Origin of the sequence: Candidatus Rubrimentiphilum sp., assembly GCA_035710515.1 — a bacterium.
In the GTDB taxonomy this organism is placed as follows: domain Bacteria; phylum Vulcanimicrobiota; class Vulcanimicrobiia; order Vulcanimicrobiales; family Vulcanimicrobiaceae; genus Rubrimentiphilum.
In genome coordinates this window covers 400,188-630,873 of record DASTDE010000004.1, presented here as the reverse complement: position 1 = coordinate 630,873, position 230,686 = coordinate 400,188, and the positions used below count along the sequence as shown (strand labels likewise).

The following is a 230,686-nucleotide window of genomic DNA, read 5'->3' as shown; positions in this document are numbered from 1 at the left end:
GAACGTTCGCGGATCGTCGTTTGGGGTCTTGACGAATCAATTCGGCACGCGGCGCCGCATGGCGATGGCGCTGGGCGGCGCCACGCTCGACGAAGCCGGCGACCGCATTCGCAAGCTGCTCGATCTCTCGCTGCCCGAATCGGCGATGGAAAAGATCGGAAAACTCTTGTCGCTCGCGCCGCTGGCTGCCGCCCTACCGAAGACGGTTTCGTCGGGCAGCTGCCAAGATGTCGTCCTCGACCAACCCGATCTCACCCAGTTGCCCGTCTTGACGACGTGGCCGATGGATGCCGGACCGTTCATCACGCTGCCGCTGGTCGTCACGAAAGATCCCAAGAGCGGTCGCTTCAATGTCGGCATGTATCGCATGCAAGTCTACGGCCCGCGCGAAACCGCGATGCACTGGCAGCGGCACAAACAAGGCCGCGCGCACGCAGCCGCGTGGGGAGATCGCATTCCGGTAGCCGTCGCAATCGGATCCGATCCCGTGCTGACGTACGCCGCAACCGCGCCGCTCCCGCCGGTGGTCGACGAGTTTCTGTTCGCGGGGTTGCTCCGCGGAAAACCGGTCAAGCTGGTCGCGTGCAAGACCGTCGATCTCAAAGTGCCGGCCGACGCCGAGTTCGTGCTCGAAGGATACGTGGACAACACCGATCTGCGCACGGAAGGACCGTTCGGCGATCACACCGGCGTCTACAGTCTGGCCGATCAGTATCCGACGTTTCACGTGCAGTGCGTGACGCATCGCCGCAAACCGATCTATCCGGCCACCGTGGTAGGCAAACCGCCGATGGAAGACGCCTGGCTGGGCAAAGCGACCGAAAGAATCTTTCTCCCGCTGCTGCAGATGGTGGTGCCCGAGATAGTCGACATGAACTTGCCGGTCGAAGGCGGCTTTCAAAATCTGGCGATCGTCTCGATCAGAAAATCGTATCCGGGCCAAGGGAAAAAAGTCATGAACGCGCTTTGGGGCCTCGGACACATGATGATGCTCACGCGCGTGCTCGTTATCGTCGACGAAGACGTGGACGTACAGAACGCGCGCACGGTGGCCTGGTTCGTGCTGAACAATTTAGATGCGCAGCACGACGTCGTGATGATGCCCGGACCGGTCGACGACCTCGATCACGCGTCGTACACGCCGGCACTCGGCATGAAGATCGGCGTCGACGCCACGCGCAAGAGCGCGGCCGAAGGCTATACGCGCCAGTGGCCGCCGGACATGATTATGGACGAGAGCACGCGCGAGCTCGTCGACAAACGCTGGAAAGAATACGGATTGGATCGCATCGAACGCGCGCTGCAGCCCGACGATTGGTCGGGCCAAGGCTGAAGAGTCTGCTCACTTTTCTCAAAGAGATTCGCGTCGAGCATACGCTCTTCGCGTTGCCCTTCGCCTATACGGGTGCGATCTTTGCCGCGCACGGCTTGCCGAGTGCCCACGCATTGATTTGGATAACGCTTGCGGTCTTGGGAGCGCGCACCGCGGCGATGGCGGCCAACCGCTACTTCGACCGCGCAATCGACGCACGCAATCCGCGCACCGCCGGCCGCGCGATTCCCAGCGGCCGCCTCGCGCCGTCGGTCATGCTGTGGGCGGCGCTCATCGGAATCGCAGTACTCGTTATCGCGGCCTGGCAGCTCAATCCGCTGTGCGTGAAACTGCTGCCGGTTGCGGCGCTGGGTGCACTCTTCTATCCGCTGTGCAAACGCTTTACGTGGTCGACGCACTTCGTCTTAGGCGCGGTGGACGCGCTGGCGCCGTTGGGCGCGTTCATCGCTATCCGCGGAACGGTCGACGTTGCGGCGATACTGTTGTTTCTGGCGGTAACCGTCTGGGTTGCCGGCTTCGACATTCTCTACGCGCTGATGGATCTGCAGGTCGATCGCACGCAAGCTATCCGGTCGCTGCCGGCGCGCTTCGGCGAAACCGGAGCCCGCAGACTTGCGATGTGGCTGCACATGCTCATGGCTGCGCTGCTGACCGCGGCGGGAATCTTCGAACGTGCCGGCGCGCTGTACGCGCTCGGAATTCTCGCGGCCATCGGACTGCTGATCTATGAGGGCCGCTTGCTGGCTACCGTCGAGAACATCTTCGCGTTGAACGACCGCGTCTTTACCGCGAACATGGCGTTCTCCGTGGTCTTTCTGGCGACGACGCTGGCCGCGTTTACGTTGGCATAGCGATGAGGCGACGGCATTTCCTAGGGACTGCCGCCGGGGCGGCTTGGCTGCTCTCCGGCGCGCGCGCGCGCGCCCAGAGCTTCCAACAGCAAATAACCATTGGCGTTGCGGCGCCGCTCTCCGGTCCGCGCAGCGACGCCGGCCTTCAGCTCCTCGACGGCGTGCAAGCCGCGATAAACGAAACCAACAATACCATCGGTTCGTTCGGCACGGCCTATGCCTACCGCTCGTTCGACGACCAGGACGCGCTTGCGCAGATGATCGAGAACGCGCAGTTCGCGGCGGCGGATCCGTCCATCGTGGCGATGATCGGCGGACTGGACGGTAAGCTCACGACGGCCGCGCTGCCCACAATTGCAAATGCGCAAATGCCGCTGATCGTGTCGGCCTCAACGGCGAATTCGATTACGGATCGCGGTTATCGCAACGTCTGGCGGTTGCCGACCAAGGACGGCACCGAAGGCTCGCTCTTTGCGCGCTTTCTCGCCAAACGCGCGCGGCCGAAATACGCGATCGCGGTAACGCAGGACGGCGATTACGGCCCGGATGTAGCGCAAGGCTTCCGCGATCAAGCTTCGGCGCTCGGGATCAAAGCGGACACCTATAGTTTTGCCTGGGACAAGCCGGATTACGGCGCTGCGGCCAAAGAGATCGTGGCGAAAAAACCCGACTACCTGTATCTCTGCGGCGAAACCAAGGGCCTCGGCCCGCTGATTCCCGCACTCAAGGCCGCGGGATATGCGGGATCGTTCGGCGCGGCGGAGGGCTTCTTCAACCAAGCCACGCTCGACAAGTACGCGGACGCGCTCGGCGCCGCGCTCGTATCGACGTCATTCCCGCCGATCGAGCGAGCGCCCGACGTCGCGAACGTTCTGACGGATTTCCGCGCGCGCGCGACGGTGACGGCTATCTCGGCTTTTGCTTATGCCGCCGCGCAGATCGTCATCTCGGCCTCGCGCCGCAACAACGCGACGAACCGGCTGGCCACACTCTCAGCCTTGCAAACACCCGTTAGCTACGACACGATCGTCGGGTCGTTTCAATTCAGCTTTACCGGCGACCCGATCGATCCGAATCTCTATTTTTATACGGCGACCGGCGGTACGTTCAAGTATACCGCCGCGTCACACCCGACGACGTTTCTTTTGTAGCTCAATTCAGAAGGCTGTGCATCGAGGCGACGCGCGGAGCCGGTGCAGCCTGCGGATGCTTGGGCGCCGCCTCGGCGTCTTCCAGCATCAGCACGAACCGCAGGCGCCAGGCGCCGAGCGCGATGGAAAACTTCAGTCCGAATAGATCCATGATGTTAAGCCTCCACGCGGCGCCACTGCAGTACTGCGGCCGCAACGTACGCGATGGTCAGAAAGAAAAGTGCGAGAGCGGATATTCCGAGGGTACCAATTGAAGTACGGAGCGTCAGACCGCTGCCCGAAACCGATCCGTGAAACGAAAGATACGAGATAGGGTCGATGTAGGAAGCCGCCTGGAAAACGGCATGTATGGCCTGAATCGCGGTCACCGAGCTGAGCGACGTTCCGGTTGCAACGGCGGGCACGACGATCGCGGCCAGCCAGCCCAGGCCGACCACCAGTCCAAGACCCCGTTTGAGCGAAGCGCTGAACGCCGTCAGACAGGCATACCACGCGAGTGGACCCAGCAGCGACAGCGCGATAGCACTGGGCGTCAGCGCATTCACGAACACGTGCGGCGTGACGAACATCAGCATGAGGAGCAGGGCGAGCACAACGGTCACGAGCTGCGAGATGACGATTGCCGCCATGTCGACGGCGATCGACGCCAGCGCCAGCCGGTCGCGTGAGACGGGCTTGCTCCAGGCCAGCTCCAGATGCGATTCGTTTTCCTTGGCAAGCGCACCGCCGAGCATCGTCGCGGTGATAAGGCCGATAATGGACGAGACGGCGAAGAATTCTCCCAGCCCGATTTGCACGTCCATGTCGTAGTTCGCGATCACGTGCGCCGTGCCGCCGTTTTGCTTTTTGTCGATCACGAACGTGCCGACCGAAAAGTGATTGTGGCGCGGAGCATCCGCGCTCGGCACAGTTGCGTCCATACGGAACGTTTGGCCGCGCCGCTCGATGACTGCGTGAGTGTCCTTGACCGGATCGTCGACAACCGTGCGCAACGTGCCGTCGGCCAGCCGGCTCGTAGTCACGTGCGCGGTCGGTGACGACTGCAGCGATTGGGCCAGCTTCTCCGGCGTGCTGGCGCTGAACGCCCAAAGGCGGAAGAGCACCGTTAGCGCGAGGGAAACCGCCAAGATGATCGCGATGACGCGCAGCGCGCGGTACGCTCGCAGATATTCAACGTAATAATACATGTCTTACGCCTCCACCCGCCGCCACTGCAGCACCGCTGCCGCAACATAGGCGGCGGTCAGCACGAGCAGCAGCACAACGGACATGCCGAGCGGGTCGGCCGGCATCGATCGCATACCCGGGCCGCCGGCCGACGCGTGGAACGAGATGTGAACGTATTGGATCGGATCGATGTACGTCAGGGCCTTGAACACACCGTGAATAGCCAGGCCTACGTCGTTGGTCGAAAACGCGGTGGCTTGCTCGATACCCGGAATTGCGATCGCCGCGAGCCAGCCCAAACCGACCACCATGCCAAGTCCGCGTTTTAGCGAGGCGCTAAAGGCCGTCAGGCAGGCATACCACGCCAAGGGTCCGAGCAGCGTCAGCAAGACAGCCGGCAGCGTCAGCGCGTCGGTGGAGAACGTGGGCATGATAAACATCGCGCAGACCAGGACGATCAGCAGCACTGTTGCGAGCTGCGAGACGAGAATCGTGGCCATGTCGACGCCGATGGATGCCAGCGCCAACTTTTCACGCGCAACCGGTTTGGTCCACGCGATCTCAAGATGTCCGTCGTTTTCCTTGGCCAATGCTCCGCCGAGCATCGTCGCCGTGATCAAAGCGAACCCTTCGGCGATTGCAAACAGGATGCTGACGGGAATGTTGGCGTCCAGGTCGTTCCGGATGACGAGATGCGTCATGCCGGTCTTGTGGTTCCGGATGACGTCGCTGCTGCCCATCGAGATATGGACGTGCTGGGTGGGCGCCATGGAGCTCGGCATGGTGGCGTCCATGCGAAAGCCGCGTCCGTGCCGGTCGATGACCGCATGCACATGAGCCGCGGGATCGTCGACAATCGTTTCGACCGTGCCGTCCGCCAGCGTTTTGGTCGTAACGTGGGCCGTTGGTGAAGATTGCAACGCGGTCGCCACCGACTCGGGGCTGTGCTCGCTGAACGCCCACAGACGAATGAGGATCGCGATCGCGACAAAGACGCCCAAGATGATCGCCATGACGCGCAGCGCGCGCATGCCGCGCAAATATTCAGCGTAGTAAAACATTAGCGGGCTTCCACCACGTCGGCGGTCGCCGTACCAGGCGAGACGGCGTTCAGGAAGATATCCTCCAAGTTCAGGTCCACGATGCGCACGCTCTGCGCACCCATCTGCGACAGTGTCTCGGCCAGCCCCGCGCCATCGGCGGTGACCGTGAGCCGCAGAATGCGGCCGGATTGGTCGAGCCGCTCGATCCGCGAGTCGCGGCGCAATCCGTCGAGGGCGATCGTTTCGGAGACGAACACGCCTTCGACGATCTTGCGGTCGGACTTCAGATCGTCAACCGCGCCGCCCAAGACGACTTTGCCGCGCTGAAGCACCGCGATGTGATCGGCGGCGCGCTCCACTTGTCCGATCTGATGCGAAGAAAGAACCACGGTCGCGCCCTGCGCCGCCGCTTCGATAATAAGGTTGAGGACCGCGCGCTGATTCACCGGATCGAGTCCGCTGGTCGGCTCGTCCAGGATAAGCGTCTCGGGATGAGTGGCGAACGCCATCACGATCGCGAGCGCGCTGCGCATGCCCTTGGACATCGCCCGTACGCGTTTGCGGGGATCCAGGCTGAAAAGCGCCATCAAATCTTTGGCTCGCGCTGCGTCATAGCGCGCGAAGGTGCGGCGCTGCATCTCCAGATGTTCGGCCGCGCTCATCCAGTCATAGAGAACGCTGCGCTCCGGAATGTAGGCGATACTTTCGAAGAGCGGCGGCGTCAGCGGCTGCCCGTCGAAACGGATGGTGCCGAGAGTCGGGCGCGCCAGTCCGAGCAAACATTTGAACGTTGTCGTCTTGCCGGCCCCGTTGGGGCCGAGCAAACCGAAGACGGAACCGCTCGGGATGTCGATGGTCACGTCGTCTACGGCCATAAAATTTCCGTACGACTTGCTCAAGCGCTGGATGGAGATGGTGCTCATTTTTCCTCCGGAAACCACCGCGCGACGGCGGCTTCAAAAAGTTGGCGTACTTTGCCGGCGGGCAATCCTAAGGACTTGGCTTCACGAACGGCCTGCGTGACTGCTTCAGCGACCACGTCTCCCGCCGCGCCTACCTGGTGAGCTACGCCGTCGGCGCGGACAAACGATCCGCGGCCGGGGGCGGTTTCGATGACCTCATCGCGCTCGAGGTCGCGGTACGCCCGCGCCACGGTGTTCGCGTTGATGGTCAGGTCGAGTGCCAGTTGCTTGACGGTCGGGAGCTGCTCCCCTGGAGACAGCACGCCGAGGGCGACTGAGCGCTTGACTTGTTCGATGAGTTGCAGGTAGATCGGAACGCCGCTGCGCGGGTCTACCGTGAAAATTGCCGGCATCAGGTCGCCTTTACAGCTTCGGACCCCAGCCGAGGAACAGACCGCTTTGGTTCGAGAGCGGGAACGAGGGGGTGCGCCGCTCGGACGCCTCTTGGAAATTGATGGGGAACGTCATGTCTTCTTCTCCTTAACTACTAGTACACTGTTGTACTAGTACGCTAGTATAATAGCACAAGAAGAAGCGAAGTCAACCCCTTTTAGGCCGGGGCGCGAAAATATTTTCTGAAGGCGGGATCCCGGCGGATCGGGTCGAGGCGCGGGTCGAGCCCGAGTGTGGCCGTCTCACCGCGAGTGGCAGCCTTGAGCGCCGCCAGCGCGTCGGACCGGCGGTTCAAGGCAACCAGAGCCACCGCCAGGTCTCCCGGGTCCGGCGCTCCCATGCCGCGTTTGTGGCTGGCTAGGCTCAGTTGCTGGAGGGCCCTCCGGTAATCGCCCCATCGGGCATAGGCGTGGGCGAGCAGGGCGGCGGCCTCGAACCGGCACCCGGCGCACCGCTGAGCATACCCGCGATAGGCCTCGACGGCTCCCCGGTAGTTGCCCAACGCCTCGTATCCTAGACCCAGGGTGAAGTACGCGTCGCGACGCTGGGGAGCGAATTCCAGCGTCTGCCGGGCATAGGCAATCGCTTGAGCATAATCCCGGGAGAGGTAGGCGGCGCTGGAGAGCCAGGCCAGTGTCGCCACGGAAACCGGATCCAGCTGTAAGGCTTTTTGCAGTTCGGCCAGCGCCTCGCGCGGCCGTCCCTGCTCCAGCAAGGCCGATCCGTACCATTGGTGGGCCGTGGCGTAGTTCGGATCGAGCTGGACGGCCTTGTAGAATTGCTCGCGCGCGGCCGTCCGCGAGCCAGCCACGTCCTCGGCAATTCCGAGCGCCGCGTGCGCTTCGGCCAAATTCGTATCCATGGCCACTGCCCGGCGCGCGATCGTGCGGGCCCGTGCGTAGGATTGCTTGGGTTTAAGCGACCCGTAGCCGTAGTCGGCGGCGATCGCGTAGGCCTGCGCCAGTGCCGCATATCCGCGTGCGTTCTTGGGATCCGTTTTGATGACGGCCGTAAAATAGTGGATGCTCTTTTGCACGCCGCTCTCGGTGCGCTGCTTCCAATAGTAGGTGCCGACGGCGAAGAGCCGCGCGGCGGGCGCACTGAACTGCTGCGCTTGCGAGCGGGCGGTCTCGTGCATCAATCCGAGGCTGAACGCGAGCGCCAGCGCTGCGGCAGCCGTTCCATAAAAGAAGCGCGGGATGGTCCGCCGTTTCGCTTGCGCCGGCACGGCGTTCCGTACGACGTCACCCGCGAAGCGGTACCCGCGGCGCGGGACCGTTTGAATGGCGTCGGTCCAATGGGCGCGCAAGACTTTACGAATGACGTAGATGTTTTGCGCGAGACTGCTCTCTTCAATGAAGCCCTCGGGCCAGATCCGGTCGAGCAGCTCGTTCTTCGTGAGCGTTTCGCCCGGACGCTCGATGAGCGCAAGCAGCGTCTCCACCACTTTGGGACCCAGCGCGACCGGCTCGCCCGCTAGCGTCAGCAGCAGGCGTTCGGGGTCGAGGCAAAACGGACCGAAACTGTAGATGCTCATGCGGCGCTTCCTTTTGAGAACTTTTTCAAGACTGCCGAAACCGTTTAGTATTAATTTAGTAGTTGAAATGTGGTGTTTCCTTTGAGAAGTTCTCCGCGCGCCGTTTTCGTGCTTGTGGCTGCCGCGCTCGCATTTGCGTGCGTGCAGCCGGCGCACGCCTCGGTACAGGCAACCGTGCAAGTTCCGGCCGTGCGGGCCGCCGCGCCGATCCCGCTCGACCCGTCCATTCCGGCGTCTGCCTGGCAACCGGGCGCGATTCCGGAATCCGGCGGCTTCGAGGATCTCACCACGCGAACCATCGCTCCGCATCCGACGCAAGTGTGGATGCTCTACGACTCCGTCAATCTCTACGTCGCCTTTCACGCCGAACAGAAAGGGACACCGATCACCGCCACGCAGACCACCAACGACGTCGGCTTCGGCACCGACGATTTTGTGGGCGTGGGAATCGACACGAGCGGCGCGGGCACCAATATCTACTTTTTCGAGACGACGCCGCGCGGCGTACGCTACCAGCAAGCCAACGAAAACGCGCGCTATCGCCCGCTGTGGCAAGCCGCGGCTGCGATCCAAGGCGACTCGTGGAATGCGGTCATGGTCATCCCGTTGAGTGCGATGCGCATCCATGCCGGCTCGCCGCAAAGCTGGCGGATCAATTTCTTTCGCAGCGTCGCCGCGCCGAACGAGCGCTACACGTGGGCCTACGATGGCGTGATGCAGGACGTGCAAGTCAGCAACGGCTGGCCGCTCTTCACCGAAGCGCGCTTTTGGCCGTCGTGGACCGGCATTACCGGATTGAACGCGCGGACCGCGCTGCCGAAACCGCACGTCGAGATCTTCGCGCTGGAAAGCATTGGGCGAGACCGCAAACTCTTCCAGCAGGCCAACGGCCAGTTTCTGAAACAAGACGCGCGCCCGGTAGGCCTCGACGTCACCTATCCGCTGACCAGTACGATCAATTTCGTCGGGACGCTCAATCCGGACTTCTCAAACGTCGAGATCGATCAGCAGACGATCGCGCCGCAAGAGTTCCGCCGCTTCTTGCGAGAGTACCGGCCGTTCTTTGCGCAAGGCGCGCAGTTCTTGAATCCGAACCAGGCGCCGATCGGCGGCAACGAGATCTTTTACTCGCCGTCGGTCGGCCCGTTCGATCGCGGCGCCAAAGTTGAGGGAACGTTCGGCCGGCAATCGTTCGGCGTGTTGAACTTCAAAGGCTACGATCAGTCTACCGGTAACGAATTTAACGACACGGCGTTCGGCTACTCGCACGCCCTGCAAGATCGCACGTTCCTCTACTGGGCCGACGGAGTGATCGCGCATCACAGCATCTTCGGCAGCGACACCGCGGTCGAAGCCGGCATCAAGGGACGCAATCTCAAGAACGGCTTCGTCTACGGAATCGACGACGCCAGCGAACACGGAACGTGGGTGCCTCAGGGCGTCGCCCACAGCTTCAACAGCTTCATCGACGTTCACAAGCCGAACTACGAATGGAACATCGACTACGGCGACATCAGTCCGAACTACAATCCTATTGACGGAATCACAGCCAACTCTGACATCCGCGGCTTCAGTTTCTTCGGCGACGCCGGCGGCTCGAGCCGCGGCGTAAAAAACTTTCTCGTCTTCGTGAACGCCGATCGATTCCTCGATCGTTCCGGAGCCGTGCATCAGGCGGACTCCAGCATCGGCCTGCAGGCCGCATTTCCGAGCGGCTTCTCGCTGAACTTCATCGGACCGCAAATCAGCGAGCTGCGCAGCTACTCGGTGCTCGACCCCGCGAGCGTGGGCACGACGTGCAACGATCCGGATCTTCCGCGGTCGTACTTCACGGGATACCCGGGTTACTTCTGCGGACGGACGGATACGTTCAACCTGTTTACCGCCGCGTTCGGGTATAAAGACGGCACCGCCAGACCGCTGGATGCGTCGATCAACTTCGGAAAGTTCGGCTTCGGCTTCGTCGGACAGAACGACAACGGTCCCGACTATCTGCACTTATACTCGATCTCGACGTCGCGGCCGATCGGCGTCTTTTCGCTGGGGCTGGAATACGACGGAAGTTTCGAACGCGCGATTACGACGGGCGCCTTCGATTCGCAATGGCTGCGGCGCATCTCGCTCGGCGCGCAACTCGGCCCCGACGAGAACTTGACGATTTCGCTGCGCTCGGTCAACGGGCGCGGCGGTTTCTCGCCGCCCGGCACAAATCTTGCGGCTGCCTATCACCGCCGCTTCCGCAACGGCGACGAGCTGTTCTTAAACTTCGGCACGCCGGCGGCGTCGCGCACGCTCGACCGGTTCATCATTAAGTATCTCTTCCGGTTCGGCGGCGGCGCCGGAACGTGAACGAAACAAACGGCGTCGAGTTCCGGTAAGCGAAGAGGAATGACGAGAAAGAACGCCATGAAAAAAGACTTTACCAAAGAGCCGCAGCAATTGCGTCCGACGATCCCGCTCGACCGGGTGATCGCAAGCACGCCGGAAAGCCACTCGTTCTCAGGCTGGGGTCCGCGCGCTTAACGCTGCGGGACCAAAACCTTCAGCGCACCCGGAACGACTTCAAATAACGCGGGCGTCGTGCCCGCGGGCTCGCCATCGGCGGCAATGCGGTGCCGATGACCGGTATTTACCGAAAAAGCCTTGCTGCGCCTGACGCGCAACCCGTCGCCGGAAACGGGGTCTCGCGCGATCACTTTTTTCGCAACCGCAATCGCTTGCAGAAAGTTCTGCGCTTCCACGCTGTAGAGGTCGAGCCAGCCGTCGTCGATCGCGGCGTTGGCCGAACGGATGATCCCTCCAAAATGGCCGCTGTTTGCAATCGTCAGTTGCAGCGTCTTGAACCTCTCCACCGCACCGTCGTACTCGATCCGGACGCGCATCTGCACGGCGTCGCGCAGACTCCGCACGGTTGCCGAAAGTACGGCGAGCGATCCCAAACGCTGTTTCGCCTCGGGCGTCTGCCGCCGCGCGATCCGGGAGGAGAGTCCGATGCTGGCTTCGTTGAGGTAGTACACGCCGTTGACGCGCGCCACATCGATAGTCTGCGTATGCAGCGCTTTGATAACCGCGCAGGCCTGCGGGATGTCGAACGGCAGATCGAGTGTGTGCGCCAAGTCGTTAAACGTGCCGAGCGGAATAACGCCGAGCGGCAACGCCCGCTCGAGCGCCAGCGGCAATACATGCAAGATCGTGCCGTCGCCGCCGGCGGCAATAACCGCGTCCAGATTTCCGGCGTCAGGATCGTCAACGCAATCGATTTCGCACTCTGCGAGCGTGCGGCGCACGAGTTCGGCTTGACGCTTTCCCGAGCGCGCCAGCTCGTTCAACACTAAGAGCGCACGCACTACATCGCCGCCACGTCGCGCCAGCCGTAAAACTGTTCGCGGTACATACACCCGTCGATGTCTTCCTCGACGTCGCAGATGAACTCGGCGCCCGTCTTTTTGTAAAATTCTACTGCCGGGTTTTCGGTGAGTACGCGCACCCACGCCGCGTGAAAACCGCGTGACTTCAGCTCGCCGCCAATCGCGTGCACGAGCTGCCGGCCTGCGCCGCGGTGATGCGCGGCCGCGAGGACGTAGAGCGCTCCGAGTTCGGCATCGAATCCCTCGACGGGCTCGCTCGACGGTCCGCCCGAAGCGAACCCGACGATGTCGCCGCTGCTTTCGCAGGCGACGAAGACGACCTGATCGCGATCGCGCAGCGCTTCATTCCACTGCGCTGTGCGATAGGCGACGGTTCGGCGGCCTAGATGCTCGTTTGGAATGAGCCCCGCGTAGGTCTCGTGCCAGCACCTCACGTGCACTTCGGCCATCGCCGGAATATCGGCGAGAGTCGCCGCCCGGACCGTGAGAGCCGCGATCACGAGCCTAACGGTATATCTGTCGAAGCAGGGCGAGCTTCTCGCGCTGCGTTTGAAAATTCGGCGTCAGCGACCAATCGTGCGGCTGAAACGTTCCTCCAAGCACGATTCCGTCGCTCCTGGGAAACATGTAGAGAATCTGCGGAAAGCCGAACACGATGTAGTTGACGTCCGCTTGCGGTTCGAGAATTGTGAGCTGTCCGCGCGCCGGATACAGATTGTTATCGTTAAACAACTTGTGCGACCCCAAACCGGTGCAGTTAAAGACGACCGGCTCCGGTAAGCGCGCTAGCTCGGCCGGATCGTCGAAGCGTTTGTTCACGATGCGTCCGCCGGCAGCGTAGAAATCGCTGATCAGAGCCGGCAAATACGTGTTGGGTTCGATCAGCATCGTGGTGAACCGCGTTACAAACGGGTACCGGAACGGCGTGCTGGCCGGATCGATGTCGGCGATGTCAGTATACAATGAAGCAATGTGGTCCCGGCGCGCGGTGGAAATAAGTTGTTCGTCCGCTGCCTTATCCATGACCTCATAGTTGTCGATCCATCGAATGCCGTATCGCGCGCCTACCATAAGCTGAAAGCGGCGATTCGCAACGGTCGAAGCCTTCTCGAACGTGGTTCGGAACTGCGGCGTTACCAGGTTGTCCTCGAACGCATGCGTCGGCGTCCACTGTCCGCCCGCGATGTTTGAGGTCGTGTTCGGCGGCATCGCCTTGGTATAAATAGTAACTGAGTAACCGCGCTCTTGCAGGATACGCGCCGTCGACAATCCGATGACGCCGCAGCCAAGTACTGCCGCGTGCCTCGCCTCCTCGCCTTTGGCGAGATCGGCCGCCAGCGTTGCAACGCCCCACGAAAGGCTGATCCCGCCGCCGCCGTGCCCGTAATTGTGCACGAGAAGTTTTCGGCCGAACCGGTGAGCGCTCAACGCAAACCCGTTTTGCCGGAAGGGCCGCAGGCCGACGACCGTGCGGATAACGCGTGATTCATCCGCAAGTACACGGGTGAGCTGCGTGCCCGCTTCCCTCAAAGCGGCGAGCGCGAAGCGTGGGACGCTCGAGACAATGCCGGCCGCGGACGCGGTGCGAAGCAACTGCCGTCGCGTTATACCGGGACCTATACCGGCTTTCATGCCTCCCATCGTTCGGAATTCAGGCTCGCGGTTTCCCGCCCAAGGTGAGCAATTCTGACCAGTCTTGGCGTGCGGTGCTCGCTTACACTGTAGCCATATGCATATTTGGCTCAGTAGGCCCACTTCCGCGATCGCGCCCTGCCTAGCGGCAGCCTCGCTTGTCGCCTTGTTCCTCTGCGGGCCCGGAGCCGCCGCCGCGGCCTCGAGCCAAGTAGCTCAGGCTGCGCCCACCACGCCGCCGGCTGATTTCGGCACTCCGCCTTCGGGTGAAGTTCCGATTCTGTATAACGACCATACGGTCTACTCTAAGCCGGACATCCTCAAGCAGAGTCGCGTGCTAGCCGCACTGGTAAGAGACGGCCAAATCTACGTTCCGCTGCGCAGCATGTTCGAGCAGATGGGCGCAACCGTTTCGGCGTCGGCCGATGGTAAAACCGTCACCGCCGTTAAAAGCGGCGCCAGCGTTTCGGTCACGTTAGACAAGCCCGAGGTCGTCATCAATGGCGAGACGCGGCCGCTCGACGTGCCGCCGATGCTCTACAAGGGCATCTTGCTCGTTCCCGTTCGCGTGATCTCCGAAGGCATGGGTGCATACGTCCAATGGGTCCCCTCGAGACGCCTCGTCGTCGTTCGCTACATTCCGCCGACGCCGCCGCCGACGCCCGAACCTACGGTTGCCCCCACGATCGCACCGAGCCCGACGCCCACACCCGTGCCCACCGAAGCACCCTACACTGTTTTTCTTCAGGGCGCAGTCTCGTCGCGCGCAAACTACAATGAGTTTTCGGCCGGCCAAAAGTGCCCGCAATCCTACTTGCTGGCTGCGGCTATCGTTCTCAATAATTCGCCGATCGCGGTTAAGGTCGACTTCCGTCAAGACAAGTACGTGACCAGCGACAATCTGACGGATCTGATCGGCAACCACTACACCCGGTTCAGCACCATCGACGGCGGCACCGCATTCACACCCGTGTTCTTGGCCCGTCAAAGCAACTGGGACGCGCGTCTGGAGTACAAGATCGCCGCTCCGAAGATCTATATCGGCGTCGGTTATATCAGCACGTCCAACAATTACGGATATCCGCAACTCAACGGTCTTGGCGCCGGCATCGAAAAATTGCCGGACCTACGCACCGGAATCGGTTGGTTCGGCTCCGCGTTCTACTATCCGACCGCGAGCGGTAATTACACGGTTACCGGCGGCCCCAACAACGGCAAGACCTACCGGCAGCAGTACGCGATTACGAAATACGATATCGGACTGGCACTCTCGCTGTCGCGCTTCCCGGTATATCTCTATGGAGGTTACGCTGCCGATATGTGGACCGCGAAAGCCAACGCGCCAATCGGTCAAACCCACAACGGTCCATACGCCGGCGTCGGCATTAAGTTCTAAGGGTCGGAGGATGATACACACCATGCTTAAGTCACTGCGCTTCCTCCGCCTGCGACAGGTCGCCGGAGTACTCGCCATTGCAACGCTCGTCGCATGCAGCGGCGGCAGCGGATGCGGCAACTGCAACGTGCCGGTCTTCGTTCCGGGATCGGGTACGCCTGGACCGGTCTTGCCGACGCCGATTCCGACGCCTGCACCCTTGTCGTGCAACCAAAATACCACCGCGCCGAACGCGATCGTGCTCGGACCGGCACTCGCGCCGTTTGCACTATTGGCCGGATCCACCATCACCAATGTCGGCAACACGTTCGTTACGTACACCGGCGCAACACATGACGATCTCGTCGGCGTATCGCCGGGAACTGCGGTGACGGGATTCTACCCGCCCGGAACGGTCGCGGACGGCCCGAGCTCGATATACGCGGCTACGTTTAACACGAACGCCGCCGTACCGCTAGCCGCCGAAAGCGCTCTAACGACAGCCTACAATACGGCTGCCGGAAAGGCATCGACTGCGACGGTCGCCGGAGATCTCGGCGGGCAAACGCTTCCGCCCGGCGTCTACACCTCAACGTCAACTCTGGCGATTGCATCCGGAAATCTCACGCTTGACGGCGGCGGCAACCCGCAGAGTATCTTCATATTTCAGATAGCGTCCACGCTCACAACCGTCCTGAACGGAGCGGCGGGCGGCAACGTGCTCCTGCAGAATGGCGCGAGCGCCTGCAATATCTATTGGCAGGTCGGCAGTTCGGCTACGCTGGGAGGCGCCACATTCAATGGTAATGTCCTGGCGTTGGCATCGATCACCATAAACGCTACGACGTTCAACGGGCGGGCACTCGCTCGTACGGCCGCTGTTTCAATTCCCGTGATAAGCGGCTCGCTCATCACCAATCCGGGCGGCAGTTAGGTCGAACTCCGTCCCGCCTCAGAGGCGGCCCTTGCTAGGGGGCCGCCTTCTTCTTTGTAGAAAAAAATGAGCCAGCCGCCGAGCCATTTTACGGAGACGCCGTGAAAATTAAAGAGAAACCGTTCGACTCTAAATCGTTCCTGTCAGCCGTGGGCAACGGACGGACGATTCAAAAGTACAGCAAGAACCACACCATCTTCGCGCAGGGAGATCCCGCCGCATCGGTATTCTACATTCAGCGGGGCAAGGTCAAGCTCACGATCGTGTCGGCGCGCGGCAAGGAAGCCGTTATCGCGATCCTCGGCGATGGATTCTTCTTCGGAGAAGGCTGTCTGGCCGGGCAGCCGGTGCGAATGGCGACCGCGCGCACGATTACGGAATGCACGATCGTCGAAGTCAAGAAAGCCGTCATGACTCGCGTCCTCCACAAGGAACCGCAATTCTCCGAGACGTTCATCGCGCATCTGCTCACGCGCAACATCCGCATCGAAGAAGACCTTATCGATCAGCTTTTTAATTCCAGCGAGAAGCGGCTGGCGCGGATTCTCTTGTTGCTCGCCAACTTCGGCAAGGACGGCCGGCCGGAAGAAGTCATCCCGAAGATCAGTCAGGAGACGCTGGCCGAAATGATCGGGACGACCCGTTCCCGAGTCAGCTATTTCTTGAACAAATTCCGCAACCTCGGCTTCATCGAATACAACGGGCGCTTCCGAGTTCACACGTCGCTATTGAATGTGATTCTTCACGACTAGCAGCGCGGTGCAATAGGTCTTTACTCCTAGTTCGCGGGGCCGCGAAGATTGGGCGTCCAAAATCGCCCGGCTGCTTCTAGGAGGTCGCCGTGGCATTCGCACGTTTTCAGCATGTTTTGGTCGCGCTGCTCCTGATATTTTCTTGGGCGGTTCCGGCGAGCGCGCAGGTTGGGCCGCCACGGGCGGTCCACATCCGCGTGTACGTGTTCAATACCCGTACGAGCAGCGCCGTGCCGTCGGTGATAGTGTATTTCGAGCAAGCCCGAACAGCGTCGTGCCCGACGGGAGCAGGTGCGTACGGTACAACCGGCACCGAAGGCGTTGCAGACATTTACGCCAACGCGTGCGCTGGGTCGGGCGAAATTTTCTCTTACGGTAACGACACGCTGGGACTGGGGAGCGTTCGTACCGGCGTCCTTGCCGGCCGCAATCAGCAATTTGACGGTGGCGCCGTTTACGTAACCATTGTCGCCGGAGAGCCGTCCTATCTCGTTCGGCTCCCATTGACGCCTACCGAAAACAATGAAGGCCATAGCTCGGAGCTGCGCACGCTGCACATTCGCGTACGTGGATTAGGTGCGGATGGAAAGCTCGTCGCAGTACATTTTGCCACCGTCTACGACGCGCAAGGCAATCACGTCGCAACGACCGATTACAACGGCATGGCCACCGCGACGGTGCGCGCACCGTTGGGCGAAACGGTCCGCATGAGCGCTGACGGCGGCGCGAAATGGGGCGAGGGATCGTCTTCATTCATTGCGGGCGCATCCGAAGGTGGGACAAGACTCACGCGCGCCGACGACTACATCAACTTCGTGCTGCGAGGCACCGGACGAGAAACGACCGAAGAGGTCGAGCTCAGTTTTACCATTCAAGGGCAAGGAAAGAACGGTCTCGTGCCCGTGCACAACGCGTCAGTCTACGATAATGAAGGCCGCCACTTGGTCACGACCGACTACGGCGGCCACGCTCACGTAACGGTAAAGGTGCCGGTGGGCGAAACATACATCGTAAAAGTTGACGCTGGCAGCCGCTGGAAGCCGGCGAGCAAAGAAATTATCGGCGGTCCGCGCGGTTCGAGCGGGGCGGTTCCGTATAACCTTAGCGGGTCGAGATCGGTCGCATTTGTGCTCGAGCCCAGCGTCGCCGCTAAAGAGTTGACGGTTGAAGTCCTCAATCACGATACCGGCAAACCGGTTCCCTCGGCAACGGTCACCATCTACAAGCCCGACCACTTTCCCGGCACGGCCGTAGCGCATGCGACGACCGACGCGCACGGGTTAGCCACGTTCGACGCCGAGGAGGTTGCGAGCGCCGTTCTCAACGGAGAGGCGCGCGTCGGCGCCGCTCACGGCGGCTCGAAATCCGCCGTCCAAACACTTTCGGTCAGTCTGCTGAGCGGTGAGACACCGCACTACTTACTGTATTTGCGCGAAACCGAAGTAAAGACCAACTGGAGCGGCACGTGGTACAACGGGCCGTACACAATGCAAGTCTCCGGCGGCGCGGGCTCGCTCGGGTACCAGTTCTTGCGTTCCGATGGCGCAGGCACGTGTTGTCCGCTGATCGATCAGGGCGGCGGCAGCTGCACGGTTCATGGGAACGTCGCGACCTGCACCGAGAACGCGCACTACCATGACAGCGGAAAGGATGTGCAGCGCTCGAGTACCGTTACATTAACGTTGTCCGGGCAAACGATTTCGACCGTTGGGAAAATAAAGACGGCCAGCATCACATTGTCGAGCGGTCAGCCGTGTCCCGACATCGCGCAATGTACGGGCTTGCACCCAGGCGCGGAATTTTCGGGCACGTGGACGCGCAAGAAACCGTGAAAATGCGCGCAGCCGGCTAAACGGGGCGCGGCGGCGCGTCGTGCGCGGGTGCCGCGGGGCACCCCCGCCAGCTCGATTGGGCCGGAATGTATTCGCCCTTCATGACGAGCGTGAGCGCGCCGAGTTTGGCCGCATCCCCGACCGTGGCATCGTAGAGCACGGTGCTGCGCGGTCCCATGTACACGCGTTTGCCGATCACGACGTGGCCGATCTTCATTACGCGATCTTCGAAGAGATGGGTCTGGGGGCACGTCACCGCGTTGAGCTCGCTGTAATCGCCGATCTTGACGCAGTCAAATTCCGTAATGTCGGTTGTGTCCATGTACACCCCGCGGCCGATCTTGCAGCCCAGGAGGTTGAACGCGATTGGGAGCCACGGCGTGCCGAGCAGGTAGCGCATAAAGTTCGGCACGGCAATGCCCTCGTACAGATTCGTCACCGCCTCGGATATCCAGACGAAGTACGTCCACATCGGACGGCTGCACGTCTTGTAGCGAAAGATCAACAGCCACTTCAGCACGGCGACGAACGCAAACGTTCCCACGCCGTACAGGACGCCGGCAACGGTCAACTCCCAGCTCACTTGGCCCCAACGATCGCCCTCCGCCGCCGGCAGAACGTTCAGTAACACGGTATACCCGACGGCCGTGGCGAGCGCGAAAGGAATGATGATCCGAAATGCCTCCACGAATCCGCGGCTGATCCGGCGCCAAATTGTTGGACGGTACGTCAGCCCTTCGGGAAAACCGCTCACCTGTTCGCGCGCCGGCAAACTCAGCGGCGGCGATCCCAGCCACGTGTCACCTTCGCGCATAAGGTCGTTTTCCGGAGCTCGCGTGTGCACGCCGATCAGAACGTTTTCCGGAACGCTCGTGCCGTCGGGAATGTAGGCGCCGTTGCCGACGAACGCCCGTCGCGAGATCACGGTCGGCTTCATGGTCATCCAGCCGCCGTCGATCTGTTCGTCGCCGAGCATGACGCCGTCGCCGACAAAGGTGTCGTCGCCCATGGTCAGCATGTGCGGCACGACCCCCAAGGCCGTGGAGATCTCCGCGCTGTGACCGACTTGCGCACCGAGCAAACGGTACCAGAACGGTGCGTAGACGGTGGCGTACACGCCGTGCAGCACGTTGAGACTCGTCTCTTGGATTTGGTTGACCAGCCATTTTGCCAAGTACACGGTGCTGTGCACGGGCCAGCGTCCCGCTTTGAGCCGCGGCAGCATACTCCAACGAATCAGGCCCGATAGAAGCGCCGTACCTATGACCAACAAGGCTGCCGCCGGCAGCGCGAGCACGAAATACTTCCCGAGCTGAAACCAGATCGCGCTCCCGTCAAGCCACGGGAACTTATCGGTGTTGTCGAGCCAGTCGATCAGGACGAAGCTCGCAAACACCGGCATGAAGAACAACGCCGTGATCAACAGTCCGCCCAACGAAAAGAACAGCGACTCGCCGGCCAGCTGCAAGCCGGAGACTTTCGGACGCGGCGGATTCGTATTGAGATCGAAAGCGCCGATGTCGCGCGCGGGCGATCCGCACCAGATCCGGCCCGGCGGCACGTCGTTGCCGTCGCTCAGTTCGGACTGGCCTTCCAGATGGCCGAATTCGCCGACGGACGTGTTGCCTTCGAGTACCGCAGCCGAACCGACGCACGAATTGCGATCGAGAACGATCGTTCCAAGCCGCAGTTCGCCGTGTTCCACACGCGCGTTTTCAAAGTTTACCGCGTTTCCGACACTCGCGCCGTCACGAACGGTCAGCAGGCTCGGCGCCCGCAAGGTGATACCGCCGATCACCACGTCATTTCCGATGCGCGCGCCAAGTGCGCGCAGCCACCACGCATACATCGGCGAGCCGCTGAGCAGATATGCCGGCGCAGTCTCAACCAAACGATCCGCCAGCCACCAGCGGTAGAACGTCAAGCCCCAGAGCGGATAGCGGCCGGGGCGCAAACCTCCCGCGATCAGCCGGTATCCGGCGATGGTTACCGCAAACTCGAGCGTAGTCATCAGTAAGAACGCGCCGATCGAGAGCACGATCGCGTAAGGAATAGAATCGCCCGGGTCGCCGGTGAAAATTTGATAGATGAAGAACGGCGCTAGCCACTGCGCCATCCGGACCGCCATCAGCACCGGTATCGCGGCGGCCTGCGCGGCCCCGCACAGCCACCGTTTGCGCGCGCTCGGCGCGACCCAGTTCACGCCGGCATCGGATGCAGGTTCCGGAGCTTGCGCGAGGACTTCCGCGATGCGGCCGGCGGTCCGGTTTTTGTAGATGTCGCTCACCGTTACGTGCGCGAAGCGCGGATCGGTGCGCAGCGCGGAAGCGAGTCTCGCCGCTAAGAGCGAGTGGCCGCCTAAATCCGAAAAGAAATCGGCGCCGCGGCGGATCGATTGACCCGGGAAAAGTTTGCGCAATGCAGCGAACAGCGCTTCTTCCGCGGGCGTCTCGGGCGAATCGGAGTCTGCGGCGCCGTCGGGTGACGGCGCCAGGTGGCGCGCTCGCAGCGCCCTGCGATCGATTTTACCGGAAGCCAGCCGCGGCATCTCCGGCACGACCTCAAAGTGATCCGGCACCATGTACGGCGGCAGCGATTCACGCAGTGCATCTCGCAAGACGCCGGCGGAGCTCGGCGATCCGTCCTTGGGCGTGACGAACGCCACCAGCCGGTCGAGATCGTCAACTTGATACAGCATAACGGTCGCCGTTCCGACGCCCGGTTGTTTGGAAAGTGCAGCTTCGATCTCGCCGAGTTCAACGCGGAAACCGCGGATCTTCACTTGATCGTCGGTGCGGCCCAAGCAATGAACGCGGCCGTCGCTGTCGATGCGCGCGAGATCGCCGGTGCGGTACAGGCGGCCCGCGTCTTTGTCATCGGCCCACGGATTTGCGTGGAACTTTTCGCTCGTCAGTTTCGGCTGGCCGAGATACCCCGCGCCGACGCCGGGCCCGGTGATGCAGAGCTCGCCCACTTCGCCGCGGGGCAAAATCGCCAGCTCGTTTTTATTTTCCGGATCGACAACCAGCATACCGTAATTCGGCAGCGGGTAGCCGATCGTCACCGGCTCGCCGGGATGAAGTTCGGCTAGGCTTGCTGAGACGGTTGTCTCTGTGGGACCGTACGTGTTGAAGATGCGGCGCCCGTCGCGCGCCCACTCTATGACCAAACTTTCCGGGCAGGGCTCGCCGCCTAAGTTGATGATCCGCAAGCCCGGCACGTCGTGCGTAAAAAGCGCGAGTAGCGTCGGTACCGCGTGCAGGACGGTGATACCATTTTCGGCGAGCGCGCGCGGAAGCGCATCCGGATCGACGGCCAAATCCTTGGGGGCAATCCACAGTGTCGCGCCGGCCAAATAGCTGATCCAGATCTCTTCGAACGACATGTCGAACGCGACAGAAAAACCCTGATAGACGCGATCGCTGCTCCGAATGCCGAGCACGTCGTTCTCGCTGCGCAGAAAATGGCAGATGCTGCCTTGGCTAATCGCGATACCCTTAGGCTTGCCGGTCGATCCCGAGGTGTAGATCACGTACGCCGGATCGCCCGGCTGCACGCGTTCGCGCCGGCGCAACGCTTCGTGCGGCAGCTCGGCTTCCAACGCCAGCGTTCCCGCCGTCCACACGGTCTGGTCGAGACGCCCAAGCAGCGGCGCGAATTCGTCGCAACTCACAATGCCGGCGGCGCCGGCGTCGGTCAGACAGAGCGCGATGCGTTCGATTGGCGTATCCGCGTCGAACGGCAGCCACGCGGCGCCGGTCTTGGCGATCGCCGCCTGCATCACCAGCAAATCCATGCCGCGCGGCAGCCACAGCCCAACGATCTGACCGGCCCGCACGCCGGCTTCGATCAACTCCGAAGCGATCCGATCGGCGCGCGTATTGAGTTCCTTATATGTGAGCTGCCGGTCGCCATAGATCAGCGCGACCTGGTCCGGCTTTTCCGCTGCGGTCGCTTCCAGTATGTCGGCGAGCACTTCGTCGCGGATCAACTCCGGCCGGTGGGGGCCGAGCAGCACGCCGGGATGCGCTTGCGCGATCAAACGGCAGCCAACTCTTTCGTCTGTGCCAGTTTTGTCGCGAGCTCGTCGAGGGTCAGCGGACCATCGAGAACGATGACGGTTGCGGAAGGTTGCTCACACGCTATCGCCGCGGCGTACCCTTGCGCGACGTCCAAGTCGTGCAGTCCACCTCCGAATGCCGGCGCGTTGACCAGCCGAAGATCTCCAAGCACTCCACGGCCCTCGCACTTCACCACAGCTTCCTTGCGCGTCCAGGCCGAAAAAAACGCCGCAAGGCGTTCCGCTTCGGCTTCCTCCGAGAGAATCGCAGCGAGCTCGCCGGGCGCGAAAACGTCTTGCGCAACGTCGCGCAGACCCTCGAACGGGCCGACCGATTCAATATCGATGCCGACTCGGCCGGATTGCGTGACGGCAAAAACGGCCAGCGCCTCGGAACTTGAGGCGCTGTACTGTATCGCCGGAGCCGGCGAATTCACGAAGAACGGTTTCTCGCCCGGAACTCGGGTTAGCAACACGGCGGATGGGGATAGTCCGGCGTAGCTGCCCAGGATCAAGCGCAATGCGGAACGGCGCACAGCGAAATTGCGGCGCGTTCTCTCGTGGCTGTAGCGTGCCGCACGATCGCGTTCGTCGCGGCTAAGGACGTGCAGCGGCTCGGACCGGCGAGCTGCATCCAGCCGGACAGTCCAAACGTGCACACTTCCATGAAGGCAGCGCTTTTCAGGGCCCATTCGCCATCACGTTCAAAAACCGAAGTAGCTAATAAATACATGCCGGATCGTAAGATCCGGTTTTTTGATCTTAAACCAGCGCAAGACGGGTCCCTTGGCAACAGGGAGCTTGCAGGGAGGGTATTCATTATGATATGAATGGTCACATGCAGGTGAATATAGTTGAAGATCTGCCTCCGGTGGCCGCGATTGAGAGCCTCGAAGCGCTTCAGGTGGTAGCCGACAGCCAGCGCCATAGGGTCGTGACGCTGCTCATCGAGGAGGCTCTCACCGCCCGGGAACTGGCGGAGCGGCTCGGGATCGCGCGTACCCGCCTCTACTATCATTTGGACTTGCTGGAGAAGCACGGCCTCATTCGCGTGACCGAGACCAGAGTCGTCTCAGGGATTCTCGAGCGCACCTACCGCGCGGTCGCGCGTGCGTTCCGCGTGGATCGCGCTTTACTGTCGGCGCGTTCGTCTGAGTCGGAAGTCAACGACGCGCAAGCGTCGATCTTGGACGCCGTTGCAAGCGATCTGCGCGCGAGGCCCGCAAATGGGCGCGCCGCTGAAAACGACGTGATGGTTTCGCGCAGTTTTCTGCGGCTAAACGCGAGCCGCCGCCGCGAGTTGTGCGAACGGTTAAACGCGCTCATTCGGGAGTACGATGACTCCGAATCGAGTGACGGTCATGAAGTAGAAGTAGCGCTGGCGATTTTTCCGGCGCAAAAGATGCCGTCATGATTGCGGCGATTCTGGTTTTGCATTTGTCGGTTACTGCGTACGGCGTGACGGGATCGGGCGAGATCGCTGTGGACAAGACGACGGGCAAATTCGTACGCCGGTTCGACGCGGGACCGGTTTCGGAGCAAGAAGGTTTCGACGGCCGCCGTGCATGGCGCGCCGACGCCACCGGCATGGCGCGCATTGAAGGGAACGCAGGCGAGCGTTCGGAGATTCTTGCATGGTCGCGCGCGCTGGCGAGCGCGATCCGCGCTCAGCAGCCCGCCGGCGGCGCCTTGCGCATCACGATAGCGGGCGCGACCGATCACGTCACGCTTTCATTCGACCGGTATCGCACGTTTGGAACGCTTCGCGTGCCGACGCGCATCGTGTCGCAATCAGAACAGAACGGCTCGTGGACCGCGACGGTTCAAAGCTGGAATCAAACGCGCAGCCGGCCGGACTTCTTCGCGCCGCCCGCGATGCTCCCGCGCGATTTCCGGTTGACGGCGACTACGCGCGTGCCGGTTTCGATGAGTGGCGGCTCGCCAGTCATAACGGCGACCGTGAACGGAAAGCAGCTGCAATTCTTACTCGACACCGGCGGCCAAAACGTGCTCACCGAAGCTGCTGCGAAAGATCTGGGCCTGCACCTGCTCGGACGCGGTACGGTTGGCGGCGGAGGCGGCGGGACGGCCTCGATTCGGTACGCCACGGTTCAGACGGTCGATATCGGCGGTGCGGAACTGTTCCATCAACCATTCATCGTTCTTCCCGCGAACGCGCTCCCGGGCGGAATAGACGGCATCGTCGGCTACGAGTTGCTGGCGCGTTTCGCCGCGCGACTCGACATGGCGCACGGAACGCTGGAACTCGCGCCCGCGGCGACTGCATTCGGTCCTCCGGTTGCGCCGGCCGCATTTGTATATCTGGACCGCCAGCCGCAAGTGAACGGCTCGCTCGACAGTGCCGCCGGAGCGTTTTCCATCGACACGGGCAGCTCGCTCACAGCTCAGATTCAAACGCCGGCTGTCCGTAAGTACGACCTGGTGAACCGGCTGCATGCTACCGTCGCAGCGTACGCAAATGACGTCGGCGGCCGCTATCCGATCTATTTGGTTCGGGCCGGCGCGATGCGGCTGGGCAGCGCACTATTTCCTGCGCCGATCGTCGACTTGCTGGTCCGCGCGAGCACGTCAAATAATTCGTCGATCGTCGGCAACGTGGGAGACGGGATTTTAAAGCGCTGGGTGCTCGTGTTCGATTACGCGCATCAGATCGTTGACTTCCGCCCCGGCGGCGACACGGCCGGCAACGTCATTCACGATCATTCGGGAATGGTGGTCACCGCGGAATCGGATGCGCTCGTCATCGAACAAGTGCTGGGCGGGACGCCGGCTGCCGACGCCGGACTGAAAGAAGGCGCGCGCATCACGTCGATCGACGGCAATGCGGTCGGCGGAAAAGATTTGGACCGCGTGCGTACGTTACTAAGAGCTGATCCCGGAACGAAGATTGCGCTTACGCTCGCGGACGGCTCGACGCACCAACTCGTCCTGCGCCAGTATCTGTAGCCGCGCTTCGGCTAGTTGAACAAGTTCGCAAGCGCGGCCGGCCATAACGGCAGCGCAGTATTTCCGCGCTGATTGGACGCTGACGCCGCCGCATTGTACGTCGCCAAATACTCCCGTTTATCGCAAAGCACTTCGATGAGTTTTGGCCGGCCGAACTCGCGTTCAATCGTCACGTCCATCTTGTAGCCCACCGTATACCACGGCCCTTGAACAGCACCGAAAAATGTATAGGCCTTGGTGGCAATTGCGTCACCGGTGAGCTTGCCGCCGGCGACGTCTGAAAAGAACTGCTGCAGCGTTTGAAAATCGCCGTCGTAGCCGCTCATCGCCTTATCCCACACCGCCCGATCCGCCGGCGGATCCTCCCAATGTGGATGCACGCCGGGTCCGCCTGCGGCAGCGAGAACGGCCCAGCCCTCGCCAAATGCGCTCAGCCACATCAGCACCGCTTTGCGGCGCGGATCGAGCGTTTTTTCTTGCGCCGCAATGGCCGGCGGCGGACAGTTTTGCGCATCCCCGGTGTGCAGCAGCTCGTGCGATACGGTGTTGGCAAACTGATCTTTCGTCACGCTGGGATCTAAGTAGAGCATGATTGCCGGGTCCGTATCGAGCTGATAGACGAAACTATTCGTCTTCGGTTTGATCAGCGGGTAGACTGTGGCATGAATCGTCGCGCCGGCAGGCAGATAGGCGAAGGACCGCTGGGCGATCTGCGTAATGTCGGCCGACATCCACCGGTTGAGCGTGTCGCGCAAACTCTGATACTGGGCGATTAACGGCGCGCCGCTCACGAACGCTTTGAAATCGTCGTCCGTGAAGGGCCGCTTGAACGCAGCTTCGCGCTCCTTGAGGCGTTGGTAGCCGCGTGTTGCGAAGAGCGCGTTCCAATCCGAGGAAGCCACCGCCGACCCGGCATGCAGCTTGCCGAGAATAGTAAGCGTCGTTTGCGCTTCTGCAGCGTCGATTGTCACGCTGACCGGTGCATCGGCCGCGCGGACAACCGCCGGAACCGGCAGCAGCGCCGCCGCTATCAGCAACGCCGCCAGCACCCGCGCTATCATTTACGGTCCGGTTGCGCCGCTCAGGTTTGCGTGGCCGTAGGTTTGCAGCATCGCCGCCGTCGCCGGCGTGCACTGCGGCTGATCGCCCCGGTCATCTATCCAGACGCAATGTTGCGCGCCGTGAAAATTTGCGCCGCGCAGATCGGCGCCGTCCAGCCGCATGCAATCCGTCTTGCCGATGTGCACCGTGCGTGTTCCGTGATCTTCGATGATCTCGGTGTCGTCGGAACAGACAATCGCATTTTGAAAGGATACGTTCCGTGCATCGGCGTCGCGTAGATTGGCCGCTACCAGTTCTGCGCCGGTAAAATCGGCCGACTGCAGTCCGGCGCCGGTGAGATTCGATCCCTCAAGACGCGCGTTCGCAAAATGTGCGCGATCGAGATGCCCTCCATTGAGGTTGACGCCCTCGAGTCGCGAGCCTTCGAGGTGGGCGCCGCGCAAATCGATGTCGCGCATGTTGGCGCCTTCCAGCCGCACGTTACGCAGATCGTGGCCGGCCAGCGAGACTCCCGCGAGGTCGCAGCCTTCGCAACGATTCAGGATCGCACGAGCCGAGGCATCGCTTAGGCCGTTCAACACCCCGTTCGAAAGATTGACCCCGTCGAACGTCGCGCCATCCAGTTGCGCGCCGTCCAATCGCGTACCGCGCAAGTTCGCTCCTTCGAAGCGTGCGTTGCGCAGGTTCGCGCGGCGCAGGTCCGCGTTGTCGAGATTGGCACCTTCTAAACGTGCGCCTTCGAGATTGGCGCCGCGCAGATCGATGCCGCGCATGTTGGCGCCTTCGAGCCGGACGTTACGCAGATCGTGCCCGGCCAGCGAAACTCCCGCGAGATCGCAACCTTCGCAGCGATTCAGGATCGCGCGAGCCGACGCATCATCCAAGCCGTTGAGCACCCCTTCGGAAAGATTGACTCCCTCGAATCGTGCGCCTTCGAGTTGCGCCCCGCTCAGTCGAGTACCGCGCAAGCTCGTTCCTTCGAAACTCGCGTTGCGAAGGTTGGCGTTACGAAGATCGGCGTTGTCCAGATTGGCACCCTCCAACCGCGCGCCTTCGAGATTCGCGCCGGAGAGATTGGCGCCGGAGAGATTGCTCCCCTGAACGCGTATGCCGGGCAGACTTTGGCCGTGCAGGTCCACGCCCGCAAGGTTGCAGCCCGAACAGTGCGTGATGATGTCGCGGTTGGTCAGGCCTTGAGCCGGAGACGCTACCGGCCCGAACGTGGCGGCCAGGGCGACGACGCAGGCGGCGGCGATAAAGACGCGGGTTCGAAGCACAACGGTCATGGCGGTTTCCTTCCTCGCAACTAATTCCTTAAGAGGATAACCCAACGGCCGGGCTTTGTCAACTAAATAATTAGTTTATCCAGGGGTCTTAAGTCCCACCCGCGCTTGTAGGAGTTGCTGCGCCTTGCCGAACGTTATGAGCCATGAGAGTACCGTGCGTTTTAGCTATCGCACTAATCTTCAGCGTAGCGCCGGTCATCGCGGCACCGCCTCCGCAGCCGGTGCCGGGCGCGGCAACCTGCACAATGGGATTCACGCCGAATCCGGCGATGATCGATTCAGTCGGGATAGCTGCGAGTTACACATGCACCGACAATTATCCGACGAGCGGCGGATGCCAGAGCGGATTCCAAGCGGATTGGGAAGGCTCGCATGCTTCTGTCTACGTTATGGCTGGGATCGTCAGAATGATCTATGCTTGCCGGAATCCTTACCCGTCTCAATACGGATGGAAATACACGTGCGGCAACCAGCCGGCTTTCTCCACCCAAGATTGGACCGGCGGGTACCTATGCGTAAGCGTTCCGCTTTCGTGCTCGCCATCGATGGTCGCATCGGCTACAAAAGCCCAACAGATCCCGGATACGTTTCAATACACCTGTAAGCGCGTCACCCGAACTTAAGCTTTAAGTTTTTAGGTGATATGAAGCGCGCCGGTCCGTTCGCGATGGCCTACTCCTTGTGGCGGCTGCGCCCGCGGACTGGCACGCCGAACCCTCCAAGCTCCACGCGCAACGGTCGTACGCTGTGGTTGCTCATCATGGGAGCGCGCACTATCAGTTTTTCTCGCGCCCGTTAGAGAGGGGCGCGACCTACGGCTTTGCGGGCGTGACGCGTGGAGGGCACGTCGTCTTGCCGTCGTTGCACAGCAAGTCGCGCAGCGTCAGCATAATGTCGACGGTTGCGCCGGTACTTTTGACCACCGTGAAGTGCAGCTGCGTGCCGGCCGGCTGACGCGTCAGTTCGCGCAAGCGCGAACTTGGAATGCTTGCGACCGCCACGCCGTCGATCGCAGTGATCGAATCGCCGGCTGCAAAACCGGCGTCGGCAGCCGGCGAGTTCGGCAGAACGCTTTGCACGACCAGGGTGTTGCTGGCGCTATTTCGCCCGAACGAACCGAAACCGGCTCGGGAGAACGTGGGAAGCGGCGCGCCGGGTTCCGGGTGCACGTACATGCGGCCCCGTGAATAATCAAAAGTCACCGTAAACTGCGCGAGCACGTCGTGGCCGATGTTGCCCGCTTCGGTGCGCGACGAGAACGAGCCGGTCTGTTGCGAGACGAACGCCGTCACGAAATCATGCATCGTCAATCCGCCGAACGTCAGCTCCCGCAAGCGGAATGACGTTGAATACACAGCGCCGCCGGTTCCCGAGCTTTGCGTAGCCGCTCCGCCGTTGTAACGCGCCAAGAAACCGTGGTTTCGCAAGAAGTCGCCGAACAAAACGGTGCGTCCACTGTTTCCGGTGTCGATCCCGAAGAGCCCGGGCACGCCATCCGCACTCGCGTTCGTCAAAGGTTCGTCATCCTGAAAAACGATTGGGAGGCTCGTCTGGTCTGGCGGCGCCGCGTAGCTTTGCGGTGTCTGCAAGCGCAGCGTGTGATGCGCGTAGTCGATCGTTACCACGAAGCGTTCGAAGATCTCCAGCCCCAAAACTCCCGCCAGCGGCGTCTTCCCGGGACCGCGATCCGAAAAGCTCTTGTCGTAAGGAATAATGAAGACGCCGAGATCGGTAAGCTCCGCATCGCCGAGTTTGAGGCTCTGCAGGCGGCCGAATTGCAATCCGATGGTCCCCTGGCCGCCGCCGCCCGAGACGCCTTGGCCCGCGCCGGAGATGCCGAGCTGCCGCGCCGCGTCTGCCGTCAGTATCGCGTGACCGCCGGTGTCGAGAATGAACGGCAGCGGGCCGCTTCCATTGACGTACGCGTTGACGATGACGGAGCCGCTGTCCACGTCGACGTCCATTTGCGTCGCACCGGAGCCGGATATGCTTTGATTCGAAGGCTCGGGCGGACGCTGAAAGTCGGTTGCGTTCGCTGCTTGAAGAACGTCATACGACGTAATCGTGCGGACCGATGTATCCTCGGGCCGTTCATCGCTCTCCGTAATCTTGTACGGCAGCAGTAAGCCGTGCGTGCTGCGAAAATCCGCATACTCCACCGTTGAAAGGTGGGTTGGCGCCTGTTCCTGCGTGCGGACGATCGCCGGCAACTGCGGATCGATCCAAACCGTAACTGGACGACCACCCTTCGGTACGATCTGCAGCCGCTTCAGCGTGCGGCCGTTTTCGGTTTCGTCTGCGGCGCAGCCGATCACCGCTGGATCCGCCGCGCGAAAATATCCGCGACGGGAAAGGTACCGTGAGGTGCGGTTTTCCGCGAGTGCGTCGGGTGAGTTAACTGGATGAACTCCGAATGTGAAGTCTTGCTTCCACGTCACGTCCGGCGCGACCACGACCTGCTGACGGAACTGCGGGTTCTGATCGGAAGTCGAAGTCGCACCGCTCTGCAGATCGATCGCGATCGCCGTCGAGCCTGTTAAACCAAGACCGGTGGCCTGTCCGTGCGCGACCAGCTCTTTGGCCGACGCCCACAGCGCTCCGCCGCTCCGCGTGCGCATGTCCGAAAGGATCGCCAACGATGAGGGACAGCTGGCTGACGAGCTCGCGGCTGTAGCAGCCAGGACGAGCGAAGCTAACATGCGCTTACAGTATCAGCCGCTCGCGGGACAGTCTTGTAGGAATTTAGCGCGCGAAGGCGCGGCGGTAGCGTGCCGGCGACATGCCGGTCTCTTCGCGGAAAACGTTGGTGAGATGGCTTTGGTCTGAAAAACCACACTCGTGAGCAATGTAGCTCAGTGACCCCAGAGATTCCAGCAGCAGTGAGGATGCCGCGCGAACGCGTTCGCGGCGGCGATAGCGCACCGGTGTTACACCTGCGTGCTCGCTAAACGAACGGATAAAACGCGTCCTGTGCACGCCCGCCAGTCGCGCTGCCTCTTCGAGCGGCACCGGCTCAATCCACGGAAACTCGCGGCAGACTCGTGCCAACCACTCCGGCGCCGCGGCGAGACGTTCTGCATATGCGAAGGCTTCGAGCGCCCTAGCGACCGTGCGCGCGTGCTCCGGGTGCGTTTTTTCCGCAGCGGCGAGAATTTTGCGGCGCGCGCCGGCTGAATCGTGCGCTGCTTCAGCGAGTTCAAAATTGATGCATCGGCCTTCGCCGGCAAAAGCGTCGGCGTGCGCCTCTCCCGGCGGATGATAGATTGCGGTTCCGGGCCGGCAGCTGCGCGGCAAGCCGTCGCGCAGTTCCGTGTACGCGCCTTCGACGAGCACGGAAACATAGGCGTGCGAGTGACGATGCTCGTGAAGCACCGTTCGGTCGTCATACGATCGATCGCAGACCACGACGTCGCCGCAGCGCCGCTCGCTGACCAGCCGTCCTTGCAAGCTCATACTTCCAGTATCCTTACGTCACGCCGCATGCTTCATGCTAATAGTCCGGCACGGAGCTTAAGAAATTATGAACTGTGGACCCCATACCCTGGCCTCGACTTCATTTCGATGAAATTGGCGCCGGATGCCGAAATCCGCGGTGTGGTAAGCACGGACAAGACGTCGTCACGCATCATTCCGCTAGCGGCCGTTCGGGACGCCGCCGAGCACGTCTATGCGGCCGCTTTGCGTACGCCGCTGGTGCGCCTGAACGTTCCGGTCCCGAACGCCGAGATATACCTCAAGTTGGAGAATCTCCAACCAATCGGTTCGTTCAAAATCCGCGGCGCGTACAACGCAGTACGTTTGCTCGACGCATCCCGCCGATCGAAGGGCGTGTGGACCGTGAGCGCCGGTAACGCCGCTCAGGGCGTTGCACTCGCCGCACAAAAATACGGAGTGCAGTGCAGGGTTCTCATCATCGAAACCGCGCCCGAGACGAAAAAGAATGCCATACGCGCTTTGGGCGCGGAGATCGTCGAAGCGTCCTTCGATGAGTGTTGGCAGGCGCTGCAAGACCGAAAGCATCCTCAGATGGACAGCTGTTTTGTCCATCCGTTCGACGATGACGATTTCATCGCGGGTAACGCTACCGTCGGTCTGGAGATTTTGGAAGACTTGCCGGATGTGGACTGCGTCGTCGCGTCCTATGGCGGCGGTGGGCTGTCGTGCGGGGTCGCGTCGGTGATGGAGGCCCTTAAGCCATCCGTGAAAGTCTACGGCGCCGAACCGGAGAGCGCTGCGCCTTTGTCGCGTTCGTTTTCATCGGGACAGGCGGAGAGATTCCCCGACTGGACCGCGACGTGGGTCGATGGGTGCGGTGGAAAATCCGTATTAGAGACTATGTGGCCGCTGGCGAGTCGACTTTTAGCCGGTTCGATTGTGAGTTCGCTCGAGGACATTCGTAAGGCCATGAAGCTCGTTGCGGAAAAGAATCACGTCATATGCGAAGGCGCCGGCGCGTGCGCTGTTGCGGCCGGCTTGAGCGGAGTGCCCAAAGGCAAAGTCGTCTGCGTCGTTAGCGGCGGGAACATCGACCTCTCGAAGTTCTGCGAGCTCGTTCAAGGCTAAGCCCAACATCAGCTAATATTTCGACATTGGGCCAGGCCGCGGAACCCTATACTAGTCCGAAGTGGGGGGACCGTGCGGTCTTATGATTTTGAAGCCAGGTTTTTGGACGGCGGCATTTTTGTTGGCCTCGGTGACGCAATCGCTCGCCGCGCCCGTCGAAGGCATGCCGCCGCGCGAGCTGACCGACCCCAAATCGGTCGCGTCGCGGCCGCTTGCGGGAGCTGCACCCGTTCCGCTGGCCGATCTGTTCTTTACGCGCGGCGGAATTGATGATGCCGTCTGGCTTCCACGTGCAAATGCCGTCGTCGTTACCACCAACCTCACCGGCCGGTACAATCTCTGGACCGTGCCGGCAAACGGCGGCTTTCCGCTTCAGCTCACGCAGTCCGATGATCGACAATTTGGAATAACCGCCTCGCCCGACGGCAAATGGGTCGTCTACCAGTCCGATCGAGGCGGCGCCGAGGTCTACGATCTTTATGCGACGCCTGCCTCAGGCGGCGGCGTCATAAATCTGACAAACACGCCGGACGTCGACTCCGAGGACGCGCTGTTCTCGCCGGACGGCGCGCTGCTTGCATTCACTCGCAGACCGAAGGCAGAACCCGCCAACAATATTGCAGTCATGGATTTTGCGACGCGCCGCGTGCGACAGCTCACGCATGAAGCCACGAAAGATCATACGTGGAGTGTGATTGCATTTTCGCACGACGGAAAATTCATTCTTGCCAATCGCACCGACGCAGCGGGTACGGGTTCGGAAGCCTGGATGATTGACATTGACTCCGGCAGGCAGACGCGCCTTACGTCCCCGCAGAAATACAATGCGGCCAGCGATATCTCACCCGACGGCCGCTATGTTGCGCTGCAAACGGAAACGGCCGCCGGCGGATACCGGGCAGCGCTGCTGGATCTGCGGAACAAATCGCTTCGCCTCATTAGGCCCGACGTATGGGGTCAGTGGGCGGGCCACTTTTCCCCGGACGGCCGAACGCTAATCTACGGTCGCAACCTCGACGGGAGAAGAATCCTCAATAAATACGACGTGGCTTCGGGAAAATCGGAAACGCTGAAGCTTCCGGACGGAGTCAACGAAGAGGAGAGCGACGACGGGACCGCGTTTTCGCCGGACGGCTCGCGCCTCGTTGCCGGTCATCAGGCGAGCAACACGCCGTTCGATTATTGGATCGTAAATGTAAAAACGCGTGCCGCCACGCAGCTGACACGGCTTAGCCTCGCCAGCATGAATCCCGCACGCCTGCCGAAAGCGCAGATCGTCCACTACAAGAGCTACGACGGAACTGTAATCAGCGCATTACTCTGGATGCCGTTCAACCTCGCGCGCGACGGCAAGGCGCCGGCCGTCGTCGTGCCCCACGGCGGCCCGACGGCCCAAACGACGGATTCGTTCAACCCCAATCGCACTGAGTTGGCACTCGCGTCCCGCGGGTTTGTCGTGATTGCTCCGAATTTCAGAGGGTCGACCGGCTACGGCCGCGCTTTCGAGGAAGCCGACTACAAGGATCTCGGCGGCGGGGATCTCAAGGACGTAGTCGCCGCCCGGCAATTCATGATCGATACCGGCTATGTCGATCCCAAGCGGGTCGGTATCACGGGTGGCTCTTATGGCGGCTTTATGACACTGATGGCGATCGCCAAGATGCCTAACCTATGGGCGGCAGGCGTCGATGCATACGGAATCATCGACTGGCGAGCAATGCTGCTCCATGAAGACCTGCCGGATCAGCAATACGAAATGAGCCTCCTCGGCGACCCGGTCAAGGACAAGGGCGCTTACACAGCATCGAGCCCCGTCACTTACATGAACAATGCGACTGCGCCGCTCTTGGTGCTGCAGGGCGACAACGACGCGCGCGTTACGAAGGACCAAGCCGAGAAAGTCGTCGACGTGCTAAGGTCGAGCGGCCGCACGATCGATGCGCATTTTTATCCGGGGGAAGGCCACGGTTTCTTCAAGCTCGAGGACCAGATCGACGCGCTCGAACGCACCGTCGCGTGGCTGGAGAAGTATTTGAAATAGCACGCAGTTGCTTCAGATTGCAGCCGGTCTCACGCTGCAGCAGCTGCGAGAAGTGGGACGCCGTGTATCCGTATTGCCCGGCCACGACCAATGCCGGCATATGGCTCTTGGTGATGAGCGATAGAGCTTCAGAAATCACGCGGCGCCGCACGGTTTGAGCTATAGTTACCTGGTAGCGGCGTCGATATTCACGCGCCAGGTGAACGGGATGAACGCCAACTGCATTCGCAATAGTTTCGAGTGATGGGCGCATGCGAAAGTGCTCTTCGATATACTCGTTCGCGTGCCTCAGCCACGTCGCCCGGGAACGTTTTGTCGACGCGCCTTGAACGAAATCCGATGCGAGAAGCTCGTGAATTATTGAGCGCACAAACGGATCGTTACGGCCCTCCCAAATCAATGCTCTCTGCAGCGCACGAGCCAGGTGAAACAACTCCGGCGACGCCGCCTGCCGGCGCCGGGCGGGATCGCCGATTTCGAACGCGCGCGGCCGGAACTCGACGATAATCTGCTGGCAGCCCGTCGGCCCGATTTCGTCGAAATGCTTATCCCCGGCCGGAATAAGAACGCTTGTTCCGGATTCCCAATCCGCGGTGCATCCGCGAACCGTCGTGCCGAAGATGTCATGTCCGTGCCGGTGTGGCCTATTTTTCATACCTGCGCGATAAGTCACATAAACTGCGCTAAAGTCCGGGAAGTCGATGCGTCGCTGAGTTTGGCCATAGTAGCGATCGTGCTCCGGATGCATGACGCCCAGATTATATGCCTAACTACTTAGGTGTGCAACCACGCTCCCATTTAGAAGAGATCGCGCAGGACAAAGTCCACCGCGATCGTCTTGGTGCCGCGGCGCAATTGCAAGTGTACGTCTGAGCCGGGCGGTCCATTCCATATCGCACGTAGTCCGTCCGCCGCGAGCGCGCTTGCAGATTGGCCGTCGGCTGTTAGCAGCGTATCACCGTCCTGCACTCCGGCTTGGGCCGCCGGACTCCCCGGCACAACGCTATCAACTTTCCACTGGCTGCCGTCAGGAATGACGAATAAGCCCGATCGATTCGTACTGAATGGCGCAGAAAAGTTTGCGTTCGGAATCAGAAACAGCTTTGAATCCGGGATGTCGAGCGATACGGTAAAGCGGCGCAGAATGTCGACGCCGATATTTCCGGCGAGGTCGCTGCTCGCAAAAACGCCCGACGAGGTCACCGAAACCGGCAGATTCTCAAACTGGTATGGGCCGAGCGCGAAGACGCGGCCGCGACCGGCTTCTCCCATGATAGGTCCGCCTATGCCGCGCCCGACTTGCATCGAAACAACTTTAGGGAATTCATGTTCGAGGCCCGTGCTAAGTGCGAATTGCTTGGTGACGATGAGCGCCAGTCCCGATCCGGAATCCACGTCGAAGCTGCCCGTGTGTCCGTTGATTGACGCGGTGACACTGGGAATATAATTATCGCGCAACGTGAGGGGCAACAATTGGGCTCCGGGCGGCGGGCTGAAAGAGGACGGCTGACTGAACGTGAGCTGAGACTTCTGGTAGTCGATCGTCACAACGAGTTTGCGAAAAACCTCCCGCCCGAAAATTCCCCCGAAGGGCAGATCAGGGAACGGGCTCTGCAGCGCTAGCGGTGGCAGATACACGAATGAACCCTTCGAGTACGTCATGCTGCCAACCGTGAACTGGGGCACGGTTACGATTCCGATCTTGGTTACAGCAGCCCCGCCTCCCGTGGCATCCACATAACCGGTTACGGTCAGCGCAAGCGCATTTTGGGCCTCAACCGATAGCGATGCGGCGGCACCCGAGTCGAACAAGAATGCGAAAGGCCTTCCGTCGACTATCGCCTGCACGTAGATGTGATTGCCGGACAGTTTGAAGGGAACGGTTGTCGAACCATTCAGCCGAACCGAGCCCTCCGTGAGCTGTGCTTGGACCGGCGCGGGAATAAATACGATGCACGCGATCGCAAAGACGAGAGTTCTATATAACGCGTGCTTGGTCGTCTGTCGAGACACTTCTTGACCTCCTTCGGTCAAGTCTAGCGTCTCGGAAAGTCGGCGTCTTGTAAGGATTTAGCGCGCAAGCGCTACGAGGGTTATCGCGGTCGGCCAAAAAAAAATTTAGGATGATAGGGAAGCCTGCCTGCGTCGCTCCCGCGCTGGTTCTTGTAGCCGGTTGCGTCGGCACTCACCAAACCGGGCCAACGCAATTGACGCAGACGTCGATCGCAGCTGCACCAGCGCGAAATTACGCCACGTTCTGGTCCCGTTCAACCGGGACGCTGGCTGTGGAATCAGTTTATACGAATACGTCGGCTCCGTGGGTAAATGCGCCAACGCGTTTGACAATCGTGTTCGCAAACAGCAGAGGTTCAGCCGTGCTGCGGTCGCTCGCTAAGACACGTGCGTTCATCTCTCGGGCCACAATAAACGATCCGGCTGATGGAGAATACTATGCCTTCGCAAAGGTGCGGATCATTGGGTACAAAACAGAATCATTCGGCTATCCGCCGACATCACACCCAGCGTTAGTGCTCGCCCCGGGAGTCTTTCACCTTAGATGTGGGCCGCCTACTTGCCTGACTCCGGTGCGGCGCTAGGGGCAGAGCCGATCCGTCGCCATCCGGTTTCCGGATGCACAAGAAATCCGATTAAACAGAATAAAGTATTGTGAACTGACGGACTGGCTGTACCCGGCTTATTAATTTCGCCACAGCCGTTTCATAATAATTCGATCCCGGATTAATCGCTTTCAGGAAAAATCAGCAAGTCACCCAATCATCGGCGATAGTGTAGGCTAGGCATAAATCACAACATCCTCGCCAGCCAGCATCCGTTCGACGATTCTGTCCTGCTGAGCGATGTACATGCGCGCGTGCTCTTTATCGAGATATGCGCCGTTAACCGTGATAACAGCAAGGGCGGTGGGCGTGATGCTCAATCGAAACTCTTGTCCGAGTCGAATTACGTTAAAAAGCGCGCGTGGCGCGAGGTGGGTCGGCTTTGTCACCGTTGCGCCCTGGAACTCCTCGGCCAGCCATTCGGCTATCCCCTCGATTGTAAGGCGCTTCGCTTCCTCGGTATCCATACAACCGTTGTACCGCCAAGCATACCTGCCGTCAAGGGATAATAACCGCACCATCCAAACCTGAAGCGCGCATCCACGCCGGCCGGGATCTCTATTTCGCTACCTCCAGCTTCCCACAGTGGCGAGGATCTCGCCTTGCCAGTCTCTGTCCCACTGTGCAATCTGGGGCGGAAGACGCAGCGGCAATTCGGGATGGCGGAGGCTCATGAAATTCTTGAACAGAGACGACCTGGTCGCCGCGTCGCCCAGTTTTTCGTCGATTAGACCACCAAGCGGCCTGTCAGCGGCGAGATGCTCTTCCATCGACTCAAGGATTTCCGAATCCAGAATCTCGACGACTCGAACGTTTGGAGCCTGAATCCCTAAACGTTCTTGAAATCGCTTTTCCATAGTACGTTGAAAGGCGTCGGTTCGCAAAAAGGATCGGTACTGCACCAGGACGGGATACACCGCGATACTCTTATCCGGGTTCAAACCAAACTGAGCGAACTCACCTGCGTAGAACCGACGGATGTTCTCCGCGAGTTGATCGACCTTCCCAAAGACTTTCTGCTCGAACTCCCGGTTTAACTCGGCGTCATCCGATGGATCGCGTAAGACGTTTGCACTGAGGCGACTTGAAACGACCTCAAAGAAATAGATCGAATTATCGCTTTGCAAAATCGCGTCTGACGTCCGGAATTGCCCAAGATCCTGCTCCGGAAACACACGCATACCCATCGCCCGTCCGATTCGCTCGAGGATTCCTACGATGTAGCGCTCGAAGAACGCACCAAAAAATATCCAGAACTGTGCGCTGGCCTTCTTATTCAATGCGGCGCGCGCATCCGCAAGCGCGTAGACCCAGCCAAGGGCCATGGCGTTGTCAAGCAGACGCGGTGCGGGAACGAGATATCGCTCATTCTCGAATTCGACCACTGGCGACCGTAGAAATAGAGCGTGCATTACTCCGCGTAAGTAGTGTAACTGTGTTGCGCGTACGATGTCTGCCAAATTATGTCTGCTAATCGACATATGTGAAAGGAGGCGGCGAATTATGCCGAGTCGGTCATCGCGCAAGATCTCAGCGGCCGACACCCAGGCCCGGCCGCGCTCACGGATTAGGGTAAAATCAGTCAAGGTGTCGATCGCCGTTAGGCCAGCCATGAGATCCTCATAGGTCGTGCCGAAGGCTTGCATGAGCTCTTCGTCAATATTGACGTAGGCATGGTGGCGCCGTGCCTCCTCGCTGCGCGACCATATAATGAATTCTCTAAAACGCCAGCGAACATTTAGGTAGCGCTCCGTCCCGAGCGTTGCCGAGGCCGCAATTGCCGACGACATGCTATCCGCATCAAACCGAATTTTCTCGGTACCCGGCTCTCGGAGCGTCTCAAAGTTCAAGGCCATGAGTATCTTCAGGAAGGGCACGTCATGCGATGTCCCCGTAGCGCACGTCAAGGTAAACGCCGCCATCGTAGCCAGCGCCGTCGGTTCAGCAACGACGCCAGTACGTCGCTGGACTAACTCTGCTACGACTTCGTCGCGGTTCGGATCTTTGCCGACGAGATCAATAAAATGGGGCTGGACCTCGACCGGTGAGCGCGTCATGAGGTCTTCACTGAGCGCCGCATTGAGGAAGCAACAGCGCTCCGAAAGCTGAAGCGGGTCAGCTTGCGAAACGAGCCGGTTTAATTCGGCTTCGCCGATATTGCAGACCACAGGAGTTATTTCGTACATAAGCCTCCGTGACGTGCCACTTAAACACTCTTACTTTCCCGCGGTTACGCTCACCTAGAGACTCTGCATTGCTCAAGCGAGCGACGCCTCGCCGGGTAGGTGTGGGGTTCACTCATGGCGGCGTCATGATATTCCGGCCATGCTCGACCTATTGCAAGCAACAAATCGCGAATCTCAGAATATGCCGGCCAGGTTTCGTCCAAGCGGTACATGAGCATCCCCTTCCATTTGCGCGTTGCGACCACACCAAGGGTCTCCAACCGCGCAAGCGCCTTGGACATTTTTCCCCGATCGTGCTCATTCAGGATACGGGACAGTGAAGCACCATCGATTTCGCCGTGCACGGCATGCGCCAATATCGCTAATACGTTAGTGCTCGCAGTTTTCGCAGCCACGCCAAACAATGTATAAGGTTCGAAATTCGCTCGTTCTTCGCTATGGTCATCACCAAAATACAGTGGACAGTTAACTGAGAATGGAAGCGCGTCTTCAAGAACGCTTTTGCTTCGAAGAAGAGCCCGCAATTCACGGTAGACAGGATGAGCTGCATTGAGCGAAATGATTGTTTCGCGAGTATTCTGTTGAAAAACCTGAACCACTACCCCCGATCGTAGCAGCGGATCGACTGCGGTTCTTGTCGCACAAGATGCGGCGGCCGCGCAAACTTCTGTGATTCGGCTTGGACCATGCGCTGCGAGATAGGCCAGAATCGCTTGATTGACGCGACTGCCAAGAAATCTAAAGCGCTGGCCGTCCGAGTGCGCCGTTCCGCTGTGGCCGGTCTGTCGGACCGCTTTCATATGATGCGCGAACCCTACAACCTTAGGCATTCGGCCTGAAAGGGCGTCAAGAAGCTCTCTAAGCTCCGGCAGCCAATCAAGGCGCTCGTTGAATCCGACTAAGGAGCCCTCCCTTGCAAGGGTCCCTTCCTCAGCCATTCCACTCACTGCGTTCTTCACTTGGCTCGAAAAGTGACCGAGAACCGAGCGGCCCAATTTGCTAGCCGTCTCCTTTCCGCCCAGCGCGTGCAGCGCTACAAGCGTTAGCGTTCGGCAAGAAGTGCCGAAGATCGCCTCCACGTCCACAGGCTCGTGATCGCCCGCGTAAAATGCTGCGATTTCAGACGGCCGGATCTCTTTCGGAACATTGCGCAGCTGGTATCGCCTTGCCAGAGCGTCTACGAGCTTCGCGAACTGATCGTAAACCGGCAGGTTCGGGTTGATCCCAATCACGGCAGTTCGACAATCCCGCGTTTTGGAGTCCGCGGACGCAATCAAATGTGATCGGTTCATCTTTCCAAGACGCCCACGACTGCTCCAAGCGAAGTACTTGCGCAGAATGGGTGCGCGAACCGGTCCTAATCGATGGATCGCCACGAGCAATTCCGTCATTTGATACGCACCAAAGAGCGGCGGAAAATTTCTGCGTTTTCTGGCAACTCCCGGACCCATGCTGCGATTTTACGAGTCTTCGACCAAAACTTCAATTTCTTGTGAAACGGGCGACTTTTCTGTAATTTTGAAAGCGGCTCCGAAAAGATGGAGAATCGCGTTCGCCGACAGTGTTGTTCCTGGGAAGGACGAGTGGGAACCCCTTACAACCTGGGACAACCTTCGCGCGGAGTTCAAATCATAACCTCGCGCGGACATCTACGTGTAAGCGCCGGCTTCCTGGTTATCTAGCGCCTCGATAACCGGCGCGACGCTCCCCAGCGCCAGCACATCAATCGGGCGTTTTCCGGCCAAGAACGGCTCGTTGCCGACCAACCAGCTCATTGCCGTCTCCGGGGCAAAGACTTGGAATGCGCGCGTCAGCACATCGTGAACGTCCATGACTCGTCGGGTCAGCTCGGGACTCATCTTCTGATGTCCGGACGCGCAGTCAGCGATGACGGTGGATTCAACGCCCAATAGGCGCGCGAGCGGCCGAGTACCGAAGGCGTCGTCAAGCCGTTTAAGTAGCGGCCTGACGTCAGATAGCGCTCGGGGATTGGCCGGCGGTTTTATTTCGGAAAAGAGAATTTTCCAACTCATACTATCTTTCGAGCTTCATATTATTAACGCGTCCATGACCAATTTGAATACGCGATCGAGGCCAGCCGCATCTTGGGTTAGGAGAAGATTTAATGGCTGCTGTTTCTCAAACGCAGCATTCTCACATCGAACCCATCGGTCGGCGTATGATTTGTCTCCGAAGAGCCTGTGCAACCCGTCGTAGATGTTGATTACCTTGGAGATTGTGATGATCTGCGAATCCGAAAGCGTCGGTTTTCCGCTTCCGGACGTCCAATCTCCGTAGGTGCCGCATTCAGTTTTGAGGATTTGACAGCGCTCCTCAGTCGACAGCTGCCACACATCGGCAACGCGATCAAAAGCCTTTAACGCAACGGCTTGATTGAGATGCTGATGGCTGGAGCGAGGAGTCATCTGACGTTGCGCGACACAATCATCGCCGACAAAACCCAATGACATCGCGCGGTCGCTCTCATGGCTTGTAATGAAAACTGTAGCCAGTGCCGGCATGGGTCGTCAGCATACGATCGCTCAAGCCGACGCCGCGCATTTTTGCTCGTATCTGCTTGATGTACGTATCAAGGGTTCGCGGTGCGCGGCCCGCGAGAACAAGAAGAAGTTCCTCTCGGCGCACAATCTCGCCGCCTGCCGCCAAAAGTTTGCTAACAATTTCCGATTCCTTTGCGTTTAAGACGCTCCGAAAACGGTCGAGGCCTTGTTCTGCTTTAACCACCGCGTCTACCATTATGCGCTCGGTTATTGTCTTGCCTTGCTGAACGCTTCCGTGGCTTTGTCGCACAGTCGAGAATATCGGCGAAATGCAGACCTAAAGCGCGCGCCAGTAACGGAGGTACGGCACCACCGATCATTGCCGTAATTGCACGGACCGAGCCCACAAACTCAAACGTGTCCGGAAACGACTGCAGGCGAGCCGCTTCCCGCACTGTTATTCCTCGGTCTCGGGACGGGTGACAGAATTTGCCCGATCCTAAATTGTTAAAGCTCTTTGTGATTGTATTTGCGGGCTTGCCCCACTGCAATCGCGCGTAAGCATTCGCGTAAAACTTCCTAGGTCTTAATTTCGCGGGCAGGTCTCGGATTTTCATGCCAGGCTTCATGGCTTTAATGCGATTGAGGACCTTGAGACTGATAGGCCGAGTGACGTGTTGAGAGGGATAGACTGTTCCGCTGCCCCCAGCTATATAACGTTGAAAGGGCGTAGGCGCCGTAATCCTCCTAGGTACATCGGGTTTCACATTGCCGTCGTGCAGCGTCGCCACTGGTAGACCCATTAGCGCTTCGCGCACTGTTACGTACACACCATCGCGGTCGGCGGATCCGTTCTGTCGTTCTTTATGAGTGCGTTTTGGAAACGCGGATCCGGAGAAAGTTGCTGCGATATCACTACGAAGTGCGACGATAAACGCTCGCTTGCGCAATTGTGGAACCCCGTAGTCAGCCGCGTTCAGCACCGCGACTTCGACGCGGTAACCAATAGCCTCTAGAAAGATGCAGATCTCGTCTTTGATTTCGCCGTCTTTGTACGTCAGGAACTCACGAACGTTCTCAATCACCACAATCTTGGGTTTCGTAAGTTCGGCTGCGTCGAGCATTATCCGAAATAGATGATTGCGTGCGTCATGAAGTTGCGAGCGGCGGGTTCGCTTAACTCGCGTAGCTGACGCTCCCCGAGCGCGGTACCATTGGCGGGTTGCGTACGTGTCCGAAGCAAGAAAGTCATGTGCGTCGCGACCCGCGATCGCCTTTCCGTGATTTTGACTGAAGCCTTCGCACGGGGGCCCGCCAACTAGACAATCGAGTTCCCCTGTAAGTATTCCTAACCTCCGAAGCTCCGATCGAATGGCTGCCGCACCGAACGACCCGAGATCCGCGGCGATGATCTTGGGGCACCGGCCGTTTACGCTGTGGTTGTGGACCAGCGTCCGCAGGGCGTCTTCGGATGAGTCAACGCTCAAGACCGTTTGAAATCGGCCAGTCGATTGAAGGCCGTACGTTAAACCGCCGCAGCCACAAAATAAATCGACCACAGTGTATGGTCGGTGGGCGGTGCGGGTTCGATTCACGGCGTTCACTCCTGCGAACAGTCGGCGCCGAAGGACGGAACGCTGGTGGTCCTCGAGGTCGTCAATTATACAAAATTTCGCAAAAGGCGCACGTCCCACGTCAGTGACGGGACGTGCGGCGCGTTCGTCCTTCTGTTCAAGACGGGGACAAAAACTCTTGGAAATCTTGCCGGCGCCTGCGCTCGTAGCCGTCGCTGCACCTCGCCGGGTACGCAGGTGGTCGACGGTTAGGTTAAGAGGAGAAGGGAGCCATGGTTGGAATAACAAATAACGGTTATCTGTTATAAGGAGGCCTAATTATGCAGGAGACGCCTGAACGACAAGCCCTTACGCCGCAACTGGTCCACGAGAGCCGGCAGCCGGCGGGCCTCCCGCTTCCGAGTGGCTTTGAGGTTATCGGGCGTGTGGTTCATTGGGAAGGGACGCCCGATTTCAACGACGCTGCCGGTCTTCTCAACCATGGCCACGAGGTCAAACCCGGGCAATTCATCGGCGTGTGGCACGGCGCGAGGCAAACCCCGGTGCTCACCGTGGTGCAAGTGAACAATTGCCGAGAGGTCAACCCTAACGAGGAACCTCAGCTTGCCGTCGCGCGCGATCGGCTCGGCCTCGGCGCCAACTACGCCAAGGAAGGGATCTCGACGCGCATCTTTCGGTTGCTCGAGTCGGCAACGATTGAAGAGTTCGATATAGACCCGGTCACCGGCGAAGTGAAAGCTGAACGTGGTTCGCCTGAACTTCTGGTACGCGCCGGTGATCCGATAGTGCTCCTACCCGACGAGATGATCGCGCGCACCATCGGATCGGAACCGTCGGCGGAGAGCGGATTGGCTCTCGGTCACGTCTACGGCGCTCCCGCCGTACCAGTCAACTTGAAACCTGAACTGCTCCAGATGCACGTTGGTATTTTTGGACAACCTGGAAAAGGCAAGTCATATCAATCGGGCGTCGTGATGGAAGAGGCATTGCGGTGGGGCATCGCGACCCTTGTGCTCGACATTAATGGAGAGATGATCGAGGCGGCACGCGCGCTGGGCGGCCGGGTGATTGGCCTGCCCGATCCGGCTGCATTCGGCCTCTCCTTAGGTTTGATAACGTCATCGGAATTGATTCAAATCGCTCCCAACGTTCAGGACGGCACCGTATACGCTGAACTAATCGAGCTTGCTCACGAGCGTTTGCGTACCGAACGCCACGGCGGTCATTTCACGTTCGACGACCTTCAACAAAAGATGATCGAGCTTGCGAAGATTCAAGACGTAAAGGCGCCTAGCTTAGGGATCGCCGTAAACCGTGTGCGCGCACTTGAACAAGATCCGATAATCGGTGGTAGCTTCGATTTTATCGAGGAGCTTATCAAACACCGACTCGTCGTGCTTGATTGTCGCTTCTTGAGCCTGCGCCAAACGCGCTTGATTGCGGCCGCGGCGGCGCGTGAACTCCAACGCAAGGGGCGGGAAATGGCACGCAAACCCGCTGGCACGGATCCGGAGGCCGCCGGCTGGTTCACGCTTCTGATTGTTGACGAGGCTCACCAGGTTGCTCCGAACGACGAGCACGTTGTCAGCAGTCAAGTAATGTTCGAACTGGCGCGCATGGGTCGTCACGTTCGCACCGGTCTTGTGCTCGTAAGCCAGTCGCCAGGCGACATCAATCCGAGTGTTCTCAAACGGCTGCAGACGCGATTCATCTTCGCCTTGGAGAAGGACCAGCTGCGCGCAATCCAAGGAGTTACCGCCGATTTGGATGAGCGGCTTATTGGGCAATTGCCGAAGTTACCGCGCGGTGTGTGCGCGGTATCGGGCTCGAGCGAGCTCATTCGGCACGGGTTTCTTTTAGCGGTGCGCAAACGCGAAACGCCGGTCGGTGGAGGGACGCCTAAAGTATTTTCTGGCCGTAAGAAGTTGGACTTAACGACTTCATTGCACCGGGAACGCTCCGATGCTTAGCACGCGCGAACGCGAGGAGCTCTTCGTGCGGCTTGCGGCGTCGCCAAATGGAACGACTGCGCCTGACGCCTTTGAACAGGCCGTTGCAAGCGGCGATCGAGTTACCAAAGAGGCGTATCAAAACCTTGCGAGACGTCTGGTCCATCGCGGCGTTCTTGTGGCGGATTCGACCGTGCACCCGATTAGATACAAGATCGGTCAGAATGTCGATGGCCAGTGGCTGGAGGAAGAGGATCTCGCCAGTATGGTCAACGACGAGTACCCTTTGCTCACGATTCCGGTCTGGCGAGAATCGATGCGTCAGATTCAGCACGTTCCGGAAGAATGGTGGGCTTTTTTAAGATCCAAGCTCGCGAATGAAAACGCGCGCGATCTGTTCGCTCGGGCGATCATAAGCTACTGTGACGATCTAGCAGCGCTCATTGAATCTCAAGTTGACGCGATCGACAATGGCGCAGATCAGAAAGACTTGATTCGAAATGCTGAGGAAGGGCGGAACGCCGTCTTGCTTCTCCACGGATTGGTACGGTTTGGACTCGGCCTTTCGACCGAAGCGGTCACGTTGCCGCCACAATTTGAGCAGGCTGTACAAGAACGTAGGAAAAATCCCGCATCCGTTCCGGTTCGCCACAACGAACAACAACTTCGGACCGAATTGGCGTGGCGCATAGAAGATGGGCCGTTCGTCACTACGGCGATTGCCGAGCACCAAGAACGAATGTTGTTGGGCGCCGTCGACGGTTCTAGCCGAACCGGCGTGATGTCGTTTTTGGGAGAGGACAGCGACTTCTACGTTGGCCACGCGCCGATGATCACGGTCAATACTGCTATCGGCCAGATGAACCGTCGCGTGCGGTTCCCGAAAGGCGAAGAACACCCCGCCTTCGCGCGCCTTCCTGAAAAGCCCGAAGATATGCAGCAGCGCGAAAACAGATACACCGTCATGGCAAAGATTTTTTTTCCGGATTTAAGTGATGCCGAATACATGCACGCTCTGTGGAACGGCATGGACGTCCTTGAAACTCGGACGACTCTTCGCGTCTTGAGCCGTTGGTACACGAATCCCGGTTCCGTTGAGATGCCGCCGGCGGACGTGGTTTTGAGGGATGGAACCGTCGTCCCACAAGATCGCGATTTCAGCCATTATCGCAACGATACGTCCGCGGGCAAAATTGTGCGCGACATGATCGAGCTGAATTGGGAAATTGCAAAAAAGTGTAGGGACGACGAGCAGACGGTGGCCGGCATTGTTAAGGCCGCGCAGCTACGCGTATTCGGACCAGTCATCAACTGGTACGTCGCTCAGCAGGCAGCGCTAAAAAACGCGGGACCGGTTGAAGCTTGGCCGATGCGGGCGCTCAATAGTGTAGCGGACCAAATGCTCCTGACCAGACTGCTTACAGCTTGCCGGACACAGGGCCAGCCCTGGAGTCGGACCGCTTTGGTGATTCGCCCATTTCACGCGACGACAAATTTTGCGAAGCGGTATAGCGTGAACGAACCCCCGATTGAATTGATCGAGAAGCTCCGAAAGCTCGAAACGAATGCCGCAGAATATGAGGGCGCTTTCGGCCGCGCGGTGTTCTGGGACTCATTCCGCGGGCCGGCTGACCCCTATGTCCAGATGCTGCGCAATGTCGCGTACGCAAGTTGTTATATTGCTACGATTCCCAGGCTGGAGGTCGAGCGGTTTCTGCCCCGCGTCGAGTTCATTCTGCACGCCGACGTCTATGGCGATTCGGACCCGCATCCACAAGCGCAATCTCATCTGAAGCGCGTGCTGAGCGGTCTAGAACAGAGCGGGTTCGAGGTATCCGAGGAGCATAGCATGTTTCGCGACAAGAGCACGCTCGAGGTGTTGCCCGAGCTTGTGGCGCGCGCGCACGACACCGTAAAAATCTGGGCACATGAGTTGGTTATTCGTCTTGACGAATACTTGACTACCATAATAGGGCGACACGTGAGTGACAAGCGCTCACGAGGCATTCGCGTTCGTCCCTTCTCAAAGCAAGAGTTCGTGATTCTCCACCAAGCTCTTGAGAGCGAGAGACGTCGCCTGAGCGGTAGCGGGCCTCAAGAGATCCAGTCCTAACGTCAACTTTTCACGTGCGATCGTTTGGCTGCGGTCCTAACCCGCCGCGCAGCTTTATCCGGATCGCGCAAGACGTCGCATTCCCAAACACGGATAACGGTAAAGCCTTGCGCGGCGAGAAATTTAGCTGCTCTCCGTTCCCGCTCTTTAACCCTGGCTAGCTTCTTCGCCCAAGCGCCGGCGTTCACACCACGAGGTATAAGGCGCCGTTCAGGTCGGCAGTTATGTCGATGCCAGTAACAACCGTCGCAGAAAATGGCGATTCTGAATCGCGGAAGTACAATGTCCACGGACAATCTGGTATCCGCGATGCGCCGATGAAGACGAAAGCGCAGCCCTATCCGATGCAAGGCGGAGCGTAGCACGACCTCGGGTCTCGTGTCCTTCGAAGTTCGGCCACGTAACGCATCTGACCGGGCGGTTTTAAACCAGGTTTCAGGCATGCCGTAAGCTTTCGCTTATTATGAGCTCTTCAAGGGCGCTTCTCGAAGTCTCCCTCCTGCACTTCGAGAGTTGCGGTCATAAATCGAACGGTGATTGTCGGTGGATGAATCTCAACAACTGCTCCCTTTTCGTCCCTAGACCTAACGTAGACGACGTCGCCGATCTTGATATGCTGAATTTCCGTCATTACATCTTCGTACCACATCGGCATGGAAAGTCAACAGTGTTAGCCGCTTCCACCCGGAATGATTAAAGCACGCGCCGTGACGAGAGGTAGGGCGGTAAACCAACGCGCCAGATTGGGTTCTAGCGATAGACCTCGGACCGGCTAGCAACGCTCGCAGCCCATTTAACTAGGTGCGAGATAACGAGTTCACGCCTGCGATAATACGGCAAGGATAGTTCGTTCGACAAAACGTGGGCCACGCGCAAGTCACATTCCTTATTGTCGCGTTTTAGATACGCTGGGAAACTCTGAGCGGCGATCTGCGGCGCCAAGAATGCTTTCCTGCGCAGGCCCAGATCCCACGTTTTTTCCGAAATCGAGTCGCCAAGTACAGCGGGACGCAACGCGCGCAAGAGTATCTCGAGTCCGCTGTTTCCGCCGAGCCTAGCAAGATTGATGGTGGCAAAAGCGTGGACCAGCGACTCAAGCTGGCCTCCAGCATAGTAAAGCACCGGCGCGTTAATCCACTGTAGTCCGAAGCCGGTCGCGAGATAAAACGCCTCCGATAGATTCCATAACGACACCGGTAAGGGGTAAGGCGGAGGCTCATCATTGAGCAAATCGCTTAGCCAAATTATTGAGCCCCTGGCTCGACGGTTCTCCGGGTTCTCGTCGCTCGGAACCGGACGCCCAGCGCGAAGCACGATATCCCTCTTTCGGGCGATTTCTGACCGCACGCCACGCGTCGAGAGGACTCGCCGCAAGAAGGCTACGAGGCCTGGCGCCGCTTGCTCAGCCTGGATCGGGTTGGTCTTTGCCATAGCCTCCATATCAGTCTTATCGGACGTTTTGGACTGACAAGAGCCGTTTTTTGCCCAGCAGGAAGCTCCTCTTCGTCAGATAGGCCAATTAGGAGGCGCCATGCGGCCGCTTGTGGCCGTAGCGCTCGACCTGGAGACGATGCGAAATTCCTGGGGGGTCAAGGGGCGAGCGGACCTTGTTCAGAGGTTCTGCCCGTGAGCGCGGGCCGTTCGACCATCGCCGATCGCAAACGCATGCTATATATCACGACGCCCGCCTTTTGGCGGAAAAAGCGCCGCAAGGGGTCCTACTTCTTAAGGATTTGCCATGATGGCACCGAGCGACCGGTCATCGCGTGTAATTGCGCCGGCTTCTTCGATGGGGCATGTGTTCACGTTCTCGAGCTTGCCGTTCGAGTGGCAAGAGCGTCGAGACCCGCGCATTGCGGGCGTCACGGAGCCAATTAGCAATGCTCAATGCAGCAAACCCGATCACATCCATGCTTCGCCGGCACGATCTTGGCCGGGACCAATTGGCGAAAATATTGGACATTGATGTTTGCTACATCGACATGCTCGCGAAACATGGCGGCGACGTTCCTCCAGACGTGCTAAAGAGTTTGGAACTGTGGATCGCGGAGCGTCGCGACTGGAGAGACGACGACCAGACAAGTTAATCTAAGAATAACAGTTTCCGGGGAAACCGCACCCGGACGGCAATAGCCGAAACCCCCGAGATCGGACAGTTTGCGTAGCCGCCGATCCCGAGGGTCCTACCGCAAAAAGCGGCGCCACAAGTGTACCACGGCGGTCGAGGTGCACCTGCGGTGCCAGATATGGAACCGAATAGTGCCAATAAAAATATCGAGAAACGATTCGTGGAGCGGAGTTTTCACGAACCGGCCTCGCGCGTGTAGTGTGAGCGATGACTTTTGGCTTGCTGTTGATACAGGCGACGAACGCCCCTTCCTTGTTAACCTACGAACATGGACCTGTAGTTGCTCATGGTTTCCTCAATGCCGACATTTGCAAATCGCCAAAGCGCAGAGACGCTATATTATTCACGCTGGTTATGCGATTCGCAAAGGCAGACAGCTCGTCATTCCGGATGCCGATCGGTTAGTGATTGCGCAATTAAAGCGCGCATTCCGCACCTCAATACACGCGAAAGGCGCTTCTCATGAATAAGGCGCAACGACATCAACTTGCCCGCGAAATACGCGATTGCGGGATTACGGAACCTGTTCAACTTCTGCCCGAGCTCCTCGACGATGTGCAGATTAACGGACCGATCGACCCTAAGGACTTAACAAGCCATGATGCCATTTTTGAATTCAGAGAGATAAGCCCGGACATCTGCTATTACATGGCGGATGACTTCAGCACCGAATACAAAGTGCAGCGGAAAAGCAGCGGCATCACCTGCGGCTGTCTCTCCTTCAGCAAGAACCGCCGGCACGGCTGCAAGCATATTGGCGATTTCTGTCGGCGGCACGGATTAAGCGATCCCACCGGCGGCAAGGCGGCGCGGCGACTTCAGCCGACGCAGGATATCTATCCGATTGGCCCCGCCCAAACGACGCGAAAAAAGCAGGCCTTGCGCGCAACTCCCCGACTTGTTAGATTGCTCGCCTACGAACTGTGCAAGTCTGTAAGCGACAATCGGCCACGGACCTCAAAGCGCGGCCGGCCGCGCGTTCCGTTAGCGTGTTGCGCTTATGCGTTGCTCTTGAAAGTCGCCTATAATTACACGTACGAAGATCTTCGAGAAGTATTGACGAGTGACCCGAACTTCCGCCGTCTGGGCTGGGACTACGAGGAGATGCCGCACTGGAATACGCTGTCCGAGATCGCCGCAGAACCTGAATTGGCTCGGGTATTCGAAGACTTCTTAGTGTTGACGTCACGTCCGGGTCGCAACCTGGACTATGCGATCATGCTTGACGGCAGCGGCTATGGAACGACCATTCGACAAAATTGGATGGAGCAGAAGTTCGGCCGCAGCGCCATATCAGCGGAGGCGCAGCATGATTAACGCTAACGGTCGCAACACCCGCCCCGTCCCTAAAAAGTCCGGATCGTCCGTAAAACAGCGCGGTTTCGCCACGCCGGCGCGCAAGAGGACGTTTCTCAAGTGCAACCCGGCGGTTGGGAACGAATCTGGTCTGATATACGCTTTGTCGACGACACTCAATGTGGGAGAAGGCACGGCAGACAACGAGCACTTCGAGTTGCTTCTTAGTCGGTGCCTTGCGAATTGCGACTTCGAATTAATTCTATGCGACAAAGGTTATTTTGACGAAGAGAACTTCCAATTGGCTCAGCGCTTCGGAAAGCTTCTCGTCGTAATGCCCAAGAAAAACGCCAAACCCGAGTGTTCAGATACTCCGCAGCTGCGCTTTATCGCGTGGTTGACTGAGCAATACCCCTCTGTAGTACGCCGTTTCTACCGGTTACGCCCGAAGATCGAAGCGATATTCTCCCAGAAAAAACGGAAGAATGGCCACGTAAAACTGCGGCGACGGCGCTGGGAGCTGGCGCGTTTTGAATCCTTGAGCTACCCGTTCGACCCAAAAGAGAAGGTTACGAGCGTGGTTAAACGCTTTCGGCTCACTATCAATCGTATCATCGCTCGGGAACGCGTAGGTATCGCGCAGCATAACGAGATGCTCGCGAAGGCCATCGCAAACAACTTACGGAGGCTTATCAAGTTGGGGCGCGAGTACGACGATCCCATCACGGACTTTGGTTGTGATAAGGCCTTTCGGCCTAGGCGTCGTGTTTCACCCCCGCCAATCACGCCTTAACCGAGATGAGAATCGGCCTAGTCGCTTCAAACACGACTAGGCCACCGTAAGTAAGACTTACCACAATGCGCGGCGCTGTCAAAAAGAGTAACCCCCAACGGTCACAATGGCGTCCGTCGTTGCCAAGCGATTTACTGCAGCGAGGCCGTCTTGGAAACTCATCATTTCATTACAACCTCTGTTACCCGGAAGCCATTGATCGCATCCCCAAAAAGTGCCTTCGGTATTTTTGGCAAAACGAATACGCATGGTTCCGGTGCACCCGGCACGTGGGCATGCAAGTTCGTAATCCGGATCGTAGTTGATCACTCGTTGAGTAATTGCAACGGGGCAGGCGATAATTGACGTGGCTCCCGCTTCGTGCAGAATCCGCGTCATTTCAACGATGGTGGCGCCGCTCGTTAGAATGTCGTCTACAAGAAGGACGGTTTTGCCACGAACGATGTCGCGATTTGCATCAAAAACGCCTCGCACATTCGCAATGCGCTTCGCGTAGTTGCCAGCCTTGTGTTGTTGTCCGTATTCCTTTACGCATTTGACCGCATCAAGTCTGACAAGGGACCGCAGATCACTTCCACGATTCTTGTCGGCGATCTCAGCCGCGGCGTTCAAGAAAACACCCAAGTGATCTTCGGGTTTGGAAGGCTTAGGTGGAACCCGCGTGATCAGATCAATTTCCGGATTTTCCTTAACGACAAGGTTTAATGCGTATCCGAACGCGGAGGCTAGAGGTTTCCCACGCCGATCACCATACTTTGCATGTAGTAGGCGTAGCGAAGGCTGGTGTTTTGCATGCCGAGATTCCGTTTCGGGAAAATACCTGCCATTTACGACAACCTTGATTTCGTTACAGATGGTGGCGTCTAAATAGTCGCGGCCTTTTAGGTACTGCTGATAATTAACGTACCCCGTACTGGCCGGGCTTGTTCCGCCACCAAAGCGCATTGAGAACTGCTCAATAATGTAGCCATGAGGCTTCGACGCAGCGATGTCGGTAATGGCAGTCTCGAGTTCAGGTACGGAGTTGAGGAACAGATCGGGCAGAATCTCACCCGTAACTTCGCTTACTAACATCGTGGGAACGCGAGTGCCGACGGCCTCTTCTATCGTTAGTGGGTTAAATGAAACATATACGCATTCGTGGGGCTGAGCTTTCAGAGCCTCGAGAGCGGCCTTAACGTTTCCAGCAGTATCGGTGAAGGGCGAGTCGTCGAATGCAAGCACTAAGGAATCATTAGGCAGGCGATCGTGCCACCAGGCAACCTCATCCGTGTCAACGAGCGCGCACATCTTGGCGGCCTGGCCTAAACGCGCTAGTGCCTCGATCTCGGCCTTAGGAGGGTGATCGAGAATAATGACTTTGAGTTGATTTAGCTCAAGAAGCACGAAGTCCAACCGCCGTAGCGGCAGTCGGCACAAGATCACGTTGCGGCACTAGATTCTCTGTTTCTAGGACGCTCACAAGTTCATCTATCGTGGCGAAAACGTGGGCCCCTCGGTTAACGTATTGCCTTGGCCAGCGAAGTCGATCGCTATCTAGTGCGCTTCTCGGAATAAATAACTTACGACCTTGCTGAAGCGCTTTTCGTGCCTGTACGAGGGCTCCGCTCGTCTCCGACGCTTCGATTACAACAGTTCCGAGAGAAAGGCCGCTCATAGTAGCATTGCGCAGTGGAAAACAAAGAGGTAGCGTCTTTGATTTCGGATGAAATTGCGAGACGACCGCGCCAACGAAGCCTATGCGCTCCTGCAGCGCTGCGTGCTCTTTGGGATAGACGCGCGTAAGGGGAGTACCTAGGACAGCAATCGTGATGCCGCCGGCTTCAAGGCAGCCCAAATGCGCCGCTTCATCAATTCCAGCCGCTAGGCCGGAGCAAACAACGATGCCACGGCGCGCGAGTAAGTGGGCCAGGCGGCGCGCCCGGTCGCGGCCATCCTGCGACGCCTGCCTAGTTCCCACGACGGAAAGGGAGGGAAGGTCCAGCACATTGGCTTGTTGGCGCACGAAGAGAAACTGAGGCGCATCAGGCGTTTCGGCCAGCCGCGTGGGATAACCGACGGTTCCTTTTTCTAGAATAACGTCGTCATGCCGAAGTTGCGTAAAGCCCTCAAGCACGTGCTTTCGCGCGAGCATAAATGCTTTATCATCGACGTCAGTCCGCCCGACGATGCGGCCGATCGAGTGAACGCGAGAAGCTGCCATGCCGCCGTGAACCTCTGCTGTCGCCCAGGCTTCATTTGCAGCGTCTGGGGAGCGCAATATTTCAAGAAGCGCGAAGTAACTCGACGCGCGTGCCCAGCTCACGCCCTGATCCAGGATATCCCCGCTCGCATCCTGTGGCATCATCCATGTGGTCGTTCTGTCTGCTCCCGTTGTGAGCCCCTCATTGCAGCGAATGCGAACATATGTTCGAGTCGACAGCTGGTCGCCCTGCCTGCGTCGCCCCGCCACCCGCCGTCTGCGCCTTAAACCTCTATATAACGTATAACGTTATATGATATACTATTCCGTGTGGAGCCTTTCGCGGATGTCGAGACGGCTGACATTTTTGCCGGCCTTAATAATCACGCGACGCGGGCCAGGCTGCCGCAGGAACTACACGCGTGCGCGCGCCGTAAACTTGACTATCTGCTACAGGCCGAAAATCTCTACGATCTCACATTCCCGCCTGGCAATCGACTCGAAAAGCTGAAAGGGGACCGCTATGGACAGTGGAGCATCCGAATCAACTCGCAATATCGAATCAGCTTCTTCTGGGCAGGAGGCGGACCACGGCGAATTCTCATCGATGATTATCATTGATCGCCATGGCAACCGACGCCGGATGACTTTGCTCGAACAAGAAATGCGATTTAGCAATCGCCGGCCCGAAACGCCACTTCCGAGGGATAGGGAGCCAACTCATCCCGGTGAGTTCGTTCGACTCGAGTTTCTCGAACCTGAAGGAATTACGCAAAAGGCGTTTGCAAAAGCTTTGGATATTTCACTGGTTCGTGCGAATGAGATCCTCAACGGCAAGCGCCGGGTGTCCCCAGACACAGCCGTGCGTCTCGGCATTGCTCTTGGGACATCGCCGGATGTTTGGCTTCGCATGCAAGCTGCGCGGGATCTCTGGGAGCTTCAGCGAGGACATGTACGAAAGGGCTTTGCAAAAGGAGTGAAGAGCTTTCGCAAGGTTAAGCAGCTAGTCAATGCCCCGATGGGCGATCCGCCCGTAGTCTTTGATGCAGTGGCGCCGCTAGATTAAGCGTCAGCACTCGCATCTCGTGCGGAACGCCACGCGTCGACAAGCAGCACTCGCGCTGATCTAGGGTATCTTTGAGAAATCCCACCGCTTCAACATTATTCGTGGACCAGGTTTTCCGATTCACAAAAAATCCGAATAAACGAGGTACAGCATGACGGACTTGCCCAGAAAGGGACTCGAAACCGTAGGCCCCTGGAAATTGAGATAACGGGACCATTCCGAAGCCCGAATTGAGCACACAGACGGTTCGGCATTTCCTCAGTTTCCTCAGTTTTCGCGGTTGCCCGTTATCAGTCGGTTATCAGTCAAACACCGCCTAGAGAGCTGCCCTGCCGGCTATGTCGCCTGCATCGACTCGATAATTAATAGAGCCAGCTGAAACCCGATTGGCGTCAAGGCCAATTCGGACAGCGGCGGCCTGTCCTCCGGGTTTACGTGTGCCGGAGCATCGAGTTCTTGTGCTAAGTCTAGGTATCGCGATTCAGGAAAACCGCCGGTCGGGATCGGCCAATAGGGGCCGCTTGGGGCCAGTCGTTGCGCGAGTCGACTTTCGACTATGTGCTCTTCTCGTTTCACTCGTTGCAGAGCACCGATTGCCTGGAGATATTCTAGATCCTCAACTGTCCATTCTGCCTCGCTCGCCTTCTGAAACGTCGAAAAGTACTTGCGATCGAGTTCTGCATAAATCTGATGCGCGCCCATATCTCCCGGTCTCGGTAACGGCGGGTGTGCGACGAAGTACAGCGTCACGATGGCGTAGAGTTGTTCCATCGTCGTTTCGTCGACCAATCGGAGTGCCGCGCGCATCCGGAAATCGGACATGGATTCGGACTTCACTTTGGCGCGCTTTCCCGCGAGCCGACCTAGCAATAGGCGCTTTCCGTCCGACGCGGTGCACATCGCGCTTTCCATTGCCCGAGATACAAATTCGTTATAGGCAGGATCATCTGCATTTTCCGCGTCGATTGCGCCGTCTTGTTCGTTCTCTCGCACCTGTTCGAGCCCGATCAAAAACTCCTCAAGGCGGCTCACGCGCTTTCGAAGCAACTCTACGTCATCGGGCCACAAGTTCGGAGCGATCGCACGGCGCACTGAACGCCACACAACCTTGCCGATTGCGCCTGTCACGCGGTTAAGAACGAGTGTCTCTAAGCCATGCTCGAGATTTTGCAGGTTCGCGGGGGCTAGGAGATTTGTTATTTCGGCCGGCCAGGGCATAGGGCCAAGGTTCGGCGCTAGAGCCCCGGCCTCTCCAGGTGTCCGCAACGCCGGCAGCGCGTCTAGCAGCTAGCGGACAGCCGGCGTAGTATCGCCGCACCTCCGGGAGACGAACTCGTCAGCGGTGCTCCGCGTGTGAGTCCCGTGTCGTAGAGAACTATGTCTTGCGTCGGCTCAGTGGGAATTTCAACTCCCCAATTTCCGATCTGCCGCGTCACGATTAATGTGATCTCCCCTCGATGAGCACGGGGCACAAGATTCGTCCGGACGTATTCTTTAGCCGCGGTCGCCGAAGGAAGCCGTTCCAACGCGCGAGGCGCGGACGCCGAATGGTACGGTATAAGCTCGATCGTGGCCAGATGCTCCGAGCATATTTTTAGCGCGTCATAGTACCGAACGGATTTCTGGAACGCAAGGACCGATAGGACGTCGCGAAGCTTACGCTCCCACCAGCGATACGCGCCCGACCAACAGTATTGCGGATCGAGGTAAACGAACGGGAAATTCTCGCCTTTGAGATCCTGCGCGAGCGTCTTTTCCGTGGCTCTGCGAAATTCGGGCACTGAATATTCGCCGTAGATGTCGACGGTATCGAACCCCGGATTCAAGAGCAGCACGAAAATATCGGCCGTCGTCAGGTCCCCGGAAAACGGCGCCGGATGCAGGCCGAAGTGAAGCGTTCCGTCCCGGACTCCGAATTGGCGGCTCTGCACGTATTCTTCGAGAGAGGTGAAGACGCATGACGGATGGCGTTTTAGAGCCGGCTCATCGTCCGGATGCACGAAGGGCGGCTTGCGCTTATCGTAGCGTCGCCAAAACAACTCAAACTCTGTTCCGCGCATTAGATTGCGTGGGTCGGATCGCTACAGGGCCTCATTTCCGCTGTTTCCGTTTCTCGTCCGCGTACATGGCCCGCTTGAGAAGATCAAGCAGAAAGGTGCTGGCCGATTTCGGCTGATCGCCGTCGACATTGACCCATGTGCGCCAGCGGTTCTGAGCCCATGCGATCGCACGCTGGCCCTCCCGATCGCCGGCATAGACGTTCAGGCGACTGGAATCGGCGTGACTGTACCGGGCGGGAGCCCGGCCCTCCCTCTGTTTCCTCGGTCGTTTCCTCATACGGAATCTATAGTAGCACAAATGCCACAACGGGCGGCTCGACCCAGTGTAAAGATTAGCTTATCCTCACGGGTAAATCCGCTGACATTTCGCTAGCCCATTTGACACACTTGCCACACGGATCAATAATTAAGGCAGGAGAACAAAACCATGATCCGTTTACTGCTACTCGTCGCAACTCTGATTGGGATCCACGTCGGTTTCAAGGCGCTCTGGGATGCGTGGCTTCCTGCATTGAGCGATCCGCATCCGATGCTCTTCAACGTCACCTACGGAGCGTTTTTCAGCCAGATAAACCACGTTCTCGTTGCCCCCATGCTGACCGCGTACTTGGACATCACCAGCCGGTCGCCGATATGGCACGACCAAGTCGCGACATTTGCAAAATGGATCATAGGAGGCTAAAGCGATGCTGAAACTGATTCAAGCGGCGCTCTTCTTTTCTGGTCTGGCGCTCGGAGCTTTTGGATTATTCCATCACGAGCAGCCGAAGGCCACTACGGGGAGCATCCAGGCGGGCGTGCAGTACATCAATTCGTACGATAAGACTCGCGCGCAACGGCAGCTCGAATGCGCACAGGCAACCGGGGCGGACATACAACGGCTCTGCAGCGATCCGACGCTGTTGGACGGGAGCATACCATGAAAACCATGAAAAACGTTTTGATCCCGCGTTGGGTGACTCGGCTCGGCGCGCTCACGGTGGCGTTCTATATCAGCGCGAATTTGGTCGTCATGGCCGTCGAAGCGAAAACGGGATTTATAGAAAAACTGTGGACTTACGATCAGGAAAAGATCGCCGCACTCCACGATCCAGGTCCTGTACGGTGGGAGCCGCCCCTCCAGCACATACGGAGGCACCGATAATGCACATGAATCCGAGTGAGTTCATGGATCTTTTAGCCGACGCCATGGAAAGATCGGCCCGGATAAAGCCGGCGCATCATCAGTGCGTTGACTGCGCGGTTACGATGGTGCAAATTCGGGCCAAGCGCTGCAGATCGTGCGCCCGAAATTATTGGGCTCAGCACAAGCGCGACGATTCGCGTAAACGCTACTACGCCAGAAAGGCAGCAGCGGCCTAATGCGATATTTTGAAAATTGGTTTATCTGGCGATTTTGCGATGAGTTTATCGCTCCGCTGATTTTTCCGAGTTGGCGTCAACGTCGAAACTATTATCGCGGCGCTGAATCAAACGCTCAGCCGCCGGTGGACGAGCTGAAACAGGCCGAGGACGAAATCCGCGAGCTGCGCCAGCGCTAGCCGATCTCGAGTTCCATCTCTGCTGACCGACCCGCCTCGCGTATCTGCGCTCGTTCTTGTGCGCGTTCGTGCTCGACTTGTCGGACAGCATCGGCGTAGGCCTCCCGATCCTTGCCTTTTGCGTTCTCAGGCACGATCTCGAGCTTGTACATCTCGCACATGACGTCTTGGCGCTGCTGGCCTCCGACATAGAACGTCCCCACGCCCTGCTCTTTGGCCTCAAGCACCGCCTCGCGAATATTGTCTTCGAGAAGGGCTCCGCAAACGTGATCGGGGCCCTTGTGTAAGGTACGATCGCGCGTTAGCACAGTAACTGTCCCGGCATTGGCCGTGATGATCGCGGCGTTCTCTTTTTCGATCTCGTCGCGCGGTCTCAGATCGTCCTTGCCGAAGAACGCCGTTCGCGCTTCGCGAATCCGCTCGACGTAGCGGTCCTTTCGCTCGGCTTCCGCAGCCTCGATAGCTTCCGCTCGTTCGCGTTCGAGTGCGGCTACGCGAATGCACTCGTCCCGGATGCTCGCGCGCAGATCGGCTCGGTCAAGGTGCACGAACGCGTGAACGCCCTTGCTCTCAAGAACGTCGAGCCGATGCAGCGCCTCTTCGTATGTCGAGGAACCCCAGTATGGCGTATCTTTCAGCCGTTCGATATCTTCCCGCACTTCAGCGCGAGCCTCCGCGGTCGTGACCATCGGCAATCCGTCTTCGTTCTTCATGTTCACTCCTATTTAGTGAGCGTGCGTTGGTGTACGTGTGGCTCGGGCTCTCGTTGTGGTCGATTTCTGGAACGCCGAGATGCGCTTCGATTTCCTCAATGCCGCACGGCGATCGCAGGATGATCGTCTTCCGGGAGCCCTCGCCTTTTTCCAAGATCTTGAGGACATACTCGACGCGCGTGCGCGAATTGTCGTGCGGTTTATCGCAGAGCATTTCCGTCAAACGCTCAATGAGATCTCTGACGAGAACGCGTCTGTAGATGACCGGCTTATCTGCTGAGTTCGAATCCATGTTCTTTCTCTATCTCGTGTGTGATCGTGGGCTGCTTGCGATCGATCTGTTGCGCGCGCGCTTGCTCGCGGACGCGCTTGGCCTCGCGTTGCTGCTCGATCGCTCGCGCTGCTTGGCGAGCCTGCTCTCGCTCTTCCAAAAACTCGCCGAAAGAGAGCGTCGGCTGAATTTCGGTGTACGCGCGGCGGATCTCGCTGCGCAGCTCTTTCAGCGCTTTCTTTTCCTGTTCGAGCCGCGCTGCCATCTGAAGTTCCTTATCCTCCGCGATCTCACGCTTTCTCCCCGCGTACGCTTCGCGGATTTCGCGGACGCGTTCTTCCCGCAGCGCGCGCGTCGGCTCGACAACCTCCGCGTCATAAAGGCGGCGCATCGGCTCGGCCTGCCGCTGTTGTTCCTGATTAATTACTCTGAGTGTTTCCTTTCCACCGGTCTTTTCTAAGATCTCGTCGTAGTTGCGCGATGTTGTCTTGAGCGAGATTCGGGAAGCCACGTGCTCAGCAAGCTCGTCAAGATTCTCGAACGACTCACGCGAAACGATGAGGTCGAGATCATGCTTCGACCGGCTAGCAGCCATGAAGACCATCTCCGCGCTCGCGGATCTATCGATAAGTCCAACGGCCGCCCCAACGGAAGCCCCTTGCGTCTTATGGTGCGTGCTAGCGTTCCCGTGGTCGAAAGCCTTGTACGATTGCGGTGAGAACGCGATGGTACGCTTTTCGCGACCGTCGATCGCGTCGACGTCTACCGTTATCTCATTCCGCTTGACGGAGACGACTGTTCCGCGATCTCCATTGAGCACGCCCAGATCGCGTTCACCCAGGCTGTTTTCGAGAAACATTAACCGGTCGCCGGGAGCGAATTCTCTTTTGCCTCCGTCCGTGTTGTAGGTGAGCCCCTTGCCCTCAAGGCCGGAACGCCGGCGATCCTCTTCGTTCAGGTGCCGGACGCTGTCTCTGTCGCTGGCCGCCACGATTGTGTCGTGTCCGAAGGCCTTGTGAACCCTGCTCTTTGTGATCGCGGTTTCGATTGCTTCGTCGCGATCTGCAACCCACGTGATCGCACCGTTCTCGTCGAGAATTTCAAGCGATTCGCGCACTTTAGCGTAGCGCTTTGACTCATCGCGCTCTGGAATCGCGCCTGCCAATGTATTGACGGCTTCCCTGTGCCAATCGCGTTTTTGGCGCATGATTTGGTTTAGCTCGGCATGCGAGCCGGCTTCTTTGGCGACGTCGCGTATGATGCGCGCCGAGGCTCCGTAGTCAATCGGTTGGAGCTGGCGGGTGTCGTAGATCTCGATGACCGTAGCGCCGCGCTCTTTCGCGAGCGCAAGGATGCGCGCGTTAGTGCGGCTGTCGATCATTGAAGCCTCGTCCACGCATACGATCCCTCCGCGAGGAATGATCTCCGTGCCGGAGTCTTCGAGAATGCGCGCGCGCGAGGTATTCACAGTTGCAAAGCCGGCTTCGACCGCAAGGCGCTCCGCCGCAGCTTGACTCAAGCTCAACCCAACGACGTCGCGATCCGTTTGCTCGCCGATATGCCTGAGAGCAGCCATGACAGTCGTTTTGCCTACGCCCGGCCGGCCTTCAATCGAGACGAGCGATCCAGCTTCGAGCTTATGCAGGGCTTCGCGCTGCTCTTCGTTCAAGCGAAAAGTTTTGCCGCGTTCGGAGCGCTCGTTTTCAAGGTCTTTGATCGCGCGATCGATTTCTTTGCGCGTGATTCCCGATTCGCGACGAGCCAAGGTGCGAGCGTCGGCTGCGAGCTGATCCTCACACTTGAGAATTTCAATCGTGGTATACAATCCGTACGCCGCATCCGGCGAAAGCATCCGGATATTGTCGGAACGCATAACCAGATCGCCCAACCGCTCGATCTCGGCTGGATCCGACAGATGCCTGCACAGTTCGCGATCCAGATCCTCGCGGGAAAACGTCGAGCTTTGCGCGGTCAAGTCGTCGAGGATCAACTTCGGATTCGCCTCGATCGCGGAAATGAGCGCGGCTTCAGCCTGCTCGACGTCTTGGAACGCCGGCATATCCGCTCGGTCGTCGTCCAGCACGGCATCAAGCTCTACGGTCTCTCCGTGCTCGCGCAGACGCTCTCGCTCTTTGCCCTCTGCCTCCTCGTGTTTGGCTGCAAGCTCCGCTACTTGGCGATCGATCTCATCGCGGTCAACCGTCTGGGACTTCAGGCGCTCGCGCAGCTCCTTGCGTTCGCGCCCATGTTCCAGGCGCATCTGCGCAATGCCGACATCTCGAAGTATCACGCGACCGTCAGCATCGGTTTCTAGGGAAACCCCGTAGCGCGCGGAGATCGCGTGAAGCTCGCTCCACGACGGGTTACGTCCTCTCTCGCGAGAGAGATCCATGGCGGTTCCGAGTCTCGGCGCCAGAGTCGCGTTGGCGTACCGCTCAAAGCTTTGGTCGCGCGTGCGGTAGGCCTCGAAGCTCCGGCGCTGTTCGCGCGCAAGCCGTTCCTGCTGCCTCTCGCGCCTCCACTGCGCGATCTCGGAGGTGGCAAAGGTGCCATCAGGCCCGATCTTGCTCGCCCAATCGACACGCTCCATCTCCGTGCCGATGTCACGGACGACGGCCAAACCGCGATCGTGGAGCAAACCGTGGTCGCGTTCGACTTCGCGTTCCGCCCAAGCCACGCGCCGATACAAACCGGTCTTGTTGTATGCGAGCCCGGTCTCCGGACTCACGCTGCCGATAGCGAGATGGACGTGCAGATTGCCGTCTTTGACAATGGCGTTGCCGTCTTGATCGCGTTTGATCCGACCGTCTTCATCGCGATCGAAAATGATCGTGTCTCGGTGCACGGCTGCGACGCTGCGATGACGGCCAAGATCGATCTTCTCGAGCACTTCGCCCACGTACTGATGCACCTGCTCGTCGGTCAGACGGCCCGATTCAGCGGTTTGGAATGAGAAGACCCAATGCATCGCCGGGTTCTTCACGCCTAGATTCGAAGCGGCGTCGCCGTCCATTTCGAGCGCGGACGTCGCGAACGAATTGCAGTTGCGCACGAGGATCGAAGACGGCCGCGAGCCCGCGCCGGCAACCGGTCTCCAGATTTCGCCGGCTCCCAGATCCGGCCGAGCTTCGGCTTCGGCGATCACGGCTTCAAGTGCGTCGGTGACCTCCTGGCGAGACGCGCCTTTCTCCGCGACGCTATAACCCGTCAAGTACTCGACAAGTCCGCTCGCAGTCGAGCCGCCTTTAGGCGGTGCGCACAACTTTGCGATCACGCTTAACCCTTCCAACCCCCGGCAAGCCGGCCGTCCTGTTGAGCGATCTCGGTGCGGTGCGATCGTGCCAGCGGTGCGAGAGCGTCTGCGACGATCGAGCGCGCTTCCGAAGCGAATTGCAGGGCCGTTCCGATGTCCGAACTTTGTAGCGCTTCTATCAGTCGAGCGAGCCGGTAGGAAAGATCGGTCAGTGGTTTGGCTTGCCGCAGCGCGGCCGTATCGAAGAGGCGTGTAGGCTCGGAGATACCGTGTTGCGCGATCGTAGCAGCGATATAATCGCCGATGGAAGTGCCGGCGCTATCAGCGAGCGCGCGGAGATTATCGCGCACTGCCGGCGCAACGGCGATCATCGCACGGCCCTCGGAAGGCGAATCTGCGCGAGGCTTCTGCCCGCGCAATGCATCGCGAACGGCGTCTTGCGCGTGAGCCTTCTCGCTAACCTCGGATCTCATCGTCGTGTCCTTTCATGACCGCGCAGCGGAAGATCGTCTGTTTACAGACCTCCCTGCATATAGTGAAATTGATCGTCATTTCATGATACGGCGCATCAATTCTGAGCGAAAGTAACGCTCATGGATTTGGATCAAGCGATAACTCTGAGGGATTGGAGCGCAAAGAACATGGCGCGCTGAGTTAGTGAAGTCAGCCTGTATAACAAAATATGACCCATTGCAAAGGGTGTGGAGCGACTATTCTTGAGGCATGGAAACCTCGGAATCAGCCGTTCTGGACGATCCCAAAAACTTTGAGGGTCGTTTCGAGCGATCGAAAGAGGCGGTCAAGAAAGCCGTCGACTTTCTCAAAGAGCAAGAGCCTGCGACCGTGGAGCCGAGTCGTTCTCCGATTGAAGCGCTGCTGGAGCCGATGCGCGACGAGATCAAGAAGCTGCTCAAGAAGCACACCGCGCGCAAAGTCGCTCAGGTCATCCGGAGCCAGGGCGCTGAATTCGACGCCGAGTCGATTCGTCAGCGGATCGTCAAGATGTTTCCAAACGAGCGCGGCGATCGCACGCGTCGAACCCGCACGACCGCCAAACCCACTCCACAACCGACGCCGACTAAAAGTGCAGCAGACGGCAGCACACCACGCCAGACCCAACAGCCCGGCACCGATCCATTTGCTAATGCTCTCCGGAGGCCATGATGAAGAACTTAATTTGCACCTACGGCGATAAGGGCGGTTGTGGTAAGAGCACCGAGATCCGCGGGCTGGCCGAGTCGCTGATCGCAGCCGACAAGAATCCGCTGCTCGTTGACGCCGATCCCACAGTCGGCCATTTGGTCGGATATTTGGGAGTCCGGGACGGCGACGGCTATCCGGTGATCCCGCAGCCGGCAAACGGCGTGCGGACGTACGCATTGCACGGATCGGCTGACGATCGCGTGGAGTTTGGTGCGATCGTGGATTCCGGTCGAGATCTGATCCTGGTCGATCTGCCAGCGGCGTCGGCGACACTGTTGAAGGCCGTCGAAGCGGATTACGGCCTCTTTGCCTACGCGCACGAGCGCGGTTATGACGTGACGTTGGTGTGCGTGCTGACACCTGACGGTTCGTCGATGCTCGCGGTTCAAGACGCGGCCGATTTAGATCCTCGCGCGACAATCGTTGCGGTGAAGAATCTGGCCTTCGGCGATCCGAAGCATTTCATTCTTTGGGATGGCTCACCCGAAGAGAACGTTCCGCCGGCAACCGGCAAGGCGATCGTCGCGGAACGTGGGGCCGAGATCGTTCTTCCGGCGTTGGATCGTGGAACGCTCGCCCTCATTGGTTTGCATCGACTGACATTCCGCGAAGCGGTGAAGTCACCATACTTGATCGGTCCGCGGCAGCGGCAGGTCGCGCGCTTCCTCAGCGAGTGCCGCGAACAGTTTGAATCGGTCGGTGCGCCGTTAGGATTTGCGCCTGCCAAGCGGAGCGCGGCGTGAGCGCACTGCAGCGGATACTCGATCGGATGCCGAGCGACGAGCACCGGCACTCGTTCCAGCGACTCATCACAGAGGCCGGTGTACGCGAAGATTCGCCCGACATGGTTTTCCTCGCGCTCGATCACGAGGCGCGTTGGTCGGCGGTGCAGGCGATGGGTGAGGAGCGCGATCGGATCAAAGAGTTGCTCGACGATCTCCCGATCGCGATGCGTGATGCCGGAGCGGAAATCGTGCGCGGGCTCGCTGACGACATCGCAATCGAGGTCTCGAAAAAAATCGCGGCCGACGCGCACGAAACCGTTGGAGCCGCGCTTTCGAACCACGCGGAAAACACCGAATTTCTTTTAAACAAGCAGCACGAGCAGGTCACGCAATTCGTCGACGTCGCGCGTGATGCCGTTCAAAAGGCCGGCGCTGGAGCCCAACACGCTCTAAAGATCGCCTCCGAATTGCGCAGCATCATGAGAAGGTTTGTGGCGGGATTCGTGATCGTGCCGCTTATCGCACTGCTCGCCGGCGCGGGCGTCGGTGCGTTTCTGGAAGGCCGCGCCGTGCACGGCAGATGCGTCAGCAAATTCGCGCACGCAGCTTTGAGCGGAACGCATGCGCAGAGACAGGCGCTGCAAGCGCAATTCATTCGAGAGTACTGCTGATAGGAGGATTGTCCAAATGAACTTCATCCAGAGTTTTGGAGCCTGGGTGCTCGCACTCGGCCCCACGATCTACGCAACACGGTTTGCGATCGGCCAAACGCGCTGCAACCTCGGGCAAGACGTCACTCCGAAGGGAAGATTGCCGGTTGCAATCGGGTTCGGTCTACTCGCGCTGTATCTCTTACATTTCGGCCATTACGGCTTCTGGGGCGCGCAGTTCTGCGCGGCGGCGGTTGTCCTCTCGGGTATCGCAGCCGGCGTGACGTGGTTGACCGGAAAGCCAGCGCGCGAAGCTCGTGATCGTGACGCGGTGCTGCTCGCACAAGGCGAAGCTCGCGCACGTCGAGCGCTCGACATGAGGGACAGTCTGTGATCCATTCACCGGTTTGGGTGCAGGGTCTCACCGCGGTCTTTGCACTTGCGTCGATTGTGATGTTGTATCGGCTAAACAAAAGACCGGCTAAGTCGCGTCGCCGGCATCTCAACGTCGTGAAGAGGTAAATCGAAATGGAACAGTTTTTTTGGAACGTCGTAATGTGGGGCGTTATCGGATGGGCGGCATGGAAGTGTTTCGCGCGTCCACGACGGGCCAACGGCTTGGAGCCTGCTGTTGCAGCCGAGCTGGCAAAATCTGCGCGGAGCGCACGCGACGAGGCGACCGGGGAAGCACTGTTTCAACAATCGCAGCGGCATTTGCTGTACCACGTCTACGCAACGGCGTCCTGGCTTTGTCTCGGACCGCTATTGCTAGTATTACAGTGTATTTTTGATGGCGTTCCAGTCGCTCAGAATTGCCTGAATTTCCTGTTTTGGACTTGGGTCTTATTGTTGTTTTCTCTTCCAGCGTGGCTATGCAGATCGGTGCGATTCATCACCGAGCGAGGGAGAAGACCGCAAGGCACCTCGCGCTCGGTGGACTTAGCGGCCCAAATCGTTACGGACTATGCGCATAGGGTGGAGTCGTCATGAGCGAGCACACCTTCTGGGGGCTCGTGACCTGGGGCGTTATCGGATGGCTCGTATGGAAGTATTTCATTAAGCCGCGCCAGGCGAGGTTGAAAAAGCACGCCGTCGCCATCGAACTGCACGAGGTCACCGATCAAGTCGAGCGCGAGAATGAAGCCCGTTTGGCGGAAGCAAGGCGGCGTGGACCGATCATCGATCTTGCGGTCGGCACCGGCAAACTGCTAGCGCGGAAGCACGTCAGCGGCGTTCGCAACGGAATGCACGTCTACCAAGACGCCGAGCTTGCGTACAGCGGGACCGCGGTCGTGGGTGAGAGCGGGAGCGGCAAGACGCGTTGCATTTTGCAACCGTGGATGTTTTTCTGGCTCAAGTTCCCGGGAGCCGGATTGTTCGCGTTTGCTGAAAAGGCGAATTTCGCCGGCATCATCGCTCGAATTGCAATGTCCGTGCGGAGAACAAGCGCGCAGATTCATCGCATCGGGCCAAATCATGAACCCTGGGCGATCGCGCGCGGCCTCTCTCCCGACAGCATCGCCAACGTCGTCGAGATCGTCCTGGAAAGGGGCGGGGGCCGAAGCGATACGTTCTTCGTCAAATCGGCGGTCAACATCGTGCGCCGAATCGCGAACATCTTGTTTGCAATTTCGCAGCTCGGCCCGCTCGTGATCGAAAGCAAAACCGAATCCGGCGAGATCATCGAACGTTTTGAATTAGATTACGATCTTCCCAGCATCAGCAAGCTCGCGCGCATGGATTCCGACGCGCTCGAGAAATTCGTCATTCCGGAGATCCGCGCTGCTGCCGCGGTGCTGGAAGCCCAAGGCAACGCCGACGCGAAGGCGCGCATCGATGCGAACCTTCCGGAGCTGATGTTGTTCGCCGGGATGCGGGCCGAGAAGCAGAAGCTCGGGATCTCGGGAACCGTCGATGCCGTCTTCGGCGTCTGGTCAACGGAAGAGAAGTTCCGGCGCGCATTTTCAGGACGCAGCGATTTCGATCTGAGCGTCCTCGAGCGGGGACACTGTGTTATCTTCGACCTTCCCAAGGACGAGTATCCTTTCGCGGCCGAATTGGCGAGTCTGCTCGCGCTGGAACAATTGAAGAATTGGATGCGCGATCGCATCCGGCGCTCAGGCGACGGCGAAGAGCTGAATCCGGTGGCGCTCGTGATCGACGAGTTCACGAACGTGGCCTCGAAGCAATCGGCCGCGCTGTTCCGTTGGTGTCGCGAGAGCGCGACGGCTCCGCTCATTGCGTTTCAAAACGTCGAGGGGTTGCGCGCAGTGATGGGACGCTCCGAGGCAGACGGCCTTTTGCACAACTGCGCCACGCGCATTCTCTTCGGCGGCAGCTCGGACCCTTCGTCAATCGCACTCGTGGCGACGGGCAAAAGTGAAGTCGAGCGCGAATCTTCAAGCACGCAGTTTGGTAAGAGCAGCGGCGAGTCGTCCTCGCACCACATTGCGGGCGGATCTAGCGGTAGCCATGCAGGTTCAAGCTGGTCCGAGTCGACGTCCACCTCACTGCAGGAGCGGTCTGTGGTAGACGAACAGTTGCTCGATTCTCTCGTCAACCATGTGAAGCGCGGCGTGCCGGCTGAAAACCAAATTGCAGAGATCGTTCTGCGCAGCCGCGCCGGCGGAAGAAAGATCACCGAGGTATGCATCGTCAAGGCATGGGATCCGCCAAGCTCGGCGCAGCTCGAACGGCGTACCGCGGCAGTCTGAAAAGAAAGAGGCCCGCACTTGCATGCGGGCCTCTGGGTTTCATTCGCGGCGACTTCCTCCGATCTGTATGTCACCGATCGTGAATATCGGCGCATCGCGTCGTAGGATGAGCAATGCAATAAGCACGCCCATTATTAGGTCGCTCGAATTTATAGGACCCATCTTAGCTCCGTTGTTGGAGTTGTGGCCTTACACCGCTTACCCATGCGGTTCGGCATTTCGGTTCGGTACGCGCCGGCTATGCCGAGATCCGGAGCGCTGATCTAAGTATAGCATCCTAGCAAAAAGGAGAAGGCCCGCAAGTGGCGGGCCTCTTGTGGTATCGCCAGCGCTCGTCTACGAGGCGACGTTCTCCGCGTTGGGCAACGCGTCGGTCTGCGCGATGTTGAAGACCGTGTAGCCGCGGGGCCCTTTGCGAACGCGCCCGGTGCCGTCCGTCTCGGTCTTGGATTCCACGATTTTCACGATGCGCACTCCGTGCTCGCCTTTGCGAACGCAACGGCCGATCGTGAGCGCCTGCTTGAATGTAAGATACTCCGCGCTCGGATAGTTGGCCGAATGCATCGCCAGGATCTTCTGATTCTTTCCGGTGTAGGGCTCACGTGTGATCGCATTGATCGCTTCCATGGTGTAACTCGCTTTCTGCGGCCCGCATCTGTGCTGCCGCACGGCTGCCGAATCCACACTGCGAAGGGAACCCGCGCGCAAATGCGAGCGCAGCGAAGTCGCTTTAGCGATCGGAGACGTTTGCGGGTGGGAAACGCGGGGTGATAGCCTTGACTGCGGCATCGCCGGAAAACCTGGGCCGCCGAAAATAAGATGCAAAAGCTAAATGATCTGGGCTAAAGTGCCATACAGGTGGCATATTCACGAGCGGATAATTGGGGCACTTGGGGGTGCGCTCGGGCACGCCAAGCCTTCTAAAAAGGATGGGGTCGCTTTTGATTGCCGATAGATCTTTGTCCGACGGGATCTTTTCTGAGGCTTCGGGGCACGAACCGGACGGCCCCGGAATGTACTTATATTGGGAAGGTCGCCGAACTTACCGGACGCGTTTGCCTAAACCACGCGTTTTGGAGCCGATTAAAAACCTCGGTTACCGTGATACTGGCGAAAATCTGGTGATCGAGGGAGACAATCTGCAAGCCATGATCTCGCTACGTCCGCAGTATCGCGGATCAGTGCAAATAGCGTACGTTGACCCTCCGTACAACACAGGTAAAGGTGATTTTAGATATTCCGATCGGAGATACTACGATCCCGACGCGGATGACGATTCGGCTGTTTACATTAGCAACGAGGATGGCGGCCGACATACTAAGTGGTTGAACTATATGGGCCCGCGCCTTTACGCCGTGCAAGAGCTTCTTGCGGATGACGGGGTGTGTCTTGTTTCGATCAATGACATTGAATTATTTCGCGCGGGGCTATTGCTTGATGAAATCTTCGGCGAGAGAAATAGACTTGGGATTATCATCTGGAAGCAATCTGCCGACAATAATCCGACGCGAATCGCAACCGGACATGAGTATATTCTCTGCTATGCCAAACGCATCGAAAACATCCCAAAGGCGTGGTCCGGCGCAACGGCGGCAAAGGAATGGATGCTTGAGACCTATGAGCGCTTGAGAAAGCAATATCGCAAAGATAACCTGAAAATCGAAAAGGCATTTCAAGCCGAGGTTCGCCAACATCAAACAAAAATTCGCGCGTCCGAGGCCAGTGGCAAGGACTACGATCTTGTTGACTTGGGCGATCTTGTTCGATACACACTGATCGATGATCGCGGTCCATACGCCGCCAATCGAACAACCGAAAAGCCAGTTTCCGGCGGCTATTTTTACGATGTCCGCAACCCGAAAACAAAAAAGATCCATCGGCGACCCTCGCGTGGTTACAGATTTCCGGAAACAACAATGCTTCGATTACAGGCGGAAAAACGAATTATCTTTCCGGATGACCCGACCAAGCTCGTCCAAATTAAGAAATATCTCAAAGAGCTGCGACTTCCATTACGCAGCATCATTGATATCGGGTCGCGCGGCGGTGCCGCTGATCTCAAACGGCTCTTTCCCCGTGCTACGGATAAATTTCCCAACCCAAAGCCAACCGCTTTAATGGAACTTCTACTGAGTTTTGCGGGAGACAATGACGCACTGGTCTTAGATGCTTGGGCAGGCTCAGGAACAACCGCGCATGCGGTGCTGCGCCTCAATGAAATGGATTGCGGTAGCAGGCGATTTATTTTGATCGAAGAGGGAACGCCGAAAGAAAGGTTCTGTAAGACAGTTATAGCGCCCAGGCTTAAGCAAGCTATAATCAAGGAAGATCTTCCCGGAGGTTTTTCCTTCCTGCGCTTGGGCGAGAAACTGAACCGAGACGCGATACTTGAGCTTGAGCGCGAGGCAATTGCGAATCTGATCGCACAAACCGACCTAACCGGCGCAGGCCGCGGGATCGAACGGATCGCCGGCGCATTCGTGATCGGGCGGAACGCGCGTCGCGAAGCGATCTGTCTATTTTGGAATGGGCGCCGAGATAGCACCGTAACGGCAGAAATCCTCGCGAAGATGTACAGCGAAACGGATGCTCTGAAATTGAAACGACCTATAAGGGTGTACGCCTCCGCGTGCATGGTGGGAGAAACGCCATCATTCCGCTTTTGCCAAATACCCGACGAGATCGTGGAGCGGCTGTCTTTGGACGAGAACTTAGCTGCAGAAGAATTAGAACGCGCCTAGGTATAGCCTAAGCTTATGAGGCTTTTGGATTTTCAGGAAATTGCTGCAACGGATTTAGCCGGCGCAGCTCTTTCTTGGATTGCAAAGTGCGCCGAAGTCGGTCCGCCAATGTATGGTTCCAGCCGCATTCCCTTTCTTGGGCAGCTTCGCGCGATTACAGGTTCGGGCAAGACGCCGATTCTCGCTAGCACAGTAGGCCGGCTGGGCGACTCCGTTGTGATATGGACCAGCAAATCGAGCCCCGTAATCGAGCAGACACTTAATAACCTAAAGGGCAAGTATCGACATTTGCTCCCCGAGGATACGAACATCGTTAGGGAGATTCCAAGTCAGCGCGCGTGGCAGGAACTCGTCAATAACAAGCACGGCATCACCATATGGCTGCTTACCGTCGCGTCTTGGAACGAGGCGGAAGCGGCCAATCTCGGAGGCTCTGACGCGGCGCGGCTGAGTCTACATCGGCCGAAGGCAGATCTAACTGGAAAAATTTCCCCTTGGGAGGTTTTGCGGCGAGGGATCGCCCGTCCACTTTGGATTGTTTCGGATGAAAGCCACAATCAAACATCTACACAACTAGACCAGCTAAGTGCATTAAAGCCGCTGGGGTTCTTAATGGCGTCGGCGACTCCAGTACAAAGTGACCTTTTCGCTAAGTGGGCGGCTGCGCTGAACGAAGATACAACTTGGAGGGATCTCTACGCAAAATCGACGGTGAAGGTGCGTACCGCTGACGTTGTCGCTAATCATCTGCTAAAGACTAGCCTACAGCTCTTGGACTACAACAGCGGGCTTGAAGAAAGTCTGGACGGAACACTCGATTCCCTGCGCACAGTAGAAGCCGCGGCGGATAGCTGCGGCGTCGGCGTGCAGCCGCGAGCTATCTATGTAGTAGAAAAGAGCAACCCGCCCCGTGGCTCAAATCAAGAAGCGCGCCCGACGGCGATCTGGCAGTATCTCCGGCACCGAGGCATTCCCGCCGACAAAATAGCCGTTTACACCGACACTAAGGAATTACCTGATGAAGCCGTGCGGGTCAACAGTCTCGCACATCTGCATTCGCGATTTAAGCACATCATTTTTAACCAAGCTCTACAAGAGGGCTGGGACGACCCTGAAGCTTATGTTTGCTATTTTGACGGCACAACGAAATCCTCGTTGCGCATCCGGCAAATCGTTGGACGTATTTTGAGGCAACCGCACCTTCAGCATTATTCTGACGAATCACTTAACACCGCAACTGTCGTGATCCAAACGAGTACCAAATACTACAATGAAGTGCTAAACGGGCTAAGAGAAGAGCTTCGGCTGTACGCTATCGATGAGGAGGCAAATTTTGTCCCCGTCAAACTGCGCACGAGACGAGAGCCGCTCGAGCCCATATCGGTTAGAAAAGGGCTTAAGCCGCCGGGGCTAACCAAGTGGTATCTGCAAGCGCCTGACATGACCGAAACTGAGCAGATTCTTTCTAGTGCAGGAAACCGACCATACAACGACGCCGATCTTCAGGCTCCTGGAACAGGGCGGCGTGATATCTTGTCGCTAAAAGACTCACACGAAGTTCACGAGTTCATTGACGTTCTCAGAAGTGCCCGCACTTCAAACATGCTGTATCTTCTTCGCAGGATGCAGATGCTAAACAGAAACTGTGCCAACGCAGTGCATCCGGACCGATACTCAGGCCCCATGTTCATGCAACAATCGTGTTACGGCTCAATGGCGCAAAAAGACCTTGATGAGATTGCCACGCGAATCGTCGGATATTATGAGAATCACGTAGAACTAAAAGAAGAAATCGACGCTGGACAGCGACGATGGATCGCTGGACCCTACGAACCCAGCTCTCCGAATCTAATTTCTTTTCGATATTCCCTTCACGAGCGATATTCCAGAAGCGATTTCAACAAAGACGAACTCGAATTCGCGCAGACCCTGGACCGTATCGGTGTCGGCACCTGGATGAGGAATCCGACCACCGGGCTGGCCTACAGTATTCCGCTGCCCGTAAAGGTTGAGCGGGGGTCAATGACGTTTTTCCCCGATTTTCTATGGTGGGACAAGGGCGAATGCTGGGCCATCGACACAACGGGCCGCTTTCTCTTGAACAGCAAGGTACGCGGAAAGCTATTGACGATCTCGGACCCGCGAATAGCTCTATTTACCCGAGGAAAGCTAAATGATCTAGAGACCGGCCGGCTTGAGCACGTGGACGGATGGTCGCTACTCTTAGCTCGTCAGAATCAGGGACCCGAAATACTTTATGATGAGTCGCTCGAGGATCTTCTCACCCGGCTTGTTCGAGAATCTCCATCCGCGGAAAAACAAACAGGACCGCATCGGCCGTAAACCTTTACTGCCTTCAAAGAAAGCGCTGAATGGGCAGAGGAGGGGGCCCTACGCCGCCGAAATTGCGATCTCTTGGGTTGGCTCGGTGGGCACCGGCTTAAGCACGAAAACAAAAGCGTCGCCCACACCCGGGTAAACGGGAAACTGTTTACCGCGACGGCCTGAGAGACTCGCTTAACGGCGGGTCTCTCGGTATTAGGTGAGGGGCACCGCTAGAAACGTCCGGCGCGGCGGCGTTAGCGTCGCCTTGCGTGATGCCCACACCGAGCGTCGTCGTGCCGGCTCACTGCAACCGCGCCTCGATCCGTTTTGTTCAGCCTCACATGAAGCGCCGGCACGACAACATCGACCCTAAGCGGTGTGAGAAGTGCGCGCATTCGAGGACCGTTCACGTAGCCGACCGCTGCATTGTATGCAGTCGCGCTCTGAGCCTAGGGCCGTGCGGAAGCCTAGAACAGGTCGCGCAGAGAGAGGCGTAAGGCCTTCGCGACGACCGAGAGCGTTCGGAGCGTGAGGTTGACGTCGCCTGCTTCGATTTTCTGCACGTGGCGCACGTCCAGGTTCGCGCGCTCGGCGAAGTCTTCTTGGGTGAGGCCCAGGCCTATACGGCGGCGGCGCACGTTAGACGCGAGGGTACGCCTCGCCCTGTCAAAGGGTGACACACCCTGATTCTGAGGCTCTAGAGGCCCGTATCCCACGCCACATGAGGCGGGTGCCACATAAGGCGGGTCGAGCGCCAGGGTGCCGAGATCGGGGCGCGAACTAGCCGATCTAAGCTAGGCCGGGAGAGTCGCTGTGGGAAGACCGATTTCAAGCCGCGTTGCCCTTGCATTTACGATCGCATCCACGCTGCTTTCAGCGTGCGGCGGAGGGGGAGGCGGGAATCCGATTCTCCCGATCATACCGACCAATCCGCCCGTAACGACCTCAAGCGTCAGCGGCACCGTCGTCGACGAAACTACGAACGCACCTCTGGCCGGCATCCAAATCGCGATCGCGCCGTTCACGGTTGGCGCTACGCCGAGCCCGGTCGCCACGACGGCCGCAAACGGAACGTTCTCCTTCACGACCACTCCGGGACACTATCTGCTCGTCGTCGGATCCAACTCGCCGAGCGATACGCGCACGACGCTGCACGTCGGCGAACAGCTGGCCGCCGGCGCGAACGCGCTGACGCTGCCGACTCCGACCGCGCCGCCGAACGTGACGCTCACCGCCGCGCAGACAAGCGGAAACTTCCGGCTGCAGACCCTCTCGGCCAATCAGCAGAACTGCGTGACCGCTGCGAACCAGGGCCGCGCGAACCTTCCGTTGCCGCTGCTCGTTCCGGACGAATTCCTGAGCGAAGACGCCGGCGCGATCGTACAAGAAGCAGTCGCGCAGAGTACCGACACCCCGTCACCACTCTTCGGATTCACCCAGCCCTTCGGCCCGACCGGCGCAAGCGGCAACGTCACCGGCTTGACCACCTCCACGAACTTCAGCTCGTGCGGCGCATGGACCGGCCCCTCCTACTCTTACGTCAACGGTAACCCGCCGTTCCCCTACGCCACCAGCGCAGCCAACATCTGGTACGGAGCCGACTGGTCAAGCGCAACCGGGCACTACGGCGCGCAGCTCTGGCTCTCGGATATTCGATAACCACTGGCAACGTCGCATTCTAAAATGATCGCGTTTCTCTAGTTGATCGAAAGGAATTCAAATGAAGCGTTTTATCATTGCCCTGGCTTTCGCTTTTCCCGCGATCGGCTTGTACGGAGTCGCTCGCGCGGATTGCGGCGCTCATCAATTCGCCGCGCGCGTAAGCGAACTTCGAGCAGTTGAGGCGATGCCTTTGACGCTGACCAACGTCTACGGACCGCCGACCTCTTTTTGGAGCTTCGCTCCGCGCGAGAAAGCCGTACACGGAGCCGCCTCCGCGCCACTCGTCGGCTGTCCTGAAGACACCGCATATAACGTGCAGACGTCGCTGAGCATTCTCCAAAACCTCTGGCTCAATGCCCTGAGGCTTCAAAATGCGCTTGCCGTTTATCGTTTCGCAAAAGGCGGGAAAATCTCCGACCCGGCGCCATGTATCGCCTTGTATTTTGCGCAGCTGCGAGCGGGCTTCCTAGAAACGTGGTTAACCGAAACTACATCGTTTACAACTCCAAGATTTCAAGTTTCGAGCCCAGCACTTGGACCGCTATTGCGCAACCCGTATTTCCCGCATGTCAAATCACTGTGGCTCGGACTAGCGCAGCAAGTAGGGCTGCGATTACCGCCGCCCGGCAAAAACACCGATGACCAAGTGAGCGTATTAAAGAACGCCGCCCAAATTCAATTCGCCCATTTGCCCGAAGGCATCCAATGCAAGTCGTTGCCCTGATATAAATGTGAGCCTCATGGCAAAGACAGGGCGCAGGGCCGAGAAGCGCGGTCTAACGCGCATGGAGCAGCGCGTTGTCGATCTGATCATAGCCGGCCGCAATATCTCCGAGATATGCGAGATATTGGATCGCGCAACGTACACCGTGCGAAACCACGTGAGCGCGGCCCTCCACCATTACGGCGTATCCAACCAGGCTCAACTCGTTGCAAGGCTGATGCGCGATCGCAAGCCGATCCGTGAGGGCCGCTATGCTAATCTTACCCCCGCGCAGAGGCGCGTCGTCGATTTGATGGCGCAAGGCCTAACGCGACCGCAGATCGCGAACCGGCTGCGGCTCTCGCCGTTCACCGTGCACAACCACCTCAAAGGCGCTCGTGACGTCTACGGGGTCACGACCCAGGCGCAGCTGATTTCTAAACTGTTCGGCGCTTACCGGCGATGAGTCGTTGACGCGCGCGCTGCGCGAGAGCTTAGGTATTCTTCGTGGCCAGCGGCCAATCTATCAATCCCGTCGGACTTCCGCCATTTCAAAAACTGTTCTGGGCCGCGTTCAAACCATGCGGCGAGAGTATCTTCCAGGAGCGCCACGGTGTAAGCGTCGAGACGGGCGCGATGTGCGCCGATGAGCGCCGCAACCGGATCGGGGAACCCCGCGGTCTTTTCTTTCCCCCACCATGTTCCCCACGCGTCGCGGATCGCTTTGCAGAGATCGCTGTGCTCGGCGTCCCGACCGTTGTACTTGCATTTGAGACCAAGTATGCTGGCGAGTTCCTCGGGAGATATTCTAGAGACATGGGCGACGACTACGCGCCAAGAGCGCGACTGAGCCGGGTATTGCTTTCGCGTGAAGGCAAAGGGGCCCGATCGTTCCTTGCGAGCCGCCGGCAGAAGTTTGGGATTGTGCGGAATGAAGTGGGCGGTCGCATACGCTTGCAGCGCTTTCCACCAACGCCGAATCTGAGCATCATCGCCGTGCCGTAAGACTTCACCGACCAGGCCGATCACGTGGCCGCGGTACAAGGGCTCGACGTCCAGCAATAACATTGGGGACATCCATCGGAGCTGGCACTTGTCGTGCAGCTCCCAAGCTATCTTCCTGGCTTTGGGCGGTTCGGGAACCTTTTCGCAGTACACGAGGCGACGAATTTCGCACTTCTGATCGCCCACGTGCTGCGCTATCTCCTTAAGTTTATCTTTGGCCCCATTGATCGAGACGTTGTCGATCAATGCACGCAGGAAGCGCGATATGTAGGGTGATTTTGGAGCCCGGCGCGGCAATGGAAACATCTCGCGGCGGTTAGCCATCCTCTCGGCCTGTGTCATTCTGCGTGCCATGCCAGCCAGTATAACAAAAACAGGCTGGATCACGCAAACCGCTTTCCTGCGACAATGACTACCATGGGAGCGCAGGAGCGATCACAGGGACCCAAAGAGGCCCTCTCCGCCACGGAACTTCTAACCGTGGCCGAGGCCGCGGAGCGCGCTCGTGTCTCGGCAAGCACCATAAAACGCGCCTACAAGTCGGGTGAGCTGAGAATTTTCGGCACACCGGGCGGCGGCATTGTTCGCATACACGCGGACAGTCTAGACGCGTGGATCACGGCGCACAGCCATGGCGGCACAAGATGACGTCGGAAAAGATGGCCGAGGTCTGCGATCGGCTGTGCCGTCAGCTCGAGAGCGTTCTGCGCGACGCGGTACCAAACGGCTCGCACGTAGAGGCCGGTTGGTCCATCGACGCCGGGGGGCGGCGCAAGTACACCGCCTTCATCATCTGGCCCGGTTGTCCGAACGCAAGCTACGCGTCGAGCACGATGCTTGCGTGGTTGCGCAAGATCTATCCGCGCATCGCACAGATCGATTTAACGATTCAGGTGTCGGGATGACGCGCCTACTTTGCGCGATCGTCGCGCTGTCGCTCGCCTTCGTCGGTTCGCCGGCGATCGGCGCGGCGCAATATGCGGTGCCGACCCCTTCGCCGTCGCTCTCCCCGCTGCCGGCCCCCCAGATCAACTTCTACGCGGTGAAAGGCGCGTATGCAAGCGGACTCGATCCGCAATTCGTTCGCGCTGTCATCGACGCAGAATCAGCAGGAGATCCGCATGCTGTCAGCCGCGCAGGTGCAGTCGGCCTCATGCAGCTCGAACCCGAAACGGCCCGCGACTGCGGAATTCACGATCGCTTCGACGCGCTCGCGAATGTGATTTGCGGCGCACGTTCGTTAGCCGGCCACGTTCACAAATACGGAATGAAGTCTGGAATTGCTGCGTTCAATTTCGGCTCTGGCAATGTAGAAGCCGTAGGCGGCGATCTCCGCAGGATGCCGGTCGAAACGCAAAATTACGTTGCTGTCGTCATAGCACGCTACGACGAATTGCAGCACGACGGCGCGCTCGTCGTCGAGACACCGCAACCCTCCCCCTCCGCCTCTCCGTCGCCCTCTCCGTGCGCGCATCGAGTTATTTGCGGCCCGATCCGCATTCTGCCGCATGACGCGGCTGGCTGGCAGCGCGCGGCCGCGCAAATCATCGCCTCATTCGTCTCGGATCGCGCATTCCGCGCATCACGCGCAACGGCCAGCGTGACGTATCCGGTGCTTGGTTTCGTTGCTAATCCCGGCGCAGCACCGCAACCGGCCATCACCGGCTCGCACATTCAGAACGGCGCGCTTCTTGGGTCAACGTCCGCGCATCCGTTTCTCACTGCGCTCGCCACGTATATGTTCACGGATACGGTAGAGCACGGGATGCAATCTGTCTTTCGGATGCCCGTGCGGCAGCAGCAAACCTTCGAGCGGTTCGAGGCAATTGCTGCGGTCGGCGACGCGATTGCGTATCAGCACGATTTCGCAGCCGCTCATGCTCTACACGATCAATCTGCAGCATGTCAGCGCGAGATCGACGACTCGCAAACCACAAACTCCAGAATCGCTTGGAGCGGCAATGCCCAGCATGGCGCGCCGATTCTTTGGAATCCGCAGTCCACCGGTTTACTAATGGGTTCAGGTGGAGCGTGCGAGCAGTTCGGCGCAGGACCGGCGACGAGCGGGCGATTCCGGATCTCGAACGCAGCGGCAGTAACATTGCGCCCGTCGCGATCGTACTCGCGTCTTTTGCTCGCAAGTGAAGTCGCATACGGATTTGCGTCTGCCGGTACGCACGCGTTCAACAACATCGGTCCGGTTCATTTGCTGCCGTCCGATCCGGCGGAGCGCAAGGCACTGCTCATAAACGCTGCCTCGGCATTAGTCGACGGCTTCATTACCGCGCACGGCACCCACGGCGATCCGAGATTCGAGGGAGACCCGCTGGTGCGCCCGTTTGTTCGCGGCGGCATGCCGAGCATGATCGCCGGCTGGACTCTGCCGGTCATCCTTCGCAGCGCACTCGTACATTCGGCGTCGACTCGGACTGAACTCGATCTTTGGGAAGCGCGATCCCACATTTTTGGCGTCGGCTCCTGGCTGTCGCCTCAGGCGTACCCCATGGATCCGGCGCAGCGCCTTCAATACGCCGACCCGCTCGGCATCACACAGGCGCGATCGATCAAATTCCGCTTCCCGCAACCTACTCCAAAACCATAGGAGGTCATCATGAAAAATCTTTGCTTGACACTCGCGATCGCGGCTCTGCTGCTGCCGGCTTGCAACGCATATACACCCGCGCCGTCGTCCGCCGTCTGCGCCGACACGCCCAGCGGAGATCAACATTGTCACCCGCTGACCGTGAACTATTTGATCCCGTTCAAATCGGAAGACGAATTTAATCATTGGCAGCGCGTGCAGCTTCTGTCTAGCGGCATCGCCGGATGGAAGCCTCTTTGGACCTGGACCGTTACCCAGCCAGATATTTATAAGACGCAGCGCTGCTACACACGTAGTGCTCATGAGGTCGCCTGCAGTTTTGAGACGCGCGTGCCGGCGGATGGCGATTATTACCCGCTCGTGCTCGCTGTTTTCCGTAGCTCAAACCCGATCGAAAAACCGGATCGGGTCGCTTGGATCTTTGGCCCCACCCAAAAAAATTCCATCACCGTAACACTCCCGCGACCAAAATAACGCACTCGGACTCTATTTCGCTCGCACTCAAAACGAAAAGGAAAAGACCATCATGAAAACCATAATTCTGCGCTCCCTCTCCACGGTCGTTGCGATCGCAATGCTTGCCGCGTGTGGCGGTGGCGGATCTCATTCGTTGCCGCCGGCAGCGCAATTCGGAACGATGCAGTTCCGCATCGTGGTTCCGTCAGCGCAGCCGAAGCCGCAATCGATCCGGCCGATGTACATTTCCGCCGCGACGAATTCCGTGTCTTTTCAGCTCGTTAGCGTCAACGGAAATAGCCGCAGCGATGCGCCAATCGTGGTCGCGCTGAACGGCAGCAATTGCTCCGGAACGCCCACGGTTTGCACGGCGACGAGCAGCGCCCCGGCCGGTCAGGATATGTTTGTGATCCGGACGTTCGCGAGCACGGACGGAACTGGCAGCGCTTTATCTATTAATGGCGCTAGCGCAACAGTTAGCTCCGGACAGACGACCAACGTGTCGACGACGCTCAATCCAATTGTCGCGTCGCTCGCGTGGTCGCCAAACGCAGCAAACTGCCAGGATCCGACTACGACGTGCACCGGATCGGCCGCGTTCCAGATTCTCGACGCAGCTGGCGATATCATCATTTCGCCTGGAGGTTACGTGGACTCTTCCGGCAACCAGGACACGATCACGCTCAGCTGCCAGAGCGGACTCAACTTCGCGTTCGGCAGCAGCAACGTAGATGGGCCGTTGACGTTCCGTACGACGACCGATCACGGGACGATCACGGGCATTCACTACAAGGGCTCAGGCGGCACCGCCGGCGGTTCGTTGACCTGCACCGCGTCGGACACGATAGGCAGCGCGGCGGCGACGTACACCTTGTCATTCGACGCGAACGGCAATATCAGTTGGACGCTGCAATAACCGCGCCTTGTGAGCACGGCCTGCCGCTGACCGTGCGGCCGATGCTGATCGTGATGCTGCGCGACGAGGCAGGGGAGCCAGTTCGAACGGTTGGCCCGGTACCGCTGCATCGCTCACGCGAATACATTCGCGAGCATCCCGACGCGAAGATCGCGTTCGGCACTCGCGTGAAGAGCGTCGAGGAGGCTCAGCGGTACGGGGCACGCGTCGTATTCGATGACGCCGGCAATCCGCATGCGTACTACGAGTCGCAGACCGAGGACGCAAAATGCGGAGGCCCGTGCCATTGCGACGCGCACGCGATTATCTGCAGCAAGTGCAGCAAGCCGCTGGCGGTGTACGTCGATAGCGGCGGTCTGCCGGCAAGCGCAAAATGAGCACGCTTCTCACCGGCGCGGAAGTCGCGCAGAGACTCGGCGTCTCCAAGCCGCACGTGTATAAGCTCTGGGACAGCGGCAAGCTGCCGTGCGTTCTCATTCCGGGAATCTCGAAGCGCAAGATGCGGCGAATCAGCGCGGAGGCGCTCGAAGAGTGGATTCTGCAGCACACCCATGCGAACGGGAGCGCTCAGCGGTGAAGGAATGCCGGCGCGGCCGCTAGATAACGCCTTACGGCACGGGAGGCGGGTTAGATGAGAGGGCATTTTGCGCGGCGGACCTACATCGACAAGAAGACGGGTGCGCGACGCACCGCTTCGACTTGGACTGTTTGGTACGACCTACCGCGCAGCGACGGCGCGCGCCAGCAAAGGATAAAATCCGGATTTCGCACGCGTAAGGAAGCCGAAGACTGGCTGAGCGCCAAGTCTGCCGAGATCGGCCAGGGTGTCATTCCGGATCGCAAACTCACTGTCGAACAGTACCTGTCCGATTGGTTGAAATCTTTAGAGGCACCGGGCAGCAAAGTCAAAGCGCATGCGCTGTACGCGTACAAGAATCACGTCAATAGACATATCGTTCCGGCGATAGGGAAGATCCAGCTTCGCGCGTTGCGCTGGAACGATATCGAGACAGCGAAAAGCAAATGGGAATCCACGAAGTGTGAAACCAAGAAAGGAACGCTGAGTCAGCGGACAGTCCGGCATATTTACATGACGCTGAACGCCGCTTTGAACCGTGCGAAGAAACAGCGCATGATCGCAAGCAATCCGTGCGAGTTCGTCGACGCACCCGCCGTCGAGCAAAAGGAGATGACGGCGCTGGATATCCCCGCCGCTACTAAGTTGATCCGGGCCTTTGCGGATTCGCCGATCGGTGCCGCGATCGTGACCGCGATCGGCACGGGCCTGCGCCGCGGTGAATTGCTCGCGTTGCGCTGGGCGGACGTGGATCTGGGAACCGGCACGCTTACAGTGAATCAAGCTCTTGAGCGCGCCAACGGTGTAACGCGAGCAAAGGAGCCTAAGACGCGGCGATCGCGGCGAACGATCATGCTGCCGGCATTCGTGCTCGAGCGGCTCCGACGTCATCGCGTCGAGCAGGGCGCGCGGTTCTTGCGCGACGGTCTGGGACGGCCAGCCGCGGAAACGCTTATCTTCGAACGCGGCGGCGAGCCATGGATTCCGAACACCTTCGGGACGGCGTTCTATGAGACGCTCGATCGTTGCGGCTTGCCGCATATTCGTCTGCACGATCTGCGTCATTCATTTGCGACAATGGCGCTCGAAGCCGGCGTCGATCTGAAGATGGTTTCGGAGGCGCTTGGGCACTCCACAATCGCGACGACAGCGGATCTCTACGCGCACGTTACGGCGTCTTTGCGCAAGGATGCGGCCGCGAAGATCGACGGCGCTCTCGGCTCAGCTTTGCGCCGCGCGAAGTAAACGCGTTATCGAAATGTTATCAGTCGGAGGGGAATTGCGCTAAATTCCCTCGTGAAATTGGTGCCCAGAAAGGGACTCGAACCCCCACGGCCTTGCGGCCACTGATACCTGAAACCAGCGCGTCTACCAATTCCGCCATCTGGGCGATGGACCGAGGCCGATTCGCGCATCCGCGCGAGGCCTCCCCTGAAACTTCCGCCCCCGTCGTAAGGTTTCTGGAGCCACGATGTTTGTGGTCAACGAACGGCCGGAGCCGCTGGACGCGTACTCCGAGGCCGTCACGCACGCCGCCCGCACGGTCAGCCCGGCCGTGGTGGCGATTGAGGCGCGCGCCAACGGCAAGCGCGGAAATGGTTCGGGCTTCGTCTTTACGCCGGACGGTTTGGTGCTCACCAACGCGCACGTCGTGGAAGGTGCGACGCATCTCTCGGTCTCCGTCTTGGACGGCCGCGAATTAGAAGCCGACCTGGTCGGTGCCGACCAGCACACCGATCTCGCCGTGCTGCGTATCGACGCAAGCGATCTTTCAGTCGCGCGTTTAGGCGACTCGTCAGCTTTACAACCCGGGCAGCTCGTCGTGGCCGTCGGTAATCCGTACGGTTTGCAGTACACGGTAACCGCCGGCGTCGTCAGCGCGCTCGGACGCTCGCTGCGCGCACAATCCGGGCGTTTGATCGACAACGTCATTCAAACCGACGCCGCGCTGAATCCCGGCAACTCCGGCGGCCCGCTGGTGACGGCCGACGGACACGTCATCGGCGTGAACACCGCCGTTTTTCCCGGTCAGGGGATCTGTTTTGCAATCGCAATCAACACCGCGAAGTTCATCGGCGGCTTGTTGATCCGCGACGGCCGCGTGCGGCGCGGATATTTGGGCGTCGCGGGACAAGACATCGAGCTGCATCGTGCGCTCGTGCGGCGTCATGAACTGACCGGCTCGCACGGCGTGCTCGTGCTTTCAGTCGAACCGGGCAGTCCGGCGGAAACCGCCGGCGTACGCGAAGGCGACGTGCTCGTTGCATTCGAAGACCAACGCCTGCGCGGAATCGACGACCTTCATCGGACACTCACTACGATCGATTTGCGGCGCAGTTACCGCTTAACGCTTATTCGAAAGAACGAACGCTTGCAGCCGCTGGTTCTCCCAATCGAAGCCGAGTGATCCGCCGTCTAGCGCCGATCCTCGGCATCACCTTCATCGACATCCTGGGATTCAGCATGCTGATTCCCTTGCTGCCGTACTTTGCGACGCATTTTCACGCCACGCCCTTCATCGTCGGCGTCATCTTTGCAACGTTCTCTTTTTGCCAGCTCGTGTCAGGACCCATCTGGGGAAACGTCTCCGATCGCATCGGCCGCAAAGGTGTGCTGATCATCAGCCAGATCGGCGCGACGATCGGCTGGGCGATGCTCGGCGCGGCGACCACAATTCCAATGATTTTCCTGGCGCGTATTGTCGAGGGTGCTTCGGGCGGAAATATCGGCGTGACGCAGGCATACGTCGCCGACCTCGTCGAGCCCAAAGAGCGCTCGCGCGCTTTCGGCTTGATCATGGCGACGTTTTCTGCCGGCATGATCTTCGGACCGCTGATCGAGTCGGTACTGTACTCGCGGTTCGGCTATAGCGCCCCCTTCTACGCCGCTGCTGCATTGCAGTTCGTGACGCTGCTCGCGACGATCCGTTTTCTGCCGGAGTCGCGCAGCAAAGGTGAAGAAGTCGTCGGCGCCGCCGAGATCGTCCGCACGTTCAAGAACCCAAAGTTCTCGCCGCTGCTTTGGCAGAAACTCGCGCTCTCGCTGGCGATGTATGCCTGGTTCGGCGTCATGGCGTTGTATCTGGCGCAGCAACTGCATTTCGGTCTGATACAAACGGACTATTTTTTCACCGCCATCGCCTCGCTCAACGTCGTCGTTAACGTCTTCCTGATCAGCCGCGTCTCGGATCGACTCGGCGATCGCGGCATGTCGACCGTCGGCCTCTTGGCGCTCGTCGCTGCATTCGGACTCGTGTCATTCGTCAATTCCGTGTACGAGCTGGCCGCTATGGCCGCGCTCCTGAGTGTGGGCATGGCGCTCAGCAACAGCGGTTTGACGGCGCTGATCAGCAACGCGGCGGACGCGCGGCGTCAGGGCACCGTCCTGGGCGTTACCTCGTCGCTCGATTCATTTTCGGGAATTGTCTCGCCGCCGATCTCCACGGCGGCTCTCGGCGGACTCGGCTCGCATTGGGCCGGAGCCGCATCGTGTTTTTTCGCGACAATCGCCTTTATAGCAGGCGTGCTGCAAAGCCGGCGCGGTGATGCGCGCATCCCGGCCGCGACACCGCAAAAAGAGGGCGCGAGCTAGAAACTAGGCGCTCTTGCGCCGCTTCGGTGCGGCTTTGTGCGCCGCGCGTTTCTCGGCTTCGGCGCTGCGCGCGCCGCGGCGTTGCTTGCTGGCCTCGACGCTTTGCGCCAGGACGTCCATAAGATTGACGACTTTCGCGCGCGGCGGCGCCTTCTTCGGTTTGGGCAGTTCCTTACCGGCCGCTCGCGCTTCAATCATAGCGAGCAGTTCATCGTGGTACCGGTTGGTAAATTTTTCCGGCTCGAACTCGTCGACGCTCATCGCGTCGATCAGCATCTTGGCCATCTTCATCTCGGGCTCGGGCAGTTTCGTATCGCCCGGCAGATCGAGCGTGGACTCTTCGATCATCTCGTCGGCCCAGTGCATAATTTCGAGAACGAGCGCCTCTCCCGACGGTTTGACGGCCGCAATGGCTTCCTTGGTGCGAATCACCACACGCGCAATCGCAACCTTGTTCGCGCGTTCGAGCGCTTCGCGCAGCAGCGCGTACGCGTGCCGGCCCTGCTTCGTCGGCTCCAAATAGTAGGGCTTGTCGAAATACATCGGGTTGATCTTGTCGAGTTCGACGAACTCCAAGATGTCGACGCTTTGCGTTGCCTCGGGATTCACTTTCTTGAAATCGTCGTCGGTGAGGATGACGTAGTCGCCCTTTTCATATTCGTAGCCTTTGACGATCTCGTCGTACGGCACGGGCTTGTTTTCGACGGTGCAGATGCGCTCGTAGCGGATCCGGCCTTCGTCCTTTTTGTGCAGCAAATTGAACGACAGCTCGTTCGCGCGGACGGCCGTGAACAGTTTGACCGGAATCGTGACGAGCCCGAAGTTAATAGACCCCGACCAGATCGCGTGTGCCAAGAGAGATGCCCCCTGTGGATAACTGCGACTTTGAGTATACCCGACCGGGGGCCGGGCGGCCTATCCCCAGGCGCGCTGCGCCTTCTTGAGAGCCGGCTCCAGCGCCGCGGCCTTCCACGCCTTGCCGCCCCAGAGGTCGCCTTCGGCCTGCAGGCGCTTGCGGGCATTGGCGATGGTCCAGCGGGCGTTGGCGGCCTCGGGGGTCGAGCGCTTCGCGCCCAGCGCCTTCAGCTCGGGCCAGGCCAGCGGCATCGAGACCGGCGCACCATCGCGCGCCCGGACACCGTAGGGTGGAACCACAGTCTTGCCGCGTCCGACCTGCACCCAGTCCAGCAGCACCGTGCCTTTGGGCCGCTTCGCAATAGAGCGCTCGAGCGTCGTCAGCTTCGGCAGCTCGTGCGCGACTTTGCGCGCGACAATCTCCGCAAACTGCTTGATCGCGTCGTACGAATACTTGGACTGCAGCGGTATTACGACGTGCAATCCGCTGCCGCCCGTTGTTTTTACGAGCGGCTTCAGGCCAATCTCGCCGAGCATGTCGTGAAATTCAAGCGCGACGGTCGCGAGCGTTTTCATCGTACAGCCTTCCGTGGGATCGAGATCGAAGAGCGCGTAGTCCGGGTGCTCCAGCGTCGGACGATGCGAATACCACACATGCAGGACGATCGCGGCGAGGTTCGCGCACCATGCGAGCGTGGCTTCGTCGTTACATAAGATGTAGGCGACTTTGCGCGATCCTTGATCGGCCGAAAGCGTCACCGTCTTGATCCACTCCGGCGTGAAGCGTGGCGCCTGCTTTTCAAAAAACGACTGCTTGTCGACGCCGTCCGGATAGCGCTGCAGCGTCAGCGGCCGATCTTTCAGGTGCGGCAAGAGCCACTTCGCGACGCTTAGGTAATACGCGATCAGGTCGCCCTTGGTGTAGCCGTCGTCCGGAAACAACACTTTCTCGAGATTCGAGAACGTGAGTTCGCGACCGCCGACCTTCGCCTGCTGCGTCGTGCGCGAAGCCACTACGTCACGTCGTCCGTGTCGATCGGCACCTCGCGCACGCAATCCTTCGGATTCTTGTCGAGGCGCAAACCCAAAAACGCCGGCTGGCGCATGACGCCGTCGCGCGTCCATTCCGTAAACCGGACTTCGCCGACGAGCTTCGGCTCCACAAAGTGCGCTTTTGTAACAGACTCGACGTCGTTGACGAACGGCGACGTTTTGCGTTCGGTCTTCTTAAGCTGCGCGGTGAGCGAAGCCAGCAACTTCGTATTGAACCCCGTCCCGACGGAGCCGACATAGTAGAGTTTCTTGCGATCGTAAAGCCCGACGAGAAGCGCGCCAAACCCCTTGCGGCTGCCGCGCGGTTCGGTAAAACCGCCGATCACGCACTCTTGCATCAGCTGCGCTTTGATCTTCACCCAGTCGCGCGTGCGGCGTTCCTGATACAGCGAGTCGCGCCGCTTTCCGATGATGCCTTCGAGCTGCTGCCGCTGCGCTTGTTCGAAGAACGTGCGCCCGTCGCCGGCCACGTGGTTTGAATACAGCACGAGACCGGTGTCGCCGATGACCTGCTCCAGAATGCCTTTGCGCCGTTCGAGCGGCGTCTTGCGCAAATCTTTGCCGTCCGCGTACAGCACGTCGAAGGCGACGTACGTCAATGGGTATTTCTTCGCTTCAGGCGACCGCGCACTCGGGCGCTGCCGGTTGAAGCTGCCCTGCAAGCGCTGAAACGACGACCGCCCGCGTTCGTCCAGGCTCACTATCTCGCCGTCAACGACGATCGGCAGCGACTTCCACGCGCCGCTCAGTTCTTCCAGCTCGGGGAACTGTTTTAGAAAATCCAGGCCGTTGCGCGAGACCAGTGAGAGCTTGCCGTTCTCGCGCACGGTACAGATCGCGCGATAGCCGTCCCACTTTATTTCGAAGAGCCAATCGTCGTCGTCGAACGGTTCGTCCACCAGCGTGGCCAGCATCGGCGTGTGAATGACCGGAATCGGATCGCGTTTAGCGCTTTTTTTTTCCTTGGTGGCTAAACGGCCCGACGCTTTCCGGCCCGAATCCCAATGCGGCGCGCGCGGATCGTTGGCGTACGATTCGACGGTGCGGCCGGTCTTCGCCGATTTGTTGTCTTTGGCGATATCGTATTTAGTGTTGACGTATTCGTCTTTGTCTTTGACCAGCAGCCACGGGTCGCCGCCCTCTTCGCCGCGGCCTCTGATCCGCACGAGCGTGAACTCACCGTGCAGTTTTTTCCCGAAGAGAATGAATTTTATTTTGCCTTTACCGATCTCCGCGGCGGGGTCGGTGCCGTCGGCAAGTTTATACGTGCCCTCATCCCACACGATCACTTCGCCCGCGCCATACTGACCCTTCGGAATGATGCCTTCGAACGTGCGGTAGTCGAACGGGTGATCTTCGACGTGCATCGCCAGGCGTTTATCGGCCGGATCGAGCGACGGCCCTTTGGGAACGGCCCACGACTTTAAAACGCCGTCAGCTTCAAGGCGAAAGTCGTAATGCAGCCGGGATGCGCGATGCTTCTGAATGACAAAACGCAAACGCTTGCCGCCCTTAACCGGCGCACCGCGTGGTTCGGGCGTCGCTTTAAAGTCGCGCTTGGCGTGATAACGTTTGAGCGAGCCGGGCTCCCGAACCCGACTCGCTCCAGAGGCTCGCTTTTTTACCGGCATTCTGCCGATATGGTGCGCGAGTCTAGACTCGCGCTCCTCGGCCGCTCAGCAGGTTGATGATGAGCAAGATCACGGCGATCACGAGGATGAGGTGGATCAGGCCGCCACCGACGTGGACCAGCAAGAATCCAACCAGCCAAATAACCACCAGGATGACGATAATCGTCCACAATAAACCGGCCATTAGGGTTTGGTGCCTCCTCCAGTAGTCGTGGTGTTGGTCGTCGTCGTCGTGCCGTTGTTCGTCGACGTGCTGCTCGACGTCACCGACCACGGATGCCAGACGAAGATACCAATCAGGATCGCAACGAGGACGACGATAACGATGCCTACGGCAGCCGCGCCGCTTCCGCTACCGTCGTTAACTACAACCGGTCCATCAGCCATACGAGTCACTGCTCCTTTCGAGTAGATGCCGGGCCCGTTATACCCAGAGTGCAAGCAAGCATATCGGGCGAAACCGCCTTTATGTGGCTTGTGTCCGGTCTCGTACTCTCGGTCGTGCTCGCGGGCGTGGCCTGGTGGCGCTCCCGGGCAGCGACCCGCACCTTTTACGAGGGCCACGTTTACGGGATGGGGCCAAGGGCCCATCAAGGCTATTGCCTAGCCTTCGCGGGACTTGCCGTGGCAATGCTGGCCGCGATCATGTGGCCGCCGCTGACCCTCCCGGCGTTGTCGGTCCTGGCGTTGGTCGCGATCTTGTACGGCTCCACGTTCCTGCGCGGCGCTTCGGGGGAAGATGAGTGAAGTGAGTTCGGAGTTTCATTTTTCGCCGCGTCCCAACCGCGCGAACGAAATCGCGTGGCGCGCGTGGGGAGAGACCGCGTTTTCCGAAGCGCGCCGCGATGACAAGCCGATTCTGCTTTCAATATCGGCCGTATGGTGCCATTGGTGCCACGTCATGGATGAAACGAGCTATTCGGATCCGCGCGTGATCGCAGCCATCAACGAGCGGTTCGTTCCGGTGCGCGTCGACAACGACCGCCGCCCCGACGTCAACGCGCGTTACAACCAAGGCGGCTGGCCGACCACGGCGTTTCTCGCGCCGGCCGGTGAGCTGCTCGCGGGCGCGACCTACATGCCGCCGGACCAACTGCTCGGCGCGCTCGATCAGATCGCCACATTTTATAAAGAGAACCGTACGCACGTGGAAGAGCGCGCCGCCGAGCTTCGGAAAGAAGCGGCGACACGCCGCGAAACCACGGGCGAGCTGCGCGAGACGATGATAGCGCGCGTGCTCGAAGAGATCGCCGACACCTACGATCCCGAGTACGGCGGCTTCGGCAGCGAACCGAAATTCCCAATGACCGACGTGCTGGATTTTCTCTTGCAAGAGTATCGCGTCACCGGCGATGAGCGATTGTACGAGATGGTCGCCAAATCGATGCTCGCGATGGCCGGCGGCGGGACGTACGATCACGTCGAAGGCGGATTCTTCCGTTATTCGACTACGCGCGATTGGAGCGTTCCGCATTTCGAGAAGATGACCGAGGATCACGCGGCGCTGCTGCGCATCCTCGCCGAACTGGCGCGCACGACTCGAAACAACAGTTTTCGTGCGACGCTCGAATCCGCGCTGCGGTATGTCCGGACGGTGCTCCGCGATTCAAAAACGCACTTTTTCGCGGGCAGCCAGGACGCAGATGAAGCTTATTTTGCGTTGCCGCTCGAGCAACGCCGCAAACGCGAGGCGCCGTACGTCGACCGGACCTCGTACACGAATTGGACTGCCGCGATGGCCGGCGCGTTCGCGCTGGCGAGCGCCGCGCTCGACGATGACGACTTGCTGCGCGAGGCCGAGGCCACCCTCGACGCACTGCACGATCACATGCGCGACGACGATGGCCTGCTCTTTCACTATGTCGAGCCCGGCGGAAAACCGCAAGTGCGCGGACTGCTCGCCGACCAGTCGGCGTATTTGCGCGCACTGCTCGATGCGCACGAGTGCGGCGGCGAACCGCGCTTTTTCACGCGAGCGCGCGAACTGGCCATTGCGATCGAACGCCGCTTCGCGGCGCCGGACGGCGGCTTCTACGATCACGCGGGTATCGAAGAGCAGCTGGGTAACCTCGCGAACCGCCAACGCCCGCTTGCCGATAACTCGCTACTGGCCGAAAATTTCTTGCGTTTGGCGTCGCTTGCCAACGATGAACCGCGCAGGCAAGTAGCCGAACGTACGCTGCAAGTGTATGCATCGAACTACGGTGGGATGCGCATGTTTGCTGCTCCGTTTGCCCGGGCGCTGCGGCGCTACTTCAGTCGCGAATTATCGGTGATGCTGATTGGCGATCCCGGAGAGACGGCGGACCTGCGCGAGGCCGCGCGCGCGCTGCCGGATCCGATGCTAACGGTCTGCACGATCTCGCCGGGCGACTCGCAAGCATTGCGAGACCGCGGAATGGACTCCGCATCCGCGCCGGTCGCTTATTTATGCCGTGGAAACGTCTGCGGCTCGCCGGCCCGCACGACGGCCGAATTACGCACGGCTTTCGAACAGCTGGCTTAGTTGCCCGGTCGCAAGATTGCGTTCCAATACCACACGCCGTAGAGACAAGCCGCGCACGAATAGACGATCAGCGCTTTCACCCAGAGCGGAATCTTCTCACGAGCTGCGAGCGCCATCAACGCAAAGAGAAACGGCTCGAAGTCGAGCGCGTGGCGCATTCCGTACTGCGCGAAGCCGTTGACGTAGTAGACGAACGATGGAATCGCGACGAGAATCGTCGCCGACCAGAGCGCAACGACGAACGCGCGCGGCCGCCGGGCCCAGAGTGCGAAGATCAGCGCCGGCGAAATCCACGTTAACGCGATGCCGGAGTACGACGGCTTGATCCACGGGAACGTCGACGCGAAGTCCGGATGCTGGACGAAAAACGACCAGAGCTGATACTTCAGATACTGTAATTGAAACGGTGAGCCCGTCGGCGAGCCCGCGGTGTCCTGGTGGTACCACGTTACATAGCCGATGTCCGCGATCGTGCCCCAGCGCGAGAGATTATATGCGACATAGAGCGCGCCCGCGGCAAGGAGAACGCCCACAAACCCTATGAGCGGCGCGCGAAGGCGTGCCCGATCGAGCCGCCAAACATCCGGGCGCGCATCCCGAGCGAGCAAGAGTGCCGCGTAGACCGGAAGCGCCAGCACCAGCGAAAAACGCGACCCGGCCGCGGCGATCGCAAAGAGCGCAACCAGCCATCCACGACGTTTTCCGCAGAGTTCCGCTAACGCCAGCAGCGTGAACGCCACCGCGCTGACGTGCGCGATGAACCACACGTCGCCGAGCGAGGCGCACCATAAGAGATCCGTACCGGCGAGTAAGAAGATCGTGAGCCACAGGTTCGCTCGCCGCGAGATCCCCAAACGCTCGCCGAGTTCCCACGCCGCGCCGATCGCAACTCCGGCCAGCACGGCCGCCAGCAACGTCTGGTTCGCAGCCGTTCCCGCAATCGCAACGTACGGCAGAAGCAGCAGCGCGGGAACGGGGCCTTCGATCACATAGTGCTGGCCGTTATAGGCGAGTGCATCGATATATGCACCGGGCCAGGTGATCCACGTGTGGCCGTGCAGCAGCGCGGCGGCGAGCAGCACATAATTGTTATAGGGCGTCGATCGGAAATGGCCGGCGATAAGCGTGAGCAGCACGGCCGCCATCCCCGCAAGGATCGAACGGCGGTTCATTCTTTAACGATCCGGTATACGTCGGGCGAGCCCGGAATCTTTACCAGGCGATAGCCCGGAACCGATCCGTAGACCTGATCGACGACGTACACGTGGCGCCCTTGCCGTATCCAGCCCGGTACGCGCGCGGCTTCGTCGCTCAGCCACGCGCTATCCACGATGCGCCGTCCGAGTGAGCGATCGACGTACGCTGCATATGCGAGTGCGGTTGAATCGATCCAGGGCGCGAGCAACACCGCATCGTCGGGCGTGTGGGCGACGACGGTGCCGATAAGACCCGACGCGCCGCTCGAGTGGCGCTGATTGAACGTGTCCCTGTTGATGAGCAACAAGCCGATCGCGAGGCCCGCCACCACGACGATGCACGCCGTCCGCATCTCAGGCATCGCGCGGGCGATTGCCGATGCGCCATAGCCCGCAAAGATGGCGACGACGAGACAGGGGATCAAGTAATAGCGCGCGATGTCGGCTTCGATCGTGTAACCGAAAGCGAAGATCGCCGGAATCGTGCCGGCCAGCAAGAGCGCGATCGCAAGTGCAGCGTCGCGGCGCGCGAGTGCGACGATACCTCCGAGCGCGAGCAAGATGCCAAACGGCGTGAACTCGCGCCACAGCTGCTCCAAGAACGGCGGCGCACCGTCATGGTATGTGCGCGGGTTTACCATCGCTGCCAGAAAGCCGGTCGATCCATATTCCGATCCGCTCACCTCGTGTTTGAATCCGTCCCACGAAGCGGGATGATTCATGTCCCAAAATGCCTTGCCCGGAGCGTCGCCCAGTTGCAGGGTCGGATCGAGCCGCGCCTGCGTGATCATCGCGCTGCGTACCGGCAGGTACGCGTAGCAGGCAAGGCCGCAAATCAGCACCGCGAGACCGGCCGCAAAAACGCGCAGCTTGAGCTGACGGATTCGCGTGAATACTACCACGAGCAGCGCAGGTGCGAACAACGCGACGACGGGATGCGTTGCAACGCCCAAGCCCCAACACAACGCGCCGGCCATGAACGAGCGCGGCTCGCCACGGACGTACCATCGCACCGTGAAGTAGAGTGTGAGCGCCGCAAGACAGACGGCAAGTGCGTGCACTTCGGCCCGCGTACCGCGCGTCCAAACAATTTGACCGAAAGCGAAGACGCAAGCAGCACCGAGCGCGATCCACGTTTCCGCATCCAACTCGCGCAAAATGCGGAAGACCGCCCACGATGCAACGCTCATGGCGATCGCGCTAAAGAGCGCGATACGCCACGCCACCGGCCCGATGGCAACGACGTGCGCGAAAATACCGGCGCCTATCGTGAAGACCGGAAATCCGGTGGGATGCGCGATCCCAAAGATCCACGGAACCACTTGAGACTCGCCCGTATCCCAATAGCTCACCGCGCCGTCCAGCGAGGCGGCGAACACCGCCAGCGGCAGCAGCCACGCCGCCCACGGCGCAACGCGCGCCGCTAGAATGTTGGCAGAACTGCCGGCGGCAGCGCTTTGGGAGCTTGGAATGTCGATTTTGGCAGGCTCGCCGGAAATTGGTAGGCCGTAAATAAGATCCGTTCGCGCGCGGCGCGCCCGTTGATGGTTCCCTGCACGGCAATTGAAGACGGCACCCAATACTTGCCCGCCGCAGTAAACGTCAGTGTGCCGTTGCCGCGCGCGCCGACGCCGGTACTGCGAAAACGGATCTCGCGCGGCAAGAACGTGCGGCCGTCGATCGTCAGGCTTGCCACGGTGTATGACGCCGGCGCTCCTAACGGAACCGCGCGGTAAAGATAATCGTACCGGTTGGCCGCGCGTATCGGACGGACGAACAGGAAGACGTAGCGTGCGGCTCGCGGAGCCAAACTCTGGAGCGTGTAGCGGTTGCGGTACCGCGCGATGCGCGTGAACTTCTGCGCAACGCCGTCCACGACCAGCGTCTCGTCGCGCACCAGGTTGCCGCTGCGGTAGACGCGATGCGTTTGATCGATGTCTTGCGGCCCGGCTTGCGAAACCGCATACATGAAGATCATCGTTTGCGGATCTTTGACCACGCCGAGCCGAGCTTCGTAACGCTGCAGCACCAGCTGGGAGTCGAGCACGTTCGGCGGAGCGATCGCCGCAAAGAGCAGCGACGCGAGCAGCAGTTTCACGCCGAAAGAACGGCTTCGCGGATCGCTTTGAGCGCGTCCGGAGCGCCCGCCGGATTCTTTCCGCCGCCTTGAGCCTGACCGGGCTGTCCGCCGCCACGGCCGTTTACGAACGGCGCGGCCAGCTTCACCAAGTTGCCGGCGTGGACGCCGGCCTTCACCATGTCGTCGCTCGCGCTCACGAGCAGGCTCACCGTGCCGTTGTCGATGCCGGCCAGTGCGATCACGCCCGTGCGCATGCGCTGCCGGATCGCGCTGCTCAAGTGCCGCAGCGCCTCGGAGTTGGCCTCCGGGACGACCGCGCCGACGAAGCTGCGATCGCCTTTGTGTTCCGCCTTGTCGAGGTACGTCTGCGCGTCGGCTCCGGCCAAGCGCGCCCGCAAATCGCCGACGGCATTCTGCAGTTCCTTGACGTCGGTTTGCAGCTTTTCAATTCGTTCGCCGAGCTCTTCAGGCGAAGTGGCCAGCGACGTTGCCAGCCCGCTCACCAACTCTTGCTGGCGCTGTACGTACTCTTCGGCGGTGCGCGAAACGCACGACTCGATGCGGCGAATGCCGCTGCCGATCGAAAACTCGCTCAGAATGAGGAAGAGACCCAGTTCGCCGGTCGAGTGCGAGTGCGTGCCGCCGCAGAATTCAACCGAAGGACCGGCTTGGACCACGCGCACACGCTCGCCGTATTTTTCGCCGAACATCATAATCGCGCCGCTGGCGCGCGCTTCCTCGATCGGCATCACGCGCGTCTCCAGCGGCGTGTCGTCGCGGATCATCTCGTTCACGCGGTGCGCAATCTCGCGCTTTTGTCCGGCCGCCAGCGCGCCGTGCGGCCATCGGAAATCGAAACGCATGCGATCGATGCCAACCCACGAACCCGCCTGCGCCACGTCATCGCCCAGCACGTCCTTGAGCGCGCGCTGCAACAAATGCGCCGAGGTGTGGTGGCGGCGGATCTCGCGGCGCCAATCTGCGTACACTTCCGTCCGGACGCGCTCGCCTGGACGTAACTCGCCCGAACGCAGCGTGCCGATGTGCGCGATCGCTTCACCGACGTACTGCGTATCGGTCACTTCGAAAAACGCAGAGTCGGTGCGCAGCACGCCGTGGTCGCCGATCTGCCCGCCCCGTTCCGCATAAAATGACGTGCGATCGAGCAGCACTTGTCCGCTCTCGCCTTCACGCAACTGCGCCACGGACTGATCGTCCTTGAGCAGCGCGACGATCTCGCCCTCGCTCTCGAGGCCGTCGTATCCGGTGAATTCACTCTTGACTGCCGGTAGATCCGCGAGCGTGACCGCGGGTTTCTTGGCGGCCGCGTCGCGCCGCGCGCGCTCGCGCTGCTCGTTCATCGCCGCTTCGAACGCCGGCATGTCGACGGTGAGTCCGCGCTCGCCTGCAATCTCGCGCGTCAACTCGACCGGAAAACCATATGTATCGTGCAACTCGAAGGCGTCTTTGCCCGGCACCACTTTCGACTTGACTACCTTCGGCTCGTCGAAGAGTGCGGCGCAGCGCGCCATTCCGCGTTCGAGCGTGCGGTCGAAGGTCTGCTCTTCCGCGCGCAGCGCTTGCTGAATGCGCGACAGATTGGCCCGCAGCTCGGGATAGCCCGTTTCGAGCGATTTCACGACCGCCGGCACGAGTTCGGTGAGAAAACCGTCGGGATAGCCCAAGAGGCGCCCATTGCGAATCGCACGCCGGATTAAGAAACGCAGAACGTAGCCGCGATCCGTGTTGCTGGGATAGATTCCGTCGTTGATCAAAAACGTTGCGGCGCGCGCATGGTCGGCGATAATGTTGCGCCGTTCCAGCTGATCTTTCGCGGAGAGCTGGGACTTGGGCGTAGGCTGCGCTTCGACGATCCCGGTGAAGAGATCGGTCTCGTACATCGATGACTTGCCGTTGGCGATCGCCAGAGTCCGATCGAAACCCATTCCCGTGTCGATCTGCTTGCGCGGCAACTCTTCCAGCGTCCCGTCCGCCGTGCGGTTGAACTGCTGGAAGACGATGTTCCAGAACTCGATCTTCTCGGATCCGGTATCGAAGAACATCTCGGTGCACGGTCCGCACGGCCCGGTGGCTCCCATCGTCCAAAAGTTATCTTCGTCCAACCGCGAGATGCGATCGGCCGGAATGCCGATCTCGTCGCGCCAGATCTTTTCGGCTTCATCGTCGTCGATGTGGACGGTGATCGAGATGCGCTTCGGATCGAGCTTCAGCACCTTCGTGACGAACTCCCAAGCGTAGGCGATCGCCTCGCGCTTGTAGTAGCCGCCGAAGCTGAAGTTGCCGAGCATCTCAAGGAACGTGCCGTGGCGCCCGGTACGGCCGACGTGTTCGATGTCACTCTTCGCGCCGGCGACGCGCAAACAACGCTGCACCGTCACCGCGTTTTCGGCCGGCGGCGGTTCGTCGCCCAAGAACGCCGGCACGAACTGCTCCATACCGGCGATCGTAAAGAGCGTCGTCGACATCGCGTCCGGAATCAGGCTCGCCGGCGGGACGAGTTTATGTCCCCGAGCCGTAAAAAACTCGACGAACGCCGAGCGCAGCTCCTGGCTTTTCATGAAGGGAACCTATTTGGCGGGGGTCGCTGCCGGGGCCTACTCCTGGAGCACGTTGCGAAGTTTTTCGAGCGCCTTCTGCTGCAGACGCGAGACGTGCATCTGCGAGACGTTGAGCCGCTTAGCGATCTCGGTTTGTGAAACGCTTTCGTAGAAGCGTAAATACAGAATGACGCGTTCGCGGCCGGAGAGCACCTCGAAGGCGCGTTCGAGATTGGCCTTATCCTCGAGCAACGCAAGTCCGGCGTCGGTCGTGCCGATGTAATCGGCCAGCGTCTGCGACTTTTTGTCGCCTTCGCCGGAGAGCTCGGTATCGAGCGAGAGCAAGTTGTACGCTTGCCCGAGTTCCTGAGCTTCGAGAACGTCTTCTTCGGTGACGCTGAGATGCTCGGCGAGTTCGCCGACGGTTGGGCTGCGCCCGATCTTCACGGAGAGCTTTTCGATCGCCCGGTTGACGGCAAGGTTCAACTCTTGCAGCCGGCGCGGAACTTTGACCGCCCATCCCTTGTCGCGGAAGTAGCGTTTGATCTCGCCCACGATGGTCGGCGTCGCGTACGTGGTGAATTCGACGCCGCGTTCCAAATCGAACCGGTCGATGGCTTTAAGCAATCCGACCGTCCCGACCTGAATGAGATCGTCCAGCGCCTCGCCGCGATTGGCGAACTTCACCGCGAGGTAGCGCACCAAGTTTAAGTGCGCAACGACAAGCTCGCTGCGTACTTTCTCATAGGCGGGAGAACCTGGGTGCGCCTTTGCCGTAGCGAAGCGCGCGAATGCTTCACGCGTCTTATGACGGTCCCAACGCTCCTCGTCGGTGTGCGACTGCACTACTTCGCTCTAATGGGAGACTTTTTTCGTCATTACAAGATTCGTGCCGCGTTCCGGATGCACGTCGTACTCGACCGAGTCCATCAGCGAACGAATGAGAAAGACTCCCAGGCCGCCGACGCGCGGTTCGTCTATCCGCCGCGGCTGGATGCCTTCGAGGCGCGTACCGCGCCCGAAGTCGCGAACCCGCACCGTCAATCCCTCGGGTCCGGTTTCGCAAGTGATTTGAATTTGGTCGCTGCCTTCGGCGTGCTGAATGCAATTCGTGCATGCCTCGGCAACTGCGAGTTTGACGTCCTCGATGTCCTCGATTGAGAAATTCAACCTGTTCGCCACGGCCGCGACCGCCAAACGGGCAACAGCAACCCATTCGGCCTTACTCGGAATCCGCAATTCGACGGTTCCCAGCGTACCTTGGGACGGCGGCATGACCGGCTGGTTCAAACGAGCGCCTTCATCGCGGAATCTTCGTCGTCGAAGATTCCGAAGATTTTTACCAATCCGGTGATGTCGAAGATCTTCTTGATCTGCGGATTCGTGCAGACGAGATTCACGCTGCCGCCGTGCTCGCGAACCCGCTTCAGGCCGCCGATCAAAACACCGAGCCCGGTCGAGTCGATGTATCGAACGTTCTCGAGGTTGATGATGAGATTGTAATGGCCTTTGTCAATCAACTCGCCGATCGCATCTTTGACCTTCGGCGAAGTGTACACGTCGATCTCGCCGTTGAGATCGACGACGTAGGTATCGCCTTTGGTTTCTCGCACGTTCACTTTAATATCCACACTGGCTCCTATGTCTCGGACGCTTTGCGTGTTAGGTCGTCGCGCAAATTGTCCGATGCCGATTGCGCTTCGTTTACTGCCGAGGAGATGTTCGATCGCGCGCTGTCCACCACGTCTTTGCCGCGCTTGTAGAGATCGCGCAAGTCATCGGTGGCGTCCATGGCCATGTTTTGCGCCTCGCGCGCTTTTCCGACGATGAGATCGCGTGCGTCCTCTTGCATGACGATGTACGCAAGGATCGCTCCCGCGATCGCTCCCGCCACGAACCCTCCGACGAAACCGTTGTTGCCGCGCGTGCTGCCGTTTGAATTCTGTTCGCTCATGATCGCCCTCCATTTGAATTCCCGCGCACTAGCCGGCGCAGGCCCGCGCTGATCCCGCCCAGCGTCGCTCCCACGTTGACTATCGCCGGCGAGATAGCTTCTTGTGTCAGTTTGGCCGCGTTGGCGACCGATCCGGCTACTTGTTCGACTGCCGAAACCGTTCCGGAGAGGCGCGCGAGCGCGCGATCCGCGGTGTCGGCGATTCCGCCGACATGCGTCAGCGTCTCCGCAACCGGCTTACCCAGCGACGCAATCTGCTCGTCCACGCCGTCGAGCGTGCGATTCAGACGCCGCAACGTCCGCGCCAGTCCGAGCATAGCCACAAATATGCCTAAGCCGGCCAAGAACGCGCCCAGCCCGCCCGCTACATCGAGAAAGGCAGTCCAGTAAGAAACCGTACTCAAAAGTGACCTCCGCCGGGTGTGGCCGGACGTGAACCAACTATTCCCCGTTCTGCTTCATTTGAAAAGCCGAAGGCGGTTCGCAAGCCGGAGACAGCCCCAATCAGGGTGTCCCCGGCGCGCGTAATTTCTTCCTCGTTGGTCGTGCGTCCGAGGGAGAGACGAACGACGCCCCGCAGCCACTCGGGCGCCAATCCAAGCGAGCCGAGCACGTGACTCGGCTCGACCACGCCCGAGGCGCAGGCGCTTCCGGCCGAAACCGCCAGCCCGTCCATATCCAAGCGCGCGATCAGCCCATCCGATTCGACGCCCAAAATCGACAGATTCAAATTGTTCGGAAGCCGCTTTGCGCCGGCGCCGTTCACGCGCACTCCGTCGAGCCGCTCGCAGATCGCCGCCTCCAAACGGTCGCGCAATTTTCCGGCTCGCTCCGCGGTCACGGCGCGCTCGGCACTCGCCAGTTCAAGCGCACGCGCCATTCCCACTATGCCGGCCACGTTTTCGGTGCCGGCGCGTTTTGCAAACTCCTGGCCGCCGCCGTGCACCAGCGCTTCGATCGGCGTGCCTTCGCGCACGAAAAGCGCGCCGACGCCTTTGGGACCGTAGAATTTGTGCGCCGCAATGGAGAGCAGATCGACCTCGAGTTCGCGCACGTCGATCGGCAAATACGCGGGCGCCTGCACAGCATCGGTGTGAAACAGCGCACCGCGCGCATGCGCCATCCGCGCCAACTGCGCGATCGGAGCGATCGTCCCGATCTCGTTGTTCGCATAGGCGATCGACGCGAGCACGGTATCGGCGCGCAAGACCGAGGCAAATTCTTGAGGATCGACGTTTCCTTGCGAATCGACCGGCAGCAGCGTGATCTCCCAACCTTCACTTTGAAGGGCCTCCAGCGTGTGCAAGACGGCGTGGTGCTCGGTAACCGCCGAGACGAGATGACGGCCGCGGGCGCGCGACGCCCGCGCGGCGCCGGCGATTCCCAGGTTGTCCGCCTCCGAGCCGCTGCCGGTGAAGACGATCTCCTTGGGCTTGGCTCCCAGAATGCGCGCGATCCGCTCGCGAGCGTCGTCCAAGGCGGCCCTGGCGGCCCGCCCCTCGGCGTGGACGGAGCTCGGATTGTAGCCGCCCGGGCCGAAAAAAGGCAGCATCGCCTCGAGCGCTTCGGGGCGCACGGGCGTGGTGGCGGCATGGTCCAAATAAATCCGCTGCATTTCAGGATATTCTCAGAACTCGGCGGTAGGCTCTATTCGTGCGAAGCTCCATTGCACACTCCGAGAAGTAGCAACGGGGAAGACGGTCCGGGAAACGCCCGGGCCGTCTTCATTTTTTAGGGCTTCCGAAGCACCACGTTGACGTACGTCATGGCCACGCTCAGCGTCCCGTCGGTCGCGCGGTTGTAGCGCGCGACGGCCTCGCGCAGCTCCTCGCTCACCGCCGGCACTTGCTCGGGCGGCAGATTGTCGAAAAGCATCTTCATCGGCCCGAAATAGTTGCGGAAAGTATCGAACCAGGCGTCGAGATTTGCGAAATCCATCCGGAACGATCGATCGAGTAAACGCATCTCTTTCACTTTTCCGCCGAAGAGCCGCTGAAGTCCGGGCACCGTTCCCCATTCAATCGGCGGGCGCGATCCGGGCGGCGGCGGCGGAGCGTACTTTCTTCCCAGGCCGAACATCGCGCCGGGAAAACTTTCGGGCGTCCAATTGGAAAGGCCGATCGTTCCGCCCGGTTTGCAGACTCGCAACAATTCGCTCGCCGCGCGTTCTTGATTTGGCGCAAACATCACGCCGAACGTCGAGAGCACGAAGTCGAAGGACGCATCCGGAAAGGGCAGCTCTTCGGCAGTCCCGGTGAGAAACTCGATCTTAAATCCCTCTGCTTCCGCGCGGATGCGCGCACGCTCGATGAGCTTGTCAACCAAATCGAGTCCCGTTACGTGCGCTCCATACCGCGCCGCCGATAACGCCGTGTTGCCGCTTCCACAGGCGACGTCGAGCACACGCGCTTCAGCGCCGAGGCCGCAATCTTCGCACAGCGCGTCGCCCGCGTTGTGCGTTCTTCCGATAACGTGAAAATCGCCGAGCTTCCATGGAGATGGAGCCATAGGTACAGCCGTCATGTTCGGTCCTCCAGAGCCCAGATGAATACGGGAGATGCGTCGTCAGCCCTTCGGAGAGCGGCGTTTCTTGATCCACTCGACGAGCTTTGATTCCTCGCCTTGGATGCCCGGTTCGAAGTACGCGCGTTTGGCGATATTCTCGGGCAAATAGTTTTGCAAACGTTCGGCCGGCGGAAGATCGCCGCGCTGCGATTGATATTCCTCGCTCGCGTGCGCGTACTCGTATTCTTTCCCGTAGCCGAGTTGCCGCATGAGTCCGGTGGGCGCATTGCGCAGGTGCAGCGGCACCGGATCGTTGCGCGTCCCCTCGACATCTCTTAGAGCGGCGCCGTAGGCGCGGCCGACGCTGTTGCTCTTTGGCGCCGTCGCTAGATACAGCGTGCAGTGGGCGAGTGGAAAGAACCCTTCGGGCATGCCCACGAAATGCACGGCTTGCTGCGCGGCCATCGCGACCGACAGCCCGCGCGAGTCCGCCAAGCCGACGTCTTCCGAGGCGAGAATGACGAGCCGGCGGGCGATAAACAATGGATCTTCACCGGCATCGATCATGCGCGCGAGCCAGTAGACGGCGGCGTCCGGATCGCTTCCGCGAATACTCTTGATGAAGGCGCTGATGACGTCGTAGTGCTGCTCACCGCCTTTGTCGTAGCTCGCGGCGCGGCGCTGCATGGCGTCGGCGATCAGCCGCGCGTCCAGCGTGCGCGTTTCATCCGCGCCAACCGGCGCCGCGTTGACGGCAAACTCCAGCGTGCTCAAAGCGACGCGTGCGTCGCCGTTCGCCAGCGACACGAGCGCCTCGCGCGCATCTGGCTCCAACCGGACGGCGAGCTTGCCCAAACCGCGCTCGCGATCGGCCAGCGCGCGATCGACGATCGTTCCGACTTCTTCATCGGTCAGCGCTTTCAGCACGAAAACGCGCGAGCGCGAAAGCAACGCGGAGATCACTTCGAACGATGGATTCTCCGTCGTCGCGCCGATCAGCGTGATCGTGCCGTCCTCAACGTATGGTAGCACCGCATCCTGTTGCGCTTTGTTGAAGCGGTGAATTTCGTCGATGAAGAGCACGGTGCGTTTGCCAAGCGCGCGCCGCTGCTGCGCTTGCGCGACGATCTTGCGCAGATCGGCGACGCCGGCGCTGACTGCGGAGATAGAACTGAAATGCGCGCCCGTCATGTTGGCGATGATCTCGGCCAGCGTCGTCTTTCCGGTTCCCGGCGGTCCCCACAGAATCAGCGACGGAACCGTATCGTTCTCGATGGAGGCGCGCAGCGCGCGGCCTTCGCCGACGATCTGTTCCTGGCCGACGAATTCGTCCAGCGTGCGCGGACGCATCCGCGCGGCCAGCGGCGCGCTGCCGGCCGCGGAACCGAAGAGACTCGGCTCCACGGCTACGGGATCTTCGGGCCGCGAATTATGATCGGTTTCGGCGTCGCGATCGACGGACTGCCTCCGGGGAACGTCAGCATTGCGTGCCCGTCAGCCTCGCCGTCCCCGGTCACGGTGTTGTACGTCGCGCTGTCCGCGTCCAGCGTGCGCTCTCCTTGCACGACGTGCACTTTACCGGAGAGATCGAGGCGGTGGGTGGCGTCGTTGAGATGCGCGGTCTGCGCATCGGCCGTCGTTTGGCCCTGCACGTAATGCACGTTGCCGTCCGCGTCGTAGAGATGCGTGACGTCGTCAATGTTGAGCGTGTCCGCCGACAGCGTCGCCGGATCGTGATGCGCCGGCTGCGCGCTGTGCAATCCGAACGTCCCGTTCGCATCGTGCACGCTGACGTGCCCGTAGAGGGTGGCTTGTTTCTTCTTATAGTTTCCTACCGCACGATCCGCATTCACCGTGGACCCGTCTTCGCGCGTCATCGTGAACGGATGCGGCACCGCAAACGATCCGGTCTTCAAGTTCATGTCGGTCTCGGTCGTTTGGATCGTCCATCCGCCAATCGTCGTCGTCGTCGTTGCGGTTTTTTTCGGCGCAGCACCGGCCAGCGAGCCGCCGAAAGCCGCCAGCGTTAGCGCGGCGATCGCGATGCGTGCGGCATTCATGTGTGCATCGTCACGTTGCCGAAGAGATGCAAGTCGTGCGTCAAGCCGTTCATCACCGCGCGATCCGCGGTAACCGAACTCGCGCCTTGCACGAAATGCACGTGGCCAACGGCGGTGTAGATTTTTCCGGTGCCGTCGATCTGCAGCGAGTCGCACGTCAGGATCGCCGGCTGATGACCCGACATCGTTCCGCTGGAGAAGTTCGTCAATACGCCGTTCTGATCGCGCAGCCAGACGTTGCCGGAGAGCAGCGCCTGCTTCGACTTGGTGTTTCCGTTGGCGCGATCGGCGCGGATCTCGCTGCCCGGCCGCGTCAGCGTGATGTGGGTGGGCGTCGAGAATGCGCCGGACTGATAGTTGTAAGTAAACTCTCCGGTCTGCACGTTCCAATCGCTGAAATTGAAGCCCGTCGTGGTAGTGCGCGGCGCCGCCGCCAGCGCACACAGCGCGGCGCAGATCGCTAAGAGCACGTTTCTTGTCGTCTTCATGTCGCTACCCGATAACGTACGATAGGCCCGGCGAGCTCGCTTAGGCGCTCGTACGAAACAACCCCCTCGCGCAGCAGAACCGGCTGCGGGCCGGTAAAGTCGATGACGCTCGACTCCTGACCGTATTTGGTGGGGCCGTTCTCAATCACGAGGTCCGCGGGCGGCAATGCGCTCAAGTCTCCACCTCCGAAGTAGGGGCGCTCGCCGCTCCTGTTCGCGCTAGTCGCTGCCAGCGGTCCGCAGCGGTCCAAAATCGCACTGCACAGCGCGTCGTCGGGAACGCGATAACCGATGGTCGGCAAGCCCGCGCTCACCTCGCGCTCGACGAATGCCGGACGCCGCAGAATGATCGTCACCGGTCCGGGGAAGAGCCGCCGGACCGCCGCCGCCACTTCGCGCTGGTCGCGTGCGTACTCCAAAAACTCCGCGACGGTCGCCAGATGCAGCGACAGCGGTTTGTTGGCGGGACGTTTTTTCGCGCCGTAAATCCGCGCGATCGCGTCCAGGTCGAACGGATCGCAGCCGATTCCGTAGGCCGTGTCCGTGGGAAATATAACGGTCCCGCCGCGCAACACCACGCGCGCGGCCGCTTCCACAACCTGCTCGAGCGGCTCCGTTCGCGCGTCGATTGTTTCCGGCGTGGGATCCTCCCTAGAGCCGGACCCACATGCCGGTGCCGTGGGCGACGCACGAAAGCGGATCGTCCGCCACGATCACCGGAATGCCGCACACCTCGGCCAGAAGCTTGTCAAAACCGCGCAAGAGCGCACCACCGCCGGTAAGGATCACGCCGCGATCGATGATGTCCGACGAGAGTTCGGGCGGCGTTTTTTCGAGAACCGACTTTACCGCCTCGACGATCTGACCGACCGGTTCCGACAATGCCTCGCGAATCTCTTCGCTCGTCACCTTCACCGTATTGGGCAAGCCGTTGATCAAATCGCGCCCGCGAATCTCCATCGCTAATTCGGATTCAAGTTTGTATGCGGATCCAATCTTGATCTTGATCTCTTCGGCCATGCGCTCGCCGATCATCAAGTTGTACACGCGGCGCACGTAGCGAATGATGGCTTCGTCTAATTTGTTGCCGGCCACGCGCAGCGACTGCGAAACGACAATGCCGCCGAGCGAGATAACGGCAACGTCGGTCGTGCCGCCGCCGATGTCCACGACCATGCTGCCGGATGGGCCGTCGATCGGCAAGCCTGCGCCGATCGCGGCTGCCATCGGTTCGGCAATGATCTCCACAGACTTTGCACCGGCGAGTTTTGCGGCGTCTTTCACCGCGCGCTCTTCAACGCTCGTGATCTCGGCGGGCACGCAGATGACCACGTTCGGTTTGGGACGGAAGAGCGACGACCACCACGACCGATCGCGCATGACTTTCTTGATGAAGTAACTGAGCATCGCCTCGGTCACTTCGAAGTCGGCGATCACGCCGTCGCGCAGCGGGCGAATGGCTTGAATATGCCCCGGCGTGCGCCCGAGCATCTGACGGGCTTCCTCGCCGACGGCCAGCGTGCGGCCGTTACTCATGTCTTTGGCCACGACCGAAGGCTCGCGCAAAACGATCCCCTTGCCTTTGACGTGCACCAGCACGTTGGCCGTGCCTAAATCGATCCCGATATCCAAGACGGTTCCTTTTTTCTAGAAAATGTTATTGAGCGCGAGCCCGGGTCTTAGGATACGCGCTTGTTTCGAAAAGTCCGGTCGGCTCGACGAGCGGCGTGATACCGCTCGATCGCTGAACTTGCCCACCCAATCCCGACAGCATCTCTTCCAGCCGCTCGTAACCGCGGTCGATGTATTCTAAGCCGATGATCTCGGTTTCGCCCTGCGCGGCCAAGCCCGCGACCACCAGGGCGGCGCCGGCTCGAATATCCGGAGCCTCGACCGGGGCGCCCGACATCGGCGCGCCGCCTTTGACCACGGCCGTGTTGCTTTCCATCGAAACCCGCACCTCGGCGCCCATACGCGCAAGTTCGTTGACGTATGAGAAGCGGGCGTTGAAGATCGACTCTTCCACGATGCTGTTTCCCGGCGCCGTGCACAAGAACGAGACCATTTGCGGCTGCAAATCGGTGGGGAAGCCCGGAAATGGGGCGGTCAAGATGTCCGTGCCGCCGGTGACGCGGCTCGCGTCCACGCGCAGCCAGTCGTCGCCGTTGGTCACGCTCGCACCGCACTCTTGCAGTTTCAAACTCAACGCAAGCAGATGATCGGGCTGGCACTGGGTCACGGTGACGTCACCGCGCGTGGCCGCGCCGCTGAGCAGCAACGTTCCCGCCACGATGCGATCGGGAATGATCTCGTACTCGACGCCGTGCAGTTCGTTGACGCCGTCGATAACGAGCGTGTCCGAACCGGCGCCGCGGATCTTCGCGCCCATCGCGATCAAAAAGTTCGTCAGGTCGACGACTTCCGGTTCCATCGCCGCGTTGCGCACCGTCGTCGTACCCTCGGCGACAACCGCCGCCAGCATGGCATTCTTGGTGGCGCCGACGCTGGGAGTACGGAATTCGATTTCAGCGCCTTGTAGCCGGCGTTTCTTGGCGGTAGCGATGAAATAGCCGCGCTGGTTCTTGACGTCGCATCCGAGCGCGAGAAACGCTTGTTCGTGCATGTCGGTCGCGCGCGTGCCGAGCACGCATCCGCCCGGCAGCGGCACTTCAGCGCGTCCAAAGCGGCCGAGCAGCGGTCCGACGAGATCGAACGACGCCGCCAGCTTGCGCACCAGCGTATACGGCGCGATATGGGAAGCGACATTGGCCGCATCGATCGTCAGGCTGCCTTCGCCCTCGTACCGAAGCCGCGCGCCCAGCGCTTCCAGCAGCGACCACATGACGGAAACGTCGGTAATGCGCGGAACGCGATGCAGTGTGACTTTGCCTTTGGCAAGTAACGCCGCCGCCATGATCGGCAGCGCGGCATTCTTCGCGCCGTGCGTTCGTATCGAACCTTCGAGCCGTAACCCGCCGCGAACACGCAGCGTTGTTTCCAGCCGATCCAACGTGTTCATGCGCTCAGCGCCTCGCACGTCAAGACGTGTGCGTCGTACGGTCCACCGCGCAGTTCGAGTTGCATGCGTCCGGTCGGCGTCACGCGCAGAAAAACCTCACTCCATTCATTGTGCCGCAGCTCGAGCACGTCCGCGTGACCGCCGATCAACGCACCCGCAAAGCGGCGTCCGTCGCCGTCCGCCAAACGAATTCTGCCGTCCGAGTACAGCCCTGCAACGAGTTCCGAGGTCGCATCGCTTGCGCGGTAATAGTTTGCTCCTTCGTCTGCAATCTCCATAAGAAACTCGCGCGGCCGCAATTCCCACGGGTCCTTCGATAGTATCGGCGCCGCAACGCGCGGTGCTGAGGGCACCGGTTGAGGCACGGGCGCCGGTTCAGGCGCGGGCTTCGGCTCCGGAGCCTTTGGCTCGGGCGCGGGTTTGGCCGAGCTCGCGAGTTCCATAGCAAATGAGCCTAACGCCAGAGCTGCGATCTCCAGCGCAGGTGCGGCCAATTTCGTCCAACCCGGTGTTTGCGCCACCGATGACGTTTTCGCCGGGGGCCTAGGAGTGTCCGGTCAGGCGCAGTTTGGCGCGTGCAAAGTCAGTGGCGGACGGATCCGTCGCTTGCTCAAGCTCCGCGCGGGTTTGCGCGACGTCAACCTCTTCGAACGTGACGGCTTCATCGGTCAAAACGGTCACGCGATCGGGCAGCGCTTGCATGAAACCTTCGCCGGTGGCGAGTTCGAGACGCCGCGATGCGCCGTCTTGCACGATGTTAGCGCGCAACACGCCAGGTTTGAGCGCTGCCAAGAACGGGGCGTGACGGGGCAGGATGCCTTCCTCGCCCTCGGTCGTCACGGCGATCACGAGCTCGGCGTCGCCTTCGAAGATCAACTTCGCGGGCGTGACCAGCTTGAAAGGAACCGTCATCGTCAGACTGCTGCCCCGAGCTTCTCAGCAGCGGCGCGCACGTCATCGATCCCGCCGGCGTAGAAGAATGCCTGCTCCGGCAGATCGTCTACTTTGCCGTCGAGGATCTCTTTGAACGCGGCGATCGTGTCTTGCAATTTGACGTACTTGCCGGGCGTGTTCGTAAATTGCTCCGCCACGAAGAACGGCTGCGAAAACATGCGCTGAATGCGGCGTGCGCGCGCGACGGCGATCTTGTCGTCTTCCGACAGCTCTTCCACGCCCAAGATCGCGATGATGTCTTGCAGGTCGCGATACCGCTGCAGCGTTTCTTGCACGCCGCGCGCGACACGGTAATGCTCTTCGCCGACGATCTGCGGATCGAGAATGCGCGAACTCGACGCCAGCGGATCGACCGCCGGGTAGATGCCGAGTTCGGAGATCGGCCGCGAAAGCGCGGTCGTCGCATCCAAATGCGCGAACGTCACCGCCACTGCGGGATCCGTGTAGTCGTCGGCCGGCACGTAGACCGCTTGCACCGACGTGATCGATCCGCGATGCGTTGAGGTGATCCGCTCCTCGAGCGAGCCCATGTCCGTCGAAAGCGTCGGCTGATAGCCGACGGCCGACGGCATGCGGCCCATCAATGCCGAGACTTCGGAGCCGGCTTGCAGATAGCGGAAGATGTTGTCCATGAACAGCAGCACGTCCGCACCCATCTCGTCGCGGAAGTATTCCGCCATCGTCACGCCGGTCTGCGCCACCCGGAAACGTACGCCCGGCGGCTCGTCCATCTGACCGAAGACCAGCGTCGTCTGCTTGAGCACGCCGGACTCTTTCATTTCGAGCCAGAGATCGTTGCCTTCACGCGTGCGTTCGCCGACGCCGGTAAAGACCGAGAAGCCTTTGTGCACGGCTGCGATGTTGCGGATCAACTCTTGAATGAGCACCGTCTTGCCGACGCCGGCGCCGCCAAACAATCCGACTTTGCCGCCGCGCGTATACGGCGCCATTAAGTCGATGACTTTGATCCCGGTCTCGAAAATTTTGGGCGTCGGATCCTGCGCTTTAAAATCCGGCGGCGCGCGGTGAATCGGCCATTCGGCCGCGGCTTTCACCGGATCGTTGCTGTCGATCGGCTGGCCGAGGACGTTGAAGATGCGTCCCAGCGTGCCCTCACCGACCGGAACTTTAATCGGACCGCCCGTCGAGGTTACCGGCGCGCCGCGCATCAACCCGTCCGTCGATCCGAGCGCCAGACAGCGAACCTGATCGTTGCCGAGTTCGTCCTGCACTTCGAGCACGATGTCACGCATCTGCATCGCCGTTCCGCCCAACTCCGAACCGCCCGCCTGTTTTTTTCCATTGGCTTTGGCGTGATCTTCGTTGACGCGAACCGTCAGCGCGTCGTTGATGTTCGGTAGCGTCTCCGCGCTGAACTCGACATCGACGACGTTTCCTAAGACTTGGGCGACTTTTCCGGTGGCTGGCATTTATATGTTTCCTTGCTTTGGTTTGGTATCTGTGTGAGTCCGATGGGTCATTCCGCCCGGCGGACGGTCGCGATCCGACATCCTGTCGGAGCGCTCCCTTGACGTCTTCACCCCGCTCTCGCCCTCCATGGCTTCGCGGCGAAGCCGACACCGCCGGTCGAAACGACCCATCGGCCTCACACCGCAGCCAACGTCGTAAGATGACGCCAGCCTCGAAAAACTTGAGGGAGAGACAAGGACAATCATGTTCCTGTTAAAGCCTCGGCGCCCGAGACGATCTCGAGGAGTTCCTTGGTGATCGCCTCTTGGCGGGCGTTGTTCATAGCGATCGTGAGTTCGTCGATCAGTTTGCCGGCGTTTTCGGTCGCGTTGTTCATCGCCAGCAACTGCGCGGCGTAAAATGCGGCGTCCGTCTCGAGCATTGCCGAAAAGATCGTGAACTCGAGATACTTCGGGAGCAGTTTCGAGAGTACGAATTCGGGCGACGGCGGGATCTCAACCGAACCGCGCGGGCCCTTCGGTTGCTCCTGTGCCGTTTCACGCTCGATCGGAACGAGGCGGCGCACTTCGGGACGCTGCGACATCATCGAGATATGTTTGGAAGAGACCAGCGTGACGTCGCCGATCGCGCCCGAAACGAAGTCCGCAGTGACGCGCTGCGAGACTTCGCGCGCGGTCTGCAACTTCGAGGGCGCGTTCAGCGGCCACGCCGGACGATCTCCTAGACCCCAGCGGCGGACGGCGTTGCGCGCTTTGATGCCGACGCTGTAAAACACGGCGTCCGCGTGGTCGTGCCGGTAGAGTTCGGCGGCGCGGATCACGTTGGAATTGAACGCTCCGGCCAAGCCTTTGTCCGCGGTCATCAGCAGAATGCCCGAGGGCGCGCCCGCGCGCCCCGGATTCATGAATGGGTGATCGATCCGCGACGCCGTCGTCAGAAGATCTTGCAGCATCTCGCCGAGCGCATCCGCGTACGGGCGCGCCTGTTTTTGCGCCGCTTCGGCACGCCGGATTTTGGCGGCCGCAACTTGCTTCATCGCCTTGGTGATCTGCTGCGTGTTCTTCAGCGAGCGTATCCGCTCGCGAAGATCCTTTACGGTTGCCATTACCGGGCCTTCCCTATTGCGATGCAAAGGGGCCGAAGGCCGGGGGCCCCGACGGCTTTGCCGGCGGGGGGCGTGGAGCGCGCAGCGCGGATACGCCTTTTCATTAGAAGCTTTTGTTGAACTCCGTAAGCGCCGCGTCGAGCTTCTGTTTCACCTCGTCGGCAAGCTGACCGCTCTGCGCGATCGCTTGCGGAATGTCCGGATGCTTGTCGTGTAGGAACGCGACGAATCCGCGCAGCCAATCCTGCAGACGCGGCGTGGGAATATCGTTGACGAACCCTTTGGTCGCCCCGTATAGAATGGCGACTTGATCCTCAACCGCCATCGGCTGATACTGCGGCTGCTTGAGCAACTCCGTGAGCTTTTCGCCGCGGAGCAGCTGCATCTGCGTCGCCTTGTCGAGGTCGCTCGAGAGTTTTGCGAACGCCGCGAGGTCGCGATACTGCGCGAGCTCGAGTTTCAATTGGCCGGCCACGCTTTTCATCGCCTTGATCTGGGCCGAGCCGCCGACGCGCGAAACGGAGAGACCGATGTCCACCGCGGGCCGGATGCCTTGGAAGAAGAGCTGCGGCGTAAGGTAGATCTGTCCGTCCGTAATCGAGATGACGTTGGTCGGAATGTACGCGGAGAAGTCGCCGGCCTGCGTCTCGATGATCGGCAGCGCCGTCAGCGATCCGCCGCCCATCGCGTCGCTCAGTTTTGCAGCGCGCTCGAGCAGACGTGAGTGCAGGAAGAAGACGTCGCCCGGATAGGCTTCGCGCCCCGGCGGACGGCGCAGCAGCAGCGACATTTCGCGGTACGACTGCGCGTGCTTGGTCAAATCGTCGTACACGATGAGCACGTCTTTGTGCTGGTACATCAGTTCTTCGCCCATCGCGCAGCCGGCAAACGGCGCGATCCAGCGCAGCGCCGCAGCCTCCGAAGGTCCGACTGTTACGATGGTCGTGTACTCCATCGCGCCTTTTTGCTCGAGCAGCTGCGCCAGCGCCGCGACCGTCGAATTCTTTTGGCCGATCGCCACATAGATGCAGAAGACACCCTTGCCCTTTTGATTGATGATCGTGTCGACGACGAGCGCGGTCTTGCCCGTGCTGCGGTCGCCGATGATCAGCTCGCGCTGGCCGCGGCCGATCGGAATCAACGCGTCGATCGCGCGCACGCCCGTCTGCATCGGCTGCTTGACCGGCTGGCGCTGAACGACGCTGGGCGCGACGTTTTCAATCGTGCGGAATTTCTGCGTTTCGATCGGGCCTTTTCCGTCAACCGGCTTCCCGAGCGGATCGACGACGCGTCCGAGCAACGCCTCGCCCACGGGAACCGACGCGATGCGGCCCGTGCGGCGGACCTTGTCGCCCTCTTTGATCCCTTCGTCGGAGCCCATGATTACGACGCCGACGTTGTCCTCTTCGAGATTCAACGCAACGCCTTGCACGCCGTTGGCGAATTCGACGAGTTCCGAAGCACGCACGCTGCGCAGTCCGTAGACTCGCGCCAAGTTCGCGCCGACCTCGATCACGGTGCCGATTTCGTCCTCTTGGACGCCGGCCGTGAAGCTCGCGATCTGCTGTTTTAAAATACCTGCGATTTCGTCTGCGTTAATCATTCCTAATTCCTAGCCATGAGTGTGCGTGCTAATTCGGCAAAGCGCCCTTCGATCGATCCGTCTATCCGCCGGTCCCCCATCAAAATGCGCACGCCGCCGATCAGATCGGGCTGCACGCGCTGGGTTACCTCGAATTTCCGGTCGTACGTTTTTTCCAACTGCGAAACGAGCTGCCGCAGTTCGCCGGCTTCAAGCGGTTTCGCGGTTGTAATCGTCAGCGGCTCCAGCCCGCGCGCGGCCAGCTCCAATGCGCCGTACTCGCGCACGATCTGGCGCAACAGGCCCTCGCGCCGCTTGCGCACGAGCAGCAGCATCGCGTGCAGCGCGATCGGATGCGCCTTGCCTTCGAACGCGGCGGTCAGCGTCTGCTCTTTCTCGCTGCGCTCCACGACCGGCGAGAGAAAAAAGTTCAAGGCGCTCTCGTTGTCTTCGATCGCATCGCTCAAGATGCGCAGCTCGCCGCCGACTTGCTCGACGGCCTTCTGTTCGGAAGCCAATTGGAAGATCGCCGTGGCGTAGCGGCGCGCCAGCGTTTGATTCACCATCAAGTACTCTTCCGTTCGAGCGACCCGACGAACGAGTTGACCAGCTTCTTATCGGCGCCCGCGTCCATGCGCCGCGACGCAATTCCGCGCGCGGCCGCCAGCGCTTTCTCGATCAGATCGTCGCGCAACTTCTCGCTCGCCGCGACTCGCGCGCGCGAAAGCTCGCCTTGCGCGTCGCGCAATGCCCGTTCTCCGGCCTCGCGCGCTTCGCGCAATAAAGCCTCGCGTTCGCTCGACATCATCGCCGAAACGCGTTCTTTGATGGCGACAGCATCGCCCTGGGCCGCTTCAATCTCATGCTGTAAGCCGTCCAGTGCCGCCTTGGCCTCATCGCGATGACGCTCGGCTTCGGCAATGCGCGCGTTCTGCGCGGCTTGCGCGGCCAGCACGGCGGGTTGAATGTATCGTATCCATAGCCAAACCAGCACGCCGAGAAACAAAACCGACGACGCGATCTGACTCCACTGCGCGATCGTCTGATAGTTCATCGCGCGATCTCGGGCACGGCGCGCGCGAAGATCTCGTCCGCCAGCTCGTCGATGGTGCGTTTGTCGTGCGAACGCGCGGCCGCCAGCTCCGCTTCGACCGTGCGTTCGGCATGCTGTATGGCTTCCGAGGCCTGCTGTGCGAATTTGGCCGAGACGTCTGCGCTTTCGTTCGAAGTCTCGGCGCGCACTTTGGCCGCCAGCTGCTCGGCCTCGCGCCGCGCTGCCGCTCGAATGGATTCAGCCTGAGCCCGCAACGCGTTGCCTTCCGCCTGGTAGCGATCGTAGTCGCTCGTAACGCTGTTGATGTACTCGCGACGCTTGGTAATCGCGCGCGCGACGGGGCGCATGAACACCAGGTTCAAGATCGCGAAAAAGATCGCGAAGTTGAGCAGTTGGATGAAAAACGTACCGTCGAGGCTGAGAAACATTGCCTAGTGGATTGCCTTCAGAAGGCCGGGGACGTTGACGACGACCAGCAGGATGTAGAACGCCAATCCGAGCGCGATAATCGGAAACGCTTCCAAGACTCCGACGCCCAAGAACATGAACAGAAAAATGTTCGGCCGCGCTTCGGGTTGCCGCGAGATCGACTCGACGGCCTTGCTGGCCACGATGCCGTCACCGACGGCCGAGCCGAACGCCACGCCTGAAATGATGATGCCGAACGCAATCAGGGTGGACGCGATAATCAGTGCTTGAGAAGTCACAACTTGCCTTTCCTAACTTAGTGTTGTTCGCCAACGGCGAGAGACAGATAGACGATGCCGAGCAGCGTAAAGAGAAACGCCTGGATGGTGCCGACGAAGAAATTAAAGAACTGAATAAAAAACGGCAGGACGGTCACCGCGAGCGAGAGGTTGACCGGCCCGATCATCACCTTGGCGGTGATGATCGACGCGATGATGATGAAGAGCAGCTCTCCGACGAAGATATTGAAGAACAGCCGCGCGGCCAACGTCGCGGGACGCGCGACTTCCTCGATCAAATTGATCGGAGCCAGCCACCAGAACGGCTTGAAGATGTGCACGAAATATCCCGGACCTTGCTTGCGGACCGCGACGACCTGAATGATTGCGAAGATCATCAGAGCGTAGGCCGCGGTGGTGTTCAGGTCCGCCGTCGGCGATCCGCCGAACGGCAAACCGAGCACCTTGAACGGAAACACGCCGAATTGATTCAGCAAAAAGATGAACAGAAACAGCGCGATGAAAAACGGCACAAACGGCTCGCCCTGCTGGCCGAGAACGCTCGTCGTGAGATCGGCGAAGTAGTTGATGACGCCTTCGAGCACCGCTTGACGGCGCGTAACGCGAGCCGAACGGTAGCTGGCGCCCACCCATGCGAAGAACAGCAAAGCGATCGCCATGACGAGCCACGTCGTCATGATCGTGTCGGCGTGAACCGAGCCGAATACCGGCCACGTCCACGTACTGTGTTCGCCTATCGTTTCTTGCACTATCTACTTTCGCGAAACTGCGCGTCTGAGCAGGACTGCGAACAACCCGAGCGGCGTGAAGAAGCCTATAAAATACCACGCCAAAGTCCAAATGGAGGGAAGCCGAACCGCCAGCGCCACCGGAACTATACCGAAAACGCACAGGCGCAGAAAACTACTTAAGACGAACGCCCCCACGTTGCGGCGGTCGAGCAATCTTTCGTTGCCGAACATCGAAAGCAGCGCGTTCACGACCCCGGCGACCCCGCCGGCGAGCAGAACCAGTGCGAAGGCCAGGTGCCAGACCGCCAGGACTAGAGCGGCTAAGGCGACCGTGACCAGCGCGCCGAGCGCCGTGGAGCGCTTCAGCTGCCCGTAGAGTTCGAGGTCGGCAGGGCTTTCCTTCACGATGCCGCCGCCCGGAACAGCAGCCGAAATGCGGCGTAACCTCCGGCGATAATACCCGCGAAGAGCCCGATGACTGCGTAGTATTCAGTCCGCTGCGCGTGGTCGAGCCATATGCCGATCAACAAGCCGCCGACCCCAGCCCCCGCGAAGGCCGAGCCGGCCGCGATGATCGCGGCCGCGCCTTTCACTCGGAGAGGTCAACCTCGAAGGGTTTGGGATATGGCGCTCCCCGCAGGCGCGCCAGCAGCCAGGCGGAGATTCGTTCGGAGGCATGTCCGTCGCCGTACGGATTGTGCGCGCCCGACATTTGCTTGTAGGCTTCCGGATCCGAAAGCAGCCGTGCAGCTGCCGCCACGATTTTCTTCTTATCGTGGCCGACCAACTCCAAAGTGCCCGCCAACACGCCTTCGGGACGTTCGGTTTCTTCGCGCATCACCAGGACCGGCTTGCCCAAACATGGCGCTTCCTCTTGTAAGCCGCCGCTGTCGGTCAGCACGAATGTGCAATCGCGCACCGCCGCCACCATGTGCGCATAATCGATCGGCTCGATCAAGATCACGCCCGGCTCCTTGCCGAGCACCTCGTGCGCGATCGGACGCACGCGCGGCGACGGATGGACCGGCCAAAAGATTTGCGGGCGCTGCGGCATGCGCGCGATTTCGAGCATCGCTTCGCTCATCTCGCGCATGTGCGCGTGGTTTTCGCGCCGGTGCGCCGTCACGACGATGACCGGACGTTTTGGATCCAACTCCTCCCAGCGTGGCGGCCGCGGCAAATCCTCGCGCTCGGCCGTCTGCAAGAACGCATCGATGACCGTGTTGCCGGTGATGATGATGTTTTCTTTGGGAACGTTTTCGCCGAGCAAGTGCTCCTGCGACAGCGCCGTCGGCGCAAAATGATACGACGCGATGGTTCCGGTGATCCGCCGGTTCATCTCTTCAGGGAATGGGAGCGACGGGTTGCTGGTGCGAAGTCCAGCCTCCACGTGGCCGGTCGGAATCTGCTGATAGAATGCAGCCAGCGCAGCCGCCGTGCTCGTCGTGGTGTCGCCGTGCACGAGCGCGACGTCGGGGCGCACTTCCTGAAAGACTTTTTCCATCCCGATCAACACGCGAGTGGTGATCTCGGTCAAACTTTGATCGTCCGTCATGATGTCGAGGTCGTGATTGGGCAGGATGGAAAAGAGCGCAAGCAGATCGTCGAGCATCTCGCGATGCTGCGCGCTCACGCAGACGATGCACTCAACGTGCGGGTGCCGCTGCAGGTCGTGCACGACGGGCGCCATTTTAATCGTATCGGGGCGCGTCCCGAAGATCGCCATCACGCGCAACGGCTTCGGGTCGGTCATGCGAAGTAGAGGGCGGCGGCGCCCAGCAGAATGCAGATCGCATAGATGAGCAAGACTGCCTGCCGCGTGTTCAAGCCGAACCGGAAGACCAATTGATGGTGAAAGTGCGAACGGTCGCCTTCCGAGATGCGCTTGCCCGAACGCGCGCGCCGGAAGATCGCCGCCGCGGTGTCGACGATCGGCAGCGCCAGGATGATTAGGGGCGCGATCAGGCCGACGGCGATCGCCGTCTTGCTCGTGCCGATGATCGACACCGTCGCGAAGACGTAGCCGATGAAGTGCGAGCCGCTGTCACCCAAGATGATGCGCGCCGGCGAGAAATTGTACGGCAGAAATCCGAGCGCCGCGCCCGCCAGCGCGATAACCACCAGCGCCACGATCGGGTCGCCCTTGGTGAAGGCGATCGCAAACAAGAAGATCGAGGAGATAGCTGTGAAGCCCGCCAGCAGCCCGTCCAATCCGTCGATGAAGTTGATCGCGTTGATCATGCCGGTGTACCAGACGAGCGTCAGCGGATAACTGATCCACCACGGAAAGTAGATGAAGTCGTTGGGGTTGTGCGTGAACGGCCGGTGGATGTAGTCAATGTGAAAGCCGTAGCCGATCGAGATGAGCGCGACCACGATCTGTGCGGCGAGTTTGTAGCGCGGCCGCAACCCCATGATGTCGTCCCATAATCCGACGCAGAGAATCAGCATGCTGCCGAAGAGCAGACCGATGAGATTATGAGCTGCCGCCAGCTGGTCGTGGGCCGGGAAAAAACTGCGCGCGTTCGAGAGCGCAAATCCGAGCACGACGAAGAGCGCAAAGGCAAAGCCGAAGAAGACGGCCACGCCGCCGATCCGCGGCTTTGGGACGTCGTGCATGCGCCGTTCGTCGACGACGTCCACCATGCCGGTGCTGTGCGCCAGGCGCATGACGAGCGGCGTCGCAAAGAGCGCCGCAGCCAGCGCGATCGCAAAACCCGCTATATAAAGGTAGTAAGCCGTCACGGCCGCGCTCCGGCGAGCGCCTCGAGGCGAACGAGTTCGACGCCGGCTTCTTTCAAGAGCGCCTGCGCGACCGGATCCGCATACTCCGTTTGATAGACCAAGCGGCGCACGCCCGCGCTGATAAAGAGCTTGGTGCAGTTGACGCACGGCTGGTGCGTGCAGTACGCGGACGAGCCCGACAGATTGACGCCGTGCAGCGCGCCCTGCACGATTGCGTTCGCTTCCGCGTGCGTCGCGCGCTGGCAGTGCCCGTCGACGACGATGCAGCCTGCGTCGGTGCAGTGAGCCACGCCGCGCGGCGAGCCGTTGTAGCCGGTCGTCAATATGCGGTGGTCGCGGACCAGTACGCACCCCACCGAGGCGCGCGGACATGTGGCGCGCGTGGCGACGGTCTGTGCGATCTGCATGAAGTACTCATCCCAGCCGGGACGCATGCGCTATTCCCTTGGCCTTACCGAGACCGGGACCGAGCTGGTGCTGCCGAACATGCGATCGCCGGCGTCGCCGAGACCCGGCACGATGTACGCATGATCGTTCAAACGCTCGTCGAGCGCGGCGGTGACAATGCGGACGTCCGGATGCGCGGCCGAAATCGTCTTCACGCCTTCGGGCGCCGCAATTAAGCTGATGAACGTCATGTTCTTTGCGCCGCGCGTCGCGAGCGCATCGAGTCCGGCGGCGCCGGAGTTTCCGGTCGCCAGCATCGGATCCAGCAAGAACACCCTGCGTTCGGCTAGATCGTCCGGCACGTTTGCGTAATACGCCACGGGCTGGAGCGAAGCCGGATCCCGATAGAATCCGAGATGCGCGACGACGGCGTCGTCGATCACGTCGAGAAATCCGGGCAAGAGGCCAAGTCCCGCGCGTAAGATCGGCGCGACGACCGGACGCGTCGCGATGCGCTTGGCCGTCATGGTAGTCAACGGAGTCGTCACCTTTTCATCGCGCAACGGCAAGTCGCGCGTTGCTTCATAAGCCAGAAAGGCTCCCAGCTCTTCCATGAGCTTGCGAAAGACCGGCGTCGGCGTCTCGCGATCGCGCAAACGCGCCAAGCGATCCGCCACCGCGGGGTGATCGACCACGAGCAACTGCGAGTTAGCCATGAAGGTTAGGGCACGTCGAAACGGCCGGTGAGTTCGCGCACGCGGCCGCGCAGTTCGTCGACTTTCGCGCGCGCTGCAATATCGTCCAGACCTTCGCAGATGATGCGCGCAACCTCGCGGCATTCGTCTTCGCCGAAACCGCGCGTCGTAATCGCGGGCGTGCCGATGCGGATTCCGCTGGCAACGAACGGCTTTTGCTGATCGTACGGAATCGCGTTTTTGTTCACCGTGATGCTGATCGCATCGAGATACTCCTCGGCGGCTTTGCCGGTGAGTCCCTTCACCGAAACGTCCACGAGCATCAGATGCGTGTCGGTGCCGCCGCCAACCAGCCGCAGCCCGTTGCGCGCGAATTCGTCGGCCATCGCGCGCGCGTTGCGCACGACCTGCTGTTGATACGCTTTGAACTCGGGCTTGAGCGCTTCGCCGAATGCGACGGCTTTGGCCGCGATCATGTTCATGAACGGTCCGCCTTGAATGCCGGGGAAAACCGACTTGTCCAGCGGTTGCGCCCACTTTTCTGTCGTGAGAATCAGGCCGCCGCGCGGGCCGCGCAACGTTTTGTGCGTTGTTGACGTCACGAAATCCGCGAACGGAACCGGCGACGGGTGCAGCCCCGTGGCAACCAGTCCGGCGATGTGCGCCATGTCCACCATGAACGCCGCGCCGACTTCGTCGGCAATCTCGCGAAACGGCGCGTACTCCATCGTGCGCGGATACGCGCTCGCGCCCGCGATAAGCAGCTTCGGTTTGTGCTCGCGCGCCATTCTGCGCACTTCGTCGAAGTCGATCAGCTCGGTATCTTTGCGCACGCCGTAGGCGGCCGCGTTGTAGAGCTTGCCGCTAAAACTTACTTTGGTGCCGTGCGTCAAGTGGCCGCCGTGCGCGAGCGACATGCCGAGCACCGGATCGCCAGGCTGCAGCACGGCCATGAAGACCGCCATGTTGGCCTGCGCGCCGGCGTGCGCTTGAACGTTGGCGTGCTCCGCGCCGAAGATCTTTTTCAGCCGGTCGATCGCCAGATTCTCGGCGATGTCCACGAATTCGCAACCGCCATAGTAGCGTTTGCCGGGATAGCCTTCCGCATACTTGTCGGTCATTACCGAGCCCATCGCCTCGCGCACCGCTTTGCTCGAATAATTTTCGGACGCGATCAATTCGAGGTTTTGCCGCTGACGGCGCTCCTCGCCGGCAATTGCCGCAAAGACTTCGGGATCTTGCGCCTCGATGCGGCTTCCGGAGCTGGTGATCATTACGAATAATCTCCGCGCGCCAGCCGGCTTGCGATCCAGATCGCGAAGACCCCCATCAGTACGGCCAGCGCCCAGGATATCATCGAATTCCCGCGCCCGTTCAATGCGTAGTAGACGTCCCAGACGCAGATGATGATCGAGACGGCCAGCATGATCTGCAGACCTGCGCGTGTTCTCATGATGCTCCTAACAGCTCGCGCGGCGTTTCGGCTCCGGTTACCTTGCCGGCCTCAATTGCTTTTAGCGTGCGAGCGCGCTGCGCGTCGCCAAATTCGAAGAGCTGCTCGACGCGGTGCGCGTGCCGCCCGCCGTCGAACATCGTCGTCAGAAAGATCAGCACCAGCCGTTCGATCATGTCCCAGCCGGTGAGCCGCTCGGAAAGCGCCAGCACGTTGGCGTCGTTGTGGCGCCGCGCAAGCTCGGTTGCCAGCGGCTCAAAAACCGCCGCGCAGCGTATGCCGGGAACTTTATTGGCTGCCATCGAGATACCGATGCTCGATCCGCAGACGAGGATGCCGCGCTCCGCTTGTCCGGACGCGACCGCCTCGCCGACTGCGTATCCGTACTGCGGATAATCCACCGGCGTATCGTCCCACGTTCCAAAGTCGATGATGGTGTGGCCGGCGTCACGCAGCGCCAGCGCAATGCGATCCTTATATTCGAAGCCGGCATGATCGGCTGCAACGGCGATATTCATTTGTAAAGCGCAGGCCCTTCCATTATGCAGTCGAAACGAGCGCGCCTATGAAGCTGGCTTGCTCGAGCACGGCTTTCGACGAACAATTGCGCGGCGGCGATCTCACCCAACTCGAATGGATCGACGCGTGCGCGCGTGAGCTCGCAGCCGACGGCGCCGTCTTTGACGTGCGGCATTTTCCGCGCACCGATACGGACTACCTCGCCCAAGTCAAAAAGATGGCCGCGGACCTGGGACTGAGCGTCGCCGCGCTCCGCCACGACGGCTTTTTCAGCTCCGACGCCGAGCACATGGAGCAAGCGGTGGAGATGGCGGTAGCGCTTGGCGCTCCGCTGCTTGCGGCGCCGTTGCCGCCCGCGACCGAGGCCGATTGGAACGGCGTGCTGGGACGGCTCGGCGAAGCGACGACGCTGGCCAAGCGCTTTAACGTAACGTTGGCGTTGCGCAACGAGCCGCACACTTTCGCCGCCGGCGTTCACGATATGAAACGCGTGACCAAAGAAGCGGACTCCGCGTGGTTGCGCTATGGTCCGGATTTTGACAGCTTAGAACAGGGCAGCGATCCGCGCGAGCTGCTTCCGAAGACGGTCCTGGTGTGGCATGAATTCGAGCGCGCGTTTGACGGCGCGCGCGAGTTGCTGGGTTCCTATCGCGGATTTTTGGTGCTCGATGCATCGGAAGGCAACGCGACCGTGCAGAGCATGAAAAAAGCAGTCGACCGCATATGGCGTCTGTCGCACGAGATCTGAACCTGTTTTCAACAGGTGGGTGCGGCCCGGGCGCCGGTGCGGCAGCCATTTCGGCCGCTACGCCTTCGTATCCGGAGCTGATGCTCCCTTAGGTACAATCGTTGGTCCAGCACCTACGTTGCGTTGCGCGCCATGCGCAGTCGACGGACTCCACTGTACCACAGGACCTTGCTAAAAGCATCCAAGCGCGTGAACGACCGGTATGTCGATCGTGCTCCCGGAGCGTGCCCGGGCGGATTATGACCTCGCCAAAGCATACCTAACGCGCGATTCCGCCGAACGCCGGCTTTTTGTCGGCCTCGAATCGTCGAGGCGTACCTTCCATCTTTCGATCAATCATCGCGGCGACGACCACTTCGACCCCGCGACAAACACCATCGCGTGGGATCCCTACAGCGCGCTGCGCACGACGCACGGCGGAAAGCAGTCGCCGGCACTGGGGCTCGGGCACGAAATCGCGCATGCCGTCGAGCCGCCCGCGCGCGAAGCGATCTTGAGCAGCCGTCTGCGTCCGAACTATGACAATGCCGAAGAAGCGCGCGTGATCCGCGGCTCCGAACGGCACGCGGCGCGAACCCTCGGCGAGGCGGTACGGTTCGATCATCGCGGAAATCTCTACCGCGTGCGCACTCCCGTTTCACGCTAGCCGGAAGCGGGGATACGGCAAGCTGAGGTGACTATGAACCTGACCAAAGACGACCTCGAACGCACCGCGGACGGCGATCCGCTGATCGATCGCGGCATCATGGACTCGCCGAAGAATTCGGTCACGCAGCCCGACGAGGAACCGGACGAGATCGAGGACGATCCCGACGAAGAGCCCGAGGAAGAGGAAGACCTCTAGGAGCTAGAGCGACCTTTCCGAGAAGGAAGCCGGGCGAATGTCCGCGCTCTCCCTCTCGATCTCCAAACTCGACCTGCCGTTGGTGCATCCGTTCACGATTTCGCGCGGAAGCTCCGACGTTGCACGCACCGCGATTTTTCGCGTGGGCTGGAACGATCTTGAAGGCTTGGGCGAGACCGCGCCGATTCGACGCTATGACGAATCGGTCGAATCGGTCATCGCTTTTTTTACTGAGCATCCACTTCGCGGAGACGATCCGTACCTGCTCGACGAGTTACTCGCTTCAGACATTCCGCCGGCCGCGCGCTGCGGTCTCGACATCGCGCTGCACGATCTCATCGGCAAAGACTGCGGCAAACCGCTGTACCGCTTGCTCGGATTGGATCCGGCGAAGACGCCGCTGACGTCGTTCACGATCGGAATCGGCGATCGCGAAACGACGCTGCGCAAGGTGAGCGAGATCGGCGACCACCCCGTGATGAAAGTCAAACTCGGCAGCGGCACGTCCAAAGAGCAGATCGCAACGATCGAACTGATCCGATCGAAGTATACGGGCACGATCCGCATCGACGCCAACGAAGGCTGGGACACGGAGCAAGCCATCGAGTTGCTGGGAGAACTCGCGCGCTTCGAGATCGAGTTCTGCGAACAGCCGATTCCCGCCGGTAATCCGGAGCAGCTGCGCTACATTCGCGAGCGTTCGAAGATTCCGATCGTTACGGACGAAGATTCGCGCGACGCCGAGGACCTGCCTAAACTGTATGGCTGCGTCGACGGCGTCAACGTCAAGCTCGTGAAGACCGGTGGAATTCGCGGCGCGCTCAAGATGATTCACACTGCGCGGGCGATGGGCTTGAAGATCATGCTCGGATGCATGGTCGAAAGCCAGATTCTGGCGACCGCCGCCGCGCAGCTGTCGCCGCTCGTCGATTGGGCCGACATCGACGGACCGTTCCTCACCAAAGACGATCCGTTCTGGGGCATTACCTACGACTGCGGGAAAATTGTATTGCCGGATGGTCCCGGGCTCGGCGTTCGCGAGAAGACCGCCGTTGCGTAGGTATGCGGTCTTCGCGCCCGGCGAATTCGAGAACAACGCCAAGACCGCGCACGGTGTGATCCGCCATTCAAACGACGAAACCGTTGCCGTCGTGGATCCAACGTGCGCCGGCCGCATCGTGCGCGACGTGGTGCCGTATCTCGATAGCAACGCGCCGGTTGTGTCGAGCGTCGCCGAAGCGCTTCGCTTCAAGCCAAGCTCGTTGTTGATCGGAACCGCGCCTAAGGGCGGAAAGCTTCCCGCGGCCTGGCGCGCCGAAGTGCTCGCCGCGATTGACGCGGGGCTAGAGATCGTCAGCGGCTTGCACGACTTGCTTTCCGAAGATCCGGAATTCGCGGCGGCCGCGCGCCAACGCGGCGTGAATCTGTGGGACGTGCGCAAGCCGCCCGAGGTTCCGCTGTTCAGCGGCGCCGCGTACGACGTAAAGGCGCCGATACTGCTGGCGGTCGGTAACGACTGTGCGGTCGGCAAGATGACGGTGATGCTGGAGCTCGCGCGCGCGGCGCGCGATGCCGGCGGAAGCGCCGAGTTCGTTCCGACCGGACAGACCGGCATTATGATTGCCGGCTGGGGAATCGCCGTCGATCGCGTCATCGCCGATTTTGCGCCCGGTGCAAGCGAACAGCTCGTACTCGAAGCCGCAAAACGCGATCCCGAATATATTCTGGTCGAGGGACAAGGCGCCATCAATCATCCGGCGTACGCACCGGTGACGCTGGCGTTGCTTTTTGGTTGCGCACCCGATGCGCTGCTGATCATAGCCGATGTCAAACGCACGCAGATCGACGTCTACGGGACACCGATTCTCTCGTACCGGGATCTGATCCGCGTCCACGAAGATCTCTGCGCGACCGTAAAACCGGCATCGGTTGTGGGAATTGCCCTCAATACGTTCGGCTTGACGGCGCAGCAGGCGCAGGCAGAAATCGCTCGTGCGCGCGAGGAAACGGGTTTGCCGGCGGACGACGTCGTTCGCAACGGTCCCGACGTGCTGTGGAGCGAAGTGGCGCCGAAGCTCGTCAAACGCCATCCGCTCTCCGCAAAGGTTGTTGCATGAAGATCATCCGCTCGCTTGCCGCTCTGCTCGCCGTCACCGTCGCGTTCAGCGCGTGCTCGAAAACCGGAACGACGACGACCGCAAGCGGGCGCCATCCATGGACGATTCCCGGCGAAGTCCGCGTCGGCAACTCGGACGAGCCCGACGGCCTCAATCCGATGTTCGCGCATACCGACGCCAGCAATCAAGTCGGCGGATTGATCTTCGCCTCGCTCCTAAAATACGACGACAACGGCAACTTCATTCCCGACCTCGCGACCGAGGTGCCGAGCTACGCAAACGGCGGCTTAAGCAAAGACGGCAAGACCATCACCATTCACATGCGGCCCGGCCTTCGGTGGTCCGACGGCGCGCCGTTAACGTCCAAGGATTGGATGTTTACGTACTCCGCCGTGCGCAATCCGCGCAACAACGTGAAAACACTGTTCGGCTGGGACGGCATTGCGTCGGCGAGCGCACCGAACGACACAACAATTGTCATTCACCTCAAACAACCGAACCCGGACATCATGGGGCTGTTCGCGGTCGACGGAGCTGCCTATCCGCCGCTGCCGGCGCACATCCTCGCATCGCTCCCGGACATCAACCGCGCGCCGTTTAACGGCACGCCGATTTCGAGCGGCCCGTTCATTTTACAGCAATGGAATCACGGCTCGTCACTCGTTTTTGTTCCGAACAAATATTACTATCGCGGACCGCCGCACTTAAAGAAAATCGTTTGGAAGGTCATTCCCAATGGCAATACGCTGTTCAACGAGCTGCAGACGCACGACGTTGACGTGCTGATCGGCGTCAATGAAAACGACATCGCGCGCCTTCCGCAAGTACCCGGAATCACCGTCATCAAGAAACTGATCGCGAACTGGCGCCACATGGAGTTCAACCTGCACAACCCGATCCTGTCGGATCAGCGCGTGCGCCTTGCAATCGCCGAAGCCGTGGATTGGAAGCGAATCAATGACACGATTTATCACGGCTACAATCAACTTGCCGTGAGCGATGTCTATCCGCTCTCGTGGGCGGCTCCGAACATTCCGCCCTATCCGTACGATCCGGACAATGCGAAGAAACTGCTCGCACAAGCCGGCTGGGCGATCGGCCCCGACGGATGGCTGCACAAGGGCGGCCAGGAGCTGCAACTCAACATCTCGACCGGAACGAATAAGCAAGAAAACATTCAAGCCGAAGTGCAGGTGCAAAGCCAGTTAAAGCCTTTCGGCATCAACATGGCGATCCGCAACTATCCGGTGAACGTGCTCTTTGCGCCGAGCGGACCGCTATATACCGGCAAATACGATATTTCATGGACTGTTTCGATTAACGGACCGGACCCGGATAACACCGGGCTCTGGAACAGCAAGTATCGGCCTCCGCACGGCGGCAATACATCGCTGCTCAACGATCCAATTGTGGACCGCACGTCGGAGCTAGCGCTAACGACATACGATCAGGCGGTGCGCAAGAAATACTACCAGCAAGAGGAAGAGCGCATTCACCAACTCGTGCCCGCGGTGTTCTTCTATTGGGAAAACGAATACACGGCGGTCAACAGCGACATGAAGAATCTGCGGCCGGCCGCGTTCGTGCAAGACACCTGGAACGCATGGGATTGGCAAATATAGCGTGCTAGCGGTCTCCCCGGCGGTGCGCGAGGGTACGACGCTCACGTTCGAACCTGCGCGCGAAGGCGTCTTGAGCTGGAACACGTTTACCGTGCGCGGCACGCTCGAATTCCGTCTGTTGCGCGCACATGCTCCCGCCACACCCTGGCTGCCATTCGCCGAATGGACGACCGACGGCCGGAAGTCCTTTAGTCCAAAGCACGAGGACGTCACCGTGGACGTCGACGTCATTCGCAGTTCGCAACCGTTCGACGGCATCGAACTCCGGGCACCGGGCGTGGACTTCAACGCACTCGATTTTGCGGCGCCCGTGCACAACGAACCGTCGCTGCCGTACGCGGCGAGCGCGCGCGTCCTGGACGTGCCGGCTCGCTCTCAGTACGTGGCACCGGAAGAGCGCGGGTGGTGCAGCCCCGCCAGCCTCTCGATGCTCAACGCCTATCACGGCTTGGATTACGATGTTATCGCCACTGCGCGCGCGGTGTTCGACCGCGCTTACAACGGCACCGGCAACTGGTCGTTCAACGTGGCGTTCAGCGGCAGCTTGGGGTTACGCGCCGCGGTCGTCTATCTGCGCAATCTCGATCATGCGCAGCGTTTTATCGAAGCCGGCCTTCCGCTCGCGATCTCGTACAGTTGGAGCGGCAGTGAGCTGCCCGGCGCTCCGCTCGAACATTCGGACGGTCATCTCGCCGTACTCTGCGGCTTTACCGACAACGGTGATTGCGCGATGAACGATCCGGCCGCGCCGAACATTCGCGTTGTTTATCCGCGCAACGCGATCGAGCGCATCTGGCAGCGCAACAACGGCGTCGCCTATGCCGTTGCGCCCGTCGGCCGCGATTTCGTCTCCATCGTCAACTCCTAATGCAGCCTCAGGACCGCGTCTTCGATCCGGCATTTGCCAAGGGTGCGCCGCTGCAGATCGCACTGGTGGAACCCGAGATCCCGCCGAATACCGGAAACGTTGCGCGCCTCTGCGCGGCCACGGGATGTGCATTGCATTTGATCGAGCCGCTCGGCTTCAGCATTAACGACCGCGAGCTCAAGCGGGCCGGCCTGGACTATTGGCAGCACCTGCAGATTGCAATTCATCCGAATCTCGCCGCATTCTTGAATGCAACGCCGGCCTCGCAGCGCTGGTATATCTCGAGACGCGCAAGCCGTCCCTACACGCAGGCGGGTTTTGCTCGCGGCGATATTCTCGTTTTCGGAAAAGAGACGCAAGGGTTGCCGGACGACTTGCTCGCGCGCGATCCAGAACGATGCCTGCGTATTCCGATGCGCGCCGAGAGTGTCCGTAGCCTCAACCTTTCGACCGCGGTCGGCATCGTCGCGTACGCCGCGCTCGCCCAGATTGGTTTTCCGGGCTTGCAGTGAGCTCAGCACAACTGCGCGCTATCGAAACCGAGGTCATCGCTTGCACCAAGTGCCGCGAGCTGCGCCGGTATTGTGCGCAAATCGCACAGACAAAGAAACGCGCGCATCGCGACGCGACCTATTGGGGGAAGCCCGTCCCCGGCTTCGGCGATCCGAAAGCGCGCGTGCTGCTTGTCGGACTTGCGCCGGGCGCTCATGGCAGCAACCGCACCGGTCGCGTCTTCACAGGCGACGCGTCAGGCGAATTTCTTTATCCCGCTCTCTTTCGGGCCGGTTTTGCAAATCAGGCGGCCGTGTCGGATGCCAACGACGGTTTGAAGCTGCACGACTGCTTCATTACGGCGGCTTTGCGCTGCGCGCCACCCGGAAACAAGCCCACGCCGAAACAACTGCAGCGCTGCTTTCCGTACTTGGTGCGCGAGTTCGCGGCGCTCGATCGTTTGCGCGTTGTAATTGGACTCGGGGCGATCGGCACGAAAGCCGCCGCCGATGCTCTCAAAGCGAGCCGTTACGCATTCTCGACCGAGGGCTGGCGCTTTGGTCACGGCGCAGAGTTGACGGCCACCAAAGGCAAGCATGTCGTTACATTGATCGCATCATTTCACCCGAGCCGGCAGAACACAAATACGGGCAAACTCACCCGGCCGATGTTCGACGCGATCTTCACGCGCGCTAACGACATCCTGCAGGCGTAATCCGGGGGATCGAGCCGGCACTATTGAACGGACCTGGGAATGTCGCTTGAACTCATAAACACCGCGGCTGCGGTCGGCACCTTCATCGTTATCGCGGCAACTGCTATCGCGGCGCTGGTTCAGCTGCGGCATCTTCGCTTGAACAATCAGCTCAGCGGGCTGCAGGGTGTCTTCGAAATGTTACGAGATCCTTCGGTCCGCGAAATCATGAATTTCGTGCGGCACGACTTAGCCGAACGCTTGAAAGACGACAAGTTCCGGGCAAGCCTCTTGGAGATACCTATCGACCGGCGCGAACACCCGGAACAATACCTCTGCGATATGTATAACCACATCGGTTCGTTCGTTCGGTCCGGCTTAATCGACGAAAATATTTATCTTCAGAGCGACTGGTTCAACGTTATTCTGTACTGGAATCTTTTGGCGGATGTCATCGCCGTTACGAGAAGCAACCGGCCGTATCTCTACGAGAACTTCGAATACATCGCCGCTCGCGCCCGCATCTGGGCAGCGAACCATCCGGCGGGCGACTATCCGGCCGGTACGCCGCGAATGCTCTAGCGCGGAGCTTACCGCGTCTCAGAGCGAATAGCCGGCGAGATGGCCGCGACGACAGCGACGGCGAGATACCCTAGCGCGGAGATGGCCATGGCAGTGCGCGGGCCGGCGTGATCCGCGACATAGCCGAAGATGATCACCGCCGGACCGATCCCGCACAGCACGAACAGACGTACCGCGCCGAATACGCGCCCGACGTACGCTTCGGGCGTTACACGCAACCGGAACCCGATGATCTGCGAGACTTCAAATTGCACGATCGCATTGGTCACCGCCCAAAAGAAACCGGCGATCCAGAGATTTAGCGTAAAGATTACCGGCAAAAAGAGCGTCGCGTCGAGGAGGTATGCAATCGTGAGTGCCGGTCCGAACTTCCACCGCGAAGCGAATTTGGTGGCTGCAAGCGAGCCAAGGATCGCGCCGGCAGCCGAAATACCAAAGAAGATGCCGACTTCGTAGTCGTGCGCGCCGAAATCTCGTTTGAGAAACGGCACCAACACTGCGTAGGCGCCGAAACCCAGCATGTTGGCGCCGAGACCGACAAAGGCTTGAGCGCGCATTCCCCGGTCGCCGAAGAGTAGACGGAATCCCGTTGCGATATCGCCGGTGAGCTCGCGGCGCGACGGCCGCGCTGACTTCTGATCCGGTCCGAACGATGGAACCTGCCAAAGAAAAGCCGTGCCGCAGAGATATCCAAATGCCGTTATCAGCAGCGCCGGCAGTGCACCGAAGATTGCAAACAGCGCACCTCCGATCATCGGCGTAACCAGGTTTGCGAAATTCTCAGCGCCGCCTAACGCCGCGACGGCTTCCGTGCCGCGTTCCTTTCCGAGCAGGAACGGAATGCTCGACGTCTGGCAGCCGACAAAGACTGCCGCCGCCAATGCGACGATGACGAGACCGGCATAGATCTCTTGAACCGTGAGTATGCGCAGGGCATAGAGCACTGCGAACGCGATCATGACGCTGAACCGCACCGCATTGGAACCCAGCATCAAACTGCGGCGGTTCAGCCGGTCGGCCAGCGAGCCGGCCACCAGACCGAAGAGCGCGAACGGCGCAAGCTCAAAGAAGTATGACAACCCCGTCGAGAGCGCCGAGTGCGTGAGTTTGTACACCAGCAGCGGAATTGCAAGCAAACGGAATCCGTCACCGAGCAAACTCACGGTTTGACCGATGTAGAATAGTCGAAAACTTCGAGACGAAAAGATGCTGCGCTTCATAGGCGCGGCTGCGGGCGACATGCGACGAACCTCCAACGATTATGTGTGGTGTGCTTGGGGCTTTTTCGTCGCTAGCGCATAGTGGGACAAATTCTACCGGATTCTCTTGCCGTTGGCAAGAAGGGCAGCGCGATGATTACGGATCGCGAACCCACACCTGAAGAGCGCGCAAACCGGTACCGCCGTGCCATCATGTATGTCAGAATTTCGGGTGCGCTAGCCATACTCAACGGTGGACTCGGTATTTTGGCGCTCGCGCGGCACACCTATACCGAGCTGTGGATCCCCTACGTCAATATCGGCGTCTCGCTATGCTGGATACTTATTTTGTGGCGCGAATGGAACCGCGCAAGGCGCGAAAACTTAGGGTCTTAAGTTTTCGGCGGGTTCACGCGTAGCGATAGATCACGCAGCAACTGATCGGGCACCGATGACGGCGCCTCCATCATCACGTCGCGCGCGAGTTGGTTCTTGGGAAACGCGATGACGTCGCGGATATTGGCGTCGCCGACGGCGATCATCACGATGCGATCGATCCCGAGCGCCATGCCTCCGTGGGGCGGCGCCCCATAGTCGAGCGCACGTAGAAAAAATCCAAACCGGTCCTCGACTTGTTCCGCGCTCAAGCCGAGCATCGCAAAAATCTTGCGCTGGTACTCCGCCTTGTGAATACGAATCGATCCGCTGCCCAACTCGAATCCGTTGAGCACAAGATCGTAATGCTGCGCGCGCATGCGCAACGGATCCGACTCTAGGAGCGGCCATTGGCCATCGTTCGGCGCCGTGAACGGATGGTGCGCGGGCCCCGGTTTGCCGGTCGCTTCGTCTACTTCGAAGAGCGGGAAGTCCGTGATCCAGGCAAAGGCGAACGTGTTCGGATCTCTCAGACCGCCGCGCTCCGCGACTTCGTTCCGCATTTTACCGGCCGCGAGGAACGCGGCATCCCCGGCATCGGCGAACAAGAGAATCGCGTCGCCGGTTTCGGATTTCGTGCGTTCGCGCAGCTGCGAAATCGCTGCGTCGTCGATGAACTTTGAGGCGGAGCTCTTGTTGCCGTCGGCCCCCAGTGCAACCCAAACCATTCCCTTGGCGCCATTTTGCTTCGCGTTCTCGACCAGACCGTCGAACTCGCGACGCGACAAGCCCGCCCCGCCGGGATAGCGCAACGCGACGATCGCACCCTTCGCATCCAGTACGGATTTGAAAACCACGAACTCCGTTGCCGCAAAGACGTCGTCCACGCGCTGCAGCTCGAGGCCGAAGCGCAAGTCGGGTTTGTCGATGCCGTACGTTTGGATCGCCTGTTCGTGCGTCAGCCGGGGGAATGGCGGCAATTCGATGTCGAGCGCGCGCTTCCACACGTGGCGCATGCACGACTCCATGATCTCGATCACTTCTTCTTGCGTGCAGAACGAAAGCTCGACGTCCAGCTGCGTGAACTCGGGCTGGCGATCGGCTCTCGAGTCTTCATCGCGCATGCAGCGCGCGATCTGCATGTAGCGCCCGAAGCCCGCAATCATCAAAATTTGCTTCAGCAATTGTGGCGACTGCGGCAGTGCGTAGAACGAACCCGGATGCAGGCGGCTGGGAACGAGATAGTCGCGCGCTCCCTCGGGCGTGGACTTGATTAGCATCGGCGTTTCGATCTCGAGAAAGCCGCGCTCGTCGAAAAAGTCGCGCATCGCTTTGATGATGCGGTGGCGCACTGTGAGGTTGCGCTGCAGCGGCGCGCGCCGCAGATCCAAATAGCGGTACTGCAGACGCAGATTTTCGTCCACGTCGTCGTCTTTGTTCACCTGGAACGGCGGCACCAGCGAACGGTTGAGGACTTCCAACTCCTCGACTGCCACCTCGATCTCGCCGGTCGGCAGCTTCGAATTCTCCGTACCGGTCGGGCGGCGGCGAACGGCGCCGCGCACGCGCACCACGTCCTCGTGGCGCAAACGCTCCGCTTCCTTGAAGCTCGGGCGCTCGGGATCGAAGACGACTTGCGTTAAGCCGTCGCGATCGCGCAGGTCTAGGAAGATCAGCCCGCCGTGATCGCGGCGCACGTTGACCCAGCCGGCCAATTCGACGTTCTTGCCTTCGTCGGTCGCGCGCAACGCGCCGCAGGAGTACTTCATAATGCGCTCTTGATTCCGGAAACGTAATAATACTGCTGGATCAGGTTGCGCGCAAATTTCGAATCGGCCGCGCGCTTGTTGAAATACCCGAGCAGCCACGGCAGTTTGGTCAGCGCCGAGTGCAGGCCCAGCGACACGGGCGTCATGCCGAGGTTGGCCATTACGGCAAAGTCCGGATGTTTGCGGTAAAAGCGCACCGTCGACCGGCCGGCCAATTTCATCTTCTCAACCTGATCCTCGTGGGCAACGTCTTGCCAGTGATAGTTCACGGCGCGCGGTTCGTAAAGAATCGTGACGCCCGCCTTCTGCAAGCGGTATCCCAGTTCCAAATCCTCGTGGCCGTATCCCGTAAAGGATTCGTCGAAACAGCCGACGCGCAAGAGATCGTCGCGCCGCGCCGATGCGTTTCCGGTCAGAAAGTACAGCCAGCTCAGGCGCTTGCGCCCGGGCGGATGAAGCGAGCCGCGCTTCTCGGGATGATCGCGTTTGTCGGCGTAGTCTCCGAGCGACTTTACCTGCACTTCCAGGCCGACGACCGCGATGTCGCGCTGTCCTTCGTGATGCCGCCAGTGCTGCGAGAGCAAGTCGGGCGACGCCAGGATGTCGGAGTCGTTGAAGAGGACGACCTGTCCGCGAGCTTGCGCGATGCCGGCATTGCGCGCCATGGCGCGGCCCGAGTACACGCCGGCGACATGCCAAAGGTTCGGATGTTGCGCGCGCATCGCTGCCATGTACTCCGCCGTGCCGTCATTCGAATTCGAATCGCAGACGAGCACTTCATAGCGGTCCGCCGGGAGATCCTGGGCGAGCAGTGTCGGCAAGACGTGGCGCAGCTCCTCGATGCGGTTGTAGGTCGGCACCACGACAGAGATGTCAAGCATGCGTTTGCGTCAGCAGGTGTGCGACTCCGTCCAAGATTTCATTGCGCAAGTGTTCCAGCGATTCCGGATCCTCGCGCGCGGGCTTGCGGACAAGAACGTTCGGAACGCGGTACGGCGCCCATTCATGCGAGTTCAGGTGGAAGTATTTGTGTTCGAACACAACCAGTGACGGCCTGCGCACCGCGCTGGCGACGTGCGTCGCGCCGGTGTCAACAGTGATGACGACGCGGGCTCGTTCGAAGACCGCCGCCCAGCGATAGAACGGCAACCCGCCAAGCAGCACATCCGCCGCGCGCGTTTCCGTGAGCCTGTCGAGATACGGCTCGCAGTCCGGCGCGTACGTTACGACGATCGGAAGATCGAACCGGTGCAGCTCGCGGATCAGCGCTAACGTGGACTCCAACGTGCTCCCGTCGTGAAACCAGCGCTTGCCCAAATGGAAGACGATCGGATCGGTGGGCAGGAAGTCGATCGCCGCGCGGTCGTCGTCGTTCACGTCCAGCCGCAGACTCTCGACGCGCTCGTTCGCACCCGCCAATGCGACGAGATCCAGCAGTTGATCCACTTCGTGGCGCACGTGACGGTCAGGATCGAGGTCGCTCAAATCCGGATCGGCTTCGGAGATCATCAAGCGGTTCACATAACGGCGCATCGTAAGCCGCAAGAGATACCGGCGCAAGTACGTGTATCCGACGCGCACGCGAGCCCGCGTGCCGCCGACGATCGCAAGGTCCTCAGTACGGGGCGCAAGCGCTATGGCCAGCTCGGCGCGACCGCGAAAGTGCGAACCGAAGACGTCCGGTTTGATGTCGGCAGGCAAGTCAACGATTTCATCAACGTCGGTGTTGCGCTCCATGACAACCCGGTTGTACGAACTGCACACCATGGTAATGCGTTCGCGCGGAAACGACTTGCGCACGGTTGCGATCGCGGGGGTAGAGAGGATCAGGTCGCCGATGCGATCCGTCCGCACCAGCACGATGCCGCTCATCGCGCGGCCTGCCGCGCGCGTTCGAGCTCCGCAAAATACTCCTCGGCGGCAAGGCGCTGCGCCGCGCGCAGATCGCTCTTGGTCAATGGCCGATCGCTTTCAACGCTGCTTATGCGCGATTGGAAATGGCGCGCGGCGCCGATTCCGCGCATCCATTTATGCAAGAGACGCTGGACGGGATTATCACCGGTGGCCAGATACGTGCGCCAGTGCGGGTGGAGCTGCGCAAGCTGCACCGCGGTACGCGCTTGCGCGCGCGCCTGACGGAGCATCTTCTCCACGTCGCCGGGGCGCGGGCGCGGCTTATAATGGTAGACCAAGGCATGGCGATTGAAGACCGCCTTCACTCCCGCAAAGCGCAGGCGCAGCCCGACGTCGATATCTTCCCAGCCATACTCCGCGAAGCTTTCGTTGAAACCGCCGACGGCGCGTAGCGTCGCCAGCGGCACTGAAACGTTGGTCGTCCAAAAGTAATTGCCGCTGTAATCGCGCAGCGACCAAATCGGCGGCGGCAGATCGTCGAGGTTGTCAACGGTTATCGCAGCGCCGCGCACGATCGCTTTCGGATGCGCCGCATGCGAACGCAAGTGCTCTTCCACGAAATTCGGCAGCGGCAGCACGTCGTCGTCGATCAGAATGACGCGCTCGCCGGTCGACCGCGCCAACCCTGCATTGCGCGCCTTGGCCAAACCGCCATTGGGTTGGTTGACGACCGTGAAGGCACAGGTGGCGCGAGCCTGCGCGCGAGCGATAGTCGCAGGGGTATCGTCGCTCGACCCGTCGTTCACAAGCACGACTTCATAGTCGCTCGCTGAAACAGTTTGCTCGAAGCACGCGTCGAGCACGCGCTCCAGCACCCTTGCGCGATTGAAGGTGCAGAGTTGAATCGTCGCTTTCATGCCGGCACGTTCAGCAGCGAATCGATCGCTGAAATGATCCGCGACACATCCAGGTGCGCCACGCAGGCGTAGTCCGGACACGTTTCCTTGCGCTCGCCCGGCGGACACGGATAGCTTGCGCGCACGATCGCCGTTCGCGCACCGAGCGGCGCCCAGCGGTCGGGCGTATCCGTTTGAAACGGATAGATGCCCGCGGTCGGACAGCCGCACGCCGCCGCAACGTGCATGGCACCGGTCGTTATACCTGCGAAGAACGCCGCGCGGCGGCTGAGCGCGCCAAACGATCCGATGGACGTCTTGCCTGCAATCGAAAAACCGCCGCCGCGCGCGACGACGCCTTCGACGATGTCGCGGTCATCTTCACTTCCACTTACGAGAACCGGAATATTATAGCGCGCGCCGATCTCGCGCACCAGCGCGCTCCAGCCTTCCAGCGGCCAGATTCCGCGCTCGCTCGCGACCGCGTTGGCAGGGTGAACAATTGCAAAACCACCGGTTGCCAGGCCGAGCTCGGCGCAGAGCGCCTCGGCTTCGCCTTCGTCGGCCGCGTTCGGCTCGAAATGCACCATCGCACCGGGCGCGTCACAGTCGATCGCGCGCGCGTAATCCATCAAAATCTGCGACCAGTGCGTCGTAACATCGCCACGCTCGCTGCGTACGGCAACTTTGTGCGTGAATCGCCACGAGTACAGGCGATTGGCTTGCCCAACGCGCACGGGAATCTTGGCCAACTGCGGAACGCGGGCGGTATGCGGGGTTGCCCACGTGACAATCGCCGCCTCGTACTCGCGCTTCGCTAATTCATCAGCCAACGCGCGTTCGTCGCGTCCGTCATCCACGAGCACCGCATCTAATTCCGGAACGCGCTCGAGCGCTTGCCGGTGCGAGGGCAGCGTCAACGCATCGACGGCGCCGAAATGCGGCCTCAACGCCTGCGCCAACACGGATGCCATCAGCGAATCGCCAATGCCACCGCCCGCGCAGTAGATCAACGCCCGCCGGTTCATGACTTCGAATTCAGCGCGCGCGCTAACTCCACAGTGTAGATGCCGTCGAGCAATTGCGAACGCGCGAGCGCGCGCGCCGGCGCCGGCAGCCGATCGTCGGTGGCCGCGCCCGCGTACCACGGCAAGAGCCGCTCGAGCACTTTCGCGCGCAACAAGTTGATCGGGTGCGCGCCGGTTGCCGATCGCACGCGCACACTCGAATCCTTGCGCACGAACCGCGCGGCCATACGGGCCTTTTCCAGCGCCTTGCGCATTTCGGATTCCAGCGTCACGTCGCTCGGGGGCTTGATGTGCCAGATATACGCGTTCCACGCAAACTTCGATTTGAGTCCGGCGCGGCGCAGGCGCACGCCGAGTTCGGTGTCCTCCCAGCCGTAGAGGTGAAACTGTTCGTCGAAGCCGCCCACTGCGCGTAGTGCGTTTCGCGGAATCGACACGTTGCACGTGCAGAGCGCCGCGCGCGAATAATTCGCCAGAACGGGTTTCGGGCGTTCGTGATACGAGGGAACGTTCACGATCGGCCCGTTGACGATGAGGTTGGTCCGTTCGTGCGCCGCCTCGTGCGCGGCCAGCCAGCCGGGCGGCGCGTACACGTCGTCATCGCAGAACACGACCAGGTAACCGTTCGCGACGGCGATCCCACGGTTACGCGCCGCGCCGCGGTTTGGTCCCTCTTCGAAAACATAGACAACGTCGAACGGATAGTGGCCGCGCGCGCGCTCCACGATTTGCGGAGTGGCATCCGTCGAACCGTTATCGACGACGATCACTTCAAATGAAGGCGCGGCGACCTGTTTGCCGAGCGATTCGAGCGCGCGATCCAGATACTCCGCGCGATCCTTGGTGGCGATGATGACTGAGAGCCGCATTTACTGATGTACCTCGAGCAGGCCGCGAGCGATGCGGCCGGCGGCGCCGAGATGTTCGGTGTACAGACCGCGGAGGGCCTGCGCGGATTCCGCCAGCCATGCGGCATCGTCAAAACATTCTAGCGCGACGCGCGCTACACGCCCGGGAGTCAACGTACCGTGCAACTCGCGCACGACTTCGCGATTGGAATCCATGTTCGGCTGCGTGTGAAAGGGAAAGCGCCGCGAATACGCGGTCACGACGGCGCGCTTGAGCGGCACGCCGACCAGCGGAATACGGTTCAGGTATGTTAGCGGACCGTTGATCGTCACCGCTTCGGGAATGTTGAGCGGCGTGCATGCGACGACGGGCGTGCCGATCGCGGCCAGCTCGATCGTTTTTGTTCCCGGGATTGTGATCGCTAGGCGCGCTCGCTTCGCAGCCGACAATGCATTATGCAGTACCGGGAAGCGCTGACTGCCGTCCAGCGAAACCAATTCGGTTCCCGCCGAAGTCTCGACCAATTTGCCACGTTTTGAAAACATGCGCGGCCGGCCGCCGCTTTCGATCGCCGCGCGCACCTCGCCGAGTTGCGTGAACGGCGATATGCCGAATGCGATCGGCACGTCCGGCGTCTCGCGGCGGATCGCCAGCGCCGCCGTGAAGAAAAACGGCACCATGTTCTCCACTTCGTAATCGCGCGAACCCGGCATAAACAGCATGCCGTCCACCGGCGCGCCCGGTTCGACCGGCGCCGCGGCTTCGACCAACGCGCCGTCGATCGCCAGATTGCCGGCAATCGTAACGCGTTCGGATGCGATTCCGGCGACAATTAGCTCGGCCGCATTTTTTGCATCGATCGCAAACGCGCGTTCCGTGACGCGCGCATACTTGCGACGCGTGAAGCGATAGGTCATGAGGCTGCCGCCCAATTTGCGATGCAGGCGCGACGCGTGCATCAAGTCGCCGCCCAAATAAAGCACCGCGTCAACGCGATCGGGCACGCCGGCGATCCGCCGGCCGAGTGCCGCGGCCACGTACGTTTTGACGTCGTAGACGTGCGCTTGCGAAAACAGCTCGCGCACGTATGCCGGCTCGGCCCCGGTTGCGTAGTCGTCCGGAACGTAGAAGACGTGCACCTCGGCGGCGGGCTCGATTGCGTAGAGTTCGCGCAGCAGCGGACGCAGCCACCCGGCCGTCTCGCCCGGTCCGTTGCAGGTAATCGCGAGTTTCACTCGCCGTACAACTTTAATATGCGCGCTATTAGATCGGTCGTGCTGGCGCCTTCGAGATGCGGCGCGAGCTTGATCACCCCGCCATGCTGCAGCACCACGTCGCGCTCGGGCAGCTCTTCCTCACGATACTGCGCGCTCTTGACGTGCACATCGGGACGCAGCTTATCGATCAGCACTTCCGGCGTGCGCTCGCCGAAACCGACGACGGCGTCCACGCTGCGCAACGCCGTCAAGACGCGCGCACGCTCCGCGAACGGCTGAATCGGCCGAGCCGGACCCTTGATGCGCCGCACGGATTCGTCGGTGTTCAATCCGACGATCAGCGCGTCGCCTTGGGCGCGCGCCCATGCCAGATAGTCAACGTGTCCCGCATGCACGAGATCGAAGACGCCGTTGGTGAAGACGACGCGTTTTTTTTCCTTGCGGAGCGCTTCGCGCCAGGCGACGGCGGCTTCGGTCGTCAGCAGCGAGCCGGAGAATTGGTCAGCGTTCATCGCGCGCCGGCGTGCCGTGCTCGACGAGCGCCAGGATCTCACCGGGCGACGCCGTCGCCGTTCCAAGTTTTTCGACCACCGCGCCCGCGGCGAAATTCGCGAGCTGCAGTGCAAACTCAATCGGCGCACCGGCGGCTAGCGCCAATGAAAGCACGGCCGTCACCGTATCGCCCGCGCCGCTGACGTCGAAGACCGTGCGCGCGACCGACGGGATGTGCAGCTTCTCGCGGTCCTTGCCGACCAGCGACATGCCGTGTTCACCGCGCGTGATCACCACGTACCGGCAATTCAGCCGCTTCAAAAGCGCTTCGCCCGCGCGCTCGAGCGACGCATCGCTGCTGATCGCGATGCCGGTTGCTTCTTCGGCCTCGTGCGAGTTTGGCGCGACGCACGTCACGCCCGCGAAGAGATCGAGGTTCTGCGGTTTCGGATCCGCGACGACGATCGGGCAGACGAGTGCGGCTTCAACCAACTCGCGCGAGAAAAGCCCCTTCGCGTAATCGCTGAGCACCACGGCGTCGGCCTGCGCCGCTTCGCGCGCCACGATTGCGTGCAAACGCGCACGATCGGCCGCGTCCAGCGCGGACGTGCATTCCCAATCGGCGCGCACGACCTGCTGGTTGTGCGCGACCACCCGCGTTTTGCGAGTCGTCGGTCGATCCGAGATCGTGACCAGGCCTTCGCTGCCCACGCCTTCGTCGGCGAGCAGATCGGCGACGTAATGCGCGAAGCCGTCGGCGCCCACCGCGCCGGCAAATGCGACGCGCGCGCCCAGCGCGCATAAGTTGTTCGCAACGTTGCCCGCGCCGCCGAGCGTGAACGAATGATCGCTGACGGCAACCACAGGCACCGGCGCCTCGGGCGAAATGCGGCTGACGCTGCCCCAGATCCATTCGTCGACCATGACGTCGCCGACGACGAGCACGCGCCGCTCGCGCATGCGATCGAAAAGCGTGTGCGCGTCCGGCGGCGCGAGCGTTTGCGTGCGGCTCATTACGTTTCGAAGATGATGCGCTGCTCGACGAGATCGCAGACGATGTGCGCCATGGTTTGGTGCACTTCTTGCACGATCGCCGAGTAGCCGTCAGGTCCGAGCAAGACGAGGTCGGCGATCTCCGCCACTTTTCCGCCGCCGTTTCCGGTAAACGCCACCGTAAACGCTTCGCGCCGCTGCGCCTCTTGAAACGCGAGAACGATGTTCTTCGACTCGCCGCTGGTCGTTAAGCCGATCACCACGTCGCCCGGCTGAACGAACGCTTCGATCTGCCGCTCGAAGACGTGATCGAATCCGAAGTCGTTGCCGATCGCGGTGAGCGCCGACGTGTTGACGCTCAACGCTTCGCTGTACAGACCAGGGCGCTCGCGTAAGAAACGGCCGCTCAGTTCGGCTGCCATATGCTGCGCTTCCGCCGCGCTGCCGCCGTTGCCCATCCACAAGACTTTGTTGCCGCGCCGCAACGCCTTGACGATCACATCGGCGATCGCCTCGACTTGCAAGCGGTAATGCGGTGCGTCGTAGATTCCGCGCCGGTCCGCGATCAGTTCGTCGTAGCCGCGACGGCCGCGTACGTCTACGGTTCGATCCAAAAGAGTTCCTGACCGAGCGAGACCAGCTCGCCGTTCTCCGGAACGATGCGCGTTACGATGCCGGCGTAGTCGCTGGTGATCTCGTTGAAGAGCTTCATCGCTTCCAGAATGCAGAGCACCTGGCCGGGCTCGACGCGGTCGCCTTCCTTTACGAATGACTCGGCGTCCGGCGCGGCGGAGCGATAGAAGACGCCAACCAGCGGCGCGGTCACTTTTTTCACGTTGGCAGAGGCGGCGGGCGCACCCGCCTGCGGCGCGGCCCCGGGCGCGCTGGGCGCGGCGGGCGCCGGCGCGGCCGCGGGGGCTGCCGGGTCGCGGCGGACCAATTCGAAGATCGCGTCGCCCATCTTGACCTTGAGCGCGTCGAGATCGTTCTCGTGCATGATCTCCAGGAGCTCTTTGAGGGTCTGCTGCTCGTCCATCACTCTCTCATTTCACCGAGCGCCTCCAGAGTATCTTTTCCGAAGGGCAAGGTCCGGTCCGCGCGCGTCACCAGGTCGCGCAAAACGATGGTTTTTTCGGCCAGTTCTTTCTCGCCCAAAATGAGGGCGTACCGCGCGTTGTTGCGATCGGCGATCTTGAGTTGCGGCAACAGCTTCCGATCGCCGTAGTCAATGAAGACCGGCCCGCCGCCTTTGCGCCGTAGCCCGGCCACCAGCGGAAGCAACGCTTCCAGCGCCTGCGGCCCAATCGCAATTGCCTGAACACCCTCACGGCGCGCTTCTTCGTCCGACCCGATCGCGACGACCGTGAGAAAGCGTTCCATTCCCAAGGCGAAGCCCACGGCCGGAACCTCGGGGCCGCCGAGCGATCCGACGAGGCCGTCGTAGCGCCCGCCGGCGCAGATCGTGTTTTGCGCGCCAAGCACGTCTGAAACGAATTCAAAAACGGTCCGCGTGTAATAGTCCAAACCGCGCACGATCTTCGGATCGACCGTGTACGGAACGCCGCTCGCGTCGAGAATGCGTTTGACGCTCTCGAAGTGCGTGCGGCAATCGGCACACAAAAAACTTTCGAACTGCGGCGCGTTTTCCACAAAAGGTTGATCTTCGGGCGCCTTGCTGTCGAGTACGCGCAGCGGATTGCGCTCTAAGCGGCGCTGCGAATCGGTGCTGAGTTTCTCGAGATGCGGGCCGAAGTGAGCGCGCAACGCATCGCGATATTGCGGGCGGCATTTTTCGTCGCCGATCGAGTTGAGATGCAGCGTCACCCCCTTGATAGCGTACGTTTGCAGCAAGTCCCAACCCAAAGAAATAACTTCGGCGTCCGCCTCCGGCTCGCTGAACCCAGTGCACTCGATGCCGAACTGGTGCGATTGGCGATAGCGTCCCGCTTGCGGCCGCTCGTAGCGGAAGATCGGTCCCATATAGTAGAGGCGCTGCGCGCCCTGCGCGAAAAGTCCGTGCTGAAGCGCGGCGCGCACGACCGGCGCGGTCCACTCGGGACGCAGCGTCATGCTCCGCTCGCTCTTGTCGAGGAACGTGTACATCTCTTTTTCGACGATGTCGCTCGTCTCGCCGACGCCGCGCACGAAAAGTTCGGTGGATTCGAAGATCGGCGTGCGAATTTCGCCGTAACCGTAGCTCCGTGCTAGCGCGTGAATGCGTGCTTCCAGCTCTTGCCAGCGCCCCGACTGCGGCGGAATGAGGTCTTGCGTGCCGCGAGGCGCAGCGAGCTTGGAGGGCATGGCGCAGTCTTTAAAAGGATTGCGGGCCGGACCTGCCCCTAGCGCGGCATGCCGTTCTACCTACACGGCAGCGCGATGACTGCGAACGTCCCAGGATCGACGAGGTATTCCTTCTCATAACCTGATCCGTCGAAGCACCCTGCAAAGGTGCTTCTAACATTCGGATCTTTATGATGCAGTAGCCAAACGAAGAGTTTCCCGGCGTAACGAGCATTGTATTGACCAGCTTTGGAGGGGTGGACGAGAACGTCATAGCTCGATAATGCGCGGTCGCCCCCCGGTGGCAATCCGGTTTGCGTCTGAAAGAAGTTGTACGCTGCCCGGATGGCGCGGAGAGCGCCTAGATCGATTGTCGCACTGGCCGGCGGCATCATCGAAGAGACTACTAGAGATGCGCGGCCGTCAATCACTTGCACCGTTACTGCAATAGGGTCGTTCGAAGACGGCGCCGCGTTGAAGTACCGCCCATCGTCGGTCATTTGCATCAACCAGCCGTTGTCAGCCAAAGCGCCTTTGTCGTGTTCTACTGCCGCAAGAGCCAAGAACGCATTTGTTAGGATACTTCCGTTTATAAAATATGCATTCGGACCATATTCACTTGCGCGCAGCGTCGTACGAGCCGGCTTGGCAGTAACCTGGCTTGCATTCGCCGTCAAAGGCAATACTGCCGTCATGCACGTCGCGATGCTTGCTAGAATCCTTGAACCAACTGTTACAGTCCTCACTTGCATCTCCCGCACGGTTATTACTGATATTTTTCCCTACCCCTAGCGAACAATGGACAAGCACGTGATTGATGCGCGTGAACGCAATCGTCGTGAATGCCGCCGCGATGCTGTTGGAGAGCGCGCCGTTCGTACTCGCCGGTGCGATCGCGGTGCGTTTGCCGTGGCGTTGGAGCGGACGCCTTACCGCCTACCTGGGATGCGGCTGCGGAGCGGGACCGTCGGCGCGATCGTTGCCGGCGGCGGCTGCGGCGTGGCTCGTCTTCGGGCCCTTCGTCGCGGCGGCGCGGCTAGGCGGCGCACTTCTTATGGAATGCGCGCTGCGCAAACGGGATTGCGCGCACGGCGCGAGTTCCGTGCTCGCGCAGTTCGGCGGAATATGGCCGCTTGCGATTGCGGGCGCGATACTCGTTCCGCTCTTTCCAGCTATTGCCGAAGCTCATGCCCCGCCGGAGATCGTTTTCGCGGCCGCCGGACTGGCGGCGTTCATCAGTTCGCCGTGCGGATTGGGAACAATCGGGATCGCAGCAATGGCGCGCACCGTCGCACCGCCTGCCGCCGCGGGGTTTCTGTGCGTAGCCGGCATCGTCGATCTGCGCGCATTCGTGCGAGTGCAGCGTTCACGTCACGGGCACGACTGTCTCGCGTACGCGCTCGCATCGCTTGCCTGCGCTCTCGTTGCATTGCGAGGCGGCGCGGCGCTGGTCAATCCGAAGATCGCACTCGCGCTTTGGCCGTGCGCGATCGCCTTTGCGTACTTAACGTTTCGCTATCGCCGCGAGTCGTGTGCTGCGCTGCGCGTTGGACCGATGATTATGCTGGCCGGCTGCATGCTCGCGGCTCCCGCACCAATCTATCGCGCCACCGAAACTACGCTCGCAGATGCCTTCGCCGGCGAACGAGTAGACTTCACCGGCGTCGTCGTGCGTTCGGGAAAGGCGACGGCGCTCGTACGCTACGCGATCACATGCTGCCGCGCCGACGCCGCGCCGATCGCGATCCGCTTGGATTCGCCGCTTACGTTTCGATCCGGCTGGGCGCATGCGCGCGGCGCGCTCGTCCAGCGCAGCGACGGATTGCGATTGCACGCAGATTCAATCGAACCGGTTTCCGCGCCGCTCGACCCGTTCGTGTACCGTTAAGTCCGAACGCGCGGTTCGAGCAGCTCGACCGGAATGCCGTTAGGATCTTCAACGAAGGCCAGCGAGCCTTTGCCGCTCGGCGTCGTCTTCACGTCTTTGATGATCTTGACGCCCTGCTCTTTCAGCCGCGCCACAAAGGGCCCAAGCTCGCCGTCCACTTCAATCGCGAGATGCTCGTACCGGTTGCCCACAACGTACGGCGGATGATCTTCCAAATCGTAGACGAGCTCGATGTACGCGTTCCAATCGCGGCCGACGAACGCCATGTCGGCGTTTCCCGGATAGTGCAGCGGCCCTTCGAGCAGCTTGAGTCCGAGCTTTTGCGTGTAGAAATCGATCGACTCTTTCATGTCGTTGACGAAGATCGACGTATGCAGGTAGCGTGACATTATTTCCTCAGCTTCTAGTGCAAAAAGTACCGGTGGCTTGAAAACACCAATGAGACCTTGAGCTTGTCGGCCGTCGCGACCACCTCGTTATCGCGCACCGAGCCGCTTGGTGCAATCACCGCAGTACACCCGGCGGCGGCGGCCGCCTCCAGTCCATCGGGGAATGGAAAGAATCCATCGCTCGCGCAGGCGGCGCCCTTGGCGAGTTTGCCTGCCCGCAGGCCGGCGATCTCCACTGCGCTCACGCGATTGGTTTGACCCGCGCAGATTCCGCGCGTCACGCCGTCGCTGACGATCGCGACGCCGTTGCTCTTTACGTGGCGCACGACGTCCCACGCCAGCGCCAAATCGTGCCATTCCTGTTTGAGCGGCTGGCGCGAACTCACGACGCGCCACGACTCGGCATCGAATGCCGGATCCTCTTCCTCCGCGAGCACGCCGCCAAGCGCGCTGCGCAGCTGCAGGCCGCGCTGCAATTCGTCCGGCAGATGCGGATCGTAGCGCATGATCCGTAGATTCTTTTTTTTCTGCAGCATCTGCAGTGCATCGGGTGCGAAATCCGGCGCGGCCACGATCTCAAGGAAAAACGGCGCCAGCGCTTGCGCCGCCGGCAGATCGATCGCGCCGTCCGTTGCCAAGATGCCGCCGTAAGCGGAGATCGGATCGGCTTGCAGCGCCTCACCGATGGCCTTTTGCACCGTCGAACGTTGCGCGACGCCGCACGGCACCGTGTGTTTGACGATCGCCGTGCGCACGAAGCGCTCGCGCTGCGAGCCAAACTCGGCGCCGAGCGCCGCTCGGGAAAGCAGGCGCAGCGTCGCGTCGAGGTCGAGCAAGTTATTGTAACTCAGCGCCTTGCCGTGCAGCTGCTCCGGAACCAGACGCGAGTTGCCCAGATAAAACGCCGCGCGAAGCTGCGGGTTCTCTCCGTAGCGCAACTGCTGCGAGAGCGGCATGGCGACGGTCAACGCTCCGGGCAATTCCTCGGCGTCCTTCTCGCCTTCCGCAAGATGGCGGGCGATCGCGACGTCATACTCTGAGGCACGCTCGAAGGCACGAACGGCGAGCTGCTTGCGCTCGGCTTCGCTTGGGCCTCCGCGATCCAGCGCTTCCAAGAACGCGCCGTACTGCGACGGATCGCTGAGCACGGTAACGTGCCGGTAATTTTTTGCGGCCGCGCGCAATAGTGCGACGCCGCCGATGTCAATTGCTTCGAACGGATAAAGATTGACCGCGACGACGGAAAACGGGTGAATCCCGTACTGCAGCGCCTGCGCGCGGTGGCCGGCGTCGTCGCGATCGAAAAGAATGCCGCCGAGCAGTTTGGGATGCAGCGTTTTGATGAGACCGCCGAAAAGCGCCGGAAAGCCGGTGACCTCCTCGACGTCGTGCGACGGAATTCCGCTTGCGGCCAGGACTTCGCGCGTTCCGCTCGTGGCGTAGATCGCGCAGCCGCGCGCGACAAGCGCTTTGGCTAGTTCGGGCGCTCCGGCTTTATCGGTAAGCGAAAAGAGCGCGGCTTCAGGCAATGGCGGCCTCCGCCCGCTGGTCGTCTTCGCTCAGCTCCGCGGAAATGATCGAGCTGATTCCCGCTTCGCGCATCGTTACGCCGTACAGGCGGTCGGCGAGTTCCATCGTCTGTTTGTTGTGCGTCACGATCACCATCTGCGACTCGGTGGCCAGCTCGCGCACCATCTTGGAGAAACGCTCGACGTTGGCGTCGTCCAGCGCGGCGTCGACTTCGTCGAGCAGGTAGAACGGCGACGGACGAACGGTAATCAGCGCAAAGATGAGCGCGGCCGCGGTGAGCGCGCGCTCGCCGCCGGAGAGCGCCGCCAGCGGCATCAGCTTCTTGCCCGGTGGCTGCACGGAAATTTCGATGCCGGTTTCGGAGAGATTCTCCGGATTGGTTTGCCACATGCGCGCTTCGCCGCCGCCAATCAAGCGCGCGTACATCTCCGTAAACGCCGCTGCGACCAGTTCGAAGGTTTCATTGAACTGCGCTTGCGTCAGCTGTTCGATCTCGGCGATCGACTGCAGCAGCGTCTCGCGCGCCTTGGCCAGATCGTCGAGCTGCGCCCGCAAGAACTGTTCGCGCTGCGAGAGCTCTTCGCGATCCGCCTCGGCATTGAGGTTGACGTTCGAGAGGCGCGCCAGCTCTTCGCGCAGGCGCGGAAGATCGACGGTCACCTCGTCGGGTTCTTCCTTATACCGTTCTTCGACTTCGCGGCACTCTTCGTCGGTGGCCGGGTTCTGCGCGAACTGCGAGACGAGCATACCGAGCTCGGCTTCGATCTCGGCGAGACGCATTCGGTGACTCTCGCCGCCCGCGGCGATATCGCGCTCTTCGAGTTCCGCAGTGCGCACGTCCGACTCGAGTTGCGTCACGCGATCCGAGAGCGTTTCGCGCTCGCGGCGTGCCGCCTCAAAGTTTGCATCGGTTTCCGCGACTGCTACCCGCAGCGTCTCCAGTTGCGCCGCGCCGGTCTGCACCTGTGCGTTCAAATGCGCGATGTCGGCGTGCATCTGCTCGCGGGCCGCGCGTGCACGTTCGACGTCGGCGTCGATCAATCCAAAGCGCGCTCTCGCGGCATGATCCTCCGCGCCCAGCGCAGCTTGCCGCTCGCGCAATTCGCCCGCGACGCGCGTCGCTTCGGCTTGCGCGGCTTCCGCTTGCGCGATCCGTTCGCGCGCTTCACGCAAGAGCGTCTCCAGACGCGCACGGTCGGCGTCGTCGGCCTCTTCCGGAAGTTTCTCGAATTCAAGCTCGCGAGCGCGCGCACTTTCAGCCGCAGCTTGCAGCTCCGCAATGCGCGCCTGCGATGCGGCAAAGTCTTGCTGCATGCGTTCGGCTTCGGCGGCCGCCGTCGCCATCTCGCCTCGCACCTCGGCCAGGCTCAGCTCCGTGCGCGTAAAGAACGCTCTGGCCGCGTCGCGCGCCTCGATCGCTTTGACCGACTCGTTGGCATTGCGCTCGAGCTGCGATTCCAGTTGCTGCAGATGCGTGCGCATCTCCGTCAGGCGCTCGCGCAGCGTCTGCGCCTGTGCGCGCCGCGAAAGAATCGAGCGCTCGCGCTTGTAACGGCCGCCGGTGATCGCGCCGCCGCCGGCAATCTGTTCGCCCGACAACGTGACGATGGTTTCGCGGAATCCGCGATTGCGCACGAGATCGATACCGGTTTGCAAGGTATCCACCAGCAGTACGCTGCCCACCAAAAAGCGCACGATGCTTTCATACTGCGGCGCGGTCCGTACTAGCGTGTGCGCGTAGCCGATGATGCCTTTCATGCCGCGCAGCTCGGCGGTCAGTTCCTTGCCGGTACGGTTCTTCAGCGTGTCGAGCGGCAAGAACGTCGCCCGGCCGACTTCTTTCACGTTCAAGAAATCGATGGCGCGTTCGGCGTCTTCCGAAGTTTGCGTGACGATGTTCGAGAGGCGGACGCCGAATGCGACGTCCATCGCGCGCGCGTACTGCTCGTCGATCTCGATCAGGTTGCTGACGATGCCCTCGATGCCGCGCAGTTCGCCGCGCTGCCACGCCTCGACGACGGCGCGCGTTCCGGGCACGTGGCCTTCCATCGCGTTTTCGAGTTCTTCGATCGTGTGCAGACGCGACTGCGCAGCGGCGACTTCGCTCGAGTATTCGCGGTGCGCGGTTTGCGCTTGCGCAAGATCACTTTGCGCGGCGGACGCCAACTTTTCGGCATCTTCGATGCGGCCGCGCGCGTCGAGCAGCTGCGTCTCGAGCGCGTTGAGCTGCGCTTCGCGCTCGCCGTACCGGTGTGTTGCGCCGCCGGCTGCAATCTGCAGACGTTCGGCCGCATCATTCGCGGTGCGCAGATCGTTCTCGAACCGCTCGCTCTCCGTGCGCGCGTTTTGATACTGCACGCGGCGTTCGGCTTTGCGTGCCGCCGACAGCGAAGCCGCGGCTTCCACTTCGCGCAGCTGCGTGAAGATCGCGTCGAGTTCGCCGCGCGCGTGCGAGAGTGCGGCCTGCGCAGCCAGCTCGCCGTCGCGCGCGGCTTCGAGCTCTGCCTGCAGCGGGCCCAAACGCGCCTCGAGGCTTGCGATCGTCGCTTCCAGCGTTTCGCGCTCCTGGCGAACGCGCTCCGCGTCTTGAGAGGTCTGCGTATCTTGCGCTTCCAGTGCTTCGCGGCGCGCTTGCGATGCGGCGTATTCAGCTTCGAGCCGCGCAAGGTCGGCGCGTACCGTCTGCGTCTTCGTGCGCAGCTCTTCCAGCGCGAGCTCTTGGCGGTACGCGTCGGTACGAGCTTGCGCGAGTTGCGCGCCCAGCGTCGCAGCTTTGGCGGCGCCCGCGCCGCGCAGCTCCTCGTTGCGGCTGAGCTCGGCCTTGAGCGTCTCGCGTTCGCCGCGGCGTGACGCGCTGGCACGAATGTACGAAAGAATCTCGAGATCGCGCACCCGCGTGTTGAGCTTACGGTAGCGTCTAGCCCGGCGCACCTGCGTGTCGAGTTCGGGGATGCGGCGTTCCAACTCGACGATCAAGTCGTTGATGCGGATCGCGTTCGCCTCGGTCTGCTCCAAGCGGCGCAGCGACTCGTTCTTCCGCGCCAGGAACTTGGCGATGCCGGCAGTCTCTTCAAAGAGTGCGCGGCGGTCCGTCGGCTTGCTCGTGAGAATCGCGTCGATCTGACCTTGCGAGACAATCGAATAGCTGCCCGGCCCCAGGCCCGTCCCCATCAGCAGATCGAGCACGTCGCGCAAGCGCACCTGATTGCGGTTGATGTAGTATTCGATCTCGCCCGCGCGATAGGCGCGCCGCGCGATCTCGACTTCCTCGAAGTCGATCGCCAACCGGCGGTCGCTGTTGTCGAAGGTAATCGTCACTTCGGCCAGGCCGAGCGGCTTGCGCTTCTCGTTGCCGGCAAAGATGACGTCTTCCATCTTGCCCGAGCGCAAGCTCTTGCTGCTCTGTTCGCCCAGTCCCCAGCGGAAGGCGTCGATCAGATTGGATTTTCCGGAACCGTTGGGGCCGACGATGGCGGTGATGCCGCCGCCGAATTCGAGCGTCGTGGGATCGGCGAAAGTCTTAAAGCCGAACGTTTTGATGCTCTTGAGTTTTATTTCTTTGCCCTTTTCCGAGTTTTCTTGATCAACGCTTGGAGCGCAACGCTGGCGGCCTGCAACTGCGCTAGTTTTTTCGACCTTCCGGCTCCGGAACCCACCACCCTATCCTTGAGAATAACTTCCGAGACGAAATGCGGTTCCTGCGGCGTTCCGGTCGAGCGGTCACGATAGAGCGGCAGCTCCCGGTAGCGCTGCTGTGAGAGCGACTGCAAAAGCGATTTCGGGTCGGTGACGCCTTCGTCGGAGAGATCGACGAACGCCATATGCTGTTCCAGGACGAAGCGGCGAGCCTTGGCCTCGCCGTACCGCCGGTACAGCGCGCCGACAAACGCTTCGAACGCATCGGCCAGGATCGTCTTGTTCTCCGCCCCGCCCGAGCGCTCCAAGCCCGAACCCAGCTCGATCAGATCCGGAAATCCGAGCCGCAGCGCGGTCACCGCGAGCGAACTGTCGCGCACGATCGCCGCTTTGCGGGCGGTCAGCCATCCCTCGCTCGCCTCCGGATGCTCCTCGAAAAGCCAACTCGCGGCCGCCAACCCGGCGACGGCGTCGCCCAAAAACTCCAGCCGTTCGTTCGACTTCTTGCGCCGCTCGCGGGCCGCGCTTTCATGCACAAAGGCTTGCTCGAAGAGCGCGAGATCGGTGGGCGCGACGTGGGCTTTCTTCAACAAGGCGCGCAGGCGCCGCCGCCGCGCTTCGCCGGCCATTAGCGGGGTTTGCTGAAAACCAAGACGCTGTTGTGGCCGCCGAATCCGAACGAGTTGGAGAGCCCCACCCGCACCGGCGCCTTGCGCGCGACGTTCGGCACGTAATCCAGCGTGCAGTCGGGGTCGGGGACCTCGTAGTTGATGGTCGGCGGCATCATGTCACGTTCGACCGTGAGCGCCAACGCGACGCCTTCGATTCCGCCGGCCGCGCCCAGCGCGTGGCCGTGCATCGATTTGGTCGAGCTGACCGCGACCCGCGTGTCCGCTCCAAAAACTCTTTCGATCGCCTGCGATTCGGCGACGTCGCCTTGCGGCGTCGAGGTGCCGTGCGCGTTGATGTAATCGACGTCGTCCGGTTTGATGCCCGCGTGTTCGAACGAACGCGTGAGCGCAAGTTCGACGCCGAGGCTCTCCGGATCGGGCGCGACCAAATTGTACGCGTCGGCGGACTGTCCGTAGCCGATCATCTCACAGTAGATCTTTGCGCCACGCGCCTTGGCGTGCTCGTACTCCTCGAGCACCAGAATACCGGCGCCTTCGGCCAGTACGAAACCGTCGCGCTCCTTGTCAAACGGCCGGCTGGCTTTCGTCGGCTCGTCGTTGCGCGTCGAGAGCGCTTTCATCGAGCAGAATCCGCCGACCGCCAGCGGCGAGATCGTCGCCTCGGTTCCACCGGCGATCATCACGGGCGCATCGCCCACTTGAATAAAATTGTAGGCCGTAATGATTGCGTCGTTGCCGCTGGCGCACGCGCTGGCGGCCGAAAAAAACGGCCCGCGAAAACCGAAGTGCATCGAAATATGCGCGGCCGACGCGTTGGCCATCAGCATCGGAATGAAGAACGGCGTTACCTTCGACCACGTCCCGTTTTTCGCGGCGATGTCGGAGTTGTGCCAAAACGTCAGGATGCCGCCGATGCCCGTACCGAGCACCGAGCCGACTCTGTTCTTGAACTCCTGATCCTGCGGTAGCTGCGCGTCCGCGATCGCTTCCTGCGCGGCGACGAGCGCGTACTGCGAAAAGCGGTCCATCCGCCGCGCTTCGCGGCGGCCGAGCAGGCCTTCGGCGTCGAAATCCTTGACCTCGGCGGCGAAACGCGTCGAAAAATCGCTCGCGTCGAAGGCCGTGATGGGGCCGACGCCGCTCTCTCCCGCGACCAGCCGGCGCCAGAAGTCCTCGCGGTTGTTCCCGAGGGGCGTCACCGCCCCGAGCCCGGTGACGACCACGCGTCGCTTAGTCAAAACGGACCTCTGTTACAGCGGTTTCCACCGGGGACCTTTCGGGCGCGGCCCCCCGTCTTGCCGCCCCCCGGCCCCGTGTGCTATAGTGCTGCGGCCATGTTCCATTTCGATCTTCAACTCTTCGCATCCAAGAAGGGCGCCGGCTCCACCCGGAACGGCCGCGACTCCAACGCGCAGCGCCTGGGCGTCAAGCGTTTCGGCGGCCAGCTCGTCATCGCGGGCAACATCCTGGTGCGTCAGCGCGGTACGCGCATTTGCCCGGGCGAAAACGTTGGACTCGGTAAGGATCACACGCTTTACGCACTGACCGACGGCGTTGTGGAGTTTGCGATGCGCCGCAATCGCAAGCACATACACGTGCGCCCGGTCGCCTGAAGCCGCGGCGCGTCACTCGTTGAAGAGGGCCTGCGGGTCCTTTTTCGTTTGGTAGCATGCAGTTCATAGACGAAGCCACGTTCGCTGTGGCCGCCGGTAACGGCGGTGACGGCTTGGTGGCGTGGCGCCGCGAGAAGTACATTCCCAAAGGCGGACCCGCAGGCGGCGACGGCGGTCACGGCGGCACCGTCTACTTGCAAGCCTCGCCGGAACTCTCGACGCTGGTTGAGTTTCGTTTCAAGCGGCAGTTCACGGCGGATTCCGGCAAACCCGGCGGCACGTCCAACAAATCCGGCCGCAGCGGCGACGATCTCGTGATCGGCGTACCGGTAGGCACGCTGGTCTATCGCACGCTGGAAGGCGAGACCGAAAGTTTTCTGGCCGATCTCAAAGAGCCGGGCGAACGCGTCATAATCGCGCGCGGCGGACGCGGCGGTTTGGGCAATCAGCATTTTGCAACGAGCACGCGGCAAGCGCCGCGCTTCGCGGAAAAAGGCGAACCCGGCGAACGCTGCACGCTGCGTTTGGAGTTGCGGCTGCTCGCCGATTGCGGAATCATCGGCGTTCCCAACGCGGGCAAGTCCACGCTGCTCTCGGTGGTGTCGGCTGCACGGCCGAAAATCGCGGACTATCCGTTCACGACGCTCGAGCCGCAGCTCGGCGTGGTACGCGTCTCCGACGATGAATCGTTCGTGATGGTCGACGTTCCCGGACTGATCGAAGGCGCGCACACCGGCGCGGGCTTAGGCGACCAATTCTTGCGCCACGTCGAACGCACGCGCGTGCTGATCCACTTGCTGGACGGCGCCAAAGAACTCGACGAGATTCTGGCCGATAAAGCTACTATTGAAAACGAGCTGCGCGCTTGGAACGAACAGCTCGTGCAAAAGCCCGTGCTGCTGGTGGTCTCAAAACTCGACCTTCCGGCGGCGCAAGACCGATTGCGCGAACTGCGCGAGCGCTACCCTGAGATCTACGGCATCAGCGCGGCCACACGCGAAGGCGTCCAAGAATTAACGTACGCGGCATGGCGCGCGATCGCGCAGGCGCCCCAACCGGACGTCTCTCCAGGCGATGCGGCGCTCATCCATCTGAAGCCCAGTGAAGCTTTCTCTATTACAAAGGAAGACGGCGGATTCGTAATCGCCGGCGAGCGCGTCGAACGGCTGGCCGCCATGACGGACTTCGAATCGGACGAGGGCCTGGCGCGCTTCGAGCAGATTCTCGCCAAGATGGGCGTCGAGAAAAAGCTGCGCGACTTAGGCGCGGTCGAAGGAGACACGGTCCGCATCGGCCGATACGAGTTCACCTATTCATGAGTAGATTAGGTGTGTTTGGTGGAACTTTTGATCCGGTGCACAACCTGCATCTGTTCATCGCGGAGTCCGCGCGGCTACTCGAGGTACTCGACCGCGTGCTGTTCGTTCCAACCAATAACGTCCACTATCGCACCAAACCGGCGGCCACCGCGGCGCAGCGCAGCGAGATGCTGCGGCTCGCGATCGCTTCCAATGCAAACTTCACCTTGGACGAAAGCGATCTGCAGGACGACGCAACCGGCTACACCGCCGACTTGCTTCCTCGCCTGCACGAACGCTATCCCGGCGATACGTTGACGTTCATTACGGGCGCCGATTCGCTCGCCGAGAGCTCGTGGGTGCGGTTCGAGGAGGTACTCGAGTCGCTCGAAGCCTTTGTCATCGCGCCGCGCGCCGGCATCGCGGCCGACGCGCTCATGCGCGTTGTTTCGGCCGTGCCTCCCGCGCTGCGCTCGCGCATAAAGACGCTCAACTTGCCCGAAATGCCGGAAAGCGCGACGCTCGTGCGCACGATGCTGTCGCAGGGACGCTCGGCCCGGTACTTGGTGCCCGAACCGGTCTGGGAGTATATCACGACGCACGGATTGTATGCCGACGGCAATGGTACGTAAGCTTCTTCCGCTGGTATTGCTGGCGTTGACATCGTGCGCTGTCGGACCGCAGACGGTCGAGCAGGCAATGGCGAGTTGCGCGCGCGGCGCTTCGGCGGTCGAAGTTGTTGCGAGCGGCAAAGTTGCGCAACTGCTTGGAACGTTTTCCTCACCCACCGGACAACACGAAGGATTCACCATCCACAGTAAATCGATGACGATTCGCATCGAGGACAACGTCTCCATCACCGGGCCCATTCCGCTGACGAAGGGCGAACCCGTCACGCTGCAAGGCGTGTACGAATGTAACGACGGTGTGATTCATTGGACGCATCACGATCCGCGCGGACGGCACATGGGCGGCTACATCCAGGCCGGCGGAAAGATCTACCGTTAGGATTATTCTCGCGAGCGCTTCGCCGCGCCGTTTAGAATTGTTGCAATCGCTAAAGCTCGACGTGCGCGTCGAGCCAAGCAGCTACAGCGAACCGGATCGCGCCAACCTTACGCCGCGCGAACTGGCGATCGAACATGCGCATCACAAATGCGAACACGTCGCCGCGCGTTTCCCGCACGAGCTCGTGGTGGCGGCCGACACGGTCGTAGATTTGAATGGCGTCGCGTACAATAAACCGCGCGACGCAGCCGATGCGCGACGCATGCTGAACGAACTTTCGGGACGCACGCACGTGGTGCACACGGCATTCGAGATCCGGGCAAACGGCAAGACTGAAGCCGCGTGCGAGAGCACGCGCGTGACATTTTTTTCGCTCGAGCCGGAAGAGATCGCAGCCTATGTGGCAACCGGGGAACCGCTCGATAAGGCCGGAGCCTACGGAATCCAGGGGTACGGCGCGACGCTGGTCGAGCGGATCGAAGGCGATTTTTACACGGTTATGGGCTTCCCGCTGGGCAGGTTCGTGCGAACGCTCCGCCGGTTGGGTTTTCCCGTGCCGATAACGAAATAGCAGAGCCCCACTTAAGCCGGGCAGGGGATAACTATTTTTACCTATCGGGACGAACGCAGACTCTTTGCCGTCATCGGCGTGATTATCGCCGCCGCGCTTGTCGCATTGCTTCAGGTCACGGCCGCGCGCACCGGTTCGCCCAGCCCGCTCACCATCGTGGCCTCGACCCTCGGCATCGGAGTTCAGGAAGGCGCCTCCGCCGCGGTTGGCGCCGTCCGCTCGGGCGGGCAATCGGCCCTAAACCTGCCTGGACTGCAGCACGCCAATGCCGACCTGACGGCGCGAAATATCCGACTGGAGCGGGAGAACGCACGGCTGCACGAGCTGCTCGCAACCTATCAGGCTCAGCTGGCCATTCAACCGCAACTTCAAGCGTATGCGGGCGCCGTCCAGGCCCGTGTGATCGGCTATCCGCCCGAAGGCAGCATCGCCAGCGTGACGATCGACAAAGGAACGCACAGCGGCGTGGCCCTCGATGACGGCGTGGTCGCCGGCGCCGGCGTGGTCGGACGCGTAATCGAGGCGTCTCCATTCACCAGCCAAGTTGCGCTGATCACGGATTTCACGAGCACGATTCCCGCGCTGGTTCAGCGCGGACGGTACTGGGGCATCGCGCGCGGCAACGCCGATTCCGTCAGACTCGAATATGTTTCGCAAGACGCGCAACTGCGCGTCGGCGATAACGTCGTGACCGCCGAAGCGCGATCGTTTCATTCCGGCGCCGTCCTAGGCACGATCGCCAAGATCGAACGCACTTCTGCGTTGTATCAAACCGCAATCGTTAAACCGGCGGTCGATTTCTCGACGCTCGATCGCGTTGTCGTTCTCCCGAAGTAAACCGCAAGAAACACCGTACGCGGGTCCGCAGTGGTGGCAAGCCGCGATCGTTTTGGCTATTGCGGTGCTCGCCCAAGTCGAGATCATGCCGCACTTGGCGTTTCGCCATGCGGTGCCGAGCGCGGTACTGGTGGCGGTCGTGTGGTATGCGTTGCGGACCGATGCGCGCCGGGCCGCACTTTTCGGACTGATCGCCGGCGCCTGCGAGGACTTGCTCGGCGGATCGCTGACGGGAGTGGGCACCGGCGGTGCATGGACGCTCGCGACAACCGCGACTGCGCTATTAGTCAGCTCGCTTTCGCAGCGCTTCTTCGCCGACTCAATCCCGGTGGTCGCGACCGCCGTAGCGATCGCAACGCTGTTCCAGCGCCTGCTGTTTTGGACCGTCATGTCGCTGGAGGGATATCCGCGCGGCTATGCGCAGGTGCACTTGCATGAAGCGCTCTGGGAAGCGCTCTTGAATGTCGTGCTGGCAGCCGTGCTGATGCTGGGAGCCCGTTTGCTCGAAAACCGCCGGACTCGATGAATCCGTATCTTCGCAAACGCGTGTGGGAACGCTCCACGCTGCGCATCGTGATCTTCATCGGCGTTGCGATCCTCGCATTGCTCGCGTTATTGGCGCGCCTCATCCAAGTGCAGCTCGTGCAGGGCGACGCGTTTCGCGCCGCAGCGCAGGAAAACCAAATCCGGCTGATCCCTGTAGCAGCGCCGCGCGGAAAGATTCTCGATCGCACCGGTCAAGCGATCGTCCGCAGCCGCCCATCGTTCGTCGTTGCCGTTATTCCGTCGGAACTCAGCGACGTTTCGGCCGAACTGAAAACCGTTTCACAAGCGATCGGCCTGCCCGTCGCCACACTGCAGGATCGTCTCCTTCATCATCATGGTGTGCGGTATGCAAACGTGGACGAACTCGACGCCGCCGAACCCTATGGTCCGGTTATTATCGCGAGCGAACTTTCCGTCGCGAAGGTCGCAAAGCTCACCGAACTGCTCGTGGATCTTCCCGGCATCGACGTTGAAGTGCAGGCGGTCCGCGACTATCCCTACGGTCCGGAAGGCTCCGCCTTTGTCGGCTACGTCGGACAGATCTCGGCGGACGAATACAAAGAGTTGCGTCATCTCGGTTACTCGCCGAACGACGTCATCGGCAAGGACGGCCTTGAATACACCTACGACCGGTATTTGCGCGGTGAGCCGGGCGGGCGGCGCGTCGTCGTTGACGCGCAGAGTCAAGTTGTTCCCAGCATCAAGCTGCCGCCCAAAGAGCCGGTGCCGGGCGACACGCTCGTGCTCAACATCGATTGGCGGCTGCAACGCATCGTCGAGCGAGCGCTGGCCAATGGAATTCATTCGTGGGCCGGAAACCGGACCGGGGTCGGCGGCGCGGTGGTGGTGGAGGATCCGTGGACCGGCGCAATCCGCGCGATCGCCAGCTATCCGAGCTTCGATCCAAACGCCTTCGCTTCAAACGATTACAAGAAAACCTATCATTACCTGACCGCCGATCCGCCGGCGCTCTTCAATCGCGCGATCAGCGCGGGCACGCCGACGGGATCGACGTTCAAAATGGTCACGGGTTCGGCAGCGATTAGCGCCGGCGTAGTAAAAGTGAACGAGATCGTCTATGACAGCGGCGGCTGGAACTGCTACGGCGCGATGTTTCGCGATCTCGCCGCCGGCGGTCTAGGTTCGACGTCTTTTGTGCGCGCGCTCGCGGCTTCGTCCGACGGCTATTTCTTCCAGATGGGCTGGCGGTTGGGGAACGAGCGTCTGCGCAAGTATGCGCTCGAGTTTGGCCTCTCGCAGAAAGCCGGCATCGATCTGCCGGGAGAATTCGAAGGCAACTGGCCGACGAACGCATCGATGCTGAAGAGCTCGGGCCTTCCGCTCGAACCGTCGGACGTTTGCAGTTTGGCGATCGGGCAGGGCGCCATGCAAGCGACGCCGCTGCAGATGGCCAACGTCGAATCGGCCGTCGTCAACGGCGGAACGCTGTATCGGCCGCGCGTCGTCGCGGAGATCCAAGATCCCCACGGCAACGTCATCAAACGTTTCGGACCGAAAGTGATCCGTCAGGTCGGCGTCACGCAAGAGGCGCTCAAAGCGGTCAGACAAGGAATGGACGAGGTCACCGACCCAGGCGGGACCGCGTACGGGTTAGCGATTCCGGGTTTTCGCTTCGGCGGAAAAACCGGCACTGCCGAAACGGCCGGCGGCGCGGGACCCAATACGACGTGGTTTGTAGCATACGCGCCGGCGAAGCACGCGCAAATTGCCATGGCGGTGTTCGTCGATCGTTCCGGCGGATACGGCGCGCAAGTAGCCGCACCAATCGCCCGCGCGATCATGGTGCAATACTTCCACACGAAACCCTGAACGCTACTGGAGAAGTTGATAAAGAATGGGCGTCAACGCGATCTTAGGCGCGTTCTTCCTTGCGTTCGGCCTTCTATTCTTTTTTGGCGGCTTATTCCTAACACTCCGATCGCGCATGCCTTGGAGGCCTGCGACCTATGTTGCGTTAGGTTTAGCTTTCCTGTACAAGGCGTTTCTCTACGAAGTACTTCCCGTAAACGTTTTCAACCGGTCTCCAAGCGTCATAATTTCGACGCTTTTGGTAGTCGCTTGCCTTCTTGCAGTCATTGTTACTACGCGGCGAGCGCGCTGATCCAAAAACTTCCTATTCTAGCAGTGCGAGTGTCTCGGCAATTCGGCGGGCACGCTTCCCAGGATAGCGATTGACGTGCTCGCGGACGCGATCCGCGGCGCCGCGGCGTTCCAACACATGCGCAGCTGCTAATGCGACGGGTTCCGACGGATCATCAAGCGCGTGTAGCAGTAATCCATCGGCGCGTTCGTCCTGCAGATCGGCGACGGCGAAGATCAGATCGCAACGCGCGGATTCCGATAACGTTGCAAACTCTTCGCCCGCTTCCGACGTCCAGCCGGCGTCGGGCTGCCAGGGTTCGATCGGCGGCGGAATCACTTCTTCGACCGGTTCTTTCGTCTGCGAAAACCACATGTATGCTCCGACGCATACTGCGACGGCAATCACGGCCAGCAGAACGATGACGACGGAGTTCACGCGCGAGTCGAGAGTTGAGCGCGCACGACGTCGAGCGCGGCGTCGAGCACCGGGTACGGACGGCGTTGCAGCGCATCGACAAACGCAGTTTCGTCCACGCCCGCGAGATCGTCAAGCGAAGTGACGAGCATCCGGCGATAGTTGGCCTCGGCGTCGGACTCACTCGGAAGTAACCGCGCCAGCGCTCCCCACGGAAGTGCGGTCGCGAGCGGTGCGTCTTCTAACCGATCGGCCAGAGCGCGCAGCTCGCCCGCGTCGCTCGCCCCGCGTAGCACGGCGGCGCCGTTCGTCAGCGTGACTTGTCCCGGCTGCACGCTCGAGAGCAGCGTGACGACGCTCGCGCGCGTGGCGGCGTTCTCCAAATCGCGCGGCGCGATCACGTAGTGCGGCAACCGCAGCTTAATGAAGAGACGGTCGAGCATTTCCCGCAGAATGTCGCGGACTTCTTTCAGCGGTTCGGCCGCGGAGATGCCGGCTTCATCCGGGAAAAATGCGCGCAGCGCAAAGAGATGACTGGCCAATCCTCCGAAGCGCGCCTCGGTCAAGAACTTGAGCGTCCGGCTAAGCCGATCGCGATCGAACGCGACGACGGTTTCAACGATCATGGACGCTTCGTCGCCGTGCGACTGTCCATTACCGGTCGAGAGCGAGAGCACCGAAATCGCGGCGCCTTCGCCGCGGCCGACCGGCATCGCCGGCGGCAGCTGAACGAAACGGTCGTCCACATCCGGCAATGCCCGTTGTCCGCCGCCGAACGCCGGACCGAGCATGCCGTCCAATCCGAACGGCAGCCCCGCAATTGCATTCGCGAAAACCGGAGAGCAGCGAACTTTGAGTTCGTCGGCAGCGATATCGTCGAGGCGATCACCGTCGTAAGCGACGTGCGCCACGCGCACGATCGTTTCGCCCGTCTGCAAACCGTTATGCACGACTTCGCGCCAAGCAATCGTCGCTTCGACGCCCGGATCGACGTCGCTTAACATGATACCCAGCTCGCTGGTCAGCGGCGACTGCGCGCCGACGTCGCGCACGGGCAACTCGTTTACACGCGTGCTGTTGGGAACGTAGATCAATTCGTTGAGCGACTCGATCGAGATGCGCACACGCCGCGCCGGCCCATCGCCGCTGTTGCGCACGTGCAGGACGTACTCGACTTCGTCGCCGGCGTCGGCGACATCGGCTGGTTCGCTATGCAGCGTACCGACGGAGAAGTTCGGCTCGGCGGTGGTTACGATGGTAATGCCGGCGAGCTGGACCGGCAGCATCGCGTCCGCCGTCAGCACGGACTCGATCGTCACCGGATATGCCTTGGCGAGGCTGCGAAGAAGGCGAATGCCGAGTTTAGCCTCGACCGTGCCGCCCGGCCGGACTTCACCGAAGAGCAACGCCGAACGCTCGCGCGTCGCGCCTTCAACACTTTCGAGCCGCGCTTCGGGCGACACGTAGAGCCGCAGGCGCACGTTGTTGGCGATATCCGTGCCCTCGTTGCGCAAGCTCACTTGGACTTCCACTAGTTGGTTGGGGCGGAAGACGTCGTCTTGGAGCAGCTGCAGTTGCGAGGTTTCGGGCGAAAACGACGGATGCGATTCGACGCGCCAGTTGGCCTCGCCCAAAATAACTTCACCAACTTCGCGCGCGTGCAGCGAGGCGCCCAAACGAATTTCGCTGCGGTTCGCGTACGGTGTGCGAACGCGCGCCCGCACGGTGATTCTGCGCGACGCATACGGATCGATCTTGCCCAAGTCCACTTCGTCGCGATCCATCTGCAGCCGCGTATTCTTATCGAAGACGCGCACTTCGTCGAGCGCAGGATCGAGCACCAAGTGCAACCGTGCATCGGTGGCCGCAGCGCTGCCGTCGTTCGTAACGGTAATTGCGGCTTCACACTCGTCGGATGGTTGGACGACTGTGCCGCCCACGCGCGCGATGCGATTGTGCCGCGACGAAAAGCGCGGCTGCGATCGCACGACCGCGGCGCATTCGAAGTCACGCTCGCCGGCCGAATCCCACTGCAGCTTGGCGCGAATCGGAATTGATTTGCCGTCGGCGATGGGCGACAGCACGGCCGCTTCGGCGATGAACTCGACGGACTCACGCGCACCGATCGATCCCAGATCGTACGTGGTGCTTTCTTTCTTTCGTTCGCGCAACGGCTGACCGTCGATCCGGAAACTGCCGCGCACCGGGAGCACGAGATCGGGCAGATCGAGCGTAAGTCTGACGGCCTCTGCTGCGGTCGTTCCGGCGTTAAACGCAACCGCGCGCACGCGAATGTGCGAACCGGGCGTGACGTCGTATTCGGGTTCGACCGTAACGCTCGTACGATCGTCTTCAAAGTCGGCTTGTGCGCGAACCGTTAGCCCGGCCGGCTCGATCGCAAATGCGGCCGTCTCTTGCGAAGCGATCTGCGCGCGTGCGAGGATCGTCGTACCGTCGGGCAGTGGATCGTCGATACGCACGCGATACTGCAGAGTCACCGTGGCGCTGGCCGGGAGCGACGCCGCGACGATCGGGGCGTGCACGCGATCGAACGAGGCTAACAGTTCGCGTTCGAATTCGCGGCCGTTGACGCGGGCCGAGTTCGGAACGTAGCTCGTATGTTCGGGGATGGGCGCAACTACGACGACGTCGTGCGCGCTTGATTCGCCGGCGTTGTGCACGCGAACCGTGATATTTCCCTCGCCGCCCGGTGATGCACCGGCCGCCCCGCCGTGGCGCGTCTCGATGGCGATATTGGTAAGCGCGTTCTCGAGCGCCGGCCGGCTGTGAGCGACCAAGCGCACGACGTTCGATCCGACCGGCGGCAATTCGAACGCTGCAACCGCTGCCTGCAGCTCAACAGTCGATCCGTTCTCGATCGCGCCCGCTACGCTGTACGAAATGTCCAGACGGCGCTCTTCACCCGGCGCGACGTCGCCGATCTGCGCGCCCGCGCGAGCCAGCAGCGGCGAGCTGCCTTGTTCGTCGTCGAGATCTTCCTCGTCCAGCTTTCCGCTGCCGACAAGATAGACCAAACCTTCGGGAAGATTAAACCGCACGCGCACGCCGGTTGCCGGCGCGCCGCCTTGATTGCGAAATGTAAATGTCGCGCGAACGGTCATTCCAGGTTCCAACTCGCGCTCAGGCGAAACGACGAGGGTTCGTAGACCCTCGGGAAGCGTCGGAGTACCCGGCGCAAACACGTCCGTCAGGGTGCGCATGACCGTCCGCGAGCCTTCGCCGCGGGCACAACGGCCCCTTGGCGCATTTCTGACCTCTTAGCGAAAGGTTTGCACTAAAAGATGCTCGCCACAAAGACGGATCGATTTGCCGCCGCGGTCTCGCGCCTGGGATCGGAAAACGCCTTCGAAGTACTCGCGCGCGCCCGAGCCTTGGAAGCGCAAGGCAAGCGTGTGGTTCACATGGAGATCGGCGAGCCGGATTTCGAGACGCCGAAGCACATTAAAGAAGCGGGCATCAAAGCGATTCTCGAAAATCACAGCCATTACACGCCTTCGGCCGGCATCGTCGAACTGCGCGAAGTCATCGCGCAATACGCGGCCAAGTTTCGCCACGTCGAGCCGTTCACGGTGGAAAACGTCGTGCTTTCGCCGGGCGCCAAGCCGATTATCTGGAATATTTTAAGCGCTCTCTTGAGTCCCGGCGACGAGTTCGTCTATTTTGAGCCGGCCTATCCCGCTTACCGGTCGTGCGCGAACTATCTCGGCGCCAAAGCCGTCGCCATCCCGTTGCTCGAGGAAAAGAATTGGCGGATGGATCTCGACGAACTCGAGCGCCGCGTCTCGGACAACACCAAAGCGATCATGATCAACTCGCCGCACAACCCGACCGGCGGCGTCCTGACGAAAGGCGACCTCGAGCGCATCGCCGACATGGCCAAGCGCCACGACTTTCTGGTGATCGCGGACGAAATCTATAGCCGCAACTTCTACGATCGCGAATTTCATTCGATCGTCACCGTGCCGGGGATGCGCGAGCGCACCATCGTAGTCGACGGCTTTTCAAAAGCCTACGCGATGACCGGCTGGCGACTCGGCTACGCGATCATGGATCCCGAAATCGCCAAAATCGTCACGCTCTTCAACAACAATACATTTTCGTGCGTGGCCAGCTTCGTGCAGCAAGCCGGCATCGCCGCGCTGACCGGCCCGGATGAACCCGTGCAGCGCATGAACGGCATGTTCCGCGAACGCCGTGACGCGATCGTCAAAGGCTTGAACCAAATCGACAACGTGTCGTGCACCATGCCCGAAGGCGCGTTTTATGCGTTCCCCAACGTCACGAAGATCACGTCGGACGACAGGGCGCTGGCGGCATACTTGTTGCAAGAAGCGGGCGTTGCATGTTTGGGAGGCTCGGGCTTCGGCGCCGCGGGCAAAGGGTATCTGCGCTTCTCGTACGCGGCTTCGTTAGACGACATTCACTACGCGCTCGAGCAGATGGCCAAGGCAATTCCACAATTTAAGGGCTAGTCGTGATTCGCCCGGATCCGCCCGAACCAAAATACTGGAAGGCCCTCGTCGGCTGCCTGATCTTGGCAATTCCCACTGGCTATATCACTCACGCAGCGATCCCGATGTCGCCGTTGTGGTTCTGGCTCGGCCTTGCAATACTCTTGGCTTTCCTGGGTGCCTACAGCATGCACCGGAAAGCGCGCTACGACGCCAGCGCACAGTGGCAAATGAATTTTTCGCAGATCGATCGCGCAACCTACATTCCGCCAAACGTCCAAGTTCGCGACAAATAGGGGATTAACGTGAACAAAGCTCTCGCCGGTCTTACATTTATTGCCATGCTATCCGGACTTGTTCCGAGCGCAGTCTCTGCGGCAACGTTCCCCGATCCGGTTGAGGGCACGTACACGATTCCGAACTTCAAGTTCGACGACGGCGAGACGCTGCCGGCGCTAAGCATTCATTACTACACGATCGGCACGCTGCGGACGGATGCAAACGGACGGACAAATGCGGTGCTCATCATGCACGGCACAGGCGGTTCGGGCCGGCAGTTCCTCACACCGCCGGAACGGTTTGCGGGCGTACTTTTTTCGCCGGGTGGTCTGCTGGACGCGAGCAAGTACTTCATCATTCTTCCCGACGACATCGGACACGGAAAGTCGAGCAAGCCCAGTGATGGACTGCACGCGAAATTTCCGAAATACGATTACACCGACATGGTGACTGCCGAACACGCGCTCGTAACGGACGGTCTCCACGTCAACCACTTGCGCCTCGTGATGGGAACGTCGATGGGGTGCATGCACAGCTGGATGTGGGGCGAGCTGTATCCGGCGGCCATGGATGCTCTGATGCCCTTGGCGTGCCTGCCGATTCAAATCTCCGGGCGCAACCGCATTTGGCGGGACATGTCGATGAACCTCATCACTTCGTCGCCAGATTACGACAACGGCGATTACACCAAGGAGCCATTCGGCTTAAAAGCCGCAAACGATATTTCGTGGTTCGTCGGCAGCGCGCCGCTCTACGATCAATCGATCATGCCCTCTCGCGATACCGCCGATGCATATTTCAACTCGCGGCTTGCGCAGATTCCCGCAGCTCTAGATGCGAATGACGAGTTGTATGCACTGGCAGCTTCGCGCGATTACAACCCGCAGCCGCTGCTCGGCTCGATTCAAGCGCCCGTCATGGCAGTTAACTCGGCGGACGATCAAATCAATCCGCCGGAACTGCATATCGTCGAGGGGCTCATCGGAAGAGTCAAACATGCGCACTTTGTTCTCGTGCCGATTTCGATGCAAACACGCGGGCACGGGACGCACACGCTGCCGCTTGTCTGGGGCAAATATCTGAAGCAGCTCCTGTCGGAGAGCGCGCACTAACCAAGATAGGCCGTAGGACCTATTCCGCGTTGTAGGGCTTAGCCCATGACATTTCAAAGCGCTCGCAATGACAATACGACGAGTTCTCATTATGGTCGCGGTCTTCGTAATGGGTATGGGGACAGCGCATTTGCTGGAATCTCCGAAGGCATTTGCCGACACGTTCGCATTAGGGCGCGGGCAAGTAAAAGCGGATTGTCCGGCACCCGTTGCACCACGCCCGCAGTATGTTGACGTCAGCGATGCTACGGCGGTTGCGAGATACGAGTGCCTTTGGGATCCTCCGTACATGTGTCCGCCCGGCTTCAAATTTGCAACCGGGGGACCCCGGGACTACGGATTCCTCAATCTTCCGGATGCAGTCGGAATAAAGTGGACCTGCCAACAAGTAAAGGTAGCCAAGAACTGACCTACTAGCGGCTGAGCCTCATACCGTAGGTGATGCCGTAAACGAAAAGTGCGGTGATCGAAAGGGCGATGCTGACGAAGGTTATCCATTCCACCTGACCGTGAAAGGCAAACTGGTTTATCAGCCCAAGGGCAACCGCTGCGACCAACAGCAGCTCGCCGAAGCGCCCAAATCGGGTCGGTAAATCATGGGACATAGAGATATGCCGCCGTTGCAAGTTCGCCGTTGATTTGACCGGCGACTCGACTCGAGTCTTGGCCGTGCGGTACCGCCAAGTTGTTTAAATAGAAACAAAACGCGATGTGCCGCCCCGAAGCGGTTGTCATGTAGCCCGCGAGCCCCTTACCCGTAACCATCGCGCGTTGATTGAGCGCGTCGCCGACGCCCCAGGTACCGGTCTTCGCATGAACTTTGCCGCGGGCCGGCGAGTTATTGGCGATGTTGAAGAGCGTGCCATCCATGCCCAACACCGGCAGCGAGCTGTAGAGCGTCTCAAAGAACGGCTGCGTTCGCAGATATGCCAAGTACTTCACCATGAACTGCGGTTGAATAAACGCATTGCCGCCTAAGCCGTCGTTCTGGACGATTTCGCCCGGATCCAATCCGGCTCGCTGAAAGAAAGCGCGCTCGAGATCAAAACCCGCGCGTAGCGTGTGTTTTGGGGACCATAAATACGGCATCATAGACGCGTGCAAGTTGTCGCTGACCTTGAGCGTCACTTTGACGTCTTGGCTCAACGGCGGCGAAAGATGCGTTGCGATGATGTTGGCATCTACTTCTGAAGCAGCGTTCGCCGCGGTCCCGCCGGCACTCGGGCCGATCGCGACGCTAGCGTTCTGCAACGCCGTCGTTAAGGCAACTTCGGCAAATCGACGCGGCGACGGGACGTCGTACGCATAGAGAATCGGCGGAGAGCCGGCGGGCAACGAACCGGTTATCGTTACCGTCCTCATGCCGGCTGCGTCGGCGACACCGTCGGGAACGGAGATGTTGCGATCGCTGCCCGCCGCACCGGTTGTCGCTTTATTAATGAAGACCGCGTACGGCGTTTGCGGTGAAACCGCGATGGTTACCGGATCGCCGGGTCGCGTGCCCGGACTGACGGTCACGTCCACAATATTGTCGTTGACGACAATTGAAGAGACAATGACGCCCGTTCCCGACTCCGGATAGCCTCCCGGAAACAGGGCGTCATCGACGATAACCTGTCCGGTAACTTTCTTGATGCCGCGCGCGGCGATCTGCGCAGCGAGATCGTTGATGACCGCCAGCGGATTGCCAGGCACAGCTTTGGTGTCGGGCGATCCGTCGTAGGAATGATCCTCGTTTTCGAAAGCCATCGTGCCGTCCAGCTGAATTCGGCCCGACAGGTTCGGATCGCCGGATGCCTGCAGAATAACGTCGCCTTGCAGCGTGCCGCTCGCATCGATCGGGCCGTTACGGTACACATTCGTACGAAATCGGTAGTCCGGACCGAGAAGCGCAAGCGTCGTGCCTTCGGTCAGCAACTTCGTCGTTGACGCCGCAACGAAGAAACGCTGCGCGTTGAGATCGTAGATGGTTTTGCGAGCATCCAGATCGTAGATCGCGACTCCGAATTGCGAGTTGGGATAGCGGTTAACGATGGCTTGAATTGCGCTCGCGAGCGAGGGCTTGGCTTTGGCCGGCGCTGCCAAAGCGGGCGACACGGAGCAGCAAAATGCCAGCAGAATGAGGGTGCGCTTCATCGCGGGGTCTTGCTTTGCTCCGGTCGAAGCCCCTGCGCATGCTGCCGGTCTCACGGTTAAGCGGTGCGAAGGTCGTGAAGTCGATCTGTCCATATTGCGCGGTCGGCTGCGGCCAGAATGTCTACGTCAAAGACGAAACGATCGTTCAGATCGAAGGCGATCCCGACAGCCCGATCTCGCGCGGCCGCCTCTGCCCCAAAGGCGCCGCCAGCCTTTCGCTCGTTCAAAACCCGTTCCGCGAATATAAAGTAAAATACCGGCGACCGTACGGCACGCACTGGGAAGAGCTCCCGCTCGAACGCGCGATGGACATGATCGCCGATCGCGTGCTGAAAACGCGGCGCGAGACGTGGGAGGCGACGGACGGCGAAGGCCGCCCACTCAATCGCTGCGCCGGAATCGCCCATCTCGGCGGCGCGACGCTCGATAACGAAGAGAACTACCTGATGAAAAAACTCTACACGGCGCTAGGCGTCGTGCAGGTTGAAAATCAGGCCCGAATATGACATAGCTCGACGGTTCCCAGTTTGGGAACCTCGTTCGGACGCGGCGGCGCGACGACATTCCAGCAAGACCTGCAGAACTCCGATTGCATCGTGATCATGGGGTCCAACATGGCGGAGAACCATCCGGTTGGTTTCCAATGGGTCATGGAAGCGCGCGAGCACGGCGCGAAAATCATCCACGTGGATCCGCGCTTCACGCGCACCAGCGCGATGGCAAATTTGCATGTAGCGATCCGTCCCGGCAGCGACATCGCGTTCCTGGGCGGCATCATCCATTACATTCTCGAGAACGACCGCGCATTCAAAGACTACGTCGTCAACTACACCAACGCGCCGGCGATCCTGCGCGAAGATTTCAAGGACACGGAAGATCTCGACGGCCTCTTCTCGGGATGGAATGAAACCGGCTATTCATTGGAAAGCTGGCAGTACGAGGGCACGCAGGACAAAACGCTCCAACATCCGCGCTGCGTCTATCAAGTGCTCAAGCGCCACTACGCGCGGTACACGCCCGAAACCGTCGCGGAGATCTGCGGCGTCGCGCCCGCTCGGCTGATCGAAGTAGCCGAAGCGCTTTGCGCTAACAGCGGGCGAGAGCGCACGTCCGCGTTCTGCTACTCGGTCGGCTGGACACAGCACACGACCGGAGTCCAAGTAATTCGCGGCGCCGCAATCATTCAATTGCTGCTCGGCAATATTGGAAGGCCGGGCGGCGGAATTATGGCGTTGCGCGGCCATGCGTCGATTCAGGGCTCAACCGACATCCCGACGCTCTTCGATCTCTTGCCGGGATATATCTCAATGCCGCGCCCGGACAAGCATCCTAATTTAAAGCGGTTCATCGAGATCGAAGGCGCCAAAAAGGGCGGCCATTGGGGAAACATCGACACGTACCTCATCAGTCTGCTCAAAGCGTGGTTCGGCGAACACGCGACGGCTGAAAATGACTATTGCTTCGACTTGCTGCCGCGCATCAACGGCGATCATTCAACCTTCCGCAGCGCCATCGACATGCTCGACGGAAAGGTCAAAGGCTTTTTCTGCGTCGGCGAAAATCCGGCGGTCGGGTCAGGCAATTCGGGCTTGCACCGCCGCGCGCTCGCGAACCTCGACTGGCTGGTCGTACGCGACTTTACCGAGACCGAGAGCGCGGCGTTCTGGCATGATTCACCTGAGATCGCTTCCGGCGAGTTGCGGACTGAGGCGATCAAAACCGAAGTCTTCTGGATGCCGGCTGCCGCTCATGTGGAAAAACCCGGCTCGTTCACCAACACGCAGCGGCTCTTACAATGGCACCACAAAGCAATCGAGCCCAAAGGCGAGGCGCGCTCCGAGCTGTGGTTCTACTATCACTTAGGAAAACGGATCAAGGGCAAGATCGCGCAACAAACCGACCCGCATTCGGATCCGGTCCGCTTTGTGACGTGGGAGTATCCCGAACGCGGCGAGACACGCGAACCCGATGCAGCGGCAGTGTTGCGCGAAATTAACGGCTGGGACGCAAACGGCAAAGCGCTTTCCGGTTACGGCCAGCTCAAAGCTGACGGCACCACGTCGTGCGGCTGTTGGATCTATTCCGGCTGCTACGAGAACGAACAAAACCAAACGGCACGACGCAAAGCGGGAAGCGAACAGCACTGGGTGGCGCCGGAGTGGGCATGGGCGTGGCCGGCAAACCGGCGGATTCTGTACAATCGCGCGTCGGCGGATCCCGACGGCAAACCGTGGAGCGAACGCAAGAAATACGTCTGGTGGGACGAGGAAAAAAGCGAGTGGACCGGCCTTGACTCGCCCGACTTCGAACGGAATAAACGCCCCGATTACGTTCCGCCCAGCGGCGCCAAAGCACAGGATGCCATTGCCGGCGATCATCCGTTCATCATGAAGGACGACGGACTCGGTTGGATCTTTGCGCCGAACGGTTTGCTCGACGGTCCGCTGCCCGCGCATTACGAGCCCCACGAATCACCCGTGCAAAATCTCTTGTATTCGCAGCAGCAAAACCCGTGCCGTGAAGAACTTCCGCACGCGTTTAATGAATCGAATCCGTCGCCCAGCGAACGGCACGGCGGCGCCTTTCCGTTTGTTCTCTACACGTATCGGCTCACCGAACATCACACTGCCGGCGGCATGACTCGAACCGTTGCCCATTTGAGCGAGTTGCAGCCTGAGTTGTTCTGTGAGGTCAGTCCGGCGCTCGCGCAACTGCGCGGTCTCGCGCACGGCGATTGGGCGACGATCTCTACCGCGCGCGCCGTAATCGAAGCGCGCGTCATGGTGACCGACCGCATCAAGCCGATGCGCGTGCAGGGCAAAGAACTCCATTCGGTTGGCTTACCGTATCATTGGGGATCGCGCGGCATCGTGACCGGCGATTCCACCAACGATTTGCTGCAGCTCACGCTCGAACCGAACGTGCACATCAATGAAACCAAGGGTTTGACCTGCAACATCATGCCCGGGCGCCGGCCGCGCGGAGGTCGCTCGTGAGCGACTTCATCGATCTGACTTCGGAACAAGATCGCATGGGATTCTTTACCGACACGACGCTCTGCATCGGCTGCAAAGCCTGCGAGGTTGCGTGCAAAGAGTGGAACCGCTTGCCCGCAGACGGTTACGAATTCACCGGCGAGTCGTACGACAACACCAAAGAACTGAACGGCGAAACCTGGCGGCACGTAGCGTTCATCGAGCAGTTCGATAAACGAGCGGATACGGGGCGCTGGCTGATGGAGTCCGACGTCTGCAAGCATTGCACGCAGGCGGGTTGCTTGGACGTCTGCCCTACGGGCGCGATCATTCGCACCGAGTTCGGCACGGTTTTCATTCAACCGGACATTTGCAACGGATGCGGCTACTGCGTGGTGGCCTGTCCGTTCGGTGTGATCGGCGAAAAGCACGAAACCAACACGATGGCCAAATGCACGCTGTGCTACGACCGTCTCAAAACCGGCGAACAACCGGCGTGCGCGAAAGCGTGTCCTACCGAATCGATCCAGTTCGGCGCAGTCGACGAATTACGTGAACGCGCCGAAAAGCGCTTGGAGAACGTCCAACAGCGATTCGACGGCGCGCAGCTCTACCTCAATGATCCGAACGATGGAATCGGAGGCGGCGGTTCGATCTTCTTACTGCTCGATAAACCCGAGGTCTACGGACTGCCGCCGGATCCGATCGTGCCGACGCGCGACTTGCCCGAGCGCTGGCGAACTGCCGGAATCGCTGCCGCACTTCTGTTTGGCGCCGTCGCACTTTGCGCGAGCATACGCAAATGAGCGAGAACGGGTACTACGGACGGCCTGTCGTCAAACCGCCGGCTTGGACCGACTTGATTCCCCTGTATTTTTTCGCGGGTGGCATGGCGGGAACGGCGGCCACGCTCGGCGTGGCCGAGCGAATTGCGGGAAACGAACGTTTGGCGCGCACGATGATCCTCGGAGCAGCTGCCGGTACGGCTCTCAGCACCTATTGCCTGATCGCGGATCTCAGAAGACCCGAACGCTTCCTTAATATGGTGAAGCACTTCAACCCGACGTCGCCGATGAGCGTCGGCGTTTACATTTTTTCCGCGTTTACGGGTTCGGTGTTCTTCGCCGCCGGGTCGGAGCTCACCGGCGTCGCGAAACCCGCCGGCCGATTTTTCGCAACGATCGCCGGACTGATTGGCCCAATGATGTCGGTCTACACCTCGGTGCTTGTCGGCAACACGGTCATGCCCGCGTGGCATTTGCCGCGTACGACATTGCCCGCGCTCTTCGCAGCCACTTCGGCTTCGAGCGCGGGCGCATGGGGAATGCTTTTCGGACCGGCGCGCAAGAGCGGGTCGGCGCGGCGTCTTGCCATGCTAGGCGGGACGGCAACGGTCGCTGCGTTACAAGCCGTGTATCAGGAGCTTGGGCCCGTGCAAGTCGAGCCGTACAAAAAAGGCGAAGCCGGCGCGCTTGCCCGCACCGCTCGCATACTTAACATCGGTGGAATGGTGTGCGCAAGTTTTGCGAAGAAGTCCGATACGCTCGGTCGCGTTGCCGGAGCTCTACTGCTCGCGGGCGGTTTAGCGGAACGGTTTGCAGTCTATCGCGCCGGCTGCGCTTCCGCTAAAGATCCGAAATATACTATTGCAGCTCAGGCTAAGTGAGCTTCATTGCGCGCTTCACATCCGCCAGCGTTTTCGCGGCGAGTCCCCGGGCGCGCGCCGTGCCTTCGGCAATGATGCCCTCAACGTACGCTTTATCGGCAGCAAACAGCTTGCGCCGTTCGCGTAATGGCTTCAGGAATTCGTTGAGCGCTTCGGCGAGGTCGCCTTTGTCCTGAACGCAGCCCAATGCACCGGAGCGGCAGTCGCGTTCGACGATCGCCGTGTGCTGCGGCTTGACGAACTTCCATAGCGAAAACACCGGACAAATCTCCGGGCGGCCGGGATCGTTGCGGCGAATTTTTTGCGGATCGGTCAGCATGCCGCGAACTTTTTCGGTCGTGGCCGCGTCGTCGTCACTGAGCAAAATCACGTTGTTATAGGACTTGCTCATTTTGCGCCCGTCCGTGCCCGGAACGTCGGGGAAGTTCGACAGCATGGCTTTGGGCTCGACCAGAATCTCCTCGCCGCCGCCGTAGAGATAGTTGAAGCGGCGCACGACCTCGCGCGCGAACTCAAGGTGCGCAACTTGGTCTTTGCCGACGGGCACGAGCTCGCCGTGGAAGATCGCAATGTCGCAGAGTTGCAGCAGCGGATAGCCCAAAAACCCGTAGGTCGCGATCTCCGGCCCGATCTCCGCGATCTGTCCTTTGTACGTCGGCACCCGTTCGAGCCACGAAATCGGCGTGATCATGCCGAGCAGCGTCTCGAGCTCGGATATCTCGGGAATGCCGGACTGCAAATAGAGCGTGGATTTTTTTGGATCGACGCCGGCGGCCAGCCAGTCCACCACCATCTCGTTGCGCGCATCACGAATCGCCTGCGGATCTTCGAATCCGGTCGTCAGCGCGTGCAAATCCGCGATTTCAAAGAAGGCATCGGCTGTGTCGCAATACTTCACCCACTGCGTCAGCACGCCGACGTAGTGTCCGAGATGCAAATTTCCCGTCGGGCGCATGCCGGACATAACACGGGGACGCTTGGTGGTAGCGGTCGTCATCAGAAGGCGGTTTGCAGTGAACCGAAGCGCGTCCCTGCTGCAATTTTTTTGCGCACGTACGCGCGCGCGTTTTCGATCGCGTCCGCCAACTCCCGGCCGAGTGCAAGTTCGCAGGCCAGCGACATGGCCAGAACGCACCCGGTGCCGCGCATATTTCCCGCCAAGCGCGTGCCTTCGAAGACTTTCGTCTCCGACGCCGTTGCTAAGACATCGGCGGGATCTCCGGCAAGATGACCGCCCTTGACCAAAGCGGCCCACGCGCCGTTTTCGACGAGATCGCGCGCCGCCTGCAGCATGGTCTCCAGATCGTGCACCGGTTTCAGATGCAACAGGAGCGCAACTTCGTCCAGATTCGGCGTGACGACGACCGGCAAGCGCAGCAACCGCCCGCGCAAGTCATCAAGGTAGGAGGCGTTGGTCCAGAGCACTTCGCCGGTCGAAGCGCCGAGCACCGGGTCGACGACGATAGGCGTGCGATCGCGCGACGCCAGGAAATCGCTGACGATCCGAATGTTTTCGCTGGAGATCAGCGCGCCGATTCGAAAGGCGGCGATCTCCGGCGGAAGTGAGTCGAGCTGCGCTTGCACGACGCGCCCCGGCATTGGAAGCACTGCGCGCACCTGGAGTGCATCCTGCGCGGTCACGCCGGCCACGGCAACGACGTGCTGCAGGCCGTATTCGGCGGCGACGCGTGCATCGAGGCCGACGCCGGCAATGTTCCAGGGATGCGTAGCCCCGATCGACGCGACGATCGCGCTCACGGCGCGGACTCCCATATCCGGACCAGTTCAGCCGCGGCGGCGGCCGGATCGGCGGCGCTTGAAAACGCCGAAATCATCGCGGCCATCGCGACGCCGGTCGCCCGGACCGCGGGCAGATTCTGCAGATTGATTCCGCCGATCGCCGCGACCGGGAGCGTTGTCGCGGCGGCCACCCGTTTCAATCCTTCGATGCCGATCGGCGCTCCGGCGTCGCTCTTCGAGCCGGTTGCGAACACCGAGCCGACGCCCGCGTAGTCGGCGCCGGCAGCCTGCGCGGCTTGCGCTTCTTCCGCTGTGCCGCATGACAGGCCGATCAAGCGATCGACCAGGTTCGTACGGATCGTGGCGATCTGCTCGACGCTCGCATCGTCTGGGCCCAAGTGCACGCCGTCGGCGTCGAAGCTCTGAACTGCGCGCCAATCATCATTTATAATGAAGAGCGCGTTCCGGCTGCGTGTCAGGAGCCGCAGATCCGAAGCGTGCTCCTTCACGACGCCGCTCTTTGCGCGGTATTGCACGATGCGCACGCCGCCATCCAAAATCGCGCGCGCCAGTTCGAGTATGCCGCGTTCCTCGTTGAGGATCGCATAGATGCCGCGCAAGCGTTCTATTCTGATCCGAGCAACAACTCCGCGATGCGCATCAGATCGGTTTCGTCGGCGTAGCGAATCTCGATCGCGCCGCCCTGACCGGACCTGCGCAGCGCCACTCGCGCGCCCAACCGGCGCCGCAAGCGATCCTCGAAGTCGCGATCGTCCGGCGACACATGCCGCGCCGCCGGTTTCGCTGCGGGCGGGGCTTGCAAACGCGCGACGATTTTTTCCAGAGCGCGCACGCTTAACCCGTCGCTTGCGATCCGGCGCGCCAGCTGCAGCCGCGTGTTTTCGGGAGCGCCCAAGAGCGCTTTGGCGTGGCCGGCACTCACTTGGCCGTCCGCAATCAACGCTTTGATCGGCTCGGAGAGCGTGAGAATGCGCAACGCGTTGGTGACCGTCGGGCGGCTCTTTCCCAGCCGTTTTGCCACTTGCTCCTGCGTATAATTATGCGACTCGATGAGGTCCGAGATGCCGGCGGCTTCTTCCAACGCGTTGAGATCTTCGCGCTGCAAGTTCTCGACGATGGCGACTTCCAAACTTTCGCGATCGTCGCTGCGCCGCACGATCGCCGGAATGTTGGCGCGCTGCAAGCCCGCGCAGGCCCGCCAGCGGCGCTCGCCGGCGATCAGTTCGTAGCCGTCGCCGCGTTCGCGTACCAGGATCGGGACGAGCACGCCATGCTCCGCGATCGACGCCTGCAACTCGCCCAAGCCTTCTTCGTCGAAGCGTTTGCGGGGCTGATGCGGATTGGGGCGGATGCGATCGATCGGAATTTCGCGGATGCCTTCGGCCATCGAGGCGGGCGCCGCCGTGGCGCGCGCGTCGCCGAGCAATGCGCCCAGCCCGCGGCCCAAACCGCGCTTCGGCGCGCTGCTCATCGCGCCACCGCGCTGGAGTCGGCCGCCATGATCTCACTTGCCAGCGCCATGTACGCTTGCGCGCCGCGCGACTTCAAATCGAACAAGATTACGGGTTTGCCGTACGACGGCGCTTCCGAAAGCCTGATGTTGCGCGGGATCTGCGTTTTGAGCATTTGCTGCGGAAAGTATGCGTTGAGTTCTTCGAGTACTTCGGTCGCCAGCTTCGTGCGGCCATCGAACATCGTGACGAGTACGCCCGTGATCAGCAGATCCGGATTGAGGGCTTCCTGCACGCGGCGCACCACGTTGGTGAGCTGCGATAAACCCTCCAACGCATAGTACTCCGCTTGCACCGGAATGATGATTTCGCGGGTGGCCGTCAGCGCGTTAATGGTCAGCAATCCGAGCGACGGCGGACAATCTATCAGCACGAAATCGTAAGCGCCCGCAATCGAGCTGACCACGCCCTTGAGCCGGTTTTCGCGCGAGAGTGCCGAGACCAATTCGATCTCCGCACCGGCCAGATTGATCGTGGCCGGAATGATCTGCAGGCCCGGAATCTCGGTGTCGCACAGCACTTCGTCGATCGACGCAAAGTGCATGAGCAGATCGTACACGTCGCGTTTTATTGCAGCTTTATTGATGCCCAGGCCCGTGGTCGTGTTGCCCTGCGGATCGAGATCGACCACCAGCACGCGCTTTCCGAGCACCGCCAGGGCCGCACCGAGATTCACTGTCGTCGTACTCTTGCCGACACCGCCCTTTTGATTGACGAGTGCGATGATCCGCGACAGGTGGGACTCCTTAACTTGCATGGCGGCGAGCGTCCAAATACGCTTCCAGCAGCGTTTGCAGCGTGCCCGGCTCGTTACGCTCGGGCTGTTCGGTGACCTGCTCGAAGAGCTCGCGCAAGGTCTCGCCGACGCGCGCATCGCCGGCAAATCCCGGCTGCGCCAGGCCTTTGCGTACCATCGAGTCGATAACGTCTTTTCCGCCGATGCGCAGATCGGCGATCGAAAACGGCGGTTTGCGCGCCACTTCGGCGTATGCGCGGGCTTGAAACCGCTCGTTGGAGTCGTCGCGTTTTGGCAATCCGCTGCCGGCGATATCCGCCGCGCGCACGGCAAACTGGCGATCCAAATTGGCGGGCCCGATGCGCCGGATCAGCCGCCGCAAGGCGGGATCCGAGAGCTCAGGATCGCCGACGTACATGTGCTGGCGCACCAAATGCTCGACGTTTTCGATGACGTCGTTCGAAAAGCGCAAGCGGGCAAGCATCTCGCGCGCCATTTCAGCGCCGACCTGCTCGTGGCGGTAAAAATGCGGGCCGTCCTTGGTCCGAGGCTTGCCGACGTCGTGCAAAAGCGCGGCCAAACGCACCACCAAATCGCCCGGCGGCGAGGCGTCGAGCGTCGCGAGGGTATGTCGGTAGACATCGTACGCGTGCCATTGATTCTGCTCGACGTCCACGCCTTCGAGCAGCTCGGGCCAGAAGTGCGCGAGCACGCCGGTTTCGCGCAGTAATTCAACGCCGATCGACGGGCGTTCGGCGAGCACGAACAGCTTCGCGAGCTCGTCCGCCATGCGTTCGGCCGAAACCGTTGCGATGAGCGGCGCGGCTTTCGCCATTGCTTCACGCGCGCGTGCCGTCGGTTCGTAATTAAATCGCGCTGCAAACTGCGCGGCGCGCAGCATACGCAACGGATCTTCTTCAAAGCTGTGATCGCTCAGAATGTCGATGCGGCGCGCGCGAATGTCGGCTTCGCCGCCGTGCGGATCGACGATCTCACCGGACGGCAGCGCACGCGCGATCATGTTCATGCGGAAGTCGCGGCGGCCGAGATCCTCATCCAACGAAATGTCGGGGCCGCTCTCGATCTCGAATTCGCGATGGCCGGTACCAACCGAGCGCTCGCGCCTTGGCAGGGCGATATCCACCGTATTGCCTTTGATGGTTACCTTCAGCACCGCGAACGCGGCGCCGACCTCGTCCACGCGGCCCAGCGCCTGAAGGCGCTTCTTGAGGTCCGCGACGGGCAGGCCGGTCACGACGTAGTCCAGGTCTTTGCGGTCGATTTTGGCTCCCTCGATCTCGCGACGGAGCTCGTCGCGGACCCGACCGCCGACGGCATAAAGCGATCCCGCCGGGAGCGCCTCGGCGAGGGTTCGGTCTATTTCCAGGGGCGCGAGCCGTGACAAGGGACTGATCGCCCTAGATCCGGCCGCTGAGTATGGCAGCGACTTCAAACCCTACGACGATGGCAAACCAAAGACCAATCGCGAGCAACAGGATTGCCCATGTCGGGAACCAGCGCGAGCGCTTATCCATTCTAGGTCAGATAATAGCACCCAAGGTTCCCCGGGGAACATTTAAGCTGCAGAGGGGTCGCTTTTCCGGAATGCCCGCCCGCCGGGGGAACCGCTCGGGGGTCGCCGAGGTCTTCCGGACGAGGATCAGGCGCCGCTCTCCCTCCAGGGCCACTTCGGCATCAACCACGCAGCCCAGCATCAGCGCGGCCCCTTCCAGCGCCGTCCGCTCGGTCACGTCCATGGATCCTCGCTGGAGTATTGCGACGCCGCCCACCGCCAGCAGCGGGGCCGTGAGTTCCAAGGCCGTCGGAGCGGTAGCGACGGCACGGGCAGTCGCGGTCACGAACTGCTGGCGAAGCTCGGGTTTGCGGCCAGCGTCCTCCGCTCGCGCGGTGGCAACCTCCGCGTCGATCCCGAGGGCGGAGATCGCCTCGCGAAGGAAAGCGGCTTTTTTGGCAGTCGCCTCGACTAGCAGCGTGCGCGCGCCCGTAACGATCGCTACCGGTATTCCGGGCAGTCCGCCGCCGCTACCGACGTCCACATAGGGCGTGCGAATATACGGAACGACGGTCAGACTATCGAGGATATGCGGCACGAACTCGTCGATCGTGCGCGCGCCGGTCAGATTGAATTTTCGATTCGCGTCCAGGACCAGAGCCGCGTACTGGGCGAGCCGCGGTACGTGTTCAGGCGATGCACCGCCGGCGGCTAGCAAAGCCTCGGCGCGTTCAGTTTCCGGGCTCACGCCGGAGCGAGCGTGGCGCCGTTGGCGTAGAGGCTGAGGATTGCTATATCGGCCGGGGTCACGCCGGGAACCCGTGACGCGGCACCGAGCGTGGCGGGACGCTGCGCGGTCAGCTTCTCGCGGGCCTCGCGCGACAGCGCGACGATCGCGGCGTAATCGATCTCGTCCGGCATGGCAGCGCCTTCGGTCCGGGCGGCTTTTTCGATCGCGATCTCCTGGCGCCGCACGTAGCCTTCGCATTTTACTTCGATGGCCAGCCGCTCGCCGATGGCCGGCTCGACCTCCGCCAAAGTCGACGCGACGTCGCCGAACTGAATGGCCGGGCGCCGCAGAAGATCCGAGATTGTAGATACGCCGATGCGCGTGGAATCTGAGAGCCGGCGCGCTTGGGCCAGCGCATCGCGGCGCCGTTCGAAGCGCGCCCAATCTGCGTCGTTAACGAGTCCGAGCTCGCGCCCGACCGGCGTTAGCCGCAGATCCGCGTTATCGTGGCGCAGCACGATGCGATGCTCCGCGCGCGACGTGAGCATGCGGTACGGTTCGTCGACGCCCTTGGTCACGAGGTCGTCAACGAGCACGCCGATGTACGCTTGGCTGCGCGCCAAGCGCAACTGATCGCGGCCTTGCGCGGCGCGCGCCGCGTTTATGCCCGCAATAAGCCCTTGCGCGGCAGCTTCTTCGTACCCGGACGTGCCGTTCAGCTGCCCACAATGATACAGACCGGTCAAACGGCGCGTTTCGAGCGTGTCGCGCAACTCGGTCGGCGGAACCATGTCGTACTCGACCGCATAACCGGCGCGCAACATCTTGCAGTCTTCCAGCCCGGGCATCGTACGCAACATCGCGAGCTGCACTTCGGCAGGCAGCGACGTCGAAAACCCGCCGACGTACCACGTCGGTTCGTTCCAGCCTTCGGGTTCGATAAAGATTTGATGCGTCGGATTGTGCGCGAACTTCACAACCTTGTCTTCGATCGATGGACAATATCGCGGGCCGATTCCTTTGATTAAATCGAGTCCGTACAGCGGCGAAAGATGCAGATTGTCGCGCACGAGTTGATGCGTTCGCTCATTCGTTTCCGTGATATAGCACGGCAGCTGCGGACCGGCAAAGCGCACCTCGCTATTGTACGAAAACATCAATGGAATCGGGCTTGCGGCCTGCATTTGCATGGCATCGACGTTCACGCTATTGCGATCGATCCGGGGCGGCGTGCCGGTCTTTAAGCGCTGCGTCGGAAAGCCGACCTCGCGCAGCGAGTGCGCCAATCCAATCGCCGGCGGTTCGCCGAAACGGCCTTCGGCTTGCACGACGTCACCGCGAAAAGATTTGCCGCCAAGAAACGTGCCGGTGGCTAGCACAACGCGCCGCGCAGAATAACGCGATCCATCGGCGCATGCAACGCCGCGAATTTCGCCGGCGCTCGCGATCAACGACTCAACCATCGCGCGTTCGATGCGCAGATTCGGCTGCGCGCGCAACGTTTCGATCGCCAGACGCGCGTACGCGGGTTTATCGGCCTGTGCACGCAATGCGCGCACGGCCGGGCCTTTCGATTCGTTCAGGAAACGCGCATGCACCGAGCATTGGTCGATGATGCGCCCCATCTCGCCGCCCAGCGCGTCGATTTCGCGCACCAGTTGGCCTTTGGCGCTCCCGCCGATCGACGGATTACACGGCAGCGTGCAGATGCGATCGGGATCCCCCGTCAGGAGCAGCGTTGAAACGCCCAAACGCGCGGAAGCAAGCGCGGCTTCCACGCCCGCGTGGCCGCCGCCGACGATAATGACGCCGGCATCGTCCGAATGAAACGCGTCTGACATGACCGCCCGCTATTGTAGCAGACGGTCCGGGCTTTAGGTCAGTCCGTTATCCCGCGCCGTGCGGAAGGCGATTGCGCAACCGGAACGACAGCCCGATCAGGAAACCGCCGAACAGGATCGCATAGATCCCGATGGTCCAGACAACCGCCAGCGCTCCGCTGCCCGGCCGCCAGATCAGTAGCACGCCGAAGGCAATCGACGCCAAACCGGCCAGCAACCACCAGAACTCGTCCGCCATGAAACGCCGCAGCTCGAACGCGCCGACCAGCTCCAGAATGCCCGTGACGATGGCCCACGCCGCGATGAGATAAAGCAGCGCGAACGCCGTGATCTGCCAGTAGAAGAATGTGATCACGCCGACCAGGATCCCGAAGATGCCGACGAAGAGCAGGTGCGCCCAGCGGTCCTTCGCTTCCGCGGCACGCACCGCGCCGACCAGCGCAAAGACGCCATCGACGAATGCGTAGGCCCCGAAGAGCAGCACGAGCACGACCAGCGCGATCCCCGGCATCGCCAGCGCCAGAATTCCGAATATCACCGACGCGATGCCACGGATTAAGAACGTCCACCAGTTACGCGAAAGTACATCAACCATGCAAGCGGCCTTCGCCGCCCGCTTGCTATTTCCCGATACAGAAGCGAGCGAATATTTGCGTCAATAGCTCTTCACTGGCGGCATCGCCCGAGAGATGACCGAGCGCCGCGAAGGCGCGCTGAAGTTCGCCGGCGATCAGGTCCGGCGGGTCGCCGCGCTCGAGCGTCTCACTCGCGCGCTCGCACGCCTCGAGCGCCTCGGCCACGGCGTCGAGTTCGAAGAGCGCAGCTAAGTGCGGGCGCTCCAGGTCCGGCAGATCGCCGCCCCAACCGGCTCGCGAGACCGCGTGGCGCAGCGCCTCCAGTGTCGAGTGCTCGTACACGGACCCGATGACGTCCGCCCGGCCGTCGAGTTCACGCGCGCCGGCATCGCCGAGGTCGGCCTTGTTGCAGAAGACGACGCGTGGCCGGTCCTCGGTTTGAGCGAGAATTCCGCGTGCCTCGGAGTCGAGCGGCTGCGATCCGTCCAGAACGACGATCGCGAGCTGCGCGTCAGCGAGCGCGCGGCGCGTCCGTTCCATGCCGGCCGACTCGAGACGATCGGCGTGCTCGCGGATGCCGGCCGTATCGATCAAGCGCACTTGCACGCCGTCCACCGCGATCGATTCCTCGATCGTGTCGCGCGTGGTTCCCGCAATCTCCGAAACGAGGGCTCGTTCTTCGCCGAGCAGCGCGTTCAGCAGCGACGACTTGCCGGCGTTGGGCGGACCGACGATCGCGACGCCCAGGCCTTCGCGGATCAAGCGCCCGGCTTCACCCTCACGCTGCAGCCCGCGCAGCGCTTTGCTAATCTCGTCGAGCGCGGCGCGCAGCTTCACCGGATCCGGGTCGGCGACTTCATCGGGAAAATCGATTGCCGCCGCAAGTTCTTCGAGTATTTCCGAAACGCGCGCGCGCAACGCACGCACTTCGCGGGCAACGCCCCCGCCCAAGTTGGCAGCGGCCGCGCGCGCGGCCGATCGCGATTCAGCCGCGATCAGATCCGCGACCGCGCTAGCTTCTTGCGCATCCATCTTGCCGTTGAGCAGTGCGCGCCGGCTGAACTCGCCGGCCGTGGCGTAGCGCGCGCCGCACGCCAGCAGCGCGCGCACGAGCTCGCGCGCGACGATCGGCGATCCGTGAATCTGCAGTTCCAGCGTATCTTCGCCCGTGTAACTGTGCGGCGCGATCGCCAAGATCGCAACGCCGCGGTCGAGCGTTGCGCCGTTTTCATCCACAACGGTGCCGTAGGTAGCGACGTGCGGCTGCAGGTCGCCGCGTGAACGAAAAAGGCGCGCTGCCAAGGCGCGCGCCTGCGGACCGCTCACGCGCACGATCGCGATCGCGCCCACGCCGGGCGGCGTCGCGATCGCACAAATGGTGTCTATTTGGGGAAAATTACGACGCGGCGTTCCGGTTCCACGCCTTCGGATTCGGTGCGCACATAAGAGTTGTCCGCCAGCGCAAGGTGCACGATCTTTCGCTCGGAGGGCAACATCGGCTCGAGCTTCTGCGGCGATTTCTCGCGGATGCAGCGTTCGAGCGTCATCAGCGCGAGACTCTTCAACTGGTCGGCGCGGCGGGCGCGATAGCCTTCCGCGTCGATCGTGTAGTATTTGCGGTTGGTCTTCACGCCGGCGTTCAGAATGTTATTGAAGACCAAGTTGAGCGCTTCGAGCGTATTGCCGTGGCGCCCGATCAGCATCGCCAAGTCGGGACCGGTCACTTCGAAGTACTCGCCTTCGGGCCGCGACAGATACTCGATCTCGGCGTGAGGCACGCCCATCTTTCCTAAGATCTCTTCGAGCAGATCGCGCGCCGGCTTGGCCGCGTCGGGCATCTCCGCTTTGACGCGCTTACGCGGAGGCCGCGCAGCGGTGCGCCGCGTTCCATTCCGGCGCCCGCCGCCGGGCTGCTGGTCTTCGGGCTCGATGTCGTCTTCGAACATAGCTACCTTCTTGCGCCTCTCTTTTTCTTTCTGTTTCTGCGGGAGCCGCGCTGCTGCTGCTGGCCGACTTCACCGTTCGGTTTCGCCAACGCTTTGGGCTGCGCATCCGGCACGTCGGTGATCGGGTGGAAGTCGTCGAGAGCCGAGAGCGGCTGATGATATTTACCCAGCAGATAAAATTGCTGGCCCATCGTGAACAAGTTGTAGGAGAACCAGTACAGCACCATGGCTGACGGCCAGTTGTACCGCAAGCCCAAGAACCCGAGCATCAGCGGCGAGAAGATCGCCATGAGTTTTTGCGTCTGCGCTTGCTGCGGATCGGTGGACGGCATGGTGGCATAGCGTGAGTAGAAGTACATCGATATCGCGTAAAGCAGCAGCAAGACGATGTCGGCCGACGCCAAGTTCGGCGCGAACAGGTAGGCCTTCCAGAGCAACGGCGACACGTGTTGCGTGAACGGCGCGCCGACCCAGAGCCAGTGTTCGTTCTCGTAGAGCTTTTGATGCGACCACACCGCGTAGTACACGCTGATAATGATCGGATACTGGACCAGCATCGGCCAACAGCCCGCCAGCGGGTTGGCGCCGTGCTTGCGGTACAGCTCCATGGTCTCTTTTTGTAACTGCTGCGGATCTTTTTTGCCGTAACGCGCCTGGAGCGCTTTGATCTGCGGGCCCAGCTTCTGCATCTTGATCATGGCCATGAACTGCTTGGTGTTCAGCGGCCACGAGATCAATTTGAAGGCGAGCGCGAAGATGACCAAACTCCAACCGCGGCTGTGCACGACCGAATTGATCGCATCGAGGATCGCCGTGATGCCGCCGACGATCGGGTCGAGAAACCAGTTGGTGGCCAGAATAAAGTGCAAGGGTTACCTTTCAGCTACGGGGTCGAAACCGCCGGGATGCCACGGGTGACAACGCGCGATCCGTTTCGCGGACATGATACCGCCGCGCAAAACGCCGTGTTTCTCGAATGCTTGCGCGGCATATTCCGAACAGCTCGGATAGAAGCGGCAGGCCGGCGGAAGAAACGGCGAGACAACGCCTTTGTAGGCCCGCAGCAGAAGAATCAACGGCGTGCGGATCATGCGAGCGCGCGAGCCAGTTCGGTGTGAAGGTCGGAATACGACGCCACCGCCGTCGATGGCCGGGCGACGATCAACACCCGCAGCTGCGGGTCCGCCGGAATCAGCTCGTGCACGGCGGCGGCGATCCGGCGCCTCACCTTATTACGAAGGACGGCTTTTCCGACCGAGGTCGACACAGTAATGCCCACCAGGGGTCGTTCGCCTTCAGGCGAGCCCTGGCTTCGATAGATCGTAAGGTTCGGGGTGGCGGTTCGCCGGCCGCGCTGCCGCAGGCGGGCAAACTCCGCCCGGCGCCGCAGGCTGGCAAAGCGTCGCATCAGACGCTCAGGCGCTTGCGGCCCCTCTTGCGGCGGGCAGCAATAACGCGCCGGCCGTTCTTGGTCGACATCCGTTCACGGAAGCCGTGCACGCGCTTGCGCCGGCGGTTATGCGGTTGGAAGGTCCGCTTCATACGTGGATCCTACTCCTGGGAGCGTGCCGCGGATGCACCCGCAGGACACAGCCACCTAGTATAGGACCAGCATGCTCGCAGCGTCAAGCCAAGTTTGCTTAATGACGGCTCTCCACACGTGTGGAGAACGCTGTGGAAAGCAGTGCTGCGCCGCTTGCCCGACTTGCCCCTAAAAGGCCCGTGTGACGGCGCTTTTTGCGCTTGTCAAGAGCTCGCTTGTAACGGTGGATTGTGCGGGTTTTGAGCCGAAAAATGGAGGGTTCTACACCTGTGGATAAGTGGATAAGAATCTCTTAATTTACCGCAGGATACGCCCCCGATAGCGCCAACCCATGCGCCTCCAAGAAGGGACTGCGTCGACCGACTTTTGTCGCCGATGAGGTTCTGAACTAGATGACGACGGGACGGAAACAGGATGGCGCTTGCGGTTGGAACCTCGGATATTTCGAATGAACTCTGGCAATCCGCACTTACAGCGCTAGAACGACGTTTCTCCAAACCGATCTACGAGATGTGGATCAAGCCGCTGCGCCTGGTTTCCTTAAACGGTAACGAGCTGCTGCTGGCGGTGCAGAACAACTTCGCCCGCGACTGGGTGGAAAATCGCTTAAAAGCGCAGATCGTCGAAGCCTTGGCCGACACGTTCGGCACCGCGTTCGACCTGCAGTTCGTCGTAGTGGAGCAAGCCGGCGAAACGCCGGCCCAGGAGGGCGAAACGGCCGTCCAGACTGGCCCCGCGCGCCTGCAAACCGAGTTCCGGCCGGGCAATTTGAACTCGCGGTACACCTTCGAAGAGTTCGTCATCGGCAATTCCAACCGGTTCGCGCACGCGGCTTCGCAAGCGGTTGCGGCGGCGCCGGCGCGCGCGTACAATCCGCTTTTTTTGTACGGCGGCGTCGGTCTCGGCAAGACGCACTTGATGCACGCAATCGGTCACCGCGTGTTGCAAGACATTCCCGATGCGAACGTCGTGTACGTGTCGAGCGAAAAATTCACCAACGAATTCATCATCGCGGTGCAAAACAACAAGACGCTGGAGTTTCGCAACAAGTATCGCTTGGTTGACGTCTTGCTGATCGACGACATCCAATTCTTGGAAGGCAAGGAAGGAACGCAAGAAGAGTTCTTCCACACCTTCAACGCGCTGCACGAGTCGGGCCGGCAACTGGTCATCTCGAGCGACCGGCCGCCCAAAGAGATTCAAACGCTGGAGAACCGGCTGCGCTCGCGTTTCGAGTGGGGCTTGCTCACCGACATCCAGCCGCCCGATCTGGAGACGCGCGAAGCCATTCTGCGCAAGAAGGCGGAGTCGGAGAAGATTCCGGTGCCCGACGAAGTGACGTCGTACATTGCCAAGGTCATCCCATCGAACATCCGCGAGCTGGAAGGCGCGCTGATTCGCGTCGTCGCGTTCTCGTCGCTGACCAAGTCCACGATTACGGTCGATCTCGCCGCCGAAGTGCTCAAGAACGCCGTGGCCCAGATGCCGCTGCGCCGCGTGACGATCGACACCATCAAGGACAAGATCGCCAAGGCCCACGGCCTGACCATTAAAGAGATGGACAACCACCGCCGCGACCAGCGCGTGGCCGGGCCTCGCCAGATCGCCATGTTCGTCTGCACGGAGCTGACCGATTCGTCCCTGCCGCACATCGCGCGCGAGTTCAATAAGAAGGATCACACGACCGTGATGTACGCCCGGGACAAGGTCAAGGACCAAATGCAGCGCGACGAAGCGTACCGGAACAAGATCCGCTCGCTGGTGGCGCTCTGTCAGACCGATTAGCGTTTCTACATCTAATACACGCTTCGGTACACAGGGCGGCTTCGAAGGCGTGGATAACTGCTCGGGGGCGGCGGACGGTGCAGATGTGTAAGAACTCCCCGGGGTCTTGCACAGGTTATGCGGGGCACAAACCCGCATCGTGGCAAGCAAATCGGCGGTTCTTCGCAGAATGCACCGCCTTACTACTAGTACTATTAGATCTTTTTATAATAAAGAGTGACCCAGAGCCAGCGATGAGTGTGGAATGAAGTTCACCTGTAACACCAAAGACATCTCCGGCGCAGTCGGTGCCGCCAGCAAAGTCGTCAACGCGCATACCACCGTTCCGATTCTCTCGAACGTGCTGCTCAGCGCGGATGACGGTAAGATTTCGGTACGGGCAACCGACTTGGAAGTAACGCTCGAGCACGCGTTCCCGGCGGAGATCAGCGAGTCGGGCAGCGTCACCGTGCCTGCCAAACTGTTCAGCAGCTATTTGGGCAATCTGCAGGCTGGGCTCATGGAACTGACCGGTACGCCGACCCGCGCCAGCGTGAAATACGAGCGAAGCAGTTATGATTTCCACGCGCTGCCGGCCGAAGAGTATCCGCCGCTTCCGAGCGCGCAAAAGGGACAGCATTTCCGCATCTCGGCAAAACGCTTCCGCGACGGAGTGAACTCGACAATCTTTGCGGCCTCGAGCGAAGAGGCGCGCGGCGCGGTGCTGATGGGTACACTGCTAGAAGTCGAAGGCGATTCGATCACGATGGTCGCGACCGACGGCTATCGCTTGGCGAAGTTTCAAACGTCGCTCGAGAGCGGCATCTCCGGCAGCGAAAAATATATCGTGCCGTCGCGTGCGCTGAGCGAAGCTGCACGTAACCTCGGTACCGCGGAATTCGTCGACGTTACCGCGCTCGGCGCGCAAAACAACCAGCTCATGTTTGCGGCCGGCGATACCTCGATTATCGTGCGCTTGGTAGACGGGCAGTATCCGAACTACGGCCAAGTGATTCCGGCCAAATTCGATCGCTCGCTGACGGTCAGCACGGCGACGCTCATCGCCGCGCTGCGCCGCGCCGAGTTGGTCGCCGGCGATCGCGCAAGCATGGTAAAGCTCGCGGTGAATAATCAAACGCTGATCGTCACGGCCAGTTCGGACGTTTCAGGCAATGCGTACGAAGAGCTCGAGGTCGAGCAGCAAGGCGAAGATTTGACGATTGCGTTCAACGCGCGGTATCTCGTAGAAATTTTGAATCACATCGAGAGCGCGCAGACCGTCATGGAGTTCCTCGGGCCGCTTTCGCCGGCAGCCATCAAGCCGGTCGAGCCGGTGGAGGGCGCGCAGCAACTTTACGTTTTGATGCCGTTGCGGCAATAATCTTGCGCCGGTTTTTGTCCTTGGTTATGGCCACCGCGGCCATAACGCTCTCGGCATGCGGCGGCGGCACGCCAGTCAACGCACCGGTCGTTGGTCCGAGCAATTCTCCGGCGGCGGTTGGGCAGATCCAGCACATCGTCGTCGTAATGCAAGAAAACCGCACGTTCGACGGATTGTTTCAAGGCTATCCCGGCGCCAACACGCAGAACTTTGGCTTCGACTCTCACGGCAACCGGTGGACGCTCCAACCGGTTACCCTCGCGAATCCCGTCGACATCAATCACTTGCGCCTGCAATTTCTGGAAAATTACGCGGGCGGAAACATGAACGGATTCGATAGGGAGATTTTCGGATTCTGTACGATCAGCGATCCGTGCGCGTGCCCGTCGCACGATCCGTTCAACGATCCGACGTGCTGGGTACTCGGCACGCATCTCGCGCCCGGCACCACGAGACCGCTAGCGTATTCGTTCGTTCCGCAAAGTGAAGTGCAGCCGTTCTGGGATATGGCCGCGCAATACGCGATCGGCGACAATTTCTTTCCCTCGAACAACGGCCCGAGCTACGTTTCGCATCAGTACATGATCGCCGGCCAGTCCGGCCACGTCGCCGAAATCCCGAGCGACTTCAACCAGACATGGGGATGCGATGCACCCGCTTCGACTCTTGGCCAGCCGACAATCACGGCGCAGCTGTCAATCGTAAATCCACAGCCCAGTTACGCAACGTTTCCGCAAGCGTTCGGACTCGAGTTGCCCGGCCCGTTCCCGTGTTTTTCGTACAACACGATCGCGACGCAGCTCGACGCACGCGGCATTTCGTGGGCATTCTACTCGCCGACGATCGGGTTGAACCTGGGCGACATCTGGTCCGCGTTCGACGTCATCTATCCGGTACGGTTCGGCGCCGATTGGGTGCGCAACGTCAAATCACCCGAGAGTTCGTTCTTCACCGATATCCAAAATGGCAATCTGGCGCAAGTCACGTGGGTTATGCCGTCGTTCTTGAATTCCGATCACGCCGGATCGCTGAGCACGACCGGGCCGCAGTGGGTGGCCAACATCGTTAACGCGGTGGGCAAGAGCAAGTACTGGAATTCGACCGCGATCGTCATTATGTACGACGATTGGGGCGGCTGGTTCGATCACGTCGTGCCGCCGCAGTACGCCGACCCGCGCACCGGCGCGTACGAGGGACTCGGCATTCGCACGCCGCTGATCATCGTGTCGCCGTACACCAAGCGTGGTTACGTCTCGCACGTGCAGCACGAAGTCGCCAGCAGTTTGCACTTTATCGAAAAAACGTTCGGGCTCTCGCCGATCGAGACGTATACCGCGGACGTGCGCGCCGACGCCTTTGATGACATGTTTGATTTCACGCAAGCGCCGAGGCCGTTCACGCCGATCGCCACGACGTTGACCGTCTCGGATTTTCTGCGTCAAAAGCCGGCGACGCAGCAAGCCGACTATTAGACTCGATAGTCTAACCCTCTCGAATGTGCGTAATTACGCGCACCTCGAGCTCGCGCCGGCGCCGGGGCTGAACGTCTTCGTCGGAAGCAACGCTCAGGGCAAGAGCAATCTGCTCGAAGCGATCTCGTTGCTCGGAACCGGAAAATCGTTTCGAACCAGTCGCGAACGCGATCTCATTCGCGATGGTTTTGAGCTCGCCACAATCTCCGGCACGGCACAGGTACGCGCGGGCGTGATTCGATTGGGCTGCACGCTGACCGCGACCGAACGCGGTTCGCGCAAACTCTACACGGTGAACGGCCGAAACGTCCGCTACGCAACGTTTCTCGGAAGCCTGCGCGTGGTGAGTTTCGTGCCGGCGGATCTCCATCTCGTCGACGGACCACCCTCAGTGCGCCGGTCATTCCTGAACGGCGCGTTGGCGCAAGATCAGAAGCAATACTATCGGGACCTCGCGGCCTACCAAAAGGCGCTCACGAACAAAGGGTCGCTCTTGCGCGGCGAAGCGAAGCCCGACGAGGACCTCATAAAAATCTATAACGAAGCGCTCGTTACGACGGGCACCGCGCTGATGATCGCGCGCAACCATTTTATTCGAGCGCTGGGAGTTGCCGCCGCTCACGTCCACTCGCAGTGGAGCCAAGAGCAGGAGCGCTTGGAGTTGAGCTACCGGCCGAACGTTCCATTCGAAGCTGAAACCGAAGACTCGATCGCGGCCGCGTTTTCCGAGCGTTTACGCGCGAGCGCGGAGCAAGAACGTCAGCGCGGCATCCCGCTCGTTGGGCCGCATCGCGACGATTTGGGCCTGAATCTCGACGGCCGTTCGCTGGCCGCATTTGGGTCGCAAGGCCAGCAGCGCACGGCGGTACTTGCGGTCAAGGTCGCCGAATATACCGTCATGCACGAACGCTCGGGCGAGGCCCCGCTTTTGCTCTTGGACGACGTCCTCTCCGAGCTGGACGCGCAGCGCGCCCGCGCGTTCCTCGACGGCGTTGGCGGGTTCGAGCAGGCGTTCATCACGGCCACCCAATTGCCCGATGCGCTGCCGGCCGGAACGCTCTATGAGATCGAAGACGCGAACGTGCGGACGAGGCGGATCTGATGCGGGCGCTACGATCCGTGCTTTCCACGTGGCAGCCGGCCGAGGTCATCAAGGACGATCCCCTGTCCCATCTGCGCGCGCAGTGGGCAACGATCGTAGGTGAGGAGATTGCGGCAAATTCCCGGCCTTCAGAGTTGACCGGCGGCGTGCTCTTGGTCGTGACCCGCTCGAGCGCGTGGAGCCAGCAGCTGTCGTTCTTGAGCGAGCGCATCGTCGATGCGGTCCGCGATGCGACCGGCGTTGCGCTGGAACGCGTGCGTTTTCGCGTGGGGCGGATTACAGATCGCACAGGCGCGCCGGCAGGCCGCAAGACGACCGCGCGCAAGAACGTCGAGCGGCGCGCAAAATCGCCGACGCTCGAATCGGCCGTCGCGCTTTTTCGTGAAGATGTAGCGCGCGCGCAGCGGGCCAAAGCGGGCGCGGGCTGGAAAGAGTGCAACCGTTGCGGCATACGGATCGTTCCAACTACTGGGCAGTTTTGCACGGCTTGCACGAATGTGCGCGGCGCGGAACGCTCGGCCACCATCGCGCGATTGCTGTTCGAAGTGCCTTTTCTGGGCTATTCGGGTATCGCCGAGCACGTCGAGAATCTCTCGCGAAGCGAATACGAGCAGGTGCGCGGCAAGCTGTTGGCCCGGTGGTGGGATGCACTGACGCAACTGCGCCGTTCCGGCCGCAAGCGCGTGAGCTCGCACGAACGCGACGTCGCCAGTTCGTACGTGCTGCTCAAGACCGGCCTCGATCCGGAACTGATCGCACCGGCGGTCGTGCGCGATCTCCTCGGCGACGATTTATACAACGTCTTTTACGGAAACAGTATTGAGTAACGGAGAATATGGAAGCGAACAGATCGAGGTCCTCAAGGGCCTCGAAGCCGTTCGCAAGCGCCCCGGAATGTACATCGGCAACACCGCCGAGCGCGGTTTGCATCAGCTCGTCTATGAGGCGGTCGACAACGCGGTCGACGAAGCGCTCGCGGGGTTTGCCAAAAACATAACGGTTACGCTGTACAAAGACGGATCGTGCTCGGTCGAGGACGACGGCCGCGGCATTCCCATCGACATTCACGCCGACGAGAAGATGCCGGCGGTGGAAGTAGTCATGACGATGCTGCACGCCGGCGGAAAATTCGGCAAGGGCGGCTACAAAGTCGCGGGCGGATTGCACGGCGTCGGCATCTCGGTGGTGAATGCGCTCTCCGAAGAGATGATCACGCGCGTGAAGCGCGACGGTAAGACGTGGGAGATGCGGTTCAAGCGCGGCATCACTACGCAGAAGCTGAAGAAGCTCGGCCCGGCCGAGGGCACCGGGACGTATCAGTGGTTTAAACCGGACCGCGAGATGTTCGAGGTCACGGAATTTCATTGGGATGTGCTGACGAAGCGCCTGCGCGAACTCGCCTTCTTGAACCGCGAGGTCGCGATCACGCTGCGCGATGAGCGCGCAGAGCAGCTGCGCGAACGGACCTTTAAATTCGACGGCGGCATCGTCTCGTTCGTGCAGTGGCTGAACGAGAAAAAGGATCCGCTGCATCCGATCATCTCCACGCACCACGAACGCGACGGCGTTGACGTCGAAGTCGCGATGCAGTGGACCGACACGTACACCGAGCTCATCTACTCGTACGCGAACAACATCAACACGATCGAAGGCGGCATGCACTTGACCGGCTTTCGAACGGCGATCAGCAATGCGGTCAACGGCTACGCGAAGAAACGCGGCGCGCTGAAAGAGTCCGACAGCTCGCTTTCCACCGACGACGTGATGGAAGGCCTGACGGCCGTCGTCTCGGTCAAGTTACAGGATCCGCAGTTCGAGGGCCAGACCAAAACGAAGCTCGGCAACGCAAAGGTTCGCAACATCGTCTACGCGCTGGTCAACGAGCGCCTCGATTTCTTCTTCGAAGAGAATCCCAAGTTGGCGCGCATCATCTTGGAAAAATGCATGCAGGCGCAACGCGCGCGCGAGGCCGCTAAAAAAGCGCGCGACCTGTCGCGCCGCAAGAATGCGCTCGAAGGTTCGGGACTTCCCGGCAAACTCGTTGACTGCAAGAACACGAATCCCGCCGAAAGCGAACTCTTTTTGGTCGAGGGAGATTCGGCCGGCGGAACTGCCAAGGGCGGACGCGATCCGAACAGTCAGGCGATTCTGCCGCTGCGCGGCAAAATTCTCAACGTCGAAAAAGCCCGGCTCGACAAAGTTCTTTCAAACGAAGAGATCCGTACGATGATCACGGCGCTCGGCACCGGCTTCGGCGACGAGTTCGATCTCGCGAAGTTGCGGTATCACAAAATCATCATCATGACGGATGCCGACGTTGACGGCTCGCACATCCGCACGCTGCTGCTCACGTTCTTTTATCGCCAAATGAACCAGCTCGTTATGGACGGTTTCGTGTACATCGCGCAGCCGCCGCTGTACGGCGTGCGCAAAGGCAAAGGCAAACAGCACTACGCGTACAGCGACACCGAGCTGCAGTCACTAGTCGGCGAAGACGGCAAAGACTTCCAAATTCAGCAGTACAAGGGCTTGGGCGAAATGGACGCCGATCAGCTGGCCGAAACGACCATGGAGGTCGGCAACCGGCGGCTCAAGCAGATCACTGTCGAAGACGCGATCGAAGCCGAGCAGATATTCACCGATCTGATGGGCGACAAAGTCGAAGCGCGCAAGCAATACATCTTCGAATTCGCAAAAGGCGTCAAGAACCTAGACCTTTAGGCCCTTCGACTGGCTCAGGATGACAGGTAGTGCGACGTGAGGGGCTTCCTCCAACGTTAGGGGTATAACTGGCCGCGGAGGGACCTTTTGCGCAAGGGGATCTGGGCCGCAGCCGCGGCGCTCGCGCTCGCGGCAATTGCGGTGGTCGCCATTTTCCACAACACCGTGACCCGCGTCGCGGTTGTCGCGATTTCCGGCATTGCGACGGGCTATCACATCGACATGCGCGAGCTGCGCTACGGCGGCGGCCACGCCGCATTCGTCGGTGTGCATATTTCACGCAATGGCCAAGCCGTCTTGGATGCGGACCGCATCGACGTCTCCTACGATCTGCGCGAGCTGCTGCCGGGAAGCCAGCACCGCTTTGGATTGCTCGCCATAACGATCGCCCGCCCATACATCACGCTGGTCCACTATCAAAACGGAACGTACAACATCGCGCTGCCGCCAAGCGCGGCCGCGGGGCCGGCCCACCGCCCGCACCCCTTCGCAGTGCCGATGCAAATGACCGTGCGCATCCGCGACGGGCGCGCGTCGCTCATCGATCAATACCGCTATTATAAGGAAAGCCGTTTTCAGCGCGTCGATCACATCAACGTCGACTTGGCGCTCAGCACGATCAAACGCACGCACTATGTGGCGACAGGCGATCTGGAAGACGCGGGACCGAAGCCGTTCCGCGCCGTCGGCACGATCGATTACATCAAAGGGTATGCGGTTCATCACGTCCAGGTGCGGGCGATTCCGATCCGGACGATCGGCAACTACTTCATCGATTCGCCGGCGGCGCGCATTCTGGGCGGCGTGGTGAACGGCATGGACGTGCGCATGTACGCATTCGACGTCAAGCCGAACGAGACGACGGCCTATCACATGATCGGATCAGGCTACATGGCCAAGGGATCGATGGAAGTGCGCGGGCTCGCCTCGCCGATCCGCCAGCTCAACGGCCCGATCAACATCTTCGACGGCGGTTTTGCGGCGCACAAGATGTCTGCGATCGTCGGACACATTCCGATCGCGATCGCGGGCGGCATCTTCAATTTCGTGCGTCCGCAGTTCCGGCTGGGCTTTGAAGGACGCGGCGACTTGCGCTACCTCAAAGAGATCGCCACTTTCGCCAAGGACTTGCCGGTCTACGGCGGTCTGCGTATCCACGCGCTGGTCGAAGGAAATATCGACAACCCGCTGCTGTGGATCGGCTTCGATGGAAAGCGTTTCAACTACCAAGCCGTGCCTATCGACAAACCGCGCGGCATGGTTTCGCTCTACGGAAGCGATCTCGTGATCCTACCGTTTCACGGCGAATACAGCGGCATGAGCCTACACGTGCAAGGCACGATGCAGCTCGGCGAGCACGTGACCTCAACTCTGATTCTGCACGCGTTCGGCCCGTCGAGCCGCATTCCGTATGTCGGCGCGTTGATTGCGGAGCAGCCGATCAACACCGAAGCGCTGCTCAACGGAGTGGACCTCAAGGTTCGCGCCCGCGGCTACGTCGTCTCGGTCACGCATCCCGACGACATCAACGGATTCTACAACATCGACCAATACGGCGTCGGATCGTTCGGCCCGATCGCGTTGCGCACGCCGAGCGGCGGCACCGTCGTCGCGGCGTTCGATTTGGATCGGCCTCACGGCAACAGCGCTTTTTGGGCGTCGGCGGAGAACGTCCGGCTGATTCAGCCGTCGCCGGTCGGATTGCCGGGCGTCAACATTCCGGAATTGCCGCCGATCGACGCGCACATCGAGCAGGCAAATATTGCCGGAACGGGATCCGCGGCGAACACCGTGATCGGCGGCTCCGTCGACATGTCGCCGGCGCTGATCGCCGGCATTCCGTTCCACCGCATCCACGCGCAATTCGCCGGACCGTTTGCGGACGCCGACATGAGTTCGATTCGCGCGGATGGCCCGTGGGGTGCTTTTGCGGGGCAAGGATCGGTTGCGCCGTCGGCGCTGATCGCGCGCGGACATTACTCCGGAACGCTGCAAGGCCTGCGCGCATTCATCGGAGACTTCCCGGCGCAAGGTTCGATCGACGGCGATATGGGCATTGCGCTGGCGCAGGGCAAGATCTTCGTGCAAGCGCAGAACGCCCAGCTCGGCAACGGTGCGACGATCCGCGGTATTCCGGTGCAGAGCATTTCCGGCACGATGTCGCTCGATCGCGGCGTGCTGCGCGTCTACTCTGCGCAAGCGCAAGCCGCCGGTGGCCGCGTCGTCGCCGCAGGTTCGTTCGCAACCGGGCCGACGAACGTGCCGACGCGCATGGCGATCGCAACGACGCAACTCGACGCCGGCATGCTCAAGGGTTTCGGCGTTCCGATCAGCGGGGGATCGCTGTTGGCGTTTGGTGCGATCATGCCGGGACAAGCGATCCCCGGCATCGACGCGGGCGTGGTGCTGCGCGACGGCACCGCCGCCGGCTACGGGCCATTTTCGGCGAGCGCCGAGGTCGGCATCGTCAACGATACGCTGAATATACGCAACGGCACCGCCGGAATCGGATCGACGTTCGCCAACATCGCCGGCTCGGTCGCGGGCTTGAGCTCGGGCGCGCCGCAGTACGATCTGCACGCGCAAGTTCCGGTCGGCAACATCGCGCAGATTGCGCACATCATGCGTGTGCCCACCTATAACGCCGACGGCAGCTTCCTGGCCGACGTGAACATCGCCGGCGCGGGCACAAATCCGTCGGTCGGCGGGACGGTCGGCGTTCCGGTCGGTGAAATCAACGGTCTGGGATTCTCGGACGCTTCGGGCGATCTCTCGGCGAGCCGCGGCGGAATCGCCGTGCGCAACGGCACGGCGCAGTTTACGACGACGAGGGCGAAATTTTCCGCAACCGTCAGCAAAGGCGAGACGGCGTTTGCCTTGCATTCGCGCAAAGCCGATCTCTCCGACTTCAACGACTACTTCGATACGGGCGATACGCTCGCCGGTCACGGTAATTTGGATCTCGCCTTTGCGCGGTACGACGGTTTGATCTTTACCTCCGGCGATATCGGGATCGCAAACTTGCGGTATCGCCGCTTTCCGATTGGCGACACGAACGCGCACTGGACCAGCTTGCGCGACATCCTGCACGGCAACTTAGCAGTTGGGGGAAGCCACGGCGAGCTGCGCGCCGCGGGCAGCATCGCGTTCGCGAAGACCTCCGACTTTCGCGATATGATCGTCCATTCGCGTTACAATCTCGCCGGCACGCTCAGCAATATCGATCTTGGCACGTGGCTGCCGGCATTTGGATTCTCGGATCTCCCGGTAACGGGCCGCATCGACGGCAAGCTCGCCGTGAACGGAGCCTATCCGCACCTGGGCCTGACCGGAACCGCCGCGATCACGAACGGAACGCTGGGGCCGTTGCCGATTGAACATGGCGACATCGCGGTGCGCACGACCGGTGATCGCATCGACGTGACGCGCTTAGCGTTTGCGCTGCCGGCATTGGAAGCGACCGGCAGCGGCAGCTTCGGATTCGCGGGGACCTCGCCGATGAATCTGACGGTGCACGCGACGACGGACGACCTCCCGCGCCTCGTTGCACAGGCCACCAAGAAACACATCGACGTCACGGGGAAACTGGAAACGACGCTGCAGCTCGGGGGAACGTTCCAGGCGCCGACATTTTCGGCGGCAGTGGCCGGCACGAACGTCAATGCGTACGGCATCCTGATGCCGTCGCTCGTCGGGCAGGTTGCGCTGCGCGGCAACGATCTGGTCGTCCGCAACGCGGAGTTCAGTTTTGTAAAAGGCAGTGCGGCGATCGCCGGCTCGGTGCCGATTCAGCTGCAGCCGTTTACGTTTGGTCCGCCGGCTGCGCCGATTTCGATGGACTTTTTGGCGAGCGGCGTCGACCTGTCGTCCTTCAGCGGCTTTTTGGGCAACAACACCAAACTCGGCGGCACCCTGAACGGACACATGGGCATCTCCGGCAGCGTCGGCGATCCGCGTATTCTCGGACAGCTCGCGGTGAGCGGCGGCAGCTATCGAAGCGATCTCGAAACGACACCCATCACCGACACCGTCGCGCAGATGACGTTTCTCGGTACGCACGCAACGCTCGACCGGCTGCAGGCGCGTCCGGGCAGCGGAACGCTGACGGGGTCGGGACGTCTCGACTTCGGCGGCGGCTTGCACGGCGGTCCGCTCGGATATTCGATCGCGGTGAAAACGACGCGCGCGCAGATCAACTTACCGCAGTATGGTACGTACACGCTTACTTCCAACACCACGCTGGCGCGCGTGCCGGGACAGTTGGCGACGCTCACCGGTGACGCCACGCTCACCGACTCCGTCGTGCCGTTTGCGGCCTTCTTGAAATTCGGCGGCGGATCAGGAGCCGCAAATACCGGTCCGCCGTTCAATCTCGGATTTCATTTGGCGATCACGGCGGGCAAGAACGTGCGCGTGCGCGGCGGAGGCCCGGGTATCTTTGGGCTCGACATCGGTGGCCAAGGTTCCGTCCTGCTGGCCGGCACGCTCGTTCAGCCGACGCTTTCGGGAGAGTTTAACTCGGCGGGCGGAACGTTGACCTACATCGATCATGCGTTCAAAGTGCGCAGCGGAACCGTCACGTTCGATCCGGCCAACGGCGTGATTCCGGACATCAATGCGGTTGCCACCACGCACGTCACCAACCCCGATCCGAACTCGCAGCGCAACCCGACCGGCGCCGCGGACATCACCGTCACGGTGACCGGACCGGTAACCAGCCCGCATCTCGCGTTCCAATCGGACCCGGCCGGCTATAACGAGCAGCAAATCATCGCGCTGCTGCTGCCGCTGGGCGGACTGGTCGGTCCGATCCAATTCAGCGACACGGGCGTCCCCCTGGCGCCGGGTCAACTCCCGGGCGCGCCGCCGCCGGGAACGACCGGCTTGCTGCCGCCCAACCTTTCCGTCCAGCGTGAGAACGGCGTGCTGACGGTCGGGCAGGAGGCCTTCAATATTTTCAACGCCCAGTTTGCCAGCGGCTTGCTTGCTCCGATTGAGAACGTGCTCGGCTCGACACTCGGACTCTCCGACGTGAATCTGACGCTCGACTACACCGGCAACTTCGGCGTGAACTTCCGGCGGCTGCTGGCGAAGAACTTCTACGCGCTGTACGGGACGACGCTGGGAGTCCCGATCCGGCAGACCTTCGGCTTCGTCTACCAGCCCAACACCTTCACCTCGGCGCAGTTCACGATGTTCATCCAACAGGGGCCGACGCCGCTCTTCCAATCCGGCACGCAGATTCTACAGACCAACCCGCGCGCCGCGACCGGCCAAGCCTTGCAAGGGACCAATGGCTTTACGTTCCTATATCAGCGCCTGTTTTGAGCGCGGCCCGGCGCCCGCAGGCAAGGACCACCGGGGGTGGCCGCGAACAGGCGGTGCGGGCCGAAACGGCGCGAGCGGCGGACGCGTTACGGAGCTGACGCCTCGGGCGTTGGACCACTCGTACTCTCAAGGAAGATATTGTTGATGACCTCGAGCCTCTGGGGTGCGCGCGGCGTTCTCCACCGGTGTGCCGGCATCGTCCTCACACTTGCCACCATAGCTTCGCTGCTGACGCCTACCCCCGCGATCTCGGCCACGGCGCCGACGATTGTTTCGGTCGATGTTTCCGGTAACGCGCACGTGCCCACCGCGACGATCATGAACGTGATCGCCGCCAAGCCCGGCCAGCCTTACGATCCGAGGGTCGTGCAGGCCGACCTGCAGCGCATCTTCGCGCTCGGCTATTTTTCGGACCAAGCCGCGCCGCTGATCCGCCAGCGTCCCAACGGCATCGCGATCACCTATCGCGTGATCGAAAACCCGGTCATCACGAAGATCACGTTTGACGGCAACACGCACGTGCCGGCGGACACGCTGCTGGCGCTGATGGATACGTCCGTCGGCCAAGTGCTCAACACCAACACGCTGCGGCAAGACTTTCTGAAGATCAATTCTTACTACGACCGGATCGGGTACGCCGGTCAGCTGCCCTCGCACGTCACCAACCTGAACATCGACGCGCCGACGGGCGCCGTCACGCTGGACATCAAGGAAGGCTTGACGATCAATAAGGTCATCATAGGCGGCGATCCGGTGCTGCCCAACAGCTTGATTCTGCCGGCGCTCAACGTAAAACCCGGCGTGGAATACTCCGACGCTTTGCGCGACAAGGATTATCAAGCGCTGCAGACGCTCTACCAGGACAAGTTCAACTTGATCCTCGGCGGATTCGAAGGCGGCATCGACGCCACGTCGATCGATCCTAAAGCGGGCACGGCCGACGTGAAGTACGACATCTACGTCGCCCGCGTGGGTCTGGTGCAAATCACGGGCAACACGAAGACGAAGGATCAAGTGATCCGCCGTCAGCTCGCGTTGCAGCCGGGCATGATCGTCACCAAGGCCGGCGTGCAGCGCGACCTCGAGCGGCTGAACAACACGCAGTTCTTTTCAAAGGTAGACATCAATCCGAAACAGTGCCCGGACGAGATGTCGAAAAAAGATCCGGGCTGCGTCGTCCTGGACTGGGTCGTGACCGAGCAGAAGACCGCGCAAGCCTCAATCGGCGCCGGCTACTCGGGCGGCATCACCGGTCAGGGCCTCTACGGCACGATCGGTTACACCGACAATAATCTGCACGGCACCGGCAACGGCGCCAGCTTCCAATTCGAACGCGGCGCGCGCAGCTACGTCACGCAGGCCTCGGTAACGATTCCGTATGTCGGCGGCACGCCCAAGTCGCAGCGGTACAGCTTCGGAGCGACGATCTTCGCCAACGGCTACACCTATTTTTATCCGGTCTATACGACGGCGGTCGGCAACGCCGCCAACGGCGACCCGAACGCACCGATCCCGGTCACGCTGCTGCCGAGCAGCAACTCCGCCGCAGTCACCGGCGTGGTCGCCACCAGCACGGCGAAAACCGCCGGCGCGTCGATTCAGGTCGGACGGCGGATGACCGACTCGATTCTCGCGCAGATCGGCCTGAACGTTGAAAACGTCACCAACAGCACGACCGTGCCTGCGCCGTTTTTCTTCAACTCGAATCAGCCCAACATCATCATCGGCCCGACGCCCGGACCGCTGAGCAATCTCACCAGCAATACCGGCAGCTTCGGCATTACCGCGACGTCGATCGCCAACATCAACACGGGACAGCCGTACCGGCTGAACTCGGTGACGTTCTCCGTTCAAACGATTCCGGCGGCGACGCTGGACGACATTTTCAATCCGCGCCGCGGCGGCAACGTCTCGTTCAGCGAGACGGTTTCGACGCCGTCGATCGGGTCGAACTTCCAGTTCACGCAAGGCATCCTGGACGCTACGAAGTTCTTCCCGATCCTCAAAGACTCGACGCTGGGTCTGCACGGACAGCTGCGAGCTTCGACCGGAGCGATTCCGCCAAGCGCGCTCTTCACGTTCTCCGATCAGAACTTGCGCGGTTACGATAGTGTCTTTTACGGTACGGATACGATGCTCGGGCAGATCGAGCTGCGCAAACCGTTGACCGCCGATCGGAAGTTCGGCATTGCGGTCTTCGGCGACGTGGGCGGCTGGCGCGTGCGCGGCGCGGCGCCGTTGCTGGATCCGTACACCAACAGAATCATCGGTTACCCCGGGAACTGGTCCTACCGCGGCGACATCGGCATCGGGTTTCGCTTCGACGTGCCCCAACTGGGCCTACACACGATCCGGATCGACTTTGCAAAAGGTTCGAACGGCAATCATACCAGCTTCGGCATCGGCCAAAGCTTTTAGGAGCTATGAAGAGTAAAGCAACGTTCTTGTGGGCAGCAGCCGCGTTGGCGGTGATGCTTGCCGCTCCGGCCGCACTGGCGGCCGACCTCACCGACGTCGGCTATCTGGATCAAGCCGCAGTCGGAGCGCTTCCGGAGTTCCAGCGCGCCAACGCGCAAGTGCTGCAGTATAAGAATCAACTCGACCCGCAGTTCGCCGCGGCGATGAAGCGGGCGCGCAACGACGCGGACAAGCAGCGGATCTCAGGCGAATTCCAGCAGAAGTTCCTGGACAAGCAGCGCCAAGTGCTGGGACCGCTTTTCGCGCGCGCGCAAACCGCGATCGCGCAAGTCGCGTCCAACCTGCACCTGTCCGTTGTGGTGGACAAACGCATCGTCGTCTATGGCGGGCAGAACATCACCAAGAGCGTGGTCGATCTCGTCAACGGCCCGGGACCGGTCGTGCCGCCCGCGAGCACACCGCCGCCGGCGAGCATCGGATTCGTCGATCAGTCGCAAATCGATCAACTGCCGAAGATCAAAGCGGCCAACGACAACTTCTTGAAGTTTGCCAGCGATGCGCGCCAAAGCGCCTTGCAAAAAATGCAGGCCGCCAAGAACAATCAGCAGCAACAGCAGCAGATCTTTCAGGCGTATCAGAAATCCCTTACCGACGAGCAGAATCGCACGCTGAAGCCGCTGGTGGACCAAACGCGCAGCGCGATGGCGAGCGTCGCGCAAGGGAAGCATCTGATTCTCGTGATCGACCGGGCAGACATCATTTACGGCGGAACGGACATCACTTCCGATGTCCAAAATGCGCTCAAGTAACTATGTCTTTGCAGCACTCGCAGCGGCCATCGTGACGCTGGCGGGCTGCGCGCAACCTCGCGCCGACGATCCGAACGTGCGCGGGATCGGCTACGTTCGCCTCGAGGAAGTCCTCAAGAAGCATCCGCTCTATCCGCAGCTCTCGCAGATCGACGATTCGATCGATGCGCTCGGCTTGCGATCGCTGGGCGCGGGCGCGGTGCCGCACACCAGCAAGCAGATCGCGCTGCAAACCAAAGAGTTGAACGCCGAATTGAAGGCCGCGCAGGATCGCGCCAACGGCATCTTGCGTCAGAAGCAGCAGGACTATGCGCGGCGCGAACAGGCAGCCATCTCGGCGGCGCTCGCCGCGGCCGGGCAGGGCACCAACGGCGCCGGCAGCGCGCAGGCGATGCAAAATATCTCCGCCTCGCAGGCGCAGCAAGTCACCGTCCAAGCCAATAGCGACTTCGCACAGTATCAGCAAAGCGTGATCGCGCAATCCAACGCCGCGCTGCAGTCGATCGGCGCGCAACTGAGCGCGCGGGCCGACCGCGCGTTTGCGCAGCGCGCGACGCAGCTGCAGGAGCGCGAATCGCAACTCTCGCTCGAACTCTCGCAGCAGGACGCGAACAAGCGCCTGCAACTGCGCCTGAAGTTGAACGGTCTGGCGTTGCCCGACGCCACCCGCAAACAATACCGGGACGAGTTGGCGGCGCTCGATCAGCGCGAAGCCGCCGTTGTTTCGGCGCAGCGCACGCGCGATCAGAAGACGCTGATGGCCTACCGGGCGCAACTCAACAGCCAAGTCCAAGGCGAGATGGCCACGCAGTCGGCGAAGATTCACGCGGATACGCAAGCCAAGCTGCAGACGCGGCGCAACGAAGTCTCCCAACAAGTTGCATCGCAGCTGCAGGGGCTGCGGCCGGCGGCGGTGCCCTCGAATCTGCCGGCGGCGACTCGCGACAAGCTCGCGCAGATCGACCGTACCTTCAAATCGCAATTCCAAGCCGAAGCGCAGAAGACCATCGCGCAATACCAGGCAACCAAAGCCGATCTGGACGCGCGGTATGCCGAACTCCAAGGAGCCGACGCGACAGCGGTCGGCGCGGCGCACACGCAGCTGGGTCAACTCCAGCGCGAGCGCGACGATCTCTACAATAAGATGGTGGAACAGATAAAACGCGACGCCGGAACAGTGGCGGCCAAGCGCGGATTGCAGGTCGTTTTGGTGAATATCGAGGCCGCGCCGGGCGGCATCGATCTGACCGGCGACGTCGAAAAGGACATCGAGAGTCTACACGAGTGAAAAAACAATTTGTATTGATTGCCGCCCTGGCGGCGGCTGCCCTCAGCGGATGCGCCGGCGGGGGAGGTCCCATAGGTCTGGTTGACGTGCAGCGGCTGACGAATAATTGGCCGCAGTACACGAACGCGCAAAACCAGTTGATGGCCGATCAGCGCGCGATCGCCTCGGGCAAGGGCTCGAACTCCGCCAAGCAGCGCCAGATCGCGCAGCTCCAGCAGCGGTACGCGCAGATCTCCAATCAGCTCGTCTCGCAAGTCAAAGACGCAGCTGCGAAGGTCGCGCAGCAGAAGCAGCTCTCGCTGGTTGTGACGCGCGAGTTTGTCGGTTACGGTGGAACCGACATCACGCCGGACGTCGAAAAGATTCTCGGCATCACCGAAAAGCCGACGCCGACACCCTAGTGCTTGGCACGCTCGGCCAGCTGGCGCAACGGGTCGGCGGCCGCGCAATCGGCGACGACACGTTGGCGGTCGGACGCATCACGGCGATCGACGACGGCGACGCCGACGCGCTGACCTTCGCGACGACGCCGGCGTATCTCGAAGCGGCGCTCAAGTCTCGCGCGGGTGCGGTGCTCGTCGACGAAGCGCTGCTCTCTCCCGAACGGCAGAAGAATCCGGAGAAACCGCTCATCGCGGTTGCGAGCGCGCGCGCAGCGTTGGCGGCGCTGCTGCAAGCTTTCGAACGGCCGCGCAAGCGCGGACCATTTCACCATCCGAGTGCGGTTGTGGACGATCGCGCGGCCGTCGGGCCTGACGTCTACATCGGTCCCGGCGTCGTCGTCGGCGCGGGCGCGCGTATCGGCGCGCGCACCGTGCTCGAAGCGCACGCGTACGTCGGAAACGATGCGGCGATCGGCGCCGACGGGCTGCTGCATCCGCACGCCTCCATTCTCGACGGCTGCGTTGCGGGCGATCGCGTTATCTTGCATTCAGGATCGGTCATCGGCAGCGACGGTTTCGGCTACGTGTTCGTCGACGGGCGTTTCGAACATATTCCGCAGGTCGGCAACGTCGTGCTCGGCGACGACGTCGAGATCGGCGCGAACACGTGCGTCGATCGCGCGCAGACCGGCAGCACGCAGATCGGCGACGGCACGAAGATCGACAACCTTTGCCAGATCGGACACAACTGCCGCATCGGAAAACATTGCGGACTTGCGGCGCAGGTAGGTTTAGCTGGCAGCACCATCCTGGGCGATTACGTGCTCGTCGGCGGACAAGCCGGATTCTCGGGGCATCTTAGCGTCGGATCGCGCGCCAAGATCGGCGGCGGCAGCGAGGTTTGGAAAGACGTTCCCGAGGATGCATTCTTCAGCGGCGTTCCGGGACGGCCGCACGCCGAGCAAATGCGCAGAGAGGTCATGATTCGCAACCTGCCTAAGCTCGTTGCCCGTGTCGATGCGCTCGAAAAACTCCGTGACGCATTACCAGACGACGCTCCGTGAACCGGTCGCGTTTGAAGGCGTAGGGTTACACTCCGGCGCGCCGTGCCGCGTCGAGATCCGGCCGGCTGAGCCGGATAGCGGATTGCGATTCGTCAGCGGCGGCGTTGAGATTCCGGCACTCGCCGAATATGTCGTCGAAACCGCGCGCGCCACAGTCGTCGGAAAAGACGGCGTCACAATTTCCACAGTCGAACACGTGCTCGCGGCCCTCTTCGGTATGGGCGTCGCCAACGCGGAACTGCGCGTCGACGGCCCGGAGATTCCCGTGACCGACGGCAGCGCCAAAATCTTCGCCGACGGTATCGCCGCCGCCGGCATTACCGCGCAACGCGAACTACGCGAACGTTTCATTCCGGCGACGCCGGCATTTGCGCGCGACGGCGACCGGCTGATCCTCGTCTTACCGGCGGCCGCGTTTCGCGTGAAATTCGTCGCCGACTTCGCACCGCCGATCGGCACGCAGTACTTTGACGGTGAGATCGGCAGCGAGGCGTTCATGCAAGAGATCGCGGGCGCGCGCACGTTCGGCTATCTGCACGAAGTGGAAGGGTTGCTCAAGCGCGGTCTCGCGAAAGGCGGGACGCTAGAAAATGCTCTGGTCTTTGCACCGGACGGCCCGATGCAGCCGCTGCGTTGGGACAACGAACCTGTGCGCCACAAGGTGCTCGATTTGCTCGGCGACTTTGCGCTGCTGGGCGCCTGGCCGCAGTGCGAAGTCGTTGCGATCAAGAGCGGCCACAAACTCCATTGCATCTTAACCGCGCAGCTGCGCCGCGAGATCAGCGGTCAGGCGCCGGCCGCAAAGGCGAGCTCCTGATGGCCGAACTCGACATCCGGCAAATCATGGAGATCCTGCCGCATCGCTATCCGCTGCTGCTTGTCGACCGCATTTTGGAACTGGAGCCCGGCGTGCGCGCGCGCGGCTTCAAGAACATCACCAACAACGAGCCGGTCTTCACCGGACACTTTCCGGGCAATCCGGTTTTGCCGGGCGTCTACATGATCGAAGCGCTTGCGCAATTGGGCGGGTGCGTGGTGCTCGAGCCCGGCGAGTTCTCGCGTAAGATTCCGTATCTGGCCGGAATCGATCGCGCCAAGTTCCGGCGCCCGGTTGTGCCCGGCGACTGCTTTATGATGGAAGCAACGCTGATCAAGCACAAGCGCAACATCGGCTGGGTGCAAGCCGAAGGCCGCGTCGGCAACGAATTCGCGGTCTCGGCCGAACTGATGTTTTCGATCTCTTCCGACCCGCGGCTGCTCGGCTACGACGCAACCGTATTGCACACTTGAAATCCTTAAGAAGTTGGCAGGCGGAGGGGGACCCCGCCGGCTTTGCCGGTGGGGGGCGGCGCAGCGCGCAGCGCGGAGCGCCTGTTAGAAAGTGATCCATCCGACCGCAATAGTTCACCCGAACGCCAACGTCGACCGCGGCGTGGAGATCGGTCCGTATTGCATCGTCGGCGAAAACGTCGCGATTGGGCGCGGCTCCATCTTGCAGTCGCACGTCGTGATCAACGGCTGGACGACGATCGGTGAAGAGTGCAAGATCTTTCCGTTCGCGACCATCGGAGCTGCATCGCAAGATAAGAAATATCTCGGCGAGCGAGCGTATACGCGCGTCGGCAGCCGGACGATCGTGCGCGAGTACGTCAGCATCCAGCGGGCGACCGGCGAAGATCAGGTGACGTCGGTCGGCGACGACTGTCTGTTTTTGGCGTACGTGCACATCGCGCACAACTGCGTGATCGGCAACAGCGTCACCATGAGCAACCTCGCGCAACTGGCGGGACACTGCGTGGTCGAAGACAACGCGCTGATCGGCGGCATGACGGCGCTGCATCAATTCACGCGTGTCGGTCAATACGCGATGGTCGGCGGCGCCAGCCGGCTCACCCGCGACGTGCCGCCGTTTTTCTTGGTCGCCGGCAATCCCGCGGAGCCGTACGGACTCAACAGCGTGGGTCTGCGCCGCGCCGAGTTCTCGCCCGAGGAACGCTCGGAGATAAAGGCGTTTTATAAGATTCTCTACGGCTCGAAGCTGAATCTGTCGCAAGCGATCGAGACTATGAAGGCCCAAGCCACGACCGATTCGGGCCGCCACATCATCGCATTTCTCGAGGGCGAATCGCAGCAAGGCATCCTCTTAAAGTAGGATGCGCTACTTTTTCTCGACGGGCGAAGCCTCGGGCGAACTGACGGCGGTCGCGCTCGCCGAAGCGATCGCGCGCGTCGATCCGCACGCTGAGTTTGAGGGAATCGGTTCGGCGCGGATGCGCGCGGCGGGTTTCCGTATCCGTCACGACACCGCGGGATGGGCGAGCATGGGTCCGCTAGCGGCGCTTCCGCGGATTCCGAAACTCCTGTTCAACGGTTTGGAGGCTGCGGCGCACATCATGCGCGTGAAGCCGGACCTCGTCGTCCTGGTCGATTTCGGTGCGTTCAACGTGCGCTTGGCGCGGCTGCTGCGTACGTTGCGGTACCGCGGTGCGATCCTCGACGTTTTTCCGCCCGGAACCTGGCTCGACGATCCGAAACGCGCACGGAGTATTGCGGAAGCGGCCGTGCCGCTCACTGCTTTTGCGCATCAGCGCGATTTCTTTGTGTCGCTGGGCTTACCGATTGCGTATTTCGGCCATCCGCTGGCCTCGCGCTATGCGATGCGCACCGCGCGGCCGGCGCCGCCGCAAGACGGCGGCACGATCGCGCTGCTGCCCGGCAGCCGCGGCAGCGAGCTGCGTTATCACGTTCCGCTGCTGCTGCGCGCGTATCGCTTGCTCAAAGCAAAACGGCCGAACCTGCGCGCAATCGCGGGTCCGGGCGACGAACGCTCCGAGCGGTTCATTCGGGAATTCGCCGCGCGCGAGGGAGCGAACGATGTCGAATACGCGCGCGGGACGCTGGCGGCGATCGCGCAGGCGGATGCGGCATTCGTTTCGTCGGGCACGGCGGTCTTGGAATGCGCCCTCACCGGCGTACCGGTCGTCGTTCTCTACGTCGTGGCGCCGCAGCTCGAGAAGTACGCGCAACGTGTGCGCGCCGGACGTTTCATCGCGCTGCCCAACCTCGTGATGAAGCGCCGCATCGTTCCCGAATACTTGCAAGAGCAAGCGACGCCCGAACACTTGGCCGATGAGATGGAGCGCGTGTTGCGCGACCCGGCCAGGCAATACGGCGAGTTTCTCGCGCTGCGCGAAGCGCTCGGGCCGGCGGATGCGATCGATCGCTGCGCGGCCTTTGCCGTCGAGTTGGCGAAGGGCGCAACGCACTGATGCGTATCTATCACACGTCCGATCTGCACGACCACCGCGGAATCGTTCCGCGCCTGCAGTCGCTGCGTCAAGCCGCGCCGGGCCTGCTCTTCGACTGCGGCGATTCGCTGCGCGGCAGCCAAACGGTGTACCATCGCCGCGAGCCGATCATCGCGGAGATCGACGCCGCCGGTTACGACGCGCAAGCGATCGGCAATCGCGAGTTTCACTACCTCTTCGGCTGTCTGCGCGCGCGCGCGGCGCAGATGCATCATCCGCTGATCTGCAGCAACCTGATCGATCTGAAGGGCAGGGAACTTCCGTTCCGCAGGTTTTATACCATCGAGAATGCCGCGCCGGGCGGCACCCCGGTGCGCGTTCACATCGCGGCGCTGCTGGTCACGCAATATCCGGCGGGCAGTCCATGGGAACGCGTCTTCGGCTGGCGGTTTTTGGATCCGCAGACGGTGGTGCGCGAGTTCGCGCAGCAGGTTCCGCCGGGCGACATGCTCGTCGTCCTTTCGCACTTGGGATTACGGCGCGACCGCGAACTGGCGGCCGCCAATCCGCGCATCGATCTGTTGCTGGGCGGTCACAGCCACGATACGCTCGAGCAGCCCGAAGTCGTCGGCGGCGTGCCGATCGTGCATGCGGGCCCGTACGGCCAATACGTTTCGCAGAGCGACGTCGAGTTCGATCTCGCCCGCGGGCGCTGGGCGCTCTCGGACTTTGCGCTGATACCGCTGCTGGCCGCGGCATGAACGTTTTGTTCGTTTCAAACGGCCACGGCGAAACGGCGATCGCCGCGCGCATCGCGTCGCAGCTGCGGCAACTCATGCCGGCAATCCGATGCGATCATCTTGCGCTCGTCGGCGATGCGTGGCAGCTCGATTCCCTTCAGGAGGTCGGTCCGCGACGTGCGATGCCCAGCGGCGGTTTGATTGCGATGGGAAATCTGGGCAACATCGCGCGGGACCTCGGCGCGGGGTTAGCCGGCTTGACGATCGCGCAGTGGCGGTTCTTGCGTTCGGTGCGTGGAGAATACTCGGTGATCGTTGCCGTCGGCGACGTGCTGGCGCTGGTGATGGCGTTGCAAGCCCGCGCGCGCGCGACGGTTTTTGTCGGCACGGCCAAGAGCGTGCACGTCGCTTCTTACGGACGCTTCGAACGCTCGATCATCCGCAAGGCGCAGGCGGTCTTCGTTCGCGATGCCGCGACCGCGCAGGATTTGCAGTCCTCGGGCATTGCGGCGGTTCCCGCGAATGTCATCGCCGATCTCGGCGATCGCGGCAAGGCGGCGCAGCTGCCCGGTAACGGCGCGACGCAGCTGGCAATCTTTCCGGGAAGCCGCGACTCCGCGTACGAAGACGCGCGCTTTCTCTTGGCCGTCGTCCGGCGCGTCGCGCAGGACGATCCGAACGTGCGAGCAGTCCTCTCGATCGCGCCGGCCTTGCAAGCCGAGCGTTTTGCAGAGTTGCTGCGAGCCGACGGATGGCGCGTCGAGCGGCGAGACGATCCGCACGTGCCGTTCGCCGCGTTCGATGACGGCCGCGAATTGGTGACCACGTGGACGGGGCCGGGCGAGGCGATGCTTTCCGCCGCGCAACTGGTTCTCGGTCAGGCGGGGACCGCCAACGAAGCTGCGGCCGCTGCCGGAATTCCCGTCATCGCGTTCGTGCCGAGCCGCGAGCGAAAGAAATGGTACCGGCGCCGCCAAGCGCAGCTGCTCGGCGACGCGCTGCTGATCGTGCCGCGTGACGTCGTGGAAGGCGCGCGCGCAGCCGGCGACCTGTTACGCGATCCGCAGCGGCGCAAAGAAATGGCGCAAGCCGGGCGCGAGCGCATGGGTCCGCCCGGTGCGGCGCGCACCATCGCCGAACGGATCGTTCAACTGTGCGCCTAACGCGTTTTCTGCCGGCGGCGTTCGCGGTGACGAATTTCGTCATACCGTTTTTCCCGGCGTTCATCACGCTGACGGCCGTCACCGTGCCGGGCGTTTCGCTCGTACCGCGATGGTTCGCCATAGCGCTCCTGGTGCTGATGGCGTTTGTCGCCTTGTACGCAACCGCGACGCTGCTCGTTCCGCCGCGGGAAACGCCGCCGACCATGTGGCCGCTGCTTGTATGGCTCGGTGCGGCGCTGCTCTCCGCGATGCTCGGTTTCGATCCGCGCAACGGATTGCTTTTCATCGCGATCTTCGGTCTCGCGCTGATCTGGCATCTTACGATACTGCGCTACTATCGAGCGCCCGGCGTGAGCCGCGCGATCTTCGCGAGTTACTTAATCTCGGGCGGCCTAGCTTCGCTGGCAGCGATCGTTATGGTGGCAACGCGGCTGCCGGTCGCGCAGTACGCGATCGGACACGGACGGGCGATCGGCACGTTCATTCTCTCCGGCGAGTTAGCCGGGTATCTGATCATTTTTCTTCCCATCGCGTTTGCGGTAGCGCGCGTTTCGATCGATGCACGCATGCGCGCGCTGGCGTGGAGTGCGCTGGCGGTTGGAGCGATCGCGTTCGTCCTGACGATTTCTCGCGCGGGCTGGATTGGTTTAGCGGCGGCAATTGCGTTTTACATCTTCGTAGGCGGTCACGTCCGGCGCCGGTACGCGCCGCTTATTTTGCTCGCCGGACTGGCAGCGGTGCTCGTCGTTTTTAACGTCCGCCACAACCCGTCCGAGAATTACACGCGGCTGTCGATCTGGCAAGCCGGCATCCAGATCGTGCTTCGTTTTCCGCTCACCGGCGTCGGGCCGTTCGAGTTCGCGCGCATCTACCCGCTCGTGCGCCTGCCGGACGGCGATGCGACCGCCTTCCACGCGCACAGTTTTCTCTTGACGATACTTGCCGAGACCGGATTGATCGGACTGCTGGCTGTGGTGTTTGCGTGGTGGCGCTTCGTGCTCGAGCTGCTCAAGCGTCTGCGCGGCGCTTCGCCCGCCAACGCGACCATCGCATTGGCGGTTGCGGCGGGACTCGTGGGCACGTGGGTGCAAGGCCTCATCGACACGGTGAGCGTCGTGATCTTCGGCCTGTGGCTGCCGTCGATGGCGCTTGCGCTGGTCACCGCCACTAACGGCCTTGAGGAGCAGCCGCGATCGCCATCATGAAGTTCACAGCTACGCTTGCACTTGCGGCCGCCTTGCTGGCGGGATGCAATCCGCAGCCGCAGCATGCGCAGCGCGCCGAAGTCGCAACACCGACGCCGGCGTCGGGTTTGCCGCCGCTGAAGATCACGGGCCGCGGCAATGCCGGCGCTCCCGCGCGATTCTCCGAACAGTCCGGTAACCGCAAATTGTATGAGGGGACGGCGCGATCGTACGTCAGCCACTCGGCGCAGAACATGGCGCAAGCCACCTTTGCCGAGGCGACCGTGACGTTCTACGACAAAGACGGAACGTCGCTGACCGCCATGGCGCCGCAAGCTGCGGTTGACGATCGCACCAATCAAGTGACGCTTTCGGGCGGCGTGCACGCGAAGACGAGTACCGGCGCAACGCTGACGTGCGACCGGCTTGCATACGATCGCGCGACGAGCTTGGTGACCGGCACCGGAAACGTTCGCATGACCGCATTCCAGAACGGACAGCGTGAAGTCTTGACGGGAAATACGTTTACATCGGACATAAAACTGACGCGTATGGTGATGAAATGACGGCGGCCACGCAGGTGCGGGCGCGCGAGATCAGGATGCGCGACCTGAAGAAGCGTTATGGTGAGCGCGACGTCGTGGACGGCGTCAGCGCGGAAGTCGGCGCCAACGAGATCGTCGGCCTGCTCGGCCCCAACGGAGCCGGCAAGACCACGACCTTCTACATGGTCGTCGGTTTGGTCAAACCCGACGGCGGCTCCGTGCTGCTCGAAACGGCCGACGGCGAGATCGATCTCACGTCGGCGCCGATGTATCAGCGATCGCGCCGGGGCATCGGTTACCTGGCGCAAGAGAATTCGATCTTTCGCAAACTCTCGGTCGGCGACAACATCCGCCTGATTTGGGAGATGCATGGCGTAACGCGCGAGGAACAAGAGCGGCGCTTGGGTCCGCTGCTCGAGGAGTTCGGGTTGCTGCATCTGATCGACGCGCGCGGCGACAGCCTTTCGGGCGGCGAGCGCCGCCGCGTCGAAATCGCGCGTGCGCTGGCCACGGAGCCGGCGTTCCTTTTGCTCGACGAACCGTTTACCGGCATCGATCCCATCGCGGTCGCCGACATTCAAATGATGATTCGCCAGCTGCGCGATCGCGGGCTGGGCATCTTGATCACGGATCATCAGGTTCGTGAAACGCTGGCGATCGTCGATCGCGCCTACATTCTCAATAACGGTAAGATAGAAGTCTCGGGAACGGCGCAGGAAGTGCTGGACAGTCCGGTCGCGCGCAAGTTTTATCTGGGCGAAGGATTCCGCCTTTGAGCCAAGCCGCCGGGCCGGCATTTGCGCCCAGGATCACCATTCTCGACCGGTACATGCTCGGCGAACTCGTCGGGCCGTTTCTGTTTGGGCTTTCCGCCTTCACGCTGATCTTCGCCGCCACGCAGATCATCGCGATCGGCCGCGCGGTCTCCGAAGCGCACGCGCCGCTGTGGGCGGCAATCGAGGCGTTTCTCTGGCAACTGCCGTCAATGGTCGTGCTGACGATTCCGATGGCGCTCTTACTGGGAACGCTGCTGGCGATTCAGCGTCTCTCCGGCGAGAGCGAGATCACCGCAATGAAAGCCGGCGGCATTACGTTTCTGCGCATTATCATGCCCTTGCTGGTCGCCGGTTTCGTCCTCTCACTCGTGACGCTGGTCTTGCAAGAAGCCGTCGTGCCTTACGCGCAAGCGCAGTTCACCGTCATTGAAAACACGGTGATCAATCACACTAGTCCGTTTGCCAGCGGCACGACGGTGAATGCCCCGCTGCCGGGCGGCGGCCATCAGATTACATTCTTCAGCGCGTACGATTCGCATACGCACGCGCTCTTACAGGTCACGCTGGTGCAATACGATCGCGCCGGCAATCCAACGCAGATCGTCTTTGCGGACCGGGCGGATTTTGCGGCCGACAAATGGACGCTCGACAACGCGCGCATCTACCGTTTCAGCGGCCAGAACGGCCAGACGATCTTGGGGTCGCAGACGCCTTCCCTGCAGGTCGAGCTGGGCCAGAATCCGGCCGAGATCGCCAAGCGCGCCGCGGGCAACAACCCGCTGAACATGAGCCGGGCCGAGATTGCCGAAATCATCAGCACCGGACAGCTCACTCCTTCCGAGCTGAGCAAATATTGGATGGCCTATCAAGAAAAACTCGCGCAGCCGTTTGCCTGTTTTGTGTTCACGCTGATCGCCGTGCCGTTCGGCATCCGTTCGGTGCGCGGCGGCGGGAGCGCGAGTTTGGGTTTCGGCTTGGCGGTCCTGATCGTATTCATCTACTACATCGTGCAGACGGTATTTTCGTACGTCGGTGAAGCGCTGCCGGTGATCGCCGCGCTGGCCGCCTGGATGCCGAACCTCATCTTCACGTTCATCGGCGCGCAGCGGCTGCGCCGGGCGGCGATGGTTTAATGCAAGCCATCGATCTGCTGCGCGGCACCGGGATCGTCATCTTCATCGTCGCGCTCGCGGGCGTGATCGCCTATGCCGGCGATCGCATCGGGCATCAAGTCGGCCGCAAGCGCCTGACGATCTTCAACATCCGTCCGCGCTACACGTCCACCCTGATCGCGGTAGCGACCGGCATGATCATCGCGCTCGTCGTCACGCTGGCAGCCATCTTTGCTTTCAACGAAGTCAAGACGGCGTTTTTCCAGTTGAATCAGATCAATGCGGAGATCCTCGCGGCGCAAACGCGCGCGAAACAGCTCGAGAGCAAAGTCAACGAAGGGAAACTCGTCATCGCGTTCGGCACGCCGTTGGGCAACGGCGCGGTGCGGATTCCCGCGGGCGCATCACCCGAGCTGCGCCGGCAGCTCGTGCAGCAGCTGTACGATCAAACCGTGTCCTACGTCAACCGCGTGTACGCGCCGCTGGGGCTGAAGCCGTTCAAGCCGCCGGCCAACGTGCCGAAGATTCTGAGTGACTATGCGGACTCCGTAGAGATGCGGGCGGATTTGGCGGAAGGCGATGTCCTGGTTGTGGCGGCCGCCGACCAGAATCTTTATCTGGACGATCCGATCCACTTTGGCTTAACGAAGCCCATTCCGGATCGGTTGATGTACCGGCGCGGCGACGCGATTGCCCAAGAGACGGTGCCGGCCGGAAAAAATGTGAGTGCGCAGTTGGCATTGGCCGAGCTGCTGGGAACGTTCGTTCCTCAAAAAGCCGCTCGCGACGGATTTCCGCCGTATTTCGTTCGCAACGTTGTGCCCGTACAGACGATACCGCCGAATCCCGCGCAGATGCAGACCATCCTCGCGAACGGGTCCGGTACCTACGTCATGACCGCGTTCGCAGCGGCCGATATCTACCCACACACGTTCGGCTTGCCGGTCGTCGTCGTGCTCCAGAAGATTCCATGAGCCCGGCGGTTCTCGGGATCGATCCGGGAACGCGCAAGGTCGGCTTTGCTTTGGTAACCGATGCGACGTCGCCGGCGCTGGCGATGGGAATCGAGTCGCTCGATGCGCTGTCCGGGCGGCTTGAGGCGTTGGTGGCCGCGCACCCCTTGCGAGCCGTTGCCCTGGGGAGCGGAACCAACGCGGCCGCGCTGCGGACGCTCTTGGAGCGCCTGGGGGCCCCCGTTTACGAGATCGACGAAACCGATACGAGCTACCGGGCGCGGGCCCTGTACTTTGCCGACCATCCCCCTCGAGGCTGGCGGCGGCTGGTGCCCCTGGGCCTCCAAGTCCCGCCCCGGGCCATCGACGACTACGCGGCCCTGCTGATTGCCCGCCGCTATGCCAAAACGGGGTTTTGAGCCGCTCCTGCCGTAAATGAATCCTCCCCCGCCTTATGCCGATAGTAAAGGGTGTCCCCCGTAAGCGGGTATGGAGAGAGATATGACTCGCTCGGTTCGTTTCGCGTCGTTGATGGTGCTGGCCGCAGCGCTGTCTTTTGGCGCGCCGGCGAACGCGTTTTCCGCGGCCCGCGCGAATCTCGACCCTGCCCGGATGTTCGATCGCAACGCCGGTTCAATGATCTCGCTGACACCCGCGCAACGCCATGCCAGCACCTTTGCGGCGGCACTCTTTAACGTCACCGTTGCCGATTCGCTGACGCTTCCGGAGCCCGCGGCGCAAGCAGCTCCGGCCGTCGCGCACGTGAACTTCACGCTGCCCGTCCAGCACGGTACGTCAGCCGCGAGCAACGTTTCGGCGCAAGCGTTTGCAACGGCAGCTCCGCTTTACGCCGACGATGCGCCGCTGATTGCGCCGGCCATCGATCAACCGAACACAATTCCGTCGGTCGCAGCGACCTTGGCGCAGGACCAGCCGGTTCGGTTTGGAGCCTACCAGCCGTACCTCTACGTACCGACGCTGCAAGCGGTGAGCGCGACGATCGGCATGCCGATGCGCCTTGGCGGTCTGCACTTCACAAGCCAAATAGACAGCGCCGGCATGCAGACGCTTCACCCTGACGCGTTCCATGCGTTGCAGGTCTGCGGCACGACCGACCTGGCCGCGCCCTGCCCGTACCTGGCTGACTCGCGCGCGCAGCGCGTGGTGGCGCTGACGAACTTTAATCTGCGCGCGGGCAACAACCGGCTTGCGTTTCAATTTTCCGGCGGATTAGAACACATCGGGATCGCGCAGAATGCGGCGTTTCCGTACGTGCCCGTCGACCCCGATCCTGTTTTCGGCACGGATCGCGCCGGCAGCTTCGATCCGCAGTCTCCGCTGCTGTACTATCCAGGTTTGACGAACGTCGTTCAACATAGTGTGGGCGCGAAGCTGGCCGTACCGGTTACGCCGCGCGTGACCGTCGGACTGCAATTCGAACGTCAGCACTATCAGGGAGAGTACGGCACCCTGCTGTTCCCCGGCTTGGACGCGCAGAAGGACACGTACCTGGGCAACGTTACGTATCAGCTGCCCTACAGCTCGAGCGCGATCACGCTCTCCGCGCGCCAGAACCGCTATCAGGATTCACTGCTGCAAAACTTCAACCTGAACCAAACGCGGGCCGACCTGAACTTCACGGTGAAATTCTGACCGACGCGGCACGCCGCGCAGTCGTCTACACCATCCTCATCGCGGTCCTGACGGCTCTGGCCGTCGCGCTTGGCGCCGTGCAGTTGGCATCGGGCGCCATTTTTTCGCGCGCGGCCGCCCGGGCGTCGGTGCCCGCCAACCTTCACCCGGATCTCGGCATCCGGACGTACTCCGCGATCGAACGGGTCGCGCCGGCTCCATACGTTGAGTCGATGCTGGCACAGGCATTGCTGGATCGCGGTGATCTGCGACACGCGCAATCGCACGCCGAACGCTTACCGCCGTCGCCCGCGCGTGACGATTTGCTGGGCCGGATAGCGCAAGCCGGCGGCGATCAAGCCGCGGCCCAGCGATATTTTCTGGCCGCCAACGACGTCTTTGCCATTCGCGGCGAAGTCAGCCGGCTTGCTAAACACGATAAGGCGGGCGCCTACAATCTGGAGCTGCGTCTGACGCAGCGTCTGCAAGGCGCGGCCACGCATCCCGATGCGCTCGCCGATGCGTACTGGGAACTCGGCCGGTTGGCAGCGCAGCGTGGATATGCCGATCCCCGTCACCGGCGGGCGTGGTTTAAAACCGGTATGCACGATTACGTCGAAGCCGTAGCACTCGCGCCGTTTTCCGAGCGGTATTTGATCTACGCCGGCAGCCAAGCGCTCAACCTGAACGATCCGTCCCAAGCACGCGTCTATTTCAAACGCGCGGCCGATCAAAATCCGGCCAGCGCCGATGCATACGCCGGGTTGGGTGTATCGGCGTTTCGCTCGGGAGACACGGCCAAGGCGCGCGCGTACGCGCAACTCAGCCGCTCGTACGATCCGCATTCACATTTCTTGCACACGCTCGAAGCGCTGCTCAAATGATCGTTGCGCTGGATGCGCAGCTGACGCTGGGAACCGCAACGGGAATCGGCGAGTATGCGGCCGGCCTAGCCAACGCGCTGCGCGACCAAGGCACAACGATCGTCGAGCTGCGCGAACCGCGGCTGGACCCGTGGCGGTTCGACCGGCGCGTGCTCTGGGATCAGGTGCTGCTGCCGTTTCGCGCGCGGGCCAGCGGTGCGCATCTGCTGCACTGCGTCTCCGGCACGATGCCGGCATTCTCGGCGCTGCCGATGGTCGTTACCGTTCACGATGTTGCGTGGCTGAAGGTCCAGCGCCACACACCCGCCTACGCGCGCTACTATTTCGGCGCATTCGCACTGAAGCGCTATGGCGAAGCCAGAGCGATTGTAGTGGACGCCGATTTTTCGCGGCGGGAACTGCTCGCTGTCCTGCGCGTTCCGCCCGAGCGCGTCCACGTTGTCTATCCGGGCGTTGCTCCGGAGTTTACGAACCTGCACCGGGAGCCGCCCGGCGATGTGATCCTGGTGCCCGGCACGGTGGAACGGCGCAAGAATTTTGAAGTGCTCATCCGCGCGCTTCCGCTGATCGCTCCGCGCGTCCGCATCATTTCCGTCGGTCCGTTCACACCGTACCGCGATGAGTGTTTGCAATTGGCGCAGAGTCTCGGCGTGCGCGATCGCATTGAGTTCCACGGGTACGTCAGCCGCGCGGCGCTGGTCGATCTCTACGCGAAGTGCGCGCTGGTTGCCGTGCCGTCGCGCTATGAAGGCTTCGGTTATGCGGCCGCGCAGGCGCTGTGCGGCGGCGTTCCCGTACTCGTCTCGGACCAGTCGTCCTTGCCGGAGATCGCCGACGGCGACGCCGCTATCGTGCCCGTGGATGATCCCAAGGAATGGGCGCGCGCGATCGACGCGATAGTTAGCGATCCGTCAGCTGCGCAACTGCATAGCGGCAGCGTGCGCGCGCGTTCTATCGAACGTTTTTCATGGGCTCGCAGTGCCGCCCAAATGGAAGCGATTTACAAGACGATCTAGTAAATGGGAGACCCGGGCGCTCCCGGCGCCACGCTTCCATCATCCGGCGCGAAGATGAGACGGAGCGGATAGCTCGACCCGCTCTCCGGAATCGTCACGATCGTCACGCGCACGAAGCCGCGCGCCGGCACGACGTACTGCCGTATTTTGTAACGCGAGAACGCAGGCACGCCGTGCGACTGAATGAGGACGCCGTCGATGACGTACGTGCCGGTGGCGCGTCCGCCGCGCGGGTTTTCGTAGATCGCGATCGGTACCGGCCTGCTCGTCGGGTTCTGAACGCTGACAACGAAGCTTTGTTTGACGCCATAGTCGCCGGAGAGCGCTTCGCCTTGCATGACGTTCGGCAGCGGGATGTCTCCGATCGGCAACTCGAGGTATTCGTCGTTGACACTCCACGTGCGCGTGTAGTGAAATTCGGGAATTTGATAAACGCCGCGCGCGTGCCGCGCAGTCCCTTGCAGAAGATCGGTGCCGCTCAGCGGTTCGTCCGGAGAACTGGTTGCGTTTTGCGCGAACAACGTCAAGTGAACGGTCGTGCCGTTGAGCACGCGCAGCTGTAAGAGTCCGCAGACGATGGCGTTGGGCGGAAGGTCTTGCTGTGCGAGTTGGAGCGTCCCGTTCCCGGCGATTGCGATGATCCGGCCCTCGTTCTGCAACTGACGTTCGAGGAAGCGTTTGGTGGCGCTGTGTCCGACCTCCATCTCGTTCGGGCCGGGTCCGGCTTGCCCTGAGATAAACTGCAGCAGCGCCGGCTGCGCGGAACGGTTTTCCGCGCGCAGAACGACGCGCCGCGCCGGTTCGCCCAGCGGATTGAAATGAAAGTAGAGGAAGCGCGACGGCTGCGTCCGCTGCAGATCGGCCGCGAACAGAATTCCGTTTTCGGTTAAGCGCTCCGGAAAGTCGCTGACCATCAGCGAGTCGGGCAGAATCGCGGGCGCCGCCACGTTCTCGACGCGGACGTGCGTCGTGCCCTGCACGGTAAAGTATTGATCGCCCTGAATCAGCACCGGCACGTCGACGATAGCGATGTTGTCTTGCTGCAGCGGCTGCGTGACTTGAACGACGTCCGTCGTAACGATCGCCTGCGCGCCCGGGCGAACTTGCACCAGAGCTCCCGCTGCCGCAGTGGCTTCTTGTTTGATGAACTCCGGACTCGCGGGATCGCCGGTGATGCGAATCGAGGCGGCGTCGGCGATGCTGCCGGCATTAAATGCCACTCGCACGGGAATCTGCGCGCTGATGCCGCGCTGGTCCGTAACGGTGACGACCGCATTGCCGGGCGCCTTGCCGCTGAGCGTGACGATCTGCGTCGTTTGATCGACGGCCGCGTCGACGACGGACTTGTTGGAAACGGCGAGGGTGAGTTGGCCCAGCGCCGACATGACGCGCACGCTCTGTGTCGAGCCCACCGGAACTTGCGCCGACGCCGGAACCACGACGATGGGCGGCTGCGTGGGCAGCGCGGTGGGCGCGGCCGAGGGTGAAGCCGAGGGGCTGGGAGTGGGCGAGGGAAGCGGAGTCTGCGCGCGCGGTCCGGCGACGCACGCAAAGGCAATAGCGGCCGCGACTATCGCGGCGAGCAAAGCCCGCTTCACCACGTTTCGCCTAGGCGATTTTGGCTTCTTGGCGGCTCACCGATGAGGCGAGCAGCGTTTTGTAGCCTACATTTGGGAAGAGCACGGTAACCAAGTCTTTTTCGGCGCGCTCGACCGTGCCCTGTCCGAACTTGGGATGATGGACGATATCGGCGATGCGATAGGCTGTCTCGGCGGCCAGATCGCCGTTCCGGGCGGCGATGCGCACGCGCAAGCAGTTGTCGCACGCGCCGCAGTTGGCGCGGTCGAAGCCTTCGCCGAAATAGTTCAAGATGAAGCGGCGGCGGCAGGACGTCGACTCCGCGTAGTGCAGCATCATCGCCAGTTTGCTCTGATCGTACGACTTCTTCGTTTCGTAGCTGGCAAGATTCAGGAGCATCTCCCGCTTTTCGCGCGCCGCTGCGGTCAGCGCGTACTTCGAGCGGCTCGGCGTTTCGATGAAGCCGCCTTTTTTGAGCAGCGCCAGAATCACTTTGAGCTTGGTCAGCGGCAGCTGGAGAATCTTGCGCAGGTCCGTCATCGAGACGCCGCCCGTTTGGGCCGCGAAGATCTCGAGCGTTCCGAAGACTTTTTGCACCTCTTCGATGTCCGGATACTTGCCGGTGAGAAAATAATTCTGGACGCGCGTGTCGCTCATGCGGTAGATCAGGATGCAGCGGGACGGCAAGCCATCGCGCCCGGACCGCCCAGCTTCCTGCGTGTACGCTTCGACCGAACCGGGCAGATCGTAGTGCACGATGAAGCGGATGTTCGCTTTGTCGATTCCCAAGCCGAAGGCGTTGGTCGCCACGACCGCGCGAATGTGTTCGTCCATGAAAAGATTGTGGACCGACGTGCGATCGTGCTTCTGCAATTTGGAATGGTAGACCGCAGCCGGAATGTCGAGCTCGTCTTGCAGGTACGTCTGCACTTCCAGCGCGTTCTTGATCGTCGCCGTGTAGATGATGCCGGTGCCTTCGAGCTCGTCGTTCAGAAAGAGATTGCGCAGGATCTTGAGTTTGTCGCTCTCTTTTTCGGCGCGCCGCACCTCATAGATCAAGTTCGGCCGGTCGAAACCGCGCACGATGGGTTTGACGTCGGGAATTCCCAACTGGTGCAGGATGTCTTCGCGAACGGACGGCGTCGCGGTGGCCGTGAGCGCGAGAACCGTCGGATGGCCGAGGCGCGCGATGACGCCGCCCAGCGCCAAATAGGCCGGCCGGAAGTCGTGTCCCCACTGACTGATGCAGTGCGCTTCGTCAACCACGAAGAGCGGCACGTCGAGCTCGTGCAAAAGCTTTAAGAAAATCTCGTCTTCGAGTTTTTCGGGCGTCACGAAGACGATCTTCACTGTCTTGCTGCGCACGCGCGCGATCGCCGCGGCCTCTTGATCCTCGGAAAGCGTCGAGTTGAGGGCGACGACTTCGGTGATGCCGAGTTGGCGCAGCATGTCCAGCTGGTCTTTCATCAGCGCGATCAGCGGGCTGACGACGACGGTGGTTCCCGGGAGCAGCAATGCAGGCAGCTGGTAGGTTAGGCTCTTGCCTGCGCCGGTAGCCAAAATAGCCAGGGTGTCTTTACCGGACAGAATCCGGCTGATGACCTCCTCCTGGCCCGATTGGAACTCTTCGAAGCCGAACTTCTCCCGAAGCGCGGCTCGCAGATCGATCAATTCCGCCCCTTATAAAAGCAAAAGAAACTGCGCCGTCAACGTCTATACCCGGCGGCAGGCGCGCCGAAACGCCAAAAAGTACTTGTGGGGGTGTCCCTTTATCGCGACTACAGGCCGAAGAGTTTCGCGGAACTGGTCGGTCAGGAAGCCGTCGTCCGGACGCTGACGAGCGCCATCGCGAGCGGGAAGCTGGCCCACGCCTACCTGTTCTCCGGACCGCGCGGATCGGGCAAGACGTCGGCGGCCAAAATTCTGGCGCGCTGCATCGACTGCATTCACGGACCGACGGCGACGCCCGACAACACCTGCGAGAACTGCCGCGCGATCTTGGCGGGCACCGCGCTCGACGTCCTGGAGATCGACGCCGCCAGCAATCGCGGGATCGACGAAATTCGCGCGTTGCGCGACGCGGTGAAGTTCGCGCCCTCGTCCATGCGCATGAAAGTCTACATCATCGACGAGGCGCACATGCTCACCAAAGAGGGCGCCAACGCTTTTTTAAAAACGCTGGAGGAGCCGCCGCCGCACGCGGTCTTCATCTTGGCAACCACCGAGCCCGAGAAGCTGCCCTTAACCATTCTGTCGCGCTGCCAGCGGTATGCATTCCGGCGGATTGCGATTCCGGTGATGATCGAGCGCATGCGCGAGATCGCGGCCGCCGAGAAGATGTCGATCGACGACGAAGCGCTCTCGGCCATCGCGTATCGCGCCGACGGTGGATTGCGCGACGCGCTGACGATGCTCGAGCAGGCCGCCGCGTTCGCGGATGGCTCGATTACCGCCGCGACGGTCGAGCTGGCGTTCGGCGCCAGCGGCCGCAGCTACGCGCGCACGCTGCTCGATCGGGCGATCGCGAAAGACGCCTCGGGCATCCTCAAGACGATCGACGACGCCAGCGACGCCGGCACCGACATGCAGGTGCTGATTCGCGGATTGATCGCCGAATTTCGCAACCTGATCGTGGCGCGCATCGATCCCGAACTGCTGACGCGCGACTTGGCGCCCGACGACGCGCAAGCGGCAACGCAGCGAAGCCGCGAGCTGACGCAGGCGCAGATCGTGCGCGCGCTGCGAATGTTGGCGGAGGCACTGTCGGCGGTCCGGTCGAGCGGCAATCCGCGGCTCGAGTTGGAGACGGCGTTGCTGCGATTTGCGCTGGCCGCCGAAGATCCGACTTTGGATGCGATCTCGGCGCGCGTGAGTGCGCTCGAGGAACGTCCGGCCACGCGCGAGCAAAAACCGGCCGAGTCCAAACCCGAAGCGAAACCGGCCGAACCAAAAGCAGTGCAAGCGAAACCGGCGCCCGCCTCCAAACCCGCGGCTTCGAACGGGCCCGTGACGATTCAAAAAGTGAGATCGGCGTGGCAGTCGATCCGTACGCGCATCGAAGGCGAGCGGCAGTCGTTGCGGACGCAACTTTCGCGCGCCCAGCCCGATTCAATTGAAGGGAACGCGCTGGTGATCGCGCTGCCGAACGCCGTGCTGGCGGAGACGCTCAAGGACAACGTCAAGATGATCGAAGACGCGATCGCGGAAGTGCTCGGCACGCCGTTGCGCGCGCGCTTCAAAGTCGAGGCAGGCGCCGGAAAGAATGCGCCGCCGGTGCCGCAGGCGGACGATCCCGACGAACTCCTCTCCTATATAAATGAAAGAATGACGTGAACCAAGCCAACTTAATGGCGCAGATGCGCAAGATGCAGCAAGAGATGACCAAGGCGCAGGAGGAGCTGGCGAGCACCGTCGTCACCGGGACGGCAGCTGGCGAGGCGGTCAAGGTCGAGATGACGTGCGATCATCGCGTCAAGGCGGTCAAGATCGCACCCGAAGCAATCGATCCGGCCGATGCGGAGACGCTCGAAGATTTGATCGTTGTCGCCGTCAACGATGCGCTGAAGAAAGCCGACGAAACGGCGCAAGCGCGCATGAGCCGCGTCACCGGCGGCCTGCACATTCCCGGACTCTCCTAGAGTACGTGCCCTCACCTGGAAGCATCGCCGGCCCGGTCCAGGCCCTGATCAACGAATTCAGCAAACTTCCGACGATCGGTCCGAAGACCGCTGCGCGGCTGGTGTTCTATTTGCTCAACCGTCCGCGTAACGAAGCGCAATCGCTGGCTGAGGCGATCTTGTCGGTCAAGGATCGCGTTCAACTCTGTTCGACGTGCTTTTCAATCACGGAGGAAGACCCGTGCCCGATCTGCAGCGACGACCGGCGCGACTCCAAAATGATCTGCGTGGTCGCCGAAGCCAAAGACATCTACGCGCTCGAACGCACCGGCGTCTATAAAGGGCATTATCACGTGCTGGGCGGGCTGATCTCGCCGATGGACGGCGTCGGTCCCGCGCAACTGCACGTCAAAGAGCTCGTCGACCGCATCGGAAAAGAAGAGCCGCGCGAGATCATTTTGGCGACGAATCCGAATGCCGAAGGCGAAGCCACCGCACTCTACATCTCGCGCTTGCTTACTCCATTGGTTGCATCGGTCACCAGGCTAGCCTACGGATTGCCCATCGGCGGCGATCTCGACTATGCGGATGAGGTGACGCTGGCCAAAGCCATCGAAGGCCGCCGCACGCTCTAGCCGGAAGTTTGGGGTGTGCACGCGCTGCCCCAAACCGGAGTGCTGACTTTTCTTTTTACCGACATCGAAGGCAGCACAACTCGCTGGGATCGCGCGCCCGAAGCCATGGCCGGAGCGCTCGCGGCGCACGATGCGATCCTGTCCGGTACGATCGAAGCCCAGAGCGGAAGCGTTTTTAAACGCGTCGGCGATGCGTTCTGCTGCGTCTTCGCATCACCGGAACGCGCCGCGATGGCGGCGGTCGACGTGCAGCGCAAGCTTGCGGAAGAGCGATGGGACAGCGCGGTGGGCGAGCTGCGCGTGCGGATCGGATTGCACACCGGCAGCGCGCTGGAGTCCGACGACGATTACTTCGGCCCGGCGCTCAACCGCGTTGCACGCTTAATGTCGGCCGGTCACGGCGGACAGATACTGCTCTCGGCGGCTACCGCAACGCTTGTGCGCGGCGAGTTGCCGCCGGATCTCGAGTGCCGCAGTTTGGGAACGCACCGCCTGCGCGATCTCGCCGAACCCGAAACGATCTTTCAGCTCACTGCGCCGGATCTGCAAAAAGATTTTCCGGCGCTGCGAACCCTCGACGCGCGTCCCAACAACCTGCCGTTGGAACTTTCGAGTTTCGTTGGACGCGAATCCGAGCTGCGTGAATTGCGCGAACTGGTGGCGCAGCACCGGCTGGTGACGTTGTGTGGTCCCGGCGGCATTGGAAAGACGCGCCTGGCGCTGCAGCTCGGCGCGGAACTGCTCGACGACTTCAATGACGGCGTCTGGTTTGTTGCGCTAGCATCCACCTCGGATCCAAAACTCATCGCGCAAACGATTGCATCGGCGCTCGGCATCGGTGAGGCGGCAGGCGAACCGATCGAGGCGACGCTCCTGCGGCAGCTAGCAGCCCAGCGCCTCTTGCTCGTGCTCGACAACGCCGAACACTTGTTGCCCGCGATCGCAAAGACGGTAAAATTGATTCTCGATCGGGCGAAGGATGTGAGCATCGTCACGAGCACGCAGGAGTCGCTGCACGTCCGCGGCGAGCGCGTGTACCGTTTGGGTCCGTTCGATGAAGCCGACGCCGAGCGGCTCTTCATAGAGCGCGCACAGGCGATCGCGCACGCTTTTGTGCCGAGCACGGGGGACTATGAAGACTTCGCCGCGATCTCGCGCGCGCTGCAAGGTATCCCGCTCGCCATCGAACTCGCGGCCGCGCGGCTTTCGACGTTATCGCTGCGTCAAATCCGGGAGCGCTTGGGAGATCAACTCGCCCTGCTCCGAACGTCGGCGGCGGAGGACGATCGCCACAAAACGTTGCGTGAGACGATTGCTTGGAGCTACGAACTGCTGGACGATGCGGAACGAAAACTGCTCGGCGAGCTCTCGGTCTTTGTCGGCGGCTTCTCACTCGAGGCGTGCGAGACTGTAGCTTCATCAACGCGAGGAACCGCGGTGCTCGACATCCTCGAGGAACTTGTGGACAAATCGTTCTTGGCGGTGCAGCGCGCCGATGCCGGAACGCGGTATCGTATGCTGGAGGTCATTCGCGAATATGCCGGCGAGCAAAGCGAGGCGGCGGTGCTGGCCGCGGCCCGTGCAAGGCATTTTGAACTATTTGCCGCGCTCGCGACAAAGGGAAGCGGCCCACTGCTGCATGAAGCGCTCGGCAATTGGCTCGACGCCGTCGACGGCGACGCGGCAAACGTTCGCGCCGCGCTCGTTTACGGCTTTGAAAACACGGGCCCGGAACTCGGGCAGATGCTCCTCGGCATGTTCCGTTACTGGTATATCCGCCGGACCGTCAAGGAAGGGCGCAGGTGGCTGCAGCGTTACATCGACGCTGCCGGGCCGGAAGATACGATTCTCGCCGGCATTCTGCGGCGCGCGGCGACGTTTGCAAGCATCGAAGGTGCATACGACGCCGCGGATTCGCTGGCCAAGCGCTCTCTCACGATCTACCATGAAGCCAAGGACCAGCCGGGCGTTCTCGAAGCGCTGCACGCTCTGGCCGTCAACGAGAACCGGCGGGGTAACTATTCAGGGGCCGAGCGCTTGTATAGCGATATCGCAGTGCGCTGCACGGAGGCCGGACAAGAACGCGCCGCGGTCAGCTCGAGCACGAACTGCGCGGCGATCAAACTCCAGCGCGGCGATCTCGACGCCGCGGAGTTGCTGCTCTCGGAATGCCGCACGCGAGCGGAGCGCTTGGGCGACGAGGATGTTTGCGCGACGGTCATAGCGACGCTCGGAACTCTCGCGTATAAACGCGGCGATTGGGAGCAAGCGAAGAAGTGTTTCACAACGGCTCTCGCCACCAAGCGCAAAATAAAAAACGAATTCGGCATTGCCGAAATCTTGGCAGCTATGGCTGTTCTGGAGAATCGAAACGATTGTTCGGAAGCTCGATCCTTGGCGGGCGAGAGCTTGCACATCGCATTACGTCTCGATGCGCTCGAATTGATCGTGAACTCTTTGGAAGCCTGCGCCGCGGTTGCCCTTTGCCAAAAGGACGTCGACGGCGCCAAGGATGCCTTCGCGCTGAGCTTGGCGATGCGCCGCGTTCACTCGCTCCGCGAAATGCCCGGACTCGATCGCGATCGAGTCGATGGCGAGCTGCGAGAGCGCTACGGACGCGAGCTGGACGAAAGCGTAACGCTAGTCTTGAGCGGTAATCTAAAGACGACTGCTCAAGCGCTGTCGCAAAGGTTCGGCGAGCGATCCGAGGTGAGCGTTACCTAGCGTTACTTGACGAAAACGTAAATCGTTCCGCCCAACGGCTTGGGCACGAGAGCCTTCGAATTCCCGTGGTGATTCTGATTTTCGTCGAACCCCGCCACCGAAGCGTTTGCCGCGGTAAAGAGTAAGGTCCACGGAGCGGTAGGCCGCGGAGTGCCGCCACCACCGTTGCCTGGTGCCGGCGCCCAAATCCTGACGGCACTGAATTCCGTCGCGCCCTTTTTCCTTGCGGCTGTATTTTCAGCCATTTTCTCAACGCTGCTGAGATTGTCGCCGTAACTGAGGTCGATCGGAAAGCAGCATGCTTCTGCGCGCCCTTCGAGCGCCCCGATTAGCAGCGCCGTGAGTGCCGCCGTTCCACCACCCTTCAAAAGGGTACCGCGATCTATTGTAGCCGGCATTTTTTTCACAGCGAAAACTCCTTATCATCAAAAAGAGAAGTGCCATGAAACCTTAGCCGGGTCGGGGTAAAGCCCTGCGGGGTAGCCCTACGTCTAACGCCTGAGGAGAAAAGCTAACAATCTGATCCGATCATATACAAGGCCAATTAAAGGGGACTACACTTGCGGCACATTACTCACTCTTTAAAGGAGATCCATATGGTTGACGGTGTGATCATCGTTCTCACAGCATTGTTCGGTAGCTCGGGTGGCGGCAGCGTCGCCTGTTGCGATCCCATCGATCTGACCTAGTTCCAATCTCATAAGAAACGGCCGACGGTAGGCTCTGCGGGCGGCCTGTCGCCGGCCGTTTTTTCATGGAGTATTTCTGGCGCCTGAAGTCAAAAAAGTTGCCGAGAACGCACGCTTTGTGCTACAAAGTAAGGACATGACCGACTTAGAACGGGCGTTGGCGGATATCGCCGAGGTGCGCGAACGCCTCGGGCACGTGCAGCGCTTCAAAGGCTACTCCGGTTTGGCCGCGGCGGTTTCGGGCGCGTTCGCACTGGCGTCCGGCGTCGTTCAGTGGCTGCTCGTTCCGGCCGTGCGCACGTCGCACGACGGACATCTGTATTTCGCAATTTGGTTCGCGTGCTGCGCCGCCGCCATGATCGTGAACTATGGCGCGATCGCGCACTGGTACGTCAACGATGCGACCGCACGCGAGCGGTGGCAAACCGCGACCGTCGGCTTTGCGATCTTGCCGGCGCTTATTCTGGGAGCCGCGCTTTCCTTCGCATTGCTGCGTGCCGACCTCTTCGCGCTCCTACCCGCAGTGTGGTACGGATGCTACGGCGTTGGATTGCTGGCATCGTACACGATGCTCCCGCGCGCCGTCTTACCGATCTCAGTGGCGTTCTTGGCTGCCGGTGCCGGTTTGCTGTTTGTGCCGCACGATCTGGCGCTCGCTCCGGCCACGCTCGCGATCGGGTTCGGCGCGGGACAGATCGCGATCGGTATCCTGGTCATGCGCGATCGTGAAGGGAGAGCGGTATGACGCAATTCGCTTTGAGCGCGCTCGACCGAGTCTTTCACGAGCGGGGAAGGCTGGCGATCTGCAGCGCGCTGATCGCGCACCCGGAAGGCATCTCGTTCACACAGCTGCAGGAAGCGTGCGACTTGACCGACGGCAATCTGAACCGTCATTTACATGCGCTCGCCGAGATGGGCATCGTCGACATGCGGCGCATCACGGGGAAGGGCCGCCCGCAGACGGTCGTGCGCATAACGCGCGCAGGCCGCGAGCGTTTTTTGGATTACATCGACGCGCTTGAGTCGGTAGTTCGCGACGTTCAGCGCGCGCGCAAGCGTAAAGCGTCGCCCGCGCGGACGACGCCGGCCAGCTCCACGTCGCAGTAAACGCCGAGCACGCTGTCGCGCTCCTGCGCGACATAGCGTAAAACTTCGGGATCGGCTTCGCCGGTTTCTACGTCGTACGTGGTCGTTACGCAGCGTTTATCCGATTCGGACACGCGCAAGATTGCTGTTCCGGCTTCGATGAGCGCGCCGTTAAGATCGCTTTCGCTGAACTGAAAATCTTCAGCGGCGTGAGCAAAGAGATTCGGCCGCCAGCGCCTGAAGTCGAGGGGACGGCCGAGGGCGGCGGAGACTTCCTCCACCCAGCGATCGAAGAGCAATGAAACCGGTGCGGCGTCGAAAAAGTGGTCGCCGCGGCGAAGCTCGACCGTAACGCCGCCGGCTTTCGCCAACTCCGCCGCTTCGCGCGGATCGCTCGTCAAGTGCAGCAGATTGTGTTCTTTGCCGCGGTACGTCTTGCCGGTTCGCGCGTGACCCGCTGTAACGAAGAGCGCCGCGGCGCGGTCGCCGGGGATCCCGTCCGCGTCGATCGTCACCTCATTCAATGATTCACCGGCCAAACTCTTGACGGGATAGCGGTAAATGGCGTGAACGTGTCCGAGCAGCTGCATCGTGCTTTCATTACCATAGGACCGCGTTCAAACCCTCAAGAAGGGCGGCCCATGAGCATGGCGGGTGACCCGCTGCCGCTGCGGCCATTGGGCATCGGAGAAATCTTCGATCGCGCCGTGACGCTTTACGTCCGCTACTTCGTGCCGATCGCACTCATTACGATCGTTATTGTATTGCCATTAACCGTCGTTCAGTATTTTCAGTCCGGCAGCAGCATTGCGGCATACCAACAGATGGGTGCGGTCATCGCGCAAGCGAATCACCCGGGACGCAATCCCAAGGTCCCGCAGATCACAAACGACCAAATTCCGGGATGGATCTGGTTGGCGGCCCTGGTTTCGATCATCTTGTTGCCGTTCTCCTCAGTGGCCATTGGCGTGGCTCTGGCGCGCGTTTACGAAGGATCGTATCCCGATTGGCGCCAGTGTTATGCGGCCGTTTTTCGACGATGGGGTCCGATGCTAGGCACGCTTTTCCTAAGCGTCGTCATCTTTGCGGCATTCGTTATAGTCGGGTTCATCGGGTATTTCGTCCTGATCTTGCTGACGATTTTCTCCCTGCGCGCGGGAGTCGGTTTCGGTATCGCGTTCGGCGTGCTTACGCTGCTGTTCATTATCGTGTGGCTCGTGTCCTTAGCGGTCGCTCAGCTCACGATCGCCTGCGCCCTCTTCTCGGTGGTCTTGGAAGGATTGGGTTTTGCCGAGGCTATTGGGCGCGCATTCTCCCGGCTCTTCAATCGTCGCGAATTCTGGCGAGCGGTGGTAACGAGCTTGGCGATCGGCGCGATCTATTTGGGCCTCTCGATGCTCGCACTAGCCGTGACGCTGGCCGCCTACTTTCTCGTGCACAGTCCACTGTTGGCGGCGGCTGCAAATGGTCTGGTGACCTTCGTGCATATCTCGCTGCTTACGCTGCTGGCGGCAGTATACTATTTTGACGTGCGCGTGCGGCGCGAAGGAATGGACATTCAGGAAGAATTGGCGCAGCTCGAACCCCGATCTCCATGAGCGCGGCGCCGGTTTTGGTTCCCCGGCTGCCGCCGATCGATCCCAGCGTCCTCGCACGCAAGATTCTTTTGGAAGATCGATTTCGCGTCGCGATTCCGACAACGCATCGCACCGCCTGGGAGATATTTTGGACGTGGGTGCGCGACCAATGGAGCCGCTTGTCCGACGTGCTCTTTTCGCACGTGCAAGTGGGCAGACAGACCGGCGTCGCTCTCGGATATCTCCTCGTGATTGCGCTTGTGGTAATTATCCTTATCGTCGGCGCCAGGCTGATGGCCGGAGCCGTGCGCGACGCGCAGCGCGCCGGCCGGTCGCAACCGCTCGCCGATACTCCCGATTTCGAATCGCTCTACGAGCGCAGTTGTTTAGCCGCGTTACGCGGTGATTATCGCGCCGCGATCGCGCTCATCTTTTGGGCCGCGCTGCTCAAACTGGAACGCATGGGAGTCATTTGGCCCGATCCCAGCCGAACCGTGAACGAATGCCGGCGGGCGGTGGCGCGAGGAGCTCCGGCAGCTGCGCCGGAGTTCGACAAGATTGCCAGGTCCTTTACGGCGGCATTCTATGCCGAGCGTGCGGTTGCGCCCGAACAATGGGAGAGCGCGCGCGACGGGTTCATGGCGCTCAATGCCTAGACGCTCATTTGACATTGGCCTGTTGTCAGTCGCCATCGTGCTGCTGATCGTCGTGTCGTTCTTGCGCTCGCAAACGCCGCAGACGCATCAATCCTTTCCGTCAACGTATGACAGCGGTGCATACGGATATGCGGCGCTCTACGAATTCTTGCAGCGGGAAAGGGTCGCGGTGCAGCGGTTCGAGCTGCCTTTGGGCGAGTTGCCGGCACGCTCCACGTTAGTCATCGCGGGCGACTATGTGCTGGACGAAGCGGCCCCGTCGGCCACCGCTCAGCGCACGCTCGCCGCATGGGTGCGTGGAGGCGGCACTTTAATTGTTTTAGGAAAGGTTTCATCGGCGGTCCGGCAAGGACTCGGCTTGCCCGCGTCCTCAGACAGAATGGCCGGCAGCGTTGTCGCGCGGACCGGCTGCGGCTTTCAGGGATCCGAACTCAACGTGCGCGGGGAGTTTACGCGTTCACTGCCGGCGGACTGCGGCAGCGCAAAGAGCGTGCTGTTGCGCAGCGGAAAGAATCCGGTTGCGGTGGCGCTGGATCGCGGCCGGGGCCGGGTAGTGGAGTTCACGACGCCGACGATCTTCGACAATCTGCGCCTGGCTCAGGGAGACAACGCACGTTTTGCTTACGACCTTTTTTCCGCGAAAACCGTAGCGTTCGACGAGCGCGTCTACGGCTACGCGCAAGGCCGCACGTTTTGGGAGGTGCTGCCGCAGCCGGTCCACATAGCGATCTTCGTCGCGCTCGGCGCGTTGCTGTTGGCAATCATAGGGGCGAACCTTCCGTTCGCGCCGCCCTATCGGATCGAAGCCCAGGACGAGCGCGATTCCTCCGATTACATCCTATCTCTCGCGCGCATGCTGCAGCGCGGCGGCGCGGCCCGTGAAGTCGTCGCGAAGATCTTCAAAGCCGCGTCGGCCCTGGCGCCCAGATCGTATCGCGGAGATGGGGCCGCCGCCGGGTTCGATGAATTGCAGCTCCTAAGCCAACGCCATGATCTCCGGGCGCACGACGTGTTGCGTGCGGGAACGCTATACGCGCAATTGCGAAAGGATTACGAATGAGTTCGAACGTCTCCGATCTTGCCGGGCGCATCCAAACCGGCATGGCTGAAATCATCGTCGGGGGAGAGCGTCTAACGTTCGCGCTGCTGGTCGCGCTGTTGGGACGCGGACACGCGCTGATCGAAGGCGTACCCGGTACAGGAAAAACGCTGGCGGTTCGAGCTCTGGCTGGGCTGCTCGGAGCGACCTACCGGCGTATTCAATTCACCCCGGATTTGATGCCGGCCGACGTCGTCGGCACCACCGTCTTCAATCCCAAAACGGCTGAGTTCAATATGCGCCCTGGCCCGATCGTGACGAACGTCCTGCTGGCCGACGAAATCAACCGCACGCCGCCAAAGACGCAATCCGCTCTGCTCGAAGCGATGGAGGAAGGGCGCATAACCATCGACGGCGTTCCGCTGCAGCTGCCGGAGCCGTTCTTCGTGTGCGCGACGCAGAATCCGATCGAATATGAAGGGACGTATCCGCTTCCGGAAGCGCAGCTCGACCGTTTTCTCGTGAAGGTGCGCGCCGACTATCCCTCAAGTGACGCAGAGCACGAGCTGCTCGCCCGCGTCGCCGCGGGTTTCGACGCGCGGAACATCGAGCCGGATAAGGTCAAGCCTGTCGCACGATCCGGGGAAATTGTGGACGCGCAAGCCGAGGTGCGGCGCGTTCACGTTGCCGCGTCCGTGCAGAATTACGTGTACGAGCTCGTTTCCACCACCCGGGCGCATCGTCGCCTGAGTTTGGGAGCCAGTCCGCGCGCCGGCGTCACATTGTTGACCGCCGCACAAGCGGCGGCCGCCATCGACGCGCGCGATTACGCAACGCCGGACGACGTCAAAGACGTTGCGCCATTCGTCCTTCCGCACCGTCTGATCGTCGCGCCGCAGGCCGAGATCGACGGCATCGCGGCCGCCGACGTGGCGCAGGAGATCGTTGAGTCCGTTCCAGTGCCGCGTGAAACAACCGAATAAGTCGCGCATCGCCGGCGGATGGTTCTCGCCGCGGGCCTATTGGATGCTGGCAATTCTCGTAGCGCTTCTGGGCGTGGCCGGATTCGCGCCCGGGTTTGCGTTCTTGGCGCAGACGTGGGCGGCAATCTTTGTGGCCGGACTGCTCGCAGATGCGCTGCTCGGCCCGCGCGGCGCACTGATCGCAATCGAACGCGAGCAGCCGGAACCGTTTTCTCTGCGCCGCAACGCGGCGCTGCGGTATCGCGTTACGAACCGTTCCCGGATTGCAATCCGCGCAACGCTGATCGAATCTCCCAGCACGCTGTTGCGCTACGGCGAAGACGAGGTGGCGCTGGCGGTGCCGGCGCGCAGCGAAGCGCTTGCCGAGCGCGCCGTTACGCCGGTCGCTCGCGGATCGTCGACGCTCACGGCGATCTACGCGGGAATCGAGAATCCGATCGGATTGTGGCGCCGCCGGCGCAGGGTTTCCCAAGCGCAGCCGGTCCGCGTGTACCCCGACCTTTCTGCAGTGGAGCGCTACGGCGCGTTGCACGTGCGCAACCGCTTGATCGAGGCGGGTTTGCGCCGGATGCGGCTGCGCGGCTCGGGTACCGAGCTGGAAAACTTGCGCGATTGGAGTCAAGGCGATCAGTTTCGATCGATCGACTGGAAAGCGACTGCGCGGCGCGGCAAATTGACGGTCGCCGATTACGAGGTCGAGCGCAGCCAAAACGTGATGATCGTCTTGGATGCCGGCCGCTTGATGACCGCGCGCGTGGATGAACAGCGCAAGTTCGACTACGCGATAACGGCCGCGCTGTCAGTCGCTTCCATCGCGTCCTTGGCCAACGATAAAGTCGGCGTCGTGGCTTTTGCGTCGGAGATCCTGCGCGCCAGCGCGCCCCGAAGCAGCCGGCGGTCGCTTGCACAATTGAGCGGCGAGCTCCACGATGTCGAGCCGCTGTTTGAAGAATCGGACTATGCGCAGGCGTTTGCCTACGTGCGAAGCCACGTGAACAAGCGCAGTCTGATCGTCTTTTTCACCGATATGGTCGATCCGGTCGCGCAGAGCACGGTGTTGGCGCAAATAGGAACGCTGGCCAAGCGGCATCTGGTGGTCTGCGTGTTCATGAACGATCGCGCTATCGATCGCGTGCTCGAATCGGAACCGCACTCGGCCAAGGACGTCTACGCGACGAGCGTGGCGCTCGAACTGCGCGACGAGCGCCGGGCGGCGGCGGCGATCTTGGAACGTTTAGGCGTGCAGG

Annotated in this window: 226 protein-coding genes, 1 tRNA gene and 1 pseudogene (2 of these 228 only partly in view); 109 read left to right on the top strand and 119 right to left on the bottom strand. The window is 61.1% G+C overall.

What is annotated here, in order from left to right:
- The 3 genes in view from VFO29_12150 to VFO29_12140 are tightly spaced (at most 2 nt apart) and all read left to right on the top strand, a layout consistent with a single transcriptional unit that may run on beyond the window.
- Positions 1-1,333, top strand: the 3' portion of a protein-coding gene (locus tag VFO29_12150) for a menaquinone biosynthesis decarboxylase (GenBank protein ID HET9394258.1). The gene continues 149 nt to the left of window position 1, outside the view; the window shows 1,333 of its 1,482 coding nt (coding positions 150-1,482); its start codon lies beyond the left edge, outside the window; its stop codon occupies positions 1,331-1,333.
- Positions 1,315-2,184, top strand: a complete 870-nt coding sequence (locus VFO29_12145) for a UbiA-like polyprenyltransferase (GenBank protein HET9394257.1) — start codon at positions 1,315-1,317, stop codon at positions 2,182-2,184. The genes VFO29_12150 and VFO29_12145 overlap by 19 nt, the downstream gene beginning before the upstream one ends.
- 2 nt (positions 2,185-2,186) lie before the next feature.
- Positions 2,187-3,335, top strand: a complete 1,149-nt coding sequence (locus VFO29_12140) for a branched-chain amino acid ABC transporter substrate-binding protein (protein HET9394256.1) — start codon at positions 2,187-2,189, stop codon at positions 3,333-3,335.
- Position 3,336: 1 nt separating this feature from the next.
- Here VFO29_12140 and VFO29_12135 read toward each other — a convergent pair whose 3' ends face one another.
- From VFO29_12135 to VFO29_12110, 6 genes are all read right to left on the bottom strand, one after another.
- The gene (locus VFO29_12135) at positions 3,337-3,486 is read right to left on the bottom strand and encodes a hypothetical protein (GenBank protein HET9394255.1); all 150 of its coding nucleotides are present in this window, start codon (positions 3,484-3,486) and stop codon (positions 3,337-3,339) included.
- A gap of 4 nt (positions 3,487-3,490) precedes the next feature.
- Positions 3,491-4,522, bottom strand: a complete 1,032-nt coding sequence (locus tag VFO29_12130) for a hypothetical protein (protein ID HET9394254.1) — start codon at positions 4,520-4,522, stop codon at positions 3,491-3,493.
- Between the two features lie 3 nt (positions 4,523-4,525).
- Positions 4,526-5,563 carry a hypothetical protein gene (locus tag VFO29_12125; GenBank protein ID HET9394253.1) on the bottom strand — a complete coding sequence of 346 codons (1,038 nt, stop codon included), beginning with the start codon at positions 5,561-5,563 and terminating at the stop codon, positions 4,526-4,528.
- Positions 5,563-6,468 (bottom strand): ABC transporter ATP-binding protein, encoded by a 906-nt coding sequence (locus VFO29_12120; protein HET9394252.1) that lies wholly within the window; start codon positions 6,466-6,468, stop codon positions 5,563-5,565. The genes VFO29_12125 and VFO29_12120 overlap by 1 nt, the downstream gene beginning before the upstream one ends.
- Positions 6,465-6,860, bottom strand: a complete 396-nt coding sequence (locus tag VFO29_12115; protein ID HET9394251.1) for a GntR family transcriptional regulator — start codon at positions 6,858-6,860, stop codon at positions 6,465-6,467. The genes VFO29_12120 and VFO29_12115 overlap by 4 nt, the downstream gene beginning before the upstream one ends.
- A 197-nt stretch (positions 6,861-7,057) precedes the next feature.
- Entirely contained in the window at positions 7,058-8,437 is a 1,380-nt protein-coding gene (locus VFO29_12110) for a winged helix-turn-helix domain-containing protein (GenBank protein ID HET9394250.1), read from the bottom strand.
- An 81-nt stretch (positions 8,438-8,518) separates the two neighbouring features.
- Here VFO29_12110 and VFO29_12105 point away from each other — a divergent pair, with 81 nt between their 5' ends.
- On the top strand, positions 8,519-10,786 hold the full coding sequence (locus VFO29_12105) for a DUF5916 domain-containing protein (protein HET9394249.1): 2,268 nt from the start codon (positions 8,519-8,521) through the stop codon (positions 10,784-10,786).
- A gap of 39 nt (positions 10,787-10,825) precedes the next feature.
- Positions 10,826-10,960 (top strand): hypothetical protein, encoded by a 135-nt coding sequence (locus VFO29_12100; protein HET9394248.1) that lies wholly within the window; start codon positions 10,826-10,828, stop codon positions 10,958-10,960.
- Here the strand turns inward: VFO29_12100 and VFO29_12095 are convergent.
- From VFO29_12095 to VFO29_12085, 3 genes are read right to left on the bottom strand one after another with little or no spacing between them, the layout of a single operon-like run.
- Positions 10,957-11,784 (bottom strand): YegS/Rv2252/BmrU family lipid kinase, encoded by an 828-nt coding sequence (locus VFO29_12095; GenBank protein HET9394247.1) that lies wholly within the window; start codon positions 11,782-11,784, stop codon positions 10,957-10,959. The two genes, VFO29_12100 and VFO29_12095, sit on opposite strands and share 4 nt — an antisense overlap.
- On the bottom strand, positions 11,784-12,305 hold the full coding sequence (locus VFO29_12090) for a GNAT family N-acetyltransferase (GenBank protein HET9394246.1): 522 nt from the start codon (positions 12,303-12,305) through the stop codon (positions 11,784-11,786). Before VFO29_12090 ends, VFO29_12095 begins: the two co-directional genes overlap by 1 nt.
- A gap of 4 nt (positions 12,306-12,309) precedes the next feature.
- Positions 12,310-13,437 carry an FAD-dependent oxidoreductase gene (locus VFO29_12085; protein HET9394245.1) on the bottom strand — a complete coding sequence of 376 codons (1,128 nt, stop codon included), beginning with the start codon at positions 13,435-13,437 and terminating at the stop codon, positions 12,310-12,312.
- 166 nt (positions 13,438-13,603) lie between these two features.
- Here VFO29_12085 and VFO29_12080 point away from each other — a divergent pair, with 166 nt between their 5' ends.
- The 4 genes from VFO29_12080 (at position 13,604) to VFO29_12065 (ending at position 18,330) form a co-directional block, all read left to right on the top strand.
- On the top strand, positions 13,604-14,833 hold the full coding sequence (locus VFO29_12080) for a copper amine oxidase N-terminal domain-containing protein (protein ID HET9394244.1): 1,230 nt from the start codon (positions 13,604-13,606) through the stop codon (positions 14,831-14,833).
- Positions 14,834-14,843: 10 nt separating this feature from the next.
- Entirely contained in the window at positions 14,844-15,746 is a 903-nt protein-coding gene (locus VFO29_12075) for an ice-binding family protein (protein ID HET9394243.1), read from the top strand.
- Positions 15,747-15,847: 101 nt separating this feature from the next.
- Positions 15,848-16,498, top strand: coding sequence for a Crp/Fnr family transcriptional regulator (locus tag VFO29_12070; GenBank protein ID HET9394242.1), 651 nt, complete (start codon positions 15,848-15,850; stop codon positions 16,496-16,498).
- Between the two features lie 89 nt (positions 16,499-16,587).
- The gene (locus tag VFO29_12065; GenBank protein ID HET9394241.1) at positions 16,588-18,330 is read left to right on the top strand and encodes a hypothetical protein; all 1,743 of its coding nucleotides are present in this window, start codon (positions 16,588-16,590) and stop codon (positions 18,328-18,330) included.
- Between the two features lie 16 nt (positions 18,331-18,346).
- Here VFO29_12065 and VFO29_12060 read toward each other — a convergent pair whose 3' ends face one another.
- Positions 18,347-22,372 carry a Pls/PosA family non-ribosomal peptide synthetase gene (locus tag VFO29_12060; GenBank protein HET9394240.1) on the bottom strand — a complete coding sequence of 1,342 codons (4,026 nt, stop codon included), beginning with the start codon at positions 22,370-22,372 and terminating at the stop codon, positions 18,347-18,349.
- Positions 22,369-23,049: a 4'-phosphopantetheinyl transferase superfamily protein gene (locus tag VFO29_12055; protein HET9394239.1), complete on the bottom strand. Its 681-nt coding sequence runs from the start codon at positions 23,047-23,049 to the stop codon at positions 22,369-22,371. The genes VFO29_12060 and VFO29_12055 overlap by 4 nt, the downstream gene beginning before the upstream one ends.
- A gap of 179 nt (positions 23,050-23,228) precedes the next feature.
- On the opposite strand from VFO29_12055, the gene VFO29_12050 reads away from it, so the two are divergent.
- Positions 23,229-23,804, top strand: coding sequence for a helix-turn-helix domain-containing protein (locus VFO29_12050; protein ID HET9394238.1), 576 nt, complete (start codon positions 23,229-23,231; stop codon positions 23,802-23,804).
- Entirely contained in the window at positions 23,801-25,357 is a 1,557-nt protein-coding gene (locus tag VFO29_12045) for an aspartyl protease family protein (GenBank protein HET9394237.1), read from the top strand. Before VFO29_12050 ends, VFO29_12045 begins: the two co-directional genes overlap by 4 nt.
- Positions 25,358-25,368: 11 nt before the next feature.
- Here the strand turns inward: VFO29_12045 and VFO29_12040 are convergent, their stop codons facing one another.
- Together VFO29_12040 and VFO29_12035 are read right to left on the bottom strand one after the other, a co-directional pair.
- Positions 25,369-26,418, bottom strand: coding sequence for a DUF5700 domain-containing putative Zn-dependent protease (locus tag VFO29_12040; GenBank protein ID HET9394236.1), 1,050 nt, complete (start codon positions 26,416-26,418; stop codon positions 25,369-25,371).
- Positions 26,419-27,705: a pentapeptide repeat-containing protein gene (locus VFO29_12035; GenBank protein HET9394235.1), complete on the bottom strand. Its 1,287-nt coding sequence runs from the start codon at positions 27,703-27,705 to the stop codon at positions 26,419-26,421. It lies immediately after the preceding gene.
- Positions 27,706-27,848: 143 nt separating this feature from the next.
- Between VFO29_12035 and VFO29_12030 the strand changes: the two genes are divergently transcribed.
- Positions 27,849-28,328: a hypothetical protein gene (locus tag VFO29_12030; protein HET9394234.1), complete on the top strand. Its 480-nt coding sequence runs from the start codon at positions 27,849-27,851 to the stop codon at positions 28,326-28,328.
- Positions 28,329-28,517: 189 nt separating this feature from the next.
- Here the strand turns inward: VFO29_12030 and VFO29_12025 are convergent, their stop codons facing one another.
- Positions 28,518-30,323 (bottom strand): aspartyl protease family protein, encoded by a 1,806-nt coding sequence (locus tag VFO29_12025; protein HET9394233.1) that lies wholly within the window; start codon positions 30,321-30,323, stop codon positions 28,518-28,520.
- Between the two features lie 124 nt (positions 30,324-30,447).
- On the bottom strand, positions 30,448-31,158 hold the full coding sequence (locus VFO29_12020) for an AraC family transcriptional regulator (GenBank protein HET9394232.1): 711 nt from the start codon (positions 31,156-31,158) through the stop codon (positions 30,448-30,450).
- 108 nt (positions 31,159-31,266) lie between these two features.
- On the opposite strand from VFO29_12020, the gene VFO29_12015 reads away from it, so the two are divergent.
- Entirely contained in the window at positions 31,267-32,268 is a 1,002-nt protein-coding gene (locus tag VFO29_12015; protein HET9394231.1) for a threonine/serine dehydratase, read from the top strand.
- 82 nt (positions 32,269-32,350) lie between these two features.
- Positions 32,351-34,309 (top strand): S9 family peptidase, encoded by a 1,959-nt coding sequence (locus VFO29_12010; protein ID HET9394230.1) that lies wholly within the window; start codon positions 32,351-32,353, stop codon positions 34,307-34,309.
- Here the strand turns inward: VFO29_12010 and VFO29_12005 are convergent.
- From VFO29_12005 to VFO29_11965, 9 genes are all read right to left on the bottom strand, one after another.
- Complete coding sequence (locus VFO29_12005) at positions 34,242-34,964, bottom strand: AraC family transcriptional regulator (GenBank protein ID HET9394229.1); 723 nt, start codon at positions 34,962-34,964, stop codon at positions 34,242-34,244. The two genes, VFO29_12010 and VFO29_12005, sit on opposite strands and share 68 nt — an antisense overlap.
- Before the next feature lie 143 nt (positions 34,965-35,107).
- Complete coding sequence (locus VFO29_12000; protein HET9394228.1) at positions 35,108-36,322, bottom strand: aspartyl protease family protein; 1,215 nt, start codon at positions 36,320-36,322, stop codon at positions 35,108-35,110.
- 781 nt (positions 36,323-37,103) lie between these two features.
- On the bottom strand, positions 37,104-37,394 hold the full coding sequence (locus tag VFO29_11995) for a hypothetical protein (GenBank protein ID HET9394227.1): 291 nt from the start codon (positions 37,392-37,394) through the stop codon (positions 37,104-37,106).
- A 99-nt stretch (positions 37,395-37,493) separates the two neighbouring features.
- Entirely contained in the window at positions 37,494-39,095 is a 1,602-nt protein-coding gene (locus tag VFO29_11990; protein ID HET9394226.1) for a hypothetical protein, read from the bottom strand.
- A 68-nt stretch (positions 39,096-39,163) separates the two neighbouring features.
- On the bottom strand, positions 39,164-40,504 hold the full coding sequence (locus VFO29_11985) for a hypothetical protein (protein HET9394225.1): 1,341 nt from the start codon (positions 40,502-40,504) through the stop codon (positions 39,164-39,166).
- Positions 40,505-40,762: 258 nt separating this feature from the next.
- Positions 40,763-41,146, bottom strand: a complete 384-nt coding sequence (locus VFO29_11980) for a hypothetical protein (protein HET9394224.1) — start codon at positions 41,144-41,146, stop codon at positions 40,763-40,765.
- 15 nt (positions 41,147-41,161) lie between these two features.
- A complete protein-coding gene (locus tag VFO29_11975; GenBank protein ID HET9394223.1) occupies positions 41,162-41,635 on the bottom strand; it encodes a hypothetical protein in 474 nt (157 codons plus the stop codon).
- Entirely contained in the window at positions 41,598-41,870 is a 273-nt protein-coding gene (locus VFO29_11970) for a helix-turn-helix domain-containing protein (GenBank protein HET9394222.1), read from the bottom strand. Before VFO29_11970 ends, VFO29_11975 begins: the two co-directional genes overlap by 38 nt.
- Complete coding sequence (locus VFO29_11965; protein ID HET9394221.1) at positions 41,851-43,173, bottom strand: DNA cytosine methyltransferase; 1,323 nt, start codon at positions 43,171-43,173, stop codon at positions 41,851-41,853. Before VFO29_11965 ends, VFO29_11970 begins: the two co-directional genes overlap by 20 nt.
- Positions 43,174-43,508: 335 nt before the next feature.
- Here VFO29_11965 and VFO29_11960 point away from each other — a divergent pair, with 335 nt between their 5' ends.
- Complete coding sequence (locus VFO29_11960; GenBank protein ID HET9394220.1) at positions 43,509-45,158, top strand: ATP-binding protein; 1,650 nt, start codon at positions 43,509-43,511, stop codon at positions 45,156-45,158.
- A gap of 25 nt (positions 45,159-45,183) precedes the next feature.
- Positions 45,184-47,250, top strand: a complete 2,067-nt coding sequence (locus VFO29_11955) for a hypothetical protein (GenBank protein ID HET9394219.1) — start codon at positions 45,184-45,186, stop codon at positions 47,248-47,250.
- A gap of 750 nt (positions 47,251-48,000) precedes the next feature.
- Here the strand turns inward: VFO29_11955 and VFO29_11950 are convergent.
- The gene (locus tag VFO29_11950) at positions 48,001-48,444 is read right to left on the bottom strand and encodes a hypothetical protein (protein HET9394218.1); all 444 of its coding nucleotides are present in this window, start codon (positions 48,442-48,444) and stop codon (positions 48,001-48,003) included.
- 1,396 nt (positions 48,445-49,840) lie between these two features.
- On the opposite strand from VFO29_11950, the gene VFO29_11945 reads away from it, so the two are divergent.
- Together VFO29_11945 and VFO29_11940 are read left to right on the top strand one after the other, a co-directional pair.
- Entirely contained in the window at positions 49,841-50,695 is an 855-nt protein-coding gene (locus VFO29_11945) for a hypothetical protein (protein HET9394217.1), read from the top strand.
- Entirely contained in the window at positions 50,688-51,467 is a 780-nt protein-coding gene (locus tag VFO29_11940; GenBank protein HET9394216.1) for a transposase, read from the top strand. The genes VFO29_11945 and VFO29_11940 overlap by 8 nt, the downstream gene beginning before the upstream one ends.
- Positions 51,468-51,545: 78 nt before the next feature.
- Here the strand turns inward: VFO29_11940 and VFO29_11935 are convergent, their stop codons facing one another.
- Together VFO29_11935 and VFO29_11930 are read right to left on the bottom strand one after the other, a co-directional pair.
- On the bottom strand, positions 51,546-52,853 hold the full coding sequence (locus tag VFO29_11935) for a phosphoribosyltransferase family protein (protein HET9394215.1): 1,308 nt from the start codon (positions 52,851-52,853) through the stop codon (positions 51,546-51,548).
- Positions 52,843-53,814 (bottom strand): DNA-processing protein DprA, encoded by a 972-nt coding sequence (locus tag VFO29_11930; protein ID HET9394214.1) that lies wholly within the window; start codon positions 53,812-53,814, stop codon positions 52,843-52,845. The genes VFO29_11935 and VFO29_11930 overlap by 11 nt, the downstream gene beginning before the upstream one ends.
- A 442-nt stretch (positions 53,815-54,256) precedes the next feature.
- Between VFO29_11930 and VFO29_11925 the strand changes: the two genes are divergently transcribed.
- Entirely contained in the window at positions 54,257-54,715 is a 459-nt protein-coding gene (locus tag VFO29_11925) for a HigA family addiction module antitoxin (GenBank protein HET9394213.1), read from the top strand.
- A 336-nt stretch (positions 54,716-55,051) separates the two neighbouring features.
- Here VFO29_11925 and VFO29_11920 read toward each other — a convergent pair whose 3' ends face one another.
- Both VFO29_11920 and VFO29_11915 read right to left on the bottom strand, forming a co-directional pair.
- Positions 55,052-55,933: a hypothetical protein gene (locus VFO29_11920; GenBank protein ID HET9394212.1), complete on the bottom strand. Its 882-nt coding sequence runs from the start codon at positions 55,931-55,933 to the stop codon at positions 55,052-55,054.
- A 62-nt stretch (positions 55,934-55,995) separates the two neighbouring features.
- A complete protein-coding gene (locus VFO29_11915; GenBank protein HET9394211.1) occupies positions 55,996-56,754 on the bottom strand; it encodes a hypothetical protein in 759 nt (252 codons plus the stop codon).
- Positions 56,755-57,202: 448 nt separating this feature from the next.
- Here VFO29_11915 and VFO29_11910 point away from each other — a divergent pair, with 448 nt between their 5' ends.
- Genes VFO29_11910 through VFO29_11900 form a run of 3 tightly spaced genes read left to right on the top strand, consistent with a single transcriptional unit; the run spans position 57,203 to position 57,919 of the window.
- Positions 57,203-57,457, top strand: a complete 255-nt coding sequence (locus tag VFO29_11910) for a hypothetical protein (GenBank protein HET9394210.1) — start codon at positions 57,203-57,205, stop codon at positions 57,455-57,457.
- A gap of 4 nt (positions 57,458-57,461) precedes the next feature.
- Positions 57,462-57,698: a hypothetical protein gene (locus tag VFO29_11905; protein ID HET9394209.1), complete on the top strand. Its 237-nt coding sequence runs from the start codon at positions 57,462-57,464 to the stop codon at positions 57,696-57,698.
- A gap of 5 nt (positions 57,699-57,703) precedes the next feature.
- On the top strand, positions 57,704-57,919 hold the full coding sequence (locus tag VFO29_11900; GenBank protein ID HET9394208.1) for a hypothetical protein: 216 nt from the start codon (positions 57,704-57,706) through the stop codon (positions 57,917-57,919).
- Between the two features lie 393 nt (positions 57,920-58,312).
- Here the strand turns inward: VFO29_11900 and VFO29_11895 are convergent, their stop codons facing one another.
- Positions 58,313-59,029: a hypothetical protein gene (locus VFO29_11895; GenBank protein ID HET9394207.1), complete on the bottom strand. Its 717-nt coding sequence runs from the start codon at positions 59,027-59,029 to the stop codon at positions 58,313-58,315.
- 37 nt (positions 59,030-59,066) lie between these two features.
- On the opposite strand from VFO29_11895, the gene VFO29_11890 reads away from it, so the two are divergent.
- The gene (locus VFO29_11890) at positions 59,067-59,309 is read left to right on the top strand and encodes a hypothetical protein (GenBank protein ID HET9394206.1); all 243 of its coding nucleotides are present in this window, start codon (positions 59,067-59,069) and stop codon (positions 59,307-59,309) included.
- Here VFO29_11890 and VFO29_11885 read toward each other — a convergent pair.
- On the bottom strand, positions 59,299-62,574 hold the full coding sequence (locus VFO29_11885) for an AAA family ATPase (protein HET9394205.1): 3,276 nt from the start codon (positions 62,572-62,574) through the stop codon (positions 59,299-59,301). The two genes, VFO29_11890 and VFO29_11885, sit on opposite strands and share 11 nt — an antisense overlap.
- Before the next feature lie 2 nt (positions 62,575-62,576).
- Positions 62,577-63,026, bottom strand: coding sequence for a hypothetical protein (locus VFO29_11880; GenBank protein HET9394204.1), 450 nt, complete (start codon positions 63,024-63,026; stop codon positions 62,577-62,579).
- A gap of 250 nt (positions 63,027-63,276) precedes the next feature.
- Here VFO29_11880 and VFO29_11875 point away from each other — a divergent pair, with 250 nt between their 5' ends.
- From VFO29_11875 to VFO29_11855, 5 genes are all read left to right on the top strand, one after another.
- On the top strand, positions 63,277-63,717 hold the full coding sequence (locus VFO29_11875; protein ID HET9394203.1) for a hypothetical protein: 441 nt from the start codon (positions 63,277-63,279) through the stop codon (positions 63,715-63,717).
- Positions 63,717-64,499: a hypothetical protein gene (locus tag VFO29_11870; protein ID HET9394202.1), complete on the top strand. Its 783-nt coding sequence runs from the start codon at positions 63,717-63,719 to the stop codon at positions 64,497-64,499. Before VFO29_11875 ends, VFO29_11870 begins: the two co-directional genes overlap by 1 nt.
- Positions 64,496-65,152, top strand: a complete 657-nt coding sequence (locus tag VFO29_11865; GenBank protein HET9394201.1) for a hypothetical protein — start codon at positions 64,496-64,498, stop codon at positions 65,150-65,152. The genes VFO29_11870 and VFO29_11865 overlap by 4 nt, the downstream gene beginning before the upstream one ends.
- Before the next feature lie 16 nt (positions 65,153-65,168).
- On the top strand, positions 65,169-65,525 hold the full coding sequence (locus VFO29_11860) for a hypothetical protein (GenBank protein HET9394200.1): 357 nt from the start codon (positions 65,169-65,171) through the stop codon (positions 65,523-65,525).
- A gap of 592 nt (positions 65,526-66,117) precedes the next feature.
- Entirely contained in the window at positions 66,118-67,845 is a 1,728-nt protein-coding gene (locus VFO29_11855) for a TraM recognition domain-containing protein (protein ID HET9394199.1), read from the top strand.
- Positions 67,846-68,181: 336 nt separating this feature from the next.
- Here VFO29_11855 and VFO29_11850 read toward each other — a convergent pair whose 3' ends face one another.
- Entirely contained in the window at positions 68,182-68,472 is a 291-nt protein-coding gene (locus VFO29_11850; GenBank protein ID HET9394198.1) for an ArdC-like ssDNA-binding domain-containing protein, read from the bottom strand.
- A gap of 446 nt (positions 68,473-68,918) precedes the next feature.
- Between VFO29_11850 and VFO29_11845 the strand changes: the two genes are divergently transcribed.
- Together VFO29_11845 and VFO29_11840 are read left to right on the top strand one after the other, a co-directional pair.
- Complete coding sequence (locus VFO29_11845) at positions 68,919-70,586, top strand: site-specific DNA-methyltransferase (protein ID HET9394197.1); 1,668 nt, start codon at positions 68,919-68,921, stop codon at positions 70,584-70,586.
- A 15-nt stretch (positions 70,587-70,601) separates the two neighbouring features.
- Positions 70,602-72,929: a hypothetical protein gene (locus tag VFO29_11840; protein ID HET9394196.1), complete on the top strand. Its 2,328-nt coding sequence runs from the start codon at positions 70,602-70,604 to the stop codon at positions 72,927-72,929.
- Between the two features lie 449 nt (positions 72,930-73,378).
- On the opposite strand, the gene VFO29_11835 is transcribed toward VFO29_11840, so the two are convergent.
- The gene (locus VFO29_11835; GenBank protein HET9394195.1) at positions 73,379-73,549 is read right to left on the bottom strand and encodes a helix-turn-helix transcriptional regulator; all 171 of its coding nucleotides are present in this window, start codon (positions 73,547-73,549) and stop codon (positions 73,379-73,381) included.
- Positions 73,550-73,724: 175 nt separating this feature from the next.
- Here VFO29_11835 and VFO29_11830 point away from each other — a divergent pair, with 175 nt between their 5' ends.
- From VFO29_11830 to VFO29_11820, 3 genes are all read left to right on the top strand, one after another.
- Positions 73,725-74,570: a hypothetical protein gene (locus tag VFO29_11830; protein ID HET9394194.1), complete on the top strand. Its 846-nt coding sequence runs from the start codon at positions 73,725-73,727 to the stop codon at positions 74,568-74,570.
- A 61-nt stretch (positions 74,571-74,631) separates the two neighbouring features.
- Positions 74,632-75,297 (top strand): hypothetical protein, encoded by a 666-nt coding sequence (locus VFO29_11825; GenBank protein HET9394193.1) that lies wholly within the window; start codon positions 74,632-74,634, stop codon positions 75,295-75,297.
- A gap of 16 nt (positions 75,298-75,313) precedes the next feature.
- Positions 75,314-75,742, top strand: coding sequence for a LuxR C-terminal-related transcriptional regulator (locus VFO29_11820; protein HET9394192.1), 429 nt, complete (start codon positions 75,314-75,316; stop codon positions 75,740-75,742).
- Here VFO29_11820 and VFO29_11815 read toward each other — a convergent pair.
- Entirely contained in the window at positions 75,730-76,605 is an 876-nt protein-coding gene (locus VFO29_11815; protein ID HET9394191.1) for a hypothetical protein, read from the bottom strand. The two genes, VFO29_11820 and VFO29_11815, sit on opposite strands and share 13 nt — an antisense overlap.
- A gap of 287 nt (positions 76,606-76,892) precedes the next feature.
- Between VFO29_11815 and VFO29_11810 the strand changes: the two genes are divergently transcribed.
- The 7 genes from VFO29_11810 to VFO29_11780 are packed head-to-tail and all read left to right on the top strand — an operon-like array spanning position 76,893 to position 82,077.
- Entirely contained in the window at positions 76,893-77,186 is a 294-nt protein-coding gene (locus VFO29_11810; GenBank protein HET9394190.1) for a hypothetical protein, read from the top strand.
- Complete coding sequence (locus VFO29_11805) at positions 77,183-78,883, top strand: lytic transglycosylase domain-containing protein (protein HET9394189.1); 1,701 nt, start codon at positions 77,183-77,185, stop codon at positions 78,881-78,883. The genes VFO29_11810 and VFO29_11805 overlap by 4 nt, the downstream gene beginning before the upstream one ends.
- A 9-nt stretch (positions 78,884-78,892) precedes the next feature.
- A complete protein-coding gene (locus VFO29_11800) occupies positions 78,893-79,357 on the top strand; it encodes a hypothetical protein (protein HET9394188.1) in 465 nt (154 codons plus the stop codon).
- A 52-nt stretch (positions 79,358-79,409) separates the two neighbouring features.
- Positions 79,410-80,255, top strand: coding sequence for a hypothetical protein (locus tag VFO29_11795; GenBank protein HET9394187.1), 846 nt, complete (start codon positions 79,410-79,412; stop codon positions 80,253-80,255).
- Positions 80,240-80,632 carry a hypothetical protein gene (locus tag VFO29_11790; protein HET9394186.1) on the top strand — a complete coding sequence of 131 codons (393 nt, stop codon included), beginning with the start codon at positions 80,240-80,242 and terminating at the stop codon, positions 80,630-80,632. The genes VFO29_11795 and VFO29_11790 overlap by 16 nt, the downstream gene beginning before the upstream one ends.
- Positions 80,629-80,832 carry a helix-turn-helix domain-containing protein gene (locus VFO29_11785; GenBank protein HET9394185.1) on the top strand — a complete coding sequence of 68 codons (204 nt, stop codon included), beginning with the start codon at positions 80,629-80,631 and terminating at the stop codon, positions 80,830-80,832. The genes VFO29_11790 and VFO29_11785 overlap by 4 nt, the downstream gene beginning before the upstream one ends.
- 54 nt (positions 80,833-80,886) lie before the next feature.
- Positions 80,887-82,077, top strand: a complete 1,191-nt coding sequence (locus tag VFO29_11780) for a site-specific integrase (GenBank protein HET9394184.1) — start codon at positions 80,887-80,889, stop codon at positions 82,075-82,077.
- Between the two features lie 58 nt (positions 82,078-82,135).
- On the opposite strand, the gene VFO29_11775 is transcribed toward VFO29_11780, so the two are convergent.
- A tRNA-Leu gene (locus tag VFO29_11775) sits at positions 82,136-82,222 on the bottom strand.
- An 81-nt stretch (positions 82,223-82,303) separates the two neighbouring features.
- Here VFO29_11775 and VFO29_11770 point away from each other — a divergent pair.
- Positions 82,304-83,239, top strand: coding sequence for a trypsin-like peptidase domain-containing protein (locus tag VFO29_11770; protein ID HET9394183.1), 936 nt, complete (start codon positions 82,304-82,306; stop codon positions 83,237-83,239).
- Positions 83,236-84,423 carry an MFS transporter gene (locus tag VFO29_11765; GenBank protein HET9394182.1) on the top strand — a complete coding sequence of 396 codons (1,188 nt, stop codon included), beginning with the start codon at positions 83,236-83,238 and terminating at the stop codon, positions 84,421-84,423. Before VFO29_11770 ends, VFO29_11765 begins: the two co-directional genes overlap by 4 nt.
- 3 nt (positions 84,424-84,426) lie before the next feature.
- Here VFO29_11765 and VFO29_11760 read toward each other — a convergent pair whose 3' ends face one another.
- Genes VFO29_11760 through VFO29_11740 form a run of 5 tightly spaced genes read right to left on the bottom strand, consistent with a single transcriptional unit; the run spans position 84,427 to position 88,358 of the window.
- A complete protein-coding gene (locus VFO29_11760; protein HET9394181.1) occupies positions 84,427-85,278 on the bottom strand; it encodes a Ku protein in 852 nt (283 codons plus the stop codon).
- A 60-nt stretch (positions 85,279-85,338) separates the two neighbouring features.
- The gene (ligD, locus tag VFO29_11755; GenBank protein ID HET9394180.1) at positions 85,339-86,292 is read right to left on the bottom strand and encodes a non-homologous end-joining DNA ligase; all 954 of its coding nucleotides are present in this window, start codon (positions 86,290-86,292) and stop codon (positions 85,339-85,341) included.
- Positions 86,292-87,962: a non-homologous end-joining DNA ligase gene (ligD, locus tag VFO29_11750; protein ID HET9394179.1), complete on the bottom strand. Its 1,671-nt coding sequence runs from the start codon at positions 87,960-87,962 to the stop codon at positions 86,292-86,294. The genes ligD (VFO29_11755) and ligD (VFO29_11750) overlap by 1 nt, the downstream gene beginning before the upstream one ends.
- Positions 87,963-87,984: 22 nt before the next feature.
- Complete coding sequence (locus VFO29_11745; GenBank protein ID HET9394178.1) at positions 87,985-88,146, bottom strand: lmo0937 family membrane protein; 162 nt, start codon at positions 88,144-88,146, stop codon at positions 87,985-87,987.
- The gene (locus tag VFO29_11740; protein HET9394177.1) at positions 88,146-88,358 is read right to left on the bottom strand and encodes a hypothetical protein; all 213 of its coding nucleotides are present in this window, start codon (positions 88,356-88,358) and stop codon (positions 88,146-88,148) included. The genes VFO29_11745 and VFO29_11740 overlap by 1 nt, the downstream gene beginning before the upstream one ends.
- A 72-nt stretch (positions 88,359-88,430) precedes the next feature.
- Between VFO29_11740 and VFO29_11735 the strand changes: the two genes are divergently transcribed.
- Together VFO29_11735 and VFO29_11730 are read left to right on the top strand one after the other, a co-directional pair.
- Positions 88,431-88,709: a hypothetical protein gene (locus VFO29_11735; GenBank protein ID HET9394176.1), complete on the top strand. Its 279-nt coding sequence runs from the start codon at positions 88,431-88,433 to the stop codon at positions 88,707-88,709.
- Position 88,710: 1 nt separating this feature from the next.
- Positions 88,711-90,468 (top strand): DUF255 domain-containing protein, encoded by a 1,758-nt coding sequence (locus tag VFO29_11730; protein HET9394175.1) that lies wholly within the window; start codon positions 88,711-88,713, stop codon positions 90,466-90,468.
- Here the strand turns inward: VFO29_11730 and VFO29_11725 are convergent.
- From VFO29_11725 to rpiB, 36 genes are all read right to left on the bottom strand, one after another.
- A complete protein-coding gene (locus VFO29_11725) occupies positions 90,465-91,640 on the bottom strand; it encodes a hypothetical protein (GenBank protein HET9394174.1) in 1,176 nt (391 codons plus the stop codon). The two genes, VFO29_11730 and VFO29_11725, sit on opposite strands and share 4 nt — an antisense overlap.
- Complete coding sequence (locus VFO29_11720) at positions 91,637-93,043, bottom strand: DUF2723 domain-containing protein (GenBank protein HET9394173.1); 1,407 nt, start codon at positions 93,041-93,043, stop codon at positions 91,637-91,639. Before VFO29_11720 ends, VFO29_11725 begins: the two co-directional genes overlap by 4 nt.
- A gap of 44 nt (positions 93,044-93,087) precedes the next feature.
- Positions 93,088-93,762: a hypothetical protein gene (locus tag VFO29_11715; protein ID HET9394172.1), complete on the bottom strand. Its 675-nt coding sequence runs from the start codon at positions 93,760-93,762 to the stop codon at positions 93,088-93,090.
- Positions 93,759-96,323, bottom strand: a complete 2,565-nt coding sequence (gene alaS, locus VFO29_11710; protein HET9394171.1) for an alanine--tRNA ligase — start codon at positions 96,321-96,323, stop codon at positions 93,759-93,761. The genes VFO29_11715 and alaS overlap by 4 nt, the downstream gene beginning before the upstream one ends.
- 36 nt (positions 96,324-96,359) lie before the next feature.
- Complete coding sequence (locus tag VFO29_11705) at positions 96,360-97,148, bottom strand: RNA polymerase sigma factor SigF (GenBank protein HET9394170.1); 789 nt, start codon at positions 97,146-97,148, stop codon at positions 96,360-96,362.
- A 9-nt stretch (positions 97,149-97,157) separates the two neighbouring features.
- Complete coding sequence (locus VFO29_11700; GenBank protein HET9394169.1) at positions 97,158-97,592, bottom strand: ATP-binding protein; 435 nt, start codon at positions 97,590-97,592, stop codon at positions 97,158-97,160.
- Complete coding sequence (locus VFO29_11695) at positions 97,589-97,933, bottom strand: STAS domain-containing protein (protein ID HET9394168.1); 345 nt, start codon at positions 97,931-97,933, stop codon at positions 97,589-97,591. The genes VFO29_11700 and VFO29_11695 overlap by 4 nt, the downstream gene beginning before the upstream one ends.
- 8 nt (positions 97,934-97,941) lie before the next feature.
- Positions 97,942-98,256, bottom strand: a complete 315-nt coding sequence (locus VFO29_11690; GenBank protein HET9394167.1) for a hypothetical protein — start codon at positions 98,254-98,256, stop codon at positions 97,942-97,944.
- The gene (locus tag VFO29_11685; GenBank protein ID HET9394166.1) at positions 98,253-98,660 is read right to left on the bottom strand and encodes a DUF948 domain-containing protein; all 408 of its coding nucleotides are present in this window, start codon (positions 98,658-98,660) and stop codon (positions 98,253-98,255) included. The genes VFO29_11690 and VFO29_11685 overlap by 4 nt, the downstream gene beginning before the upstream one ends.
- Entirely contained in the window at positions 98,657-99,871 is a 1,215-nt protein-coding gene (locus VFO29_11680) for a cysteine desulfurase family protein (protein HET9394165.1), read from the bottom strand. Before VFO29_11680 ends, VFO29_11685 begins: the two co-directional genes overlap by 4 nt.
- Positions 99,872-99,987: 116 nt before the next feature.
- Positions 99,988-100,764 carry a class I SAM-dependent methyltransferase gene (locus VFO29_11675; GenBank protein HET9394164.1) on the bottom strand — a complete coding sequence of 259 codons (777 nt, stop codon included), beginning with the start codon at positions 100,762-100,764 and terminating at the stop codon, positions 99,988-99,990.
- A 57-nt stretch (positions 100,765-100,821) separates the two neighbouring features.
- Entirely contained in the window at positions 100,822-102,165 is a 1,344-nt protein-coding gene (locus VFO29_11670; protein ID HET9394163.1) for a replication-associated recombination protein A, read from the bottom strand.
- A gap of 2 nt (positions 102,166-102,167) precedes the next feature.
- Positions 102,168-102,821, bottom strand: a complete 654-nt coding sequence (locus VFO29_11665) for an LptA/OstA family protein (GenBank protein ID HET9394162.1) — start codon at positions 102,819-102,821, stop codon at positions 102,168-102,170.
- Positions 102,818-103,309, bottom strand: coding sequence for an LPS export ABC transporter periplasmic protein LptC (gene lptC, locus VFO29_11660; protein HET9394161.1), 492 nt, complete (start codon positions 103,307-103,309; stop codon positions 102,818-102,820). The genes VFO29_11665 and lptC (VFO29_11660) overlap by 4 nt, the downstream gene beginning before the upstream one ends.
- Complete coding sequence (locus tag VFO29_11655; protein HET9394160.1) at positions 103,306-103,938, bottom strand: L-threonylcarbamoyladenylate synthase; 633 nt, start codon at positions 103,936-103,938, stop codon at positions 103,306-103,308. Before VFO29_11655 ends, lptC (VFO29_11660) begins: the two co-directional genes overlap by 4 nt.
- 22 nt (positions 103,939-103,960) lie before the next feature.
- A complete protein-coding gene (locus VFO29_11650) occupies positions 103,961-104,941 on the bottom strand; it encodes a rod shape-determining protein (GenBank protein ID HET9394159.1) in 981 nt (326 codons plus the stop codon).
- A gap of 25 nt (positions 104,942-104,966) precedes the next feature.
- Complete coding sequence (gene murA / locus VFO29_11645; protein ID HET9394158.1) at positions 104,967-106,328, bottom strand: UDP-N-acetylglucosamine 1-carboxyvinyltransferase; 1,362 nt, start codon at positions 106,326-106,328, stop codon at positions 104,967-104,969.
- Positions 106,325-106,849, bottom strand: a complete 525-nt coding sequence (locus VFO29_11640; protein HET9394157.1) for a hypothetical protein — start codon at positions 106,847-106,849, stop codon at positions 106,325-106,327. The genes murA and VFO29_11640 overlap by 4 nt, the downstream gene beginning before the upstream one ends.
- Positions 106,850-106,871: 22 nt before the next feature.
- Entirely contained in the window at positions 106,872-107,240 is a 369-nt protein-coding gene (gene atpC, locus VFO29_11635; protein ID HET9394156.1) for an ATP synthase F1 subunit epsilon, read from the bottom strand.
- Between the two features lie 2 nt (positions 107,241-107,242).
- Positions 107,243-108,712, bottom strand: coding sequence for a F0F1 ATP synthase subunit beta (gene atpD / locus VFO29_11630; GenBank protein HET9394155.1), 1,470 nt, complete (start codon positions 108,710-108,712; stop codon positions 107,243-107,245).
- Positions 108,713-108,954: 242 nt separating this feature from the next.
- Positions 108,955-109,818, bottom strand: coding sequence for an ATP synthase F1 subunit gamma (gene atpG / locus VFO29_11625; protein ID HET9394154.1), 864 nt, complete (start codon positions 109,816-109,818; stop codon positions 108,955-108,957).
- Between the two features lie 103 nt (positions 109,819-109,921).
- Positions 109,922-111,421 (bottom strand): F0F1 ATP synthase subunit alpha, encoded by a 1,500-nt coding sequence (gene atpA, locus VFO29_11620; protein ID HET9394153.1) that lies wholly within the window; start codon positions 111,419-111,421, stop codon positions 109,922-109,924.
- Positions 111,422-111,423: 2 nt separating this feature from the next.
- Positions 111,424-111,966, bottom strand: a complete 543-nt coding sequence (atpH, locus tag VFO29_11615) for an ATP synthase F1 subunit delta (GenBank protein HET9394152.1) — start codon at positions 111,964-111,966, stop codon at positions 111,424-111,426.
- The gene (locus VFO29_11610; protein ID HET9394151.1) at positions 111,966-112,454 is read right to left on the bottom strand and encodes a hypothetical protein; all 489 of its coding nucleotides are present in this window, start codon (positions 112,452-112,454) and stop codon (positions 111,966-111,968) included. Before VFO29_11610 ends, atpH begins: the two co-directional genes overlap by 1 nt.
- The gene (locus VFO29_11605; GenBank protein HET9394150.1) at positions 112,451-112,882 is read right to left on the bottom strand and encodes an ATP synthase F0 subunit B; all 432 of its coding nucleotides are present in this window, start codon (positions 112,880-112,882) and stop codon (positions 112,451-112,453) included. The genes VFO29_11610 and VFO29_11605 overlap by 4 nt, the downstream gene beginning before the upstream one ends.
- 3 nt (positions 112,883-112,885) lie before the next feature.
- On the bottom strand, positions 112,886-113,161 hold the full coding sequence (gene atpE, locus VFO29_11600) for an ATP synthase F0 subunit C (GenBank protein ID HET9394149.1): 276 nt from the start codon (positions 113,159-113,161) through the stop codon (positions 112,886-112,888).
- Between the two features lie 17 nt (positions 113,162-113,178).
- The gene (gene atpB, locus VFO29_11595; protein HET9394148.1) at positions 113,179-113,910 is read right to left on the bottom strand and encodes a F0F1 ATP synthase subunit A; all 732 of its coding nucleotides are present in this window, start codon (positions 113,908-113,910) and stop codon (positions 113,179-113,181) included.
- Between the two features lie 3 nt (positions 113,911-113,913).
- Entirely contained in the window at positions 113,914-114,297 is a 384-nt protein-coding gene (locus tag VFO29_11590; GenBank protein HET9394147.1) for a hypothetical protein, read from the bottom strand.
- Positions 114,294-114,485, bottom strand: a complete 192-nt coding sequence (locus tag VFO29_11585) for an AtpZ/AtpI family protein (GenBank protein HET9394146.1) — start codon at positions 114,483-114,485, stop codon at positions 114,294-114,296. Before VFO29_11585 ends, VFO29_11590 begins: the two co-directional genes overlap by 4 nt.
- A complete protein-coding gene (gene wecB, locus VFO29_11580; protein HET9394145.1) occupies positions 114,482-115,618 on the bottom strand; it encodes a UDP-N-acetylglucosamine 2-epimerase (non-hydrolyzing) in 1,137 nt (378 codons plus the stop codon). Before wecB ends, VFO29_11585 begins: the two co-directional genes overlap by 4 nt.
- Before the next feature lie 23 nt (positions 115,619-115,641).
- Entirely contained in the window at positions 115,642-116,637 is a 996-nt protein-coding gene (locus VFO29_11575; GenBank protein ID HET9394144.1) for an MraY family glycosyltransferase, read from the bottom strand.
- On the bottom strand, positions 116,634-117,071 hold the full coding sequence (locus tag VFO29_11570; protein HET9394143.1) for a cytidine/deoxycytidylate deaminase family protein: 438 nt from the start codon (positions 117,069-117,071) through the stop codon (positions 116,634-116,636). Before VFO29_11570 ends, VFO29_11575 begins: the two co-directional genes overlap by 4 nt.
- Before the next feature lie 3 nt (positions 117,072-117,074).
- Positions 117,075-117,740, bottom strand: a complete 666-nt coding sequence (upp, locus tag VFO29_11565) for a uracil phosphoribosyltransferase (GenBank protein HET9394142.1) — start codon at positions 117,738-117,740, stop codon at positions 117,075-117,077.
- Between the two features lie 5 nt (positions 117,741-117,745).
- The gene (glyA, locus tag VFO29_11560) at positions 117,746-118,993 is read right to left on the bottom strand and encodes a serine hydroxymethyltransferase (GenBank protein HET9394141.1); all 1,248 of its coding nucleotides are present in this window, start codon (positions 118,991-118,993) and stop codon (positions 117,746-117,748) included.
- Positions 118,993-119,172, bottom strand: coding sequence for a hypothetical protein (locus VFO29_11555; GenBank protein ID HET9394140.1), 180 nt, complete (start codon positions 119,170-119,172; stop codon positions 118,993-118,995). The genes glyA and VFO29_11555 overlap by 1 nt, the downstream gene beginning before the upstream one ends.
- Entirely contained in the window at positions 119,169-119,690 is a 522-nt protein-coding gene (gene rpiB / locus VFO29_11550; protein ID HET9394139.1) for a ribose 5-phosphate isomerase B, read from the bottom strand. Before rpiB ends, VFO29_11555 begins: the two co-directional genes overlap by 4 nt.
- A 47-nt stretch (positions 119,691-119,737) precedes the next feature.
- Between rpiB and VFO29_11545 the strand changes: the two genes are divergently transcribed.
- The 10 genes from VFO29_11545 to VFO29_11500 all read left to right on the top strand — a co-directional run bounded on the left by VFO29_11545 (position 119,738) and on the right by VFO29_11500 (position 127,658).
- The gene (locus VFO29_11545; GenBank protein ID HET9394138.1) at positions 119,738-120,439 is read left to right on the top strand and encodes a TIM barrel protein; all 702 of its coding nucleotides are present in this window, start codon (positions 119,738-119,740) and stop codon (positions 120,437-120,439) included.
- Between the two features lie 202 nt (positions 120,440-120,641).
- The gene (locus tag VFO29_11540) at positions 120,642-121,085 is read left to right on the top strand and encodes a hypothetical protein (GenBank protein HET9394137.1); all 444 of its coding nucleotides are present in this window, start codon (positions 120,642-120,644) and stop codon (positions 121,083-121,085) included.
- Between the two features lie 33 nt (positions 121,086-121,118).
- Complete coding sequence (locus tag VFO29_11535) at positions 121,119-121,283, top strand: hypothetical protein (protein HET9394136.1); 165 nt, start codon at positions 121,119-121,121, stop codon at positions 121,281-121,283.
- Positions 121,284-121,320: 37 nt separating this feature from the next.
- Positions 121,321-122,343, top strand: a complete 1,023-nt coding sequence (locus VFO29_11530; protein ID HET9394135.1) for a dipeptide epimerase — start codon at positions 121,321-121,323, stop codon at positions 122,341-122,343.
- The gene (locus tag VFO29_11525; protein ID HET9394134.1) at positions 122,336-123,400 is read left to right on the top strand and encodes a DUF1611 domain-containing protein; all 1,065 of its coding nucleotides are present in this window, start codon (positions 122,336-122,338) and stop codon (positions 123,398-123,400) included. The genes VFO29_11530 and VFO29_11525 overlap by 8 nt, the downstream gene beginning before the upstream one ends.
- Complete coding sequence (locus VFO29_11520) at positions 123,397-125,022, top strand: peptide ABC transporter substrate-binding protein (protein ID HET9394133.1); 1,626 nt, start codon at positions 123,397-123,399, stop codon at positions 125,020-125,022. Before VFO29_11525 ends, VFO29_11520 begins: the two co-directional genes overlap by 4 nt.
- 1 nt (position 125,023) lies before the next feature.
- On the top strand, positions 125,024-125,890 hold the full coding sequence (locus VFO29_11515; protein ID HET9394132.1) for a C39 family peptidase: 867 nt from the start codon (positions 125,024-125,026) through the stop codon (positions 125,888-125,890).
- Positions 125,890-126,402 carry a tRNA (cytidine(34)-2'-O)-methyltransferase gene (locus VFO29_11510; protein ID HET9394131.1) on the top strand — a complete coding sequence of 171 codons (513 nt, stop codon included), beginning with the start codon at positions 125,890-125,892 and terminating at the stop codon, positions 126,400-126,402. Before VFO29_11515 ends, VFO29_11510 begins: the two co-directional genes overlap by 1 nt.
- On the top strand, positions 126,399-127,097 hold the full coding sequence (locus VFO29_11505) for a uracil-DNA glycosylase (GenBank protein HET9394130.1): 699 nt from the start codon (positions 126,399-126,401) through the stop codon (positions 127,095-127,097). Before VFO29_11510 ends, VFO29_11505 begins: the two co-directional genes overlap by 4 nt.
- A gap of 39 nt (positions 127,098-127,136) precedes the next feature.
- Positions 127,137-127,658, top strand: coding sequence for a hypothetical protein (locus VFO29_11500; GenBank protein ID HET9394129.1), 522 nt, complete (start codon positions 127,137-127,139; stop codon positions 127,656-127,658).
- Between the two features lie 8 nt (positions 127,659-127,666).
- Here the strand turns inward: VFO29_11500 and VFO29_11495 are convergent, their stop codons facing one another.
- Entirely contained in the window at positions 127,667-128,878 is a 1,212-nt protein-coding gene (locus VFO29_11495) for an MFS transporter (protein ID HET9394128.1), read from the bottom strand.
- A gap of 132 nt (positions 128,879-129,010) precedes the next feature.
- Between VFO29_11495 and VFO29_11490 the strand changes: the two genes are divergently transcribed.
- The gene (locus VFO29_11490; GenBank protein ID HET9394127.1) at positions 129,011-129,253 is read left to right on the top strand and encodes a hypothetical protein; all 243 of its coding nucleotides are present in this window, start codon (positions 129,011-129,013) and stop codon (positions 129,251-129,253) included.
- Here VFO29_11490 and aspS read toward each other — a convergent pair.
- The 13 genes from aspS to VFO29_11425 are packed head-to-tail and all read right to left on the bottom strand — an operon-like array spanning position 129,250 to position 141,305.
- Positions 129,250-131,001: an aspartate--tRNA ligase gene (gene aspS / locus VFO29_11485; protein ID HET9394126.1), complete on the bottom strand. Its 1,752-nt coding sequence runs from the start codon at positions 130,999-131,001 to the stop codon at positions 129,250-129,252. The two genes, VFO29_11490 and aspS, sit on opposite strands and share 4 nt — an antisense overlap.
- Entirely contained in the window at positions 130,998-131,882 is an 885-nt protein-coding gene (locus tag VFO29_11480) for a glycosyltransferase (GenBank protein HET9394125.1), read from the bottom strand. Before VFO29_11480 ends, aspS begins: the two co-directional genes overlap by 4 nt.
- Complete coding sequence (locus VFO29_11475; GenBank protein ID HET9394124.1) at positions 131,875-132,873, bottom strand: glycosyltransferase family 9 protein; 999 nt, start codon at positions 132,871-132,873, stop codon at positions 131,875-131,877. The genes VFO29_11480 and VFO29_11475 overlap by 8 nt, the downstream gene beginning before the upstream one ends.
- A complete protein-coding gene (locus tag VFO29_11470) occupies positions 132,870-133,772 on the bottom strand; it encodes a glycosyltransferase family A protein (GenBank protein ID HET9394123.1) in 903 nt (300 codons plus the stop codon). Before VFO29_11470 ends, VFO29_11475 begins: the two co-directional genes overlap by 4 nt.
- Positions 133,769-134,779, bottom strand: a complete 1,011-nt coding sequence (locus VFO29_11465; protein HET9394122.1) for a glycosyltransferase family 9 protein — start codon at positions 134,777-134,779, stop codon at positions 133,769-133,771. The genes VFO29_11470 and VFO29_11465 overlap by 4 nt, the downstream gene beginning before the upstream one ends.
- Entirely contained in the window at positions 134,776-135,648 is an 873-nt protein-coding gene (locus VFO29_11460) for a glycosyltransferase (protein ID HET9394121.1), read from the bottom strand. Before VFO29_11460 ends, VFO29_11465 begins: the two co-directional genes overlap by 4 nt.
- Positions 135,649-136,863: a hypothetical protein gene (locus tag VFO29_11455; GenBank protein HET9394120.1), complete on the bottom strand. Its 1,215-nt coding sequence runs from the start codon at positions 136,861-136,863 to the stop codon at positions 135,649-135,651.
- Entirely contained in the window at positions 136,860-137,357 is a 498-nt protein-coding gene (rfaE2, locus tag VFO29_11450; GenBank protein ID HET9394119.1) for a D-glycero-beta-D-manno-heptose 1-phosphate adenylyltransferase, read from the bottom strand. Before rfaE2 ends, VFO29_11455 begins: the two co-directional genes overlap by 4 nt.
- Positions 137,347-138,351 carry a D-glycero-beta-D-manno-heptose-7-phosphate kinase gene (rfaE1, locus tag VFO29_11445; protein ID HET9394118.1) on the bottom strand — a complete coding sequence of 335 codons (1,005 nt, stop codon included), beginning with the start codon at positions 138,349-138,351 and terminating at the stop codon, positions 137,347-137,349. Before rfaE1 ends, rfaE2 begins: the two co-directional genes overlap by 11 nt.
- Positions 138,351-138,944, bottom strand: a complete 594-nt coding sequence (locus tag VFO29_11440; protein ID HET9394117.1) for an SIS domain-containing protein — start codon at positions 138,942-138,944, stop codon at positions 138,351-138,353. Before VFO29_11440 ends, rfaE1 begins: the two co-directional genes overlap by 1 nt.
- Positions 138,929-139,366 carry an acetyl-CoA carboxylase biotin carboxyl carrier protein gene (gene accB / locus VFO29_11435; protein ID HET9394116.1) on the bottom strand — a complete coding sequence of 146 codons (438 nt, stop codon included), beginning with the start codon at positions 139,364-139,366 and terminating at the stop codon, positions 138,929-138,931. The genes VFO29_11440 and accB overlap by 16 nt, the downstream gene beginning before the upstream one ends.
- Positions 139,366-140,631, bottom strand: coding sequence for a histidine--tRNA ligase (gene hisS / locus VFO29_11430; GenBank protein ID HET9394115.1), 1,266 nt, complete (start codon positions 140,629-140,631; stop codon positions 139,366-139,368). Before hisS ends, accB begins: the two co-directional genes overlap by 1 nt.
- Before the next feature lie 56 nt (positions 140,632-140,687).
- On the bottom strand, positions 140,688-141,305 hold the full coding sequence (locus VFO29_11425) for a hypothetical protein (protein ID HET9394114.1): 618 nt from the start codon (positions 141,303-141,305) through the stop codon (positions 140,688-140,690).
- A gap of 128 nt (positions 141,306-141,433) precedes the next feature.
- Between VFO29_11425 and VFO29_11420 the strand changes: the two genes are divergently transcribed.
- On the top strand, positions 141,434-142,498 hold the full coding sequence (locus VFO29_11420; protein ID HET9394113.1) for a hypothetical protein: 1,065 nt from the start codon (positions 141,434-141,436) through the stop codon (positions 142,496-142,498).
- Here VFO29_11420 and VFO29_11415 read toward each other — a convergent pair.
- The 5 genes from VFO29_11415 to fabF are packed head-to-tail and all read right to left on the bottom strand — an operon-like array spanning position 142,495 to position 149,923.
- On the bottom strand, positions 142,495-142,887 hold the full coding sequence (locus VFO29_11415; GenBank protein ID HET9394112.1) for a VOC family protein: 393 nt from the start codon (positions 142,885-142,887) through the stop codon (positions 142,495-142,497). The genes VFO29_11420 and VFO29_11415 overlap by 4 nt on opposite strands.
- A gap of 14 nt (positions 142,888-142,901) precedes the next feature.
- Positions 142,902-144,416, bottom strand: coding sequence for a bifunctional phosphoribosylaminoimidazolecarboxamide formyltransferase/IMP cyclohydrolase (gene purH / locus VFO29_11410; protein ID HET9394111.1), 1,515 nt, complete (start codon positions 144,414-144,416; stop codon positions 142,902-142,904).
- Positions 144,409-147,957 (bottom strand): chromosome segregation protein SMC, encoded by a 3,549-nt coding sequence (smc, locus tag VFO29_11405; GenBank protein ID HET9394110.1) that lies wholly within the window; start codon positions 147,955-147,957, stop codon positions 144,409-144,411. The genes purH and smc overlap by 8 nt, the downstream gene beginning before the upstream one ends.
- Before the next feature lie 11 nt (positions 147,958-147,968).
- A complete protein-coding gene (gene rnc, locus VFO29_11400) occupies positions 147,969-148,682 on the bottom strand; it encodes a ribonuclease III (GenBank protein HET9394109.1) in 714 nt (237 codons plus the stop codon).
- Positions 148,682-149,923, bottom strand: coding sequence for a beta-ketoacyl-ACP synthase II (gene fabF / locus VFO29_11395; GenBank protein ID HET9394108.1), 1,242 nt, complete (start codon positions 149,921-149,923; stop codon positions 148,682-148,684). The genes rnc and fabF overlap by 1 nt, the downstream gene beginning before the upstream one ends.
- A gap of 96 nt (positions 149,924-150,019) precedes the next feature.
- On the opposite strand from fabF, the gene rpmA reads away from it, so the two are divergent.
- The 8 genes from rpmA (at position 150,020) to mrdA (ending at position 156,388) form a co-directional block, all read left to right on the top strand.
- Positions 150,020-150,298 carry a 50S ribosomal protein L27 gene (rpmA, locus tag VFO29_11390; protein ID HET9394107.1) on the top strand — a complete coding sequence of 93 codons (279 nt, stop codon included), beginning with the start codon at positions 150,020-150,022 and terminating at the stop codon, positions 150,296-150,298.
- Between the two features lie 56 nt (positions 150,299-150,354).
- Entirely contained in the window at positions 150,355-151,617 is a 1,263-nt protein-coding gene (gene obgE, locus VFO29_11385) for a GTPase ObgE (protein HET9394106.1), read from the top strand.
- Complete coding sequence (gene nadD / locus VFO29_11380) at positions 151,614-152,228, top strand: nicotinate (nicotinamide) nucleotide adenylyltransferase (GenBank protein ID HET9394105.1); 615 nt, start codon at positions 151,614-151,616, stop codon at positions 152,226-152,228. Before obgE ends, nadD begins: the two co-directional genes overlap by 4 nt.
- Positions 152,218-152,604, top strand: a complete 387-nt coding sequence (locus VFO29_11375) for a DUF3465 domain-containing protein (protein ID HET9394104.1) — start codon at positions 152,218-152,220, stop codon at positions 152,602-152,604. Before nadD ends, VFO29_11375 begins: the two co-directional genes overlap by 11 nt.
- A complete protein-coding gene (locus tag VFO29_11370) occupies positions 152,531-153,175 on the top strand; it encodes a nucleoside triphosphate pyrophosphatase (GenBank protein HET9394103.1) in 645 nt (214 codons plus the stop codon). The genes VFO29_11375 and VFO29_11370 overlap by 74 nt, the downstream gene beginning before the upstream one ends.
- A gap of 78 nt (positions 153,176-153,253) precedes the next feature.
- Complete coding sequence (gene mreC, locus VFO29_11365) at positions 153,254-154,012, top strand: rod shape-determining protein MreC (GenBank protein ID HET9394102.1); 759 nt, start codon at positions 153,254-153,256, stop codon at positions 154,010-154,012.
- On the top strand, positions 153,993-154,538 hold the full coding sequence (gene mreD, locus VFO29_11360; GenBank protein ID HET9394101.1) for a rod shape-determining protein MreD: 546 nt from the start codon (positions 153,993-153,995) through the stop codon (positions 154,536-154,538). Before mreC ends, mreD begins: the two co-directional genes overlap by 20 nt.
- Positions 154,535-156,388, top strand: coding sequence for a penicillin-binding protein 2 (mrdA, locus tag VFO29_11355; protein ID HET9394100.1), 1,854 nt, complete (start codon positions 154,535-154,537; stop codon positions 156,386-156,388). The genes mreD and mrdA overlap by 4 nt, the downstream gene beginning before the upstream one ends.
- A 304-nt stretch (positions 156,389-156,692) precedes the next feature.
- On the opposite strand, the gene VFO29_11350 is transcribed toward mrdA, so the two are convergent.
- Positions 156,693-157,097 carry a hypothetical protein gene (locus VFO29_11350; GenBank protein ID HET9394099.1) on the bottom strand — a complete coding sequence of 135 codons (405 nt, stop codon included), beginning with the start codon at positions 157,095-157,097 and terminating at the stop codon, positions 156,693-156,695.
- Positions 157,094-160,297 (bottom strand): hypothetical protein, encoded by a 3,204-nt coding sequence (locus tag VFO29_11345; GenBank protein HET9394098.1) that lies wholly within the window; start codon positions 160,295-160,297, stop codon positions 157,094-157,096. The genes VFO29_11350 and VFO29_11345 overlap by 4 nt, the downstream gene beginning before the upstream one ends.
- Positions 160,298-160,378: 81 nt before the next feature.
- Here VFO29_11345 and VFO29_11340 point away from each other — a divergent pair, with 81 nt between their 5' ends.
- From VFO29_11340 to VFO29_11325, 4 genes are all read left to right on the top strand, one after another.
- Complete coding sequence (locus tag VFO29_11340) at positions 160,379-161,569, top strand: pyridoxal phosphate-dependent aminotransferase (GenBank protein HET9394097.1); 1,191 nt, start codon at positions 160,379-160,381, stop codon at positions 161,567-161,569.
- Positions 161,570-161,571: 2 nt separating this feature from the next.
- Positions 161,572-161,844 carry a hypothetical protein gene (locus tag VFO29_11335; protein ID HET9394096.1) on the top strand — a complete coding sequence of 91 codons (273 nt, stop codon included), beginning with the start codon at positions 161,572-161,574 and terminating at the stop codon, positions 161,842-161,844.
- A 9-nt stretch (positions 161,845-161,853) separates the two neighbouring features.
- Positions 161,854-162,939, top strand: a complete 1,086-nt coding sequence (locus VFO29_11330) for an alpha/beta fold hydrolase (protein HET9394095.1) — start codon at positions 161,854-161,856, stop codon at positions 162,937-162,939.
- Between the two features lie 67 nt (positions 162,940-163,006).
- Entirely contained in the window at positions 163,007-163,348 is a 342-nt protein-coding gene (locus VFO29_11325; GenBank protein ID HET9394094.1) for a hypothetical protein, read from the top strand.
- A 4-nt stretch (positions 163,349-163,352) separates the two neighbouring features.
- Here VFO29_11325 and VFO29_11320 read toward each other — a convergent pair whose 3' ends face one another.
- Positions 163,353-163,544: a hypothetical protein gene (locus tag VFO29_11320; GenBank protein HET9394093.1), complete on the bottom strand. Its 192-nt coding sequence runs from the start codon at positions 163,542-163,544 to the stop codon at positions 163,353-163,355.
- Positions 163,534-165,075, bottom strand: a complete 1,542-nt coding sequence (gene dacB, locus VFO29_11315; protein ID HET9394092.1) for a D-alanyl-D-alanine carboxypeptidase/D-alanyl-D-alanine-endopeptidase — start codon at positions 165,073-165,075, stop codon at positions 163,534-163,536. The genes VFO29_11320 and dacB overlap by 11 nt, the downstream gene beginning before the upstream one ends.
- Positions 165,076-165,143: 68 nt before the next feature.
- On the opposite strand from dacB, the pseudogene fdnG reads away from it, so the two are divergent.
- From fdnG to nrfD, 3 genes and pseudogenes are all read left to right on the top strand, one after another.
- Positions 165,144-168,071, top strand: a pseudogene (gene fdnG / locus VFO29_11310) (formate dehydrogenase-N subunit alpha).
- Positions 168,068-168,856 carry a 4Fe-4S dicluster domain-containing protein gene (locus VFO29_11305; GenBank protein ID HET9394091.1) on the top strand — a complete coding sequence of 263 codons (789 nt, stop codon included), beginning with the start codon at positions 168,068-168,070 and terminating at the stop codon, positions 168,854-168,856. Before fdnG ends, VFO29_11305 begins: the two are co-directional and overlap by 4 nt.
- Positions 168,853-169,716: an NrfD/PsrC family molybdoenzyme membrane anchor subunit gene (nrfD, locus tag VFO29_11300; protein ID HET9394090.1), complete on the top strand. Its 864-nt coding sequence runs from the start codon at positions 168,853-168,855 to the stop codon at positions 169,714-169,716. Before VFO29_11305 ends, nrfD begins: the two co-directional genes overlap by 4 nt.
- On the opposite strand, the gene trpS is transcribed toward nrfD, so the two are convergent.
- The 15 genes from trpS to rpmH all read right to left on the bottom strand — a co-directional run bounded on the left by trpS (position 169,709) and on the right by rpmH (position 181,871).
- Positions 169,709-170,713: a tryptophan--tRNA ligase gene (gene trpS / locus VFO29_11295; protein HET9394089.1), complete on the bottom strand. Its 1,005-nt coding sequence runs from the start codon at positions 170,711-170,713 to the stop codon at positions 169,709-169,711. The genes nrfD and trpS overlap by 8 nt on opposite strands.
- Positions 170,713-171,489 (bottom strand): bifunctional hydroxymethylpyrimidine kinase/phosphomethylpyrimidine kinase, encoded by a 777-nt coding sequence (locus VFO29_11290; protein HET9394088.1) that lies wholly within the window; start codon positions 171,487-171,489, stop codon positions 170,713-170,715. The genes trpS and VFO29_11290 overlap by 1 nt, the downstream gene beginning before the upstream one ends.
- The gene (thiE, locus tag VFO29_11285; protein ID HET9394087.1) at positions 171,471-172,076 is read right to left on the bottom strand and encodes a thiamine phosphate synthase; all 606 of its coding nucleotides are present in this window, start codon (positions 172,074-172,076) and stop codon (positions 171,471-171,473) included. Before thiE ends, VFO29_11290 begins: the two co-directional genes overlap by 19 nt.
- A 5-nt stretch (positions 172,077-172,081) precedes the next feature.
- Positions 172,082-172,948 (bottom strand): ParB/RepB/Spo0J family partition protein, encoded by an 867-nt coding sequence (locus VFO29_11280; GenBank protein HET9394086.1) that lies wholly within the window; start codon positions 172,946-172,948, stop codon positions 172,082-172,084.
- On the bottom strand, positions 172,945-173,745 hold the full coding sequence (locus VFO29_11275) for an AAA family ATPase (GenBank protein HET9394085.1): 801 nt from the start codon (positions 173,743-173,745) through the stop codon (positions 172,945-172,947). The genes VFO29_11280 and VFO29_11275 overlap by 4 nt, the downstream gene beginning before the upstream one ends.
- A complete protein-coding gene (locus tag VFO29_11270) occupies positions 173,735-175,129 on the bottom strand; it encodes an HD domain-containing protein (protein HET9394084.1) in 1,395 nt (464 codons plus the stop codon). Before VFO29_11270 ends, VFO29_11275 begins: the two co-directional genes overlap by 11 nt.
- A gap of 136 nt (positions 175,130-175,265) precedes the next feature.
- Positions 175,266-175,985: a 16S rRNA (guanine(527)-N(7))-methyltransferase RsmG gene (gene rsmG / locus VFO29_11265; protein HET9394083.1), complete on the bottom strand. Its 720-nt coding sequence runs from the start codon at positions 175,983-175,985 to the stop codon at positions 175,266-175,268.
- Complete coding sequence (mnmG, locus tag VFO29_11260; GenBank protein HET9394082.1) at positions 175,982-177,808, bottom strand: tRNA uridine-5-carboxymethylaminomethyl(34) synthesis enzyme MnmG; 1,827 nt, start codon at positions 177,806-177,808, stop codon at positions 175,982-175,984. Before mnmG ends, rsmG begins: the two co-directional genes overlap by 4 nt.
- 46 nt (positions 177,809-177,854) lie before the next feature.
- Positions 177,855-178,403, bottom strand: a complete 549-nt coding sequence (locus VFO29_11255) for an HdeD family acid-resistance protein (protein ID HET9394081.1) — start codon at positions 178,401-178,403, stop codon at positions 177,855-177,857.
- A gap of 25 nt (positions 178,404-178,428) precedes the next feature.
- A complete protein-coding gene (gene mnmE / locus VFO29_11250) occupies positions 178,429-179,751 on the bottom strand; it encodes a tRNA uridine-5-carboxymethylaminomethyl(34) synthesis GTPase MnmE (GenBank protein HET9394080.1) in 1,323 nt (440 codons plus the stop codon).
- Positions 179,752-179,765: 14 nt separating this feature from the next.
- A complete protein-coding gene (locus VFO29_11245; protein HET9394079.1) occupies positions 179,766-180,329 on the bottom strand; it encodes a R3H domain-containing nucleic acid-binding protein in 564 nt (187 codons plus the stop codon).
- A 2-nt stretch (positions 180,330-180,331) separates the two neighbouring features.
- Positions 180,332-181,198 carry a YidC/Oxa1 family membrane protein insertase gene (locus VFO29_11240; GenBank protein HET9394078.1) on the bottom strand — a complete coding sequence of 289 codons (867 nt, stop codon included), beginning with the start codon at positions 181,196-181,198 and terminating at the stop codon, positions 180,332-180,334.
- A 3-nt stretch (positions 181,199-181,201) separates the two neighbouring features.
- Positions 181,202-181,420, bottom strand: a complete 219-nt coding sequence (gene yidD / locus VFO29_11235; protein ID HET9394077.1) for a membrane protein insertion efficiency factor YidD — start codon at positions 181,418-181,420, stop codon at positions 181,202-181,204.
- Positions 181,417-181,737, bottom strand: coding sequence for a ribonuclease P protein component (gene rnpA, locus VFO29_11230; GenBank protein HET9394076.1), 321 nt, complete (start codon positions 181,735-181,737; stop codon positions 181,417-181,419). The genes yidD and rnpA overlap by 4 nt, the downstream gene beginning before the upstream one ends.
- Positions 181,737-181,871 (bottom strand): 50S ribosomal protein L34, encoded by a 135-nt coding sequence (gene rpmH, locus VFO29_11225; GenBank protein ID HET9394075.1) that lies wholly within the window; start codon positions 181,869-181,871, stop codon positions 181,737-181,739. Before rpmH ends, rnpA begins: the two co-directional genes overlap by 1 nt.
- A 415-nt stretch (positions 181,872-182,286) precedes the next feature.
- On the opposite strand from rpmH, the gene dnaA reads away from it, so the two are divergent.
- The 27 genes from dnaA (at position 182,287) to VFO29_11090 (ending at position 214,855) form a co-directional block, all read left to right on the top strand.
- A complete protein-coding gene (gene dnaA, locus VFO29_11220) occupies positions 182,287-183,657 on the top strand; it encodes a chromosomal replication initiator protein DnaA (GenBank protein HET9394074.1) in 1,371 nt (456 codons plus the stop codon).
- A gap of 244 nt (positions 183,658-183,901) precedes the next feature.
- Entirely contained in the window at positions 183,902-185,017 is a 1,116-nt protein-coding gene (dnaN, locus tag VFO29_11215; GenBank protein ID HET9394073.1) for a DNA polymerase III subunit beta, read from the top strand.
- A 26-nt stretch (positions 185,018-185,043) separates the two neighbouring features.
- On the top strand, positions 185,044-186,489 hold the full coding sequence (locus VFO29_11210; protein ID HET9394072.1) for an alkaline phosphatase family protein: 1,446 nt from the start codon (positions 185,044-185,046) through the stop codon (positions 186,487-186,489).
- A complete protein-coding gene (gene recF / locus VFO29_11205; protein ID HET9394071.1) occupies positions 186,446-187,591 on the top strand; it encodes a DNA replication/repair protein RecF in 1,146 nt (381 codons plus the stop codon). Before VFO29_11210 ends, recF begins: the two co-directional genes overlap by 44 nt.
- The gene (locus tag VFO29_11200; GenBank protein ID HET9394070.1) at positions 187,591-188,418 is read left to right on the top strand and encodes a DUF721 domain-containing protein; all 828 of its coding nucleotides are present in this window, start codon (positions 187,591-187,593) and stop codon (positions 188,416-188,418) included. Before recF ends, VFO29_11200 begins: the two co-directional genes overlap by 1 nt.
- The gene (gyrB, locus tag VFO29_11195) at positions 188,411-190,312 is read left to right on the top strand and encodes a DNA topoisomerase (ATP-hydrolyzing) subunit B (GenBank protein HET9394069.1); all 1,902 of its coding nucleotides are present in this window, start codon (positions 188,411-188,413) and stop codon (positions 190,310-190,312) included. The genes VFO29_11200 and gyrB overlap by 8 nt, the downstream gene beginning before the upstream one ends.
- Before the next feature lie 87 nt (positions 190,313-190,399).
- Complete coding sequence (locus VFO29_11190; protein HET9394068.1) at positions 190,400-195,640, top strand: translocation/assembly module TamB domain-containing protein; 5,241 nt, start codon at positions 190,400-190,402, stop codon at positions 195,638-195,640.
- A 144-nt stretch (positions 195,641-195,784) separates the two neighbouring features.
- Complete coding sequence (locus tag VFO29_11185; GenBank protein ID HET9394067.1) at positions 195,785-198,058, top strand: POTRA domain-containing protein; 2,274 nt, start codon at positions 195,785-195,787, stop codon at positions 198,056-198,058.
- A 5-nt stretch (positions 198,059-198,063) separates the two neighbouring features.
- A complete protein-coding gene (locus VFO29_11180; protein HET9394066.1) occupies positions 198,064-198,867 on the top strand; it encodes an OmpH family outer membrane protein in 804 nt (267 codons plus the stop codon).
- Entirely contained in the window at positions 198,854-200,155 is a 1,302-nt protein-coding gene (locus VFO29_11175) for a hypothetical protein (GenBank protein HET9394065.1), read from the top strand. The genes VFO29_11180 and VFO29_11175 overlap by 14 nt, the downstream gene beginning before the upstream one ends.
- Positions 200,152-200,556 (top strand): hypothetical protein, encoded by a 405-nt coding sequence (locus VFO29_11170; GenBank protein HET9394064.1) that lies wholly within the window; start codon positions 200,152-200,154, stop codon positions 200,554-200,556. Before VFO29_11175 ends, VFO29_11170 begins: the two co-directional genes overlap by 4 nt.
- Positions 200,556-201,602 (top strand): UDP-3-O-(3-hydroxymyristoyl)glucosamine N-acyltransferase, encoded by a 1,047-nt coding sequence (lpxD, locus tag VFO29_11165; GenBank protein ID HET9394063.1) that lies wholly within the window; start codon positions 200,556-200,558, stop codon positions 201,600-201,602. The genes VFO29_11170 and lpxD overlap by 1 nt, the downstream gene beginning before the upstream one ends.
- Positions 201,574-202,419 (top strand): UDP-3-O-acyl-N-acetylglucosamine deacetylase, encoded by an 846-nt coding sequence (lpxC, locus tag VFO29_11160; protein ID HET9394062.1) that lies wholly within the window; start codon positions 201,574-201,576, stop codon positions 202,417-202,419. The genes lpxD and lpxC overlap by 29 nt, the downstream gene beginning before the upstream one ends.
- The gene (fabZ, locus tag VFO29_11155) at positions 202,419-202,892 is read left to right on the top strand and encodes a 3-hydroxyacyl-ACP dehydratase FabZ (protein HET9394061.1); all 474 of its coding nucleotides are present in this window, start codon (positions 202,419-202,421) and stop codon (positions 202,890-202,892) included. The genes lpxC and fabZ overlap by 1 nt, the downstream gene beginning before the upstream one ends.
- Before the next feature lie 91 nt (positions 202,893-202,983).
- Positions 202,984-203,754, top strand: coding sequence for an acyl-ACP--UDP-N-acetylglucosamine O-acyltransferase (gene lpxA / locus VFO29_11150; GenBank protein ID HET9394060.1), 771 nt, complete (start codon positions 202,984-202,986; stop codon positions 203,752-203,754).
- Position 203,755: 1 nt separating this feature from the next.
- Entirely contained in the window at positions 203,756-204,871 is a 1,116-nt protein-coding gene (locus tag VFO29_11145; protein HET9394059.1) for a hypothetical protein, read from the top strand.
- Positions 204,871-205,611 carry a metallophosphoesterase gene (locus VFO29_11140; GenBank protein HET9394058.1) on the top strand — a complete coding sequence of 247 codons (741 nt, stop codon included), beginning with the start codon at positions 204,871-204,873 and terminating at the stop codon, positions 205,609-205,611. The genes VFO29_11145 and VFO29_11140 overlap by 1 nt, the downstream gene beginning before the upstream one ends.
- Complete coding sequence (locus VFO29_11135) at positions 205,608-206,753, top strand: lipid-A-disaccharide synthase-related protein (GenBank protein ID HET9394057.1); 1,146 nt, start codon at positions 205,608-205,610, stop codon at positions 206,751-206,753. Before VFO29_11140 ends, VFO29_11135 begins: the two co-directional genes overlap by 4 nt.
- Entirely contained in the window at positions 206,744-207,958 is a 1,215-nt protein-coding gene (locus VFO29_11130) for an O-antigen ligase family protein (protein ID HET9394056.1), read from the top strand. The genes VFO29_11135 and VFO29_11130 overlap by 10 nt, the downstream gene beginning before the upstream one ends.
- Entirely contained in the window at positions 207,955-208,503 is a 549-nt protein-coding gene (lptC, locus tag VFO29_11125) for an LPS export ABC transporter periplasmic protein LptC (GenBank protein ID HET9394055.1), read from the top strand. The genes VFO29_11130 and lptC (VFO29_11125) overlap by 4 nt, the downstream gene beginning before the upstream one ends.
- Positions 208,500-209,258 carry an LPS export ABC transporter ATP-binding protein gene (gene lptB / locus VFO29_11120; protein ID HET9394054.1) on the top strand — a complete coding sequence of 253 codons (759 nt, stop codon included), beginning with the start codon at positions 208,500-208,502 and terminating at the stop codon, positions 209,256-209,258. The genes lptC (VFO29_11125) and lptB overlap by 4 nt, the downstream gene beginning before the upstream one ends.
- Entirely contained in the window at positions 209,255-210,391 is a 1,137-nt protein-coding gene (locus VFO29_11115; GenBank protein ID HET9394053.1) for an LptF/LptG family permease, read from the top strand. Before lptB ends, VFO29_11115 begins: the two co-directional genes overlap by 4 nt.
- A complete protein-coding gene (locus VFO29_11110; GenBank protein ID HET9394052.1) occupies positions 210,391-211,344 on the top strand; it encodes a DUF3084 domain-containing protein in 954 nt (317 codons plus the stop codon). The genes VFO29_11115 and VFO29_11110 overlap by 1 nt, the downstream gene beginning before the upstream one ends.
- Positions 211,341-211,742 carry a hypothetical protein gene (locus VFO29_11105; GenBank protein ID HET9394051.1) on the top strand — a complete coding sequence of 134 codons (402 nt, stop codon included), beginning with the start codon at positions 211,341-211,343 and terminating at the stop codon, positions 211,740-211,742. Before VFO29_11110 ends, VFO29_11105 begins: the two co-directional genes overlap by 4 nt.
- An 82-nt stretch (positions 211,743-211,824) precedes the next feature.
- Positions 211,825-212,976: a hypothetical protein gene (locus VFO29_11100; GenBank protein ID HET9394050.1), complete on the top strand. Its 1,152-nt coding sequence runs from the start codon at positions 211,825-211,827 to the stop codon at positions 212,974-212,976.
- A 77-nt stretch (positions 212,977-213,053) separates the two neighbouring features.
- Positions 213,054-213,839: a tetratricopeptide repeat protein gene (locus tag VFO29_11095; GenBank protein HET9394049.1), complete on the top strand. Its 786-nt coding sequence runs from the start codon at positions 213,054-213,056 to the stop codon at positions 213,837-213,839.
- Positions 213,836-214,855, top strand: coding sequence for a glycosyltransferase family 1 protein (locus tag VFO29_11090; GenBank protein HET9394048.1), 1,020 nt, complete (start codon positions 213,836-213,838; stop codon positions 214,853-214,855). The genes VFO29_11095 and VFO29_11090 overlap by 4 nt, the downstream gene beginning before the upstream one ends.
- On the opposite strand, the gene VFO29_11085 is transcribed toward VFO29_11090, so the two are convergent.
- Together VFO29_11085 and VFO29_11080 are read right to left on the bottom strand one after the other, a co-directional pair.
- Positions 214,852-216,456: a hypothetical protein gene (locus VFO29_11085; protein ID HET9394047.1), complete on the bottom strand. Its 1,605-nt coding sequence runs from the start codon at positions 216,454-216,456 to the stop codon at positions 214,852-214,854. The two genes, VFO29_11090 and VFO29_11085, sit on opposite strands and share 4 nt — an antisense overlap.
- A 7-nt stretch (positions 216,457-216,463) precedes the next feature.
- Positions 216,464-218,104, bottom strand: a complete 1,641-nt coding sequence (locus tag VFO29_11080) for a RecQ family ATP-dependent DNA helicase (protein HET9394046.1) — start codon at positions 218,102-218,104, stop codon at positions 216,464-216,466.
- A gap of 90 nt (positions 218,105-218,194) precedes the next feature.
- On the opposite strand from VFO29_11080, the gene dnaX reads away from it, so the two are divergent.
- The 4 genes from dnaX to VFO29_11060 are packed head-to-tail and all read left to right on the top strand — an operon-like array spanning position 218,195 to position 223,409.
- On the top strand, positions 218,195-219,766 hold the full coding sequence (gene dnaX / locus VFO29_11075; GenBank protein ID HET9394045.1) for a DNA polymerase III subunit gamma/tau: 1,572 nt from the start codon (positions 218,195-218,197) through the stop codon (positions 219,764-219,766).
- Positions 219,763-220,071: a YbaB/EbfC family nucleoid-associated protein gene (locus tag VFO29_11070; GenBank protein ID HET9394044.1), complete on the top strand. Its 309-nt coding sequence runs from the start codon at positions 219,763-219,765 to the stop codon at positions 220,069-220,071. Before dnaX ends, VFO29_11070 begins: the two co-directional genes overlap by 4 nt.
- A gap of 5 nt (positions 220,072-220,076) precedes the next feature.
- Positions 220,077-220,685 carry a recombination mediator RecR gene (recR, locus tag VFO29_11065; GenBank protein ID HET9394043.1) on the top strand — a complete coding sequence of 203 codons (609 nt, stop codon included), beginning with the start codon at positions 220,077-220,079 and terminating at the stop codon, positions 220,683-220,685.
- 15 nt (positions 220,686-220,700) lie between these two features.
- Complete coding sequence (locus VFO29_11060; GenBank protein HET9394042.1) at positions 220,701-223,409, top strand: adenylate/guanylate cyclase domain-containing protein; 2,709 nt, start codon at positions 220,701-220,703, stop codon at positions 223,407-223,409.
- 2 nt (positions 223,410-223,411) lie between these two features.
- Here VFO29_11060 and VFO29_11055 read toward each other — a convergent pair whose 3' ends face one another.
- The gene (locus VFO29_11055; protein HET9394041.1) at positions 223,412-223,807 is read right to left on the bottom strand and encodes a hypothetical protein; all 396 of its coding nucleotides are present in this window, start codon (positions 223,805-223,807) and stop codon (positions 223,412-223,414) included.
- Between the two features lie 427 nt (positions 223,808-224,234).
- On the opposite strand from VFO29_11055, the gene VFO29_11050 reads away from it, so the two are divergent.
- Both VFO29_11050 and VFO29_11045 read left to right on the top strand, forming a co-directional pair.
- The gene (locus tag VFO29_11050) at positions 224,235-224,843 is read left to right on the top strand and encodes a hypothetical protein (protein HET9394040.1); all 609 of its coding nucleotides are present in this window, start codon (positions 224,235-224,237) and stop codon (positions 224,841-224,843) included.
- The gene (locus VFO29_11045) at positions 224,840-225,205 is read left to right on the top strand and encodes a transcriptional regulator (protein ID HET9394039.1); all 366 of its coding nucleotides are present in this window, start codon (positions 224,840-224,842) and stop codon (positions 225,203-225,205) included. Before VFO29_11050 ends, VFO29_11045 begins: the two co-directional genes overlap by 4 nt.
- Here VFO29_11045 and VFO29_11040 read toward each other — a convergent pair.
- Complete coding sequence (locus tag VFO29_11040; GenBank protein ID HET9394038.1) at positions 225,139-225,774, bottom strand: MOSC N-terminal beta barrel domain-containing protein; 636 nt, start codon at positions 225,772-225,774, stop codon at positions 225,139-225,141. The two genes, VFO29_11045 and VFO29_11040, sit on opposite strands and share 67 nt — an antisense overlap.
- A 51-nt stretch (positions 225,775-225,825) precedes the next feature.
- Between VFO29_11040 and VFO29_11035 the strand changes: the two genes are divergently transcribed.
- The 5 genes in view from VFO29_11035 to VFO29_11015 are tightly spaced (at most 22 nt apart) and all read left to right on the top strand, a layout consistent with a single transcriptional unit that may run on beyond the window.
- Positions 225,826-226,782 (top strand): hypothetical protein, encoded by a 957-nt coding sequence (locus tag VFO29_11035; GenBank protein HET9394037.1) that lies wholly within the window; start codon positions 225,826-225,828, stop codon positions 226,780-226,782.
- Positions 226,779-227,417 (top strand): DUF4129 domain-containing protein, encoded by a 639-nt coding sequence (locus tag VFO29_11030; GenBank protein ID HET9394036.1) that lies wholly within the window; start codon positions 226,779-226,781, stop codon positions 227,415-227,417. The genes VFO29_11035 and VFO29_11030 overlap by 4 nt, the downstream gene beginning before the upstream one ends.
- 22 nt (positions 227,418-227,439) lie before the next feature.
- Positions 227,440-228,477, top strand: coding sequence for a DUF4350 domain-containing protein (locus VFO29_11025; GenBank protein ID HET9394035.1), 1,038 nt, complete (start codon positions 227,440-227,442; stop codon positions 228,475-228,477).
- Complete coding sequence (locus VFO29_11020) at positions 228,474-229,439, top strand: MoxR family ATPase (GenBank protein ID HET9394034.1); 966 nt, start codon at positions 228,474-228,476, stop codon at positions 229,437-229,439. The genes VFO29_11025 and VFO29_11020 overlap by 4 nt, the downstream gene beginning before the upstream one ends.
- Positions 229,423-230,686 carry the 5' portion of a DUF58 domain-containing protein gene (locus tag VFO29_11015; GenBank protein ID HET9394033.1) on the top strand. 80 nt of this gene lie beyond the right edge of the window, so the window shows 1,264 of its 1,344 coding nt (coding positions 1-1,264); it begins with the start codon at positions 229,423-229,425; its stop codon lies off the right edge, out of view. The genes VFO29_11020 and VFO29_11015 overlap by 17 nt, the downstream gene beginning before the upstream one ends.

What these genes read in the sequence shown, in the direction of transcription:
- VFO29_12140 (HET9394256.1), top strand. Translation starts at nt 2,187, where the DNA reads ATGAGGCGACGGCATTTCCTAGGGACTGCCGCCGGGGCGGCTTGGCTG.
- VFO29_12135 (HET9394255.1), bottom strand. Translation starts at nt 3,486, where the DNA reads ATGGATCTATTCGGACTGAAGTTTTCCATCGCGCTCGGCGCCTGGCGC.
- VFO29_12130 (HET9394254.1), bottom strand. Translation starts at nt 4,522, where the DNA reads ATGTATTATTACGTTGAATATCTGCGAGCGTACCGCGCGCTGCGCGTC.
- VFO29_12125 (HET9394253.1), bottom strand. Translation starts at nt 5,563, where the DNA reads ATGTTTTACTACGCTGAATATTTGCGCGGCATGCGCGCGCTGCGCGTC.
- VFO29_12120 (HET9394252.1), bottom strand. Translation starts at nt 6,468, where the DNA reads ATGAGCACCATCTCCATCCAGCGCTTGAGCAAGTCGTACGGAAATTTT.
- VFO29_12115 (HET9394251.1), bottom strand. Translation starts at nt 6,860, where the DNA reads ATGCCGGCAATTTTCACGGTAGACCCGCGCAGCGGCGTTCCGATCTAC.
- VFO29_12110 (HET9394250.1), bottom strand. Translation starts at nt 8,437, where the DNA reads ATGAGCATCTACAGTTTCGGTCCGTTTTGCCTCGACCCCGAACGCCTG.
- VFO29_12100 (HET9394248.1), top strand. Translation starts at nt 10,826, where the DNA reads ATGACGAGAAAGAACGCCATGAAAAAAGACTTTACCAAAGAGCCGCAG.
- VFO29_12085 (HET9394245.1), bottom strand. Translation starts at nt 13,437, where the DNA reads ATGAAAGCCGGTATAGGTCCCGGTATAACGCGACGGCAGTTGCTTCGC.
- VFO29_12075 (HET9394243.1), top strand. Translation starts at nt 14,844, where the DNA reads ATGATACACACCATGCTTAAGTCACTGCGCTTCCTCCGCCTGCGACAG.
- VFO29_12050 (HET9394238.1), top strand. Translation starts at nt 23,229, where the DNA reads ATGCAGGTGAATATAGTTGAAGATCTGCCTCCGGTGGCCGCGATTGAG.
- VFO29_12045 (HET9394237.1), top strand. Translation starts at nt 23,801, where the DNA reads ATGATTGCGGCGATTCTGGTTTTGCATTTGTCGGTTACTGCGTACGGC.
- VFO29_12040 (HET9394236.1), bottom strand. Translation starts at nt 26,418, where the DNA reads ATGATAGCGCGGGTGCTGGCGGCGTTGCTGATAGCGGCGGCGCTGCTG.
- VFO29_12035 (HET9394235.1), bottom strand. Translation starts at nt 27,705, where the DNA reads ATGACCGTTGTGCTTCGAACCCGCGTCTTTATCGCCGCCGCCTGCGTC.
- VFO29_12030 (HET9394234.1), top strand. Translation starts at nt 27,849, where the DNA reads ATGAGAGTACCGTGCGTTTTAGCTATCGCACTAATCTTCAGCGTAGCG.
- VFO29_12025 (HET9394233.1), bottom strand. Translation starts at nt 30,323, where the DNA reads ATGCGCACGCGGAGCGGCGGAGCGCTGTGGGCGTCGGCCAAAGAGCTG.
- VFO29_12020 (HET9394232.1), bottom strand. Translation starts at nt 31,158, where the DNA reads ATGAGCTTGCAAGGACGGCTGGTCAGCGAGCGGCGCTGCGGCGACGTC.
- VFO29_12015 (HET9394231.1), top strand. Translation starts at nt 31,267, where the DNA reads ATGAAATTGGCGCCGGATGCCGAAATCCGCGGTGTGGTAAGCACGGAC.
- VFO29_12010 (HET9394230.1), top strand. Translation starts at nt 32,351, where the DNA reads ATGATTTTGAAGCCAGGTTTTTGGACGGCGGCATTTTTGTTGGCCTCG.
- VFO29_12005 (HET9394229.1), bottom strand. Translation starts at nt 34,964, where the DNA reads ATGAAAAATAGGCCACACCGGCACGGACATGACATCTTCGGCACGACG.
- VFO29_11995 (HET9394227.1), bottom strand. Translation starts at nt 37,394, where the DNA reads ATGGATACCGAGGAAGCGAAGCGCCTTACAATCGAGGGGATAGCCGAA.
- VFO29_11985 (HET9394225.1), bottom strand. Translation starts at nt 40,504, where the DNA reads ATGACGGAATTGCTCGTGGCGATCCATCGATTAGGACCGGTTCGCGCA.
- VFO29_11980 (HET9394224.1), bottom strand. Translation starts at nt 41,146, where the DNA reads ATGAGTTGGAAAATTCTCTTTTCCGAAATAAAACCGCCGGCCAATCCC.
- VFO29_11975 (HET9394223.1), bottom strand. Translation starts at nt 41,635, where the DNA reads ATGCCGGCACTGGCTACAGTTTTCATTACAAGCCATGAGAGCGACCGC.
- VFO29_11970 (HET9394222.1), bottom strand. Translation starts at nt 41,870, where the DNA reads ATGGTAGACGCGGTGGTTAAAGCAGAACAAGGCCTCGACCGTTTTCGG.
- VFO29_11960 (HET9394220.1), top strand. Translation starts at nt 43,509, where the DNA reads ATGCAGGAGACGCCTGAACGACAAGCCCTTACGCCGCAACTGGTCCAC.
- VFO29_11945 (HET9394217.1), top strand. Translation starts at nt 49,841, where the DNA reads ATGAATAAGGCGCAACGACATCAACTTGCCCGCGAAATACGCGATTGC.
- VFO29_11940 (HET9394216.1), top strand. Translation starts at nt 50,688, where the DNA reads ATGATTAACGCTAACGGTCGCAACACCCGCCCCGTCCCTAAAAAGTCC.
- VFO29_11930 (HET9394214.1), bottom strand. Translation starts at nt 53,814, where the DNA reads ATGATGCCACAGGATGCGAGCGGGGATATCCTGGATCAGGGCGTGAGC.
- VFO29_11925 (HET9394213.1), top strand. Translation starts at nt 54,257, where the DNA reads ATGATTATCATTGATCGCCATGGCAACCGACGCCGGATGACTTTGCTC.
- VFO29_11920 (HET9394212.1), bottom strand. Translation starts at nt 55,933, where the DNA reads ATGCCCTGGCCGGCCGAAATAACAAATCTCCTAGCCCCCGCGAACCTG.
- VFO29_11910 (HET9394210.1), top strand. Translation starts at nt 57,203, where the DNA reads ATGATCCGTTTACTGCTACTCGTCGCAACTCTGATTGGGATCCACGTC.
- VFO29_11905 (HET9394209.1), top strand. Translation starts at nt 57,462, where the DNA reads ATGCTGAAACTGATTCAAGCGGCGCTCTTCTTTTCTGGTCTGGCGCTC.
- VFO29_11900 (HET9394208.1), top strand. Translation starts at nt 57,704, where the DNA reads ATGAAAAACGTTTTGATCCCGCGTTGGGTGACTCGGCTCGGCGCGCTC.
- VFO29_11895 (HET9394207.1), bottom strand. Translation starts at nt 59,029, where the DNA reads ATGAAGAACGAAGACGGATTGCCGATGGTCACGACCGCGGAGGCTCGC.
- VFO29_11880 (HET9394204.1), bottom strand. Translation starts at nt 63,026, where the DNA reads ATGAGATCCGAGGTTAGCGAGAAGGCTCACGCGCAAGACGCCGTTCGC.
- VFO29_11875 (HET9394203.1), top strand. Translation starts at nt 63,277, where the DNA reads ATGGAAACCTCGGAATCAGCCGTTCTGGACGATCCCAAAAACTTTGAG.
- VFO29_11870 (HET9394202.1), top strand. Translation starts at nt 63,717, where the DNA reads ATGAAGAACTTAATTTGCACCTACGGCGATAAGGGCGGTTGTGGTAAG.
- VFO29_11860 (HET9394200.1), top strand. Translation starts at nt 65,169, where the DNA reads ATGAACTTCATCCAGAGTTTTGGAGCCTGGGTGCTCGCACTCGGCCCC.
- VFO29_11855 (HET9394199.1), top strand. Translation starts at nt 66,118, where the DNA reads ATGAGCGAGCACACCTTCTGGGGGCTCGTGACCTGGGGCGTTATCGGA.
- VFO29_11850 (HET9394198.1), bottom strand. Translation starts at nt 68,472, where the DNA reads ATGGAAGCGATCAATGCGATCACACGTGAGCCCTACACCGGAAAGAAT.
- VFO29_11840 (HET9394196.1), top strand. Translation starts at nt 70,602, where the DNA reads ATGAGGCTTTTGGATTTTCAGGAAATTGCTGCAACGGATTTAGCCGGC.
- VFO29_11825 (HET9394193.1), top strand. Translation starts at nt 74,632, where the DNA reads ATGAAGCGTTTTATCATTGCCCTGGCTTTCGCTTTTCCCGCGATCGGC.
- VFO29_11820 (HET9394192.1), top strand. Translation starts at nt 75,314, where the DNA reads ATGGCAAAGACAGGGCGCAGGGCCGAGAAGCGCGGTCTAACGCGCATG.
- VFO29_11815 (HET9394191.1), bottom strand. Translation starts at nt 76,605, where the DNA reads ATGGCTAACCGCCGCGAGATGTTTCCATTGCCGCGCCGGGCTCCAAAA.
- VFO29_11805 (HET9394189.1), top strand. Translation starts at nt 77,183, where the DNA reads ATGACGCGCCTACTTTGCGCGATCGTCGCGCTGTCGCTCGCCTTCGTC.
- VFO29_11800 (HET9394188.1), top strand. Translation starts at nt 78,893, where the DNA reads ATGAAAAATCTTTGCTTGACACTCGCGATCGCGGCTCTGCTGCTGCCG.
- VFO29_11795 (HET9394187.1), top strand. Translation starts at nt 79,410, where the DNA reads ATGAAAACCATAATTCTGCGCTCCCTCTCCACGGTCGTTGCGATCGCA.
- VFO29_11785 (HET9394185.1), top strand. Translation starts at nt 80,629, where the DNA reads ATGAGCACGCTTCTCACCGGCGCGGAAGTCGCGCAGAGACTCGGCGTC.
- VFO29_11780 (HET9394184.1), top strand. Translation starts at nt 80,887, where the DNA reads ATGAGAGGGCATTTTGCGCGGCGGACCTACATCGACAAGAAGACGGGT.
- VFO29_11770 (HET9394183.1), top strand. Translation starts at nt 82,304, where the DNA reads ATGTTTGTGGTCAACGAACGGCCGGAGCCGCTGGACGCGTACTCCGAG.
- ligD (HET9394179.1), bottom strand. Translation starts at nt 87,962, where the DNA reads ATGCCGGTAAAAAAGCGAGCCTCTGGAGCGAGTCGGGTTCGGGAGCCC.
- VFO29_11745 (HET9394178.1), bottom strand. Translation starts at nt 88,146, where the DNA reads ATGGCCGGTTTATTGTGGACGATTATCGTCATCCTGGTGGTTATTTGG.
- VFO29_11735 (HET9394176.1), top strand. Translation starts at nt 88,431, where the DNA reads ATGTGGCTTGTGTCCGGTCTCGTACTCTCGGTCGTGCTCGCGGGCGTG.
- VFO29_11725 (HET9394174.1), bottom strand. Translation starts at nt 91,640, where the DNA reads ATGAACCGCCGTTCGATCCTTGCGGGGATGGCGGCCGTGCTGCTCACG.
- alaS (HET9394171.1), bottom strand. Translation starts at nt 96,323, where the DNA reads ATGAAAAGCCAGGAGCTGCGCTCGGCGTTCGTCGAGTTTTTTACGGCT.
- VFO29_11690 (HET9394167.1), bottom strand. Translation starts at nt 98,256, where the DNA reads ATGAGCGAACAGAATTCAAACGGCAGCACGCGCGGCAACAACGGTTTC.
- VFO29_11680 (HET9394165.1), bottom strand. Translation starts at nt 99,871, where the DNA reads ATGCAGCGGATTTATTTGGACCATGCCGCCACCACGCCCGTGCGCCCC.
- VFO29_11675 (HET9394164.1), bottom strand. Translation starts at nt 100,764, where the DNA reads ATGGCTCCATCTCCATGGAAGCTCGGCGATTTTCACGTTATCGGAAGA.
- VFO29_11665 (HET9394162.1), bottom strand. Translation starts at nt 102,821, where the DNA reads ATGAATGCCGCACGCATCGCGATCGCCGCGCTAACGCTGGCGGCTTTC.
- lptC (HET9394161.1), bottom strand. Translation starts at nt 103,309, where the DNA reads ATGAAGACGACAAGAAACGTGCTCTTAGCGATCTGCGCCGCGCTGTGT.
- murA (HET9394158.1), bottom strand. Translation starts at nt 106,328, where the DNA reads ATGAACACGTTGGATCGGCTGGAAACAACGCTGCGTGTTCGCGGCGGG.
- atpC (HET9394156.1), bottom strand. Translation starts at nt 107,240, where the DNA reads ATGACGGTTCCTTTCAAGCTGGTCACGCCCGCGAAGTTGATCTTCGAA.
- atpD (HET9394155.1), bottom strand. Translation starts at nt 108,712, where the DNA reads ATGCCAGCCACCGGAAAAGTCGCCCAAGTCTTAGGAAACGTCGTCGAT.
- atpG (HET9394154.1), bottom strand. Translation starts at nt 109,818, where the DNA reads ATGGCAACCGTAAAGGATCTTCGCGAGCGGATACGCTCGCTGAAGAAC.
- atpA (HET9394153.1), bottom strand. Translation starts at nt 111,421, where the DNA reads ATGATTAACGCAGACGAAATCGCAGGTATTTTAAAACAGCAGATCGCG.
- atpH (HET9394152.1), bottom strand. Translation starts at nt 111,966, where the DNA reads ATGGTGAATCAAACGCTGGCGCGCCGCTACGCCACGGCGATCTTCCAA.
- VFO29_11610 (HET9394151.1), bottom strand. Translation starts at nt 112,454, where the DNA reads ATGAACTATCAGACGATCGCGCAGTGGAGTCAGATCGCGTCGTCGGTT.
- VFO29_11605 (HET9394150.1), bottom strand. Translation starts at nt 112,882, where the DNA reads ATGTTTCTCAGCCTCGACGGTACGTTTTTCATCCAACTGCTCAACTTC.
- wecB (HET9394145.1), bottom strand. Translation starts at nt 115,618, where the DNA reads ATGGCGATCTTCGGGACGCGCCCCGATACGATTAAAATGGCGCCCGTC.
- VFO29_11570 (HET9394143.1), bottom strand. Translation starts at nt 117,071, where the DNA reads ATGCGTCCCGGCTGGGATGAGTACTTCATGCAGATCGCACAGACCGTC.
- upp (HET9394142.1), bottom strand. Translation starts at nt 117,740, where the DNA reads ATGGCTAACTCGCAGTTGCTCGTGGTCGATCACCCCGCGGTGGCGGAT.
- glyA (HET9394141.1), bottom strand. Translation starts at nt 118,993, where the DNA reads ATGATCACCAGCTCCGGAAGCCGCATCGAGGCGCAAGATCCCGAAGTC.
- VFO29_11555 (HET9394140.1), bottom strand. Translation starts at nt 119,172, where the DNA reads ATGAGAACACGCGCAGGTCTGCAGATCATGCTGGCCGTCTCGATCATC.
- rpiB (HET9394139.1), bottom strand. Translation starts at nt 119,690, where the DNA reads ATGAATATCGCCGTTGCAGCCGATCATGCCGGCTTCGAATATAAGGAT.
- VFO29_11545 (HET9394138.1), top strand. Translation starts at nt 119,738, where the DNA reads ATGAAGCTGGCTTGCTCGAGCACGGCTTTCGACGAACAATTGCGCGGC.
- VFO29_11540 (HET9394137.1), top strand. Translation starts at nt 120,642, where the DNA reads ATGTCGATCGTGCTCCCGGAGCGTGCCCGGGCGGATTATGACCTCGCC.
- VFO29_11535 (HET9394136.1), top strand. Translation starts at nt 121,119, where the DNA reads ATGAACCTGACCAAAGACGACCTCGAACGCACCGCGGACGGCGATCCG.
- VFO29_11530 (HET9394135.1), top strand. Translation starts at nt 121,321, where the DNA reads ATGTCCGCGCTCTCCCTCTCGATCTCCAAACTCGACCTGCCGTTGGTG.
- VFO29_11520 (HET9394133.1), top strand. Translation starts at nt 123,397, where the DNA reads ATGAAGATCATCCGCTCGCTTGCCGCTCTGCTCGCCGTCACCGTCGCG.
- VFO29_11510 (HET9394131.1), top strand. Translation starts at nt 125,890, where the DNA reads ATGCAGCCTCAGGACCGCGTCTTCGATCCGGCATTTGCCAAGGGTGCG.
- VFO29_11500 (HET9394129.1), top strand. Translation starts at nt 127,137, where the DNA reads ATGTCGCTTGAACTCATAAACACCGCGGCTGCGGTCGGCACCTTCATC.
- VFO29_11495 (HET9394128.1), bottom strand. Translation starts at nt 128,878, where the DNA reads ATGAAGCGCAGCATCTTTTCGTCTCGAAGTTTTCGACTATTCTACATC.
- VFO29_11490 (HET9394127.1), top strand. Translation starts at nt 129,011, where the DNA reads ATGATTACGGATCGCGAACCCACACCTGAAGAGCGCGCAAACCGGTAC.
- aspS (HET9394126.1), bottom strand. Translation starts at nt 131,001, where the DNA reads ATGAAGTACTCCTGCGGCGCGTTGCGCGCGACCGACGAAGGCAAGAAC.
- VFO29_11480 (HET9394125.1), bottom strand. Translation starts at nt 131,882, where the DNA reads ATGCTTGACATCTCTGTCGTGGTGCCGACCTACAACCGCATCGAGGAG.
- VFO29_11475 (HET9394124.1), bottom strand. Translation starts at nt 132,873, where the DNA reads ATGAGCGGCATCGTGCTGGTGCGGACGGATCGCATCGGCGACCTGATC.
- VFO29_11470 (HET9394123.1), bottom strand. Translation starts at nt 133,772, where the DNA reads ATGAAAGCGACGATTCAACTCTGCACCTTCAATCGCGCAAGGGTGCTG.
- VFO29_11465 (HET9394122.1), bottom strand. Translation starts at nt 134,779, where the DNA reads ATGAACCGGCGGGCGTTGATCTACTGCGCGGGCGGTGGCATTGGCGAT.
- VFO29_11460 (HET9394121.1), bottom strand. Translation starts at nt 135,648, where the DNA reads ATGCGGCTCTCAGTCATCATCGCCACCAAGGATCGCGCGGAGTATCTG.
- rfaE2 (HET9394119.1), bottom strand. Translation starts at nt 137,357, where the DNA reads ATGAACGCTGACCAATTCTCCGGCTCGCTGCTGACGACCGAAGCCGCC.
- rfaE1 (HET9394118.1), bottom strand. Translation starts at nt 138,351, where the DNA reads ATGAGCCGCACGCAAACGCTCGCGCCGCCGGACGCGCACACGCTTTTC.
- accB (HET9394116.1), bottom strand. Translation starts at nt 139,366, where the DNA reads ATGGACGAGCAGCAGACCCTCAAAGAGCTCCTGGAGATCATGCACGAG.
- hisS (HET9394115.1), bottom strand. Translation starts at nt 140,631, where the DNA reads ATGCCCTCCAAGCTCGCTGCGCCTCGCGGCACGCAAGACCTCATTCCG.
- VFO29_11425 (HET9394114.1), bottom strand. Translation starts at nt 141,305, where the DNA reads ATGACGGCAGTATTGCCTTTGACGGCGAATGCAAGCCAGGTTACTGCC.
- VFO29_11415 (HET9394112.1), bottom strand. Translation starts at nt 142,887, where the DNA reads ATGTCACGCTACCTGCATACGTCGATCTTCGTCAACGACATGAAAGAG.
- rnc (HET9394109.1), bottom strand. Translation starts at nt 148,682, where the DNA reads ATGGCCGGCGAAGCGCGGCGGCGGCGCCTGCGCGCCTTGTTGAAGAAA.
- rpmA (HET9394107.1), top strand. Translation starts at nt 150,020, where the DNA reads ATGTTCCATTTCGATCTTCAACTCTTCGCATCCAAGAAGGGCGCCGGC.
- obgE (HET9394106.1), top strand. Translation starts at nt 150,355, where the DNA reads ATGCAGTTCATAGACGAAGCCACGTTCGCTGTGGCCGCCGGTAACGGC.
- nadD (HET9394105.1), top strand. Translation starts at nt 151,614, where the DNA reads ATGAGTAGATTAGGTGTGTTTGGTGGAACTTTTGATCCGGTGCACAAC.
- VFO29_11375 (HET9394104.1), top strand. Translation starts at nt 152,218, where the DNA reads ATGGTACGTAAGCTTCTTCCGCTGGTATTGCTGGCGTTGACATCGTGC.
- mrdA (HET9394100.1), top strand. Translation starts at nt 154,535, where the DNA reads ATGAATCCGTATCTTCGCAAACGCGTGTGGGAACGCTCCACGCTGCGC.
- VFO29_11345 (HET9394098.1), bottom strand. Translation starts at nt 160,297, where the DNA reads ATGCGCACCCTGACGGACGTGTTTGCGCCGGGTACTCCGACGCTTCCC.
- VFO29_11340 (HET9394097.1), top strand. Translation starts at nt 160,379, where the DNA reads ATGCTCGCCACAAAGACGGATCGATTTGCCGCCGCGGTCTCGCGCCTG.
- VFO29_11325 (HET9394094.1), top strand. Translation starts at nt 163,007, where the DNA reads ATGACAATACGACGAGTTCTCATTATGGTCGCGGTCTTCGTAATGGGT.
- VFO29_11320 (HET9394093.1), bottom strand. Translation starts at nt 163,544, where the DNA reads ATGTCCCATGATTTACCGACCCGATTTGGGCGCTTCGGCGAGCTGCTG.
- dacB (HET9394092.1), bottom strand. Translation starts at nt 165,075, where the DNA reads ATGAAGCGCACCCTCATTCTGCTGGCATTTTGCTGCTCCGTGTCGCCC.
- nrfD (HET9394090.1), top strand. Translation starts at nt 168,853, where the DNA reads ATGAGCGAGAACGGGTACTACGGACGGCCTGTCGTCAAACCGCCGGCT.
- trpS (HET9394089.1), bottom strand. Translation starts at nt 170,713, where the DNA reads ATGACGACCGCTACCACCAAGCGTCCCCGTGTTATGTCCGGCATGCGC.
- VFO29_11290 (HET9394088.1), bottom strand. Translation starts at nt 171,489, where the DNA reads ATGGGAGTCCGCGCCGTGAGCGCGATCGTCGCGTCGATCGGGGCTACG.
- VFO29_11280 (HET9394086.1), bottom strand. Translation starts at nt 172,948, where the DNA reads ATGAGCAGCGCGCCGAAGCGCGGTTTGGGCCGCGGGCTGGGCGCATTG.
- VFO29_11275 (HET9394085.1), bottom strand. Translation starts at nt 173,745, where the DNA reads ATGCAAGTTAAGGAGTCCCACCTGTCGCGGATCATCGCACTCGTCAAT.
- mnmG (HET9394082.1), bottom strand. Translation starts at nt 177,808, where the DNA reads ATGTCAGACGCGTTTCATTCGGACGATGCCGGCGTCATTATCGTCGGC.
- VFO29_11255 (HET9394081.1), bottom strand. Translation starts at nt 178,403, where the DNA reads ATGGTTGATGTACTTTCGCGTAACTGGTGGACGTTCTTAATCCGTGGC.
- VFO29_11245 (HET9394079.1), bottom strand. Translation starts at nt 180,329, where the DNA reads ATGTTCGAAGACGACATCGAGCCCGAAGACCAGCAGCCCGGCGGCGGG.
- yidD (HET9394077.1), bottom strand. Translation starts at nt 181,420, where the DNA reads ATGATCCGCACGCCGTTGATTCTTCTGCTGCGGGCCTACAAAGGCGTT.
- rnpA (HET9394076.1), bottom strand. Translation starts at nt 181,737, where the DNA reads ATGCGACGCTTTGCCAGCCTGCGGCGCCGGGCGGAGTTTGCCCGCCTG.
- rpmH (HET9394075.1), bottom strand. Translation starts at nt 181,871, where the DNA reads ATGAAGCGGACCTTCCAACCGCATAACCGCCGGCGCAAGCGCGTGCAC.
- dnaA (HET9394074.1), top strand. Translation starts at nt 182,287, where the DNA reads ATGGCGCTTGCGGTTGGAACCTCGGATATTTCGAATGAACTCTGGCAA.
- dnaN (HET9394073.1), top strand. Translation starts at nt 183,902, where the DNA reads ATGAAGTTCACCTGTAACACCAAAGACATCTCCGGCGCAGTCGGTGCC.
- VFO29_11210 (HET9394072.1), top strand. Translation starts at nt 185,044, where the DNA reads ATGGCCACCGCGGCCATAACGCTCTCGGCATGCGGCGGCGGCACGCCA.
- VFO29_11200 (HET9394070.1), top strand. Translation starts at nt 187,591, where the DNA reads ATGCGGGCGCTACGATCCGTGCTTTCCACGTGGCAGCCGGCCGAGGTC.
- VFO29_11185 (HET9394067.1), top strand. Translation starts at nt 195,785, where the DNA reads ATGACCTCGAGCCTCTGGGGTGCGCGCGGCGTTCTCCACCGGTGTGCC.
- VFO29_11180 (HET9394066.1), top strand. Translation starts at nt 198,064, where the DNA reads ATGAAGAGTAAAGCAACGTTCTTGTGGGCAGCAGCCGCGTTGGCGGTG.
- VFO29_11175 (HET9394065.1), top strand. Translation starts at nt 198,854, where the DNA reads ATGCGCTCAAGTAACTATGTCTTTGCAGCACTCGCAGCGGCCATCGTG.
- fabZ (HET9394061.1), top strand. Translation starts at nt 202,419, where the DNA reads ATGGCCGAACTCGACATCCGGCAAATCATGGAGATCCTGCCGCATCGC.
- VFO29_11145 (HET9394059.1), top strand. Translation starts at nt 203,756, where the DNA reads ATGCGCTACTTTTTCTCGACGGGCGAAGCCTCGGGCGAACTGACGGCG.
- VFO29_11140 (HET9394058.1), top strand. Translation starts at nt 204,871, where the DNA reads ATGCGTATCTATCACACGTCCGATCTGCACGACCACCGCGGAATCGTT.
- VFO29_11135 (HET9394057.1), top strand. Translation starts at nt 205,608, where the DNA reads ATGAACGTTTTGTTCGTTTCAAACGGCCACGGCGAAACGGCGATCGCC.
- lptC (HET9394055.1), top strand. Translation starts at nt 207,955, where the DNA reads ATGAAGTTCACAGCTACGCTTGCACTTGCGGCCGCCTTGCTGGCGGGA.
- lptB (HET9394054.1), top strand. Translation starts at nt 208,500, where the DNA reads ATGACGGCGGCCACGCAGGTGCGGGCGCGCGAGATCAGGATGCGCGAC.
- VFO29_11110 (HET9394052.1), top strand. Translation starts at nt 210,391, where the DNA reads ATGCAAGCCATCGATCTGCTGCGCGGCACCGGGATCGTCATCTTCATC.
- VFO29_11105 (HET9394051.1), top strand. Translation starts at nt 211,341, where the DNA reads ATGAGCCCGGCGGTTCTCGGGATCGATCCGGGAACGCGCAAGGTCGGC.
- VFO29_11100 (HET9394050.1), top strand. Translation starts at nt 211,825, where the DNA reads ATGACTCGCTCGGTTCGTTTCGCGTCGTTGATGGTGCTGGCCGCAGCG.
- VFO29_11090 (HET9394048.1), top strand. Translation starts at nt 213,836, where the DNA reads ATGATCGTTGCGCTGGATGCGCAGCTGACGCTGGGAACCGCAACGGGA.
- VFO29_11055 (HET9394041.1), bottom strand. Translation starts at nt 223,807, where the DNA reads ATGCCGGCTACAATAGATCGCGGTACCCTTTTGAAGGGTGGTGGAACG.
- VFO29_11050 (HET9394040.1), top strand. Translation starts at nt 224,235, where the DNA reads ATGACCGACTTAGAACGGGCGTTGGCGGATATCGCCGAGGTGCGCGAA.
- VFO29_11045 (HET9394039.1), top strand. Translation starts at nt 224,840, where the DNA reads ATGACGCAATTCGCTTTGAGCGCGCTCGACCGAGTCTTTCACGAGCGG.
- VFO29_11040 (HET9394038.1), bottom strand. Translation starts at nt 225,774, where the DNA reads ATGCAGCTGCTCGGACACGTTCACGCCATTTACCGCTATCCCGTCAAG.
- VFO29_11035 (HET9394037.1), top strand. Translation starts at nt 225,826, where the DNA reads ATGAGCATGGCGGGTGACCCGCTGCCGCTGCGGCCATTGGGCATCGGA.
- VFO29_11030 (HET9394036.1), top strand. Translation starts at nt 226,779, where the DNA reads ATGAGCGCGGCGCCGGTTTTGGTTCCCCGGCTGCCGCCGATCGATCCC.
- VFO29_11020 (HET9394034.1), top strand. Translation starts at nt 228,474, where the DNA reads ATGAGTTCGAACGTCTCCGATCTTGCCGGGCGCATCCAAACCGGCATG.